A 227,135-nucleotide genomic window follows, 5' to 3' on the forward strand; every position below is an offset into this window, starting at 1 on the left:
CTCCCCCGCCCTGCGCCGCACCGCCGAGATCACCCACGGCGTGCTCCGCGCCTACGGCCTCACCGAGCCCGACCTCACCGACGCCGTACGCCTGCTGCGGAGCACCTTCCACGGCTACTGCGCCCTGGAGGCCACCGGCGGCTTCGGCGCCCCGCGCGACGTGCGGGCGTCCTGGGACAAGGCGGTCGAGGCACTGCACGTGGCGCTGACGCACTGGCCGCACGGCGACGCGTCCGACGGTTAGTCACCCCAGCGCCCGCACCTCCTCGTACGTCGGCGCCGCCCCGCCCGGCGCCCGCCCCGCCCGCACCTCCTCCACCGCCTCCAGCGCGGCACCCAGCGCCCGCCGGTAGAGCAGCGAGCCGAGGCTGACGCGGCTGACGCCCAGGTCGGCGAGGTGCGGCAGGGCGGGCCCGGCGGGCGAGTGGAGGACGTTCAGCGGGACCTCGCCCAGGTGGGCGACGAGGTCGCCGATCGCGCCGGGTTCGGTGAGGCCGGGGACGAAGACCCCGTGGGCGCCGGCCTCACGGTAGGCGTCCAGGCGCCGCACCGTCTCAGGGAACGAGCCCTCGCCGGACCAGTACGTGTCCGTACGGGCGTTGACGAACAGGCCGGGGGCCGCCGCACGGACCGCGGCGATCTTCGCGGCGTGCCGGCCGGCGGGGCCGAGGGCGTCCTCCAGGTTGACGCCTACGACGCCGACCGCCGCCAGCTCCCGCGCGAACTCCCCCACCTCGTCGGGGTCGTCGCTGAAGCCGTCCTCCGCGTCGACGGAGAGCAGGAACGGCCCCGAGCCCAGGGTGAGGGCCAGCCGCAGTGTCTCGTCGCGGGTCGCCGACGCCCCGTCCGGCAGCCCGGCCGCCGCCGCCACGCCCAGGCTGGTCGTGCCGACCGCCCGGAACCCGCGCGCGGCGAACGCGTACGCCGAGGCGTGGTCCCAGGCGCACGGCAGCAGCAGCGGCTCACCGGCGCGGTGCAGACCTGCGAACTCGGTCACGACAGGTCACCCACCGCGTCGGCGTAGTACACGGACTCCTCGAGGTGCTCGGCCAGCCGGCGGAAGCTCCAACCGTCGCCGGGCGAGTGGTCGAGCTGCTCCTCGGTGAGTGCGTCGAGGCGGTTGGCCCAGATCCGGGCGAGGCGGGTGAGGCGGCTGCGGGCCTCGTCGAGGTCCTCCCGCGTGAAGGGCGCGCGGTCCGCCTCCGTGGTGACCGTGGAGGCGTGCCAGTGGTCGGGCTGCGTCTCCTCCCCCGCCAGCCGCGCCTCCATCTCGGCGAGATGGTCGACCATGTGGTCGGCGACCCGGCGGATCGCCTTGTGCGGGGTGTAGACGCGCCCGTCGACGTGGGCGGGCCGCCCGTCCCAGTGGGTCCAGGTGGCGGCGAGGGCGAGGACGTGCTCGACCATGCCGGTGACGGTGTCGGCGGGCGTGGCGGGGGCGGTGGTGGCGGTGTTCGTGTCGCTCATGCCCGCGACGCTACGGGCCGGTCGTTTCGGCCCCCGCCGAAGTGTTCTCGCCGCACCGCGCCGGCCTCCGGCCGCGTCGCCACCGGAGGCCGGACGCTCAGGTGTGCCGTACGGCGCCGCGCGGCACCAGGCGTTGCGCGACGAGTTCGTCGCGGACCAGACCCGCGTAGACGGTGGCGCCGTGCGCGGAGGTGTGGGTGTTGTCCCGCTTCTCTTCGTAGAGGTACAGCGACTTGGACGCCTCCACGCCGAGCGACTCCACCAGGGCCTTGGTTTTCGCGGTCAGGTCGATCAGCGGCACGTGCTCGGCGTCGGCGACCGCGCGGACGACGGCCGGGTGGTCGACGCCGAGGCCATTGACGAGCAAGGCCGTGCCGTTGTTCAGGGTGCCGTCGGCGCTGAACCAGCGGCGCACGACCGGCGTCACGAGGACGGGGCGTCCGCCGCGCTCCCGGACGCCCGACACCAGGGTCTCCAGGTTCGCCCGGTAGGTCGCCTCGTCGGTGGTCTTGTCGTTGTGCGCGAGCTGGACGAGCACCAGATCGCCGGGACCGATGAGCGGCTGTACGGTGCCCCACATCCGCTCGTCCGCCAGGTAACTGACCGTGCTCTCCCCCGAGTCGGCGTGGTTGGCGACGGACAGGCCCTTGCGGAGGTACTGCGGTAGCTGCTGGCCCCAGCCGGAGTAGGGCGCGCCGGGCTGGTCGCAGACGGTGGAGTCCCCGACGAGGAGGATCTGCCGCGCGTGGCGGGCGGGGGTCACCCGGATGCCGGCGAGGGCGGGGGCCGAACCGCCGATCACCAGGTCCAGACCCGGGCTCCCGACGGGCCCGGCGGGTTCGCCCTCGGGCGTGCGGACGTCCACGGTGAAGCTGCGGACGGCTCGCTCCCCGGCCTCCGTGGCGGTCTCCGGCAGCAGGGACCGTCTGGTCTCGCCGGTGACCGAGGTACGGGCGGCGTCCTCGCCCCCGAGCAGTACCTTCACGTCGTACGTGCCCGGCGGGACGTCGAAGTGGCAGGCGGTGGCGGTGCAGCCGGCCGTCCCGGGTGGCCCCTGGGCGGCATGGGCGGGTACGGCCGTGAGGGCGCCGGCGGCCAGTGCGGCGGCCACCAGCGTGGCCGCCGGGACGCGTCTCATCCCCGCCCCCTCGCCGTGTCGGCGACCGGGACGCCGAAGTCCGGCGTGCCGTCCGCCTTCCAGTGCAGCCGCTGGACGCGGGTGTGCCGGTTGGGGTCGTTCAGCGGGTCGCCGTCGATCTCCTTGTACTGGCGGGCGTGGTAGACGAGGACGTCGGTGCGGCCGTCCCGGTCGACGGTGAAGCAGTTGTGGCCGGGACCGTACTGGCCGGTGCTCTCGTTGCTGGCGAAGACGGGGACCGGGGACTTGGACCAGTTGGCCGGGTCCATCAGGTCGGCGTCCGCGTCGGCCGTCAGCAGACCCACGCAGTAGTTGGCGTCGGTGGCACTGGCCGAGTACGTCATGAACAGCCGTCCGTTGCGGGCGATGACCGCCGCGCCCTCGTTGACCTTGAAGCCGACGCACTCCCAGTCGTACTCGGGCGTGGACAGGCGTATCTGGGGGCCTTTCAGCGTCCAGGGGTTCGCCATCTCGGACAGCCACAGGGCGGTGTTGTTGTCCATGCCGGGCTCGTGCTGGGCCCAGGCCAGGTAGCGGGTGCCGCGGTGGGTGAAGGTGGTGGCGTCCAGGGAGAAGGTCTCCCAGGCGGTCTTCACCTGGCCGCGCTCGACCCAGGTGCCCCGGAAGGGGTCGCGGTGGGCGTTCTCCAGGACCCAGATGCGGATGTCCCAGACGCGTTCGGCGGGCGCGGCGGCGAAGTAGATGTACCACTTGCCGCCGACCCGGTGCATCTCCGGCGCCCAGATGTGCGCGCCCATGTCGCCGGTGGCGTGCTTGCGCCAGATCACCGACTCGCGGGCGGTGCCGAGGCCGCCCAGGGTGCGGGACCGGCGCAGGATGATGCGGTCGTACTCGGGGGCGGTCGCCGTGAAGTAGTAGAAGCCGTCGGTGTGACGGCGGATGTGCGGGTCGGCGCGGTTGCGGACGAGCGGGTTCACGTACGGGGCCGTTCCGCCGGGAGCGGCGGAGGCGACGGCGGGGACGGCCGTCAGGGCTCCCGCGGCCACTGCGCCCTTCAGCAGCAGGCGTCGGCCGGGGACTGCGGGCTGGGCGGGCGGCGCTTCGTCGGCGCGGCTCATACGGGCTGCCTCTCGACGGGGAGTCCGGCACGCGTGGTTCGGCATACCGAACGCCATCTGTGATTACGAACGTCGAAAAGGTAAGGGTGTGACAGGGGAAGGTCAACGGGTCCGGCACCGGCAGCCCGCCCGGCCGTGGACCCGGCCCTGGAACCTGGCCCTAGGCCACCAGCCCGTGCCGGTAGGCGTAGACGACGGCCTGGACTCGGTCGCGCAGGTCGAGCTTGGTCAGGATGCGGGACACGAAGGTCTTCACCGTCTCGTGGCTGATGACGAGCGCCGCGGCGATCTCACTGTTGGACAGACCGTCCGCGATGAGGCGCAGTACCTCCAGTTCACGGGGCGTCAGCGGGATGTCCCGGGCGTCGCCCCCGGCGGGCCGGATGCGGGCGGCGTACCGGCCGACGAGCCGGCGCGTCACCTCGGGGTCCAGCAGCGCCGAGCCCATGGCGACGGTACGGATGCCGTGCAGCAGCCGGTCCGGCGGCGCGTCCTTCAGGAGGAACCCGCTGGCTCCGGCGCGCAGTGCCTCGTAGACGTACTCGTCCAGGTTGAAGGTCGTCACGACCAGCACCTTCACGGGGTGCTCGACTCCGGCACCGGCCAGCAGCCGGGTGGCCTCGATGCCGTCGAGCACCGGCATGCGCACGTCCATCACGACGACGTCCGGGCGGAGCCGTCCGGCCAGTTCCACGGCGGTCCGCCCGTCCCCGCACTCGCCCGCCACCGCCAGGTCGGGCTGCGCGTCGATGATCGTCGACAGCCCCGTGCGGATCAGTACCTGGTCGTCGCAGACCAGCACCCGGACCGGCGCGCTCATACCGGGCTCCCCCCGGGTATCCGCGCCCGCACCAGGAAGCCGCCGCCCGTCCGGCGGCCCGCGCTGAAGTCGCCGCCCAGGACGTCGACCCGTTCGCGCAGGCCGTCCAGTCCCCGCCCGCTGCCGCCGGGGGAGGCGGCCCGCGAACCGGAACCGTCCGTGCCGACTTCCACGGTGATCTCCCTCTCGCCGTGGCGCACCAGGACCGAGGTCCGGCCGCCGTGGTCGTACTTGAGCGCGTTGGTCAGGGCTTCCTGGACGACCCGGTAGGCCACCAGGTCGGCGCTGCCGGTGGAGGCCGGCGGCGTGCCCTCCTCGGTGAACTCCACGGACTGCCCGGCCCGCCGGGTCTGCTCGACGAGGGTGAGCACCCGGCCGACGGGCGGCGTCCGGTCCTCGCCGCCGTGACCGGTGCCGTGGTCGGGGTTGAGCAGGTCCAGCAGGTGGCGCAGATCGGTGATGGCGCGCCGGCCGGTGTCGCTGACGGCGGTCAGTGCCTGGTCGAGCCGGTCGGGCGCGGCGGTCAGGTACCGGGCCGCCTCGGACTGCACGACCATCGCCGTCACGTGGTGGGTCACCACGTCGTGCAGTTCGCGGGCGATGCGGGTGCGTTCGGCGTTGCGGGCGTCCTCGGCGACGCGGCCGCGGCGTTCGGCCTCCGCGGCCCGGGCGGAGCGCATCCAGGCGCCGATGCCCCAGGCCAGGGCCAGGGCCAGATGGAAGGTGACGAACTCGGCCACGGGGTCTCCGGGGCCGGTCCGGTGGAGGGCGACCGCGAGGGCCGCGTACGCGACGGTCGCGGCCACCGGGGTGGCCCGCCGGCAGCGTTCCAGGTACGACCCCGCGCTCAGCAGCGCGATGGGCAGCGCGGTGCCCGCGAAGAGGTGGTAGCCGCGCAGCTGGTCCAGGGCGAAGCCGCACGCCACCAGGGTGAGGCAGACGAGCGGCCACTTGCGGCGCAGGGCGAGCGGGAGGCACTGGAGGACGGCCGCCGCAGCGGCCAGCGCGTCGGCGGGCCGGGTCGGCAGGCCGCCGACCTCCGTGCCGTTGCCGTGGAGGCCCGGCACGACCGACGCGACGAGGAGCAGCAGCCCGAGCGGGAGGTCCCGGACCGTGACGTCGAGCCGACCCCACAGCTCCGGGACACGCCGACCAACGATCACCGGGGCAGTTTAGCGGGGGAGTTGGCACCCGCGGCCCGCCGGGAGCCGAACGGCACGATGTTCCCGCGCCGGTGCGCCAGCCACAGGAACACCAGCGTCAGCAGCGCCCCGAAGCCCACCGAGTACACACTGCCCTCCGGTCCGAAGTCGCCGCCGGTGAGCAGCTTCGGACCCGACATCGTGGCGTCCAGCAGGCCCTCGCTGGTGCCGTTGCCGGAGACGACGGTGCTGAAGACGCCGCCCGCCGCGAAGTTCCAGCCGAAGTGCACGCCGATGGCCAGCCACAGGTTGCGGGCGGCGGCGTACACGGCGGCGAGCATGAAGCCGGCCTCGATGGCGATGGCGACGGCCCCCCACAGGGTGGCGTCCTCGTTGAGCAGGTGCGAGAGCCCGAACACCAGGCCGGTCAGCCCCAGCGCGAGGTAGGTGCCGATGTGCTCCTCGATGATCCGGAACAGCACCCCGCGGTACAGGACCTCCTCGGTCGCCGCGGCACCGGCCATGAACCCGACCAGGCCCACCGCACCCGGCACGGATCCCAGGCCGTGCACCTCGTAGTGCCCGGAGGCGAAGAGGTTCACGATGACGGCCGTGAACATTCCGACGCCGATCAGCGTCCCCCAGCCGGCCTTGGCCGGGGCGTCTTCCAGGGCCACGTCCAGGGCCCGGCGGCGCTCGGTGCGCCGGACCACCCAGGCGTACACGTAGACCACCAGCGCGGCCGCCGTGAGACCGACGACCAGGGTGAGCCAGTCGTTGTCCTTCACCGCGTTGATGCCCATGCCGCCGACGGCGTACGCCGCCAGCACGGCCAGGAACTGCCAGACGAACCTCACGGGAACCCCTTCTCCGGGCCGCGGCCGGTGTGCCGCGGACTGCACCGGACGCTACGGATCCGGCGGCCTCGAATCGTCACCTCCCGGTGGACACCTCGCTGTAGCTCGCACGGGGGACAAGCCCCCAGGCCGTGCCACCGGCTGACTAACCTCGTGCCATGACCAGCGACTTCGCCGACGCCCTCACCTCCGGCCGCCCCCTAGTCCTCGACGGCGGCATGTCCAACCAGCTGGAGTCGGCGGGCCACGACCTGAGCGACGACCTGTGGTCGGCACGGCTGCTCGACGAGGATCCCGAAGCGATCACCGAGGCGCACCTCGCCTACTTCGAGGCGGGCGCGGACGTGGCGATCACCGCGAGCTACCAGGCCACGTTCGAGGGCTTCGCCCGGCGCGGGACCGGCCGTGAACGGGCCGCCGAACTCATGGGCCTGAGCGTGGAGGCGGCGCGGGAGGCGGCACGCCGCGCACGGGCGGACCGTCGCCTGTGGGTGGCGGCGTCGGCGGGTCCCTACGGGGCGATGCTCGCGGACGGCTCCGAGTACCGGGGCCGGTACGGGCTGACGGTCGCGGAGCTGGAGCGCTTCCACCGTCCCCGCCTGGAGGTACTGGCCGCCGCCCGGCCGGACGTGCTCGCGCTGGAGACCGTCCCCGACACCGATGAGGCGGCGGCGCTGCTGCGGGCGGTGCGCGGGCTGGGTGTGCCGGCCTGGCTGTCGTACACCGTCGCGGGCGGCCGCACCCGCGCGGGCCAGCCGCTGGAGGAGGCCTTCGCCCTGGCCGCGGACGCGGAGGAGGTGATCGCGGTGGGCGTGAACTGCTGCGCCCCCGGTGACGTCCCCGGCGCCGTGGAGACCGCCGCCCGCGTCACCGGGAAGACGGTTGTCGTTTACCCCAACAGCGGCGAGGCCTGGAACGCTGAGGCGCGGTCCTGGGAGGGGCGTTCCTCGTTCGACGCCGGGCGGGTGCGCCGGTGGCGGGCGGCCGGGGCCCGGATGGTCGGCGGCTGCTGCCGGGTGGGGCCGGAGACGATCAGGTCGGTCGCGGCGGCTCTGGCATCGGCGTGAGCGACGGCCGTGGTCCGGTCGCCGCGGGGAGCTTGCCCTGCCGTGGCCGGCGCGGCATGTGCCAGGATGACGTGAACTGGCGTTCGGGGGGCGGGTTCGACAGGGGGGACCGATGGAACACGGGGGGCGGCCCGGACGGCGGGCGGTGCCCGGGGCGGTGTTGGCCGCCGGGGTGGTCGCGGCGCTGGCGGTGGCCGCGCTGGTGCTGCGGCCCGAGGAGGGGCTGCTGGACTCCGCCGGCAAGGGCCCGCTGGGCCACTGGGGCTTCGTCGCGATCGGGGCGTCCGTCGCCTGGGCGGTCGCGGTCATGAAGGCCGTCCAGCGCCTGCGTCCCCGGTTCAACAGCTACCGTGCCTCGCTGCCGCCGGGCGAGGAGCGGCTGCGGGAGATCGCCGCGCCGCTGCTGTTCGCCGGGGCGGGCGTCATCGGCGTCCTGGCCCTGGTCCTGCACCGGTTCTCGACCGGCGGCGACCAGTCCTCCCCGCCGCCGGTCCTCCCGACGCCGTTCACCCAGCCGGTCCCCGGCGAGCCGATGCCCGGGCAGGACCGGGGGGATCCGGGGCACGACGCGTCACTCCCCCTCTACCTGGTGCTCGGCCTGCTGGCCGCGGTGGTCGTCGCGCTCGTCGTGGTGGCCGTCGTACGACGGCTGCGACGGCTCGGGCTCAGGGTGCCGCAACGCCCCGCCCGCGCGGCCCCGGTGACCGGGGGAGACGACGCGCGTCTGCTGCTGTCCGCCGTGCGGTCGGGCCGCCGCGCCCTGGCCGACACCGGCGACGCCCGCGCGGCCGTCATCGCCTGCTACGCCGGGATGGAGGACGCCCTCGTCGCGTCCGGTGTGCCCCGGCGCGCCTCCGACAGCCCCGCCGACCTGCTCGACCGCGCCGTGACGGCGGGCCTGGCTCCGGGCCCGGCCGCACCGCGCCTGACCGCGCTGTTCCGCGAGGCCCGCTTCTCCTCCCACCCGATGGGCGCCTCCCACCGCGAGGCCGCGGCCGACGCCCTGGAGGAGATCGACTCGCTGCTGGCGGAACGGGAGGACGCGCGGTGAACCGGCCGACGGAGGACGCCCCCGACATCCCCGGAGGGGACATGCTCACCCTGGGCCGGCTCGGGCTGCTCGGTGGCGCGGTCACCGGCTCCGGCGTCCTGCTCGTCCTGCTCTTCGACGGGTTCCAGGCGGCCGGCGCCCTGCTGGCCCTGCTCGTCGTCGTGGCACTGGTCGTCACCCGGTACGTCGCCGGGGCGGACGCCTTCGACTCCGGGCACCGGGGCGAGGTGCGGCTGCTGCGGACGCGGGCACCGGGCATGGGCGAGTGGCGGCGGAACGTGGGCACCGCGACGGGGCCCGACGGCGCGCTCTACTACCGTGCGGTGCTCCGGCCCGAGCTGCGCCACCTGTACGCCGCCGCGCTCGCCGAGCACCACCACGTCTCGCTCGACCAGCAGCCCGAGCGGGCGGCCGAGTTGATCGGCCCCGAGCTGTGGCCGTGGCTCGGCCCCGAGCCGCCCGGCACCGGACCCGACGGCGAGGTCCCCGTCGACGTACTGCGCCGCCTCGTCGACCGCCTCGAAACCCTCGGCGCACCCCGCGACCAGCACCGCGCACCCGCTCCCGCACCGGTAAGGAAACAAGCGACGTGACGACTGACCCCACGCCCGAGCTTCGCACCGCCGAACAGGTCGGCGAGCAGGCCGGCGCCGTACTGCGCGAGATAGGGCGCGCCGTGGTCGGCAAGCCGGACGCCCTCGAACTGGTGATGCTGGGCGTACTGGCCGGCGGCCACGTCCTCCTCGAAGACCTGCCGGGGCTCGGCAAGACCCTTCTCGCGCGGTCCTTCGCCACCACCCTCGGTCTGGACTTCCGCCGCATCCAGTTCACGCCCGACCTGCTGCCGTCGGACGTCACCGGAACGCCGCTGTACGACCAGCGCACCGGCGAGATGGTCTTCCACCCCGGCCCCGTCTTCACGAACCTCCTGCTCGCCGACGAGATCAACCGGACGCCGCCCAAGACCCAGGCCGCGCTGCTGGAGGCGATGGCCGAGTCGCAAGTCACCGTGGACGGCGAGACCCGCCCGCTCGCGGACCCGTTCGTCGTCATCGCGACCGCCAACCCGGTGGAGTACGAGGGCACGTACTCCCTCCCCGAGGCGCAGCTCGACCGGTTCCAGCTGCGCGTGCGGATGGGCTACCTGACCCCCGGGCAGGAACTGGCGATGCTGCGGGCCCGGATCGACCGGGCCGCTCCCGAGGCCGTGCTCGAAAGGCTCGCGGGGCCGGCCGACGTCGTGGCGTGGCGGGCCGTCGTGGAGCGCGTGGAGATCGACGACGACCTGCTGGAGTACGCCGTCGCCCTCGTCGGCGCGACCCGCGACCACCCTCAGATCAGTATCGGCTCCTCACCGCGCGGCGGACTCGCCCTGGTCCAGCTGGCGCGCGCCCGCGCCGTGCTGGACGGCCGCGACTACGTCGTCCCGGAGGACGTCAAGGCCCTCGCGGTGCCCGCGCTGGCCCACCGGGTCTCGCTGCGGCCCGAGTTGTGGGTGCGCGAAGTGTCCACGGACGACGTGCTGCGCGAGATCGTCGGCGGTGTCGGCACGCCGACGACCCGGCGCACGGCCACCACCGTCGCCAACGCCCCGTCATGACCGCGCCGCCGCCGGACGCGGGTGTGGTCCGCGCCCTGGAGGGGCGCACCGCCCCGGCGCAACCGCCGCCCCCGCCGCCCGGCGGGCCGCGCCCGAGCGAGCGGACGCTGCGCCTGCTGACCGTCGCCGTCGTCGCGCTGTCCGCCGCGCTGCTCACCGGGCGGGCGTGGCTGCTGGCGCTGGCGGCGGCACCGCTGGTGCTGCTCGCGCTGGCGCTGCCCCGCGCCCACGCCCGGCGCGTCGAGACGACGGCGACCGTCGAACCGGGCCGCTGCTTCGAGGGCGACACCGTCACCCTGCGCGTCTCGGTGGCCCACGACGGGGACGCCGTCCGCCTCGACCCCGGCGTCACGCTCGGCCCCGGCCTGCGGCTCGACGAGGTCGTCGTCGGCCCGTCGTCCGTCACGCTGCGCCACACCGCGCTGCACTGGGGCCGCTGGTCGCTCGGCCCGGTGGACCTGGACGTGTACGACGCCGGGGGCACCGTGCGCCGCACCGTGCGGGTGGCGGAGCAGGAGGTGGCCGTCTTCCCGCACGCCGCGCAGGCACGGTTCACTCCGATCCCGGTACGGCTGCCGCAGCGGCTCGGCGAGCACACCTCGCCGCAGGCCGGGGAGGGCATCGAGGTCATCGGAGTGGCCCCCTGGGTGCCCGGGGAACGGCAGCGGCGCATCCACTGGCCGTCGACGACCCGGCGCGGGTCCGTGCAGCTGCACCGCTTCGCGGCCGAACGGGCCGCCGACACGGTGATGCTGATCGACGCGTTCGGGGACGTCGTCGACCCGGTGACCGGGCTGTCGTCCCTGGACGAGACGGTGCGCGCCGCCACCGGACTCACCCGTGCCTACCTGCGCACCCACGACCGGGTGGGGGTCGTCTCGACCGGGGGCACCACGCGGTGGCTGGCGCCGGGCACCGGTGACGCGGCGTTCTACCGCATCGTGGAGAGCGTCCTCGACGTGCGCAAGGACCGCCGCTTCGACGCACCCGGCCTGGAGCGGCTGCCGCCGCCCGCGCTGCCGGAGGGAGCGCTCGTGTACGTGTTCACGCCGCTGAGCGACGCGCGGATGCTGAAGGTGCTGCGCGATCTCCAGGAGCGCGGGCGCCGCCCGGTCGTCGTGGAGATCCCGAGCGGGGACCCGCAGGTCGAGCCCGGGGACGCGGCGGGCGAGCTGGGGCTGCGGCTGTGGCACGCGGAGCGGGACGCGATGCGCTTCGCCCTGCGGGACAGCGGGGTGCCGGTGGTGCGGCACGTCGTGGGTGAGTCGTTGGACCTGGCCCTGGCGCCGCTGCTGTCGGGCCGGGTCGGTGGGAGGGGGCGCGCGGGATGACGATGCTCGACGCACGGGTCGGTCTCCGCGAGTACCTGGGGTACTGGGCCGGCACCCTGCCGGTGCGGGTGCTCGGGGCGGCGGCCCTCGTGATGGCGTGGCGGCCATGGGCGACGGTGCGCGGTGCGCCGGACGCCGTCCTGTTCGGGTGCGCGGTCGCGTTCGCGGTGTGGGCGGCGCCGTCCCTGGACCGGCGCCCGTCGCTGGAGTCCGCACGGTGGTCGTACCGCCTGCTGCGCCACCGTACGACGGTGCTGGCGGGCGGTGTCGTGGTCGTCGCGGCGTCCTCCGGTGATCCGGCCTGGTGGGAAGGCGCCTGCGTGGTCGGGCTGCTGGTCGCCTACCTGGTGACGAGCGAGACGTGGCCGTGGCGCTGGGGACGCGGGGCCGGACGCGTGTGGGCGGAGGCGGTCGCGGCCTGCGCCGGAGCAGGCGTGGTGCTGGTTGCCGCGGTGGTTCCGGTGAGCGGTGCCGGGGGCGGGCTGGGGCGCGTGATCGCGGCCGCGGTGGTGGGCTTGGCGGCGGTCGGGGGCGTAGTGCTGTGCGCCCGGTGGCGGGGACGGAACGCAGGAACTGCTGGACCTCGTTGATGAAGTGGCCGTGGGGCCGCCCGCTTCTTGGCCAGTGTCGTGCTTCCGGGAGCCGAGTAAAGGGCGCTCCCTGCGGTCGCGTCGCCTTCGGCGATGACCCTTCGGGTCACCCTTGACTCGGCTCGCTCCAGCACGGGTGAGAAGCGTGCGGGCGGCCGGAGGAAAGCGGGTGGCCGGCGTACGTCGGTCCCTTCCGCCGGCTGCGTACGCGCCCGGCGTGTGGGGGCGCGTCCGCGTCTCGCCGGCACGCCGCGTGGGTTTAGCGGCGACCGGCGGGTGGGTGGTGAGGAGTAGTGGGTGATGGTGGGTGGGGGTCTGGGGGTGGTCTGGGAAATGGATGACACTTCGGGGTGAAGTGTCATCCGTTTTTGGAGGGCGGTCCGGGGGGTCTGTGGTGCCCGCCCGGGTTGGCCGCTGGGACGGCGCATGTGACCGGTACCGCCCACCGGGGGTGAGCCGCTGAGCCGAGGCGGCGTGCTGGCGAGGTGCGAGCGCGTACCGCCGTCGCCGGGTGCGTACGCAGGGGACGGCTGACCGTGAACCCGGCTCGGCCACCCGTGTTTCCGGGCCGCTCGCTCGCTTCTGACCCGTGGTGGAGCGAGCCGAGTCAAGGGTCGGCCGCAGGCCGATCGCCGAAGGCGACGCGCAGCGCCCTTTACTCCGGTCGCGGAGGCACGACACTGCCAAGGAAGCGGGCGGCCCCAACGGCCACTCCTCCAATGCCCTACGCATCACCCAGCTCGCACCACGTGACCTTGCCGGGGTCCCGCTCCCCGACGCCCCATTTGCCGGCCAGTTCCGACACGAGCAACAGGCCACGGCCTCCCTCGCACCACTCCGCCCCGAGCACCAGTGGTACAGCCGGCACGCCGTCCCCGCTGTCGTGCACCTCGACGCGTACGCCGCCTTCCCCCAAGGGCAGCAGCCGGAGCAGGAAACCACGGCCGGGCGGCACGCCGTGCACCAACGCGTTGGTGGCCAGTTCGCTGACGCACAGCACGACATCGTCCGCGCGCTCGCGCACACCCCACGCGGCGAGCGCCTCGCGTGCGAACGCCCGTGCGGCGGGGACGGACCGGCGCTCCCGGCGGTAGAAGCGCTCGTGTGGGGACGGGGGTTGAGTTTCGTTGTTCACGTGACGAGGGTCACGCTCCGTGGCCATGATGAGACAGAGCGCACGGCCGTACAGCCGACCTTTACGGGTGCGCGACGGTGAACGTACGCGGGCGGGCGGGGAGTTCGACCTCATGGGCACGACGACACGGAGGAACGCCTCCGCGATGAAGATGGTGGGGGCGCTGCTCGCCCTCTACCGCCAGGCCGCCGGGTACACCCAGAGGTCACTGGGCGAACGGTTCGTCATCGGCGAGCAGCAGATCGCCTCGATCGAACAGGGCAGGCGCCCACTGAAGCCGGATCTCGCCGAGCAGCTCGACGAACTCCTGGACACCAAGGGAGCGTTGTCCACTGCGCTGAGCAGGATGCCGGAGGAGGTGGATCTGGTTCCGTTGTGGGCGGAGGAGTTCCTGGACAGGGAGCGGGAGGCCATCGCGATCTCGTCGTACGAGAACCAGGTACTGCCGGGGGCTCCTCCAGACGGAGGGGTACGCGTGGGCGGTGTTCCGCAGTCGCGTGCCGGTCTACGACGGTGACACGATCGCCCGTCTCGTTGCGGCACGCATCGAGCGTCAGGGAATCCTGCAGGGCAAGGAGCCACCGATCACTTGCTTCGTGGTCTGGGAACCGGTCGTACGTGCGCCTGTCGGCGGACGACAGGTGTGGGCGGAACAACTTCGGCACCTTCGCTCGTGTTCCGAGTTGCCTGGGCTCATGCTTCAGGTGTTGCCGCTGGACCGGACGAGTCACGCGTCTCTTGACGGCCCGTTCGTCCTGCTCGAAACCCCTGAGCACCAGCGGCTCGCCTACACGGAGAACCAGCGCGGCAGTCAACTGATCGCGGACCCGGACGAGGTGGCGATCCTCACCCAGAAGTGTGCGATGCTGCGGTCACAGGCCCTCACGCCCGAGGACACGAGGGACCTGCTGGACCGTCTCTTGGGAGAGCAATGAGCAGCACCGCACTTCGGTGGTTCAAGTCGAGCTACAGCGGCAGCGAGGGCGGCAACTGCGTAGAAGTCGCCTACGAGTGGCGCAAGTCGAGCCACAGCGGCGACGAGGGCGGCAACTGCCTAGAGGTAGCCACTACCCCCACCTCCATCCACATCCGCGACTCCAAAACAACCGTCGAAGACACCGTCACCGTCGCGCCGGCAACCTGGACCGCATTCCTCGCATGGTGACGTCGGCCTTCCACAGGTCGAACTCCGCGTCGCGCGGACCGTACGCCGTGTGCGGGGTGCCGTCCCCGAAGACCCGCACGGGGTGCGTGGCGTCCCACGCCTGCCACCCCGGGTCACCGGTCTCGACGAACCGCACCCACGCCCCGTGCATCGCGTCGGCCAGTTCCTGCGGAGCGCCCTCGCCCGCGAGCCGCCGTGCCTCCGGGTGGTGCCCGGAGTCGAAGACGAAGCCCAGCTCGAGGGCGTGGCAGGCGCCGAGGTCGGGCAGGCTGGACGGCCAGGCGAACTCGTAGACGTACGAGGTGCCGGGCCGCGCGTCGGCCACCCGGTGCATCGGGAGCCGGAGCAGGTGGTCGGTGACCAGCTGGCCGACGGTCTCGGCGGCACCGGCGCCGGGGCGCAGCGCGCGGTAGCCGCGCACGACCTCGTTGCCGCAGTGGCAGCGGGCGCGGGCTCCGGCGAGGGCGACGGCGCCGAGCCGGTCGACGCGTTCGAGGAGACCGCCGGGGACCAGCCAGAGCCGGTACTCGTCGCGGGTCCAGCCCATCATCAGGTCGACGCCGAGCGCCGCGTCGCCGTCGACCAGTGCCTCCAGCGGGTCGCGTGGCAGCACGTCCCCGTCGACGACGATCCCGAAGGCGGGCCCGCCCAGCACCGGGCTGCTGAACCGGCCCACGTCGGCCTGGGCCCGCAGCAGCTCGGCCCGGTCGGCGGCGGCGAAGGCCTCGGCGGTGGCGGGGATTCTGAGGCGGGAGGCCATGCGGCGGACCATGCGCCGTACCTTGTCGCGGTCGGCGGCCTCGGGTGCGCCGCTCTGGAGCACGGCCCGCCGGAAGAGGCCCCGGGCCCGTGGGGCGGCGAGGAGGGCGCCGGTGCTGATCGCGCCGGCCGACTGACCGGCGAGTGTCACCCGGTCGGGGTCGCCACCGAAGGCCGTGATCGAGTCCCGCACCCATTCCAGGGCGGCGAGCTGGTCGCGCAGGCCCGCGTTGGCGGGGGCGTCGGGGAACAGGCCGTAGCCTTCGACACCCAGCCGGTAGTTGATCGAGACGCAGACCACCCCGTCGCGGGCGAAGGTGCGGCCGTCGTAGACGGGTACGGCGGAGGAACCTCTGGTCAGGGCGCCGCCGTGCAGCCAGACCAGGACCGGCAGGCGGGCGGCGGGGGCCGGGTCGGGGGTCCAGACGTTGAGGTTGAGGCAGTCGTCGCCCGGGATCGCGGGGTCGGAGAGGTAGCGGGCGAACGCCTCGGAGTACGGGGGTTTGGGTGCCGTCGGGCCGAAGGCGGTCGCGTCGCGCACTCCGTCCCAGGGCTCGGGCGGCTCGGGGGGCCGGAACCGGCGGGGGCCGAAGGGCGGGGCGGCGTACGGGATGCCCCGGAACACGGCGACACCGTGTTCGTACCGGCCGCGCACGGCCCCGTGGGGCGTGCGGACCACGAGGTTCGTCCGGTCTGCCATCACGCGCTCACCAGCCCTTCACCGCACGGTCGCACCGCTCATGCCAAAGCGCTGAGCGGCCCGCGACTATTCCGGACTCCGCTCCCGGCACGACTGGGGGACAATGGGGAACACGCACACCCACACGTACGCCCACCCTGTGCCGCCGAGGAGGCCGTCGTGACCGTCGACCCTCGTCACCCGAGCAGCATCGCCCCCGTGAGGATTGCCGAGGCGGACGGGCGGCACGCCGTGCTGGTCTTCTCCGGCGACCTGGACGCCCCCGCGCTGCGTGTACTGGAGGAGCTGCTCCTCGACCACCGCCTGGAGGAGCCGACCGCCTGGACGCTGGACATGAGCGGGCTGGAGCACATCGACCTGGCGTGCGCCTACGCGCTGCTGCGCGCGGTCACGCGGGCCGCGGAACCGGTCGCGATCACTGTGCGCGGGGCCCGTCCGGCCGTTCACCGGACCCTGAAGCACGCGGGCCTGGACACCGTCGTCGCGTACGAGCACTGACCGGCGGCCCGTCCGCCACTCCCCCGCTCGCTCCCCGGTCTTCCCGGCGGGGCACGGCACATCTAGGATAGGAAGCGCTTTCTATCCGCTTTCGACCCCCGGGGCCCCGGACGGGCCGGAGAGGCGGTTGCCCGATGGCCCGTACGGCGAGTGCGAGCACGTCGGCCGGGCCGACACTGGCGGTGGTGGCCCGCGAGGCGGGGGTCTCGGTACCGACCGCGTCCAAGGTGGTCAACGGGCGTGAGGACGTGGCACCCGAGACCCGTCGGCGCGTGACGGAGGCGCTGGACCGGCTCGGCTACGTGCGCCGCCCCCGCTTCGACACCGCGCGGGCGCCCCGGCTCGTCGACCTCGTCGTGCACTCGCTGGACAGCCCCTGGTCGGGCGCGGTGCTGCGCGGAGTGGAGGAGGCGGCGTACGACGCGGGGCTGGACCTGGTCGTCTCCGCGGGAATGGACCGGCCGCGTCGGTCGGGGACACCGGAGCCGCCGCGGCCGGAGCGCGGCTGGCTCGACCGGCTCGCGGTGCGCGGGTCCTCCGGGGCGCTGTTCAACCTGGCCGAGCTGACGGCCGTGCAGTACGCCGCGATGGAGCAGCACCGCGTCCCCTTCGTGATGATCGACCCGGCGGTGGAACCGCCGCCGGGCGTGGTGTCGGTGGGCGCGGCGAACTGGCAGGGCGGGGTGACGGCCACCGAGCACCTGCTGCGCCTCGGGCACGAGCGGATCGCCGTGGTCGCGGGGCCGAGGCGCAGGCTGTGCAGCGACGCGAGGGTCGCCGGTTACCGGTCCGCGCTGGCCTCGGCGGGCGTGCCGCACCGTCCCGAGTACGTCCGGCACGCCGGTTTCGACCGGGCCGCCGCCCGCCGCCGCACGCGGGACCTGCTGGACCTGCCCGCGCCGCCGACGGCCGTGTTCGTCTGCTCCGACGCCATGGCCCTCGGCGTGTACGAGGCGCTGGCCGGGCGGGGGCTCACCGTGCCGGACGACATGAGCGTGGTCGGTTTCGACGACCTGCCCGAAGCGCGCTGGGCGGCCCCGGCCCTGACCACGGTGCGCCAGCCCCTGTCCGAGATGGCGGCGACGGCGCTGCGCCTGCTGCTGCGGATGATGGACGGCCACCGTCCGGAGAGCACCCGCACGGAGCTCTCGACCCGTCTGGTGGAGCGCGCGAGCACGGCGCCGCCGCACGCCGCCCGGCTCCGACTTGCCCATCGGGAAAGCCAACGGTAACTTTCCCGGTGGGAAAGTTAAGCGGGAAAGCAACGCAGCACGGGGAACGGACGGGGAGGCGGTGGCCGTGAGCACACCGGTCGATGCCGAACAGGCATGGAGGGACCTGCAGCGCATCCGAGTGCCGCAGGAACGGGTGTACGACGAGGTCGAGCGGTCGGCGTCCCGCAAGCCCGGTGCGACCTGGGTGATGGCCGCGGTCATGTGGGTCTTCCTGGCCGTCATCGGTCTCGATCTGCCCCAGTGGGGTGTCTGGCCGGCGCTCGCCGGCTACTGCGCGGTGGTGACGGTGCTGGCCAGGGCGTTGCACCGGAGGAGCCGGGTGCAGCTGCACCACTCGCGGTGCGACTGGCGGATGTACGCCGCCTTCGCCGGGGGCGCGGTGGCGACCGGGGGGACGGTCCTGCTGTCCGGCCGGCTGGTCGAGCCGCTGGAGCCGACGACGGGGGCGCTGATCAGGGCGACGGTGTCGGTGGCCGTGTTCGTCCTGTTCGTCGGGCCGGTGACCCGGTGGTCGACCGGCTCGCTGCGCGCCCGGGCGGACCGGCGGGCCACCGAGGGGGCGGGCCGGTGAGCACTCCCGCGGGCTTCGACGAGCTGATCCATCCCGCGACCCGGCTGTCGGTGGTCGCGCTGCTCGCCGCCACGGAATGGGCGGACTTCCCGTTCGTCCGCGACAGCCTCTCGCTCAGCGACTCCGCGCTCTCCAAGCAGCTCCACACGCTGGAGGAGGCCGGGTACCTGGAGCTCCGCAAGGAGGGCGCCGGCCGCAAGCGGCGTACCAGGGTACGGCTGACGGAGCGTGGCCGCACCGCCTTCGAAGGGCACGTGGCGGCGCTCCGCGCGATCGTCGACGGCGCCGGACCACCGGCCGTGCCCACCGGTCCGGCGGAACAGCGCCTTTCCTCGGAGGCCGCACGATGACGCACCGGCAGGCACCCGCCGACGACGTCGTCGTCGAGGCCCGGGACGCGACGATGGCGTACGGCGACGTGGACGTCCTGCGCGGCGTCGACCTGGACATCCGCCGGGGTGAGGTCTTCGCCCTGCTCGGTCCCAACGGCGCCGGCAAGACCACCACCGTCGAGATCCTGGAGGGGTTCCGGCGGCGCTCGGCCGGTGACGTGCGGGTCCTCGGCACCGACCCGGAGCGCGGCGACGACGCCTGGCGCGGCCGGCTCGGGCTGGTCCTGCAGTCCTGGCGGGACCACCCCCGCTGGCGGGTCGCGGAACTGCTCGGGCACTTCGCGGCGTACTACCCCGACCCGCGCGACCCGGCCGAGCTGCTGGCGCTGGTCGGTCTCACCGGCCAGGCCGGCCGGCAGGTGAACCGGCTCTCCGGCGGCCAGCGCAGGCGGCTGGACGTCGCCCTCGGCATCGTCGGCCGCCCCGAGCTGCTCTTCCTGGACGAGCCGACCACCGGCTTCGACCCCGAGGCGCGGCGCGAGTTCCACCTCCTGGTGGAACGGCTGGCCCGCGACGAGGGCGTCACCGTCCTGCTCACCACCCACGACCTGGTGGAGGCCGAGCGGCTGGCCGACCGGATCGCCATGCTGGTCGGCGGCCGCATCCGCGCCCTCGGCACCCCCGACGAACTGGCCCGGCGGGCCGCCGCGCAGGCCGAGGTCCGCTGGACGTCCTCCGACGGAACGCCCCGCCGGGAACGCACCGAGGACCCCTCGCGGCTGGTCTGGGAGCTCCACCGGGACGCGGCCGGGCCGATTCCCGGCCTGGAGGTCCGCCGCCCGACCCTGGAGGACACGTACCTGCACATGGTGCACCGGGCGGACGACGGCACGGACGGCCGGGACGCGGGCGGGCACGGGGACGGACACGTGGACGGGGAGGCACGGGCCGCATGAAGGGAACACTCGTGACAGGTGGTTACCGGCGCGCCGGTCTCCAGCGCGGCGGCATCGAACTGCGTCAGCTCCTGCGCAACCCGAAGGAACTGTCCGGCCACCTGACCAACGTGGTCGTCGCGCTGGCCGTCGCCGCCTACCTGAGCGACGACGTGCCCGGCACCCAGACGCCGATGGCCCACCTGGTGCTGGCCGGCTTCGCCGCCTACCTGCTGTTCCAGGTCGGGCTGGTCAACCTCCCGCAGATGCTGGTGACCGAACGGGAGGAGGGCGCCCTGCTGCGGCTGCGCGCCACCCCCGGCGGGATACCGGCCTACCTGATCGCCAAGTGCATGCTGGTGGTCGGTACGGCGGTCGGCACCCTGGCGCTGCTCCTGCTGTCGGCGGCGGTCCTGGTGGACGGGCCGCTGCCGCACGGGCCGGGCGGCTGGCTGACGCTGCTGTGGGTCACCACGCTCGGGCTGCTGGCCGTCGTACCGCTGGGCGCGGCGATCGGCGCCGTGCTGCCCAACCCGCGCGAGGCGCTGGCGCTGATCATGCTGCCGACGATGGGGCTGCTGGTGACGTCCGGCGCGGTGTTCCCGATCACCGCGCTGCCCGGGCCGGTGCAGCAGGTGGCCTCCGTCTTCCCGCTCAAGTGGATGGCGCAGGGCCTGCGTTCGGCACTTTTCCCGGACTCGGCGCGGGCGGCCGAGGCGGCCGGCTCCTGGGAGCTGCCCATGGTCGCCCTGGTCCTGACCGCCTGGGCCGTCCTCGGCTTCGTCCTCGCGGTCCCCCTCCTGCGCCGCGCCGCCCGCCGCGAGTCCGGCTCCCGCCTGGGCGCACGCCACCGTAAGGCCGAACAGAGCGGGGCGCTTCCCGCGCGGGGATAGGGCCTGCCCGGTGGGTGCTCACCCGCCGACGTCCACGCTGTTGTCGGGTGCGCCGTCGCCGAACGCGGGCAGGTCGCCGCGTTCCACGGGCGTGGTGTCGGGGCGCGGGGAGGGAAGGGTCTCGGCGGCCTCGGCCGCGTCGGGACGGTGGGCGGACACGGCGGCCTCGCGCAGGACCGCGCGCGGCACCGAGTCCGTCCCGGCGGACAGCCACAGCACGTGCCCGTCCTTCGGCACGGCGTACTCGTGCTCCCCGCCGCCCGTCCGGTACCAGGTCCCGGCGTCGCGCTCGCAGGTGGTCCGTCCGCCGCCGCTCGTATAGCCGACGGGCCGGCTGCGGCAGCTCTCCTCCGTGATCGATCCCCGCTCGACACCGAGGCGGATCACGGCACCCGAGCCGTCGGTGTAGGCGGCGGAGAAGCCGTCGTCACCGAGCACGCCGACGGACTGCTCGGCCAGGGTGAAGCCGGGGACCGTGGTGACGTAGACCAGTTCCGGTGCCGTCCCCATCGCCTCCGCCCTGGAGTTGAGTTCAGCGGGCGCTCCGGCGGTGGCGGGGGAAGCCTGTTCGGAAGCGGCGGCCGGGGCGGTGACGGCGGCCGCCGGGTCCTCGGACGCCTTCTCGGTACCGCACGCGGTGAGCAGCAGAGGGGTCAGCAGGAGCGGCAGGACGCGCGCGCGACGATTCATGCGCCCATCCTGCCGCACAGGTGTTCCACAGCCGCGCGACTTCCACGCGCCCGTCCCCGCGGCCGCTCCCGTGTCCGATTCCTTCAAGACGGCTCCCGGCCGCCCTGCCTACGGTGACCCCATGACCGCACGATTCAACGCCATCGGCCTCGTCGTCTCCGACATGGCCGCGTCCGTGACCTTCTACCGCCGGCTCGGTTTCGCCTTCCCCGAGGGTGCTGAGCGCGAGCCGCACGCCGAGGCCGGCCTGCCGGGCGGTGTCCGGCTGATGCTCGACACCGAGGAGTCCGTCCGTTCCTTCACCCCGGGGTGGGAGCCGCCGGCCGGCGGCGGTCGGCACTCCCTCGCCCTGCTGTGCGACACCCCCGCCGAGGTGGACGCCCTCTACGAGGAGCTGACCGGCGCCGGCTGCCACGGCGAGCGGAGTCCCTGGGACGCCCCCTGGGGGCAGCGGTACGCCGTCGTGGGCGACCCGGACGGCCACGGGGTCGACCTCTTCGCGCCGCTAGCCGCGCCCGGCGAGTAGTTCGCCGGGCGGCAGTCCCGTCAACTGCCGTACGTCCCGCGCCAGGTGCGCCTGGTCGGCGTAGCCGGACCGGGTGGCCGTCTCGGCGAGCGGGGTGCCCGCGCGGGCCAGGGCGAGGGCGCGCTGGAGCCGCAGCACGCGGGCCAGCGTCTTGGGACCGTAGCCGAAGGCGGCCAGGGAGCGGCGGTGCAGCTGGCGTGCGCTCAGACCCAGTTCGTCGGCGGTGGCGGCGACCGGGCGGCCCGCGTCGAGGGCGGCCACGATCCGGCCTGGCAGCGGGTCGTGGGGGCCGGTGCCGGCCGCCGCCGACAGCGCGGCATCCTCCAGGCCGGCCGCCGGGTCGGGGGCCGCGTTCACCCGCGCGGTCAGACGCCGGACGCGGGCGGCCGGCCAGAGGTCGGCGAGGTCGACGCGGCGGTCGCGCAGTTCCGGGGCGGGGAGGCCGAGGAGGGCGGGGGCGGTGCCGGGGTGGAAGCGGACGCCCGCCCAGGGGCCGGAGGAGCCCGTGGTGACGTGGGCGCGGGTGTCGGGGCCGGCGACCAGCAGCCGGCCGTCGTGCCAGAGCAGGTCCATGCAGCCGTCGGGCAGGACCCGTCCCGTGCCGGGCACGGTCGGGGTGTTGGTCCACACCACCGCGCCGGTCAGCCGGGACGCCCGTTCCGTGTACACGCGTGACAGGCTACGTCGCCGGCGTGCGGTATTCCTGCGGGCTGACGCCGTACACCCGCTTGAACGCCGTCGACAGGGCGAACGCGCTGCCGTAGCCGACCTGGCGGGCGATCGCGCCGAGCGTGTCGTCGGTGTCGCGCAGCCGGTCGGCGGCGAGCGCCAGCCGCCAGCCGGTGAGGTACGCCATCGGGGGCTCGCCCACCAGCTCGGTGAAGCGTCGGGCGAGCGCGGCGCGGGAGGCCCCGGCCTTCGCGGCGAGGGACGCGACCGTCCAGGGGTGCGCGGGGTCGGCCTGGAGCAGGCGCAGCGCCCGGCCGACGACCGGGTCCCCGAGCGCCCGGTACCAGGCGGGCGGCTCGGCCCGCGGGCCGGCGAACCAGGACCGCAGCGCGGCGATGACGAGGAGGTCCAGAAGCCGGTCGAGGACGACCTCCTGGCCGGGCTCGTCGCGCGTGACCTCGGTCATCATCAGAGGCGTCAGCGGGCACTCCCACTGGTCCGAGGTGAGGGACAGCAGCGGGGGCAGGGCGTCGAGGAGCCGGCCGCCGATCTCGCCGCGCACCAGGTAGGTGCCGATGAGCAGCACCGCCTCGCCGTCGGGGCGGTCGCCCCAGGTCCGTACGCCCAGGTCCATCGAACCGCCCAGCGGGCGTCCGTCGGGGTAGCTGCACTCGCCGCCCGGCAGGATCACCGCCTGGGGCGCGGTGGCGGGGTCGTCGGCGCAGGTGTACGGGTCGGGTCCGCGGGCGATGGCGAGGTCGCCGGCGCGCAGGCGCAGCCGCTCCCCCGTGTCCGGGACCACCCAGGCGTCGCCGCGCACCATCAGCATCACCGTGAGTGGCGCCCCGTCCTCGACGCGGACGGCCCACGGCGGATCGAAGCAGGCGCGGATCATGAACGCGCCGCGGGCGCGGGGTCCTTCGAGCAGACCGGCGAGTGCGTCCATGGCGCCACAGCCTAGTCACGGCGTGGACGCGCGCTTATGCCCGTGAGCCCTTCGCCGATGGGCAGGCCCGGGGAGCGGCAGTTGACTGGAGGCATGACGGAGACGAGCGCACACGAGGGCACGAAGGGCATGGAGGGCATGGAGGACCCGAAGGGCATGACGGTCGTGGTCACGGGCGCCACCGGCCGTACCGGGCGGCGGGTCGCCGGGGCGGCGCGGGCGGCCGGGCTGCACGTGCGGGCGGCGTCCAGGGCGACCGGGTTCGACTGGCGGTCCCGGTCGACCTGGGCGGACGTGCTGCGCGGCGCCGACGCGGCCTACCTGGCGTACCCCACCGACGTCGGCGACCCGGAGGCCGCCGACGCGGTCGGGGCGCTGGCGTGGGAGGCGGCCGGGCTCGGCGTGCGGCGGCTGGTGCTGCTGTCGGCGCGGGGCGAGGACCAGGCGCGGCCCGCGGAGGAGGCGCTGGCCGGTGCGGGCGCGCGGTGGACGGTGGTGCGGGCCGCGTGGTTCGCGCAGAACTTCGGCGAAGGGCCGCTGGCCGAGGAGCTGCGGCGGCACGGGGAGCTGGTGTTCCCGGCCGGGGAGGCCGGGGAACCGTTCGTGGACCTGAGGGACGTCGCGGACGTGGTGGTGGCGGCGCTGACCTCCGGCGACCGGTACGCCGGGCGGGTGCTGGAGGTGTCGGGGCCGCGGCTGCTCACCTTCGGGGAGGCCGTCGCCGAGATCGCGAAGGCGACGGGGCGGACGCTGACCTACCGGTACGCGCCGCCGCGGGAGTACGGGGCGCACCTGGCCGGGTCCGGGGTGCCGGAGGAGGAGGCCGGGTTCCTCGTGGACCTGTTCGGCACCCTGCTCGACGGCCGCAACGCCCGGCTGTCGGACGGTGTCCAGGAGGTGCTCGGCCGGGCGCCCGCGGACTTCGGCCGGTTCGTGCGGGAGGGCGCGGCGGCGGGGGTGTGGGCCCCGGCGGCGCCCGACGGGGCGTAGGGGGCCGGCCCCGCTACGAGGCCTCGGGCTTGTCGTGGTCGTGGTTGTGGTTGTGGTTGCCGGGCGGCGTGTGCTTCACGTGGGTGCGCAGGCGGGAGGTGACGTCCTCCGGGGGCAGGAAGCGGGACCAGCGCTCCGGGAACTCGGAGGGCATGTCGGGGTCCGACTCGCCGTTCGCGGCGGCCCGGGCCACGTACTCGGCGACCTGGGCCTGGCGCAGCCGCTCGTTGGCCTCACGGGCGGCCGCGGTGGCGGCGGCCGGCCAGACCCGGTCGATGGCCGCGTTGACCGCCGCGCCGACGAGCACCGCGAAGGCGGACACCCCGATCCACAGCAGCACGGCGACGGGCGCGGCGAGGGAGCCGTAGATCGTGGGGCCCTCGACGGTGTTGGTGAGGTAGATGCGCAGCAGGAAGCTGCCGAGCACCCACATGGCGAGGGCGACCAGCGCACCGGGCACGTCCTCGATCCAGGGGGAGCGCACCGGCACGGACACGTGGTAGAGCGTGGTCAGGAAGGCGACGGACAGGAGGATGACGACCGGCCAGTACAGGACCTGGACGACCGTCGTCGACCACGGCACGATGCGCACCACGGCGTCCGGACCGGCCACCATGAGCGGCAGCGCGACCGACCCGATCAGCAGGGCGACGAGGAAGAGCAGGAAGGCCATCAGGCGGGTCTTGACGATGCCGCGCACGCCGTCGAGGCCGTACATCACGGTGATCGTGTCGATGAAGACGTTCACCGCGCGGGAGCCCGACCACAGGGCGAACAGAAAGCCGATGGAGATGACGTCGGGTCTGCCGCCCTTCGTCACGTCGTCGAGGATCGGCTCGGTGATCTGCTCGACGCCCCGCTCGGAGAGCACCGCGCGGGAGGCGTCCAGGATGTTGCTGCGCAGGCTCTCGGTGGTGTCGGCGCCGATCCACAGGTCGACGTAGCCGATCAGGCCGAGCACGCTCAGCAGCAGGGGCGGCACCGACAGCAGGGTGAAGAACGCCGCCTCGGCGGCCAGGCCGAGGATGCGGTACTCCATGCACGAGTTGACGGTGTCCTTGAGGAGCAGCCAGGCGGTCCTGCGTTTGGAGACGTTCCGGTACAGGACCCGGGCGCGATGGAGCCGGCCGGAGGGCCGTTCGGGGGATTCACTTGCTGGCTGCACGCCCTAAAGGTATCCGCCGCGGGGGGTCGCACTCATCCGCGGACGCCCTCGTCGCCGTGACGGCTCCGTGCGGATCGGCGGCACGGTAGGTTCACGGTCATGGCAGGCAGTACCCACACCGTGACGAATCAGGCGCCGCCGCTGACCGGCTACGACGTCTTCACCGCCGACCGGGCCCTGACGGCCGCGGTCGAGCGGCATCTGGCTCCGGAGCTGCGCGAGGAGGCGGTGGCGGAGCTGTCGGGCCTGGGGCGCGGCTGCGGGTCGGCCCAGACGCAGGAGTGGGGCGCGCAGGCGAACGACAACCCGCCGGTCCTGCGTACGCACGACCGCTACGGCCACCGCGTCGACGAGGTCGACTTCCACCCGGCCTGGCACCGGCTGCTGGGCAAGGCCGTCTCTGCGGGGCTGACTGCGGCCTGGTCCCGGCCGGGCGGGCACGTCCGGCGCGCGGCCGGCTTCCTCATGTGGACGCAGGTCGAGGCGGGAAACGGCTGCCCGCTGTCCATGACCCACGCGGCGGTGCCGGCCCTGCGCGCCGATCCGGGCCTGGCCGCCGAGTGGGAGCCGCGGCTGACCTCGCGCGTCTACGACCGGGGGCTGCGGCCGGCCCGCCTGAAGGCCGGGGCGCTGTTCGGGATGGGCATGACGGAGAAGCAGGGCGGCAGCGACGTCCGGGCGAACACCACCTCCGCGCGGCCGCTGGCCGAGGACGGCACGTACGAGCTGACCGGGCACAAGTGGTTCTGCTCGGCGCCGATGTCGGACGGTTTCCTGGTGCTGGCGCGGGCGCCGGGAGGGCTGACCTGTTTCCTGGTGCCGCGCGTACTGGCGGACGGCACCCGCAACGTGTTCCTGATCCAGCGGCTCAAGGACAAACTGGGCAACCGGTCCAACGCCTCCGCCGAGGTCGAGTTCGCCGGGACCTGGGCGCGCCGGGTCGGCGAGGAGGGACGCGGGGTGCCCACGATCATCGGGATGGTGGCGGCGACCCGGCTGGACTGCGTGCTGGGGTCGGCGGGTCTGATGCGGCAGGCGGTGGCACAGGCGGTGCACCACTGCGCGTACCGGGAGGCGTTCGGCGCGAAACTGGCCGACCAGCCGCTGATGCGCAACGTGCTCGCGGACCTCGCGATCGAGTCGGAGGCGGCCACCACGCTCGGGATGCGGCTCGCGGCGGCGTACGACGCGGCGGAGGGCGGCGACGAGCGGGAACGGGCGCTGCTGCGGCTGGCGGTGCCGACGGCGAAGTACTGGGTGACCAAGTGGTGTGCCCCGGTCGCGGTGGAGGCCGCCGAGTGCCTGGGCGGCAACGGCTACGTCGAGGAGTCCGGGATGCCCCGGCTGGTGCGCGAGTCGCCGCTGAACTCGGTCTGGGAGGGCGCCGGGAACGTGCAGGCGCTGGACGTGCTGCGCGCCCTCGGGCGGGAACCGTCGGCGTTGGACGCCTACCTGACGGAGGTGGGCCTGGCGCGCGGCGCCGATCACCGCCTGGACGGGGCGATCCGGGGGCTGCTGACGGAGCTGGCCGATCTGGGCGCCGCCGAGGGGCGGGCGCGGCGGCTGGTGGAGCGGCTGGCCCTGGTGCTTCAGGGGTCGCTTCTGGTGCGGTACGCGCCGCCGGAGGTCGCCGACGCGTTCTGCGCGTCGCGGCTGGGCGGCGACGGGGGTGCGGCCTTCGGCACGCTGCCGCCGACGCTGGACCTGGCATCCGTGGTGGAGCGGGCCCGTCCGGTGCGCTGATCCTTCGGTGCGGGGGTGGTGCTGCGCCGACACGGCACCACCCCCGCCACACAGGCCCGTTCAGGCCGAGTACGCCACTCGGGGCGACGTGGTTCAAGTTTGGGCACCGGTACGCCGGGCCACCAGGGTTGCAGGGGGTTGCAACTTGCTTCTGGCTGTGTGCGGACTGTGCCCTTCCGTCCCGGGCAAGCGGTCATTATGAGACGAACATCCGACTTCCGGGAGGACAGGGACCAGTGGCGCTCTCGCCGATGGACGTGACGCAGTTCGCCGCCGTCGACACGACACGCGCGGCACGCGTGCTCAGCGAGATCCGCTCCGCGAGACTCTCCGGCGGACGGGCCCCGGTGGCGCCGCGTCCCGTGATCGAGCAGTCCTGGGACCGGATGCTGCGCCGCGGTGTCGATCCGGAGCACGACTTCCGTGCCGGGCTGCTGTCCGCGGAGGAGGTGCGGCGGCGCCGGGAGGCCTCGCCGCTGCGGCACGTGCTGCCGGTGCTGCGGGAGGGACTCCTGTCGGTCGCGGACGTCGCGCACCACATCATGGTGGTCGCCGACGACGAGGGGCGGGTGCTGTGGCGCGAGGGCAGCGCGCGGGTGCTGCGCCGGGCCGACCGGCTCGGCTTCGAACTCGGCGCGGACTGGCGGGAGGAGGTCGTGGGCACCAACGGCGTGGGCACGCCGGCGGTCACCCGGCGGCCCGTCCAGGTCTTCGCCTCCGAGCACTTCGTACGGTCCCAGGCCACCTGGACCTGTGCCGGCGCGCCGATCACCGATCCGCGCAGCGGCCGGCTGCTCGGGGTGGTCGACGTGAGCGGGCCGCTGGAGACGATGCACCCGGCGACGCTCGCGTGGGTGGACTCGGTGGCCAAGCTCGCCGAGGCCCGGCTGCGGGAGTTGCACGTGCGGTCGCTGGAGCGGCTGCGCACCGTGGCCGCCCCGGTGCTGGCCCGGATGGAGGGCCGGGCCCTGGTGACCGACCGGGACGGCTGGACGGCGGCGGTGACGGGGATGCCGTACCTGGACCGGGTGGTGCTGCCCAAGTCCCCGGCGGGCGGGCCGAGGTGGCTGCCGGTGTTCGGGGCGTGCACCGTGGAGCCGCTGGGTGAGGGCTGGCTGGTGCGGGCGGCCGGGGAACCGGCCGGGCAGGAGGGCGTACGGATCGTGCTGGACCTCTCACAGCCGCGCCGCTGGTCGGTGCGGGTGCTGGGGGGCGCGGAGGACTGGGAGCGGGAACTGAGTCCCCGGCACGCCGAGTTGCTGTACCTGCTGGCCGTCCACCGCACCGGGCGCAGTGCCGCGGAGCTGGCCGACGACATGTTCGGCGACCCGGCCCGCACGGTGACCGTACGGGCGGAGATGTCCCGGGTCAGGAGGTACCTCGGGGCCTACCTGGAACACCGGCCGTATCGTTTCTGCGAAGACGTGGAGGTGGAGGTCGCCCTCCCGACCGTCCCGGGGGACCTGCTCCCCCACTCGACGGCACCGGCGGTGGTGCAACGCCGGGGGGCTGCGTCGGTGCCGTGAACGGGCGGCGACCGCCGCCCACCACTGCACGCCGGGCGCGCCCCACCGGCCCACAGCGGGGACGGATCCGTACCGTTCTCGCATATTTGCAGCGTCCGCGTCCGCCGGACCGTCCGTCTGTCGTAGCATCCTCTGGGACCGTCCCATCTGCTCCTCGGTCAACGCGGCCACCGTCGAGCACAGTTGGACGGTGCCTGTGGAGGTTTCATGAAGCATCGCGGCAGACACCGCCGACGCAGGCGGGGCAGGGCGCTGCGCGCGGCTCTGGCGGGCGCGGCTTTCGCGCTCACGGGCGCCGCCACGATGATCAGCGCCTCGCAGGCCACGGTGGCCGACGACCCGGGCACCCTGAACCCCCTCACCTCCGCCGCCGAGACCGCCGGCCTGCGGCTCACCGAGCACCAGGTACCGCGCCCCTGGCTCGACCGGCTCTCCACCGCGATGGGCGAGCCGGTGGGCGTCGGCGCCGTCCTCGGCTCCGCCGACCACACCCTGCGCGACGCCGCCGACTGCACCACCGGGGAGCGGGAGGCACTGCCCGTCTCCCCCGCGGCCACCCGCGCGTACTGCTGGGAGGAGGCCGACACCGAGGGCTGGAGTCCCGGCGCGGTCACCACCTCGGGGGACGCCGACGACGACGGCCGCTGGGGCGCCCACCGCGTCATCCTCTCCGCCTGGTCCCGCGACGACGGCACACCCGAGGGCGGTCTCGCCCGGGTCTCCTTCGTCGACGCGGACGACCCCGACCACCTCACCTACACCTCCGCGCTCCTCGCCGTCCCGGTCGACGGCGGCCACGACTACCGAGGGCTCGCCTCCCCCGTCTCCGGCATGGTCTGGTACCAGGACAAGCTGCTCGTCACCGCCGGCACCGGCGGCCGCGACGCGCTGTTCGTGTACGACGTGGACCGCGTCCAGCGGGCCACGACCGACGCGCTCGCCGTCGGCCGGGTGCCCGGCGGCTGGGCGGCGGCCGGCCACCGGTACGTGCTGCCCGCCGTCGCCTCGTACCGGCTCCCGGACTCTTCCGACGCCGCGCGTCCCGGCGCGATCTCGCTCGACCGCGGCACGGTCCCCGACAGCCTGGTGGCGAGCGAACGGGTGCCCGCGGACGGCGACCGTCCCACCCGGCTGTGGCGCTACGACCTCAGCACGGACCCGGCGCGCACCGGACTGCCGGACGCCGACTCCGCCGGACACGTGGATCCGGTGGAGGCGTACGAGACCGGGGCGGCCGAGGTGGGCGGCGTGCTGTCGTACCGTCCGGCCGGAGCGGCGCGCGCCGACTGGTACCTGGGCCGCGCGGCCGGCGGGGACGACAGGGCGGACGGGCGCGGCACCCTGTGGCGCCAGGACACCGAGGGCGCCCGGGCCGTGGAGTGCGGGGCGGACCGTTCGCAGCGCTGCTGGAGCGGACCGGCGGGCTCCCTGTCGTACTGGGCCGAGACCGGTGAGGTCTGGTCGCAGTCGGGCCGGATGCTGTTCGCGCTGCCGCTCCGGTCGATCGAGGACGCGCTGGACTGAGGCCGTCAGGGCCCCCGGAGGGGGACCGGGCGGGGATCGACAGATCCGCGGGGCTGATGATTCCCTGACCGGCATGACGAACATCGCCGTGACCACCTGGTCCCTGGAGCAGACGGCGCCGGCCGATCTGCTGCCGGCCGCCGCCCCGGAGGGGGACGTCCGGATCGTCCGCTCCGAGGTGCCCTCCCCCGAGTTCAGCCGCTTTCTGTACGCCTCGGTGGGCGGGGACATCCGCTGGACGGACCGGCTCGGCTGGAGCCACGCGCGGTGGCGGGAGCACCTGGAGCGGCCCGGCGTGGAGACCTGGGTCGCCTACGACCGCGGCACGCCCGCCGGGTACGTGGAGCTGACGCCCGGGGACGACGGCGTCGTGGAGATCGAGTACTTCGGCCTGCTCCCGGCCTTCCGGGGCCGGCGCATCGGCGGGCACCTGCTCTCGTACGGCACCGCCCGCGCCTGGGACCTGGCGGAGCGCTGGCCGGGGCTGGCCACGACCAAGCGGGTGTGGCTGCACACGTGCAGCAAGGACGGCGAGTTCGCGATGGACAACTACCAGCGCCGCGGCTTCCGCCTGTTCGACACGAAGGTGGAGGAGGAGCCCGAGGTCGCCACGCCGGGTCCCTGGCCCGGAGCTTTCCCCGCCTGACCGACCGCCCGGCCGGGCCTCGCGGCCCCGCATGTGATCCACAGCACCCTTGTCTCGCTCGATGAGACAAGGGTGTCCGCATTTTGGATTAAGCTGGACTGTGTCCAGATCGCCGTGCCAGTCTTCCGTCATGCCTGGAACTGGAATTGCCTTGGTGAGTCGGCGGCACGTCGACCTCGGCCGCATGTCCAGCGCCATCTGTCCGGCCCGCTGAGAGCACCCTCCAGCACTACCGGATCTCCTTTCTCCGCCTCATTCCCGCGCAATGACGCGCACCGTATCCGTGCGCCCATAAGCGCAGGTCAGAGCCTCCCGCCCGTCACCCGACCACCGCCCCTCACGGACGGCGCCATGCGCCGGCCCCATCCATCGCTGTCCCGAAGGACGTGTCACCCATGGCCGCCACGCCGCCGAATTCCGCTGCCGCGACCCCCCGCCGCAAGGTGAGCCGTCACCGCGGCGAGGGTCAGTGGGCGGCCGGTCACTTCACCCCGCTCAACGGGAACGAGCAGGTCAAGAAGGACGACGACGGTCTCAATGTGCGGACACGTATTGAGACGATCTACTCCAAGCGTGGTTTCGACTCGATCGACCCCAGCGACCTGCGCGGACGCATGCGCTGGTGGGGTCTGTACACCCAGCGCAAGCAGGGCATCGACGGCGGCAAGACGGCCGTTCTGGAGCCGGAGGAGCTGGACGACAGCTACTTCATGCTGCGGGTCCGCATCGACGGCGGCGCGCTGACCACCGCACAGCTGCGTGTCATCGGCGAGATCTCGCAGGAGTTCGCGCGCGGCACCGCCGACATCACCGACCGGCAGAACGTCCAGTACCACTGGATCCGCATCGAGGACGTGCCCGAGATCTGGGACCGGCTGGAGGGCGTCGGCCTGTCCACGGTCACCGCCTGCGGCGACACGCCCCGCGTGATGATCGGCTCCCCGGTCGCCGGCATCGCCGAGGACGAGATCATCGACGGCACGCCGGCCCTGGAGGAGATGAAGCGCCGGGTCCTGAACAACCCCGCGTACTCGAACCTCCCGCGCAAGTTCAAGACCGCGATCTCCGGGTCGCCGGTACTGGACGTGGTGCACGAGATCAACGACGTGGCGTTCGTCGGTGTCGAGCACCCCGAGCACGGGCCGGGCTTCGACCTGTGGGTCGGCGGCGGCCTGTCCACCAACCCGAAGCTGGGCGTGCGCCTGGGCGCCTGGGTGCCGATCGAGGACGTGCCCGACGTCTACGAGGGCGTCATCGCCATCTTCCGCGACTACGGCTACCGGCGGCTGCGCAACCGCGCCCGCCTGAAGTTCCTGGTCGCCGACTGGGGCGCGGAGAAGTTCCGGCAGGTGCTGGAGGACGAGTACCTGAAGCGGAAGCTGACCGACGGCCCGGCGCCCGCCGACCCGACCAGCCGCTGGCGCGACCACATCGGTGTGCACCGGCAGAAGGACGGCCGCTACTACGTCGGCTTCGCCCCGCGCGTCGGCCGCGTCGACGGCACCACCCTGACGAAGGTCGCCGACCTGGCGGAGGCGCACGGCTCGGGCCGGGTCCGTACCACCGTCGAGCAGAAGATGATCATCCTCGACGTCGAGCAGGGCCAGGTCGACTCGCTGGTCGAGTCCCTGGAAGCGCTGGACCTCACCGCCCGGCCCTCCACCTTCCGGCGCGGCACGATGGCCTGCACCGGCATCGAGTTCTGCAAGCTCGCCATCGTCGAGACCAAGGCGCGCGGCGCCTCGCTGATCGACGAGCTGGAGCGCCGGCTCCCCGAGTTCGACGAGCCGCTCACCATCAACCTCAACGGCTGCCCGAACGCCTGCGCCCGCATCCAGACCGCGGACATCGGCCTCAAGGGCCAGCTGGTGCTGAACGAGCGGGGCGAGCAGGTCGAGGGCTACCAGGTGCACCTGGGCGGCGCGCTCGGCCTGGAGCCGGGCTTCGGCCGCAAGGTGCGCGGCCTGAAGGTCACGGCCGAAGAGCTGCCCGACTACGTGGAGCGGGTCCTCAAGCGCTACCAGGCGGAGCGCGAGGACGGCGAGCGCTTCGCCACCTGGGCGGCCCGCGCCTCCGAGGAGGCCCTGTCATGAGCGAGCGTGCCGTGCCGTTCCACTGCCCCTACTGCGGCGACGAGGACCTGCGTCCGCACGAGGAAGGTCACGGAGCCTGGGAATGCGGGGCGTGCAACCGCGCATTCCAGCTGAAGTTCCTCGGGCTCCTGTCCCGGGGTCTTCAGCCCAACTCCACGGGAGGGGAATCGATATGACGGCCGTTCAGGAAGAACGTACGACCGAGGATCTCAAGGCGCTCGCCGAGCGGGCGGGCCGCGAGCTGGAGGACGCCTCCGCGCTGGAGATCCTCCAGTGGGCGGCGGACACCTTCGGCAGCCGCTTCTGCGTGACCTCCTCCATGGAGGACGCGGTCGTCGCCCACCTCGCCTCCCGCGCCCTGCCCGGCGTGGACGTGGTGTTCCTCGACACCGGCTACCACTTCGAGGAGACCATCGGCACCCGGGACGCCGTCGAGGCCGTGATGGACGTGAACGTGATCACGCTCACCCCGCGGCAGACGGTCGCCGAGCAGGACGCCGAGTACGGCCCGAAGCTGCACGACCGCGACCCGGACCTGTGCTGCGCGCTGCGCAAGGTCAGGCCGCTGGAGGAGGGCCTGAAGGGCTACCAGGCCTGGGCGACCGGGCTGCGCCGCGACGAGTCCGAGACCCGGGCGAACACGCCGGTCGTCGGCTGGGACGAGAAGCGGGGCAAGGTGAAGATCTCGCCCATCGCGAAGTGGTCACAGGAAGATGTGCAAACGTACGTCACCGAGCACGGCGTTCTCACCAACCCGCTGCTGATGGACGGCTATGCCTCCGTGGGCTGCGCGCCCTGCACCCGTCGTGTGCTGGAGGGCGAGGACGCCCGCGCCGGACGCTGGGCGGGCCGCGCCAAGACCGAGTGCGGACTGCACGGCTGACATGACGACGACCACCGGACCATCGAGATCCAGGGAGAACCACGTGACGACCGGAGCCACCGTCTGGCTCACGGGCCTGCCCAGCGCCGGCAAGACCACCATCGCCCACGAGCTGGCCGGGCGCCTGCGCGAGGAGGGCCGGCGCGTCGAGCTGCTCGACGGCGACGAGATCCGCGAGTTCCTCTCGGCGGGCCTCGGCTTCAGCCGCGAGGACCGGCACACGAACGTGCAGCGCATCGGCTTCGTCGCCGAACTGCTCGCCCGCAACGGCGTCACGGCGCTGGTCCCGGTGATCGCCCCGTACGCGGACAGCCGGGACGCGGTCCGCGAGCGCCACGAGGCGAACGGCACGGCGTACGTCGAGGTGCACGTCGCCACCCCGGTCGAGGTGTGCTCGGTGCGCGACGTGAAGGGCCTGTACGCCAGGCAGGCCGCGGGCGAGCTGACGGGGCTCACCGGTGTCGACGACCCGTACGAGGAGCCCGTCAAGCCCGACCTGCGCATCGAGTCGCAGGACCAGACCGTCCAGGAGTCCGCCGCGGCGGTCCACGCCCTGCTCACCGAAAGGGGACTGGCATGACGACGACCGTCGCAGCGGTGGAGGAGGGTACGGCGGGTCCGTACGCCCTCTCCCACCTCGACGCGCTCGAATCGGAGGCCGTGCACATCTTCCGCGAGGTGGCGGGCGAGTTCGAGCGGCCGGTGATCCTCTTCTCCGGCGGCAAGGACTCCATCGTCATGCTGCACCTGGCGCTGAAGGCCTTCGCGCCCGCGCCGGTCCCCTTCTCGCTGCTGCACGTGGACACCGGGCACAACTTCCCCGAGGTGCTGGACTACCGCGACCGCGCGGTGGAGCGGCACGGGCTGCGGCTGCACGTGGCCTCGGTGCAGGACTACATCGACCGCGGGGTGCTCAAGGAGCGTCCGGACGGCACCCGCAATCCCCTCCAGACGCTGCCGCTGACCGAGAAGATCCAGGCGGAGAAGTTCGACGCGGTCTTCGGCGGCGGGCGCCGCGACGAGGAGAAGGCCCGGGCCAAGGAGCGGGTGTTCTCGCTGCGCGACGAGTTCTCCCAGTGGGACCCGCGCCGCCAGCGCCCCGAGCTGTGGAACCTGTACAACGGCCGGCACGCCCCCGGCGAGCACGTGCGCGTCTTCCCGCTCTCCAACTGGACCGAGCTGGACGTGTGGCAGTACATCGCCCGCGAGGGCATCGAACTGCCCGCGATCTACTACGCCCACGAGCGCGAGGTCTTCGCCCGCTCCGGCATGTGGCTGACCGCCGGTGACTGGGGCGGCCCGAAGGACGGCGAGACGGTCGAGAAGCGGCGGGTGCGCTACCGCACCGTCGGCGACATGTCCTGCACCGGCGCCGTCGACTCCGACGCCGACAGCATCGAGAAGGTGATCGCCGAGATCGCCGCCTCCCGGCTCACCGAACGCGGCGCGACGCGGGCCGACGACAAGATGTCCGAGGCCGCGATGGAAGACCGCAAGCGCGAGGGGTACTTCTAGCCATGACCAGCACCACCGAACCCACCGAGCCCGCCGGTTCCGTCGAGCCGCTGTCGGTCGAGCAGTTGTCGGAGACCACACTGCTGCGGTTCGCCACCGCCGGGTCCGTCGACGACGGCAAGTCCACCCTGGTGGGCAGGCTCCTGCACGACTCCAAGTCGGTCCTCGTCGACCAGCTGGAGGCCGTCGAGCGCGCCTCCGCGAGCCGCGGCCAGGAGGCCCCGGACCTCGCGCTGCTCACCGACGGCCTGCGGGCCGAGCGCGAGCAGGGCATCACCATCGACGTGGCCTACCGCTACTTCGCCACACCGCGCCGCCGGTTCATCCTGGCCGACACCCCCGGGCACGTGCAGTACACCCGGAACATGGTCACCGGCGCCTCGACCGCCGAGCTGACGGTGATCCTGGTCGACGCCCGCAACGGCGTCGTCGAGCAGACCCGCCGGCACGCCGCGATCGCCGCCCTGCTGCGCGTCCCGCACGTCGTCCTCGCCGTCAACAAGATGGACCTGGTCGACTACCGGGAGTCCGTGTTCGCCGCGATCGCCGAGGAGTTCACGGCGTACGCGACCGAGCTGGGCGTGCCGGAGGTCACCGCGATCCCGATCTCGGCGCTCGCGGGCGACAACGTGGTGGAAGCGTCGGCGGTCATGGACTGGTACGGCGGCCCGACGGTGCTGGAACACCTGGAGACGGTGCCCGTCAGCCACGACCTGGCGCACTGCCACGCCCGGCTGCCCGTGCAGTACGTGATCCGCCCGCGCACCGCCGAGCACCCCGACTACCGCGGCTACGCGGGCCAGATCGCCGCCGGCACCTTCCGCGTCGGCGACGAGGTGACCGTCCTGCCGTCGGGCCGCACCTCGAAGGTGTCCGGCATCGACCTGCTGGGCGAGCCGGTCGAGGCGGCGTGGACGCCGCAGTCGGTGACGCTGCTGCTCCAGGACGACATCGACGTCTCGCGCGGCGACCTGATCGTGCCCAGCAAGGACGCGCCGGCCACCAGCCAGGACGTGGAGGCCACGGTCTGCCACGTCGCCGACGCCCCGCTCACCGTCGGCCACCGGGTCCTGCTCAAGCACGGCACCCGCACGGTCAAGGCGATCGTCAAGGACATCCCGGCCCGGCTCACGCTGGACGACCTGTCCCTGCACCCGCACCCCGGGCAGCTCGTCGCCAACGACATCGGCCGCGTCAAGATCCGCACGGCGGAGCCGCTGCCCGCCGACTCCTACGCCGACTCCCGCCGTACCGGCTCCTTCATCCTGATCGACCCGAGCGACGGCACCACCCTCACCGCGGGCATGGCCGGCGAGTCCTTCGCCGCGCCGGAACCGGTCAAGGACGCGGCGGACGACGACGGGTGGGACTTCTAGCCATGGGCTCCCCGAGTCTCCACCCCACGGATTTCTGGTCCACGTTCGCGAAGGAGGGCGGCCGCGTCGGCAGTGGCGCCCTCGGGAGTGGGCAGGGTGGCGTCGGGCGATGTGGCAGGTGACGTACGCGCACCGCTCGCGCGCCCTCGCCCACCACCGCCGTAGACGCGAACCCGCCGATCTCCCGGCCACGACCTGACACCTCGGACCAACCGACAGGCGTGAGTGCCGGGCCAACGAGAGGAACACCTCCCGTGCCTGCCACCAAGCCCCTGCGCCGCACCCTGGCGGCCCTCGCCGCCCTGCCGCTGCTGGCCCTCGCCGGCTGCGGGTACGGCTCCCAGGCCAAGGACGACGGGGGCGTGGAGATCGCCGCCGGGGCCGAGAAGACCGACGGCCTCGACTCCGTCCGGATCGGCTACTTCGGCAACGTCACGCACGCCACCGCCCTGGTCGGCAACCAGAAGGGCTTCTTCCAGAAGGAGCTGGGCGCGACCGAGGCCAAGTACGCGGTGTTCAACGCCGGCCCGTCCGAGATCGAGGCGCTGAACTCGGGCTCCATCGACATCGGCTGGATCGGCCCGTCCCCGGCGGTCAACGGCTACGCCAAGGCGGACGGCAAGAATCTGCGGATCATCGGCGGCTCGGCCTCCGGCGGCGTGAAGCTGGTGGTGAACCCGGACAGGATCAAGTCGCTGGAGGACGTCAAGGGCAAGCGCATCGCCACTCCTCAGCTCGGCAACACGCAGGACGTCGCGTTCCTCAACTGGGTGGCCGAGCAGGGCTGGAAGGTCGACGCGCTCAGCGGCAAGGGCGATGTGACGGTCGTCCGCAGTGACAACAAGGTGACCCCGGACGCCTTCCGGTCCGGTTCCGTCGACGGCGCGTGGGTGCCGGAGCCGACCGCCTCCCGGCTGGTCGCCCAGGGCGGCAAGGTGCTGCTGGACGAGGCGACGCTGTGGCCGGACGAGAAGTTCGTGATCACAAACATCATCGTGCGGCAGGAGTTCCTGGAGGAGCACCCGAAGGCCGTCGAGGCGGTGCTGAAGGCCTCGGTCGACACCAACGAGTGGATCGAGGCCAACCCCGACGAGGCCAAGGCCGCCGCGAACGAGCAGCTGGAGAAGGACACCGGCAAGGCCCTGCCCGCCGACGTCCTGGACCCGGCGTGGGAGTCGATCCGGCTCACCGACGACCCGCTGGCCGCCACCCTCGACACCCAGGCCGACCACGCCGTCAAGGCGGGCCTGCTGAAGCAGCCCGACCTGACCGGCATCTACGACCTCACGCTGCTCAACAAGGTCCTCAAGGCCAAGGGCGAGCCCGCGGTCGACGACGCCGGTCTCGGCGTCCAGTAAGCCCGGAACCCGACCCGTCCCCAGGAGGTGACGACCATGGCCACGACCACGACCCTCGCCAAGGCCGACGAGGGCACCGCGGCGGCCACGCACGCCGCCCGGATCGAGCACGTCTCCAAGTCGTACCCGGGCCCCGCCGGGCAGCAGCTCGTACTGGACGACATCTCCCTCGATGTCGCGCCCGGCGAGTTCGTCACCCTCCTGGGGGCCTCCGGCTGCGGCAAGTCCACACTGCTGAACCTGGTGGCGGGCCTGGACAAGCCGAGCGCCGGCGCGATCAGCACGGACGGGCGGCCGGCCCTGATGTTCCAGGAACACGCCCTGTTCCCGTGGCTGACGGCCGGCAAGAACATCGAACTCGCCCTGAAGCTGCGGGGCGTGCCCAAGTCCGAGCGCCGCGACAAGGCGGAGGAACTCCTCGAACTCGTACGGCTGAAGGGCGCGCACGGCAAGCGGGTGCACGAGCTGTCCGGCGGCATGCGCCAGCGGGTCGCGATGGCCCGGGCACTCGCCCAGGAGAGCAAGCTCCTGCTGATGGACGAGCCCTTCGCCGCGCTCGACGCCATCACCCGCGACGTCCTGCACGACGAACTGACCCGCATCTGGCGCGAGACACGGCTGTCCGTCCTCTTCGTCACCCACAACGTGCGCGAGGCCGTCCGCCTCGCCGAGCGCGTGGTGCTGCTCTCCTCGCGTCCCGGGCGCATCGCCCGCCAATGGACGGTCGGCATCCCGCAGCCGCGCCGCATCGAGGACGCCGAGGTCGCGGAACTGTCCGTCGAGATCACCGAAGAACTGCGTGGGGAGATCCGCCGCCATGGCCAGCACTGACACGACGCGCCCCCCGAAGGAGGGCGGCGATCTCGCCGGTCTGGAGGCGGGCCTGGACGCACTGGAGACGGTGCAGCAGGGCCGCACGCCCTTCCGGCGGACCTTCGTGGAGAAGATCCTTCCCCCGGCCGTCGCCGTCCTCCTGGTACTGGCCGTCTGGCAGGGCCTGGTCTCCTTCGAGATCGTCGACGACCCCACCAAGCTGCCCGCCCCGTCCGACGTGTGGGACGTGGTCCACCAGGCATGGCTCCAGGGCGAGCTGCTCGGCTACATCTGGACCAGCGTCTCGCGCGGACTGTCCGGCTTCCTGCTGGCCCTGCTGATCGGCACCCCGCTCGGGCTGCTGGTCGCCCGGGTGAAGTTCGTGCGCGCCGCGATCGGCCCGATCCTGTCCGGCCTCCAGTCACTGCCCTCCGTCGCCTGGGTGCCGCCCGCCGTGATCTGGCTCGGCCTGAACGACTCGATGATGTACGCCGTCATCCTGCTCGGCGCGGTCCCCTCCATCGCCAACGGCCTCGTCTCCGGCGTCGACCAGGTCTCCCCGATCTTCCTGCGCGCGGGCCGCACCCTGGGCGCCACCGGCCTGAAGGGCACCTGGCACATCGTCCTGCCTGCCGCACTGCCCGGCTACGTCGCCGGCCTGAAACAGGGCTGGGCCTTCTCCTGGCGCTCCCTGATGGCCGCCGAGATCATCGCGTCCTTCCCCGACCTGGGCATCGGTCTGGGCCAGCTCCTGGAGAACGGCCGCAACGCCAGCGACATGGCCATGGTCTTCGAGGCCATCCTCCTCATCCTCATCGTCGGCATCGCCATCGACCTGCTCATCTTCAGCCCGCTGGAACGGTGGGTACTGCGCAGCCGCGGCCTGCTGGTGAGGAGCTGAGAGACGTCATGTCCGCTCCGGTCCTCCTGGTCATCGCCCACGGCAGCCGCGACCCGCGGCACGCCCAGACCGTGCACGCGCTGGTGCGCCGGGTCAGGTCGCTGCGCCCGGACGTACGGGTGGAGACGGGCTTCCTGGACTTCAACGTGCCCTCGGTGCAGGGGGTGCTGGAGTCCCTGGAGACGGAGGGTGTGCGGGACGTCGTAGCCCTGCCCCTCCTCCTGACCCGTGCGTTCCACGCGAAGGCGGACGTCCCCGCGGTCCTGGCGGACGCGCCACCACGGCTGCGCATCCGCCAGGCGGAGGTGCTCGGCCCCTCCCCGCTGCTTCTGTCGGCGCTGGAACGGCGCCTGTACGAGGCGGGCGTCACGCCCGCCGACAAGTCCTCGACCGGGGTCGTACTGGCCTCGGCGGGGTCCTCGGACCCGGAGGCGATCGCAGTGATCGCTGAAATCGCGCGGGAGTGGCGGCACACCGGTTGGTGCGCCGTGCGGCCTGCGTTCGCCTCCGCATCCCTTCCCCGCACCGAGGACGCGGTGCGGGAGCTGCGCGAACTGGGCTGCGCCCGCGTGGCCGTCGCCCCGTACGTCCTGGCCCCCGGCTTCCTGCCGGACCGCATCACGCGGGGCGCGGCCCGGGCGGACGTACTGGCGGACGTCCTCGGTCCCTCGCCGGAGGTCGCGCGGGTGCTGCTGGAGCGGTACGAGGCGGCGCGGGTGCCGGTGCTGGCGGCGGTGGGGGCCTGAGGCCACCGGCCGTGCTCAGGCGGCGGTCAGCTCCACCAGCTTGGTGACGGTGTTCCAGTTGCGGGTGGTGGCGATCAGGCCCTTGGTCATCCGCGGCCTTGCCAGGGCCTCGGCGAGCCTGGAGCGCCCGAGGCCGTTCGGCGCGTACAGGTACAGGGCGCGGTCACCGAGGCGGAAGTCCTCCGGCTGGAATGCGGACCGGTCGACCGGTGCGAAGCGCTCCTCGTCGACCGGCGCGGAGAAGTAGGTGACGTGGAGCTGTCTGGGCTCCAGGTCGGCGGCCGGGAAGGGACAGGCGTCGGCGACCGCCCTGAGGTAGGCGTGGTCGCGGACGATGACGTCCACGGCGAAGCCGAAACGCTTCCCGATCGCCCGCGTCAACTCGGCGGCCAGCGACTCCTCGTCGCCGCGCCCGGACGCGAACACCGCCTGTCCGCTCTGGAGATGGGTGCGTACGGCGTCGTGGCCGAGCTCCTCCAGGAGTGCGCGCAGGTCGGCCATGGGGAGCTTCTTCGCGCCGCCCACGTTGATCCCGCGCAGCAGCGCCGCGTACATCATCGTCATGCGCACACCATAGAACGGCCGTCGCGCCCCGTGGGGGTGGGCACGACGGCCGGGTCCGCGCCGGGCGGACGTGCGCGCCACTTTCGCCGATGAGGTGTCCGTGGTTCAACCACTACGCGCGCCTGTGACTTATTCAACAACATTGATCTGACGTGCTCCCTGGCCCAAGGTCGGGGATTCCGGCGGGGTCGTCCAACCCTTCCGGGGGCTTCCTGCTCAACGGCGCTGTGCCGGGACTTGCGTCCTGGTCTTACCGGCTGTGGGCGGGGCGAGCGGGTCGGGGTCTGAGCGCAGGTCCCTGCGGGGCGGAAAGGACGCCGAGGGCCGTCGGTTCGGGGGAACCGACGGCCCTCGACGTGTTCTCCTCGCCGTGCGGTCAGGCTTTCACCGCCGCCAGCTCGGCCTCGATCAGGTCGGCGGCCCGCCGGGTGCCGCCCTCCTGTGCCATCCGCGCCCGGATCTCCTTCAGACGCCCCGCCACCTCCGGGTCGTCGGCCAGGGCGAGGGCGGCGGTGCGCAGCGTTTCGGCGGTGGCCTCCTCGGTGGGAAGCCGGCGGGCCACGCCGAGCCCCTGGAGCATGTCCGCGTTGACGAACTGGTCCGCGGCCTGCGGCACGGCGATCATCGGCGTGGCGGTGGCCAGGCCCTCCTGACTGCCGCCGGCGCCCGCGTGGGTGACGAACAGGTCGGCCTGCTGGAGAACGGCCAACTGCGGCACCCAGGACCGCACTTCCACGTTCCGCGGTACGTCGCCCAGTTCGGCGGGGTCGACGTGCCTGCCGATCTGGAGCACGACGTGCCAGCCGGGCAGCCCGGCGAAGGCCTTGACGCATTCCCGGTAGAAGGCGGGCTGCTTGGTGAACGCCGACCCGAGGGAGACGAGGACCACCTTCTCGGCGCCCTCGGGACGCCGCCACTCCCCCTCGGCGGTGCGGTCGCCCTGGCAGGCGCCGACGAAGGTGTACACCTTCTCGTCCACCCGGTCGGCGTTGGGCTGGAGCGCCTTCGGGATCAGCACCAGGGAGCGGGCGGGGCGGCCGACGAACGGGTCCGGATGCATCGTGATCCCGTTCTCCTCCAGCCAGGCGTGGAAGCGGGCGTAGTACGCCTGGCCGCGTTCGGTCTTCAGCGGCTCCTCCCACATCGGCTCACCGACCTCCTTCTCGTACCCCTCCCAGGCCACCATGCACGGCGAGAGGGAGACCACGGGCACGTCCCAGCGGTGGCCGAGGACGCGGGCCGGGTAGGAGGCGATGTCGTGCAGGATCAGGTCCGGCTCGTCGCCCTCGTACGCCTCGGCCAGCTGCGGGAGCGCTTGTACCGCGTCGTTCAGGAACGGCTCGACGTTGTCCAGCAGCGTGGTCCCCCACGCCTCCGGGTCGGCGTCGGGGCCGGGCAGCGTGCTGTTCCACGGCTTCGGTTCGGCGCCCGCCTCGGCGACCTTGTCCGCGAAGGCGGGCGGGATCGCGTAGGTCACCCGGTGCCCTCGCGCGACGAGCTCGCGGATCACCTCCAGGCTGGGGTTCACGTGGCCGTGCGCGGCGATGGAGAACATGGCGATGTGAGCGGGACTGGTCATGCGAGCAGCGTACGCGAGACGAGACGTCTCGTACAACTCATTCGCGTGCGCCTCATGTGCGTTCATCCCGCCAGCTCCGCGTGCAGCCGCAGCCAGCACTGGGGTGACACCTGGCCCACGAGAACGCCCGGATCCAGGCGTGCAACCCGGAACGCCGCGTCCACCCGGCGCCGCGGGCGGGCGCGGCACAAGGAGGCGTGCAGCGATCCGCCGACCCCGGAGAAGCCCAGCTCGACGAGGTCCCGCCAGCTCCGGTGAGCGGTGCCGGGCAGCAGCGGCGTGGGGCGGCGTTCGATGCGGAGGATTCCGGCATCTACGCGGGGCGCGGGCCGGAAGCCGTACCGGCTCACCCTCCCGGCCAGCCGCCATTCGTGCCGGGGCCAGGTGCGGACCGTCAGCAGGGTCCAGCGGCCGTAGTCTCCGGTGCGTTTGCGGGCGTACTCCAGCTGGGTGATCAGTGTGGCGTCGGTGAGGCCAGGTGCGGTGAGGCACCAGTCGACGATGTCCGCCGTGCGGGAGAACGGCACGTTCCCGGCGACGGAGAACGGCGTGCGCGGGGGGCGCGCGGTGAGGAAGTCACCGGCGACGACGCGGACGTGGGGGGTGTCCGCGAAGCGGGCGCGGAGCCCGGGGACGAGCCGGGTGTCGATCTCGTAGGCGTACAGCTCCCGGCTGCGGCGGGCGAGCGGCTCGGTGAGCGCGCCCTTGCCCGCGCCCACTTCGAGGACGAGGGACGGGCGACGGCTGTCGGGAGAGGCGAGCCGGGCGACGTGCTCGGCCGCCGCGCGGTCGGCGAGGAAGTTCTGCGAAAGCGTGCGGGCACGCTGGGTGGGGCGGGCCATGGCCTGCGGTCCTTGTCTTCCGTGAATGGGGAAAGGGCAGCCGAAGGCCCTGACCGGAAGACGAAGGCAGAAGAAGATGCGGAGGAACGGCCCCACCGCGCGCGTCGGGCGCGTCAGCGGCGGGGGGACCCCGGGCCGGTCAGGGCTCCGGGGCCACGACGCATCCTGACGGAGTACGTGCAGCCCCGGCCGAGACCGGAGTTGAAGATCGCGTTGAAAGCTGCCACGGAGGCGACGTTAGGCGGGCTCGCGCCCGGCGGGCAACGGGTTTTCGCGCGCGGGCGTCCGTCAGCGCTGGTACCGGGCGAGTACGAGGTTTCCGTCCTTCTCCAGTCTCTCGCGCAGCTCTTCCATGCCGATCGCCCCGCTGTAGTACTCCTGGAGCGCGGGGGTCGCCACCTTGTCCTTCCACTCGGGATAGCCGCGGACGGACTGCGCGGGCGCGGACCGCAGATGGGCCGCGAGGGCTGTCCCCACGGCCCAGCCGTGCTCCTGCGTGCGCAACGCGGGATCCCGGAGCGCCTCGGTGCCGGTGGGCAGCATCCAGTCGCCGAGGGCGAGGCGCACCATGTTGTCCGGCTGGAGGAGGAAGTCGACGAAGGCGGCGGCCTCGCTCTTGTGCGGGCTGTCCTCGGCGATGGACAGGGTCTGGGGGCTGACGCCCTGGGTGAGGCCGTCGGCTCCCGCCGGGGCGGGCAGCACCTGCCAGTCGAAGCCGTCCGGCGCCTGCTGTTCGATCTGCTGGCGGTAGGAGAAGCCGAGCGGCACCATCGCGTACTTGCCGGCGAAGAAGCCGGGCAGGGTGTCGGAGCCGCCGCTTCCGAGGGTGGTGGGTGAGGCGCTGTGGTCGGTGTCGACCTGGTCGTGGATGGTGCGGGGGACCACCTGGTCGCCCTCCTCGACACGGACGGTGACCTTGCCGTCCGCTCCCCGGTGGAACAGCTGCCCGCCGGTGGACAGGGACAGGTTGAGCGTGGCGGACACGGGCTCCTTCAGCGGCCAGGCCACCCCGTACCGCCCGTCGCCGCTCAGCCGCTTCGTCTCACCCGGCGGAACTCCGCCCAGGTCCAGGGCTCCCCGGGCGTCGGGACGCGGACGCCGGACTCCTCGAGCAGGTCCGCGTTGGCGAACAGTACGCGCGGTTCCTGGAGGAACGGCACGCCGTAGACGCCGTCGCCGAAGGTCACCGTCTCCCAGCTGCGCTCCGGGATGCCGGACCTCAGCCGCTCGGACAGCAGGTCGGTCAGGTCGGCGAGGTAGCCGCCGTAGGCGAAGTCGGCGAGGTCGTCGGAGGCGTCGTGGATGATGTCGGGCGCCTCGCCGCCCTCGAAGGAGGTGAGGAGCTGGTCGTGGACGCTGTCCCAGCTGCCCTGGACGTATTCGACGCGTACGTCGGGATGGGTGGCGTTCCACTCCCGCACCAGTTCCTTGTTGGCCTCGACGGACTCCTCCTGCCAGGCCAAAGACTGGAAGCGCAGGGTGATCCGGCCGTCGTCCGCTCCGTCGCCGCCGCCCGAGCAGCCCGCGAGCAGCAGGGCGAGGGAGGCCAGCAGGGTCGCGATCCTCGTGCGTGCCGCCATCAGCTCTTCACCGCCCCGGCGAGCATGCCGCCCGTGATGCGCCGCTGGATCAGGGCGAAGACGACCAGGGAGGGCAGAGTGGCGAGGAACGCCGCGGCCGCGAGCGGGCCGAGGTCCGCGACACCCTCGGCACCGATGAAGTGGGTGAGGATCACGGGCAGGGTCTGTTTCTCCGGTGTCTTGAGCAGGACGAGGGCGAAGAAGAACTCGTTCCACGCGGTGATGAAGGCGAACAGGGCCGTCGCCACGATCCCCGGCGCGAGCAGGGGCGCGGTGACGGAGACCAGGGTGCGCAGCCGCCCGGCGCCGTCCACGGCGGCCGCCTCCTCCAGCTCGGCCGGCACCGCGCGGACGTACCCGGCGAGCATCCACAGCGCGAACGGCAGCGACCACACGACGTACACCATCACCAGCCCGGGGACGCTGTTGATCAGCCGCAGGTTCTTCAGGACGAGGAAGAGCGGGATGATCAGCAGCACGAAGGGGAAGGCCTGGCTGACCACGACCCACCCGGTGGCCGCCCGCGCGAGCCGGCCGCGGTGGCGGGCCATCACGTACGCCATCGGCGTCGCGACCAGTACGGCGATCACGGCGGCGCCGAGCGCGGCGAGCAGGGAGTTGAGGGCGGCGCGCAGCAGGGGCTGTTCGTCGAAGGCCTGCCGGAAGTTGTCGAGGGTGGGGTTCTGGGGGATCCAGGTGGGGTGGAGGCTGCCCAGCTCCTGGGGCGGTTTGAAGGCCGTGGAGATCAGCCAGAGGAAGGGGAAGGCCAGGAAGACGAGGTACGCGAACAGCGCGGCGTACTGGCCCACGCGGGCCGGGGTCGAGGTCCTCACGCCTCGCCACCTCCCTTGAGTCCGCCCTTGAGCCGGCCGGCGAGGAAGACGGCGAGGACGATCGAGATCACGGCCACCATGACGCAGCCCATCGCCGCCGCGTAGCCGAACTGGCCGTAGCGGAACGCCTCCTCGTAGGCGAAGAGCATGGGCAGCCGGGTCCGGCCGCCGGGACCGCCGTTGGTCAGCACGTAGACCAGGGCGAAGGAGTTGAAGTTCCAGATGAGGTTGAGCGCGGTGATGGCGAGGGCGACCGGTCTGAGGGCGGGCCAGGTGACGGTGCGGAAGCGGCGCCAGGCGCCGACGCCGTCGACCGCGGCGGCCTCGTGCAGCTCGCGCGGGGTGCTCTGCACTCCGGCGAGCAGGGCGACCGTCGTCTGCGGCATGCCGGCCCAGACACCGACGACGATGACGGCGGGCAGGGCGGTGGCGAGGCCGCTGAGCCAGTCCCGGCCGTCGCCGAGGCCGAGGTCGCGCAGCGTCTCGTTGAGGATGCCCGCGTCCGGGTTGTAGACCAGCCGCCACATGATGCCGACGACGACCTCGGGCATCGCCCAGGGGATGATCGCGAGGGCACGTGCCAGCCAGCGCATCCGCAGGTTCTGGTTGAGCAGCAGGGCGAGGCCGAGCGCGAGCAGGAACTGCGGGATCGTCACGCCGACGGCCCACAGCAGCCCGATGCGGAACGACTCCCAGAACAGGGTGTCGTGCAGCAGGTCCTGGAAGTTGAGCGTGCCGATCCACTGCGTGGGCTCGGTCCGGCCGGACTGGGCGTCGGTGAACGCGAGCAGGATGCCGTAGAGCAGCGGACCGACGCTGAGCACCAGGATGGGGATCAGCGCGGGCAGCACCAGGAACCAGGCGCCGTGGTCCGGGCCGCGCCGCGGCCGGTCCCCGCCGGGCGGGCGGCGCGCCGGCCTCCTCGACTCGGTCACCAATGTCACGTAATCAGCCCCTTTGCACAGCTCGGACGGGCCTGGTCATGGTCGTGAAGGCGCCGTGCCCCGTCAAGGGCCCGCGCACACGCTCCGACCTGTGCGAATGCGACACTGGCGGACGGATGGCGGGAACCCGGCGGACACGGAGGCAGGCGACGATGGACGAGGCACGGGCGCGGGAGGTGCTGGCCGAGGCGGGGGTGCTGCCCGGCCCGGCGCGGGAGGCGCGGCTGCTCGCCCTGGGCGAGAACGCGGTGTTCGCCGCCGGTGACCTGGCGGTCAAGGTGGGCCGGGACGCGGAGCTGCTCGACCGGGCGCGCCGGGAACTGGCCGTCGCGGTATGGCTGGAAGAGGCCGGTGTGCCGGCGGTGCGGGCGGCCGACCCGACGGCGCTGGTCGTCGACGGCCACCCGGTGACGGTGTGGCGGCGGCTGCCCGACCCGGTGCGGCCCGCCGAGCCGCGGGACGTGGCCGTGCTGCTCCGGCTGGTGCACGAACTGCCCTCCCCCTCCTTCGGACTGCCGCCGCGCGAACTGCTGGGCGGTGTGGAACGCTGGCTGCGGCTCGCGGGCGACGTGATCGACCCGGCGGACGCCGCGTATCTGCGCGAGCGGCGGGACGGCTTCGCGTCGGCCGCCGCCGCGCTCACCCCGCACCTGACGCCGGGCCCGATCCACGGCGACGCGCTGCCCCGCAACGTGCACGTCACTCCCGACGGCCCCGTCCTGGTCGACCTGGAGACCTTCTCCACCGACCTGCGCGAGCACGACCTGGTGGTGCTCGCGCTCAGCCGGGACCGCTACGGGCTGCCCGCCGACGCGTACGACGCCTTCACTGCGGCGTACGGCTGGGACGTGCGCGAGTGGGACGGCTGCGCGGTGCTGCGCGGCGCCCGCGAGACGGCCAGCTGCGCGTGGGTGGCACAGCACGCGCCGAGCAACCCCAAGGCGCTGGCGGAGTTCGAACGCCGGGTGGCGTCGCTGCGGGACGGGGACCCGACGGTGCGGTGGTATCCGTTCTGACGCCGGGCCCGGGGTCGGTCGGCCGGGTGCCCGGTCCGAGGCCGGCCCTCGGCGCCGGACCGGTCCCGCTGCCCGGGTGAGCCCGAGGTGCGGGGCCCCGGACGCCCTGCCCCCAGGTCAAGCCGGAGCGTCGGGTCAGACCCGCTCGCCGGCCGGCTCGCGCAGGGGCCATCTGCCGTCGACCACGGCCGTGGCGTCTCCCTTGCGTCGCAGGAAGCTCTGGAAGTCGGCCGCCCATTCGGCGTACCACTCGATCTGACGGTGGTGCAGGTCCGCCGGGCCGAGGGAGGCCACCTTGGGGTGGCGGCCGGCTATCGCGCAGGCCAGCCGGGCGGCGGCGAGGGCGTCCGCGGTGGCGTCGTGGGCGGCGTCGAGCGGGACGCCGTACTCCTTGCAGACCGCTTCGAGGTTGCGCTTGCCGCGGCGGTAGCGGTCGACGGAACGGTCGATGGTGTACGGGTCCATGACCGGGGCCGGGTCCAGGCCGCCCAGGCGGTCGCGCAGGGACGGCAGGCCGTACCGCCGCAGTTCGGCGGAGAGCAGGGTCAGGTCGAAGGCCGCGTTGTAGGCGACGACCGGGACGCCCGCCTTCCAGTAGGCAGCGAGCACACCGGCTATGGCGTCGGCGACCTGGTCGGCGGGGCGGCCCTCGGCGGCGGCCCGCTCAGTGCTGATGCCGTGCACCGCCTCCGCGTCCGCCGGGATCTCCACACCGGGGTCGGCCAGCCACTCCCGGCGGCCCAGCGGCTCCCCGCCCCTGACCTCGATCACGGCGCCCGTGACGATGCGCGCCTCGCGCGGGTCGGTGCCTGTCGTCTCCAGGTCGAAGCCGATCAGCAGCTCCCGGTGCCAGCCCATGGGCGGTCCCCCTTCTTGGTGGTGCTTTCCCCCAGTGGTCTCCACCCTCGCACGGGCCACTGACAATCGGAGGATCGCCTACCGCTTGTGCCGCCCGCCAAGCCGGGCCGGCGTTCAGGAGACCGGCCGCGAGTCCGCCCACATCAGCTCGAACTCCTCACGATAGGTGGGGAAAAGTCCGCCTTCGTCCACCTGGTCCGACTTCACGACCCTGCCGCCGTTGCGCCCGTTGCGCAGCACGAGCACCGGCGCCTCCATTCCCCGGGTGCGGCGCAGGTAGGACTGCACGACCGCGATGCCGTCCGCGCCGTCGCCGTCGACGAGGTAGGCGGTGAAGCGGGGCGTCTCGTCGAAGACCTGGATCTCGAACGCGCCGGGGTCGCGCAACCGGGCGCGCACCCGGCGCATGTGCAGGATGTTCATCTCCACGGCGCGGCTCAGCTCGCCCCGCTTGATGCCGAGTTCGCGCTCGCGGCGCTTGATGGCGCTGGAGGCCGGGTTGAGGAAGAGCAGCCGCACCCGGCCGCCGGACTCGGCCAGCCGCAGCAGGCGGCGGCCGGAGAAGTTCTGCACGAGCAGGTTGAGGCCGATACCGAGGGCGTCCACGCGCCGCGCGCTGCCGAAGAGGTCCTCGGCCGGGAACTGGCGCAGCAGCCGCACCCGGTCCGAGTGCACGGCGACCACGTCGGCGTACCGGTCGCCGACCAGGTCCTCCACCGCGTCCACCGGCAGCCGCCGCGTGGAGGGCACGTCGCTGCCCGCGCCCAGCACCTCCAGCAGCCGCGCCGAGGCCCGCTCGGCCTGGCTCAGCACCGCCTCGGACAGCGCCCGGTTGCGCGAGACGACGTTGCGGGTGACCTCCAGTTCGTCCAGGGCGAGTTCCACGTCGCGGCGCTCGTCCACGTAGGGCTCGAAGCACGGCCAGTGCTGGACCATCAGCTCGCGCAGCTGTGGCAGGGTGAGAAAGCTGAGCACGTTGTCGTCGGCGGGGTCGAGCAGGTAGCCCTTGCGGCGGCTGACCTCGCGGACGGCGACGGCGCGCTGCACCCACTCCTGTCCGGCGGGTCCGGCGGCGGCCACCACCCAGTCGTCGCCGTGGACGGGCTCGTAGACCGGACGCAGGACGGCGGCCACGACCGCGCGCAGCCGCTGCTCGACGAGGTTGAGCCAGATGTACGCCCGGCCGGCGCGCTGCGCCCGCGTGCGCACCTCGTGCCAGGCCTCGGCGTCCCAGTCCAGTTCGGGGCCGATCGCGCCCGCGTTCATCGGCCGCGCCAGGGACACCGCACCGGGCGGGACGTCCGCGGAGTTCCCCTGCCGACCACCGTCGTCACCAGGGGGTAGCTCCAGCCCTCCCGAGCCCACCCGCGCACCGCCTTCCGCTCCCTCGGAGCACTCCGGGTCAGACCCCGTCCCAACGATCAAGGAAGGGTACTCCGCCAGGGGTGCGCGGTGCAGCCCGATGGACGGGACGGTTTTCCCAACGTCGTTGACCCCCAAGCACGTTCCGCCCGCCCGGACACCGTGGAGTGAGCGGATTCATAGCGGTGACGTGGCCGGGTACGGGGAAGGATGCCTCGCGCCCGCGACAAGGGGCGCACCGCGCGGAACGCCGAGGGGGTGGGTAGGAGGACGTACGTGCTAGGTGGTCGCCTCACTTTCGGGGAGACTTCCGGAGGACTCGGAGCCAAGGCGTCCGCACCGGCGCCCCACACCTGAAAGAGTCGTGTCCATGCAGGTCTGGCCTGGAGAGGCATATCCACTCGGTGCCACGTACGACGGCGCCGGCACGAACTTCGCGGTCTTCACGGAGGCCGCCGACCGAGTAGAGCTGTGTCTGCTGCACGACGACGGCTCGGAGACAGCGGTCGAGCTGCGGGAGAGCGACGCGTTCGTACGGCACGCGTACGTGCCGGGCGTGATGCCGGGGCAGCGGTACGGCTACCGCGTGCACGGTCCGTACGCCCCGGAGCGCGGGCTGCGCTGCAACAGCGCCAAGCTGCTCCTCGATCCGTACGCGCGTGCGATCAGCGGCGCGGTCCAGTGGGGCGAGGAGGTGTACGGCTACCACTTCGGCGAACCCGAACGGCGCAACGACCTGGACTCCGCTCCGCACACCATGACGTCGGTGGTGGTCAACCCGTACTTCGACTGGGGCGACGACCGGCGCCCCCGGACGGAGTACCACCACACGGTGATCTACGAGGCCCACGTCAAGGGTCTGACGATGCGGCACCCCGGCCTCCCCGAGGAGCTGCGCGGCACCTACGCGGCCCTGGCACACCCGGCGCTGATCGAGCACCTGACCGAGCTGGGGGTGACCGCACTGGAGCTGATGCCCGTGCACCAGTTCGTCAACGACCACCGCCTGGTCGACATGGGCCTGAGCAACTACTGGGGCTACAACACCATCGGCTTCTTCGCCCCGCACAACGCGTACGCCTCCTGGGGCGACCGCGGGCAGCAGGTGCTGGAGTTCAAGTCGGCGGTGAAGGCGCTGCACGAGGCCGGGATCGAGGTGATCCTCGACGTGGTCTACAACCACACCGCAGAGGGCAACCACCTGGGCCCCACGCTGTCCTTCAAGGGCCTCGACAACCCCTCGTACTACCGGCTGACCGACGACCCGCGCTACTACATGGACACCACGGGGACCGGGAACTCGCTGCTCATGCGGTCCCCGCACGTACTCCAGATGATCATGGACTCGCTGCGGTACTGGGTCACCGAGATGCACGTCGACGGCTTCCGCTTCGACCTGGCGGCGACCCTGGCCCGGCAGTTCCACGAAGTGGACCGGCTGTCGTCGTTCTTCGACCTGGTGCAGCAGGACCCCGTGGTCTCGCAGGTGAAGCTGATCGCCGAGCCCTGGGACGTGGGCGAGGGCGGCTACCAGGTGGGCAACTTCCCGCCGCTGTGGACCGAGTGGAACGGAAAGTACCGGGACACGGTGCGCGACCTGTGGCGCGGCGAGCCGCGCACGCTCGCCGAGTTCGCGTCCCGGCTGACCGGCTCCTCCGACCTGTACCAGGACGACGGCCGCCGCCCGCTGGCCTCGATCAACTTCGTGACCTGCCACGACGGCTTCACGCTGCACGACATGGTGTCGTACAACGAGAAGCGCAACCACGCCAACGGGGAGGACAACCGCGACGGCGAGAGCCACAACCGGTCGTGGAACTGCGGGGCCGAGGGCGAGACCGACGACCCGGCGGTGCTGGAGCTGCGGGCCCGGCAGATGCGGAACTTCATCGCCACACTGCTGCTCTCCCAGGGCGTGCCGATGATCAGCCACGGCGACGAGTTCGCCCGCACCCAGAAGGGCAACAACAACGCCTACTGTCAGGACAACGAGCTGGCGTGGGTCCGGTGGCCCGAGGACGAGCCCGACCTGCTGCGGTTCACCCGCGCGATGGTGTGGCTGCGCAAGGACCACCCGGTCTTCCGCAGGCGGCGCTTCTTCCACGGACGGCCGGTGGAGGGCACCCACGACGAGTTGTCGGACATCGCCTGGTTCACGCCCGAGGGCGGTGAGATGACCCAGCGGGACTGGAACTCCGCGCGGGCGTCGGCGCTCACCGTGTTCCTGAACGGCAACGCGATCTCCGAGCCCGGCGCGCGCGGGGAACGCATCGCCGACGACTCGTTCCTGCTGATGTTCAACGCCTCGCCGAAGGCGCTGGACTTCGTGGTGCCGGTCGACCACGGCCGGCAGTGGGAGGTGGTCGTCGACACCTCGCGGGCGGACGGGGTGCCCCCGGACACGGGAGTGAAGGTGCAGGCCGGTGACCGGCTCACCCTGGTGGACCGGAGTCTGACGGTGCTGCGGCGGCCCGTCTAGACGGAGTACGCGCGGGTACGGGCAGGACACCCGTGCAGGGGGCCGGTGACACGAAAGGCGGCGGGGCGGGTACGTAGGTTTCCATGACGCCTGAGCGACCCGACCCGGTGCTGTCCTCCCGTTCCCCCTCCCCCGCCCCCACCGCCACCTACCGGCTGCAGCTGCAGCCCGCGTTCCCCTTCGCGGCCGCCGCCGCGGCCGTGCCCTACCTCGCCTCACTCGGGGTGTCGCACCTGCACCTGTCCCCCGTCCTGGAGGCGGTGCCGGGCTCGCTCCACGGCTACGACGTCGTGGACCACGCGCGCGTGCGCGAGGAGCTGGGCGGCGAGGAGGGGCTGCGGGCGCTGGCGCGCACCGCGCGGGAACACGGTCTCGGCCTCGTGGTGGACATCGTGCCGAACCACATGGCGATGTCGCCCCGGCACAACCGTGCCCTGTGGGAGGTGCTGCGCGAGGGACCGAAGTCGCCGTACGCGCGGTGGTTCGACGTCGACTGGGAGGCGCAGGGCGGCCAGCTGCTGGTGCCGGTGCTGGGGGCGCCGGTCGGCGAGGTGCTGAAGGACCTGCGGGTCGACGGGGACGTCCTGCGCTACCACGAGCACGCCTTCCCGCTGCGGGAGGGCACCTCGGACCTGCCGCTGCCGCAGCTCCTGGACGCGCAGTGGTACCGGCCGGTGTGGTGGCGGCTGGCCCGCACCGAGCTGAACTACCGGCGGTTCTTCAGCATCTCGGAGCTGATCGGCGTCCGCGTGGAGGACCCGGAGGTGTTCGAGGCCACGCACGCCACGGTGCTGCGGCTGCTGCGCGAGGGCGTGGTCGACGGGCTGCGGGTCGACCACCCCGACGGCCTCGCCGACCCCGGCACGTACCTCGCGCGGCTGCACGAGGCGAGCGGCGGCCGGTGGACGGTCGTGGAGAAGATCCTGGCGGACGGAGAACGGCTGCCGGCCGCCTGGCCCGTCGCGGGCACCACCGGGTACGACGCCCTGCGGCACGTGGACGGGCTCTTCACGGACCCGGCCGGGCACGGGGAACTCCTCGGCCAGTACCGCAGGTTCGCGGCCCCGCAGACGGACCGGGGCGGGGACTGGGCGGCGACGGTGCGGCGGGCGGCGTACAAGGTGCTCACGCACGAGCTGGCCACCGAGATGGACCGGCTGACCCGGGTGGCGCACCGGCTGTGCGTCGCCTCGCCGGAGGCCGCGCTGCGCGACCGGGCGCCCTGGGCGCTGCGCACGGCGCTGCGGGAGCTGCTGGTGCGGCTGGAGGTGTACCGGCCGTACACGTCGGTGGACGCGGCGTCCGTAGTCACGGAGGAGGCGGCGGCCGAGGCACGGCTCGCCTTCGCGGTGCCCGAGGAGGCCGGGGCGGTGGACGTCGTACGGGGCCTGGTGCTCGGGCGGTACGGGGACGGTCCCGAGCACCAGGAGTTCCGGTCCCGGTTCGCGCAGACGGCGTCGGCGCTGCGGGCGAAGTCGGTGGAGGACACGGCGTTCTACCGTTACGTGCCGCTGCTGTCGGCGGCCGAGGTGGGCGGGGACCCGGGGCGGCCCGCCGTGTCGCCCGAGGAGTTCCACGCCTACTGCGCGCGCGTGCAGCGCGACTGGCCCGCGACGGGCACGGTCGTGTCGACCCACGACACGAAACGCAGCGCCGACGTGCGGGCCGCGCTCGCGGTGCTCACTCAGTGCCCGGGGCGGTGGGCTGACGTCCTCACCGAGGTCACCCGGACGAGTGACGGCGTGCCGGACGCGCAGCTGGCGTGGGCGGCCTGGCAGACGGTGTTCGGGCTGGGGCCGGCGGACGGCGAGCGGGTGCGGGAGGCGCTGCTGAAGCACGTGCGCGAGGCGGGGATGCACACCAGCTGGACGGAGCAGGAGCCGCCGTACGAGGAGGCGGTGGCCCGGTTCGTGGCGGCGGGCCCGTGCGGGGTGCCCGGCGAGCGGGTGACCGCCCTGCGCGCCGCCCTGGAACCGCACATCCGCGCCAACGTCCTCGGTGCGGCCCTGACCCACCTGACGATGCCGGGGGTGCCGGACCTCTACCAGGGGACCGAGCGGGAGTACCTCGCCCTGGTCGACCCGGACAACCGGCGGGCCGTGGACTTCCCGTCCGCCGGAGCCGTCGAGGACGGACCGCCCGTCGGGAAGGCCGCGGTGACCCGGGCGGCACTGGCGCTGCGGGCGCGACGGCCCGACGCCTTCGGGGACACGGCGACGTACGAGGCGCTGACCGCCGAGGGCCCCTCGGCCGCACACTGCGTGGCCTTCGTCCGCTCCGGCGACGTCCTGACGGCCGTGACCCGTTTGTCGCTGCGGCTGGCGGAGGCGGGCGGCTGGCGCGACACGGCGCTCCCGCTGCCGCCGGGCCGGTGGGCCGACGCGCTGGCGCCCGGACGGGAGTTCACCGGGCACGCGCGCACGGCGGAGCTCTTCGCGGAGGTGCCGGTGGCCCTGCTGGAGCGGGTGGGGACGGAGGGCGGGGCCGGGGGCTGAGCGGTGGGCCACCGGCACGGCTCCCCTGAGCCGCCCCGCGCGGCGCGGGAAGCAGGGGACCGGCAAGGCACCGCACGGCGGACGACCGCCGGTCCGTCCCTCCCTCCGGCCCTTTCGTCGCTCCCCGAACAGCGGTCCGCGCCCTGCCCGGGGGGTGCGGGCCGGCCGGCGCGGCACGGAAACGGCTCCTGCGCCCTGCCCGTCACCGGCCGGCCCGGCGGGCGGCCGCACCTGTCGACGGCTCTACCGCCGACGCCTCCCCCGGCCGGGCACACCGCTGATGTCCGAGCGCGGACCACTCGCGGGCTCGGAGGGGGTACGAACCCGGGCGTGAACCCCCTCTCCTTCCCCGGTGGGCGTCCCCGGCGCGCGGCAGCCGGCGTCAGGCGAGCGCGGTGGTGGCGGTGCCGTCGCAGACGTGGGGCGGACGTGCCGTCGTGGCGGCCGGGACGGCCGGGCAGGACGTGCGGAGCAGGTCGACGAAGGCCTCGGCGGCACCGGTGGGCGGGACGCGGGAGAAGACGGTCAGGGCGCGTCTCCAGGGCGGGTCGGGCGTCAGGACCACGCAGTCCTCGCCGACCGCGCCGCTCACGATGTGCGAAGGTGCCGTGCAGACGCCGACGCCGGCGGCGGCCATCCGTACGGCCGTCGACGTGTGCTCGGTGTAGACCGCGGTGTACGGCCGGAAGCCGGCCCGTCCGCACGCCCAGTCGAGGAAGCGTTGGCCCTCGACGACGGGCTCCATGGCGCACCGCACCCAGGGTCGGTCGGCGAGTTCGGGCAGCGTGACCGACGTACGGCCCGCGAAGCGGTCGTCGAAGGGCACGACGAGCACGATCTCCTCCTCGCCGACCGTGACGACGGTACCGGGCCAGTCGTGGGGAGCCGGGCCGACGGCGAGGTCCGCGGTGCCGCGCTCGACCTCCTCCTCCAGCGCCTCGGTCGTCGCGTACTCGTGGAGGTGCAGGAGGACGCCGGGGTGCGCGGCGCGCCAGCGGGCGAAGACGTCGGGCAGGATGCCGACGGCCACCGAGTGCACGGCGGCGACGTGCAGTTCCCCGCCCTCGGCCCCGGCGGCCGCGCGCGCCGCGCGGCGGGCCTGGACGGCGCTGCGGACGGCGAGTTCGGCGTGCGGGCGGAAGGCGCGGCCCATCGGGGTCAGGCGCACCCCGCGCGGCAGGCGTTCCAGCAGGTCGCCGCCGACCGACCGTTCCAGGGCCTTGATCTGGTGGGAGAGCGCGGACTGCGTGACGTGCAGGGCCTCGGCCGCGCGGGTGAAGGACGCCTCGTCGACGACGGTCAGGAAGTACTCCATCTGCCGCAGGCTCATTCCCCCGGGCCCCTTTCCCAAGTCCGGCTCCGACAGCGGGCCTTGTCATGAAGGCTCTGCATCGAACCCACAAGAACATTGCCTTGGACTCATGGCAAGGGGCGGGCGGACGCTGAGGGCATGAACACACACGACGTGATCGTCATCGGCGGCGGCACCGGCGGTTACAGCACCGCCCTGCGTGCCGCGGCCCTGGGTCTCGACGTCGCCCTCGTCGAACGCGACAAGGTCGGCGGGACCTGTCTGCACCGCGGCTGCATCCCGAGCAAGGCCATGCTGCACGCCGCCGAACTGGTCGACTCGGTGGCCGAGGCGCGCGAGCGCTGGGGCGTGAAGGCGAGCCTGGACGGCATCGACTGGCCGGCCCTGGTCGCCACCCGCGACGACATCGTGAACCGCAACCACAAGGGCGTGGAGGCGCACCTCGCCCACGCGGGCGTGCGGGTGGTGCGGGGCGGCGCCCGGCTGACCGGCGCCCGGACGGTACGGGTCGACGGCGCGAGGGACCTCACCGCGCGCCGGGGCGTCGTGCTGGCGACCGGCTCGCGCCCGCGCACGCTCCCCGGGCTCGCCCCCGACGGGCGGCGCGTGGTGACGAGCGACGACGCCCTGTTCGCTTCCGGGCTGCCGGCGTCCGTGCTGGTCCTGGGCGGCGGCGCGATCGGCGTCGAGTACGCCTCGTTCCACCGCTCGATGGGCGCGCGGGTGACCCTCGTCGAGGCCGCCGACCGGATCGTGCCGCTGGAGGACGCGGACGTGAGCCGCCATCTGGCGCGCGGTCTCAAGAAGCGCGGCGTCGACGTGCGGGTGGGCGCCCGCCTGCTCGACGCCGAGGTGCTCGACGACGGTGTCCGCGCGCACGTCCGCACGGCCCGGGGCGAGACCCTCGCCGTCGACGCGGAACGGCTCCTGCTGGCCGTGGGGCGGGAGCCGGTCACCGACGGGCTCGAGCTGGCCGCCGCGGGCCTGGACACCGACCGGCGGGGCTTCGTCGTACCGGCGGACTGGGACCGGCTGGAGACCGCCGTCCCCGGCGTCCACGTCGTGGGCGACCTGCTGCCGCCGCCGTCGCTCGGGCTGGCCCACGCGTCGTTCGCGGAGGGCCTGCTGGTGGCCGAGACGCTGGCGGGCGTGCCGTCCGCGCCCGTGGACTACACGGCCGTGCCACGGGTGACGTACTCGGCGCCGCAGACCGCCGCCGTGGGCCTGGGCGAGGCGGAGGCACGCGCGCGCGGGTACGAGGTGTCCGTCAACGTCATGCCGCTCACGGCCGTCGCCAAGGGGATGGTGCACGGGCAGGGCGGGACGGTGAAGGTCGTCGCCGAAGCCGGGGGCGGCCGGGTGCTCGGCGTGCACCTGGTCGGCCCGCACGTGTCGGAGATGATCGCCGAGAGCCAGCTGATCGTCGGCTGGGAGGCCGAGCCCGCCGACGTGGCCCGGCACGTCCACGCCCACCCCACGCTGTCGGAGGCGGTGGGCGAGGCGTTCCTGAGCCTGGCGGGCCGGGGGCTGCACCAGCAGTGACGCGGCGCCCGACGGCCGCGGCACACCGGTCCGCCGTGCCGCCGCTCAGCCCCTCACGTCCTGCGCGTCCCACCCGAAGACCGACCCCGTCAGCGCCGCCATCACGCACGCGTTGGGGAAGGTCCGCGCGTACTCCACCGGCTGTCCCCGCCACTGTCCGCGTGCCTGGGCCGTCACCGGGGCGTGGATCATCGGGCAGTGGGTCTCGCGCGCGGGGATGTCCGCGATGCGGCCGCGCGCCGCGTCGAGTTCCGCGCAGGCGCGCTCCGCGCGGACGTGGCCCCGGGGCGGGTCGCACAGCAGCAGGGCGCCGCGCGCGGCACCGGGCCGGGCGCCAGCCGGGGCTGCGGGCCGGATCCCCGGCCGGGCGTCTTCCCGGGTGACGGTGAGCAGGAGCCAGTCGGTGGCCGGTTCCCGCTGGGCGGTGGCCTGCACGGGGGTCGCGCAGGTGAGGAGGAGGGCCGTGGCCGCCAGGAGGGCGGCCCGGGCGGCACCGGTCGTGAGGGTCCGTGTCATTCCTGGTGCATCGGCACGGCCGCCCCCGGACCCCAGCCCGGCTCACCCGAACGGGAACCCGCGGTGGGGCGTCGGCGGCCGGCCAGTTCGAACGCGGCGAGGACGACCCGTGTCTGGTACTCCGCCTGGCGCGCGACCGGGATCCAGCGGGCCGCGCAGCCGTCGCGGTAGTCGGCGCAGCCCTCGTCGACGAGCCGGTTCACCTCGGGCAGGACACCCGCGGGGTCGCCGCCCGTACGGGTCACCAGCTGGTGCAGCAGGCCCGCCGTCCGCAGAGACAGGCGCCGTCCGGCCAGGCGCAGGGCGACCAGGTGGGCGTTGTTCATGGGAGGCAGGGAGCGGCCCGTTCCGTCCTCCGTGTCGGGGTCCCAGGCGTCCGCGAGCCTGGGGCACACCAGGAGGTAGTCGTCGACCGGTGCGAGGAGGCGGGCCGCGTCCGGATCGGTGGCGACGTGGGGCCGGACACGCGCGAGGACGCGTTGCAGGCGCTGGGTGTCGTGCCGCAGGGTGCGGCTCACCGCACGGAGCACGGCGTCCCGGTCGGCGGGGGGCGAGTCGTCGCCCACCGCGGCCACGCCCCACATGGGCGCCTCGACGACCGCGGTGACGGTGCCGTACCGCTGCGGGTGGCACCACGTCGACTCGACGGCGGCCTCGGTGATGGCCGCGGTGAGGTCACCGCGGCGGGGCGGCGGAATGCGGTAGACGGCGGGGCCGAGGTCGGGCCAGTACAGGGTGTCGTAGGCGCCCAGTTCGCGGGGGACGCCGAGCCGGGCCGCGGTGTGGGCGACGCGCTGGGCGAGGCCCGGCAGGTCGTGGGTCACCTCGACGAAGCCGCCGCCGACGTCGACGCCGTGCAGGGAGCACTGGAGGAAGGGCCGCAGTTCCTCCTGGAGGGCGAGCAGCGCGCGGGTCTCCGGCAGGGTCGAGTGGTCGGGGCCGTCGGGCAGCCACTCGGGCTGCTCCAGGAAGCCGGGGCGGAAGAAGTTCCGGGCGTAGCGGCCCAGCGTGTACGGGCCGGACAGCCAGCCCTCGTTGCGGCGCAGACCGTCGGGGTCGACGCAGAGCAGCAGGTTCCAGGTGGCGTCGGCGCCCTCGGTGAGCCGGGGGTCGGCCAGGGCCCGCTCGGCGAGCCGCAGGACGGTGGCGCCGCCCACGGGTTCGTTGGCGTGCGGTCCGGCGACCACGAGGGCCTGCCGGCTGCCGTGGCCGACGGAGAGCAGCAGGAGCGGGGTGCCCGCGCGGGAGGTGCCGACGCGGCGCAGCCGGGCGTGCCGGGGGTGGCGGGCGACGAGTGCGGCGGCCCGGGCGCCCAGCTCGTCCACGGTCGGATAGCGCAGGAGGGGCGGCAGGGCACACCTCCACGATGCGGGCCGTCGGTTCACCTGGCGTGCGCGGTGTACGCACAGTCAGTCACGAGTTGATGGGTACGTCAACACCGTGAAAAGCAAAGGGATTTGTCCTGCCGGACCACGCCACCGACACGCACGACATCGAGTGAAGCCCAGGCCAGAGCTGGGCCCCGTGTTCCCTGTCGCGCTCAGTCGGCCGCGAGACGGAAGGCCATCCGCCCGAAACCTATCTGGTCGCCCTCGCGGACGACGGCCGCGCCGATGACCCGCCGTCCGTTGACCGTGGTGCCGTTGGTGGACCCGAGGTCGCGCAGCACCCACATACCTCCCTGGCGGCTCAGTTCGGCGTGCACCCGGGAGACCGTCTCGTGGGTCAGCCGCAGCCCGTTCGCCGGGTCGCGTCCTATGCGCAGGGGATGACCGGCGCCGGGGTGCGGCAGCAGCAGCTTGGGCAGCCGCTCGGCCTGCCAGGCCCTGCGCAGCCGTACGCCGAACCCGGACACCGCCTCGACCGTGCCGAACACCAGCTTGGCCATGCGGCCCTCGGAGTGCAGGTCGGCGGTGAGGACGGCCAGCTCGTCCGGGCGGCGGGCGGCGAGCGCCAGTTCCATCCTGCGGATGAACGTGTCGTGCGACAGGCGCCCCATCGCGACGCCGTCCCGGAGCACCCGCAGCGCCTTGTCGCGCTCCGCGTCGGACAACCGCGCGGGGTACGTGTTGAACTCGAAGGACGACGTCACGCAGGTGATTGTCGGTCAGCCGGGGCGGAGTGTCCAGAAAACGGGGCGCGGCGGCCCCGCGCGCGGGCGTGTCCCGGCCACGGTCACGTGCGCCACGACACCGGCCGCGAACGGGAGTTTTCGCCAGCGCGGAGATCGCTTTTGCAGCACCATGGACGGGCTACGTCACGGTGAGCAGATGAAGGGGAACCGTCCGTGCAGTTCGAGGTGTGGGCACCGGAGGCCGGCCGGGTGACGCTGGAGTGCGACGGCGTCACGCGCGCGTTGGAGCGCGATGGGGAGCGGCCGGGGTGGTGGTGTGCCGAGGCCGGGGCGCGGGACGGCTCACGGTACGGCTTCGCGGTCGACGACGGGCCGGTGCTGCCGGACCCGCGCTCGCGCAGGCAGCCGGACGGGCCGGACGGGCTCAGCGCGGTCGTCGACCACGGGAGGTACGCGTGGCGGACCGAGTGGGCCGGGCGCCCGCTGCCCGGCGCCGTCCTGTACGAGCTGCACGTGGGCACGTACACGCGCGAGGGCACGCTGGACGCCGCCGCCGGACGGCTCGACCACCTGGCCGCGCTGGGCGTCACCCACGTGGAGCTGATGCCGCTGTGCCCGTTCCCGGGCCGGCACGGCTGGGGGTACGAGGGTGTCTCGCTGTGGGCGGTGCACGAGCCGTACGGCGGGCCCGAGGCGCTGAAACGGTTCGTCGACCGGGCTCACGAACTGGGCCTGGGCGTGGTCCTGGACGTGGTCCACAACCACCTGGGCCCCTCCGGCAACTACCTGCCAGCCTTCGGCCCGTACTTCACCGACACCCACCACACGCCCTGGGGCGTCGCCGTCAACCTGGACGCCCCCGGTTCCGACGAGGTGCGGGCCTTCCTCGTCGAGAGCGCGCTGGCCTGGCTGCGGGACTACCGGATCGACGGGCTGCGCCTGGACGCGGTGCACGCCCTGGCCGACACACGCGCGTGCCACTTCCTGGAGGAGCTGTCGACGGCGGTGGACGGCCTCGCCGCCGAACTGGAGCGTCCGCTGTTCCTGATCGCCGAGTCCGACCTCAACGACCCGCGGATCATCACCCCGCGCGCGGAGGGCGGTTTCGGCGTGCACGCGCAGTGGAACGACGACTTCCACCACGCCCTGCACACCGCCCTGACCGGGGAGTCGCAGGGCTACTACGCCGATTTCGCGCGCGATCCGCTCGCGGCGCTCGCCAAGACGCTGACCCGGGGCTACTTCCACGACGGCACCTGGTCCAGCTTCCGGGGCCGTGGTCACGGACGTCCGCTGGACCGGGCCAGGGTCGCCGCGCACCGGCTGACCGGCTACAGCCAGACCCACGACCAGGTGGGCAACCGCGCCCAGGGCGACCGCCTGGCCTCGCTGGTCTCCCCCGGCCTGGCCGCCTGCGCGGCCACGCTGACCCTGACGGCGCCCTTCACGCCGATGCTGTTCATGGGCGAGGAGTGGGCGGCGGGGAGCCCGTGGCAGTTCTTCACCGACCACACCGACCCGGAGCTCGCCGAGGCGGTGCGAAACGGCAGGCGGCGGGAGTTCGCCGCGCACGGCTGGAAGGCGGAGGACGTGCCCGACCCGCAGGACCCGGCGACGCGCGAGCGCTCCTGCCTCGACTGGTCCGAGCCGGAACGCGAGCCGCACGCCCGCGTACTGGACTGGTACCGGCGGCTGATCGCCCTGCGCCGCGAGCAGCCGGACCTGACCGCTCCCGACCTCGCCGACACCAGGGTGGCGTACGACGGCCAGGCGCGCTGGCTGGCCTTCCGGCGCGGTGACATCCGGGTCGTCGTCAACCTCGGCACCGAGCCGGCGGCGATCCCGCTGGGCGGCCGGCCCGCGCGGGTGCTCGCCGCTTGGGAACCGGTTCGGGCGCAGGGGGCGGACGGGATGCTGCGGGTGCCGGGGGAGTCGAGCGTGGTGCTCGTGCAGGAGTGAGTGGACCCCGTACGCACGGGACAGCGGGGTGGTGCCCGCGCGGGAGCGACGGAGCGGCGCCCGTACCGGACACCGGGCCGCTGGGGCGGCGGACCACGCCACGCCAGAGCCGGAACCGGGCGCCACGCCCTCACCGGACGCGTGGAAGCCGTACCGGGGCCGCCGCGCACGGGGCGATGGAATGGCCCCGGCCGTCGCCGGGCAACGGCACGGGCGCGCTCAGGGCGGCGCGCCGTCGTCCGTGCCGTCCTCGCGCAGCTCCGTCACCCGTTCCAGCAGGATGGGCTCCCAGGCGCGGCGCAGCCGGGTCCGCAGCACGGGCAGGGGCGCCGGTGCGGTCGGGCGGCCGGCGAGGGTGTCGGCGAGGTGGACGAGGGTGTCGCAGCGGGCCAGCCACAGGCCGCGCAGGCAGGGCCTGGCTCCGTAGCCGGCGAGGGTGGCGGCGCGGACGGCGGCGGGCGAGCCGACCGAGCGCGCGAGGGCGGCGATGTCCTCGGCCGGATCGCCGAGTGCCGCGTCGGTCCAGCCGAGGACGGCGCGCACCCGGCCGTCGGCGCCGACGACGAGGTGTTCGCCGGCCAGCCCGTGGTGCACGAGGACCGGCGCCGCCCCGGGCTGGACGCCGAGCTGGACCGTCGCCGCGCGGGTGAGCCGCTCCGGCCGCGCGGGGTCGAACTCGTCGGCTTCGGCGAGGAGCCTGCCGGCCCGCTCGGCGGACTCCCGCAGGGCCTCCAGCGAGCGCGCGGCGGCCCGGGGCACACCGATCGTCTCGGCCTGGCGGACCGGCACCTCGCGCAGACCGGTGAGCAGCGCGGCGAGGTCCGCCTCGCCCAGCGCCGACACGTCGTGCTCCTCGCCGGACCCGCCGGGCACCTTGGCGTCCAGCGTGTAGGTCAGCCCCGGCGCCCACTCGCCGTGCGCCACGCTGGTCGGCACCGTGACGGAGAGGTACGGCCGGACCAGCTCCCGCAGCCGCAGCTCGCGCCGCTGCCGCAGAGCGGCCTCGCGGTCGGGCGCCAGGCGCAGCACGTGCCGGGTGCCGACCCACCAGGTGGCGGGCCCGGAGCCCGTCACGGCGGGCCGGACGTCGCCCTCCGCGCTCTCGCCCAGCAGGGAACGGACCAGTCGGCGGACGGTGTCCGCGGTGGGTGTCGGTGCCTGGGTCATGATCGCGCCGTCGTCCTCCGGGTCTGCCGGGGCGTTCGAGGTCCGTCGTCTTCGTTCACTCCACCACGACCAGCTCCCGGGGGGTGTCGTTGAGGCGCCGGCCGCCGTCCTCGGTGACCGTGACGATGTCCTCGATGCGTACCCCGAACCGGCCGGGGAGGTAGACGCCGGGCTCGACGGAGAAGCACATGCCGGGCACCAGGGGCTGCTCCTCGCCCTCGATCATGTACGGCGGCTCGTGCGTGGTGACGCCGATGCCGTGCCCGGTGCGGTGGATGAAGTACTCGCCGTACCCGGCGCCGGCGATGACCGCGCGGGCGGCCCGGTCGACCTCCTGGCAGGCGACGCCGGGCCGCACCGCCCGGAAACCGGCCTCCTGCGCCTCGCGGACGAGGTCGTGCACCCGGCGCTCCTCGTCCGTGGGCTCGCCCACGTGGACGGTGCGGGAGGTGTCGGAGCCGTAGCCGTCCTTCAGGCCCCCGAAGTCGAGGACGACCATGTCGCCGTCGCCGATGACGCGGTCGCCGACCTCGTGGTGCGGGTTGGCGCCGTTCGGGCCGGAGGCGACGATGGTGAAGTCGACCTGGGAGTGGCCGAACCGCCGCAGCAGGCCCGCGAGGTCGGCGGCGACGTCGGACTCCCGGCGCCCGCCGAAGCGGACCTGCCGGATCTCCTCGAAGGCGGCGTCCGCGGCCGCGCCCGCCGCCGTCAGGAGTTCCAGCTCGGCCGCGTCCTTGACGGCGCGCAGCATGGGCAGCGCCTCGGTGAGCGAGGCGTACGAGGTGCCGGGCAGTGCCCGCTGGAGGGCGAGCAGGTGCATCGCCCAGGCGTTGTCGCTGATGCCGAACCGGCCGGAGCCGTCGAGGAGGGCCGCGGTGGCGGCGTAGGGGTCCTTGCCGTCGGTCCAGTCGCGCAGGGTCAGAGCGGGCGCTCCGGCGGCCTTCTCCGCGTCGGGGGCCTCCAGCGCCGGGACGACGAGGACGGGATCGCGGCCGGGTGAAAGGACGAGCAGGGTGAGCCGTTCGGTGGCCGCGGTGGGGGCGTAGCCGGTGAGCCATACGAGGTCCGGTCCCGGTGCCACCAGCAGCCCGGCCAGCCCGGCGTCGGCGGCCGCCCGCGCGGCGCGCTCCATGCGGGCCCGGTAGTCGTCGGCGGTGAAGGAAGCAGCGGGCGCGCTGCCGGTCATCCGGGCCTCCTGGGCAATGTGGGTGAAGGGACTACGAGCAGCATCCTGCCCGCAGCGAGGAGGCCGCGCGAGCCGATTGTCATTGATCAACCGTCATCGTTAATGGTTTGATGCGCCTCAAGCATTAGATGCGTCAACGACGTCTACGGGGCTCGGTGTCCGAGCGCCCCAAGGAGGCCGGAACCGTGCTCGTACTCGCGCACATCAGCGATCTGCACCTGGACGGGGGCGCCCGGGCCACCGCGCGCGCCGAGCGGGTGCGCGACCAGCTGTGGGAACTGCCCGGGCGAGTGGACGCCCTGCTCGTGACCGGGGACATCGCGGACCACGGCACGGAGGCGGAGTACGAGGAGGCCGCCCGCATCCTCGGGCTGCGGGCCGGCGACGCGCCGTTCCCCGTGCTCACCTGCCCCGGCAACCACGACAGCCGCGCGCCCTACCGCAAGGCCCTGCTGGGCCGGCCCGCCGCCGACGGTCCGGTCAACGGCGCGCACGTCTTCGACGGTGGCGCGGTGCTGATGTGCGACTCCAGCATCCCGGGCAGCGACGAGGGGGAGCTGGACGAGGAGACGTACGGCTGGATCGAGTCCGCCCTCGACGGGCTCGGCGGCGACCGCCCGGTGGTCCTCGCCTTCCACCACCCGCCCGCGCCCCTGCACCACCCGCTGCCCGACTCCTACCCCCTGCGCCGCCCCGAGCGGCTCGCCGCGCTGCTGGAACGCCGCCCCGAGGTGGCCGGTCTGATCACGGGGCACGCCCACACGCCCGCCGCCACGGTGTTCGCCGGGCGGCCCCTGATGGTCGGGCCCGGCGTGACGTGGACCCTGCGGCTGCCCTGGGAGGGGGAGGAGATCGCGGACCGGGACGCTCCGGTCGGGCTGGCCTACCACGTGCTGGACGACACCGGGCGGCTCACCAGCCACTTCCGTACGGTCACGGGACGACGCCGGGTCAGGTGACGACGCCCGGCACTGCCGTCAACTGCTGGTAGCCACCGCTCTCGTGGCGGACCGTGATCTTGACCGCCTTGCCCGGCCGGGCACCGGCCACGGCCTCGGCGAGGTCGGCCGCCGAGTCGACGCGGGTCTCACCGAACGCGAGGAGCACGTCGCCCCTGACCAGCCCGGCCGCGTACCCGGGTCCGGGCACGTGGACGCCGACGACCAGCGCGCCCGGCCTCTCGTCGTCCACGGCCTCCACACCGAGGGTCGCGGCCGCCCGGGCCGGGGACGGGGAGGCGGACGGGGACGCTCCGGCCGACGGGCGCACCGGGGCGGCCCGGCTTCCCGACGGCTTCTCCTCTCCCGGGCCCGGCGCGCCCGCCTGCCGTTGCAGCTCGGCGAGTCTGCTCATGCCGATCACCGTGGCGCCCATCGTGCCGAGTCCCACGCCGGCCAGGAGCAGGAGGGCGGCGGCCAGCACCCCGAGCAGCAGGGTGGTGAGCCGCCTCCGGCGCCGGTGTCCGCCGGGCGGAGGCCGGTCGCCGTCGGGCGTGGTGCCGGCCCCCTGTTCCTGACCGGGCATCGGCTTGGGTCGCAACGCTGTCTGTTCCATGGATCGCCTCCGGCAGGTGATCTACCCGGCGCACCGGCGCGTGACGAGCCACGAAAGAGTGAGACTGACCGGTGGTCAGGGGATCAGGGCGGGGCTGCTCCTGGGGACGGGCACGGCCGGGACGCGGTCCGGGAGGAAGCCGTGGGTCCGGCCGGCCAGGTACTCGGCCTTGTAGCGCGGGACGCTGCGGTGCCAGTTGAGGATGCCCGCCATCCAGTTCTGCAGATCGGTCACATAGCCCCGCATGATCTCCCGGGCCTCGTCGGAGAGCTGGAAGTCGTCGTAGACGACGGGAAGTTCGTGGGCGACCACGTGCTCGAACTGCCGCATGCGCTGGTTCATCAGGTCTTGGACGACGCGCAGGGCGGCCGGGTAGTCGACGCCGAAGAAGTTCTGCACGACCAGGACCGCGTTGTGGATCTCGCCCTCGTACTCGATCTCCTTCTGGTACGAGAAGACGTCGTTGAGCAGGCAGGCGTAGTCGATCGCCGCGTTCTCCAGGGAGCGCACGGGCCCGCTGCGGTAGACGTCGGGCGGGACGGCCGGTCCGTGTCCGGCGCGGCACAGGCCAAGGGTCAGGTCGGAGCCGAAGGTGGCGCGCCGCATCTCCAGGTAGTCCACCGGGTCGGGAACGCGGTTCTGGATCTGGTTGGCGAGCTCCCACACCCAGGCCTCGGTCATGGTGTCGACGGCCGCCTTCAGGGGGCGCCGCTCGTCGGGCGTCATGCCGGCCGTCGTGCGGGCCCACAGGTCGATCAGGGAGCGTTCCATGGCGTTGGCGGGCGGTGGGACCGGCTCGCCGTCGAGCGGCATGCAGGCGGACAGGCGGGCGGTGGTCAGCCGGGCGGCGGCCAGGTCGCGCCGGTGGCCGTAGACCAGCGGGTAGTAGTCGTCGCCGTAGGTGCCGAAGGCGAGCCAGCCGGAGGCGAGGTTCAACTGCTCCTGGGTGGCGTCCGGGTCGAGGCCCGCGGCACAGAGCGGGAGGTCGCAGCTCGCGAGCTTGTCCTCGTCCCAGACGCCCTCACTGAGGAAGCCGATCGCCTGCGACCACTCGGACAGGTGCCGCCGGGCGCCGTCCAGGGCGGGGCTCAGCTCCAGCGGGAACGGCATGCGGATGTCGGGGATGATCGAGGGACCGACCTTCTGGAAGGGCACGTGGGTGAAGGGGCGGGCCCGCTCGGCGGCGGCCCGGGCGAGCAGCGCGCCGACGTCCGCGGCCGAGGTGCCGGGGCCGGTGAGCGCCTCCCAGGGGGCGCCGGGCCGGGCGCCCTCGTTCATGTACCGGCTGGAGCGCATGTGCCATTCGTGGCCGCCGGACTGCCAGTCCTGGAGGCCCTTGGCGTACGCACCGACGGCGGCGGCCTCGGCGGCGGTCAGTCCCTTCTCCAGGGCCACGGCGGGCACCTCGGTGAACGCGGTGTGCTCGAACTGGTGCAGCCGGGAGGTGAGGACGTCGTTTACCAGCTCGGCGGCCTCCTGGGTGGTGCAGTCGAAGAAGGTCTCGAGGACCAGCACACCGTTGCTCAGCTCGCCCTCGTCCTCGACCTCCCGCTGGTAGGAGAAGAGGTCGTTGCGCAGGTGCACGGCGTCGGAGAAGGTCTCCATCAGCACCCTGAGCGGCCTGGTGCCCGCGACCGCTGCGGGCACCTCGGCGGTGGCGTACTCCACGAGCCCGGCCGACCAGGGGGCACCGCCGACCTTGCGGCGCATCTCGATGTACTCGACGGGGTTGGCGATCCGCCCCTCGTTGATGTTGGACAGCTCCCACAGCGACTCGTTGAGCAGGTGCTCGGTGGCCACGGCGAAGCGGCGGCGCCAGTCGGCCGACATGGCAGGCACCGTGCGCCTCCACAGGTCGGCGAGGCCGGCCTCGACCGGGTTCTCCGGCTCGGGCATCGCGGTGTCCAGGTCGAGGGGCATGAACAGGGGGAGCCGGTCCAGGTGGGCCTTGCCGCCGACGCGGTCCTGGCTGCGCTTGAACTTCTCCAGGAAGTGGTCGTCGAAGAAGAAGACCCACACGTACCAGTCGGTGATCAGGGAGAGCGCCGGCCCGTCGCAGTCGGGGTGGGTGTAGGCGCAGAGCAGGCCGTAGTCGTGTGCGTCGAGGTCGGCCTGGTCCCAGACCCCGGAGCCCTCCAGCATGCCCATCTCGCGCGCCCACGCCGTCGAGTGGGCGCGGGCCTCGTCGAGATGCGGGTTCAGCCGCGCGGGGTGCGGCAGGTAGAAGTGCGGGAGTTCGAAGGGCTGTTGCGTCATGGCCCGGCACTACCCAGGGCCCGGTGGACGCATCCACCCGGGGGGACATGATCACACCATCGCGTGAATCGGCGGAAATGCGGGAACATCCGCGTGGTTCTCAGGATCGAACCTGGATCAACGCGTGCGTCCCGCTCGTCCTCCAGCGCCTCTCCCCACTCGCGTCGAGCGCCTCCTCGGTGTCCGCGGTCAGGCCCGTGATCACGTCCGACTTCAGGGTGCGCAGGGCGGCGACCGGTCCCGGGAAGCAGGCGGTGACGTCCGCGAAGGGTGTGGTCGCCGGCCACCGGCGGTCGCCCACCAGGCGACGGTAGTTCAGGTCGCCCTTGAACACGGTGACCGTGGCCGCGGCGAACTCCTCGCGCAGGTCGGCGGGCGCGTCGGAGTACGGCAGCGGGGCGCAGGAGAAGGAGTGGGCGCGGACGGTGACGCGGCCGTCGGCCAGCGCGGCCCACAGCCGGTCGCCGTACGCGGCCGCCGCACCGCCGGCCGCGACGAGCCGCCGCAGCGCGTCGAGCACGTCGGCGTGGGTGGCGTCGGAGACGTAGTACGGGTGCGGCTTGACGTGCAGGACCACCCGGTCGACGCGGCCCTCGGCGAGGAGGTGCGCGACGAGGAGCAGGTCGGGGACGAGTTCCCGGCCGGCGTTGTCGGCGACGAGGCAGAGGGTGACCGGCCCACGGGCGCCGGTGCGCGTCGCCGGGAGCAGGGACCAGAGGGCGTCGCCGTCGTCGGCGACGAGCGCCGCCGCCTCGTCCTCGGCGCCGGTACCGCTCTCGGAGAGGCGGAAGCCGAGGTCCGCGCGGTTGCCCCAGAGCGATCCGTGCAGCAGCGCCCGGTCCCGCTCGTCCGCGGACAGTACGCCGAGGCCGTCGAGCGCGGCCAGTTCCTCGTCGGTCTCGGGGGCGGCGAGCTCGGCGAGCTTGGCGGGCCGGAAGGGGTCGATGCCCTGCCAGGGGCCGGGACCGAAGTAGCCGACGGCGTCGAGGAGCCTGCGGTAGAAGTGGCTCTCGGCCCACAGCCAGGGCACGTCGAACCACGAACGGCCGGCGTACTCGCCCATGCCCCAGCCGGCCCAGCGGTCGTGGTCGGTGGCGTCGGCCCCGGCGGGCAGGGGCTCGATGACGCCGTCGGTGCAGCTCGCGAGCAGCGCGTCGAGGGCGCGCCGCTGTTCGGGGCCGTAGGGGAACGCCTCGCGGACCTGCCTGATGATGGCCGGGTGGCGCTCGGCCAGCACACCGTGCGGGAAGGAACCGGGCTCGTCGCCGCGGATGACGGGGGCGGCCTCGGCGGGGGTGTCGGGCATGCGCATCACCGTATCGCGCGCCCCCGCGCGAGCGGCGAGACCGGCGATCCTGCGGCAGGCCCGTAACCGCCGGCGTTCTCTTCCCGCCCCCGCCGGTCAGGCCGCGTAGGTCTCGCGCTCCAGGCGGGCGGCCAGAGTGAGGTAGCGCGCGCGTCGGGTGACCGGGACCATGCCCCGGATGATGAGGTACCACATGCCGGCCAGGCGGCGCGGCTGGCGCGCGTCCGGTTCGAGGGTGCCGCTCACGAGGCGGGTGCCGACGATGGAGCAGACGAGGGTGTGGGCGACGGAGTCGACGTCGATGTCGGGGTGCACGTCGGACTGCCGAACGGCGTCCAGCAGGCGGGACGAGGCGATCTCCCGCCACTCGGTGAAGGGGTGCGGCAGCGGCGGCCGTACCGGCACTCCCCCGGTGGCGAGCCGCAGCCCGGCGCGCAGGACCGGACCCTCCTCGCACAGCCGGGCCATGCCGAACGTGAGGCGCATCAGCGCCTCCAGGGAGGTGTAGCCCCGGCCGTCCAGCTCCGCCGCCAGCCGGCGCGAGGTCCTGGACTGCAACTCCATGATCGCGTGGGCGAGGTCCTCCTTCGCCGCGAAGTGGAAGTACAGGGCCCCCTTGGTGACACCGGCGTGGGCGACGATCTCGCTCAGGCTGGTCGATTCGTAGCCCTGACGGTCGAACAGGTCGGCGGCGGCCCCGAGAATCGTCGCGCGGGTCTGCTCGGCGCGTAGCTGCCTCGCCATCGGCTGAACTCTCCTGGGCTGGAACTCAACAGGCCGTGCGGCCTGTCTTAACCCCCTGTACACGATAACTCACCGTCAGATCAGCCGGTCTGGGACCCCGCGATTCGGGGCCGGCCCGTGCCGGCGCGGCACGGGCCGGGTGGCGGGGTTCAGTTGACGTAGACGGTCTCCGTTCCGTCGGTCACGGGGGCGTAGGTGGCGGTGAAGTACCCGTTGGCGAAGCAGAGTCCGGAGCCGGACACCTTGGTGAAGTGCTGGTCGGTGAAGGCGATCGAGTTGCCGTCGTTGCTCGCCGTACCGGCCAGGCCGGGTGCCTCGTAGACGCAGTTGATGCTGCCGAGGAGGGTGCGCAGGGCGACCGTGGTCCGGACGGTGGAGCCGCCCGGCGGGGTGACGGCGACGGCGCCGTCGGAGGACACGGTGGTGGTGTAGGGCAGGTTCTGGACCGTGATGCCGTTGACGCCGAGGACGCCGGTGACGTTGCTGGTGCAGCTGGAACTGTCGAAGGTGTGGGCGGTGAGCGTCTCGGTGGCCGTGCCGGGCGCGGTCGGATTGTCGGTGACCTCGACCGTGAACTGCGAGGACGTGCAGGACACGCCGCTGCTGCCGGTGGCGCTGGAGTGGAACGTGGCGGCGGTGCCGCTCGCCAGGGAGGCGGTGAGGACGTCCCCGACGGCGACCGGCGTACCGCCGGCCGCGCCGGTGGTGAGGACGGGGGTGTCGGCCGCCGCGGTGCCCGCGACGGCGGGGACCGCCACGGGGAGGGTCAGCGCGGCGACGGCTGCGGTGAGGGTGAGGAATCGTCGAGTGCGGGGGGCGGTACGAGTACGCATGCGGCTGCCTCTTCTCTGAAGTGGGGTTCGTGAAGCAGGGGTGGGCCGGCCGCGGGGAGGCGGCCGGGCCGATGCGACAGGTTCCGGGCAGTGCCGGTGAAGGGTGGGCGCGTGCGTGGCCCGTGAGGTACGGGCCTTGCCCGGAAGTTGGACGTGCCCCTTCGGGGGCGAGGTCCGGTGCTGTCCGGTCCTGTCCGGGGGACAGGACCGGGGCCGGGAACGCGGACGGGGCCGCGGCAACGGATCCGGCGCCACGGATCCGGGGAAACAGGGACCGTTGTAGACCTGACGCGTAGTCAACGTCAATGCCTGCGACAGGAGTTGGCGCGAACCGTCGCACACCCGCCGGTCCGCCGGGCCGAGAAGGCGGCAGCTGGCACACAACCCCCACTCTTTACCCACACCTTGCTTGACCCTGCGGTGTAACCACCGGTAACTTCGCGATTGGCTACTGGTGCGTAACGTGAAACCCCTTGCACCCGCCGGGAGTTGCCGGGAGGCGTGCGCATCAGCCGCTGTCCGCGCCAGGACAACGTGCCGCTGAAGCCCGATCCGCATTCACTATGCCTCTGGGAGCAGACATGGCCTCGTCCCCGGACGTCACCCCGTCCGCCGGCAACACCCCCGAGCCCGGGAGCGGCCCGGAAAGCGTTTCCCCGCCCGAAGCCGCCGGCGCCACCCCCGCCAGACGCGGCCGGGTCCGGCTGCGCCGGGCCGCGGTGCTGGCGGTGCCCGCCGCCGCGGTCACCGCGGGCCTGGCGATCCTCACCGCCCAGGGTGCTCTGGGCGTGCAGTTCGCGATCTCCGGCATGCCCTTCACCGTCACCGCGACCGAACTCGACGGCAAGGGCTTCGCCCAGTTCGGCGGCCTCGACAACATGGCCGAGGGCAGCCCCAACGCGGGGGACACCGGCGGGCAGGTACTGGTCGTCACCTCCGTGATCGAGGAGGCCAAACTCACCAAGCTGTGCCAGAGCGTCGACCTGGGCGGCACCAACCTGCTCATCACCGCGGGCGGCGGGGACACCAGGGTCTCCGCGAAGGACCTGACCACCGACTCCACCGAGCTGTCGGGCGACGCCGCCTTCGACAACATCGAGATCGGCAACGACGCCAGCACGCTGGACAAGGCCGGTCCGAAGGGCCGCGGTCCGATCGGCGTCTTCAGCCAGCAGGCCGACACCGTGCACATCAAGAACCTGCGGCAGACCAACTACGCCACCACGGCCGGAGTGTTCAAGCTGCCCGGCCTGAAGATGCGCTTCAGCGGGTCGGGCTGCTGATGCCCGGCGACCGGCGCAGGGGCTTCCGCGCCGCCTTCCGGGACTGGCGGTCCGGCCGGCCGTTCTGGGGCGGGCTGCTGCTCACCCTGGCCGGGGCCGAGGTGCTGCTCACGATGAAGGCGTCGCTGAAGGTCGTCCTGCACGTCGGCATGCAGGGCGTGGCCGGCTACCTGCTGCCTGTCGTCATGCTGCTGTGCGGACTGCTGGCCCTGGTCAACCCCTCCCAGCGGCTCTTCTACTCGCTCATCGGCGTCCTGGCCTCGCTGGGCACCTGGGTCACGTCCAACCTGGGCGGGTTCATCGTCGGGCTGCTCCTGGGCTGCGTCGGCGGCTGCCTGGTCTTCGGCTGGCTGCCCGACCAGGAGTCCCGCCGCGACCGCCGGCGCCGCAGAAAGGCGGCCCGGGCGGCGCGGACGGCTCCGCCACCGCTGGAGCGGAGGGCGGGCGAGCCCGCCTGACACAGGGGCCGTCCGGCATCCGTGCCCCCGGATGCGCCCGGCGCCCCCCTGGCCCACCCGGCACTCGCACCCCTGACCCACCCGGCACGCGCACCCACTGAGCCACCCGGCGTCCGGCCCCGGCACGCACCCGGGGCCGGACGCCGGGACCACGGGGCCCCGGGCCGCCCACGGCACCTGCGCGCGGACCCACCGGCCCCGTTCATCACGATGCGGCACCGACAACTCACACCTGGTCGCAGGTCACTTGACTACCGGCGCTCAGTCACGGTTTGCTCCGGCCAGGCGAGATTCACCCGGTTGGCGCACTGACCCCGCGGCTCCGGTCCCGTCCTCGCTCCGTTCCTCCTGCTCGGCCGTACAGCGAGGTGCCGCACCCCCCATGAGTACAACTCCTCCGCCCGCCCCCTCCCCCGGACGTGCCCGCACCGCGGCCCTCGTCGCGGCCGTCTGCCTGCTGGCGGCCGGCTGCTCCGCACCCGGCGGGGGCGGCTCGGCCCCGGACGCGGCGGGCGGACCCGGCGGCGACCGGATGAAGGTCGTCATGGTCACCCACGGCGACGAGGGCGACGCCTTCTGGGACCGGGTGCGCAAGGGCGCCGAGGCCGCGGCCGCCAAGGACGGCATCGACCTGACGTACGCGGGGGATGCCGACGCCGCCGACCAGGCCGAACTGGTGCGCGACGCGGTCCGCGACAAGGCGGACGGCATCGCGGTCACCCTGGCCAAGCCGCAGGCGATGAAGGGGCCGGTCGCCGAGGCCCGGAAGGCCGGCATCCCGGTCGTCGGCCTCAACTCCGGCATGGACGCCTGGCGTTCCACGGGGCTCCTCGCGTACTTCGGGCAGGACGAGAGCGTCGCGGGCCGTGCCGTCGGCGACAAGCTGGACGACCTCAAGGCCGAGCACGCCCTCTGCGTCATCCACGAGCGGGGCAACGTCGCCCTGGAGGCGCGCTGCGCCGGCGTGAAGAAGACCTTCGAGGGCGAGACCGAGATGCTCTACGTCGAGGGCACCGACATGAAGGCGGTGGGCGCCGCCGTCACCGCCCGGCTGCGGCAGAACTCCAGCATCGACGAAGTCGTCATGAACGGCGCGGCGTTCGCGCTGAGGGCCGTCGAGGCGGTCGACGAGGCGGGCAGCGACGCGCACGTCGCCACCTTCGACCTCGACGAGGAGCTGGTCGCCGCGGTCAAGCGCGGGGACGTGCAGTTCGCCGTGGACCAGCAGCCCTACCTCCAGGGCTACCTCGCGGTGGACGCGCTCTGGCTGTACCGCACCAACGGCAACGTCAGCGGCGGCTCAGTGGCACCGGTGCTGACCGGCCCGGCGTTCGTGACCCGGACCAACGCCGACGCGGTCGCCGGGTTCGCCGCGGGCGGCACCCGGTGACCGCTCCCCGCGGGCACGCTCCCCGTACTTCCGCCGCCCTCCCCCACTGATCGCCTAGGACGACGATGTCTGCACGGAAAGGTGCCCGGCGCCGCCTCGGCTCCATACGTCTCTCCCTGATCCTCCTCGCCCTGGTCCCCGGCGTCACCCTCGCCGCCGTGTGGGGGGTGACCACGATCCAGATGTTCTCGGAGGGCCTGCGGCTGCGCGCGCAGACGGAGCTGAGCCGCTCGACCGGCGCCATGGGCACCGAAGCGACCCTCGCCCTGCAACAGGAGCGCAGCCTCTCGGCGGCCTGGCTGGCCGGCCCGGGCGGCTCCCGGGCCGCCCTGGACGCCCAGCGCGAGCGGACGGACAAGGCGGTCGCCCAGCTCGTCGGCCAGTCCGACGCGATCGAGCGCGCGCCCGACCGGGTCTCGGACCGGATGTACTCGGTACTCGGCTCGGTGGGCAGCCTCGAGTACTACCGCGACCAGGTGGACGACCCCGACGACATCACCCCCGAGCAGGCGCTCGGCCAGTACACGTCGATCATCGACGAACAGATCCACGCCTTCCAGGAACTGTCGCAGGTCGACGACGGCGACCTCACCTCGCAGGCCGGACCGCTGGTCGCCCTGGAGCACGCGGCCGAGCTGATGTCCCAGGAGGACGCCCGGCTCACCCTGTCCTGGCCCTCCGGCCGGATGGACGAGGAGGAGTGGGCGCAGTTCGCCCAGCTCGTCCACACCCGGCGCTGGCTCGTGCGGGACCAGGTCGTCCCCTCCCTGAGCGGCGACGCCAAGACGCAGACCGAGCGGATCCTCACGAGCCCCGAGTGGCAGTCCTTGGAGTCCGTCGAGGACGAGGTGCTGGCGGCCCGCGCCGCGGGCGAGGGCGACCGGATCGACCTGCCGGACGCGCAGCGGCGGTGGACCGGGGCGCTGGCGAAGGTCTCCGACCAGTACGCGGAGCTGATCCGGCAGCAGACCGGCGGACTGCTCGACCGCAGTGCCGAGAACGCGCGAGGGCTGCTGGTCAAGGCGGCGGCCCTGAGCGCGGGCGGCCTGGTCGCCCTGCTGCTGTGCGTCGGCATGTCCTGGCGCATCACCCGCTCGCTGTCCCGTCGGCTGCGCGGGCTGCGGCTGGCGACCCTGAGCCTGGCCGAGGAGCGGCTCCCGGACGTGGTGGCCCGGCTGGAGCGGGGCGAGAAGGTCGACGTGGAGTCGGCGACCCCGCCGCTGGACTACGGCCGCGACGAGCTCGGGCAGGTGGCCCAGGCGTTCAACACCGCACAGCGCACGGCCGTACACACGGCCGTCGAACTCGCCGACACCCGGCGCGGCTTCCAGAAGGTGATCCTCGGCATCGCCCGGCAGAGCCAGAACCTCGTCAACATGCAGCTCGGCAAGCTGGACGCGCTGGAACGCGAGCACACCGACCCGGAGATCCTGAAGGGCCTGTACGAACTGGACTCCACGGCGAGCCAGTTGCGCCGCTACGAGGAGAACCTCGTCATCATCGCCGGGGAGCAGCCCCGGCGCACCTGGCGCGAGCCCGTCTCGCTGGTCGACATCTTGCGCAGCGCCGTAGGCGAGGTCGCCCAGTACCAGCGGGTGGAGCTGCACGCCGAGGAGGAGGTGGCGCTCGCGCCGCCCGCGGTGGCCGACGTGATCCACCTGCTCGCCGAGCTGATCGACAACGCGACCGCGTACTCCCCGGCTCCCCACCCGGTCGGCGTGCGGGCCGCGCTGGTCGCCAAGGGGCTGGCCGTCGAGATCGAGGACCGCGGTCTCGGGCTGTCGGAGGAGGACTACGCCTCGTTCAACGCCCAGTTGGCGGTGGTCCCGCAGTTCGACGTCGTCGCGCTCGCCGACGACCTCCGGCTCGGCATGTTCGTCGTCGCCCGGCTCGCGCACCGGCACGGCATCACCGTCACGCTGCGTCCCTCGCCGTACGGCGGGACCACGGCGATCGTGCTGATCCCGCACGACATCGTGGTCCGGGAGCCGGCCGACGCAGCCGGCGGGGACGGCGCCTTCGGACCTGCCCCGGCGCCCGCCGCCCCGGCGCAACGGCCCGCCCAGCCCGTACGACCGGCCCGGATCGCGCCCGTGAGCCGTCCCGGCGCCCCCACCCCGGACCAGGCTCCGACCGCCGCCGATCCGAACGGACTGGCGCCGCTGCCCCGCCGGGTGCCGCAGACCAGCCTGGCCGCCGAGCTGCGCGACGAGGCCCCCGGCACCGGCCAGGACGTTCCGGACGCCGAGTCCGACGCGTACGCCGACTTCACCGCCGAGCGCGCCGCCTCGTCCCTCGCCGGCTTCCAGCGCGGCACACTGCGGGCCCAGGCCGAGGACACGGACGCCGAGGCCGGGACGGGCACCGACGCCGGCCTCGATGCCGACGCGCGGGTCCTCTCCCCCTCCACCCCCTCGACCTCGACCCCGAACGCCGACCGACGACCGCCGACGAAGGACTCGCCATGACCCGACCCTCCCCCGCCACGCACACCGAGCTGGACCAGCTGCTCACCGGACTCGTGCAGCGGGTCGCCGACGTGAACCAGGCCGTGGTGCTCTCCGAGGACGGACTGGTGGTCAGCAAGTCCACCGGCTTCCTGCGTGACGACGCCGAGCGGCTGGCGGCGACCGCGTCGGGTCTGATGAGCCTCAGCAAGGGCGTCAGCATGGACTTCCGCGGCGGCCCGGTGCGCCAGGCGCTCATCGAGATGGCCAACAGCTACCTGATACTCACCTCGGCCGGACCCGGCGCGCACCTCGTCGTGCTGACCGGTCCGGGCGCCGACGTGGGCGTGGTGGCGTACCAGATGAACATGCTGGTGAAGAAGATCGGCGAGCACCTGAGCGCGGCACCGCGGGCCACCGCCGGCCCCGGCGAGTGACGTGACCGGAGGCGAAGCCGGGGGCCGGCTCGTGCGGCCGTTCACGCTGACCGGCGGCCGGACCCGGCCCAGCCGCGCCGACTTCACGCTCATCACGACGGTGACCGCCGCCGACCCGCAGCCCGCCCGTGCCGCACGGCCGCAGCCCGAACACCGGCGGATCCTCAGGCTGTGCGCCGAGCCGCTGGCCGTGGCGGAGGTCGCGGCCCGCCTCGACCTGCCGGTGAGCGTGGTCGTCATCCTCCTCTCGGACCTGCTGGAGGCCGGCCGGATCACCGCCCGGCCGCCGCACCCGGTCGACCGCGCCACCCCGGACCTGGACCTGCTGCAGAAAGTGAGGGACGGCCTTGGCCGGCTCTGACGGCGCCGTCGAGGCGCCCACGGCACCCGCCTCCGCACCCGAGGCGGTGAAGATCCTGATCGCCGGCGGCTTCGGCGTCGGCAAGACCACCATGGTCGGCTCGGTGAGCGAGATCGCCCCGCTGCGTACCGAGGAGCCGCTGACGGCGGCGGGGCTGGACGTCGACGACCTCGCCGGGATCGAGGAGAAGCGGGCCACGACGGTCGCCCTGGACTTCGGGCGGATCACGATCGGCCGGGAGCTGGTGCTGTACCTGTTCGGCACGCCCGGTCAGCAGCGGTTCTGGTTCATGTGGAACGACCTGGCGATCGGGGCGCTGGGCGCGGTGGTGCTGGTGGACGTCCGCAGGCCCGAGTCGAGCTTCGCCGCGATCGACTTCTTCGAGCGGCGCGGCATCCCGTTCGTCGTCGGCGTCAACGGCTTCCACGGGCGGCATCCGTACCCGGCCGAGGAGATCCGGGAGGCGCTGGCGCTGCCGGAGCACGTGAAGGTGCTGCTGTGCGACGCGCGGGAGCGGGCCTCCAGCCGGGACGTCCTCATCGCCCTGGTCGACCAGCTGATCGACGCCGCGGCCGAGGCCGCGGCGTCGTGACGGGGCGTGCGGGGGTCAGCTCAGACCGGCCGACTCCAGCCACGCCTTGGCGACGTCCAGCGGGTCCTTCTTCTCCAGCTGCACCTGGGCGTCCAGGTCCAGGAGGGTCTCGGTGTCCAGCTTGGCGGAGACCGCGTTCAGCGTGTCGACGCCCTCCTGGGACAGGCCCTCCTTGTGGACGAGCGGGGTGACGTTCGCGTAGCCGAAGAGGTTCTCCGGGTCCTTCAGGACGACGAACTTCTCCTTGATGATGGTCGGGTCGGTGGTGAAGATGTCCGCGGCCTGCACGGTGTTCTTGGTCAGCGCCGACTGGGTCAGCGGGCCGCCCGCGTCGAGCGCCTTGAAGGACTTGAACTTCAGTCCGTACACGGACTCCAGGCCCTTGAGGCCCTGCTGCCTGGTCTGGAACTCGGGCGAGCCGCCGATGACCAGTTCCGGCGCTATGTCCTTGAGGTCGGCGAGGGTCGACTCGGCGGTGAGTCCGTGCTTCTTCGCGGTCCCGGCGTTGACGCTGACCGAGTCCTTGTTCTCGGCGGGCGAGGACTCCAGCAGCGTCAGCTTCTTGTCGAGCTTCGCCTTGACCGCCTCGTTCACGGCCTCGGCGGACTTCTGCCCGGCCTCGGGATCGAGGTAGGCGAGCAGCGAGCCGTTGTACTCGGGCAGCACGGTGACCGAGCCGTTCTTCATCAGTCCGTACGTCGTCTCCCGGCTGCCGATGTTGTGCTTGTAGGTGACCTTGAGGCCCTTGGCCTTGAGCGCCTCGCCGTAGATGTCGGCGAGCAGGGTGCTCTCGGCGAAGTTGTTCGAGCCGACGACGACGGTGCCGGCCTCCGCCTTCTCTCCTGCCAGGGGGTTGTCGGAGGTGTCGTCGGAAGAGGAACAGCCCGCGAGCAGCGCCGCCGCGGCGGCGAGCGCGACGGCCGCCGCGCCGGTGTGCCTCGTCCTGGACCTGCTGCTCTTCGCGGTAGAAGTCATCCGTCGATCCAAACGAGCCATTCACAGGTCAGTCAAGAACGGCCTGGTTACGGTTTGTTCCACATGGGTGCTCGAAGGCGTCACCGCCTGCGCACCCCCGGCGAGACCGCCAGCCGCCCCACCGCCCAGAACGCCGCGAGCGTGACCAGCGCCAGCAGGGCCACCAGGGTCGCGCCGCCGACCACCTTCTCGTAGTCCCGTTGGTAGAGGCCGTCGATGATGTACCGGCCGATCCCGCCGAGGCTGACGTACGCGGCGATGGTGGCCGTCGACACGACCTGGATGGCCGCCGAGCGCAGCCCGCTGAGCACCAGCGGCAGGGCGACGGGCAGTTCGACCCGGAAGAGGATGCCCGACTCGTGCATGCCCATGCCCCGCGCGGCGTCCACCGGGGCGGGGTCGACGGAGCGGACCGCCTCGTAGGTGGTCACCAGGATGGGCGGGATCGCGAGCACGACCAGCGGGATCATCACCGGCAGCAGGCCGATCCCCACGACGACGGCGATGAGCACCAGCAGTCCGAAGCTGGGCAGCGCGCGGGCGGCGGTGGCGACGAAGGCGACGGCGTTGCCGCCGCGTCCGGTGTGCCCGGTCAGCAGTCCGACGGGCAGCCCGATCGCGGCGGCGATGCCGAGCGCCATCAGCGTGTACTGGACGTGCTCCAGCAGGCGCCTGGGGATGCCGTCGTAGCCGTGCCAGTGGGCGCCGTCGCTGAAGAAGGCGTTGACGAAGTCGAGGACGTTCACCGGACGCCCGCCTCCTGGGACTCGGGGAGCGCGGCGGCCTTCTTCGGGCGGCGCCCACGGCTCCTGCCGCGCGGCATCCACGGCGTCAGCAGGTTGCGGACCAGGACGAGGGCCGCGTCGCACAGGATCGCCAGTACGGCGGTGGTGAGGACGGAGTTGACCGCCAGTTCGGGCCGACCGTACTTCTGCGCGTCCGCGAGCAGGTTGCCGAGCGCGCCCTGGTTGCCGATGAGGGCGCCGACGCTGACCAGGGAGATGCTGGCGGACACGGCCACCCGCAGCCCGGCGAGGATCGCGGGCACGGCGATCGGCAACTGCACCTGGAGGTAGCGCCGTACGGGCCCGAAGCCCATGGCGGTGGACGCGGCCAGGGTCTCCTCGGGCACCGACCGCACGCCGTCCACGATGGCCGGGACGAGCACCACCAGGCTGTAGACGGCCAGCGGGATCATCACCGTCAGCTCGGTCTGGCCGGTGTAGTCGATGAGGACGACGAAGACCGCCAGCGAGGGGATGGCGTAGAACACCGTCGTCACGCCGAGCACGGGCGGGTACAGCCAGCGGAACCGCACGCAGAGCTGGGCGACGGGCAGCGCGGCCAGCAGCCCGGCGAGGACCGGCAGCAGCGCCTCGCGCAGGTGCAGGCCGATCAGGCCGAAGTAGGTGTTGTCGAGGTCGCTCGGGATGTCGAAGAAGCCGTTCACGGGGCGGCCTTCGCGATGTCGGCGGGCTCCACGCCCGCGGCCGGTGCGCCGCCGTCCGCCGCCGCGCCGTGGGCGGTGCGGATCGCCTCACCGATGGTCTGCTGGGAGGCGACGCCGGTCACCCGCCCGTCGGGGTCCACGGCGACCGCCCAGCCGGTGGGCGAGAGCACCGCGCAGTCCAGGGCGGCCCGCAACGAGTCGGTGCCGGGCAGGAAGGGCCGCCCGTACGGCAGCAGCCGCTCGGCCGCGATGTCGCCGGCGGTCAGGTCCCGCGGCTCGGCCCAGCCCAGCGGGCGGCCCTCCGCGTCGGTCACCAGCAGGTAGGGCGCGTCGGGCGCGGCGAGCTGTTCGGCCGTGGCGTCCACGCGCACGACCGGGTCCGTCGTCAGTTCCAGGCCCTCGGCGGCGAAGAAGGACAGCCGCCGGATGCCCCGGTCGGCGCCGAGGAAGTCCTCGACGAAGTCGTCCGCGGGGTTCGACAGCAGTTCGGCGGGCGGGGCGAACTGGGCGAGCCGGCCTCCGGTGCGCATCACCGCGACCATGGTGCCGAGCTTGATGGCCTCGTCGATGTCGTGGGTGACGAAGACGATGGTCTTGCCCAGCTCGCCCTGGATGCGCAGGAGTTCGTCCTGGAGACCCTTGCGGACCACGGGGTCCACGGCGGAGAACGGCTCGTCCATGAGGAGCACGGGCGGGTCGGCGGCGAGCGCCCGCGCCACGCCGACCCGCTGCTGCTGGCCGCCGGAGAGCTGGTACGGGTACCGCTTGGCGAGGGAGGTGTCGAGCCCCACGCGCTCCATCAACTCCGCCGCCCGCTCCCGGGACTTCTGCCTGCCCCAGCCGATCATGCGGGGGACGGTGGCGATGTTGTCGAGGATCGTCCGGTGCTGGAAGAGACCGGCGTTCTGGATGACGTACCCCATCGACCGGCGCAGCGTGGTGACCGGCTGCCGCTGGAGGTCGGCGCCGTCGAGGGAGATGGTGCCCTCTGTGGGCTCGACCATCCTGTTGATCATCCGCAGGGTCGTCGTCTTGCCGCAGCCTGACGGCCCGACGAGGACCGTGATCGAGCGGTCGGGTATCTCCAGCGACAACCGGTCGACCGCCACGGTGCCGTCCGGGTACCGCTTGGTGACTGAGTCCATCCGTATCAAAACGCCGAATACCCTTCGGGTGGGCGGAAAGTTCTGGCCAGGTCGCTACGGTTCGTTGCCGGGAGAGTCTAGACGTCCGGTGTCACGGAACCGTGGTGACCGTGTGAGGCCCTCCCCGCTCCGCGAGAGGCAAGGGAAGCTTCACCCTGCCGTCCTGTCGCTTTCCTGTCGGGCGACTCTCAAGTACTTATCGACCGGGCGGCCGGTGGCGCAGTATGAGCGGGTGGAAAAGGTACGACTCCTTGTGGTGGACGACGACCCGCCCATCGCCGATCTGGTGGCCACGGTCGCCCGCTACGAGGGCTGGGAGGCGGTCACCGCGAACTCCGGCGAGCAGGCGCTGCGGCTGGCCGGTGAGTTCCGGCCGGACATCGTGGTGCTGGACCTGATGCTGCCGGACGTCGACGGCTTCGGCGTGCTGGACCGGCTGCGGCGCTCGGGCACGATGGTGCCGGTGGTGTTCCTCACCGCGCGCGACGGGGTGGCCGACCGGGTGGCGGGGCTGACCCGGGGCGGTGACGACTACCTGGTCAAGCCGTTCGCGGTGGAGGAGCTGATGGCCCGGCTGCGGACCGTGCTGCGGCGCAGTGCCGGGCCGGACTTCCAGCGGTCGGTGCTGCGGGTGGCGGACCTGACGATGGACGAGGACACCCGTGAGGTGCGCCGGGGAGGGCGGCGGCTGTCGCTGACGCCGACCGAGTACGAGGTGCTGCGCTATCTGATGCGCAAGTCGCCGACCGTGCTGACCAAGGCGCAGATCCTCGACCACGTGTGGGAGTACGGCTTCGGCGGCCGGTCCAACGTCGTGGAGCTGGTCGTCAGCCGCCTGCGCCGCAAACTGGACGACGTCGCCCCCGGCGCCGACGGCACCGAGCCGCTGATCCGGACCGTGCGGGGCTTCGGCTACGTGATCCGGCAGCCGGCCCGGTGATACCGCGCTGGTGGCGGGCCTACCGGGGGCTGCGGCTCGGGACCCGGCTCGCGCTGGGCCTGGGTGTGCTGTCGCTGGTGGTGTTCGCCGTGGTCGGCACGGTGCTGACCGCGTACATGCGGGAGTACCTGGAGCGGCAGCTCACCGACCAGATGAAGCTGGTGCAGGTCGTGCAGTCCAAGGACGCGGCGGCCCACGGCACGGTGCGGCGCAAGCCGTACTACGGCTGGTACACCGCCGTGTACGACGTCTCCGACGGCTCGGCGGACCTGCGCACGCCCGCCGAGGTCCCGGCGGACAGCCGTGCGCTCACCGCCCTCGCGCAGACGATGGCCCGCTCCGACGAGGACCTGACCCGCACCGTCCGGATCGACGGGCACGGCCCCTACCTGCTGCGCGCCTGCGAGGTGGAGCCCGGGGTGGTGCTGGTGAGCGCCGCTCCCATGGGGGACGTCGAGGACACCGTGGAGCAGCTGATCACGGTGCAGGTGATCGCCTTCGGCCTGGCGCTGCTGGCGCTGGTGGTGTCCGGGCGGCGGATGCTGCGGCGCGGGCTGAAGCCGCTGAGCGACATGGCGAGCACGGCGCACGGCATCGCCTCGCACGACCTGTCCGAGTCGGCGGCCCGGCTGCCGCTGCGGGTGGACGGGCGGGACGGCGGTCGGGAGGTGGCGGAGCTGCGGACCGCGTTCAACACGATGCTGGAGCACATCGACGACTCGCTCGCGGTGCGCGCCGAGGCCGAGCAGCGGCTGCGCCGGTTCGTCGCGGACGCCTCGCACGAGCTGCGCACCCCGCTGATGTCGGTGCGGGGTTACGCCGACCTGTTCCAGTATGCGGCGGCCAACGAGCCCGGGGAACGGGAACGGCATCTGGCCCGGCTGCGCGCCGAGGCGGCCCGGATGAGCGTGCTCCTGGACGACCTGCTGCTGCTCGCCCGGCTGGACGCGGCCGAGGTGGAGGCGCCGCTGCGCTGGGAGGACGCCGACCTGACGGAGCTGGTGCGGCAGGCGGCCGACGCCTTCCGCGCCGGTCACCCGGAGCATCCGCTGACGGTGACGGCCGGGCCGGCGGCGGTGCGGCTGCGCATGGACCCGCAGCGGATCCGGCAGGTGCTCGACAACCTGCTGACCAACGCGGCCGTGCACACCCCGCCGGGCACGAGGGTGTCGGTCACGGTCGCGGCGGCGGACGACCGCGTGGCGGTGGCCGTCGCGGACACGGGACCGGGCGTCCCGGCCGCCGACCGGGAACGGATCTTCGACCGTTTCTACCGCGTCGACAAGGCCCGCAGCCGCGACCGGGGCGGCAGCGGGCTGGGGCTCTCCGTCGCCGGGTCGCTGGTGCGGGCGCACGGCGGCGCGATCGCGCTGGGCGGCGGGCCGGGCACGACGGTGTTCACCGTGACGCTCCCGGCCGCCGCCGGTTGACCGGGGGACTCAGCCCTCGGTGGGCTGGAGTCGCAGCGCGATGCTGTTGATGCAGTACCGCTGGTCGGTCGGGGTCGGGTAGCCCTCGCCCTTGAACACGTGCCCGAGGTGCGAACCGCACCGGGCGCAGCGCACCTCGGTGCGCACCATGCCGTGCGAGCGGTCCTCGACCAGCTCGACCGCGTCGGTGTCCTTCGGGTCGAAGAAGGACGGCCAGCCGCAGTGCGACTCGAACTTCGTCTGCGAGGTGAACAGGTCGGCGCCGCACGCGCGGCAGGAGTAGACGCCCTCGGTCTTGGTGTCGGTGTACTCACCGGTGAAGGCGGGCTCGGTGCCGGCCTGGCGCAGCACGGCGTACTCGGCCGGGGCCAGCTCCGCGCGCCACTGCTCGTCCGGCTTCTCGACGTCGTACGACATGAGTCCTCAGTCCCTTACTTCGCCTTGCTCGACAGCTCGTCCAGGATGCGCGGTCCGAGGTCGGTGACGTCGCCCGCGCCCATGGTGAGAACGAGATCACCGGCCTTCGCCATTCCCGCGACCACCGCGGGCGACTCGGCCTTGTCGTGCACCGGCGTGACGTCCGCGCCCGCGGCGCGGGCGGCCTCGATGATCAGCTCGCTGGTGACGCCCGGGACCGGGTCCTCGCGCGCCGGGTAGATGTCGAGGACGACCGAGGCGTCCGCCAGGGCCAGCGCCTGGCCCATCTCCTTGCCCAGCTCCTGGGTGCGGGAGAACAGGTGCGGCTGGAAGAGGACGAGGATGCGGGCGTCGCCGACTGCGGCGCGCATGGCCTCCAGGTCGGCCGTCATCTCGGTGGGGTGGTGCGCGTAGGAGTCGACGACCTGGACGCCGGCCGCCTCGCCCTTGAGCTGGAGGCGCCGCTTGACGCCCGTGTAGGCGGCCAGCGCGGGGGCCAGCTCGGCGGCGGGGACGCCGAGGGCCGCGCCCGCCGCGAGGGCGGCGACGGCGTTGTGGGCGTAGTGGCGGCCGGGGACGGAGACGGTGAAGGTCAGCTCGGTGCCGTCCAGGACGACGGTGACCTCGCTCTTGAGGCCCTGCGGCACGACCGACAGGATGCGCACGTCGGCGTCCTCGGACTCCCCGTACGTGACCGTCCGCACCTTGCCGGACAGTCGCCGGGTCAGCTCCCGGGAGCCCTCGTGGTCGGCGGCGATCACCAGGGTGCCGCCGGGGACGATCCTGCCGGCGAAGGTCTCGAAGGACTCGTAGATCTCGTCCATCGAAGCGTAGTTGGCGTGGTGGTCCAGCTCCACGTTGAGGACGATGGCGACCTCGGGGGCGTACTTGTGGAAGCTGCGGTCGCTTTCGTCGGCCTCGGCGACGAAGATCTCGCCGTCGCCGTGCAGGGCGTTGGAGCCGGGGGCGTCCAGGTCGCCGCCGATGGCGTACGACGGGTTCAGGCCCAGTTCGGACAGGGAGACCGCCAGCATCGAGGTGGTGGTGGTCTTGCCGTGGGTGCCGGCGACGGCGAGCGGGCGCGCGCCGTTCATCAGGGCGGCGAGGGCGTCGGAGCGGTGGACGACCGGGATGCCCAGCTCGGCGGCGCGGGCCAGCTCGGGATTGTCCTCGCGGATCGCCGAGGAGACGACCACGCAGGTGGCGTCGTCGGCGAGGTGCCCGGCCGCGTGCCCGATGTGCACGGTCGCGCCCAGCGCGCGCAGGGCCTCTGCGGTCGGGGACTCCTTGGCGTCGCTGCCCGCCACCGCGGCACCCCGCTGGGCGAGGATCTTGGCGATGCCCGACATCCCGGCGCCGCCGATGCCGATGAAGTGCGGTCGGTCCATGGCGGTAGGAAGGCCGGGTGCCATGCGCTGTTCTCCCCAGAGGTGCGACGGGTGTCCGTGGGCGGTCTGCCGGTGGGCGCGCCCCCTCCTTCTCCTCGGGAGCGCGGCCCCAGCCTATGCCTTGCTGTGGGAGAACAGTTTCAGGACCGGCACGCCGACCTTGTGGCGGGCCCGCGAGGCCCAGTCCCGGTGGAAGAACTCCTCCACGTAGTGCGGGTCGGTCAGGACGATCACCTCGTCCGCCCCGATCTCCAGGACCAGGGATTTGAGCTCGTCCAGCGGGTGGTCCTCGATCAGGCGGCCCTCCGCCCGGGCGCCGGACGCGCGCAGGGCGGTGAGGGACACCTCCAGGGCCCGCTGCCCGACGCTCTGCGCCTCCTCGCCCTCCGGCGTCTCACCCTCCCGGACGGCGTCGTCGAGCTCGCCGAGCGCGACGTCGTCGATGGCTCTCAGCAGCCGGTCCGCCTGATCGCCGCGCGGCTGGAGCAGCACGTGGAAGGCGACCTCCTCGTCCCCGTGCAAGGTGGTGACGAACTCCACGTCGGCGGAGGTCATGGCCTTCTCGATCATCAAAACGCTTGTGAACACCAGGCGCCCCTTCTCCTCCGAGGGCCCGTGGGCCCACGCTTCCGCAGGCCGTACCAGACCCTGCGGAAACCATCCTGCCCCGTGATCGCACGGGTACTGCCGGATTCAGTGTGCCCGCCGCCGGTTAACCGGAACGGGAGATTCCGTCGATTCCCGGATGCGCGGTAACGTCCGAACCCCTGTCCGGCCGCCACCGCCCGCCGGAGCCGGGGACCGTCCTAGTCGCGCCGGTACCGGCCGAAGAGGAAACCTTCCTCCTCCAACAGGGACTCCAGGACGAACCGCCGCGGCACCTCGACCGAGGGCCCGCCCGCGATCCGCTGCGCGTCACCCGCGGTGAGCGTCGGCGAGACGGTCAGGCACAGCTCGTCGAGCACCCCGGCCGTGACGAACTGCCCGAGCAGCCGCGGCCCGCCCTCGGTCAGCAGCCGGGTGTACCCGAGCGCGACCAGTGCGTCGACGGCGCGGGCCGGGTCCACGCCCACCCCGTCACCGGCGATCACCACCCGGGCGCCGGCCCTCTCGGCGGCCGCGATCCGGTCCGGGGCCGCGGCGGCGCCGGTCAGGACCAGGGTGGGCACCAGCGGCGAGGTGTACAGCGGCAGCGAGAAGTCCAGCTCCAGGCTCGCGCTCACCACGGCGATCGCCGGCACGGGGAGCTGCCCGGCCGCCCGGCGCAGCTCCGCGAAGTCGGCGCGCGAACGGGCCGGGCGGTACCCCTCCTGACGTACGGTCTCGGCACCGGCGATCACGACGTCCGCCAGCGCGCGCAGGGTGCCGAAGACGCGCATGTCGGCAGCGCCGGAGATGGGCTGGGAGCGGCCGTCGTGCTGGGCCGCGCCGTCGAGGGTGGAGACCATGTTGGCCCGCAGCCAGGCCCCCGTCCCCGTCCGCCCGTCCGGCTCGGGATAGGCGTAGGCGGCGGCCAGCTCGGCCAGGCTCCACTCCCGGTCGGTCCCGTCGGGCACGGGGCCGGGTGTCTGATCGGTCACAGGGGCGGGGAACAGGCGTCGCATGCGGTGCAGTGTTCCACGCGCGGGATTGCCGAACCGCGCGGCGGCGGGGCAGTCCGGGACGGTGCGGCGCGGCTCGGCTGCCCGCGGGAACGCCGGCCCCTGACCCGCTCCCGCCCGGGCCCCCTCCGAGCAGGGCCTACCATGGACAACCGTGTCGTCCTCCTCCCCCTCCCCCGGCTCCCCCTCCCCCGGCTCCACCCCGATAGCCGGGACGGCCCCCGCGCCGCTCTCCCTGTGCGCCCGCGAGCCCCACGTCCCCGCGGAGCGCCTGGTCGCCGAGATGGTGCCCCCGCCCCGCTTCGACTCGGTCCGCTTCGGCACGTACATCCCGGACCCGAACCAGCCCAGTCAGAGCGAGGCCGTCCGGGTCCTGGAGGACTTCGCGACCGGGCTGGGCGCGAGCCCCGCCGCCACTGGCAGGCGCGGCTTCCTCGGCTTCGGCCGCGGCAAGGCGCCGAAGGCCCCCGCCGGCCCCCGCGGCGTCTACCTCGACGGCGGTTACGGCGTCGGCAAGACCCACCTGCTGGCCTCGCTGTGGCACGCCACCCCGGCGGAGCCGGAGCGCAAGGCGTTCGGCACCTTCGTCGAGCTGACCAACCTCGTCGGCGCCCTCGGCTTCCAGCAGACCGTGCGGACCCTCTCCGGCCACCGCCTCCTGTGCATCGACGAGTTCGAGCTCGACGACCCCGGCGACACCGTCCTCGTCTCCAGCCTGCTCGGCCGGCTCGTGGAGGCCGGCGTCGCGCTCGCCGCCACCTCCAACACGCTGCCGGGCAAGCTCGGCGAGGGCCGGTTCGCCGCCGCCGACTTCCTGCGCGAGATCCAGGGCCTGTCCGCCCACTTCCGCACCCTGCGCATCGACGGCGAGGACTACCGCCACCGCGGCCTGCCCGAGGCGCCGGCGCCGTACTCCGACGAGCAGGTCACCCGCGCGGCGCGGGCCACCGAGGGCGCCTCGCTGGACGACTTCCCCGCCCTCCTCGACCACCTCGCCCGCGTCCACCCCAGCCGCTACGGCGCCCTGACCGACGGCCTCGCCGCCGTCTGCCTGACCGGTGTGCGCCCGGTGCCCGACCAGTCGACGGCGCTGCGCCTGGTCGTCCTCGCCGACCGGCTCTACGACCGCGAGGTGCCCGTGCTCGCCTCCGGGCTGCCCTTCGACCGGCTCTTCGGCGAGGAGATGCTGAAGGGCGGGTACCGCAAGAAGTACTTCCGGGCGATCTCCCGGCTCACCGCGCTGGCCCGGGACGCGGCCCGCCTGGTCGACACGCCCTGAGGATTTGCGGAACGGCCCATTTCCCGCCAAACCAGCCGCCATTTTCGGGCTCTCTTCGGCCCGTAACTCCCCGTTAACCCTGCAAAGCTCTCTGCAGGGTTAACGTGTTCCTTGACCGCGCATTGACCATGCTTTTGCCGGGCATTGACCTTGCCCAGGCATATACCAGCGGCAGGAACTGCCTGGAAGGGGGCGCATGTTCCGAGGCACGACGGCCCGGACCGCGATTCCGCTCCTCGCCGCCGTCCTGTTCGCGCTCCAGTTCTTCGCTCCCACCGCTTCCTTCGCATCCGCGTATACGAGCAGTGAATCCGTGGCCCACGCCCGTGTCGGAACCACCGCTTCCGACACGACGCCGTACGACGAGACCGTCACCTGCCACGAGGCCGGCCGTCCGGGCGGGCCGACCACCGCCCCGCGCGTCCGCGACCGCCACCGCGGCACCGCCGCGCCCCAGCCCGACACCCCTCAGCGGCCGCTGCTGCGGCACGCCGTCCCGGGGGTGCCCGAACCCGTCGTCTCCGGCCGCGGGGCCGAGCACCGCCCCAGAGCCACGACGGACCACTCCCCCGCGGCGCTGCAGGTCTTCCGCTGCTGAGGGACCGGTCGGCACATCCCCCACCTCTGTCCTGACCGTCCGACGCGCCCCCAAGGCGCGCCAGGAGGAACAACCGCATCATGCAGCCCCTCATCGACAACGCCCGCACGTTCGGACAGCGCCCTGAGGAGTTCGCCGGGCACGCCGAGGGCCAGTCGCCCGAAGTCCTGTTCATCACCTGCTCCGACTCCCGGGTCGTGCCGGCCCTGATCACCGGAGCCCGGCCCGGCCAGCTCTTCGAGCTGCGCACCGCCGGCAACATCGTCCCGCCGTACGGCGCCGGCCACCCCTCCGGCGAGGCGGCCACCGTCGAGTACGCCGTCGAGGTCCTCGGCGTCACGGACATCGTGGTCTGCGGCCACTCGCACTGCGGCGCCGTCGGCGCGCTGGTGCGCGGGGACGACCTGACCGCCGTACCCGCCGTCCGCGACTGGCTGGCCGAGGCCGCGGACGAACCGAAGCCCTGCGATCCCGCCGACCCGACGGTCGCCGAGGCCGTGCAGCACCACGTCCTGTCGCAGCTGCTGCGGCTGCGCTCCTACCCGTGCGTCGAGCGGCGGCTGACGGAAGGCCGGCTGCGGATGCACGGCTGGTACTACGAGGTTCACACCGGGATCGTGCGCGAACACCGGGCGGACACCGACGCGTTCGAGACGCTGTGAGCGCCCCCATGTCCTCGATATCCCGCAAGTTCCCGCACCTGCGGCAGGACTTCACCGCCTCGCTCGTCGTGTTCCTGGTCGCCCTCCCGCTGTGCGTCGGGGTGGCCGTCGCCTCCGGTGTCCCGGCCGAACTCGGCCTGGTCACCGGGATCGTGGGCGGCCTGGTCACCGGGTTGCTGCCGGGCAGCAGCCTCCAGGTGTCCGGTCCGGCCGCCGGCCTGACCGTGCTGGTCTTCGGCGCGGTCGACTCCTACGGACTGGCCGCCCTCGGCGTCATCGTGCTGGCCACCGGGCTGATCCAGCTCGCGATGGGCGCCCTGAGGCTCGGGCGCTGGTTCCGGGCCATCTCCCTCTCGGTCGTCGAGGGCATGCTGGCCGGCATCGGCCTGGTGCTCATCGCGGGCCAGCTGTACTCGGCGGCCGGGCTGGAGGCTCCCTCCTCGGGCATCGACAAGCTCACCGGGCTGCCCGGGGCCGCCGCCGACGCGCTGGGCAGCACCGAGGCGCTGACCTCGCTCGCCCTCGGCGCGGGCACCGTCGCGGTGATGGTGCTGTGGAAGCGGCTGCCCAAGCGGGCGCAGACCGTGCCGGGCGCGCTGGCCGCGGTCGGCCTGGCCACGGCGGTCACGGCGGCGTTCGGGCTGACGGTCGCGACCGTCGAGGTCAGCGGCCTGCTGGACGTGATCCAGCCGCCCGGCGCCGACGCCTTCGGCGAGCTGGCGAACGTGGGCCTGCTCGGCACGATCGTCGCCTTCACGCTGATCGCCTCGGCGGAGAGCCTGTTCAGCGCCGCGGCGGTGGACCGGCTGCACAAGGGCCCGCGCACCGAGTACAACAAGGAGCTGATGGCGCAGGGCGCGGGCAACACGGTGTGCGGCGTCCTCGGCGCCCTGCCGATGACCGCGGTCATCGTGCGCAGTTCCGCCAACGTCAGCGCGGGCGCGCGCACCAAGGCGTCCCGGGTGATGCACGGCGTGTGGCTGCTGCTGTTCGCGGCGCTGCTGCCGTCCGTGCTGGCCCTGATCCCGCTGCCCGCGCTGGCGGGCATCCTGGTCCACGCGGGCTGGAAGCTGATCCCGTTCCGCGGCATCGTGCCGCTGTGGCGCGACCACCGGGGCGAGGCGCTGATCCTCGTGGTCACCGCCGTGTCCATCGTCGCGGTGAACATGTTCGAGGGCGTGCTGATCGGTCTCGCCCTGTCCGTGATCAAGACCGCGTGGGAAGCCTCGCACCTCAAGCTTGAGGTCGTCGACAAGGGCGCCGGACCGATCCAGGCGCACCTGACGGGCAACGCGACCTTCCTCAGGCTGCCGAGGATCCTGGAGAGCCTGGAGGCGCTGCCGCAGGACCGGCCGGTCGAACTGGACCTGTCCGGGCTGCACCACCTGGACCACGCCTGCCGCACCGCGCTGGAGAACTGGGCCGAGCGGCACAGCGCCGCGGGCACGGACCCGGTGAAGGTCACCGAACCGGCGGCGGCCGGGTAGGCCCGTCGGCGCCCGGTCGCACACGAGAGGCCCGGTCCGGGGCATGGTCCCGGGCCGGGACTCCGGCATATCGTGACAGGAGTAGGCGAAACGGTCCTCTGGACGAGGAGGTCGCCATGCTCCAGGAGCTGCTGACCGCGGCTGCCGCCGCCGGGGGCGCCGGGGTGCTGTACATCGCGTCGGCGGCGCGGATCGTCAAGCAGTACGAGCGCGGGGTCGTCCTCCGGCTCGGCCGGCTCGCCGGTGAGGTGCGGCAGCCCGGCTTCACCATGATCGTCCCGGTGGTGGACCGGCTGCACAAGGTCAACATGCAGATCGTGACGTTGCCGGTGCCCGCCCAGGAAGGCATCACCCGGGACAACGTGACCGTCCGCGTGGACGCGGTCGTCTACTTCAAGGTGGTCGACGCCGCCTACGCGCTCATCCGCGTCGAGGACTACAAGTTCGCGGTGTCCCAGATGGCACAGACGTCACTGCGCTCCATCATCGGCAAGAGCGACCTGGACGACCTGCTGTCCAACCGGGAGAAGCTGAACCAGGGCCTGGAGCTGATGATCGACAGTCCCGCCGTCGGCTGGGGCGTGCAGATCGACCGCGTCGAGATCAAGGACGTGTCGCTGCCCGAGACCATGAAGCGCTCGATGGCCCGGCAGGCCGAGGCCGACCGTGAGCGGCGGGCCCGGGTCATCAACGCCGACGCCGAGCGCCAGGCCTCCAAGGTGCTCGCCGAGGCCGCTCGGGAGATGTCCGAGACCCCGGCAGCGCTGCAACTGCGGCTGTTGCAGACGGTGGTGGCGGTGGCCGCGGAGAAGAACTCGACGCTTGTCCTGCCCTTCCCGGTGGAGCTGCTGCGGTTCCTGGAGAACCCGCAGCGGGTGCCGCCCGGCCACACCCCGGAGCGGCCGACCGGCACGTGACGCGTGTAGCGCGCATGGTTCCCGGGAAACGTGCCAGGTGATAGACACAGCGGGTCACAGTCCTGTCCGCCAGCAGGAAGGTCACCCCCATGTCCATTTCCAGCCGTCCGGCGTCTCGACGCCAGGTGCTCGCCCGCACGGGAGCCCTGGGCGCAGGCATCGCCTTCACCGGCGCCCTCTCCGAACTCTTCGCCGGCACCGCCGCCGCGCAGGCCGTGGGCCACACCGGCTACGGCCCTCTGATCCCCGACCCCGACGGCCTGCTCGACCTGCCCAGAGGTTTCCGCTACCGGGTCCTGTCCCGCGAGGGAGACGAACTGCGCTCCGGTGAGGGCCCCGTCCCGTCCAACCACGACGGCATGGCGGCCTTCGCCGCGCGTTCCCGGGGTCGCCAAGGCGGCGTCCACCTCGTCCGCAACCACGAGAACCGCGCCGACGGCCGGATCCCGGTGCCCACGGTGAAGGGCCTGACGTACGACCCGGAGGGCAAGGGCGGCTGCACCGCCCTCACCCTGGACCACCGGAACCACGTCCGTGACGAGCGGGTCGCGATCGCCGGCACGGCGGTCAACTGCGCGGGCGGCCCCACCCCGTGGCACACCTGGCTGACCTGCGAGGAGACCGAGGACAAGGCCGGCACCAACGGCTACACCAAGGACCACGGCTTCATCTTCGAGGTCGACCCGGTGGACCCGCACCGCACCGGCGCGGTGCCGCTGACCGCGATGGGCCGCTTCCAGCACGAGGCGATCGCCGTGGACCCGCGCCGGGGCGTCGTCTACGAGACGGAGGACGCCTTCGAGCGGCCGTTCGGCCTCTTCTACCGGTTCCTGCCCGAGAAGCCGCTGGGCGGGACGGGCTCGCTGCGGGCGGGCGGCCGGCTCCAGGCGATGCGCGTGCCCGGCGTGCCCGACCTGTCCTCGATCCAGGAGACGGGCGCCTGTTTCGACGGCGTCGAGTGGGTCGACGTACCCGACCCGCTGGCCGCCGAGACCCCGATCCGGTACCAGGACTTCGGCCGGGGCGGCATCACCCACGCGCAGAAGCTGGAAGGCTGCTACTGGGGCGGGCGCAGCGTCTACTTCGTGTCGTCCTTCGCCCGCAGCGCGGAGGGCTCGGCGGCCGACCACTACGGGCAGATCTGGCGCTACGACCCCGAGCGGCGCCGGCTCACCCTGGTGATCGTCTTCGGCCCGGACACCGACGTGCGGCTGCCCGGCGAATCCCCGGACAACATCTGCCTGGCCCCCAGCGGCGGCCTCATGGTCTGCGAGGACGGCAACGGCGCCCAGCACGTCTACGGCGTGACCCGGCACGGTGACGTCTACGCCATGGCCCGCGGCGCCCAGAACATCGGGTCGGAGGAGGAGCCCGAGTGGGGTGAGTTCGCCGGGGTTACCTTCTCGCCCGACGGGGACACGATGTACGTCAACTGCTACACCCCCGGGACCACGTTCGCCGTGACGGGCCCCTGGCGCAGGTAGCCACGCCACCGCGGCGTACCGCCCGGTCACTGAAGCCCCGACCTGTGGGTACTCGGCACCGCATGACGGAGAACGCGCAGGTCAACGACTCCTACTGGCTTCAGACGGCACCGGGCGGCGCACCGCGCCCCGCCCTCGCGGAGGACCTCGACGTCGACGTCGCCGTGATCGGCGCGGGCGTCGCCGGGCTCAGTACGGCCTGGGAGCTGGCGCGGGCCGGGCGCAGTGTGGCGGTGCTGGAGGCCGGGCGGGTGGCCGCCGGGGTCACCGGGCACACCAGCGCCAAGCTGACCGCCCTGCACTCGCTGGTCTACGACAAGCTGCGCCGCACCCGGGGCCCCGAGGGCGCCCGGCTGTACGCCCGCTCGCAGTCGGAGGCGATCGAGCACGCCGCCCGGATCGTGGCCGAACTGGGCATCGACTGCGACTGGGAGACGCGGGACGCGTACACGTACGTCGGCGACGCGAACCGGGTGGACGAGGTGCGGGCCGAGGCGGCCGCCGCGAAGGAGGCGGGGCTGCCGGCGTCGTTCGTGACGGAGACCGGGCTGCCGTTCCCGGTCGCGGGCGCGGTCAGGGTCACCGGGCAGGTCCAGTTCCACCCGCGCAAGTACCTGCTGGCCCTCGCCGAGGACCTGGAGGCGCACGGCGGGCGGATCTTCGAGGGCACGACCGTGCACGGCCTGGACGAGGGCGGTCCGTGCCGCGTGTCGACGGAGTCCGGAGCGACGGTCACCGCGCGGGACGTCGTGGTCGCCACCCACTACCCGATCTTCGACCGGGCGCTGCTGTTCGCCCGCCTCTCCCCGCGCCGCGAACTGGTCGTCGCCGGGAGCATCGAGGCGGACCGCGACGTCGACGGCATGTACATCACGCCGGACGAGAACACCCGCTCGGTCCGCACGGCACCCCTGGACGAGGCGGGCCGCCGGCTGCTCATCGTCACCGGCGAGCACTTCACCCCCGGCACGGGCGACACCCGGGAACGCTTCGACCACCTGTCCGCCTGGGCCCGCGAGCACTTCCCGGGCGTCGACCTCACGTACGCCTGGGCCACCCAGGACATCGACCCGACGGACACCGTGCCGATGGTGGGGCCGCTGCACCCGGGCGCGAAGCACACGTACGTCGCCACCGGATTCGGCGGCTGGGGGCTGAGCGGCGGCATGATGGCGGGCCGGCTGCTCACCGCGCAGATCACCGGTGAGGAGTGCGCGTGGAGCGGGTTGTACGACCCGCGGCGGCTGCGCACGGCGGTGCGTGAGGCGCCGTCGTTCCTCAAGACGCAGGCGGAGGTCGCGCGCCACTTCGTCGGCGACCGGCTGCGGCCCGCCCCGCCCGTGGACGCCCTGCCGCCCGGTGAGGGTGCCCTGGTCCGAGTGGGCGGCGACCGGCTGGCGGTCTACCGGGACGAGGCGGGCGCGCTGCACGCCGTGTCGTCGCGCTGCACCCACCTCGGCTGCCTGGTCGCCTTCAACGCCGCCGAGAAGGCCTGGGAGTGCCCCTGCCACGGTTCCCGCTTCGACACGGACGGCAAGGTGATCCAGGGCCCGGCGACGAAACCGCTGGAGCGGCGGGAGATCTGATCCACAGCGCGGCGCCTGATCCGGGAGGGTGACCTCCCGGACACGTCGGCACACATAGTCATACAAACCGAACATCATGCTCGTACGTTCATGCGGTGACCACTCTCGTACGCCGCGCCTCCGCCCTCTGCGCCCTGGCCGCCTCCTCCGTCGCCCTCGCCGCCTGCGGCACCACCGAGCCCGGGCGGGCACCCCGTCCGGCACCGTCCGCGCCCTCCGCCGCCGCTTCCAAGCCCGCCCCGGACCCGGCGCCCACCCTCGCGCCCGGTCCGGCGGGGCTCACCCCCGTCTTCGAACACGGACCGCGAGCCGAGGGCAAGACGATCGCCCTCACCTTCGACGCCGACATGACGGCCGACCAGGGGCCGCGGGCGGCGGCCGGGGAACGGTTCGACAATCCGCGGCTGATCGCGACACTGCGGAAGCTGGACGTGCCGGCCACGGTCTTCATGACCGGCCGGTGGGCCGAGGAGTACCCGGACGCCGCCCGGTCCATCGGCCGGGACCCGCGCTTCGAGGTCGCCAACCACTCCTACAGCCACTACGCCTACACCGACGACTGCTACGGCCTGCCGACCGTCTCCGAGGAGCGGATGCGGTCCGACGTGGAGCGGGCGTACGCGGCGTTCGAGAAGGCCGGGGTGCCCGACCCCATGCCGTACTTCCGTTTCCCCGGCGGCTGTTACGACAAGGCGGCGCTCAAGGCGCTGACGGCCACCGGCGTCACCGCCGTGCAGTGGGACGTGGTGAGCGGGGACGCGTTCGCGACCGACGCCGACGCGGTGGCCCGGCAGGTGCTGGACGGTGCCCGGCCGGGGTCGGTCGTCGTCATGCACTGCACCCGCAGCGCCGCCCCGGTGACCGAGGAGGCGGTGCGCAGAATCGTCCCCGAGCTGCGCGACCGGGGCTACCGCTTCGTGAAGGTGTCGGAGCTGATCGGCGCCGCGAACGGCCGCCGCTGACGGGCCTACGCTGGAGGTATGAGCGACGACGGAGACCAACGCATCGACGACTACTGCCTGATCGACGCCACCCGGCCGCCCAGGGCCGACGGCCCGCCGTACGCCGAGTGCGTGCTGTGCCGGGAGCCGACCGAGTACGCCGAGTCGTACAAGGGGATCACCATGTGCCCGCGCTGCGAGTGGCAGGAGGCCCAGCGGACGGCCTGCTCAGGCTGACCTGCGCGAGCTGAGCCGGGCGGCGGCGGTGAAGGGCGGGGCGGGCGGGAAGCGCTCGGGGACGTAGGCCGTGCGCGGCCGGCCGGTGATCCGGCCCTCCGTGGGGGCGTCGATGCCAGGCGTGGCAGGGTCGACTTGCCGGTGCCGTTGGCACCCTCGGTCCGGACCAGGGTGCCGGGCGGCAGGCTCAGGTCGACGCCGCGCGGCACCCAGGACCCGCTCAGGCCGTGGCGGCGGCCCATCGCGTCCAGCCGTAGCCCGCTTCGCACGGGGTCATCCTCTCGCGTCCGCACGGCTTGGCAGACTGTGTTCGTGAGCAACGACGCGACGACGCCCGTCCCCGACAGCCCCTTCCGTCCCGAGCCCGGCGACCGCGACCTCGCGCCGCAGTTCGTCCTGCCGCTGGTCGTCCGCATCGAGCGGGCGGCACCGCCGTCACGTACCGACGCGCTGGAGACCGCGGCCCGGGCGGTGCTGGTGATGCTGGGCGACGAGCGGTCCACCGGCGACGGCGAGTGGGCCCGGGCGATGCGGGACTGGCAGGACGCGCGCATCCGCAAGGTCGTGCGGCGGGCGCGCGGCGCCGAGTGGCGGCGGGCCGAAGCCCTCCCCGGCATCACGGTCACCGGGAAGACGGCGGAGGTACGGGTCTTCCCGCCGGTCCCGCTGGACGGCTGGCCCAAGGACCTGGCCCGCCTCCAGGTCTCGGGCACCGACCTCGACGACCCGGAGCCGCCGGTCGACGCCGGCCTCTCCGCGCCGGTGCTGTGGATGAACCCGGACCTGGACATGTCGGCCGGCAAGGCGATGGCCCAGGCGGGGCACGGCGCGCAGCTCGCCTGGTGGGAACTGGACGACGCGGGCCGGGCCGCCTGGCGGGACGCGGGCTACCCGCTGGCGGTGCGCACCCCGGACCGGGACCGCTGGCGGGCCCTCACGACGAGCGGTCTGCCGGTGGTCCGCGACGCCGGGTACACGGAGATCGCGCCGGGGTCGTGCACCGTGGTGGCGGACCACCCCGCGTTGCGGTAGGCGAGGAGGCCGGTCCGTCGGGAAGCAGGGCGCACGGCCTGGTCGTCATGTGGCGGTATGGCACTTCTGATGGAGATCGAGTATCCCGGTGTCACCGCCGAGCAGTACGACGAGGTCCAGGAGACCGCAGGAACCCGCTCCGGGCGCCCCGCCCCGGCGGCCTGCTCGGCCACATGGCCGTCGTCACGGCGGACGGCCTGCGCGTGGTGGACGTGTGGGAGTCCAGGGAAGCCCTGGAGGCCTGTCTGCCGGTCATCCTCCCCGCCACCGAGGCGGCCGGCTTCCCGGACGCCGAACCGCGGCTCTCCGAGATCCACAACGCCGTCTTCCCGGGCTGACCGTCCTTCCGGGCTGACGGCGGCCGGCTCCGGGACGTCGCACCGTGCGCCGTGGCATCGTGGTGCCATGACCATCGAAGTCCGCCCGGCCTCGGTCTTCGAGGACGTCCGTGCGGTGCTCGGCCCGAAGTCCCCTCAGGCGAACGTCTGCTGGTGCCTGAGCTACCGCGTCCCCTCCAAGGTCAACAACGAACTGCGCGGCCCGGCCCGCGGCGCCTACGTCGCCGAGCTGTGCCGCAAGGGGCCGCCCCCGGGCGTGCTCGCCTACGACGGTGACGAGCCGGTCGGATGGGCCGCCGTGGCGCCGCGCGCGGACACCTCCTTCGCCCGCAACCGCAAGATCCCGCACGTGGACGACCTGCCGGTCTGGTCGTTGTGGTGCGTCCGGGTACGGCCCGGTCACCGCAAGCAGGGGATCTCGCACGCCCTCATCGCCGGGGCGGTCGACCTCGCCCGCTCGCGGGGCGCTCCGGCGGTCGAGGCGTATCCGCTGGACAGCGGGGACGCCAGGGTCGACCTGACCATGGCGTACGCCGGAATCCGGAAGAACTTCGAGCGCGCCGGTTTCGTCCACGCCGCCGACACCACCTCGGTGCTGGCCGGGCACCCCCGGGTGCTGATGCGGCTCGACCTGCGCTGACGCCCGGCGCCCTGGCCGAACCTCAGATGTTGCTCTGAACATGCCGTCCCCGGGGTTCGGTCCGGGCGCGGTGGGCGATACCTCCGGCATACCGGCAGGAGGGGGACGGAACCATGGAGCGAACGGCACGGCTGGGCACCGGTGTCGGGTGGCGTCCGGAGATCGCCGGTGCCGTCGAGGCGATGCCCGGCATCGACTGGGTCGAGGCCGTGTCCGAGAACCTCTGCCCCGGGCACCTGCCCGAGTCCCTGGTCCGGCTGCGCGAGCGCGGGGTGACCGTGGTGCCGCACGGGGTCTCGCTCGGGCTCGGCGGCGCCGAACGGCCGGACGCGGGGCGGCTCGCGGCGCTGGCCGAGCGGGCCGAGGCGCTGGGGTCGCCGCTGGTGACCGAGCACATCGCGTTCGTCCGGGCGGGCGGCCCCCTGACCGCCTCGCAGCGGCTGGAGGCGGGGCACCTGCTGCCCGTGCCGCGCACCCGCGACGCCCTCGACGTGCTGTGCGAGAACGTGCGCATCGCGCAGGACGCGCTGCCCGTGCCGCTCGCCGTGGAGAACATCGCCGCGCTCCTCGCCTGGCCCGGCGAGGAGATGACGGAGGGCCAGTTCCTGTACGAGCTGGCCGACCGGACGGGGGTGCGGCTGCTGATCGACGTGGCGAACCTGCACACCAACCACGTCAACCGCGGGGAGGACCCGGCCGACGCGCTCGGCGAACTGCCCCTGGAGGCCATCGCGTACGTCCACGTCGCGGGCGGCTTCGAACGGGACGGCGTGTGGCACGACAGTCACGCGCATCCCGTCGCGCAGCCGGTGCTCGACATCCTGACCGACCTCGCCTCACGGGTGGCGCCGCCGGGCGTCCTGCTGGAGCGCGACGAGAACTTCCCCGCCGCCGAGGAGCTGGAGGGCGAGGTCGCGGCGGTCCGCGCCGCCGTGGCGAAGGGGCGGGCCGCGGCGGGCGCACCCGTCGTCGGGAGGCGGGCTGCCGCGCCCCTCGCGACCGGACCCGCGCGGGACGCGGCCGGCGCCGGGGACTCCGTACGGCAGCGGCTGGCCCTCGCGCAGGCAGCGCTGCTGTCCGCGCTGGTCGCCGGGACGCCCGTGCCCGAGGGGTTCGACCGGGTACGGCTGGGCGTGCAGGCGCGGGCGCTCGCCGGGAAGCGGGCGGACGTGGTCGCGAAGGTCGCGCCCGAACTGCCGGTGATCCTCGGCACGGGATACCGGCCGGCCTTCCTGTCCTACGCCCAGCGGCGGCCGATGACCGGCGGCTACCGCCGCGACGCCCTCGATTTCGCCGAGCACCTGCTGCGGAAGGGGCTCCCGAAGGACGAGGCGGTGCGACGTGGGTTGAGTAAGTGGTGGCTGGAGCGCGAGGGGCCGGTGCCGCGTTCACGGCGTCCCGGGGCGCGGTGGGCGCGCGCGACCGGGCGGGCGCTGCTGCGCCGCCGGACCGCATCGGACCGAGCCTGACCTGGACAAACGGAACGTCACATACCCACAACACTGCGTCCCGAAATGTGAACAGGGCATGGCGCCGGCGAAAGCCTTTGGCATAGAAGTACGGCATGTTCTGGGTCCTTCTCCTCCTGCCGGCCTGGGCCGTCGCCGGTCTGGCGTGCCTGCGGCTGTGCCTGGCCGCCGTGCGCGCGGCGGCCGACGCCCCGCACGCCGTCGACCGGGAGCACGCGCTGACGCTGTACGAGGCGGCGTTCCTGGCGGGCGGTCCCCGGAGGGTCGCCGACCTGACGCTGGTCTCCATGGCACGCCAGCGGCGGCTGCTGCTCGCGCACACCGGCTGGGCGACCGTCGTCGACCCGTGCGGGCGGGACGAGATGGAGCGGTCGGTGATAGGGGCGATAGGGCCCGAGGGGCAGTCCCGGATAGCGCCGGTGCGGGCCACCGCAGCCGCCGCCGACGCGGTGCGGGGGCTGGCCGACCGGCTGGTCCGGGCCGGTCTCGCCGTGCCGGACGACTCCCGGGGCGTCGCGGCCGGCGTCCAGCGGGTGCGGGTCGCCGCCGTCACCGTGGTCGCGCTGGGCGCCGCCGCGCTGGTCCTGCCGCTGCCCGTGGACCAGCCGCGCCCGCTGATCGCCCTGTGGTTCGCGCTGCCGCTCACCCTGACCCTGGGGTGCCTCGCCATCACGCGGATGGAGGTCCACCCGTACTCGCGCTGGGCCTCCCCGGCCGGGCAGCGGATGATCGGCGCCCTGGTCCGGAAGGCCGACGGCTCGGCGGACGACCGTACGTACCTGACCTCGGTCGCCGTGCGCGGCGTGCACGCGATCGGCGAACCGGACCTGCGCGCGGCCTTCGCCCATCGCGAGCGCCGTGCCGAGGAGTACCGGGAGCGCCAGGGCTGACGCGCCGGGGGCGTACGGAGGCACTGGGCGCCGACACCCGGGGGCGGTGCTTGCCTCCCCTGGCCGCCGTACCAAACATCCCTTGTGTCATGCCGTGCACCGAAGGGATACGCGATGCGAGCTGCCGCCCTCTACTCGGCCGCCGGGTCCTTGCTGCTGACCACCCTCGCCGCCGCTCCGGCCGAGGGGGCACCGGGCCGCCCCGGAACCGCCGAGGCGCGCGGCACCGCCGTGGCCGCCGGGCGCGCGGCAGCGGCCGGCATCGAGTTCGGCAGGTGCCCGAAGGCGGAGGAACTGCCGGCCGCCGTGCGCTGCGGCACGGTCACCGTGCCCCTGGACTACGCGCACCCCGACGGCAAGCGGATCGAACTCACCGTCAGCCGGGTGCGGGCCACCCACAAGGACCCGGACGACGAGCGGCGCGAGGTTCCCGGACAGGGCGCGCTCCTCTACAACCCCGGTGGTCCGGGCGCCTCGGGGCTGTACTTCCCGCTGGTCGGCATGGTGCCCGAGTGGAAGCGGATCGCCGCCGCGTACGACCTCGTCGGGTACGCCCCGCGCGGGGTCGCGCCCTCCGCGCCGCTGTCGTGCCAGGAGCCCGGGGACTTCTTCAAGGGCCCCCGACCGGCACCGACGCGGCCCTCGGACGCGTACAAGGAGCAGCGCGCCGCCGAGGCCGAGGCGTACGCGCGTGGCTGCGCCGAACGGTCCGGGGACGCGCTGCGGCACTACCACTCCCTCAACAACGCCCGGGACCTGGAGGTCGTGCGGGCCGCGCTGGGCGAGGAGGGGCTGACGTTCATGGGAGCGTCGTACGGCACGTACCTCGGGGCGCTGTACGCCGAGCTGTTCCCCTCGCGGGTGCGGCGGATGGTGTTCGACTCCGTGGTGAACCCCGATCCCGAGGGGATCTGGTACCGCAACAACCTGGAGCAGTCCGAGGCGTTCGAGGACCGCTGGACGGACTTCAAGGAGTGGATCGCCGAGCACCACGCCGTGTACGGGCTCGGGGACTCGCCGAGGGAGGTCCAGAACAGCTACGAGAAGGCGAGCGAGCGGCTCGCGGCTCAGCCCGCGGGCGGGACGGTGGGGCCCGCGCAGTTGCAGGGGGCGTTTCTGAAGGCCGGGTACTACGACGACTACTGGCCGCACCGCGCCGAGGCGCTGTCGGCCTATCTGAAGGGCGATCCGCAGCCGCTGATCGACCAGGCGGGGACGCGGACCGAGGAGGGCGCGGCCGCGGCGGAGAACTCCAACGCGGTGTACACGGCCGTCGAGTGCAACGACGCGCCCTGGCCGACGGACTTCGAGGTCTGGGACCGGGACAACACGCGGCTGGCCCGGCGGGCGCCCTTCGAGACGTGGGACAACGTGTGGACGAACCTGCCGTGCGCCTACTGGCAGGCGCCCCGGCAGGAGCCCCTCGACGTGCGCACCGCGCCGGGCGAGCTGCCGCCCACGCTGGTCCTGGCCGCGGAACGCGACGCGGCGACCCCGTACGAGGGGGCGCTGGAGCTGCGCCGGCGGCTTTCGGGGGCGGTGCTGGTGACCGAGCGGGACGCCGGGACGCACGGCGTCGGCGGCGGGCCGAACGCGTGCGTCAACGCGCACCTGGAGGCCTACCTGCTGGACGGCCGCCTCCCGGCGCGGGGCACGTCGTGCGCCCCGCGCCCGGAACCGGAGCCCAGGGCCGACTGAGGTCTGTCCGGCGGATCAGGCCGCAGGGAGCTGACGCGCCTTGCCGGGCCCCGCGTCCGCGGGATGATCCGCCGGACAGGCCCTAGGCCAGTCCGGCCACCAGCTCACCGAGGTCCTTGCGCCGCCCGGTGAAGAACGGGACCTCCTCGCGGACGTGCATGCGGGCCTCGGAGGCACGCAGGTGGCGCATGAGGTCGACGATGCGGTGCAGTTCGTCGGCCTCGAAGGCGAGGATCCACTCGTAGTCGCCCAGCGAGAACGAGGCGACGGTGTTGGCGCGCACGTCCGGGTAGCCGCGGGCCATCTTGCCGTGGTCGGCGAGCATGCGGCGGCGGTCCTCGTCGGGCAGCAGGTACCAGTCGTAGGAGCGCACGAACGGGTAGACGCTGATGTAGTTGCGCGGCGTCTCGTCGGCCAGGAAGGCCGGGATGTGCGAACGGTTGAACTCGGCGGGGCGGTGCAGCGCCATGTTCGACCAGACGGGCTCCAGCGCGCGGCCGAGCCTGGTGCGGCGGAAGAGGTTGTACGCCTCCTGGAGCTGGTCGGCGGTCTCGGCGTGCCACCAGATCATGAGGTCGGCGTCCGCGCGCAGACCGGACAGGTCGTAGGTGCCGCGGATCGTCACGTCCTTGGCGGCGAGCTGGTCGAACAGCTCCTGGACCTCGTCGGCGTACCCGGCGCGGTCCTCCGGGAGGGTGTCCTTCAGCTTGAAGACGGACCAGAGGGTGTAGCGGATGACCTCGTTGAGGTCCTTGGCCAGCTTGCCCTTGTTGGGGATCCGCTCGGCGGCGGGGGTGGAGGCGTCGTCACTCATGACCCTATTCTCCCGCTCCGCCGTGCAGACTCCGCACCGGGTGGGCGGTGAGCTCCTCCACACCGCGCAGGTCGCCGTGGATCTGGTCGACGGCGGCGTACGCGCTCGCGATGCTCGCCGGGATGCCGACGCCGTCGTAGGCGGCGCCGCACACGGCGAGGCCGGGGAGCTTCGCCACGTGTTCGCGGACGCGGGTCACGCGCGCGTGGTGGCCGACGGGGTACTGGGGCAGGCCGTCCTGCCAGCGGGTGACGCGGGTGGCGAGGGGGGCGGCGGCCAGTCCGGTGGCCTGCTCCAGGTCACGCCGGGAGACGTCGACGAGGCCGGCGTCGTCGCGGCCGAGGACCTCCGTCTCGCCGTACCGGCCCACGGAGGTGCGCAGGACGACCACGCCGGGGTCCTCGGCGTCGATCCAGCCCCACTTGCGGGAGGCGAAGGTGGACGCCTTGATGGTGCGGCCGTCGACCGGCGGCACGAGGAAGCCGCTGCCCTCCGGGAGGGCGGCGGCGTCCGCGCGGCGGTACGCGAGGGTGATCAAGGCCATGGACGCGTACTCCACCCCGGTCAGCTCGGCCGCGGCGGCGGGGGCCTCGGCGCGCAGCAGCTCGGCGGCGGGGCGGGCGGGGAGGGCGACGACGACCGCGTCGGCGTGCAGCACCCGGTCGGCGGCGGTGACGCGCCAGCCGTCGTCGGCGGTGCGGCGCAGCTCCGTCACGGGCGCGCCGGTGACGATTTCGCCGCCCCGCGCGCGCACCGACTCCGCGACCGCGAGCGGGAGGGTGCCGACGCCGCCCTCGACGCCCATGAACACCGGGCCGGTCGCGGGTGCGGTGGCCGTCCGGCCCTGGATCGCGCGCACCGCCTCGGTCAGGGAGGTGTGCGTGCGGGCGGCCTCGAAGAGCTGGGGCACGGCCGAACGCAGGGAGAGGCGGTAGGCGTCGCCCGCGTAGACGCCGCCCAGCAGCGGTTCGACGAGGCGGTCGACGACCTCGCGGCCCAGGCGCGCCGCCACGTACTCCCCCACCGCCACGTCGTCACCGACCTCGGTGCGGGGAAGCTCCGCGTCGCGCTCGATGCGGGCCAGGCCCTCCTCGGAGAGGACTCCGGACAGGGCGGCGGCGGTACCGGGCACGCCCATGACGTGGCCCTTGGGCATGGGGCGCAGGGCGCCGCGGGTCCACAGGGAGGCCGACGCGGTGGCCGGCGGCTGGAGGCGGTCGGCGAGTCCCACCTCGCGGGCCAGGCCGACGGCCTCGGGGCGGCGGGCCAGCATGGACTCGGCGCCGAGGTCGACGCGCACGCCGGCGATCTCGCCGGCCAGCAGCTTGCCGCCGACACGGTCCGACGCCTCCAGCACGGTCACCCGCGCGCCCCGCTCCAGCAGCCGGTGGGCGGCGGCCAGCCCGGCGATTCCGCCTCCGACGACGACAACCTGCCCCGCGTCCTCGGGCGTCCCACCCGCGGAGTTCTCCGTTGCGCTCATGCCTCCAGCGTCTCAGACCTCACTGACAGCGCGGGGTGCGGGACCGGGGCGGGGACGGCGCGGGGGCGCGGCTGGGGGCGAGGGCGGGAGCCGACGCGAGGCGCGGCAGGCGTGGGACGCGAACCCGCACATGACACGGAGCCGGACGAGGAACACGGAAACCCGGCGCGACGCGTGGCACAGACGGCCCGGCGCGGGGTCGGGCGCGGGATGGCGCGGCACAGGAGCCGGGCGCGGGATGGCGCGGCACAGGAGCCGGGCGCGGGATGGCGAGTCCGGACCGTGACCTGTTCGGGACCGTTTCGCGCCGACCCCGGGGCCCGTTGCCGCGTCGTAGGAACGACAGTCGTACCGACATTCTCGGGGGTCCATATGCGCACACCACGTTCCCTACGTCCCGTTCCGGCGCTGGCCGCCGTCCTGCTGGCGGCGGCCCTGGCGCTCACCGGTTGCAGCGCGGGGGGCGACGACTCCGCCGGGAGCGGCGCGGACAGTGCCGCCAAGGAGGCCGCCCCGTCGGGGGTGAGCGACCGGCAGGGTGCCGAGGGCGGCCGGGCGGAAGGTGGCGGGGCGAAGGAGCCGAAGGCCGCCGCGAGCCACGTCATCCGCACCGCCTCACTGACCGTGCAGGTCGAGGACGTCCCCAAGGCCCTCGGCCAGGCCCGCGCCACGACCGAGAACGCCGGCGGCTACGTGGGCGACGAGACCACCCGACGGGACGGGGAGGGCCGCGAACGGACCCGGGTCGTACTGCGCGTGCCCGTCGACTCCTACCAGGACGTCCTGGACGACCTGGAGGGCACCGGGAAGCTGCTCGACCGCAGCGCGAAGGCGGAGGACGTCACCGGCCAGGTCGTCGACGTGGAGAGCCGGATCAAGTCGCAGCGCGCCAGCGTCATCCGGGTGCGCGAGCTGATGGACCGGGCGACGAAGCTGAGCGACGTGGTGACGCTGGAGGGCGAGCTGAGCAGCCGTCAGGCGGAACTGGAGGCACTGCTGGCCCAGCAGGCGTCCCTCAAGGACCGCACCAGCCTGGCCACCATCACCCTCTCCCTGTCCGAAACGCCGGTGGAACGGGCGGAGAAGGACGACGACCCCGGATTCACGGACGCGCTGGCCGGCGGCTGGGACGCCTTCGTGACGATGCTGCGCTGGCTGGCGGTGGCGGTGGGCGCGGTGCTGCCCTTCGCCGCGGTGGCGGCGCTGCTCGTCCTCCTGTGGCTGCGGGTGGTGCGGCCCCGGCTGCCGCGCCGGACTGCACCGGTGCCCGCGTCGCCCACGACCACGCCCTCCGTCGCCTCGGCCCCGCTGCCGACGGCCCGGCCGGCCCCCGAGGGCACGCCGCGCGAGGAGCCCGGCGGGCGGGACTGAAATGCCCCGCCCCCGTAGCGTGTTCGCATGAACATGAGCGCTGCGGGCGGTACGAGAGAGCGACTGGTCGTGATCGGCGGTGACGCCGCGGGGATGTCCGCGGCGTCACAGGCCCGCCGGCTGAAGGGCCCGGACGAGCTGGAGATCGTGGCGTTCGAGCGCGGCCACTTCAGTTCGTTCTCGGCGTGCGGCATCCCGTACTGGGTCGGCGGCGACGTGACCGACCGGGACGAGCTGATCGCCCGGACGCCGAAGGAGCACCGCGCGCGGGACATCGACCTGCGGATGCGGACCGAGGTCACGGAGATCGACGTAGCGGGCGGGCGGGTACGCGCGCGTGACGTCGATTCGGGGGCGGAGTCCTGGACGTCGTACGACAAGCTCGTCATCGGCACCGGCGCGCACCCGATCCGCCCCCGGATGCCGGGCGTCGACGCGCCCGGCGTGCACGGGGTGCAGACGCTGGACGACGGGCAGGCGCTGCTCGACACGCTGGCCCGCACGCGCGGCCGCCGCGCGGTGGTCGTCGGCGCCGGGTACATCGGCGTGGAGATGGCCGAAGCCCTCATCAACCGCGGATACGAGGTCACGGTGGTCAACCGCGGCCGGGAGCCGATGTCGACCCTCGACCCGGACATGGGCCGCATGGTGCACGAGGCGATGGAGGGCCTCGGCATCACCATGGTGAACGGCGCCGAGGTCACCGAGGTGCTCACCGGCGACGACGGCCGGGTCCGCGCGGTGGTCACCGCGGACGCCGAGTACCCGGCGGACGTGGTGGTCCTCGGCATCGGCGTACGCCCCGAGACCTCGCTCGCCGAGGCCGCCGGGCTGCCGCTGGGCGCCCACGGCGGGCTGCTGACCGACCTGGCCATGCGGGTGCGCGGGCACGAGAACATCTGGGCGGGCGGCGACTGCGTGGAGGTCCTGGACCTGGTCTCCGGCCAGGAGCGGCACATCCCGCTCGGCACCCACGCCAACAAGCACGGCCAGGTGATCGGCACCAACGCGGGCGGGGGTTACGCCACCTTCCCCGGCGTGGTGGGCACCGCGGTCAGCAAGGTCTGCGACCTGGAGATCGCGCGGACCGGGCTGCGCGAGAAGGACGCGCTGCGGGCGGGGCTGCGGTTCGTGACGGTCACCGTCGAGTCCACCAGCCGCGCCGGCTACTACCCGGGCGCCTCCCCCATGACGGTGAAGATGCTCGCCGAACGGCGCACCGGGCGGCTGCTCGGCGTGCAGATCGTCGGCCGCGAGGGCGCGGGCAAGCGGGTCGACGTCGCCGCGGTGGCCCTCACGGCCGGGATGACGGTGGAGCGGATGACGGCCCTGGACCTCGGCTACGCGCCGCCGTTCTCACCGGTGTGGGACCCCGTGCTGGTGGCCGCCCGCAAGGCGGCGCGGGCGGTGGAGCGGGAGAGCTGACGCAGCGCGTCCGTGGGGCCGCTCACGCCGTCCCGTTGATCCGGTCGATGGCCTGCCGCGCCTGCTCGGCCGGGGGCCGCGAGGGCAGGGACGACACCGAGGCCGGGGCAGTCGTCGTGGCGGGGGCGCCCACCGCGGGCGGCTGCTCGCCGGCCGGTCTGGCGTGCGCGGCACCCCGCGCGGAGCGCAGCCGGTGACTGACCGCCTCGTCCAGCGTCACCGGCCGCTGCATCTGCGCCGCCAGCCGCCCGGCCTCCTGCCCGAGCCGGGCGACGTCCTCCCAGGGCAGCCGCAGCACGAGGGCGACCTCGGCCTCGCCGTCGGGCAGGGCGTGCATCGCGGGAGCCGCTGTGACCCGTTCGTTCATCGCCAGTTCCTCACGTCGTCCCCGCGTCCCGCCTTCCCCGGGCCGCGGGCGGTTGAGGGGACATACGCACGGCGGGACCGCGGCGTTCAGCCGCCGCCCACCCTTTCGAGGATCTCGTCCGCGAGGGCGCCGGCCGGCTTCTCACCGTCGAGACGCACCACCGATGCGGGCAGTTCGCGCGCCTTCCGGATGCAGGGCTGGATCTGCCGCTTGCACCAGGTTCGGCTGGCCGCTTCGGCCTCGGGGTCTTCCGGGCGCTCGGTCCGCCCGTCGATACGTGCCGCCAGGACCTCCGCGGGGACGTCGATGAAGAAGTGCTCGACTCGGACGGCGGCCTCTTCGAGCAGGCCGAAGATCTCCGTCACGTACTCCTTCTCCACCAGCGTCATCGGGACGAGCAACGGACGCCGGTACTGGAGCACCAGGCCGGCGGCGATGGCCGCGACCTCGGTGCGCCACAGGGGGATGTCCTGGAAGTCTCCCGACGGCGAGCTCACGATGCTGCCGAGCAGGTCCCCCACCGCCTCGGGGTCGAACACCAGGGCCGTCGGCAGGCGGTCGCGCAACTCGGCGACCAGGGTGGTCTTGCCGCTGCCGAAAGCCCCGTTGATCCAGATGATCATGGGATCGCTCTCTCCTTGTCCTCCATCGCGCGGGACGACTCCAGGCACCGTACTCAGACCGGGGACGCCTCGCCCCGGACGGCCGGCGCCGCGGTCCAGGGGATGCGGGTGCTGCACAGGGAGACGGCGACCGCGGCGGCGGCCACGGCGCCCATGCCCCACGTCAGGCTGCTCGCGCCCGCGACGAAGCCGATGAGGGGCGGGCCGGCCAGCAGGCCGGTGGTTCCCATGGCGGCCACCAGGGTCAGCGCGTCCGAGCCCTGCCGGGCGGCGGCCGCGTAGACGCACGGGGTCACAGCCGCGATGCCCAGGCCCATGCAGGCGAAGCCGGCCAGGGCCGGGGCGACGCCCCCGCTGACCAGGGCGACGGCGAGACCGGTGCCGGCCACCGCGCTGCCCACCAGGACGACCCGTCCGTCGCCCCAGCGGCCCCGCCAGCCGTCGGCGAAGAGGCGGGCGACGACCATCATCCCCGACACGACCGCGATGCCGAGGGGGGTGAGTTCCGCGGACGCCCGGGCGACGTCCTTCAGGTAGAGGGCGGACCAGTCGTTCATGGCGCCCTCGGCGACCGTGCCGAAGACCATGGCGCAGCACATCCACAGGGTCGGGCGGGACGGGAGGGTCCAGCGGCCGCTCCGGCGCGCCGGCTTCGGGGCGGCCGGTGCGTCGTCGTCGAGCAGTCCCGTGCGCGCGGACGCGCCCAGGACGACGAGAAGGGCGGCGGCCACGCCGAAGTGCGCGGCGACCGACCCGGTGACGGCGGTCATGCCCGAGGCGACCAGGGCCGCGAGCAGCGACCCGGCGCTGAACGTCGCGTGCAGTTTCGCCATGGTGTTGCGCTCGTGCCGTGCCTCCAGGGCCGCGCCCTGCGCGTTCATGGCCACGTTGAGACAGCCCACCAGGACTCCGTCGGCGCACAGCACCAGCAGGGCCACCGGGTAGTCCGGGGCGGCGGCCAGCGCGGGCAGCAGGAGGGCCAGGCCGAGCTGGGACAGGAGGGCGAGCCGCCGGGAGCCGAGGCGTCGCATCAGCCAGGCGACGAGGGGGAAGGACACCGCCGCGCCGACCCCGGCGGCCATCAGGAGGACGCCCACTTCGGCGGCGGTCAGCTCCAGTTCGGACTTGAGGGCCGGGATCCGCGCGGCCCAGGTCGCGTACTGGAAGCCGAGGGACAGGAACAGCGCGGCGATGGCCAGTTGGCCGCGCAGGAACGGATCGTGGGTACGGGAGTCGCGGAGGCGGGACACGCGCATCAGCTCACTTCGCGCAGGGACGGGGGGAGGGGGGTGGCCGCCGGGACCGGTCGGGACATGTAGACGGCGTCCGCGCCGTAGGCGCCTTCGGGCACGACCCCCGGGTGCGGCACGAAGCCGCGTGCCGCCCAGAAGGGCCGGGTGCCGCCGACGGCGACCAGGGAGATCCGTTCGTCCCCGCGCGTCCGGGCGGTGCCGGTCAGGTGCCGCAGGAGGTGCCGGGCCAGGCCCCGGCGGCGCAGGTCCGGCGCCACGACGATGTCGTGCAGGTGGAGGTTGCCGGGGCCGGGCGCGGTCGCCGTGCCCTCGGCCCGTTCCAGCTCCGGGTAGCGGCGGAAGGGGTAGGGCAGGGCCAGCAGGTAGCCGGCCGTGCGGGCACCGACGTCCAGGACGAAGCAGGTGTCCGGCGACGCCGCCGCCCGGGACTGGAGCACCGCCCGGCCCTCGGAGAGGCCCCGTCCCGTGTAGGCGTCCCGCTCCAGCGAGACGACGGTGTCCCAGTCGCCGGCGGCCATGCGGCGTACGCGCACGGTGTCAGCCATCGGCGCCGGCCCCGTCCGGCCGGCCCGCCCAGGCGTGGGGAAGCGGGGCGAAGCCGTTGAAGCCGAGGGTCGTGTAGCTGGTCGCGTACGCGCCGCTGGACAGCACCCAGACCGGGTCGCCCGAGGCCAGCGCTCTCGGTACCGGGACCAGTCCGGCCTCGTGGGCGTAGGCGTCGTCGCTGTCGCAGGTGGGTCCGGCGACGACGGCGGGGACGTACGGTCCTGTCGTGTGGCCCGGGAAGACCAGCGGGTACTGCAGCGCGTCCATCTCGTAGAGGCCGTTGAACTTGCCGCAGCTCAGATAGAGCCAGTGCCGGCGCTCGCCGTCCGCCCCGCGGCGTTCGGCGAGGCGGGCGACGTGCGCGCGGATCGCACCGTGGTCGGCGACCAGGTGCCGTCCGGGCTCGATGACGAAGTCCAGGGGTCCGCCGTGGACGCGGCGCAGTTCGTCCATGCCCTCCCGGATCACCGCGAAGATCTTGTCCAGCGGCGGTTCGAGCGGGGTGCCGTGCCGGTCCCGGTAGCCGAGCGCGGGCAGGCCGCCGCCGAGGTTGACGTGGTCGACGCGGATGCCCCGCAGGTCCAGGGCGTGCAGGACGGCGCCCAGGTCCTCCAGGGCCGTGTGCCACGCCTCGCCCGTCATCTGCTGGGAGCCGACGTGCACGGACAGTCCGGCCGGGACCAGTCCGAGGTCCCGGGCCCGTTCCATGATCCGCACGGCGTCGCCGGACGGGCAGCCGAACTTGTGGCTCAGGCCCCACACGGCGCCCGCTCCGCCGGTCGCCACCCGGCAGAAGACGCGGGCGCCGGGGGCGTGGACGGCGAGGGCGGCCACGTCCTGGAGGCTGTCGGTCGCGAAGGTGCGGATGCCGAGCCGGTACGCCTCGGCGATGTTCCGGTCGGACTTGACGGTGTTGCCGTAGTGCGTCCGTCCGGCCGGCACCCCGGCCCGCAGCGCCTGCGCCACCTCACCGGGGCTCGCCGCGTCGACGCCCGCGTCCTTGCGCGCCAGGAGGCCGAGGACCTCGTCGAGCGGGCAGGCCTTCATCGCGAACCGCACCCGGACGTCCGGCAGTTCGCGGCGCAGGGCGTCGTAGCGCCGCTCGATGCCCGTCAGGTCGTAGACGATCCGGTCCCCGGGGGCGGCGGCGAGGGCCGCGGCCAGGGACTCGCTGAGGACGGCGGCCGTCACCGCGCACGCCCCGGTTGCCCGGCCGAGGACGGGACGGGCGTGGCCTTGGCGGCGGCCACCAGCTCTTCCCAGGCCTCCGTCAGCAGCGCGAAGTCCGCCATGTCGCCGCGCGCCTCGTCGAGGAGGCGCTCGCGCCGGCCGGCCAGCAGACCGGCGAACTCGGCGTACCGGCCGCCGAGGCGCCGGTAGGCGGTGTCCAGGGTGTCGAGGCGGCGGACGTTCTCGGCGGGGTCCAGTTCCGTGCTCTCGCGGGCCAGGGCGGCGACGGCCGCGGGGCGGGGCCGGCCGTGCTCGTCCAGCAGGGTGTCGCCGGCCTCGGCCATCCGGTCGTAGACGTGGTGGAAGTGGAGCATCGACAGGAGGAACTTGGCGAAGCGCGTCTGGTAGGCGAGGAAACCGGGCCCGGTTCTGCGCTCGCCGGTGTGGTAGTTGACGATGTGCCGGTTGTGCAGCACGCCGGGCAGCCGGGCGTCGTGCACCAGGTGGATGAGGAAGTAGTCGCTGCCGATGGTGTCCCTGGCGGGCGGCAGCGGCACCCGCTCGGTGACGGTGCCGGAGTGGAAGGCGATGTTGCACATGTCCACCCGCATGGGGTCGACGAGCGCGAGCAGCGAGTGGTCGCCCGTGAACGGTTCGGTGCCCGCGCCCCGGAAGGACTCCTCGACCAGTTCCCGTTTCCGCTCGGCGGACCAGTGTCCGGGCGCCCAGAGGGCGACGACGTCGTGGTAGACCTCCGGGTCGGCGGCACGCATCCGCGCGACGTCGACGGAGAGTTCGCCCACGAAGGAGCCGCCGACCATGGCCACCCGCCGGTCCAGGAGCGGGTCCGGCAGGGTGGCCTCCGTGACGTGCGGTACGGCGTCGGCGGCGCGTCGGCCGAGTGAGAGCAGTTCGTGGTGGACGGGGAAGACCGTACGGCCGTGCAGGCTCTGGTAGCGGCTGTCGGAGTCCCTGCGGTGGACGGAGTCGCAGCCGAGCGCCGCCGCGATCAGGAAGGCCCGGTCGGTGCAGGCGCCGTAGGAGACGCCGTCCGGGAGCAGCAGGTCGAGGAGCAGGTCGGGTTTGGCGGCGCCGGACCGGGCGGTGACCCGGCGCAGGAAGTCGCGCTGAGCGGACTCGTCGAGGTGGTGCGCCGTGATCCGGGGGTGCGCGGGCAGGCGCCGTACGGCCTCGGCGTGTTCGGCGCGCACCGGGGGCGGGCAGGAGTCCAGGACCAGTACCTGGACATCGATGTCGAAGTGGTCGACTGCGTGGACCGCTTCGGCGCCGAGGGCCGCGATGGTGTCCGGGCAGTGCCGGTTGGTCGGCAGGGTCAGGCAGATACTGCGCATGCGGCTTCCCCGGTGGTGTCGTCCCCGTGCCAGGACTCGAGGCCCAGCAGCCTGGCGCCCAGGTCGTTCAGCCCGGCCGGGCCGTAGCGCTCGGACTCGGGGCGGCGGGCGTCTCCGAGAAGCGTGGCGTTCCACTCGGGGGTGGCGAGGGTGCGCCAGGAGTGGACGCGGGAGTCGCGCAGGGTCCGGTGGGTCTCCAGCGCGGGCATCATCGACAGGTACTGGACCGCGCGCACGCCGTCGCCGGAGACGTTGGGCGCGACGCCGTGGGCCAGCAGGCCGTTCCAGATGAGCAGGTCGCCGGCCTCCAGGTCGGGCCGTACGACGGGCATGTCCGCGCGGTCGATCGCGGGACGGATCGGGTCTCGGTCGTCGGGCTGGAGCGCCTTCCAGCGGTCGAAGCGGCGGAAGAGTTCGGGACAGCACTGGAAACCGCCGTGGTCCGGCTTGGTGTCGTTGAGCGCGATGATGCCCTGCACCCGCTGGGGCAGGACGCCGAGGGAGGTGTCCACGTCCCAGTGCAGCTCGATGTCGAAGCCGCGGTCCGGCTTGTCGATGAGGGCGCGGTCGCGGTTGCCGGTGTTGGGCGGGTTGAGGTTGAGGCGGTCCAGGGTGACCCAGAGCTCCTCGCAGTCCCACACGTCGACGAAGGCGTCGTAGACCCGTCGCGTCTGCCGGCTGTCCCAGATGAGCTGGTGGTGGTACGCCTCGACGAAACCGTAGATGTGCAGCTCCCGGTCGAGGTCGGAGCGGTACTCGCGGTCCTGGTACCAGGTGTCGGAGCGGCCGGGGTCGAGACCCTGGAACTCCCAGGCGAAGTCGAGGAGCCGGTGCGCGGAGTCGGCGGGTATCGCCTCCTTCACCACGACGTAGCCGTAGGTCTGCCAGTGGGCGAAGTCCTCCTCGGACAGCACCCGCAGGGGGCGTGTCTTGTCGAGGTCGCGCAACTGGGTGCGGGCCAGGTAGGTGTCGGCGTCCGCGCTGAAGTAGGGGATGGCCGACGGGGCTCGGTGGAGGAAGGAATCGGGCGTCGCCATGGGGTGCTCCAGATCCTCGCCGTCGCCTCGTTGGGACGTCGGCGGAGCGCGCGACGGTGGTCGGGCCGTCGCGCATGAGGTCGGTGGGCAGCGGGGCCCGCTCGCGTCCGGTGCGGAGCGGGGCGGGGCGACGAGGGCGGCTCGGAGGGACGAGGACCCCCTGGTCGGAGGCCCCGGTCCGCGCCCCCGTCCGGATGGTCGTCTCGTCCGGGGTGGTCGTCACGGAAGTCGCCGCCGCGGGAACGGCCTTGACGGCCGGCCGTGGCAGAGCGCCGACGGGAGGACGCTCGTGCCGCATGCGTCCCTCGCCGAACTTGCGCCTCACAATGGACTAGACCAAGCGCCACTGTCAACAGCCGCCGCGGGGCGCCCAGTTGACGCGGGAGCATCGACAAGTCCCCTCTTGACACGTCTGGTTAACCTGGGCACGCAACGGTTTGGTCTATACCAAACCTCCGAACCGAAAGGCGCGGTCGATGTCCTCCAGCAGGCCCAGCAGCGAGTTGCGTCGGCTCGCGCTCTCCGTCCTCCAGCCGGGATTCGTGGGCACCGAGCCGCCCGACTGGATCCTGCGCGACATCTCCGACGGACTGGCCTCCGTCGTGCTCTTCTCCCGCAACATCGTCTCCACCGAACAGGTCGCGCGGCTGACCGCGCGGCTGCGCGCGGAGAACCCCGCGCTGATCGTGGCCATCGACGAGGAGGCCGGGGACGTCACCCGCATCGAGTCCGCCACCGGGTCGTCCCGGCCCGGCAACCTCGCCCTCGGCACCGTCGACGACACGGAATTGACCGAGGCCGTCGCCGCCGACCTGGGCCGTCAGCTGCACGCCGCCGGGGTAAGCCTCGACTACGCGCCGAGCACGGACGTCAACTCCAATCCCGACAACCCGATCATCGGCGTACGCTCCTTCGGCGCCGATCCGGAGGTGGTGTCACGGCACACGACCGCGTGGATCACGGGGCTGCAGTCCTCCGGGGTCGCCGCCTGCGCCAAGCACTTCCCCGGCCACGGCGACGTGGCCGTCGACTCCCACCACGACCTGCCGGCCTACGGTGCCTCCCGGGAGGCGATCGAGGCCCAGGCCCTGCCTCCGTTCCGCGCCGCCGTGGCCGCCGGCGTCCGTGCCGTCATGAGCGGCCACCTGCTCGTGCCCGCCTACGACCCCGACCTGCCCGCCACGCTCAGCCGGCGCGTCCTCGAGGGCCTGCTCCGTGACGAACTGGGCTTCGACGGCCTGATCGTGAGCGACGCCATCGAGATGGGCGCCGTCACCGCCCGGTACGGGATCGACGGGGCCGCGGCGAAGGCCGTCGGCGCCGGGGTGGACGCCGTGTGCGTGGGCGGCGAGAGCGCCGAGGAGGCCACCGTCGACCTCCTGGTCAAGGCGCTGGTCACCGCGGTGGGCACCGGTGAGCTGCCGGAGGAGCGGCTGGCCGAGGCGGCGGGCCGGGTCCGGGAGTTCGCCGACTGGTCGGCGGGGCTGAGGGCGGCCGGCTCCGCCGATGCCGGACCGGTGGCCGCGGACCCCGTCGGCCAGGTCGCCGCACGCCGTGCCGTCCGGCTCACCGGGGCCGCACGGGACGCCCTGCCGCTGACCGCCGCGCCGCACGTCGTGGAACTGGCGCCGCTCACCAACCTGGCCATCGGCAGCCAGACCCCGTGGGGCGTCGCCGGTCCGCTGCGGGAGCGGCTGCCGGGCACGACCTCCGTGCGGGTGGGCGGCCGGGAGCTGGAGGAGGGGACGGTCGCCCTGGAGAGCTGCGCCCTCGAACCGGCCGCGGGGCGACCCCTGGTGATCGTCGCCCGGGACGCGGCCCGGCACGCCTGGATGGACCGCGCGGTCACCGGCCTCACCGCCGCCCGGCCGGACGCCATCGTGGTGGAGATGGGCCTGCCGGGCACCTACGGCAGCGGAACGGCCCGGATCTTCACCCACGGCGCGAGCGCCGCTTCCGGGGTGGCCGCGGCGGAGGTCCTGACGGGTGCGGCCGCGCCGTGAACCGGGGCGGGGAGGGACGGCGGCAGTGAGGGCGGCGGCCGGCAGCCCGTGACGGTTCCGCCGGACCCGGCGACGCTCGGTGCCGGCCGGAGTGGTCCTGCCGGGCACGGGCATCAGGCGGGCGCGGGACAGGAACGGACGGCCGGGAGACCGCGCCGCACCCGTGCGGCCGGTCCAGGACGCCTCGGCGTACCACCCACCCGGGTCACAGAACGCCGCCCGCGTCATCGACTCGCCGGCCGGGGCTTTGGCGGCTGTCCGAGTCCCGTGTTCCCGCGACCGTCGCGCGGGCGCCGGGCAGGCCGCGCGGCGTCGGATCCCGTGCCCCCGGCCGGTGGCCGCCGGAGGCGGTCGTCGCGACCGCGTGCGCGGTCTGGGCGCCGTGCTGAGCGGTCCCCGGGTGCCCGACGGGCCGCTCGGAGCGCGTCGCCGCGGCGCTGGTCCGGTGCCCGCGCGGCTACGGCCCTCAGCGCGCGGTCTGGGTGTGCACGTACTCCACGAGCCGGCTCAGCGCGTCCGGGTCCGTGTCGGGCAGGACGCCGTGGCCGAGGTTGAAGACGTGGCCCTCCAGGCCCGCCGCCGCGTCCAGGATCTCGCGGGCCCTGCTCTCGACCGCCTGCGGGGTGGAGAAGAGGAGGGCGGGGTCCAGGTTGCCCTGGAGCGCCTTGCCGGGGCCGACGCGGCGGGCGGCCTCGTCCAGCGGGACCCGCCAGTCGACGCCGACGACGTCCGCGCCGGCCTCGCCCATGTCGCGCAGGAGTTCGCCGGTGCCGACGCCGAAGTGGACGCGCGGCACGCCGTACCCGGCGACGGCATCGAAGACCTTGCGGGAGGCCGGCTGCACGAAGCGGCGGTAGTCCGCGGGTGCCAGGGCGCCGACCCAGGAGTCGAAGAGCTGGACCGCGCTCGCGCCCGCCTCGATCTGCACCTTGAGGAAGGCGGCCGTGATGTCGGCCAGGCGGTCCAGGAGGTCGGCCCACAGCTGCGGGTCGCCGTACATGAGCGCCTTGGTGTGCTCGTGATTGCGGGACGGACCGCCCTCGACGAGGTAGCTGGCGAGGGTGAAGGGGGCGCCCGCGAAGCCGATCAGCGGGGTGGCGCCGAGTTCTCGGGTGAGCAGGCCGAAGGCCTCGGTGACGTAGGAGACGTCCTCGGGGGTGAGGTCGCGCAGCCGGGCCAGGTCGGCGCGGGTGCGGATCGGCTTCTCGACGACTGGGCCGACGCCCGGCTTGATGTCGAGGTCGATGCCGATGGCCTTGAGCGGGACCACGATGTCGCTGAAGTAGATCGCCGCGTCCACGCCGTGCCGGCGCACCGGCTGGAGGGTGATCTCGGCGACCAGTTCCGGCCGCATGCAGGACTCGAGCATCGGGATGCCCTCGCGCACCTTGCGGTACTCCGGCAGCGAGCGCCCGGCCTGCCGCATGAACCACACGGGGGTGTGCGGCACCGGCTCACGCCTGCACGCCTTGAGGAACGCGGAGTCGTACGTGGCGGTCGGCTGCTTGCCCGCGGGGCTCTGTTCGGCACTCACACCGGCAAGTCTCGCATGCCCCTCGGGCAGCGCCCGACCACGGGTGCGACCGCGCGCGAGCCGCGCGGGGGCGCCCGCGCGGAACAGCGTGATCCGGACATCGCGCCCGCACGCGGGTGTCCCTCCCTGCGCCGGGGCGCTGTTCCGCTTAACCTTCCCCGCATGGCTGCGGCTCAGGGACGACTGTCGGACGGCGCTGGCGGAATGGACGAGACGAAGGGTACCGAGGAGGATTCCCGGCGTACGGGGAGTACGGCTCCGCCGCCCTTCGCGGCCGCCGTCGAAGCGCTCAGGGCCGCGCGGCTGCGGCCGCAGATCGAGGTGGAGGCGGTACCCCCGCCGAAGCGGCTCGCCCCGTACGCGTACGCCCTGGAGGCGGCGGTCGTCGACGGTGACGAGGACCTGGCGGACGGACGGCTGGTGCTGCTGCACGATCCGGCCGGGCACGACGCCTGGCACGGCACCTTCCGGCTGGTGACGCTGGTGCGGGCCGAGCTGGAGCAGGAGATGGCCGCCGACCCGCTGCTGCCCGACGTCTGCTGGTCCTGGCTCACCGGCGCGCTCCAGGCCCGCGGGCTGACCTACGGCGAGCCCAGTGGCACGGTCACGCGGGCGAGCTCCCACTACTTCGGCGGGCTCTCCGCACGGCCGTCCGCCTCGCAGATCGAGATCCGGGCGTCCTGGACGCCGCGCGAAGGGCTGGGCGGCGTCCCGGACACCGCCGCGCACCTGGCCTCGTGGTGCGATCTGCTGGCGCAGGTCGCGGGTCTGCCGCCGGCCGCGCCGGGCGACGCGTCGATCGTGACGCTGCCACAGCGCCGCGGCCCGCAGTCGCGCTAGCACCGCCCGTTCCGCCACGTCCTCCGTACCGGGGCCCACTCCGGCCCGCGAAACGTTCCGTCACTTTGTCGACACGACAACTTTCGGCCCCGTATCGACAAAGTGCGAAACCGTTCGGTCTTCGAATGATCGACCGCGTGTCCGAATTGCTCGGATTGTTACTCACCAGATCGTGATCATTCTCTAAAGGCGGACGCGTTCGGTGCCGAAGACGACTGTGACCTTGAAAGCACGGTTCGTCCCGGCTTCGTCCCCCACGAGCCGGCCCCGTCCCGCACCCCAGGAGGCCTGGTGTCCGTTCTCCTCGAGCAGCCTGCAAGCCTGGTCGCCTACCGCCCGAACAAGCCGACCGCCATGGTGGTCGTGGCCGACCCGCGCGTCCGATCCACCGTCACCCGCCACCTGTGGGCGCTCGGTGTGCGCGATGTCATCGAGGCCTCGTCCGTCGCGGAGGCTCGTCCCCGCATCGGCAACCCCCGCGACATCTGCGTCGCCGACGTCCACCTCCCCGACGGCTCCGGCCTGACCCTGCTGTCGGAGACCCGCGCCGCGGGCTGGCCCAACGGCCTCGCCCTGTCCGCCGCCGACGACATCGGCGCCGTGCGCAACGCCCTGGCCGGCGGCGTCAAGGGCTACGTCGTCACCGGCACCCGCACCAACGTCGGGCTCCCCACCCGGCCGGGCGCCGCACCCATCGGCGCCGCCGCCGCCCGCCTGCACCGCCGCCCCCCGGGCGCCCCGAGCCACCCGGGCGGCTACCGCGAGCTCTCCGGCCGCGAGGTGGAGGTGCTGCGGCTGGTCGCGGAGGGCCAGTCGAACAAGGCGATCGGCGTTTCGATGGGCCTGTCCGCCCTGACCGTCAAGAGCCACCTGGCCCGCATCGCCCGCAAGCTCGGCACGGGCGACCGTGCCGGGATGGTCGCCGTGGCCCTGCGGACCGGGATCATCCACTGACCGCTCCCCCTCCGCCCCCCTCCGCTCACCGCACGCCATGACCGCCGCCACCGTCCCCCCGAAGCCGATGGAAGCCGATCTTTCACCGCCCTGACTGGTTTACGACCCCCCGGCGCCCGCCGACGGAACGTTCCGTCGGCGGGCGCGGTCGATCCACGGATACCCTTGACAGGTGACCGACGCCCACGAAACCGCAGCAGACCGTTCACTGCGAACCACCGGAGGCGCCCCTCCGGACGACGCCGGATCTTCTGCGAGCCAGGCGCCGACACCCTTGCTGGAACCACGCGAGGGCATTCCGCCGGTGATCGCCGACGCGGCCGCCCTCGCCGAGGTGACCGCCGCCTTCGCCGCCGGGCACGGCCCGGTCGCCGTCGACGCCGAACGCGCCTCCGGCTACCGCTACGGGCAGCGGGCATATCTGGTACAGCTGCGCCGCGAGGGCGCCGGCACCGCGCTGATCGACCCGGTGGCCTGCCCCGACCTGTCAGGGCTCGGCGCGGCGATCGCCGACACCGAGTGGGTGCTGCACGCGGCCACCCAGGACCTGCCGTGCCTGCGCGACATAGGGATGGTCCCCACCCGCATCTTCGACACCGAGCTCGCGGGACGGCTGGCCGGCTTCCCGCGGGTCGGTCTCGGCGCGATGGTGGAGAACGTACTGGGCTTCGTCCTGGAGAAGGGCCACTCGGCCGTCGACTGGTCCACCCGCCCGCTGCCCGAGCCCTGGCTGCGCTACGCCGCGCTCGACGTCGAGCTCCTCGTCGACCTGCGCGACGCGCTGGAGAAGGAGCTGGACCGGCAGGGCAAGCTGGACTGGGCCCGGCAGGAGTTCGACGCGATCGCCTCCGCCCCGCCGCCCGAGCCCCGCAAGGACCCGTGGCGCCGCACGTCCGGCATGCACAAGGTGCGCCGCCGCCGGCAGCTCGCCGTCGTGCGGGAGCTGTGGCAGACCCGGGACCGGATCGCGCAGCGCCGGGACGTCTCGCCGGGCAAGGTGCTCGGGGACGCCGCCATCGTCGAGGCCGCGCTCGCGCTGCCGCCCAACGCGCACGCGCTGGCCGCGCTGAACGGGTTCGGGCGGGTCAACCGCCGGCAGCTGGAGCAGTGGCAGGTGGCGGTCGACCGGGCCCGGGGCCTGTCCGAGTCGCAGCTGCCGCAGCCCGGCCAGCCGGTGACCGGTCCCCCGCCGCCGCGGGCGTGGGCCGACAAGGACCCGGCCGCCGCCGCCCGGCTCACCGCGGCGCGCGCGGCGGTGACGGCACTGGCCGAACGGCTGAACATGCCGCAGGAGAACCTGATCACCCCGGACACGGTGCGCCGGGTGTGCTGGGAGCCGCCGGCCAGCCTCGACGAGGAGTCGGTGGGCACGGCCCTCGCCGGGCACGGGGCCCGTCCCTGGCAGGTGGAGCAGGTGACGCCGGTGCTGGTGACGGCGTTGGCCAAGGGCGTGTCGTAGGAGGGCGGCGGAATCCGGCGGTGTGACGTTCGCCGCTCGCGCCGGGGGGACTGGGCAGCTACGTTACCCACAAGTAGCATGGGGCTGAGCGCGCGCTCAGTGCATGCGTGCCGCAGCAGTGCCATCCCGCACCCTGGAGGAGAGCCATCGTGCCTCGTACCGTCAGGGACGTCGTCTTCGTAGACGGCGTCCGCACCCCGTTCGGCAAGGCGGGCCCGAAGGGCATCTACCACGAGACCCGCGCCGACGACCTGGTCGTGAAGGCGATCCGGGAGCTGCTGCGCCGCAATCCCGGTCTCGACCCCAAGAAGATCGACGAGGTCGCCGTCGCCGCGACCACGCAGATCGGCGACCAGGGCCTGACCATCGGCCGCACCGCCGGCATCCTGGCGGGCCTGCCCACCTCGGTCCCGGGCTACTCCATCGACCGCATGTGCGCGGGCGCCCTGACCGCCGTCACCTCGGTGGCCGGCTCGGTCGCCTTCGGCGCGTACGACGTCGCGATCGCGGGCGGTGTCGAGCACATGGGCCGCCACCCGATGGGCGAGGGCGTCGACCCGAACCCGCGGTTCGTCAGCGAGAAGCTGGTCGACGAGTCCGCCCTGTTCATGGGCATGACCGCGGAGAACCTGCACGACCGCTACCCGAGCATCACCAAGCGGCGCGCCGACGAGTACGCGGTGCGCTCGCAGGAAAAGGCCGCCAAGGCGTACGCCAACGGCCAGATCCAGGCCGACCTGGTGCCGGTCTCCGTGCGCCGTACGAACCCCGAGGGCGGCGAGACGGGCTGGGGCCTGGTCACCGCCGACGAGCCGATGCGTCCGGGCACCACGCTGGAGAACCTGGCGGGCCTCAAGACGCCGTTCCGCGTGCACGGCCGGGTCACCGCGGGCAACGCGGCCGGCCTGAACGACGGCGCCACCGCCTCCCTCATCGCGAGCGAGGACTTCGCCCGGGAGAACAACCTCCCGGTGAAGATGCGCCTGGTCTCCTACGCCTTCGCGGGCGTGGAGCCGGAGGTCATGGGCTACGGCCCGATCCCGGCCACGGAGAAGGCCCTGGCGCAGGCCGGGCTGTCCATCTCCGACATCGGCCTCTTCGAGATCAACGAGGCCTTCGCCGTCCAGGTCCTCGCCTTCCTGGAGCACTACGGCATCGCCGACGACGACGCGCGCGTCAACCAGTACGGCGGCGCCATCGCCTTCGGCCACCCGCTGGCCTCCTCCGGCGTCCGTCTGATGACGCAGCTGGCCCGCCAGTTCGAGGAGCAGCCGCACGTCCGCTACGGCCTGACCACCATGTGCGTCGGCTTCGGCATGGGCGCGACGGTCATCTGGGAGAACCCGCACTTCGAGGGGGACAAGTGAGCACCACCGCAGAGCTGCTGAAGGGTGCGGCCGAGCTGTTCCCCGGCGAGGTCGTCACCAGCGCCCACGTGCGCCACTTCGACCTCCCCCTGGGCGCCGGGCGCTTCGCCCTGATCACCCTGGACAACGGCCACGACCACACCAAGCCGACCACGCTGGGCCCCCAGTCGCTGGCGAACATCGACGCCGCGATCGACCAGGTCGAGAAGGAGGCCGCGGACGGCGACATCGTCGGCGTCGGCGTCACCGGCAAGCCGTTCATCTTCGCGGTCGGCGCCGACCTCAAGGGCGTCGAGCTGCTGAAGCGGCACGAGGACGCGCTGGCCATCGGCAAGGGCGGCCACGACGTCTTCAAGCGGCTGGCGAAGCTGGCCGTGCCGACCTTCGCGTACTACAACGGTGCCGCGATGGGCGGTGGCGTGGAGATCGGCCTGCACTGCTCGTACCGCACGGTGTCGGCGGCCCTCCCCGCCTTCTCCCTCCCCGAGGTCTTCCTCGGCCTGGTCCCCGGCTGGGGCGGCTGCACCCTGCTGCCGAACCTCATCGGCGCCGACAAGGCCGTCTCGGTGATCATCGAGAACAGCCTGAACCAGAACAAGCAGCTCAAGGGCGAGCAGGTCTACGAACTCGGCATCGCGGACGCGATCTTCGAGGGCGCGGACTTCCTGGAGCAGTCGCTGATCTGGACCGCGTCCGTCCTCAAGGGCGAGGTCGCGGTCGAGCGTCCGGCGATCGACCGCGGCGAGGCCTGGGACCAGGCCGTCGCCAAGGGCCGCTTCGTCGCCGACTCCAAGGTGCACGGCGCCGCCCCGGCCGCCTACCGCGCCCTCGACATCATCGCCGCCGCCAAGAACGGCGACCTCCAGCAGGGCTACGACGCCGAGGACCAGGCCCTCGCCGACCTGATCATGGGCGGCGAACTGCGCTCCGGCATCTACGCCTTCAACCTGGTGCAGAAGCGCGGCAAGCGTCCCGCGGGCGCCCCGGACAAGTCACTGGCCCGCCCGGTCACCAAGGTGGGCGTCGTCGGCGCCGGCCTGATGGCCTCCCAGCTCGCGCTGCTCTTCCTGCGCCGCCTGGAGGTGCCGGTCGTGCTGACCGACATCGACCAGGAGCGCGTCGACAAGGGCGTGGGCTACGTCCACGCGGAGATCGACAAGCTGCTCGGCAAGGGCCGGATCAACCAGGACAAGGCCAACCGCCTCAAGGCCCTGGTGACCGGCGTCCTGGACAAGGCCGAGGGCTTCGCGGACGCCGACTTCGTCATCGAAGCGGTCTTCGAGGAGATGGGCGTCAAGCAGAAGGTCTTCGCGGAGGTCGAGGCGGTCGCCCCGGCCCACGCGATCCTCGCGACGAACACCTCGTCCCTCTCCGTCTCCGAGATGGCGTCGAAGCTGAAGCACCCCGAGCGGGTCGTCGGCTTCCACTTCTTCAACCCGGTCGCGGTCCTGCCGCTGCTGGAGATCGTCCGCGGCGAGCAGACCGACGACGCCTCGCTGGCCACGGCGTTCGGCGTCGCCAAGAAGCTGAAGAAGACGGCGGTCCTCGTCAAGGACGCCCCGGCGTTCGTCGTGAACCGCATCCTGACCCGTTTCATGGGCGAGATCCAGAACGTCATCGACGAGGGCACGCCGGTGGACGTGGCGGAGAAGGCGGTCGAGCCGCTCGGCCTGCCGATGTCCCCGCTGGTCCTGCTGGAGCTGGTCGGCCCGGCGATCGGCCTGCACGTTTCCGAGACCCTGAACCGGGCCTTCCCGGAGCGCTTCACGGTCTCCCCGAACCTCAAGGCGGTCGTCGAGGCGGGCAAGCGCGGCTTCTACGTCTACGACAGCGGCAAGCCCGAGCTGGACCCGGAGGTCGCCGCGCTCCTCAAGCAGGGCGACACCGTCCTGACGGAGGAGCAGGTGCGGGCCCGGGTGCTGGACGCGGTGGCCCAGGAGATCGGCCTGATGCTCGACGAGGGCGTCGTCGCCGAGGCCCAGGACATCGACCTCTGCCTGATCACCGGCGCCGGCTGGCCCTTCCACCTGGGCGGCATCACGCCGTACCTGGACCGCGAGGGCGTCTCCGAGCGGGTGAACGGGAAGCGGTTCCTGGAAGCCGGCGTGGCTTCGGTTCCCGCGTAGCTCCGGTCTCCGACAGACCGATGGGCCGTACCGGATTCGTCCGGTACGGCCCATCGGGCGTTCTGTCACTCGTGGTGCCGGCCGACGCCGGCCCGGTCGTCACACCGCTTCCCACGCCCCGAGCGCCAGCCCCGACTCGTCCTTCCGCCTCGCCAGCAGCAGCTGCCCGGTGGACGGCGACAGGGTCGCCGCGACCACACGGGCGTCGGTGTCCAGGGCGAGGGAAACCGTCGCGTCGGCCGGCAGCACCGGGCCCGACTCGGTCCACCAGGCGCCGGCCGACTCCTGTTCGCTGGGGTAGGCCGCGAAGGCGATCCGGCCGGAGGACGAGTGCTGTGCCAGCAGTGTGCAGTCGTGGCCGTCGAGTTCGCAGCGGACGGCCGCGACCGGTCCGGGCCCCGCCGCGGTGACCAGGGGCACCGGCTCGGCACCGGGCCGCCAGGCGCACAGGGTGCCGGAGGCGTCGGTGAAGAACAGGGTGGTGTTCTCGTCGGAGGTCGCCAGGGCGCGCAGGGTACCCGGGCGGACCTCGGTCTGCACCGAGTCCCCCATCCGGAACTCGGTGGCCTGCTCCTCCTGGAGCCAGTGGACGAGCCTTCCGGGGCGGTACGCGTAGGCCTCGATGCGTCCGGCCCTGCCCGCCACCGCGACGGGCGCGTCCTGGAGCTGCGCGCTCTTCAGGTCGCGCCACGGGCCCCAGCCGCCCTTCTGCTTCTGGGCCCGCATGCTGAGCCCGCCGCCGCCGTTGCGCACGAAGACGTGGGCACGGCCCGTGCCGTCGACCGCGACGGCTGGCGGACCGGTCCGGTCCCCCGTGCCGTTCGGGTGGCCGACGGGTTCCCAGTCCAGGGCGGCCAGCAGCGGCCGGAAGTGCGTGCAGTGCACGAGACCCGACTCGCCGGACGCCGTGGGCCGCCAGGCGACCAGGTGCGCGTAGGCATCGGCCCCCTGGCCGACCGTCAGCCCCGGGTGCAGCCGCTGGTCCCCGCCGATCCTGCGCGGGGCGCCCCAGGAACCGCCCGGTACCTGCTCCGCACGGCACAGGGCGGCATCGTGGGACATCTGGTAGACGCTGAGTCGGCCGTCCCGGCCGCGTATGAGCCACTCGCCGTTCACCTGATCATTTTATGCGGCCTCGTCCGGGCCCGCTCCGGCCGGGTGGGTCCGCGCGTGCGACCCTGGCCTCATGAGCGACCGTGGCCCCCTCCTGGTGATCGTCGACGCGGCGAACGTCGTCGGGTCGGTCCCCGACGGCTGGTGGCGGGACCGGCGGGGGGCCGCTGAGCGGCTGCGGGACCGGCTGGCGGCGGGCGGGGTGCCGGGGCTGGAGGGGCCGGTGGAGGTCGTCCTCGTCGTCGAGGGCGCGGCCCGGGGAGTGGATTCCGTGCCCGGCGTACGGGTGGAGTCGGCACCCGGCAGCGGGGACGACCACATGGTCGCGCTGGTCGCGGGGGCCGCCGGTGCCCGTGCCGTCCTGGTGGTGACGGCCGACCGCGAGCTGCGCCGCCGGGTGACGGAGCTGGGCGCCCAGGTGGCGGGGCCGCGGACGGTCCGGCCGGTGTGACGGCGCCCGGGCGGCCCACCACCGCCCCACGCAGCCGGAAGAGGCGCGCCGCCGAGGGGGGTGCGCGACGTTCGGCGGCGACGGAACCCGCCCTCCGAAGAGAACCGGCCCCGTGCGCCCCGCCAGAACGGGGCGCACGGGGCCGGGACGGCGGACTCGGGGCCTATGGGGCTCCGCCGTCGCCGGACGGCTTCGACGGGCCGCCGGCCGGGGCCTCCTCGCCGCGGGCCAGGCGGCTGTGCGTGCGGCTGTAGAGGAAGTACACGACGACGCCGATCGCCATCCAGACGCCGAACCGCACCCAGGTCTCGGCGGGCAGGTTCAGCATCAGCCACAGCGAGGCGGCGACCGACACGATCGGCAGCAGCGGGACCAGCGGGGTACGGAAGGCGCGGGGCAGGTCGGGGCGGGTGCGGCGCAGGATGATCACGCTGATCGCGACGACCACGAACGCGAACAGGGTGCCGATGTTCACCAGTTCCGCCAGCTCGCTCAGGCTGGTGAAGCCGGCGACGATCGCGATGATCACGCCGAGCAGGATGGTCGGCCGGTAGGGCGTCCGGAACTTCGGGTGGACGCGGGAGAAGAAGCGCGGCAGCAGTCCGTCGCGGCTCATCGCGAAGAACACCCGGGTCTGGCCGAGCAGCAGGATCATGCAGACGGTGGTCAGGCCGACGGCGGCGCCGAAGCTGATCACACCCGCGAAGAAGGGGTGCCCGGTGGACTTGAACGCGTCGGCGAGCGGGGCGTCGATGGACAGCTCGCTGTAGTGCTGCATGCCGGTGACGACGATCGAGACGGCGACGTAGAGCGCCGTGCAGATGAAGAGCGAACCGAGGATGCCCCGGGGCATGTCCCGCTGCGGGTTCTTGGTCTCCTCGGCGGCCGTGGCGACGATGTCGAAGCCGATGAAGGCGAAGAAGACGACCGAGGCGGCCGTGAAGATGCCCATGACGCCGAAGTTGGCCGGCGCCCAGCCGAACATCAGCTGGATCAGGGGCGAGTCGAGTCCCCCGCCCGCCTCCACCGGCTTCGACTCCGGGACGAACGGGTCGTAGTTGGAGCCCTTGATGAAGAAGGCGCCCGCGATGATCACGATGAGGACGACGGTCACCTTGATGGCGACGACGAGCGAGGTGACCCTCGCGGACAGCTTCATGCCGAGGACGAGGATGCCGGTGAGGACCAGCACCAGGACGGCGGCGAGGATGTCGAAGCCGAAGCCCTCGGCCCCGTCCCGCCCGGCCAGCGCCTCGGGCATCTGCCAGCCCGCGTTGTCCATCAGCGAACGGATGTAGCCCGACCAGCCGACGGCCACCACCGCCGTGCCGAGCGCGAACTCCAGGACCAGGTCCCAGCCGATGATCCAGGCGGGCAGTTCGCCGAGCGAGGCGTACGAGAAGGTGTACGCCGAACCGGCCACCGGCACGGTGGACGCGAACTCGGCGTAGCAGAGCGCGGCGAGCGCGCAGACCACGCCGGCGACGACGAAGGCCAGGGCCACGGCGGGCCCGGCGTTGTTCTTGGCGACCGTGCCGGTCAGCACGAAGATGCCGGTGCCGATGATGACACCGACGCCGAAGACGGTCAGGTCCAGGGCGGACAGGGATTTCTTGAGCGCGTGCTCCGGTTCCTCCGTGTCACGGATGGACTGCTCGATCTTTTTGGTCCTGAAGAGACTGCTGCTGCTCACGCGTACCTCCGACGCTTGTCGTCCCCGACATGATCGAGAGGGGGGCGTACTGCGTATGCCCCGGCGTGAGCGGATTCATACGGATGGGCAGGTTTCACCACTGCAACGAGTGGAGTACCTGCCCATCCGGCCGTACCTCGGTCGCGTAGGTCAGTCGCGCGCGGCCTCCACCGAGTCCACGTCGGCGCCCGTGCGCTCGTACCGGCCGTCGAGCTTGGCGACCAGACCGGTGACCTGACGGGCGATGTCCGGCGCGGTGAGGCCGATCTCGGCGAGGACCTCGGCGCGCGAGGCATGGTCGAGGAAGCGCGGCGGGATGCCGAAGTCGCGCAGCGGGACGTCGACGCCCGCGTCACGCAGGGCCTGGGCGATGGCGGAGCCGACACCGCCGACCCGCGAGTTGTCCTCGACGGTGACGACGACGCGGTGGCGCTCGGCGAGCGGGGCCATGGCCTCGTCGACGGGCTTGACCCAGCGCGGGTCGACGACGGTGGTGGAGATGCCCTGCTTGTTCAGCAGGTCCGCCACCTCCAGGCACATCGGCGCGAGGGCGCCCACGGAGACCAGGAGGACGTCCGGGTCGTCGGTGCCCGGGGCGCGCAGCACGTCCATGCCGCCGACGCGGCCGACGGCCGGTACGGCGGGGCCGACGGCGCCCTTGGAGAAGCGGACCACGGTGGGCGCGTCGTCCACCTCGACGGCCTCGCGCAGCTGGGCGCGGACCTGGTCGGCGTCGCGCGGGGCGGCGAGCCGTAGGCCGGGGACGACCTGGAGGATCGACATGTCCCACATGCCGTTGTGGGAGGCGCCGTCGGTGCCGGTGACGCCGGCGCGGTCCAGCACGAACGTCACGCCGCACTTGTGCAGGGCCACGTCCATCAGCACCTGGTCGAAAGCGCGGTTGAGGAAGGTGGCGTACACGGCGAAGACCGGGTGGACGCCACCGTGGGCGAGGCCGGCCGCGGAGACCGCGCCGTGCTGCTCGGCGATGCCGACGTCGTAGACGCGGTCCGGGAAGGCCTTGGCGAACTTGTCGAGGCCGACCGGCTGGAGCATGGCCGCGGTGATGGCGACGATGTCCTCGCGCTCCCGGCCGAGCTTGAGCATCTCGTCGCCGAAGACGCTGGTCCAGTCGGCGCCGGAGGTGGAGATGGGCAGGCCGGTGTCGGGGTGGATCTTGCCGACGGCGTGGAAGCGGTCGGCCTCGTCCGCCAGGGCGGGCTGGTAGCCGCGGCCCTTCTCGGTGAGGCAGTGCACGATGACCGGGCCGCCGAAGCGCTTGGCGCGGGTGAGGGCGGACTCCAGGGCCTCCAGGTCGTGGCCGTCGATCGGGCCGACGTACTTGAGGCCGAGGTCCTCGAACATGCCCTGCGGGGCGATGAAGTCCTTCAGGCCCTTCTTGGCGCCGTGCAGGGTGTCGTAGAGCGGGCGGCCGACGACCGGGGTGCGCTCCAGGACCTCCTTGGTGCGGGCCAGGAAGCGTTCGTAGCCGTCGGTGGTGCGCAGGGTCGCCAGGTGGTTGGCGAGGCCGCCGATCGTGGGGGCGTAGGAGCGCTCGTTGTCGTTGACGACGATGACGAGGGGCCGGTCCTTGGCGGCGGCGATGTTGTTCAGCGCCTCCCAGGCCATGCCGCCGGTGAGGGCGCCGTCACCGATGACGGCGACGACGTGGTCGTCGCGCTCCAGGACCTGGTTGGCCTTGGCGATGCCGTCGGCCCAGCCGAGGACGGTGGAGGCGTGGCTGTTCTCGATGACGTCGTGCTCGGACTCCGCCTGCGAGGGGTAGCCGGACAGGCCGCCCTTCATCTTCAGCTTCGAGAAGTCCTGGCGTCCGGTGAGCAGCTTGTGCACGTAGGACTGGTGGCCGGTGTCCCAGAGCACCTTGTCCTTCGGCGAGTCGAAGACGCGGTGCAGGGCGAGGGTGAGCTCCACCACGCCGAGGTTGGGGCCGAGGTGGCCGCCGGTCTTGGAGACGGCGTCGACGAGGAAGGTGCGGATCTCCTCTGCCAGCCGGCCCAGCTCTTCCAGGCTGAGCCGGTCCAGATCGCGCGGTCCCGTGATGCGGGTCAGCAGCGGCACCCGTGCCTCCTTGCAGTAGAGCTGTTGCCGGGCTTGACGAGTCTAATGTTCCGCCGTGGCGGAACGTGTCCGGGCGGTGCGTCGTACGTCACGCGTTCGGCCTTACCCATCCGGAACCGGTTCTACGACTTCTGCGTCGGAGGGTGTGGCCCGCCCGCCGTCCCGGCCGGCGTGCGGGGCGGCGGGCGGACGACGGACCGCCCGCCCGGGGGCTCAGCCCGGGCGGGCGGTGGGACGGCAGCGGCGGGCGCGGTGGCGCCTAGGCGCGGCCGGCCGTCTTCTGCGTCTTGCGGGTGACCGCGTCGATGACGACGGTCGCCAGCAGCACGCCACCGGTGATCATGTACTGGACCGGCGAGGCGATGCCCTCCAGCGCGAGGCCGTACTGGATGGAGACGATGACCATCACACCGAGCAGCGCGTCCCAGGTGCGGCCGCGGCCGCCGAAGAGGGACGTGCCGCCGATCACGGCCGCGGCGATGACGTTCATCAGGAACTCACCGGTGCCCGCGCCCTGGTTGGCGGAGGCGATCTTCGACGCGACGAACAGGCCGCCGATCGCGGCGAAGGTGCCGGCGATCGCGAAGACCGAGATCCGGACCAGCTCCACGTTGATGCCGGCGCGGCGGGAAGCCTCGACGCTGCCGCCGAGCGCGAAGACCTTGCGGCCGTAGGAGGTGCGGCGCAGCACGAAGTCCGTCAGCAGCAGGAAGGCCAGGAAGATGACCACGGCCAGCGGCAGGCCCTTGTACTGGTTGAAGACGATCGCCACGGCGAAGGCCAGCACGGCGAGCAGCACCGTGCGGACGATGACCTCGTTCAGCGGCCGGGACGGCACCCCGGCCGCGGCGCGCCGGCGGTTGTCGAAGAAGGCGGAGAGGAAGTACCCGGCCGTCACGACGATCGCCAGGCCGTAGGCGGCGGCCACGTCGCTGAAGTAGTAGCTGGTCAGCTTGACGACGATGCCGTCGCTGTTCAGGTTGATGGTGCCGTTGCTGCCGAGTATCTGCAGCATGAAGCCCTGCCAGAACAGCAGGCCGGCCAGCGTCACGGCGAAGGCGGGGACGCCGATGCGGGCGAAGAAGAAGCCGTGGATGGCGCCCGCCACGGTGCCGGTGAGGATGGCCAGGACCAGGGCCAGGACCTCGTTCATGCCGTGCGTGATGTTCAGCACGGCGAAGGTGGCGCCCGCGACACCGCTGACCGAGCCGACCGACAGGTCGATCTCGCCGAGCAGCAGGACGAAGACGATGCCGACGGCGATCATGCCGGTGCCGACCATGGCGACGGACATGTCGGAGAAGTTGCCGGCGGTGAGGAAGTTGGAGTTCAGGCTGGTGAAGATGGCCCAGATGACCAGCAGGCCGACGACGACCGGTATGGACCCGAGGTCACCGGCCTTCATCTTCCGCTTGAACTCGCCGATGTAGCCCGCGAATCCCTGCTCGCGCACCAGCAGCCGCGGGTCGACCGCGGTGGCCGCGCCGGAGGCCGCGGCGGGGTTCTCCGCCGTCTGGTCCTCGGCGGGGGTGGAGGTCTTGTCGATGCTCACTTCTTGATCTCCCCATTGGTGCGCGCCGCACGACGGGTCACGGCGTTCTCCGTGGCGCCCGTGATGGCGGAGATGATCTCTTCCTGCGAGGTCGACTTGACCTCGAAGACGCCGTTGTTGCGCCCGAGACGCAGGACGGCGACCTTGTCGGCGACCGCCTTGACATCGGCCATGTTGTGGCTGATGAGGATGACGGCGTGACCGCGCTCGCGCAGTCGCTCCACGAGGTCGAGGACCTGGGCGGTCTGCTCGACGCCGAGGGCGGCGGTGGGCTCGTCGAGGATGACCAGCTTGGGCTCGCCGAGCATGGACCGGGCGATCGCCACGACCTGGCGCTGACCGCCGGAGAGGGAGGCGATCGGGATACGGACGCTGGGGATGCGGATGGACAGCGTGTCCAGCAGCTCGCGGGAGCGGCGCTCCATCTCGACCTCGTCCAGGACACCGCGCTTGATGATCTCGCGGCCCAGGTAGAGGTTGCCGACGACGTCGATGTTGTCGCACAGCGCGAGGTCCTGGTAGACGGTCGCGATGCCCAGGTTCTGGGCGTCGTGCGGCTTGTTGATGCTGACGGCCTTGCCGTCCCACTCGATGGCGCCTTCATCGATGGGGTGCACGCCGGCGATCGTCTTGACCAGCGTGGACTTTCCGGCTCCGTTGTCGCCCACCAGGGCGACCACCTCACCGGCGTGGACCTCAAGCTCTACGTCGGTGAGCGCCTGGACGGCACCGAATCGCTTGGAGACCCCGCGCAACGCCAGCACGGGCGTAGCGGACACGTGAACCATCTCCTTCGCCGCCTGACCCGGCGGGAGGTTGTGCAGAAGTATGAGGGGGGTTGTTCCGTCCGGCGCCCCGCGTAGCTTGCGGGGCTGTCGAGTGCGGGGCACCGGAGGAAACCGGGGGCAGCCGGCCCCGTACGCGCTCAGGCGGTACGGGGAGAGGGACTGCTTACTTCAGACCGATCTTGTCGCAGGCGGCCTTGTAGTTGCCGGCGCAGATCTCGTCGAGGGTGTAGAAGCCCTCCTTGATGACGGTCTCCTTGATGTTGTCCTTGGTCAGCGAGACGACCGGGACGAGCACCGACGGGACGCCCTTGGTGGTGGCGCTGTCGGCCTTGCTGGTGGCGATGGAGTCGAGCGACTCGCCCTTGGCGAGGGCGACGGCCATCTCACCGGCGACCGCGGCCTCCTGCGGGTAGGACTTGTAGACGCTCATGTACTGCTCGCCGGTGATGATCCGCTGCACGCCCGCGAGTTCGGCGTCCTGGCCGGTGACCGGGATGTTGGCGATGCCCGCGCGCTTGAGGGCGGTGATGATGCCGCCCGCCATGCCGTCGTTGGCGGAGTAGACGCCGATGATCTTGTCCTTGCCGATGGCGGAGATCGCGGCCTGCATGTTGGCGTTGGCGTTCTCCGGCTTCCACTCCTTGGTGTCGTACTCGCGGCCGATGTTCACCTTGCCGTCGAGGACGGAGTGGGCGCCCTCCTTGAACTGGCCGGCGTTCGGGTCGGTGGAGGAGCCGTTCATCATGACGATCTGGCCGTCCTTGGCCTTGTCGCCCAGCGCCTTCAGCAGGGCCTCGCCCTGGGTCTTGCCGACCGTCACGTTGTCGAACGAGGTGTAGGCGTCGATCGGGCCCTCGGCCAGGCGGTCGTAGGCGACGACCGGGATGTCCGCCTGCTCGGCCTTGGTGATGGAGCCGGCGATGGCCTTGGAGTCCACCGCGTCCACGATCAGCACGTCGACCTTGTTGGTGATCATCGTGTCGACCTGCTGCGCCTGCAGCGTGGCGTCCTGCTTGGCGTTGGCGTAGACGACCTCGCCCTTGCCGTTCGTCAGCTCCTTGACCTTCTTCTCGATCAAGGGCTTGTCGAACTTCTCGTAGCGCGCGGTCTGGTTCTCCGGCAGCAGCAGTCCGACCTTGATGGCGTCGCCCTTCTTGGCGGCCGCATCGGACGAGTCCTTGCTGTCGTCGGCCTCCTTGGCGCTGCCACAGGCGGCGAGCGAGACTGCCATCGCGGTGGTGGCAACGGCAACGGCGGCACGACGCATACGCGTGTTCACTTCAGAAACCTCCCTGACGAGGCCGCGTCGTTGCGGCCGAGGTGGCTGGAAGTCAACTCGGCCACACGTGCGACGTCAAGAAGTAAATCCTTAACGAGATGACAACGGTGCCATCCGTGCTCTAAGTGAAGGCAGGGGTGGCCACCGGCAGAGCACCGGTCGCAGTTCCGTCCAAGAGGGTCGAATCGCCCATCTCGCTGAGCGCCAGGGCGAGCGCGCCGAGCACCTCCGCGCGGCCCCCGAGTGCCCCGGAGAAGACGGAGAGTTGGCGCGCCGCGCTGGGGATCGCGTACCGGCCGACGGACTCCCGGATCGGGCCCAGCACCAGCTCACCGGCCTCCGCGAGGTCGCCGCCGAGGACGACTCGGCTCGGGTTGAGCAGGTTGCACAGGTTGGCGACCCCGCTGCCGATGTGCCGGCCGACGTCGGCGATGACCCGGCGGCAGCCCGGGTCGCCGTCCCGCGCGAGCCGCACGACGCCCTCCATCGTGAGGTCGGTGCCGTGGCTCGGCTGGAGCAGCGGGAGCACGTAGCGGGCGGAGGCGAAGGTCTCCAGGCATCCCCGGTTGCCGCAGCGGCAGACCGGGCCGGCCTCGTCGAGGGTGATGTGCCCGATCTCGCCCGCCGTGCCTCCGGGGCCGCGGTAGATCTTGCCGTTGATCACCAGGCCGGCGCCGACGCCGCTGGCGACCTTGATGTACGCCAGGTCCCGCACGCCCCGCCCGCTGCCCCAGACCAGCTCGCCGAGGGCCCCGAGGTTGGCGTCGTTGTCCACGTGCACCGGCACCCCGAGCCGCCCCCGCAGCTCCTCGGCGGGCCTGGTGCCGCCCCAGCCGGGCAGGATGGCGGTCGAGCCCAGCGTCCCGGACTCCACGTCGATCGGGCCGGGCACGCCGAGACCCACTCCGGCGATCTTGGAGCGGTCGACGCCGGTCGCCTCGATCAACCGGCTGACCAGCTGCTCCGCCCGGTCGAAGCCCTGCGCGGCGGACGCGTCGACGTCCAGCGGCTCGGACTCCTCGGCGAGCACCTGGTGGGCGAGGTTGCCCACCGCGACGCGCAGGTGGGTGTGCCCGAAGTCCACGCCGATGACGATGCCGGCGTCCCCGCTCAGCGAGACGCTGCGGGCCCGGCGGCCGCCCGCCGAGGTGGGCGTCACCTCGACCGTGCCACCGTCCTTCAGTTCCCGGACGATGTTCGAGACGGTCGCCGCGGACAGGCCCGTCGTCCTCGCGATCTCCGCCTGCGTGAGCGAACCGGCGAGCCGTACCGCTCGTACGACCCGTTCCAGGTTGGCTCGGTGCAGCGACGACTGCGACCCCGGAGTCTCCACGACGACCTCCTGCGCGAGGGGCCGCTTCGGTGAGGCCCCTTCCATGTCCAACTAGTGAACTCTAAGCTGAGCCGTTCGGGTCGCCTCCCGTCAAGAGGTTGAACCGCATCCGGGTGCCCCGCGCACACAACCGCACACATGCGCGCATGCCGCCCCCGTGGGTACGGGAGCGGCATGCGCGGCGGGCGGGAGCGCCCTCGGGGGCGTGCGGAGTCGCTACTTCAGGGCGCCCGCGGTGAGCCCCTGGACCACCTGGCGCTGGAAGACGATGTACGCGGCCAGCACCGGCAGCATCGCCATCACCAGGCCCGCGAAGAGGCCCGACCAGTCACCCTTGTAGCCCTGGCTGACGGCGAGCTGTACCAGGCCCTGGGTGAGGACGTGCTTGTCCGGGTCGGTGTTGAGCACGGTCGGCAGCATGTACTGGTTCCACTGCCCCAGGAAGTTGAAGATTCCCACACTGATCAGGCCGGGCTTGGCCATCGGCAGCATGACCTGGAAGAACGTGCGGGTGTGCGACGCCCCGTCCACGAAGGCCGCCTCCGCCACCGAACTCGGCAGCGTCCGGAAGAACGCGGTCAGGAAGAACACCGTGAAGGGCAGCGAATAGGCGATGTAGACCAGGATCAGCCCGTGGATGGTGTTCAGCAGGGACATGTTGTCCACCACGTAGAACAACGGGACCAGCGCGAGCATGATCGGGAAACTCATACCGCCGACGAACAAGAAATAGATGAAGCGGTTGCCCGGAAAGTCGAACCGGGCCAGCACATAGGCCGCCATGGAACCCAGCACCAGGGTGCCGATGAGCGATCCGCCCACCACCAGAATGGTGTTGAGGAAGTAGTCGCTCATATGGGCCTGGGACCAGGCCCGCGACCAGTTGTCGAAATTCAGTTTGCCGGGCAGCGACCAGGGCGAACGGAAGATGGAGGCGTCGTCCTTGAAGGACGTCATCACCGCCCACACCAGCGGCAGGCCGACCATGATCGCCCAGATGACGAGGACGCCGTGGGAGAAGACGTTGAGGGCGGTGCCCTCCTTCTTCCCCTTCTTGAGTCCGCCGGGGGACGCCTCGGCCTTGTGCACGGGCGTGCCGGAACCGGCCGGTACGGGGGCGGGGGTCTCGGTCGTCTTCATGTGAATCAGTACTCCAGCCGCTCGCGCCGGCCCAGCTTCATCACGAGGGCCGCGAAGGCCAGCGTGATGACGAGCAGGGCGACGCCGATGGTGGTGGCGTAGGCGGCCTGACCGTCCCGGAACGCCTTCTGGTACACGTACAGGACCATCACGGTGGTCGAGTAGTCGGGTCCGCCGGGCCCGGTCGTCATGATCTGCACGACCGCGAAGGACTCGGCCCCCAGGGCGAGGATGCCCATGTAGACCCAGCCGGACTGCACGGTGTCCCACAGCAGCGGCAGGGTGACCTTGAAGAAGGTGGTGGCGCGGCTCGCCCCGTCCAGCAGCGCGGCCTCGTACAGCTCCACCGGGATGGACGCCATGCCCGCGGAGAAGAGGACCACGAAGAAGCCGACCGTCGACCAGACGAGCACCGCCATCACGCACCACAGCGCGATGTTCGGGTCACCGAGCCACAGGGGCTGGACGGAGTCCAGGCCGAGGCCGCGCAGCAGGGAGTTGATCGCGCCGCTGTCCGGGTTGTACGCGAACTGGAACAGCAGGGCGACGATCGCGATGGAGAGCACCTGCGGGAAGAAGTAGACGATCTTGTAGAAGCCCGAGCCGCGGACGCCCGTGATCACGGGGCCGCCCTTGCGGTGGCGTCCGCCCACGTTGATCATGAAGCTGAGGAAGAGCGCGAGGCCCAGGGTGACCAGCGGCACCAGCAGGGCGAACAGCACGCTGTGCCAGAGCGACTTCCAGAAGATGTCGTCGTCGAGCATCCGCGAGTAGTTGTCGAAGCCGACCATCGAGAACTCGGGACTCAGGCCCGTCCAGTCCGTGAACGAGTAGTAGATGGACTGGACGAACGGCCAGACGACGAAGAGCGCGTACAGCCCCAGGGGGACCGCCAGGAACCCCACGATGAACCGGTACTTGCCGTGCTGCATTACCAACGACCCCGATCTGCGCGCGGGTGCCGCCAGGGCCCGTCCGGCGCGAAGGCGCGGGACAGGCCCTGGTGACGCTTCCTCACTGGTGCTTGTAGTGCTTGATCGACGAGTCCTTGGCGGCCTCGTCGGCGTAGCCCTGGATCTTCTTGATGGTCTCGGCGGGGGTGAGGCGGCCGGCCATCATCTCGCCCAGGCAGCCGACGCCGATCTTCTCCTTCTGCAGCTGCACGTACCAGTCCTGCATGCGCGGGTTCACCACGTTGTCGCCGGCCAGATCGAGGGCGGCGACACCGGACTTGAGGCCCGGGGTGAGCTCGATGCCGTCGGTGCCGCCGTTGTAGGCGCTCAGCGACTTCACCTTGCTGGTGAAGTTCTTGGACGACTCCTCGCTGAGCATGATGCGCAGCTGCTCCATGCCGCCGGGGCCGTTGGACGCCTTGGCCGGGACGATGAAGGGCTCGCCGCCGGAGGCCCAGATGGTGCCGAAGGGCATCTTGTCGCTGTCGTCGATGCCGGGCGGGGCGGAGACGGTGAGCTGGAAGTCGGCGGGGATGACCTTGGCCGATTCGTTCTCCACCCAGGAGCCGTTGGGGAGGAACAGTGCGTCCCCCTTGGCCCAGGCGGTCTGCGACTGGATGTGGTCCAGGCCCGGGGTGCCCTTGAGGATGTAGCCCTTCTTGTAGAGCTCGTACCAGGCCTCGAAGACCGTCTTGACCGCCGGGTGCTTCCAGGCGTTCGGCTCCAGGTTGTCGATGGCGTTCAGCACCTCGACGCCGCCGACCTTGGCGATCATCGGGGACATCGAGAAGGGGATGTAGTACGGGTACTTGCCGGCGTAGGTCCAGCCGGCCATGCCCTTCTTCTTGGCCTTCTCGCAGACCGCGAGCATCTCGTCCCAGGTCCTGGGGTACTCCGCGTCGAGCGAGTCAAGGGCCTTCTGGGAGTACCAGTTGCCGTAGACCGTGTAGGCGTAGTACAGGATCCAGACCGGGTCCCCGTCGAACTGGCCCATCTCGACGATGCCGGGCCGCAGCGTGTCGCGGACCTTCTTGTTCGGGTCGTCGTAGGACGGGGCGTCCAGCAGCGGGGTGAGGTCGGCGAGCTGCTTCTTGCCGACCAGGACGCCCATGTCCATCTGCTCGGCGCCGGAGTTGTCGACCAGGTCCGGCGGGTTGCCGCCGTTGAAGCGCGGCTGCAGGGTGGACTGGATCTTCTGGGTGGCGGAGAACTTCACCGTGGCCTCGGGGAAGGCCTTCTCGTACAGCTTCACGGCGTCCTCGGCGTACTCCTTGCCGAAGCCTCCGTCGAAGAGGACGAACTCCATCTCGGCGCTCGCGTTGACCGCGAGCGGGTTCTCGGCGGTCTTCTTGCCCGCCTCGGCCTTCTCCTGGTCGTCCCCGCCGCCGCTCGCGCAGGCGGACAGGAAGCTCATGGTCGGTACGGAGATCAATCCGAGCGCGGCGGACCGCTTGATCAGATCGCGGCGGCCGACGCCCTTGCCGTCGTTCTCGGCGGAAGTGGATCCCATGCTCAAGTCCTCGCCTTCTCCAGGACTCAGGCGGTGAACCGGATCCTCGCCGGCACCGCGATCGGGTCACGCTGGGTCGTGCAGGAAGTGCTGTTCGGACGCTTGGGAGGTCCCGAATTCGCGGTTCCCCCCTGAACCCCCGATGGCCGACAGGTATAGTCCACTTCCCGCCAACTGAGCAAGATCGAATGCAAGGTTGGCGGTACGTCTTTTCCGAGTTGAGACCTCCCGGAAATATGAGCGGGCCGTGTACCACTTGCCGGAAGAATCCCCGGCATAAGCCCCGAACGCCACATCCAACACCCTTGACATCACTTGCCACTTGACCCCTACTGGTCCTTGCGCAGTTAGATTGACAACGTTGTCCCCAGGCGCTGGGAGGGTGGTCCGGGCATGCGGTACAGAGTTCGGCACAGATGGGGTCCGGCGGTCGTGTTGACGACCGCCTTCGCCGTGGCGGTGGGCTCACAGGGGGCGGCGGTCGCACTGCCCGCCGCGCCCGCGAAGACCGACCGGGAGTTCGCGTCCTCGTTCGAGGCGGACGACCCGGTTCCAGACTGGCTCGACACCGTGGAGACGGGGCCGGGCGGGAGGAAGCGCTCCTCGGGCGTGGACGGCGGCTACCGCACCGGCATACCGGGCAATGTCACCGACCGCGTCACCGAGGTGCGGGCCAGCGCCGAGAACACCGGCGGCGGGGAGGTGAAGGAGAACCTGGTCGACGGTGAGCCCACCACCAAGTGGCTGGCGTTCGAGAGGACCGGCTGGGTCGAGTTCGGCCTGGACGAGCCGGTGGAGATCGCCAAGTACGCCCTCACCTCGGCCAACGACCACGACGAGCGCGACCCCGCCGACTGGACGCTCAAGGGGTCGGCGGACGGCGAGACCTGGCAGACCCTGGACAGCCGCTCGGGCGAATCCTTCGGCGAGCGCTTCGAGACGAAGACCTACGAACTGGACGGACCGGCCGAGTACCGGCACTTCCGGCTGGAGATCACCAAGAACAACGGCGGGGACATCCTCCAGCTCGCCGACGTGCAGCTGGCCACCGCCGGCACCGAGACGCCCGTCCCCGAGGACATGCTCTCGCACGTGGACCGCGGCCCGACCGGCTCCCCGACGGCGAAGGCGGGCGCCGGCTTCACCGGCACGCGCGCCCTGAAGTACGCGGGCCGGCACAACGCGGACGGCCGGGCCTACTCGTACAACAAGGTCTTCGACGTCGATGTGAAGGTCGAGCGCCGCACCGAGCTCAGCTACAAGATCTTCCCGTCGATGGCGGACGGCGACCTCGACTACGACGCCACGAACGTCGCCGTCGACCTCGCCTTCACCGACGGCACCTACCTGAGCGACCTCAAGGCCACCGACCAGCACGGGTTCCCGCTGACGCCGCGCGGTCAGGGTGACGCCAAGATCCTCTACGTCAACCAGTGGAACAGCGTGCGTTCGGGGATCGGTTCGGTCGCGGCCGGCAAGACCGTCGACCGGATCCTGGTGGCGTACGACTCCCCCAAGGGCCCGGCGAAGTTCCGGGGCTGGCTGGACGACGTGGAGATCGAGCGGGCCAAGCCCGAGCGGCCCAAGGCCCACCTGTCCGACTACGCGCTCACCACCCGCGGCACCAACTCCAGCGGCAGCTTCTCCCGCGGCAACAACATCCCGGCGACCGCCGTGCCGCACGGCTTCAACTTCTGGGTCCCGGTGACCAACGCCGGTTCGCTGAGCTGGCTGTACGACTACGCGCGCGGCAACAACGCGGACAACCTGCCCACCCTCCAGGCGTTCAGCGCGAGCCACGAGCCGAGCCCCTGGATGGGCGACCGGCAGACCTTCCAGGTGATGCCGTCCGCGGCCTCCGGCACCCCGGACACCGGCCGGGAGCAGCGCGAGCTGGCCTTCCGGCACGAGAACGAGACGGCCAGGCCCTACTACTACGGCGTGCGCTTCGAGAACGGCCTGAAGGCCGAGATGGCGCCGACCGACCACGCGGCGATGATGCGCTTCACCTACCCCGGTGACGACGCGAGCGTGATCTTCGACAACGTGGAGGACCAGGCCGGCCTGACCCTGGACGAGGAGAACGGCACCTTCCACGGCTACTCGGACGTCAGGTCCGGGCTGTCCACGGGCGCCACCCGCCTCTTCGTCTACGGCGAGTTCGACTCCAGGGTCACCGGCGGCGACTCCAGCGGCGTCAAGGGCCACCTGCGCTTCGACGCGGGCAAGGACCGCACCGTGACGCTGCGCATCGCGACCTCGCTGATCGGCGTCGACCAGGCGAAGGACAACCTGCGCCAGGAGATCCCGGAGCGCGCCTCCTTCGACAAGGTCAAGCGCGACGCCCGCAAGCAGTGGGACCGCGTCCTCGGCAAGGTGGAGGTGGAGGGCGCCACGCAGGACCAGCTGACCACCCTCTACTCCAGCCTCTACCGGCTGTACCTGTACCCGAACGCGGGCCACGAGAAGGTCGACGGGAAGTACAAGTACGCCTCACCGTTCTCCAAGGCGGTCAAGGACGACACCCCGACGGAGACCGGCGCCAAGGTCGTGGACGGCAAGGTCTACGTCAACAACGGCTTCTGGGACACGTACCGGACCACCTGGCCCGCGTACTCCTTCCTGACTCCGTCCAAGGCCGGTGAGCTGGTCGACGGCTTCGTGCAGCACTACAAGGACGGCGGCTGGACCTCCCGCTGGTCCTCCCCGGGCTACGCGGACCTGATGACCGGCACCTCCTCGGACGTGGCCTTCGCCGACGCGTACGTGAAGGGCGTCGGCTTCGACGCGAAGGCGGCGTACGACGCGGCCGTCAAGAACGCCACCGTCGTGCCCCCGTCCTCGGGCGTGGGCCGCAAGGGCATGGCGACCTCGCCGTTCCTCGGATACACCAGCACCGAGACGCACGAGGGCATGTCGTGGGCGCTCGAGGGCTACCTCAACGACTACGGCATCGCGAAGATGGCCGAGAAGCTCTACGAGGAGACAGGCGAGCAGCGGTACGAGGAGGAGTCGGCGTACTTCCTCAACCGCGCCCGGGACTACGTCAACATGTTCGACGCGAAGGCCGGCTTCTTCCAGGGCAAGGACCTGGCGGGCAAGTGGCGCGTGGAGTCCGAGAAGTACGACCCGCGCGTGTGGGGCTACGACTACACGGAGACCAACGGCTGGGGCTACGCCTTCACCGCCCCGCAGGACAGCCGCGGCCTCGCCAACCTGTACGGCGGCCGGAAAGGCCTCGCCGACAAGCTCGACGAGTACCTGGCCACGCCCGAGACGGCCTCCCCGGAGTTCGTCGGCTCCTACGGCGGTGTCATCCACGAGATGACCGAGGCGCGGGACGTCCGGATGGGCATGTACGGGCACTCCAACCAGGTCGCCCACCACGCCCTGTACATGTACGACGCGGCCGGGCAGCCGTACAAGACGCAGAAGAACGTCCGCGAGGTGCTCTCCCGCCTCTACACCGGCAGCGACATCGGGCAGGGCTACCACGGCGACGAGGACAACGGCGAGCAGTCGGCCTGGTTCCTCTTCTCCTCGCTCGGCTTCTACCCGCTGGTGATGGGCAGCGGCGAGTACGCCATCGGCTCCCCGCTGTTCAAGAAGGCGACCGTGCACCTGGAGAACGGCCGCGAGCTGGTCGTCAAGGCGCCCAAGAACAGCAACCGGAACATCTACGTGCAGGGCCTGAAGGTCAACGGCAAGCGCTGGAACTCCACCGCGCTCCCCCACGACCTGATCGCCAGGGGCGGTGTCCTGGAGTTCGACATGGGCCCGCGGCCGTCCAAGTGGGGCACCGGCGAGGACGCGGCTCCGGTGTCGATCACCGAGGACGACGAGGTGCCCGCCCCGCGCGCCGACGTGACGGAGGGCGGGGGTGCCCTGTTCGACAACACGTCGGCGACCGAGGCGGCCGTGTCCTCGGTGGACCTGCCGGTGTCCGGCGAGGGCGCCGAGGCCGTCCAGTACACGCTGACGTCACCGGCGGACGGCGCGAAGGCCCCGGCGGGCTGGAAGCTCCAGGGTTCGGCCGACGGCACGGCCTGGCGGACGCTGGACGAGCGCTCGGGCGAATCCTTCGCCTGGGACCGGCAGACCCGGGCGTTCACGGTGAAGTCGCCGGGGACGTACCAGAAGTACCGCCTGGTGCTCGACGGTGAGCACTCGCTGGCGGAGGTGGAACTGCTGGCGTAGGCGGCACCGCCGACGGAGCGGCGGGTTCGGGCCGGGGCCTTCGGGCCTGGCCCGAACCCGCCGCTCCCCCGTGCGGCGCCATTCCCCGTACGTGCCGGATCCACCAGACTGAGCGGGCGCCTCCGGCGGCCGCCGGAGGGGCGGATCGCGCGTCATCGGAGGGGGAACACGTGCGGAGGAACACCGGCAGACGGATCGCGGGGGCGGTCACGGGCGCGTTGCTGGCCGCGGGAACGCTGTTCGCCACGGCCGCCCCGGCCCAGGCCTACGACCCCGACCCCAGCGTCTCCACGTACTACCGCGACACCGACGGCTGCCCGTGCAGCGGCGGCACGCTCACCGACCCGTTCGACGGCACCTACTTCGCGCACGACGCGGGCGGGCTGGCCGTCAAGATGGAACTGAGCGACGCGGGCTGGTTCGTGGGCAAGGTCGAGTTCCACCCGAGCGGAGAGAAGCTCTGGATCTACGACACCAGGAACGACGGCGACACCTTCTACGTGGCCGTCGGCTACTCGTCCGGCGGCTCGTACCACGACCTGGGCACCTTCTCGGCGCCCGGCACCTCGGACACCGTGGACCTGACGGTGAAGGACCTGAACATCCCGGACGGCGCCTACGTGGACATCACGCTCTACGACGGCTCCGGCCGCGCCGACTACATCGCCGCGGCACGCGGCACCGGCGCCGCGGTCGCCTGACCCGGCACCCCGTCGCACGACACGGCGAGGGCCGCACCCCCGTCACCGGGGATGCGGCCCTCGACCCTGTGCGGTGCCGCCTACTTGCGGATCAGGCTGCGCAGCACGTACTGCAGGATGCCGCCGTTGCGGTAGTAGTCCGCCTCACCGGGGGTGTCGATGCGGACGACCGCGTCGAACTCCACACCGGTGTCGGTGGTGACCTTCACCGTGCGCGGGGTGGTGCCCTCGTTCAGCTCGGTGACGCCGGAGATGGAGAAGGACTCCTCGCCGGTCAGGCCGAGGGAGGACGCCGACTGGCCCTCCGGGAACTGGAGCGGCAGGACGCCCATGCCGATGAGGTTCGAGCGGTGGATGCGCTCGTAGGACTCGGCGATGACGGCCTTGACGCCGAGGAGCGCGGTGCCCTTGGCGGCCCAGTCGCGGGACGAACCGGAGCCGTACTCCTTGCCGGCCAGGACGACGAGCGGGATGTTCTGCTCGATGTAGTTGCGGGAGGCGTCGTAGATGAACGACACCGGACCGCCGTCCTGGGTGAAGTCGCGGGTGTAGCCGCCCTCGGTGCCCGGCGCGATCTGGTTGCGCAGGCGGATGTTGGCGAACGTGCCGCGGATCATGATCTCGTGGTTGCCGCGGCGCGAGCCGTAGCTGTTGAAGTCGCGGCGCTCGACGCCGTGCTCCGTGAGGTACTTGCCGGCCGGGGTGTCGGCCTTGATGGCGCCGGCGGGCGAGATGTGGTCCGTCGTGACCGAGTCGCCCAGCTTGGCCAGTACGCGGGCGCCGGAGATGTCCTCGACCGGGGCCGGCTCCATGCCCATGCCCTCGAAGTACGGGGGCTTGCGGACGTAGGTGGACTCGCTGTCCCACTCGAAGGTGTCGCCGGTCGGGATCGGCAGCGCCTGCCACTGGGCGTCGCCGGCGAAGACGTCGCTGTAGGACTTGGAGAACATGTCCTCGCCGATGGCGCTGGCGACGACCTCGTTGACCTCGGCCTCGGTGGGCCAGATGTCCTTCAGGTAGACCGGGTTGCCGTCCTGGTCGGCGCCCAGGGCCTCCTTGGTGATGTCCACCTTCATGGAGCCCGCGAGCGCGTAGGCGACGACCAGCGGCGGCGACGCCAGGTAGTTCATCTTGACGTCGGGGTTGATCCGGCCCTCGAAGTTGCGGTTGCCGGAGAGGACCGAGGTGACGGCGAGGTCGTGGTCGTTGACGGCCTTGGAGACCTCGTCCGGCAGCGGGCCGGAGTTGCCGATGCAGGTGGTGCAGCCGTAGCCGACGAGGTTGAAGCCGACCTTGTCGAGGTACGGGGTCAGGCCCGCCTTCTCGAAGTAGTCGGTGACGACCTTGGAGCCCGGGGCGAGCGTGGTCTTGACCCACGGCTTGCGGGTCAGGCCCTTCTCGACCGCCTTCTTGGCCACCAGGGCGGCTGCGACCATGACGTACGGGTTGGAGGTGTTGGTGCAGGAGGTGATGGCCGCGACCGTCACCGCACCGTGGTCCAGCTCGTAGGTCGTGCCGTCGGGAGCGGTGACCGGGACCGGGCTGGACGGCACGCCGTTGGTGGCGGCGGGGGCGTCGGAGGCCGGGAAGGACTCCTTGCCCGCCTCGTCCACGCTGTCGACGTAGTTGCGCACGTCCTGCTTGAACTGCTCGGCGGCGTTGGCGAGGACGATGCGGTCCTGCGGGCGCTTCGGGCCGGCGATGGAGGGCACGACCGTGGCGAGGTCGAGCTCCAGCTTCTCGGAGAAGTCCGGCTCGGCCTTCGGGTCCAGCCAGAGGCCCTGCTCCTTGGCGTAGGCCTCGACGAGGGCGACCTGCTGCTCGGAGCGGCCGGTCAGGCGCATGTAGTTCAGCGTCTCGTCGTCGACCGGGAAGATCGCGGCGGTGGAGCCGAACTCCGGCGACATGTTGCCGATGGTGGCGCGGTTGGCGAGGCTCGTGGCCGCCACACCCTCGCCGTAGAACTCGACGAACTTCCCGACGACGCCGTGCTTGCGGAGCATCTCGGTGATGGTCAGCACGAGGTCGGTGGCGGTCGTGCCCGGCTGCAGCTCACCGGTGAGCTTGAAGCCGACGACGCGCGGGATCAGCATGGAGACCGGCTGGCCGAGCATCGCGGCCTCGGCCTCGATGCCGCCGACGCCCCAGCCGAGGACGCCGAGGCCGTTGACCATGGTGGTGTGCGAGTCGGTGCCGACCAGGGTGTCCGGGTAGGCCTTGCCGTCGCGGGTCATCACCACACGGGCCAGGTGCTCGATGTTCACCTGGTGGACGATGCCGGTGCCGGGCGGGACGACCTTGAACTCGTCGAAGGCGGTCTGGCCCCAGCGCAGGAACTGGTAGCGCTCCTTGTTGCGGCCGTACTCCAGGTCGACGTTCTGCTTGAAGGCGTCGTTGGTGCCGAACTTGTCGGCGATGACGGAGTGGTCGATGACCAGCTCGGCCGGGGCGAGCGGGTTGATCTTCGCCGCGTCACCGCCGAGCTCCTTGACGGCCTCGCGCATGGTGGCGAGGTCGACGACACAGGGCACGCCGGTGAAGTCCTGCATGATCACGCGGGCCGGCGTGAACTGGATCTCCTGCGACGGCTGGGCCTGCGAGTCCCAGCCGCCGAGGGCGCGGATGTGGTCGGCGGTGATGTTCGCGCCGTCCTCGGTGCGGAGCAGGTTCTCCAGCAGCACCTTCAGGCTGTAGGGAAGGCGCGCGGAGCCCTCGACCTTGTCCAGCCGGAAGATCTCGTACGACTCGTCGCCCACCTGCAGCGTGCTGCGGGCGTCGAAGCTGTTCGCCGACACGACAGTCTCCTTCATTTATGTGCGCGTACCACCGCATCCTGCCGCCACGTCGCCCTGGCCAATCCGCTAAGGTAAGGCTAAGTTAGGTAACCCTTACCATTCGACCGGCAGCGGCGTGCGGCTTCGGTGCGCCTCGGCAGATATCTCGATGTCGAGATAACTCTAGTACATGGGGGCGGACTGGTCATGCCCGGGCGCGGTGTGGCGTGCACCCCATCCCGGGTGACCCGTGCGGCCATCAGTACGCCGGTCGGGGGTATCCGAGTTGTGCCGGGCGCGCGCGTCCGGCACAACTCGGAAGGGGGCACGATGCCGCTCACGTTCCGCAAGAGCTTCCGGATCCTCCCCGGAGTGCGGCTGAACATCAACAAACGCTCGTGGTCCGTCACGACCGGCGGCGGGAACGGCCCGCGCCACACCCGCAGCAGCACCGGACGCCGTACGACATCGATGGATTTGCCCGGACCTTTCGGGTGGCGCCGCACGACGACCGGCAAGCGGCGCCGAGGCGGCCGTTGAGGGTCGCCGAGACCCTTGATGCCCCGTCACCCGAACGGACCCCCCGAGAGGCGCCATCTCATATCTGAGATAGCCTCAACCTCATGGCAGACGACTACCTCGTACGCATCGGCAAGCTCATCCGTGACGCCCGGCAGCACCGCGGCTGGACCCAGTCACAGCTTGCGGAGGCGCTCAACACCAGTCAGAGCGCCGTCAACCGCATCGAGCGCGGCAACCAGAACATCAGCCTTGAGATGATCGCCCGTATCGGCGAAGCGCTGGACAGCGAGATCGTCTCCCTCGGCTACTCGGGCCCGATGCACCTGCGTGTGGTCGGCGGCCGGCGCCTCTCCGGCGCCATCGACGTCAAGACCAGCAAGAACGCCTGCGTGGCGCTGCTGTGCGCCTCGCTGCTCAACAAGGGGCGCACGGTGCTGCGCCGGGTCGCCCGCATCGAGGAGGTCTACCGCCTCCTGGAGGTGCTGAACTCCATCGGCGTCCGCACCCGCTGGATCAACGACGGCACCGACCTGGAGATCGTGCCGCCGGCCGAGCTGGACATGGAGGCCATCGACGCCGAGGCCGCCGTCCGCACCCGCTCCATCATCATGTTCCTCGGCCCGCTGCTGCACCGCATGGACCGCTTCCGGCTGCCCTACGCCGGCGGCTGTGACCTCGGCACCCGCACCATCGAGCCGCACATGATCGCGCTGCGCCGCTTCGGCCTGGACGTCGCCGCGACCGAGGGCCACTACCACGCGGTGGTCGACCGCACGGTGCGCCCGGACCGCCCCATCGTCCTGACCGAGCGCGGCGACACGGTGACGGAGAACGCCCTGCTGGCCGCCGCCCGCCACGACGGCGTCACCGTCATCCGCAACGCCTCCTCCAACTACATGGTCCAGGACCTCTGCTTCTTCCTCGAGGCCCTGGGCGTCCGCGTCGAAGGCATCGGCACCACCACCCTCACCGTCCACGGCATGCCGGTCATCGACGCCGACGTGGACTACTCCCCCTCCGAGGACCCGGTCGAGGCGATGAGCCTGCTGGCCGCCGCGGTGGTCACGGAGTCGGAGCTGACGGTCCGCCGGGTCCCCATCGAGTTCCTGGAGATCGAGCTGGCGGTCCTGGAGGAGATGGGCCTCGACCACGACCGCACGCCGGAGTACTTCGCGGACAACGGCCGCACGCGCCTGGTGGACCTGACCGTCCGGCCGTCGAAGCTGGAGGCGCCGATCGACAAGATCCACCCGATGCCCTTCCCCGGCCTCAACATCGACAACGTCCCCTTCTTCGCGGCCATCGCGGCCTCCGCCCAGGGCCAGACCCTCATCCACGACTGGGTCTACGACAACCGCGCGATCTACCTCACGGACCTGAACCGCCTCGGCGGCCGCCTCCAGCTCCTGGACCCCCACCGGGTCCTGGTCGAGGGCCCCACCCGCTGGCGCGCCGCCGAGATGATGTGCCCGCCGGCCCTGCGCCCCGCCGTGGTCGTCCTGCTGGCGATGATGGCGGCGGAGGGCACGTCGGTGCTGCGCAACGTGTACGTCATCAACCGGGGGTACGAGGACCTGGCGGAGCGGCTGAACTCGATCGGGGCGCAGATCGAGATCTTCCGGGACATCTGAGACCCGTGGGTCCCCGGCCGGCGCCCGGCCGGGGACCCGCGGTCACCGTGCGCCGACGGGTTCAGCGCCTCAGGGTGAGGACACCGGGCCGCCACGGCAGTTGGTCGTAGGGGCCGCCCGCCGTGGGGGACTTGCCCTGGTAGAGGAACTGCAGGTTGCAGGGGTCGATGGTCATGGTCTGGTCGGGGTTGTTGCGGACCAGGTCACCGTGGCTGATGTCGTTGGTCCAGGTGGCGCCGCTGTTGGCCTTGCCCGCGAAGGGGTTGCTCTCGCTCGCGGCCTGCGGGGTCCACGAGCCGCTCAGGCTGGAGGCGGTGAAGGAGCGGAAGTAGCGCCCGTTGGCGCCCATCGCCTCGACGATCATGAGGTACTGGTTCTGTCCCTGGACCTTGTAGACCTGTACGCCCTCGAACAGGTTGGCCTTCGTGTCGCTCATGATCGTCGTGTACGACGAGCCGAAGTTGCCCGGGAAGTTCCCGATCGGCATGCTCGCCCGGTAGATCCTGCCGTTGTCGCCCGCGAAGAACAGGTACATGTTCTGGCCGTCGGCGATGAGCGTCTGGTCGATGGGGCCGGTGTCCGAGCCGGAGATGGCGCCGGTGAACAGCGGTTGCGGAGCGGACCAGCCGTGGGGGTTGGTGGGGTCGCTCGACGTGCGGTAGATGAAGGGCCACGAACCCCACTGGTACGCCAGCACCCAGATGTCCTTGGGGGCGAAGTAGAACAGCGTGGGCGCCACCGCGGCCTGGCTCATCCCGGTCTGTCCCGCCGAGGCCATGTCCGACCAGTCGGTGAAGGGACTGAACATCATCGAGCCGTACGACGATCCGGACACGTTCGACGCGTAGACCAGGTGCTTGCCGTTGTGTGTCACGGTGGTGAAGTCCTTGACCGCGGCCCACCCGTTCGCCGGCTGCGCCAGCGCACCCGTCGACGACCAGCTGTAGGCCGACGGCAGGGCGCACTCCCCGTCCGTCGGCGGCGTCCCGGACAGACCCGACCACTTCTGGTGGCTGCCGCCGCCGCACCTGCCGATCTGCACCGCCGTGCCGTTGGCCGTACCGGACCCCGCGGCCTCCAGACACAGTCCCGACTCCACTCCTACGACCGTGCCGTCGGAGTTCACCCGCCACTGCTGGTTCGCGCCGCCGGAGCAGGTCCAGATCTGCACCCGCGTACCGGGCGCGGTGGCGTGCCCCGGAACGTCCAGGCACTTGTCGCCGTACACGGTGAGCCGGCCGGAGTCCGTCGACGTCCACTGCTGGTTGCTCCCGCCCCAGCAGTCGTAGATCTGCAGAAGCGTGCCGTCGGCCTGACTGCCGCCCAGCACGTCGAGGCACCGGTTCGAACCGACACCGCGCAGGGAGCCGCTGGAGGCCGCCTGAGCCGGGACGGCGACGAGCATCGCCGCCAACGCGGCCAGAGCCGCGACCACGGACGCGAGCACCGCGGACGTATGCCCGCGGCGAGAACTTCCTCGGTGCATGGGACTTCCTCACCCTTGAGTAGGCGGTTCCGGCCACACCTGAATTGGCGAGGCCATGACATGCGCATAGAGACTGCATGTCCGCGATATCGAACACGGGTCGACTTGTCGGGCGACCTGAATGATAGGGAACCGGCGAACGGCGTCAACCCTTCTCGCATGCGTCGACTGGTAAGCCGAAACTTTTGGCCACGAAGGCCGTGATCTCGGCCGTTCCCCGCGTGCGCGTGAAGGCTCCGCGTCCCCCAGGAGACCTACGTAGTACTGGAGTCGAGCCCGGACCGAAAGTTTCGAAGATAACCCTGAAACTTTTTGGTCGGACGCGTTGACGTCGCGTGGTCAGTGCCTCAATCATTCCTGGCTGAGGGACCGGCCACGGCACGACATCGCGAAGTGGCGCCACCCTGATCCCTACCTTGGAGGCACAGTGATGGGCTCCTACGCCCTTCCCAGACCCGTTTTCCACCGGAAGATCCGCGGCCTGCTGCTGGCACTGGTCGTCGGTGTCCTCGGTGCGGTCACCGCGCTGGCCGCGCCGCCGACCGCACACGCCGCCGAGAGCACCCTCGGCGCAGCGGCGGCGCAGAGCGGCCGCTACTTCGGCACCGCCATCGCCTCGGGCAAGCTGGGCGACTCGACGTACACCTCGATCGCGAACCGTGAGTTCAACTCGGTGACGGCCGAGAACGAGATGAAGATCGACGCCACCGAACCGCAGCGGGGCCGGTTCGACTTCACCGCCGCCGACCGCGTCTACAACTGGGCGGTGCAGAACGGCAAGGAGGTGCGCGGCCACACCCTGGCCTGGCACTCCCAGCAGCCCGGCTGGATGCAGAGCCTCAGCGGCGGCGCGCTGCGCCAGGCGATGATCGACCACATCAACGGCGTGATGGCCCACTACAAGGGCAAGATCAGCCAGTGGGACGTCGTGAACGAGGCCTTCGCCGACGGCAGTTCGGGAGCCCGGCGGGACTCCAACCTGCAGCGCACCGGCAACGACTGGATCGAGGTCGCCTTCCGTACCGCGCGCGCCGCCGACCCACAAGCCAAGCTCTGCTACAACGACTACAACGTCGAGAACTGGAACTGGGCCAAGACCCAGGCCATGTACGCGATGGTCCGGGACTTCAAGCAGCGCGGCGTGCCGATCGACTGCGTCGGATTCCAGTCGCACTTCAACAGCGGCAGCCCCTACGACGCCAACTTCCGGACCACCCTGCAGAACTTCGCCGCGCTCGGCGTGGACGTGGCCGTCACCGAACTCGACATCCAGGGCGCCCCGGCCTCGACGTACGCCAACGTGATCAACGACTGCCTGGCCGTCGAGCGCTGCCTCGGCGTCACCGTCTGGGGTGTGCGCGACACCGACTCCTGGCGATCGGAGCAGACGCCGCTGCTGTTCAACGGTGACGGCAGCAAGAAGCCCGCCTACAGCGCAGTCCTCAACGCACTCAACGGCGGCTCCACCACACCCCCTGCGGACTCCGGTCAGCTCAAGGGCGTCGCTTCCGGTCGCTGCCTGGACGTACCCGGCGCCGGCACCACCGACGGCACCCAGCTCCAGCTGTGGGACTGCCACAGCGGCACCAACCAGCGGTGGACGTACACCGACGCCGGTGAACTCAGGGTCTACGGCGACAAGTGCCTGGACGCGGCCGGCACCGGCAACGGCGCCAAGGTCCAGATCTACAGCTGCTGGGGCGGCGACAACCAGAAGTGGCGGCTCAACTCCGACGGGTCCGTCGTCGGCGTCCAGTCCGGCCTCTGCCTCGACGCCGTCGCAGGCGGCACCGCCAACGGCACCCTGGTCCAGCTCTACTCCTGCTCGAACGGAAGCAACCAGCGCTGGTCCCTGACCTGAGGAACTGTCGCGACGGTGGCGGGGGGGGGGGGGGGGGCCCCCCCCCCCCCCCCCGCCACCGTCAGCCTCGGAGGCCGCCGCGTGCGTCACTCGTAGGGAATGACCACCACGGAGGTGTCGCTGCCGGTGCGCAGCCGCGCGCTCCCGTTGCCGATCGCGCTCCACACCTCGAGCCGTACCGTCCCCCCGCGGAGGTCTCCCAGGGTGCCGGTCGCGGCCTTCAGGCCACGGGTGTGGTTGTACTCCTCCCAGCCCGTCACCGGGTCGGTGGCGAAGTAGTGGTACGTCTCGGTCCGGTCGAAGGTGCCGTCGCCGGTGAGGTCGTAGCTGATACGGGCCTGCTGGCCGAGACCGACCGCGGTGCCGGCGTCCACGGGGAGGCGGAACGTGGTGGACGCGCCCGGCTTGAGGGTGGCGTTGACGCCCCGGGCCTCGTAAACGAGCGGCTTGTTGGGAGTGCCGTCGTGGTTGGCGCCCTCGGCCGACGGGATGGTGTCGGTGCCGGCCGTGCCACCGGTGGCCGTGGTGAGGGCGCCGCCGGAGCGCAGCTGGAAGGTGTTGCCGGTGGGCGGCTCGGGGTCCGGGCCGCCGGTGTCGGTGCCGGTCCCGGTCGCGGTGGAACGCGCGGGGACGGTGAGCGTCTTGCCGTCGGAGAAGGTGACGGTGCGGGCCGTGGCGCCGTGGTTGTGGGCGGCGTAGGTACGGGTGCCGTTCTTGCTGAACACCGCGGACGTGGGCAGGTCGCCGGTGACCGACGGGTCGGGGGCGCCGAGCGCGTCCAGGGTGGTGAGCCAGTGGTAGGTGTGCGCCTTGGACTCGCCCGCCTCCGGGGTGTACCCGGCGTTCCCGGCGTCCCACTTCGCCTTCGCGGCAGCCGGGTCGGCCAGCGACTGGAACTCCCAGAGGATGTCGCGCCACTCGACGGCGGGCCCGCCGTTCTCGCGTTCCATCTCCGCGATGTTGCGCCGGATCGCGTCCTTGTGCCCGGCGAGGTGCGGGGAGCCGCCCGCGGTCACGGGCAGGACGTTGATGCCGTGGATCTCCTCCGGGTTGGCGGTCCACCAGGTGGAGTACGCCCCGCCGCTGCCCCACACCATGCCGACCGTGTCGTGGGTGAAGGAGCCGGGGAAGACCTGCTGGTCGGCGTCGAACCAGTACTGGGCGATCGCTTCGCTCTCGGTGGCGAGCAGGTAACTGCCGAGATCGCGCAGCTGGGCGTTGCCGGTGGCCGAGCCCCAGAGCACGAGCGCCGCGCTGAGGTTGGTGGACTCCGAGGAGGACTCCTGGTTGTTGCCGGCGGCGAAGCCCTGGTGGCCGGAGGCCCAGCTGTGCCCGGCGTAGACGTCGAAGCCGCGCAGGAACGGGAAGGCGCTGTCGGTGCGGCTCGCGTTGGCGGTGTCGCGGATCAGGGTCTTGACCATGCCGCCCCACGCGGAGTCGGCGGCCCATGCGGCGTCGTACTGGGCGACGATCGCGGCGGCGTACACGTAGTAGCCGTAGTGGAAGTGGTGGTCGTTGAGCTCGGCGTCGCTGCCGTAGGAGGCGGGGTAGCCGATGAGGGTCTTCCAGTCCTTGTCGTAGGAGAACTCGCTCGCGCCGCCCGCGGTGAACCACTCCTGGAGGCGGCCCTTGAGCAGGCCGACGAGCTTGTCGCGGACCGCGGTGTCGCCGATCTGGTCGGCGAGCGGCACCAGTTGGGCGATCTTGCCCAGTGCCTTTCCGGTCCAGTACGTGTCCGTGGCCCCGGAGAACGGGTCGGAGGAGTTCGCGACCTCGGAAAGGTACGTGCGCAGCCGGGTCGTGTCGACGGCGCCGGTCCTGGGCAGCGCGGGCAGTGCCGGGGCGGCCTTCTGGCGGGTGGTGAACGAGGCGCCCTCGCGGACCTTCATGGTGCCGCGGGGGGAGACGTAGGTGTGGGGCGTGAGGGCGTCGGTGGTGTGGAGCCACTGGTGCCGGTAGAGGGCCTGGAGGGTGCCGCGTTCGGTGCCCTCCTTGGCCTCGGTGGTGAGCCGGTAGGTGGCGCCGACCGTACCGCCGGACGCACTCCAGTCGACCTGTGATCCGGTGACGAAGCTGAACGCGTACCTGCGGAAGGTCGCGAGCGCGTCGGTGGAGGGCAGTACGGCGAGGGAGAAGTAGTCCTTGCCGCCGAGTCCGGCGGTGATCGTGGTGCCGGAGATGTTCCAGTCGCTGCCGGTCGGCGCGAAGAGCGCGTAGTGGTGGCCGCCGACCGTGATGCCGAGGGTGTTGCCCTGGTCGGCGAAGACGGTCGGCGGGGCCGCGGTGGTGATCTGGGCGTTGCCGCCGGAGCCCTGGGCGTAGACGAAGGGCATGCCGTGGCCGATGGTGGTCCGCAGGGTGCGGGTGCCGTCGGACCAGTACGGGGTGACCGTCCAGTCGGACCAGGCGTCGGCCTTGGCGTCGGGCGAGTTGAGTCCGCTCAGGCCGAGGGTGAGGTCGCGCTTGTGCGCGTACTCGTACTGGCGGCCCTCGCCGACGACGGTGGGGCTGGTCGGGTAGCCGACCTCCAGGCCGCCGGAGACGGCCTGGTAGGTGAGCGGGTGGCCGTACATGGGCGTGGAGTAGGGGTTGTCGCCGTAGCGCTGGAAGGCGAGGGAGGACCACCAGTCGTTGGTGGGCACCGGCTTGCCCTTGGCCGCCTGCGTGACCTTGGGGGTGACCGGTGTACCGGTGTTGGTCGTGGGGCCGGTCGTGCCGGCCGGTCTGGTGTCGGAGTAACTCCCGGCTCCTACCGGGACGGTGGCGGCCGCCGCCGGTGTCGCGGCCGGGCCGAGGCCCACGGCCGCCAGTGCGGCGGTCAGGACCGCTGCGGCAGCCGTCCTTGGTCGGGGGATACGCATGGGGCACACCTCGTGTCATCGAGAGGTAGGGGCTCGTCGGTGTGGCGCAGTGGGGAGAACGGAGCGCTTGAGAGCGCTCTCAGGATGCGGAAATTAAGACTTCTGAACTCGGCTGTCAACGGATCGCACAGAACACGGGCGCAACAGGCAACGAATCGTCGGCTGTGCCCCGTTCCGGCCTCGGGGCCCCTTCACACCTTGACGGAACGAAGGGGGTGCGGCGTGCGATCCCTTGGAGCCGGGACATCGCGCCGGGGCGCCGGCCGGCCGTTCAGGCTGCACGCCGACCACTCCCGGGTGGACGTACTCGTCAACAACGCGGGCGTGATGGCACCGCCCCGCACCCTGAGCGCGCAGGGCCATGAGCTGCAATTCGCCTGCAACCACCTCGGCCATTTCGCTCTCACCGGCCTGCTGCTCGACCTCCTGACCGCCGGCGACGATCCCCGCGTGGTCACGGTGACTTGGTCACGGTGACTTCGGCAAATCACCGTCTGGGGCGCCTGCGCTTCGACGACCTCTCCGGCGAACGCCGATACTCCCCCATGGCGTTCTTCAACCAGTCGAAGCTCGCCAACGCCGCATTCGGCCGGGAACACCACCGACGGCTGACCGCGGCCGGCAGCCCCGTGCACAGCGCCCTCGCCCATCCCGGACACGCCTCCACCAACCTGCAGACCGGGGCTCCGGTGGGCATGGTGAAGTTCCTGTTCGGCCGCCTTCTCGCCCCGCTCGCCCAGCCCGCGGGGCGGGGCACCCTGCCCCAGCCGTACGCGGAGACCGCCCCGGACGTCGAGGGCGGTGAGTTCATCGGTCCGGTCGGATTCGCGGAGCTGCGCGGCGGGCCGGGGCGGGTGCGGCCGTCGGCCGCAGCGGTCGGCCCGCAGCCAGACCGCCGCCTGTGGGAGCGGTCGGAAGAGCTGACCGGCGTGCGGTTCGCACTGCCGTCTCCCCCCTGATTCCGGCCCGCATTCCGGCTTTTCGTACAGCGATACTTTCGAGCCGGTGTGAATTCTGGATTGGGTAAGTATCGCAGAATTCGTTCACTCGACTGCCGCGCATCCGACGGACAAGGCAGACGTTACTTCGGATATGACCAAGGAAAACGGGGAATTGGTGACGCTTGGCCCATACACCTACCGGCCTGGCAGAAACCACTGGCCGTCACCGAGCGACGGAACTCTGACCAGAGGCGGACTCCCCGTCCCGCTCCGGGTGACGGAGCCCGTGCTGCGGCGTTTCCTGGCCGTCATGGCCGACCTCGAGGCCGGCTTCGCCGAGCGCTGGGGGCGGTCCCAGGGGACCCTCACGTACACCCGGGCGGAGTGATCCCGGACGTCATGCACGAGGAACAGTTCCAGCACCACTTGTCCTACGGCGAGGGCCAGCTCCGTTCCACGGGAACCGGACGGCACCGCGCCCCCGAAGAGGCCTTCCAGGAAACCCTGGTCCCGCCGGAGCCCGGTTGGGACCCCGCCGAGGAGCTCGCCTTCCTGCTCCAGGACGCGATGGAGCAGCAGCCCCCCTCGCCGCACGGCCCGGACGCCTCGGCCCTCGCCCCCGCGCCCGGCACACCGCTGAGCAACCTGCAGGAGATCACGGCCGAGCTGCCGCCGTTGCGGGAGACACCCACGAGTCATCGCAGGATCCGCAGAAGGGTGAGCCGGCTGCGCGCCGCGAGCCTGTTCGTGGCGGCGCTCGCCGCGGTCATCGCGGCCTCCGTGAGCCTGTTCGGCGGCATGGTGGCCTATGAACCCCTGCGCCTGGCAGCCGTGACCCGCACCCGCGGCAGCGTCGTGTCCTGGTGGCCGCTGCTGGTCTACGGGCCCTGGCTGGTGGCGTCGCTGGCCGTGCTGCGGTCCGCGCTGCACCAGCGCCGCGCGGTCCATTCCTGGGCGGTGGTCCTGCTGTTCTCGGCCATCGCGATGCTGCTGTGCGTCGCCCAGGCACCCAGAACACTGAGCGACGCGGCGGCCGCCGCCCTGCCGGGGCTGGCCTCGCTGGTCTGCTTCCAGCAGATCGTGCGGCAGATCACGCTGACCCGCCCGCCCCGGCGGGCGGTGGTGCCGCGCCACCGGCAACGCGACACGTCCGGGACGGCCGGCCCGGCGTCTCCGGACCCGGTGTCCCTGCCGCAGCAGCGGCAGCGTCCCCCGCGCTCGCCGCGGCCGGGCCCGGAGGCCAGGAAGCGTCCCTGACCACGGCCGCCGATGCCGCGGGCCCCCGCACCGACCTGGTGCGGGGGCCCGCGGCGTCGAGGGCTCAGCCCTGGACCAGGGTCACGTCCTGGCCGTGCCGCGCGTGGAAGCTGGGGAGCGGCACGATGCCCACGGGGCGCAGCTCCATCAGGGTGGCTTCGACGTGGGCCGCGCCGGGCTTGAGGGTGACCGAGTCGGGTGTGCCCGTGTTGACCCAGCGGTGCTCCAGTCCGTCGCAGACCGCGCGGGTGCCGCCGACGCCGTAACGGACCGACGGGTCGCTCTGGCTGACCGTGGAACTGACGTAGACGGGACCGGTACCCGCGGTGCAGCGGTAGGTGCCGGACAGGGTGACGGTGCCGTCCGCGGCGATGCGGCCGGTCGGGTCGACCGTCACCGACTCCGTGACGTGGCGGGCGTCGTGCGGGGCCGCCGTCGCGGCGGGGGCGGCCAGCAGGAAGAGGGCGGCGCCGGCGGCCGTGGCGAGGGCCGCGGATCGTACGGGCATGGGGACCTCCCGGTCGGGTGTGGAATGGGGGGTTCCACTGGTACCGGGCGGACGGGCCGGCGGGGGTGACCGTCACCCCTTCGGTGGCGAGTCCCGTCCGGGCTCTCACGGTGGCGGGTCCGCTTCGGCCGTCGTGGAACGGTCGCCGGGTTGTCCGGGTGTTGTCACGCTTGCGGGCCGGGTCTTGGCGATGACCCGGTGCCGGGCGCACGGTCTGTGCATGCGACGGTCCCGACGACGGGACGGTCTCCCGATGTGGAGGTGCGCCATGTGTACCCACCGGTCCTCCTGCCCCGCGGCCGGCTCCCCCGCCGCGCGACCGGCGTCCACGCACGTCGTCGCCGCCCACCCCGAGCAGGGGTGGAGCCTGCTGTGCGACGGCACGATCGTCTTCGACGACACCGGCGAGCTGCGGCCCGACGGCCGGGTGGTCGGGCCGCGCCGGGTGCCGGCCGGGCGACTGGCGATGGCGGCCTGACCGGCCGTGCCCGGTGCGGGGCTCAGGGCTTCTCGGCGATGAACTCCCGCAGCAGCGAGGCGAGCAGTTCCGGCTGGTCCTCGGCGACGAGTGTCCGGGTGTCCTCGATCTCCACCAGCCGGCCCCGCGGCAGCAGTCCGGCCAGCCGCCGGCCGTGGGCGCGGGGCATCATCAGGTCCTCGGTCGCCCAGACGACGAGAGCGGGCCGCTCGAAGCGCCGCAGCCCCTGGGCGGCCGCCAGCAGTTCGTCACGGCGCACATGCGTGTTGTAGTGCCGGAAGTCGCGCCGGATCGCTGGGTCGGTGCGCAGCGGGCGCAGCCAGCCGTCGACGATCGTGTCCGGCACGGGCCGCTTGGTGAGCGCGCCGATGCCGACGGGGAGCCGGCGCAGCGGCTTCAGCCCGAGCACTCGGACCAGCAGGGACACGCCGCCGGGCACCCGGCAGGCGGCGCCGATCATCTTCCCGGGCAGTCCCGGCGGGTAGTTGTCGAAGGCCTCGCACGCGATCAGGGCCAGCCGTGCGAGCCGCTCCGGGTGCCGGGCCGCCACCGTCTGGGCACGTCCGCAGTCGTTCTCGACCAGGGTGACGCCGGTGAGGTCCAGGCGGTCGAGGAACTCCGCGATCAGCTCGTTGACGAGGTCCGGTGTGGGCGGCCGGGACATGGGGCGGCGGTGGGCGCCGTAGGGCAGGGTCGGGGCGATCACCCGGTGGTCGGTGCGCAGGTCGGCGATCACGTTGCGCCAGACGGTGGCGTCGTGGACGAGGCCGTGGAGGAGGACGACGACGGGGCCCTCGCCGCCGGTGTCCTCGTACTCGATGGTTCCCGCGGTCAGCTGGATGTCCGGCATGCCCGAACTCTAGGCGGCGCGGCTCGGCTACGGCAGTACGGCGAACCCGTCCAGTTCCACCAACGCCCGCTCGTCCCACAGGCGTACGACCTCCACGACCGCCATCGCCGGGTAGTCGCGGCCGGCCAGTTCGCGCCAGGTGCGGCCGAGTTCGGCGGCGTGGGTGCGGTAGGCGGCGACGTCCGTGGCGTAGACGGTGACGCGGGCCAGGTCGGCGGGGGTGCCGCCGGCGGCGCGCAGGGCGGTGAGGAGGTTGGTGAGGGCCTGCTCGAACTGGGCGGGGAGGGTGTCGCCGGTGACCTTGCCGTCGGTGTCCAGGGCGGTCTGGCCGGCCAGGAACACGACGCGGGTACCGGTGGCGACGACGGCGTGGGAGAAGCCGGCGGGCGGGGAGAGTTCGGGCGGGTTCAGCCGTTCGGCGGTCAACTTCCGGCCTCCTCGGTCGTCGCGTCCAGAGTGCGGTACAGCTCCTTGGCGATGATGCCGCGCTGCACCTCGCTCGCGCCCTCGTAGACGCGCGGGGCCCGCACCTCCCGGTAGAGGTGTTCGAGGAGGTGGCCGCGGCGCAGGGCGCGGGCGCCGTGCAGCTGGACGGCGCGGTCGACGACGTACTGGGCGGTCTCGGTGGCGAGGAGCTTCGCCATCGCGGAGCGGCGCGGGACGTCCGGCGCGCCGTCGTCGTACGCCGTGGCCGCCGCGTAGACCATCAGACGGGCCGCCTCGGTGCGCAGGGCCATCTCGGCCGTCTGGTGGGCGACGGTCTGCAGGTCGCGCAGTCGGCCGCCGAAGGCCTCGCGGGCGGTGGTGTGCGCGAGGGTGGCGTCGAGGGCCGCCTGCGCCATGCCGACGGCGAAGGCGCCGACGCTGGGGCGGAACAGGTTGAGGGTGTCCATGGCGACCCGGAAGCCGCGGTCGACCTCGCCGAGGACGTCTTCGGCGGTGACGGGGACGGCGTCGAAGGCGAGGGCGCCGACGGGGTGCGGGGAGAGCATGTCGAGGGGGGTGCCGGTGAGGCCGGGGCGGTCGGCGGGCACGAGGAAGGCGGTGACGCCGCGGGCGCCGGCGCCGGGGGTGGTGCGGGCGAAGACGGTGTAGAAGTCGGCCTCGGGGGCGTTGGAGATCCAGCACTTCTCGCCGGTGAGCCGCCAGGCGGCGGGGCCGTCGCGGTGGGCGGCCAAGGAGGCAGCGGCGGGCCGAGCGCCGGGCGGCCCGCCGGAGTCGGGCGCGTCGGCGTCCGCCCGGTCCGCGCCGGGTTCCGCCCCGAGGGTCAGCGCCGCCGCGTCCGAGCCGGCGCCGGGCTCGCTGAGGGCGAAGGCGGCGACCGCGCTGCCGTCGCTCACCCGGGGGAGCCAGCGGGCGCGCTGTGCCTCGGTGCCGTGGGCGTGGACGGGGTGGGCGCCGAGGCCCTGGAGGGCGAGGGCGGTCTCGGCCTCCGTGCAGGCGTGGGCCAGCGACTCGCGCATCAGGCAGAGGTCGAGGGCGCCCGAGGCGAACAGACGGGGCAGCAGCCCGAGGACGCCGAGTTCGGCGAGGAGGGCGCGGTTCACCCGGCCCGGCTCGCCCTTCTCGGCCAGCGGGCGCAGCCGTTGGGCGGCCAGGGCGCGCAACTCGGCGCACCAGGCGGCTTGTGCCGGTTCGAGCGAGAATGCGGTCATCGACGGTCCCTTCCCCTGCACGTCCCCCGCTACGGCCCCCCGCTGCTTCCGCCTACTGCCTTCCGTGCCCCTTGCGCGCCGGGCCACGCCCGAGGCTATCGCGCACCGTTGACTGCCGTCACCAACACGATACGCTCGTTGCGCGAGCCCACCACGACAAAGGGGGCGAACCGCCATGGCGCAGACGCACCGCGCGGAGCCGCACCGCTCCGGCCACGCCGACACCTTCGCGCGCGACCACCTGCCGCCCCCCGAGCAGTGGCCCGAGCTCCGTTTCGATCTGCCGGAGCTGCGCTACCCCGCCCGGCTGAACTGCGCGACCGAGCTGCTCACCGGCCCGCCCGACGACCGCCCGGTCTTCCGCACCGCCTCCGGCGACCGCTGGACGTACGGGCAGTTGCGGGCGCGGGTCGACCGGCTCGCGCAGCTCCTCACCGGCGACCTCGGGGTCGTCCCGGGCAACCGGGTGCTGCTGCGCGGCCCCACCACCCCGTGGCTGGCGGCCTGCTGGCTGGCGGTGCTGAAGGCGGGCGCGGTGGCGGTCACCGTGCTCGCCCAGCAGCGCCCGCACGAGCTGCGCGCGATCTGCGGGATCGCCCGGGTGCGGCACGCGCTGTGCGACGTCCGGTCCGTCGACGACCTCGCCAAGGCGGAGGTGCCGGGGCTGCGGATCGCGACGTACGGCGGTGACGCGCCCGACGACCTGCTGACCCGCGTGGAGTCCGGCACGGAGCCCGGTACGCCGTATCCGGCCGCGGACACGGCGGCCGACGACGTGGCCCTGATCGCGTTCACCTCCGGCACCACCGGCCGGCCCAAGGGCTGCATGCACTTCCACCGCGACGTGCTGGCGATCGCCGACACCTTCTCCGCGCACGTGCTCAGGCCGCGCCCGGACGACGTCTTCGCGGGCAGTCCGCCGCTCGGTTTCACCTTCGGCCTGGGCGGGCTGGTGATCTTCCCGATGCGGGCGGGAGCGAGCGCGCTGCTGCTCGAACAGGCGGGCCCCCGGCAGCTGCTGCCCGCCGTGGCCGAGCACCGGGTGTCGGTGCTGTTCACCGCGCCGACGGCGTACCGCGCGATGCTCGACGAGGTGGACGCGTACGACGTGACGAGCCTCAGGCGCTGCGTCTCGGCGGGCGAGAACCTGCCCGCGGCCACCTGGCGGGCCTGGCACGACCGCACCGGACTGGGCATCATCAACGGCATCGGCGCCACCGAGCTGCTGCACATCTTCGTCTCCGCGGCCGACGGTGACATCAGGCCCGGCACGACCGGCGTCCCGGTGCCGGGGTGGCACGCGCGCGTGCAGGACGAGGCCGGGGTCCCGGTGCCCGACGGGGAGCCGGGGCTGCTGGCGGTGCGGGGACCGGTGGGCTGCCGGTACCTGGCCGATCCGCGGCAGCGGGAGTACGTGCGGGACGGGTGGAACATCACCGGGGACACCTACGTGCGGGAGCCCGACGGGTACTTCCGGTACGTGGCCCGCGCCGACGACATGATCATCTCCGCCGGGTACAACATCGCCGGGCCCGAGGTGGAGGACGCCCTGCTGCGCCACCCGGACGTGGTGGAGGCGGCGGTGGTGGGACGGCCCGACGCGCACCGCGGGCAGGTCGTGGTCGCCCACGCGGTGCTGCGGGAGGGCGCCGAGCGGGACGCCGACGCGCTGCGCGCCTTCCTCAGGGCCGAGCTCGCGCCGTACAAGTGCCCGCGCGAGATCCACTTCCCGGACGCGCTGCCGCGCACGGCGACCGGGAAGCTCCAGCGCTACCGGCTGCTCCCGCCGTCCGGCCGTCCCCGGGGTGACCAGGCGTGATGACGACAACCTAAGATGATCAACGTGTCCGAGCAGCACGCGCAGCACGCCCCGAGGTCCCTGATCGTCACGCTCTACGGCGCTTACGGCCGCTTCGCGCCGGGCCCGGTGCCCGTCGCCGAGCTGATCCGGCTGCTGGCCGCGGTGGGGGTGGACGCCCCCTCCGTACGCTCGTCGGTGTCCCGGCTGAAACGGCGCGGACTGCTGCTGCCCGCCCGCACCGCCGAGGGTGCGGCGGGTTACGAACTCTCCCCCGAGGCCCGGCAGCTGCTGGACGACGGGGACCGGCGCATCTACGCCACGGCACCCTACGAGGACCAGGGCTGGGTGCTCGCGGTGTTCTCGGTGCCGGAGTCGCAGCGGCAGAAGCGGCACGTGCTGCGCTCCCGCCTGGCGGGGCTGGGCTTCGGCACCGCGGCCCCCGGCGTGTGGATCGCGCCCGCCCGCCTGTACGAGGAGACCAGGCACACGCTGGGGCGCCTGGGCCTGGAGCCCTACGTGGACTTCTTCCGCGGTGAGCACCTGGGCTTCACGCCGACCGCCGAGGCGGTGGCCCGCTGGTGGGACCTGGCCGCGGTCGCCAAGGAGCACGAGGCGTTCCTCGACCGCCACGCACGCGTGCTGCGCGACTGGGAACGCCGGGCCGACACCCCGCCCGAGGAGGCGTACCGCGACTACCTCCTCGCGCTGGACTCCTGGCGCCACCTGCCGTACGCCGACCCCGGTCTGCCCTCGCGGCTGCTGCCCGAGGGATGGCCCGGTACGCGCTCGGCGGCCGTCTTCCACGCGCTGCACGAGCGGCTGCGCGACGCGGGGGCGGTCTACGCCGCGCTCGACACCGCACCCCCTCAGTGACTCTCGTCACATTTCACGGTGAACGAGGAACCCTCAGCCTTCTCAGACCCTCTTCTCAGATTCGTCACCTACCGTGCGGACGCATGAGTCTCGCACGTAACTTGAACCGGGCCCTCACCGCCGCCACCGGCCTCCAGGTACGGAGAGCTCCCCACCGAGCGAGGGGGAAGAAGACGTCCGCCGCGCCGGAACCCGCCCAGCGGCCCGCGCCCGCCTACCGGTGTCCGCCACCTGGGGAGCTGGCGACCGAGCGGCTGCTGCGACGGCCCGTCTTCATCATCTCCTCGATCCGCTCCGGCTCCACCCTGCTGCGCATGATGATGGGCGCCCATCCCCGGCTGCACGCCCCGCACGAGCTGCACCTCGGCCGGATGGAGGTCGTCTGCACCAACTGGTTCTCCCAGCGCGCGATGAGCACCCTCGGCCTGGAACGCGGCGACCTGGAGCACCTGCTGTGGGACCGCGTCATGCACCGGGAGCTGACCAGGTCCGGCAAGGACTTCGTCGTGGAGAAGACCCCGGCCAACGTCTACATGTTCCGGCGCCTGAAGGACTGCTGGCCCGACGCGCGCTTCGTCTTCCTGCTGCGCCACCCCGAGTCGATCGCCCGCTCCTGGCACGAGAGCGACCCCGTCAAGCGGCCGTACGACAAGGCCGTCGGCGAGGTGCTGCCCTACGTGAACGCCGTCGAGGAGGCCCGCACGGCCGACTCCGACGGCTTCACCGTGCGCTACGAGGACATCACCGACGCCCCCGAGCGGGAGATGCGCCGCCTGTGCGCGTTCCTGGACGTCGACTACGACCCGGCCATGCTCGACTACGGCCGCAAGAGCGACGGCGAGCTGGTCCGGGGCCTCGGCGACTGGCGGGACAACATCCGCACCGGCACCGTCCAGCCGGGCCGCGCGCTGCCCGCCGACGACGAGATCGCCGGCCCGCTGCGACCGGTGAGCGCGGCCTGGGGCTACGCGTCCTGACGTCCGCCGTGCAGCGTGAGCCTCGGCTTGGGGGCGTCGGTGCGTCCGGTCACCGGGCGGCGGCTGCCCGCCCGGTACGGGGCCGGCCATACGACGCCCGGCCCCTCGTAGCCCTGCTCGGCCGCCGCGTGCAGCGTCCAGTGCGGGTCGTAGAGGTGGGGGCGGGCGAGGGCGCACAGGTCGGCGCGGCCGGCCAGGATCAGCGAGTTCACGTCGTCCCAGGAGGAGATCGCGCCGACGGCGATCACCGGAACACCCGCCTCGTGCCGGATGCGGTCGGCGTACGGGGCCTGGTACGAGCGCCCGAACTCCGGCCGCTCCTCGGCCACGACCTGCCCCGTGGACACGTCGACGGCGTCGGCGCCGTGTGCCGCGAAGGCGCGGGCGACGGCCACGGCCTCCTCGGGGCTCGTGCCGCCCTCGGCCCAGTCCGTCGCGGAGACGCGTACGGTCATGGGCCGGTCCTCGGGCCACTCGGCGCGTACGGCGTCGAAGACCTCCAACGGGAAGCGGAGCCGTTTCTCCGGTGAGCCGCCGTAGGCGTCGCTGCGGCGGTTGGTGAGCGGGGAGAGGAAGCCGGAGAGCAGGTAGCCGTGGGCGCAGTGCAGTTCGAGCAGGTCGAACCCGGCCCGTGCGGCGCGGCGGGCGGCGGCCGTGAACTGCTCGCGCACGTCCGTGAGCTGTGCCCGGGTCAGCTCGCGCGGGACCTGGCCTCCCGGCTTGTACGGCAGCGGGGAGGGGGCCACCAGGGGCCAGTTGTCCTCGGGGAGCGGTTCGTCCATGCCCTCCCACATCAGCCGGGTCGAGCCCTTGCGACCGCTGTGCCCGAGCTGCACGCCGATCGCGGTGCCGGGCGCCTGCGCGTGCACGAAGTCCGTGATCCGCCGCCACGCCTCGGCCTGGCGGCCGGTGTAGAGGCCCGCGCAGCCCGGGGTGATGCGGCCCTGCTCGCTGACGCACACCATCTCCGTCATCACCAGCCCGGCGCCGCCCAGGGCCCTCGCCCCCAGGTGAACCAGGTGGAAGTCGCCGGGTACGCCGTCGGCGGCCGAGTACATGTCCATCGGGGAGACGACGACGCGGTTGCGCAGGGTCAGTCCGCGCAGCCGGAACGGGGTGAACATCGGGGGCGTGCCGGGCGGACAGCCGAACTCGCGCTCGACGGACCCGGTGAAGCGGGCGTCGCGCAGCCGGAGGTTGTCGTGGGTGACGCGACGGCTGCGGGTGAGCAGGTTGAAGGCGAAGCGGCGGGGCGGCTGGCCGAGGTACCGGGGCAGGTCCTCGAACCACTCCAGGCTGGCCTTGGCCGCCCGCTGGGTGGAGGCGACGACGGGTCGCCGCTCCTCCTCGTAGGCGGTGAGGGCCTGCTCCAGGGTGGGCTGTTCCTCCAGACAGGCGGCGAGCGCGAGGGCGTCCTCGACGGCGAGCTTGGTGCCGGAGCCGATGGAGAAGTGGGCGGTGTGGGCGGCGTCGCCGAGCAGGACGACGTTGCCGTGCGACCAGCGTTCGTTGACGACGGTGCGGAAGGTGGTCCACGCCGACTTGTTGGACTTCAGCGGCCGGCCGCCGAGGGCGTCGGCGAAGATCTTGGCGCAGCGGGCGGTGGACTCGGCCTCGCCAAGCTCGTCGAAGCCGGCGGCCTTCCAGACCTCCTCGCGCATCTCGACGATGACGGTGGAGGCGTCGGGCGCGTAGGGGTAGCCGTGCAGTTGCATCACGCCGTGCTCGGTCTCGGCGATGTCGAAGCGGAAGGCCTCGAAGGCGAAGTCGGCGGCCAGCCAGATGTAGCGGCAGCGGTGGGCGGTGAGGTGGGGGCGGAACGCGTCGCGGTAGGTGTCGCGGGTGGCGCTGTGTACGCCGTCGGCGGCGACGACCAGGTCGTACTCCCGCGCCAGCCGGTCCGGGGGCGGGGCCTCGGTGCGGAAGCGCAGGTCGACGCCGAGGGAGCGGCAGCGGTCGTGCAGGATCTCCAGGAGGCGGCGGCGGCCGAGGGCGGCGAAGCCGTGTCCTCCGGATGTCTGGCGGGTGCCTCGGTGGGTGATGTGGATGTCGTCCCAGCGGACGAAGTCGGCCTGGAGGGCCGCGTACACCGCCGGGTCGGCGTGTTCGATGCCGCCTAGGGTTTCGTCGGAGAGGACCACGCCGAAGCCGAAGGTGTCGTCGGGGGCGTTGCGTTCCCAGACGGTGACCTCTCGGTCGGGGGCGAGGCGTTTGAGGAGGGCGGCGGTGTAGAGGCCGCCGGGGCCTCCGCCGATGATCGCGGTGCGTAGGGGGTGGCCTGTCGTCGCGGGCGGGTGCGGCGGCGTGGTGGCTGGTCGCGCCCCGCGGCGGAGCCGCATATCGACGCTGTCCCGCGCCCCTGAGGCCGGCACGCCCCCCTGCGTTGAAGACATGCCCTACCTCCCTTGCCACTTCGGGGGTCGCTTTTCTGTGAAGGCCGCGTGGAACTCGGCGTAGTCCTCGCCGTTCATCAGGAGGGCCTGGGTCGACGCGTCCAGTTCCACCGCTGCCGCGAGCGGCATGTCCAGCTCTGCCGTGAGGAGGGCCTTGGTCTGGGCGTGGGCGAGGGCCGGGCCGTCGGCCAGGCGGCGGGCGAGGGTCCGGGCTGCCTCGTCGGCGCGGCCCTCGTCGGTCAGCTCGCTGATCAGGCCGATCCGCTCGGCCTCCGGCGCCCCCACCGCGTCGCCGAGCATCAGCAGCCGGGTCGCGTGGCCGAGGCCCACCACCCTCGGCAGCAGGTACGCCGCGCCCATGTCGCCGCCGGAGAGGCCGACGCGGGTGAAGAGGAAGGCGAAGCGGGCGGACGGGTCGGCAACGCGGAAGTCGGCGGCCAGCGCGAGGACCGCCCCCGCCCCGGCGGCGACGCCGTGCAGCGCGGCGATCACCGGGAACGGGCACTCCCGTACCGCCCGCACCACCTGGCCCGTCATGCGGTTGAAGTCGAGGAGCTGGGCGGTGTCCATGGAGAGCGTGGCGCCGATGATCTCGTCGACGTCGCCGCCGGAGCAGAAGCCGCGCCCCTCCCCCGCCAGCATCAGCGCCCGCACGGACCGCTCACGGGACAGCTCGGCGAGCAGGTCGCGCAGGTCGGCGTAGGCCTCGAAGGTGAGCGCGTTGAGCTTGTCGGGGCGGGCGAGGGTGACGGTGGCGACGCCGTCGGTGAGGTCGACGCGCAGGTGCCGCCAGTCGGAGGTGGGGGCGGCGGAGCCGGTGAAGGGACTCATGACACTCGAAGCTATCACCGTTCTGTGACTGTCGTCACGGGTGCGCGATAGGAGCGACGGGCGCGTGAGGGCCGGGCCGAAGGTCCCGGGCGGTGCCCGTCGAACGGCTCTGCCGGTGGCGCCGTACCATTCATAAGGTTGAAAGCAGGACAGGACCGCCTGCTCCACGAAACGGACCCGCCGTGCACGATCACCCTTCCGCCCCCGCCTCCTGGCGCATCGCGCTGCCGCACTCCGCCGCGGCCGTGCCGGTGGCCCGCGCCCTGGTACGTACGGCGCTGTCCGAGCTGGAGCACACGGCCGACGGCGACACCGCGGAGCTGCTCACGGCGGAGCTGGTGGCGAACGCCGTCGAGCACACCGCGGGCGGGTCGCCGATCGAGCTGGTCGTGGAGCTGATGCCGACCAGCTGCCAGGTGGAGGTCCACGACCCGGACCCGTCGCCGCCCGGCGACCTCACCCGCCCGGACAAGGAGCCGCCCGACCCCTGGCAGGAGCACGGGCGCGGTCTGCTGCTGATCCGCGCCCTCAGCTCGTCCTGCGGTCACCGGCCCACCGGGGCGGGCAAGGCGGTCTGGTTCAGGCTTCCTGCGGTACCCGCTCAGCGGGGTCCCTCGGAGTGACGTCCGTGTCCGCCCGGGCCAGGCGGGAGTGCCGGCGCCCGTAGGCGGCGTACACCAGCAGGCCCACGGCGAGGAACACCGCGAACTGGAGCCAGGTCGCCGCGCCCGTCTCGTAGATCAGGTACAGGCAGAAGCCGACGCCGAGCAGCGGCGTGACCGGGTAGAGCGGCACGCGGAAGGTGCGGGCGAGGCCCGGCTCGCGGCGGCGCAGCGCGATCACGGCGACGTTGACGGCGGCCATGGTGGCCAGCGTGCCGATGGTGCAGAGGTTGACCACGGCGTCGAGCGGGGCGAAGGCCGCGGGCAGGGCGAAGAGCACGCCGACGATGAGCGTGCCGGCGACGGGGGTCGCGGTGCGCGGCGAGACCTTCTCGAAGACGCGCGGGATCAGGCCGTCCCGGGACATGGACATCAGGATGCGGGTCTGGCCGTACATCACGGCGAGCACGACGGAGGCGATGGCGACGACCGCGCCGAAGGCGACCACGCCGCCGCCGACGGCGGAGCCGGTGACCTCGTTCACGACGTAGGAGAGGGCCGCGGGCCGGTCGCCGACCTGGTCGCCGCCGACCGCGCCGATCGCGGCCACGGCGACCGCGCAGTACAGCAGGGTGACCAGGCCGATGCAGACCAGGATCGCGATGGGGATGTCCCGGCGCGGGTTCTTGGCCTCCTCGCCGGCCGTGGTGATCGCGTCGAAGCCGATGTACGAGAAGAAGGCGGCCGTGGTGCCGGCGCCGATGCCGCCGAGGCCGGCCGGGGAGAACGGGCTGAGGTTGCCGTCCTCGAAGGCGTAGAAGCCGATGGCGCAGAAGGCGATCAGGACGGCCAGCTTGAGGACGGCCATCGCGGCCGTGGCGCGGGCGCTCTCCCGCACGCCGCGCACCAGGAGCACGCAGGCCAGGGCGATGACGATCACCGCCGGGAGGTTGACCGCGCCGCCGTCGCCGGGGCCGGCGGAGAGCGCGTGCGGGAGGTGGACGCCGAGCACGCTGTCGAGCAGTTCGTTGACGTACTGGCTCCAGCCGACGGCGACCGCGGAGACGGAGACGCCGTACTCCAGGAGCAGGCACCAGCCGACCAGGAAGGCGGTGCGCTCGCCGAGTCCGGCGTAGGCGAAGGAGTACGAGGAGCCGGAGACCGGGATGGCGCCGCCCAGCTCGGCGAAGGCGAACGCGGTGAAGACACAGGTGATCGCGGCCAGGACGAAGGAGACCACGACGGCCGGGCCGGCCTCGGCGACCGAGTCGGACAGCCCGACGAAGATGCCGGTGCCGACGATCGCGCCGACGCCGAAGCAGACGAGCTGGAACAGCCCCATTGTGCGCTTCAGGCCGTGGCCTTCGCGGTCGGCGCCGGATTCGGCGACCAGGAGGTGGGGGGACTTGACGCGGGAAGCGGGCATTGCGGGTGGTGCTCGTTTCTGGTGGTGCGGGGGGCGCGACGGTGGTCGCGGCCGGCGGCACCGGAAGGGGTGGCTCCGGGGCCGCCGGTCAGGATAACGGTCCTGGTCAGGCCAGCGTGGCGACGAGGACGGCCTTGATGGTGTGCAGCCGGTTCTCCGCCTCGTCGAAGACGACCGAGTGCGCGGACTCGAAGACCTCGTCCGTGACCTCCAGGGAGTCGAGCCCGTGGGCCTCGAAGATCTCCTGGCCGACCTTGGTGTCCAGGTCGTGGAAGGCGGGCAGGCAGTGCAGGAACTTCACGTCCGGGTTGCCGGTGGCGCGCAGGACGTCCATGGTCACCGCGTACGGGGCGAGGGCCTTGATCCGCTCGGCCCAGACGTCCTTGGGCTCGCCCATGGAGACCCAGACGTCGGTGGCGACGAAGTCGGCGCCGCGCACGCCCTCGTCCAGGGTCTCGGTGAGGGTGACGCGTGCCCCGCTGGACTCGGCGAGCGCCTTCGCCCGGTCGACGACCTCCTGGGCGGGCCAGAAGGCCTTCGGGGCGACGATGCGCACGTCCATGCCGAGCAGGGCGCCGGTGACCAGGTAGGAGTTGCCCATGTTGAAGCGGGCGTCGCCGAGGTAGGCGAACGTGATCCCGTGCAGCGGCTTGTCGCTGTGCTCGGTCATCGTGAGCACGTCGGCGAGCATCTGGGTGGGGTGCCAGTCGTCGGTCAGGCCGTTGTAGACGGGGACGCCGGCGAAGGCGGCCAGCTCCTCGACCTTCTGCTGGCTGTCGCCCCGGTACTCGATCCCGTCGAACATGCGCCCCAGCACGCGTGCGGTGTCCTTCACGGACTCCTTGTGACCGATCTGCGAGCCCGCGGGGTCGAGGTAGGTCGTCGAGGCGCCCTGGTCGGCGGCGGCGACCTCGAACGCGCACCGCGTGCGTGTCGAGGTCTTCTCGAAGATCAGCGCGATGTTCCGGCCCTGGAGATACCGTGTCTCGGCCCCGGACCGCTTGGCCGCCTTCAGCTCCGCGGCCAGCTCGACCAGGCCGCGGAACTCCTGAGCGGTGAAGTCGAGCTCCTTGAGGAAGTGGCGGCCGGCGAGGGCGATCGGGACTGTCGCCATGGGGTGCTCCAGAAGTACGGGGACGGGATTCAATGGAACACTATACGAGAGATTGAATTCTTATACGGCCCGTCGTTCCACCGGGCAGCTCATGCAGCGCGGGCCGCCCCTGCCCCGGCCCAGTTCGCTGCCCGGGATCTCGATCACCTCGATGCCCTGTTTGCGAAGGTGGGTGTTGGTGGTGGCGTTCCGCTCGTAGGCGACGACGACCCCCGGCTCGACGGCCAGCACGTTGCAGCCGTCGTCCCACTGCTCGCGCTCGGCGGCGTGCACGTCCTGGGTCGCGGTCAGCACCCGGATCTCGTTGAGGCCGAGACCGGCGGCGATCGCGCGGTGCATGTGCTCCGGCGGGTGGTCGGTGACCTTCAGCTCCTTCTCTCCCACGCCCGGCTCGATGGTGTAGGAGCGGAGCATGCCGAGCCCGGCGTACTGGGTGAAGGTGTCGCCGTCGACCATCGTCATCACGGTGTCCAGGTGCATGAAGGCCCGTCTCTTCGGCATGTCGAGGGCCACGATGGTGCGGGCGGAGCCCGCCGCGAACAGCTTGTGCGCGAGCATCTCGACGGCCTGGGGCGTGGTCCGCTCGCTCATGCCGATGAGGACGGCGCCGTTGCCGATGACCAGGACGTCGCCGCCCTCGATGGTGGAGGGGTAGTCGGCCTGGCCCTCGGACCAGAGGTGGAAGGTCTCGTCGCGGAAGAGGGGGTGGTGCCGGTAGATGGCCTCGAAGTGCACCGTCTCGCGCTGCCGGGCGGGCCAGCGCATGGCGTTGATCGAGACGCCGTCGTAGATCCAGGCCGAGGTGTCCCGGGTGAAGAGGTGGTTGGGCAGCGGTCCGAGCAGGAAGTCGTCCAGTTCCATGGCGTGGAAGCGCACGGAGGTCGGCTCCGGGTGCGCCTCCAGGTACTCCCGCTTGGTCATGCCGCCGACCAGGGCCTCGGCGAGCTCGCGGGCGGGCAGCGTCTCGAAGGCGGCCCGGAGGTGGTCCGTGGCCAGCACTCCGTACTCCTTCTCGTCGAAGACCCGGTCCAGGACGAGCCGGCGGGCGGCCGGGACGTCCAGGGTCTCGGTGAGCAGGTCACCGAAGAGGTGCACCGCCACCCCGCGGTCGCGGAGCACGTCGGCGAACCCGTCGTGCTCGGCGCGCGCCCGGCGCACCCACAGCACGTCGTCGAAGAGGAGGGCGTCCTTGTTGCTGGGGGTGAGCCTTTTGAGCTCGAGATCCGGCCGGTGCAGTATGACGCGGGTGAGCCGCCCGGCTTCGGAGTCGACTTGGAATCCCATGCCTCCATCCTGACCATTCGGGCGCCTGTTCACCCCCTGCTTGCGCGGAACCGTGTCCTCGTGTCCGCCCGCTGTCAGCCGCCGGGCCGCGGCCGGACCAGCTCCGGGCGGGCCAGGGGTCGCCGGGTGGTGTGCCCCGGGTCCAGGGCCGCGCGGGCGACGATCCAGCCGGAGAGCGCGTGCGGGTCGGCCGGGTCGTGGGCCAGGTCCTTGGCGTAGCCGTCCAGTGCGGTGGCCGGGTCGCCCGCGGCGAGGTGCTCGTCGGCGGTGCGGGGGGCGGCGGGGCGGACGGCGAAGGCGTGGGTGCGGACGTCGGGCCAGAAGCCGCGGTCCGGGCGGAAGCGGAGGGTGCTGTCCGGGCCGTCCGGCGCGGCGACGTTGCGCAGCCGCCACTGGGTGCGGTGCAGGGCGGCGGCCGTACGGGCCCGCGCCAGGGCGGCCGGGTCGACGGGCACGCGCAGCCAGCCGTCCAGCGTGCGGGCGAGGCCGGTGACCAGACGGTGGCCCGGCGCGGTGAGCCGGGCGCTGGTCAGCAGGGTCCGCACGACCAGCCGGCTCTGCAGCCGGCGCAGCGCGAAGTGGTACGCGGCGGCCTCGGCGTGCTCCGGCTCGGCCAGCCGGTCCCGCCAGAATCCGGCGACGCCGGTGAAGGCGTACGCACCGTGCAGCAGACCGGTGAGGTGGCGCGGGTCGGCTCGCCAGGGGGCGTAGTAGCGCTCCGCGCGGTCGTCGTCGAGGAGGGGGAAGAGGTGGAGGAGGGCGGCGAGCTTGCTGTGCTGGAACTCGTGGACGAGGGTCTCGGCGAGGGCGAGCGCGGATCCGGGGCGGGAGATGAGCATGGCGCCGAAGGAGTCGCCGCTGGAGGCGGAGACCGCGACGGTCGGCGCGGCGGGCGGGGTGGCGGCGGTGCGTCCGTAGGGCACGACGGCGCGTATCAGGGCCGGATCGAGCCGTCCCGGACCCTGCTCGGTGCCGCTCGCTGCGAGTATCGCGACGGCGTCGTCGAAGACCCGCTGCCACTCGGCCGCCTCCTCGGCGTCGAGCCGCGCGGGCGGGACCGGGTCGTCGAGGTCGCGATAGGGGTCGAGGTCGTCGAGGGGGATGGCGACGGGGCCGGCGGGGGCGAGGTGGGTGAGGGTGCGGAGCGGGAGCCAGGGGGCCGTGCCGGTGGGCGCGCTCCCGGTGGCGGGGGGCGCCGTGCCGGTGGGCGAGCCCTCACCGGTGGAGGCAGACGCGGTCAGGCGGGTGCGGGAGGCGGCCGGGGGGCCGTCCGGCCCGGCGGGGGAAGATCCGGCTGAGCCGACGGCGGCAACACCCCCGGGGCCGTCCCCACCGGCGGACGGCGACCCCGAAGAACCGGACACGGAAGAGCCTCGGGAGCCGACCGTCGGGGTGGAGGGTTTCGCCGGACAGACCCGGGAAGCAGGGGCGGCGTCGGCCGGTCCGGTGGAAGGGGACACCGACGGGTGGTCGCCGGCGAGGCCCGGGGGCGGGTTCTTCGCCGGGGCGGTCTTCGGGTGGCATGTCACCAACGGCCGGGGGTCGTGGTCGCGGGGGCAGGTGAGGGTCAGTTTCAGTTCGCGCGGCCTCGTGATGGCCCGGGCGACGGACGGGCCCGGCGGCGCGTCCGGGACGCGGAGCAGGCCCAGGCCCGGCAGGTGCAGGCCGCCGTCGGCCAGCGGAACCGTCAGTTCCGCCTCCGCACCGGCGTGCAGTGCCGCGGTGACCGCCAGGACGTTCAGCCGGCCGGCCTCGGCCCACAGCGGCGGTCCGGTCGCGGTGCCGTGCACCCGGCGGAGCATGTGGGCGATCCAGCCGCCGGTGGTCGGCGCGAGCAGCAGCGCGTCGGCCGCCTCGGGCGCCCGCTCGGCGGCCGCCTTGAACACCTCCCAGGCCTCAGCGACCGGCGTCAGGGGCGTCGGCAGTGGGGCGAGCCGGTCCAGCAGCGTCCGCAGCAGGAGCAGCCGCCGGGCCCGTTCGCCGCGCTCCAGGAAGGCGACGGCCTCCGTGGAACCGCCTCCGGCGGCCAGTTCCGCGAAGAGCCGGTCCGGTACGCGGATCGGGGCGGGGCGCGGCTCGCTGGTCATGGGCGGGACCTCCGGGTCGGGGCGGACATGCCCGAACCCCGGCGGGCACGCGGTCCCGTCGGGTTCCGTCGCCGTCGGGCCGCCGGGGCCGGGGCCGGGCTGCGGGTCGGACGCGATGAGCTCGGTCGTCGGGTGCGCGGCGGCGGCTACTCGGCCCGGGCGCCGCCACCACCGCCCTCGCCGCCCCCTCTGATGCTGCTTCGGGCGCGCAGGACCTCTTCGAGCAGGCGGGCGGTGGGGCCGAGCGGCGTCAGACCGTCCACGGCGGTCAGGGGCAGCGCCGCGACGTCCGCCAGGTCCGACTCCCAGACGGCGTCGGCGCGCCCGGGGGCGGCCGGTCGCGCGCGGGCGGCGCTTTCGGCATGGCGCAGAGCGGGCGGCTGGTCCAAGATGCTCCCCCTTCTCGCACGGTGGCACTCGATGCCCCGCGTCTCTTTCCATCATGGCCATTTGAACGCATGTCGAAAACCGTACGATCACGCCACCCGATCATCACCTGGTGGGCGAGCGTCCCGAGGAGTCCACCAAATCCGTTATCGCTGCGGCGAGTTCGCTCTTGCGCTCCGGGTCGTCGTCGACGGTCACCACGGCGTCGAACAGATCCCACAGCGCCTGCGGACGGCGTCTCAGGAGCCCGCCCAGGATGCCGGCCGCGTCCGTACGCGCCTTGGTGTGACGGGGAAGTGTCCCGGTGACGGCCGGGCCCAGCGCGGCGACCACCGTCTGCCGTTCGGCCGGGTCGCTCATCAGCGGGTAGGCGAGGAGCGCGTCCACGGCCCGCAGCAGCGGGGAGGCCGGCCGCTCCCGGCCGCCGGGCACCGCCGGGACGAGGACCTCGGTGCGTTCGGGGCTCTGCAGCCGGATCTCGGGATACTGCAGAGTACGACCCGCCTCCCTGAGGGCTGCGATACGCGCTCGCACGGCCGGAAACAGTTCCTCCGGATCGGGCGGGGCGGGCAGCACGGCCGACCGGTCGGCCAGCAGGGCGAGCAGGACGTCGGAGAACAGACCCGTCGCGCGCACCGGGTCGTTGGCCGCCGTCCGCCCCCGTCCGGCGGCGCGCAGCACGGTCTGCCGGTGCGCGGTGCCACGCCTGCCGACGGGCAGCGCGTCCGGCGGCAGCGGCTCCCGGAAGGCGAGCGCCTCCTCGAAGGTCTCGCAGGCGTCCACCAGCCACAACTGGTCCGCGAGGCCCGGTACCGCGTCCCCGGCGTAGCGTTCCAGCGCGGAGTCCAGGTCGATGCCCAGCTTGTCCTCGGTGGTGGCGTCCGCGCAGAACAGCCGCAGGTGCCCGGCCCGGTCGAGGACGCCGTGCCCGCCCCACCAGACCCAGAGCACGTCGCCCCGGGCGGTCGGCAGTTCGCGTACGAGCCGCCGGCGCAGCGCGGCGTGGTCGGCGGGGGCGTACGGGACTTCGGGGACGTACGGCGGCAACGGCGCGAGGTGGAGGCGGATGTTGGCGTCCGGCACACCGGCGGCGCGCAGCAGGCGGTGGAAGCGGACGGCGTCGCGGGCGGGCCCGGGCAGGTCCCAGCCGGGGCCGGCGTCGTAGGTCTCGACGCCGACGACGAGGGCGTGCACGCGGGCGGGGTCCGTGGCCGGGGCGGGCGTCGGGCCGGTCACGGCAGCCGGTCCGCGATGGCCCGGTACACGTCCGGGTTGGTCCAGTAGGCGCTGTGCGCGGCGGGGAACGGCTGGCGGCTGTCCACGGCCACGTCGGTGACCCGGCCCGGGAACAGGCCGGCGCCGAGGTAGGAGAGCAGGTCCCGGGGGTCGTAGAGGTTGAGCCAGTCGGGGACGTGGGCCGGCAGGGGCGCGGGGTGTTCCAGGGAGGGCAGGGACCCGGACTCGTACAGGAAGGGCGCCTGGGAACCGGCGGTGACCAGCAGCCGGACCTGGGGCAGCGGGGTGAGGACCAGGGTGTCCAGGGCGATGATGCCGCCGAGGCTGTGGGCGACGATCGCGACGGGCGGCTCCAGTCCGGCGATCAGGGTGCGCAGTCCCGCGCGGACCGCCTCGCCCCGGCTGAGGTAGCGCAGGACGTCCCCGGCGGCGGGGTGGGCGGCCTCGGTGAGGGCGCGGCGGCGGCGTACGACGGCGCGGGAGGCCGCGGAGCCCGCGACCCGCAGTGCCAGGGAACGCACGCCGCGCTCCGTCCCGCGGGCGGGAGCCCCGAGAGTGGCGGAGAGCCGGCCGGCGACGGCGTCGCGGGTGGCGCCGACGGGCACGAGGGGCGCGTCCGAGTCGAGGAGGCCGGCGACGACCCGGGCGGTCAGGCAGCGGGCCGCGACTTCGGCGAGGTCGTCGGGGGCGAGGGAGGCGGCCGCGGCGGCCAGCAGCGGGTGGGCCGCGAGGTCGGCGGCGGCGCGGGCCAGGCCGGGGCCCAGCTCGGCCGCCGGGCCGTCGCCCTCGGCGGCGAGGGCGGCCAGCCGGGCCCGGAGGTGCTGGTCCGGTGGCAGGGAGCCGGGCGGCAGTTCCGCCGCCGGGGGCGAGCCGGCGGCGGCGAGCACCAGTTCGGCGTACGGGTCGGCGTAGAGGGCCGCCCAGTCGGCGGTGTCGTCGTCGGGCGCGTCCGCCGCGAGCGGGCCCCGGCCGGTGCCGGAGGAGGGGGGCAGGCTCGCCCCGCCGGCGGCGAGCACGGCTCCGTGCTCGCCGCCCCAGTAGTACGGGACGACGCGCAGCCCCTCGCGCAGTGCCGTCACTCCGACGGAGAAGCGCCCCGCGAGCGCAGAGAAGCCCGGCTCGCGCACTCCCGTGCCGTGGATGAAGACGACCGCCGTCATGTGCCCCCCGTGACTCTGGTGATTGTCCGTGAACGGCTTCCGATGGAGCGTCAGATCGTTTTTATTCTAGGCAAGTTGGAGCGCGTTCATGGGAACGCTTCGAACGCGGGGCCGCCGAACAGCGGGCCGTCGGACATGTCTGCGGGCCGGACGGCCACCGGACCAACGGGGGGACAGGATGAGCCCTGACGCGCTGATCACGCACTTCGTGGGGGTCTCGGCCCTCGTCCTGGTGGCGGCCCACGCGGCGGGCTGGCTGGCCCGGAGGCTGAAGCAGCCGTACATCGTGGGCCAGTTGTCGGCGGGCATCGCGCTCGGCCCCTCCCTGCTCGGCGCGGTGGCTCCCGACGCCCACGCGGCGCTCTTCCCCGCGGAGATCGGACCCGCGCTGACCGGCTTCGCGCAGTTCGCGCTGGTGGTCTTCCTGTTCGCGGTGGGCTACGAGCTGGATCTGAAGATCCTCGGCGACCGGGCCCGCACCTCGCTGACCGTGGCCCTGGCCTCCTTCGTGGTGCCGATGGCGGTGGGCTGCGGGGGCGCGCTGCTCTTCCGGGAGCAGCTGCACGGCCTGGGCATGCCGCGCGACCCGTCCCCCGCCATGGTGGTGTTCGCCGGGATCGCCCTGTCGATAACGGCGGTCCCCGTGCTGACGGCCATCGTGCGGGAGAACGAGCTGTCCCGTTCCGTTCCGGGGGTGGTGGCGGTGTCCGCGGCCGGGGTGCTGGACGCGGTGTGCTGGACGGTACTGGCGGCGGCGCTGATGGACGGCGGCGACGCGACGGCGCCGGCCTGGCCGTGGCGGGTGGCGCTGGCCGTCGGCTTCGTCACCGTGATGCTGCTCGCGGCCCGGCCGGTGCTGCGCCGGCTGCTGTGGCGGACACGGCTGGAGCCCTCGCTGCGGCTTGCGCTCCTGATCGGGTTCGCTCTCGGGTCGGCGTGGGTGACGCACTCCCTGGGCCTGCATGTGATCTTCGGTGCGCTGCTCGCGGGGGTGGTGGTGCCGCGCGAGGAGGGCGGCACGCTCGATCCGGACCTGCTGCGTCCGCTGCACGAGGTCAGCTCGCTGCTGCTGCCGTTCTTCTTCGTGCTCTCGGGTCAGTCGGTGACGCTGAACGGCATGGAGGGCGCGGGCTGGGCCGTCCTGCTGGTGGTGACGGTGCTGGCGGTGGTGACGAAGGTCGGCAGCGGGACGCTCGCCGCCCGGCTCGGCGGGCTGGACCGGCACGACGCGCGGACCGTCGGCGTGCTCCTCAGCGCCCGGGGCCTCACCGAGCTGATCGCCCTGGACGCCGGCCTTCGAGCGGGCCTGCTCTCCCCCGCGCTGTACACGGTGCTGGTCTTCATGGCCCTCGCCACCACCCTGTTCACCCAGCCGCTCCTGCTCCTGGCCCGCCGCCTGGCCGAACGCGACCGGGCCCGGTGCCCGTCCCCGGCCCGGCTCACCTCCCCGCCCGCCCAGGGCGGCACGACGACGGCACCGGCAGACCTGGGCTGAGCCCACGCACCCGGCAGCGCCCGCGCGCCGGTGCCGGGCGCGGCGCCCGGTGCCCTCCCGCCCGGCGCGTCACCCGGCGTGCGCCACGGGGCCCGGCGCGGGCACCCACCGGACAGCGCACCAGCAGGACACCGCACCGGCCCGGCCCCGCCGACCACACGGCATCCGCCGCCTACCGCCGGGGGCCGAGCCCTCCCCGGCGCACCGGACACGGCGCGGCACCGCACCACGACAGGCCGACGCACTCTTCTCCGCGCGCCCAGCACAGCGCCCCCCCGCGCCGAACCACGGCGCGCCGCCCCCCAGTCCGGCCATGCGGCACGCCGCCCGGCCGTGCGCGCGCCGCACCCCCGCCCGGTCGGCCGGGCACCGTGCCCGCGCCGAACCCGGCACCCCCGCCCGACCAACCGCCGGAGGCTACAGCGGCATCGGAGCCATGTCGCACTCGATGCGGCGGCGGCGGCGTGCGGCGGTGAGCCAGGGGTGGTCGGCGCGGACCTTCTCGGTGAAGCCCTCGACGGCCCGGCGCTCCAGTTCGTCCGCCTCCGCTCCCCGGCCCAGGCCCCGCAGGTCGAGCGCGAGGTTGGCGGTGCAGGCGAGGGTGAGCGGGTGGTCCTCGCCGGCGACCTCCGCGAGCAGCGGCAGGTTGGCCTCGTCGATCTCGCGGGCCCGGTCGAAGTCCAGCCGGGCGTAGGCCGTGCTGGCCTGTCCGATGGCGGTGGTCAGCGTGGTGATGTGCCGCTCCCCCACTGTCTCGGCCATCCGGCGGGCCGCGTCGTCCTCCTCCTCCTGCGCGCTGTCCAGGGCTCCGAGGGTGCGCAGCGTGGCGGCCAGGTTGGCCCGGGTCAGCAGGGTGTACAGGTGGTTGGCGCCGAGCCGCTGCTCGTAACGCCGGGCGGTGTCCTCGGCGAGCTGCCGCGAGCTGTCGAGGTCGCCGGCGAGGCGCCGGTCGACGGAGAGGTTGGCCGCGGTCGCCAGCGAGTCGGAGTGGTCGTTGCCGTAGCGGTTGACGAAGCGCCGCAGCGTCTCCTCGGTGAGCTTGGCCGCCTTGTCGACCGCCCCGTCGCGGCGCCGGCAGACCGCGAGGTTGCGGGCGATGCGCAGGGTGAGCGGGTGCTCGTCGCCGAACGCGGCGCGGGCCCGGAGGTACACGTCCTCCTGGAAGTCGCGGGCGCCCGGGTAGTCGCCGCTCTCGCGCATGTCGATGGCCAGGCCGTTGAGGGTGTTGAGGGTGAAGAAGCTGGCGGGGCCGAACAGCAGGTCGCGCAGCCGGGCGTTCTCCTGGTCCAGCGGCAGCGCCTCGCGGAACTCACCGACCAGCCGGAGGTCGACGCCCCACGAGTGCGTCGCCCGCAGGGTGGCGGGGTCGTCGGTGCCGAAGAGGGAGCGGGCCAGTTCGGTGGCCTCCCGGCTCACGCTCCGCGCCTCCTCCAGCCGGCCCTGGTAGCGGCGGGCGTCGGCCATCTCGCACAGGGAGTCGATCAGTTCCTCCGGCTCGACCTCCAGCCGGCGGGAGGTCTCCAGCGCCTTCTCGATCAGCGGGATCGACTCGGGCACCTGCCCGGTCTGCCGCAGCAGGAAGGAGAAGCTTTTCGTCATGCGGACGACGTGGATGTCCTCCTCGCCGGAGGCCGCGAGCCAGCGGTTCCAGGCCTCGCGCGCGAAGTCCGCGGCACCCTCGTGGTCGCCCCAGTAGTAGAGGAACCAGACGGTGTCGGCGACCAGGTCCCGCACCCAGGTGTCGGAGCTGGTCACGGCCTGCGAGGCCAGGACGTGGGGCAGCAGCGCCTGGTAGGCGGGCCATTCGAGGGAGGAGCCGTACGGGCCCGGCTTGGCCGCGGACAGCAGCTGATGCGCGGCGCCGCGCATCCGCTCGCGCTCCTCCTCGCCCAGCTTGGCCAGGAGCACGGTCTGCAGCAGGCGGTGCATCTGCAGGGTGTCGGCGCGCGGGTCGACCCTGATGAGGGAGAACTGGCTGAGGTCGCGCACCGCGCGGTTCAGCCGGATCGACTGGCGCAGCAGCGGGTCGACCTCGGGCGTGATGCTGACGCCCCGGCTGCCGCGGAGGATGGAGCGCGGGATGGGCTCCGGGGCCATGCTGGCGCAGATGTCGAGGAGCTGGCGGGCACCGGGGTTGTTCTGCTGGATGCGCTCCAGCGAGAGGTCCCAGGCGGCGGCGACGGAGACCGGGTAGTCGGGCGCCGGGTCGAGTTCCAGGATCTCGGGGCTGCGCTGGGCGAGCAGGTCGAGGTACTCGTCGACGAGCATCCCGGTGACCGCGCGCCAGGCGCCGGCCTGCTCGACGGCGAGCGGGAGGTCGCCGAGGGCCTCGGCGAGCCGGTCGGCGTCCTCGGTGCTCAGGTCGGGCGAGCGCTTCTGGAGGAGTTCGATGGACTCGGAGCGGTCGAAGACGTTCACCGGCAGCGGGGTCGCCACGCGTTCCCAGGCCCGGTTCCGGGAGGTGACGATGACTTTGCCCGGCCCGTTGGTGGGGAAGTACTGGCGTACCGCCTCGACGTCCTCGGCGTTGTCGAAGACGAGCAGCCAGTCGTTGAACGGCGTCCCGTTGCGCAGTGCCTCCAGCACGGCGGGCACGGCGGTGTTGGCGGCCGGCGCGCCCACGCGGTCCTGGCCGGCGGGGGCGACGCCCAGTTGAGCGGCGAGGTTGCCCAGCGCGGCCAGGATGAGGCTCTCGCGTTCGGCGGGGATCCAGCAGATCACCCTGTAGTCGTGCTGGTGGGTGTAGATGTACTCCAGGGCGAGCTGGGACTTGCCGACGCCGCCGAGTCCGTGCAGCGCGTGCGGGAGGACCGCGGCCGTGTCCTGGGCACCCAGTTGCTCCTCCACGGCCCTCAGCAGTCCCTGCCGGCCGACGAACGAGGTGTTGCGCAGGGGCACGTTCACCAGCATGGCGGGCGTCGCGGTCGTGGTGCTCTGCATGAGCTGCTCAGCCTCCGGGGCTTCGGGTGGGGTGGCGTCGGATACCAGGGGCGGCACGGGGTCTCCAGGTTCGTCGGGGTTGTTCGACGCTGGATCCCTGCCTGCTCGGCCGCCGGATGATCCCCCGCCGCCCCCAGGGTTCACCTCAGTGGGTGTACCCGGGGGCAAACCGGTGCCCACCCGTTCGGCCGCACCGGACGGCGGGCGCCCGGAGAGTCGCGGTTCGATGCGCCTGGCCCGGTCGGAGTAGGGGCCCGAGAGGGCGCGCATCACGGCCAGTTCGCTGCGTGCCCAGCCGCCTTCGGCGGGATCGGGCAGGGCGGCTCCGGCCGGGTCGTGCAGCGCGGCGCGCAGCGCGACGCCCCGGGTACCGGCGGCCGGCAGCTCGCCCACCATGCTGACCGTGCGGGCGAGTTGGCTGCGGGTGGTGGTGGCGAGCAGTGCCTCACGGACGCCGTCGGCGAACTCCGGGCGGCCCTCGCCGCCGCTGTTCCAGTCGATCAGCCCGCCCATGAGGATCTCGGCGAGGTGGTCGGGACCGGTCTCCGGCATGGTGCGGCGCCGCAGCTGTTCCACGAGGTCGAAGTCGAAGGGGATCGCGGCGAGTTGGGTGGCGAGCCGGCGTGCGGCCGGAGTGGCGAGGGTGAAGAAGCGGCGCACGGCGGCGGTGGCGGCGCGCGGCAGCCGGGGCGCGCGCAGGCCGGGCGCGGGCGCGCCCTTGGCGAGGGCGCCGGCGAGTACGACGGGCAGGGACCGGCGTACGCCCCGCTCGCCGGTGACGAGGTCGGCCCAGGTGCCGAGCGAGCCGGGCTTGAGGGAGAGCACGGGCACCGGCAGGGAGCCGTCACCGGCCTCGGGCAGCGGCCGCAGCGGGTCGGGGCCGCCGGGCGGAGCCCAGTGGCCGAGGCCTTCGTTGGAGGCGCCGAACCCGCCGGCTTCCAGGACCGCCTGGTACGGGTAGAGGGAGGTGCGGTGCCGCAGGTGGGGCGGCAACAGGTGCACGAGGGCCGTGGGGCCGGCGCGGCCGAGGCGGCCGAGCAGGTCGTCGGCGGCCTGGGCGGCCCAGCCGTGGGCGAGCCCGTCGGTGACGACGAGGAAGACCCGGCCGCCCCGGCCGTCGAGGAGTTCGGCGGGGTCGGCGGGGGCGCGGTCGTCGGGGCGGCGCAGGGTGGCGGTACCGGTGCGCGGCACGTGCACGCGGACGGCGCGGACACCGCAAAAGGCGCCGCTGTGCTCGGCGGCCTCGGTCAGGCGGGCGCAGGTCTCCTGCCAGATGCGCATGGTCGGGGCGTCGTCGACGAGCAGCACGAGGTCGAAGGCGGTGGCCCGGGCGGGCCGCAGGAAGGGCAGCCAGAGGCCGTCGGACACGCCCTGCTCGGCGGTGGCCTCCTCGTCGAGTTCCAGGGTGTGCCGGGAGGGGATGCGCCGGGCCAGCCGGTGCAGGGCGCGGGCGAGCAGCGCGGTGGTGCGGCCGGGGCCGGGCCGGGGGCGTTCCTCGACGGGCAGCAGCGGGCGCCCGACGTGCAGCGTGAAGGTGCCCTCGGTGTCGGGTAACAGCCTCCGCCGGGCGCCCTGTTCGGAGGGTGTGGTGTCCCGGGGGCCGGTGGGCGCGGTGCCCTCGGCGGGGTCGGGGGGCGGCACGGGACCGGCGGTGGCACCGGTGCCGGGAGCTGTCGGCCGCGGGGCGGTCCCGAGGCCGGTCGAGCCGGTGCCGTCGTCGGTCGCGGACGGCTCGGGCGGGCGATCTCCCTCCGCTCCGGTCCCGGGCGCGGTCTCGCCCTCCCCCGCCCGCGGCGGGTGCGGGTGAACGGGCGCGAGCTCGGACTCCGGTTCCGGACGGCCGCCGTCCGGGCCGCCGTGCCGGTCCCAGTACGCGGCGAGCCAGACCGCCTCGGCGACCTCCCGCCAGTGCGCGTCGGCCGGTTCGCTCCCGTCCTGGCGCGGCTGGTCGCGGGCGGACGCCTGCCGGGCCGGGGCAGCGCCGGGCACCGCTCCGTACCCGTTCGCGCCTTCGACGGACTCGGGGAACGCCGACGGAGGCGACGTCCCTGATACGGGATCACCGTCGCCCGGTCCGGATGCGCGCTCCCTGGGAAAGCCGGTCATTCAGCGGCCCTTCGCGAGGTCGCGGAGCAGCATTTCCACGAGCTTACGCCCGTCACCGGCCGCCTGGAAACCACCCGCGGTAGTCATCTGGACAGCGTTGAGTAGCTGATCCAGGGAGTGGGTGCCGCCGGAGCGGATCCGTCGTACGAACTCGTCCACGAGGTCCTCGGTACCCTCGGGCCGGACGCCCAAGTGCCCCTCCACCAGGGCGAGCAGCTGCTCGTGGTCGGGGGTGCGCAGCTCCAGGGGCAGGCAGCGGCGGCGGAAGGCCGCGGGGAACTCGCGCTCTCCGTTGCTGGTGATCACCACGACCGGGAACTCCCGGCACTCCACGCGCCCGTCCCGCACCAGCGCCTGGCCCGCGGGGTCGCTGGTGTGCACGCGCGCGGTGTCCGCGGCGTCACGCACCAGTTCCGGGACCTCATAACTTCCGTTCTCCAGGACGTGCAGCAGGTCGTTCGGCAGGTCGATGTCGCTCTTGTCGAGTTCGTCGACGAGGAGCACCCGGGGACGATCGTAGGGCAGCAGGGCGGTGCCCAGGGGGCCGAGGGTGATGAAGTCCCCCAGTACAGGCGGGAGTTGGCGATCCGATGATACGACCGGCGAGTTGACGCCGTCCGGTTCGCCCCCGGTGGCCCCCGTGACCTCGGGGGCGGCCGTGCCACGCAGGCCCGCCTGCCAGGCCGCGATGGCCTGCGCGCGGCCCATCGCGTCGTGGACGTAGAGCCCGTCCCGCAGGGTGGTGCGGCTGACGATGTTCCACTCCAGGACCCGGCCGAGGCCCAGTTCCCTGGAGATCACGTAGGCCAGCGTGGACTTGCCGATGCCGGGCGGACCGGTGATCAGCAGCGGCCTGCGCAGCAGCAGGGCGGCGTTGACGGTGTCGATCTCCTCGGGACCGAGCTGCGGGGTCACCTCGCCGGGGCCCAGCCTGCGCACCGCCGCCTCCGGCTCGTCCGGCGGAGCGGGCTGGGCCGGTGTGCCGAGGAAACGCCGCCAGGGGGGCGCCTGGGGCAGCGCGGGCGCGACGACCGGCGGCCGGCCGGTGCCGTGGAACACGCGCCAGCCGTTCGGGGACGTCTGCTCCTGCGTGCTCATGCCGGTGCCTCCTCGTCGGCGAGATCGCCGGGTTCGATGGTGTGCATGTCGACGATTCGGGTGGGATCATCCCAGAGGAACCCGATGTGCCGCCCCAGGAGTCTGCCCGGGCCCTGCTGGTTGAGTTCGGCGCTCCGCCGCAGCCGGTGGATGGCGACCGGGATCTGCCCGGGCGTCGGCACCGACGCGAACACGGCCGTCACCACCTCGCGCCGCTCCTCCGGGAAGGCCCCCCTGCGGTCCCACACCGCCAGCCCGATGCCCTCCGCGATGGCGGCCTTGAGCGCTTCCATGGCGGAGAGCCCGGCCGGGGCGTCCAGCACCACGGCCGTGTGCCTGGTGTCCCCCGCGAGCGTCGCCTGCCACGCGTCGAGCCGCCGCGCGTCCGGCTTGGTCCAGCCGTGCACACCGACCCCGTGCTGCCGCAGCGCCTGCCAGCGCTCCTGCCACTGGTGCCGGACCAGCGCGTCGTCGGTGCGCATCCGCTCCAGACTCCGTAGGTGCACGCCGTACTTCAGCCCGAGCGGCAACGGCCGGCCGTCGCCGATCCGGTACGTCAGACTGGCCACATCGTGGTTGAGGAGGTCGTACGGAAGAACGAACTCCACGTACGCCGACGGCCGGCCCTGTCCACCCGCACCGGGCTCCTGCGGCCCGCCCCAGAGCCGGGCACCCTGTCGCAGCGCGTCGTCCACGGCCGGGCCGAGGTCCTCCAGGGTGGTCACCGCCGGCGCTCCGGGCTGCGGGTCCCAGTGCCCCGGCGCCGTGTTGAGCCAGGGCCGCACGACGACGTCGTCGGTGCCGTCGCGGGCCGGTTCGACGGCGACGATCAGGCAGCGGGGGATGTCCGGGTCCCGCACCGTCCGGGCGCGTGCCTCCCGGCGCCGCTTCAGCTCGGTGGCCAGGCCGGCCCGCCCGGCCCACTCGTCGACCCAGCCGCGCAGCGCGGCGCGGTGGCCGTGCTCGGCGGCGAGCGGGGCCGCCCGGTCGAGGAGGAGGACGGCGGGCGGCAGGCCGTCCGGCTGGGCGTTCCAGGCCAGTACGTGGAGGAAGAGCTGGTCGGGCAGGAGGCCGGTGGGCAGGTCGAGGCCGTTGAGCTCCTCGGCAAGGTCGTCGCGCAGTGTCCCGGCGGGCAGTTCGCCCCCGGCGAGTACGGCGCGCGCCGCGCTCTCGTCGTCAGGGCCGAGCGGGCCCGGCGGTGCCCCCGGCGCGGCGGTCGGTTCGGGGGTGATCAGCCGGAGCACCTCGTCGCCGGCCGGGCCTCCTTCGAGGATGCGCACCACGTCGGCGAGTACGCGTTCGCCGCCCGTCACGTTCAGGGCGGCGCGGACCAGAACGACCACGTCCTCACGCTGCTTGACGCCGCGCAGGTCGACGGCACGCCCCAGCTGCCCTTCGAGCAGCGAGGCGAAATGGACGCGTCCCTGTGCGTCCTCCGTGCAGCCGAATCCGCACAGGGCCTCGGTCAGCTCCAGCAGTAGTGCCAGGCCCCGCGCCTGTCCGGAGTCGTCCTCGGCTCCGCCGAGTCCCGCGCCTGTCTCCACCGACTGTCCCCCATGAGTCGGTTGTCATGCCTGACCGACCTGCGAAGTTAGCACGGCAACTGACGGTTAACCAGAGACTCGTGAGGTCCGGCGGCACGGTGTCCGGCCGGACCTCCCCCAGAGGGGAGACCCGGCCGAAAACACGCCCTACAGCCGCGGGTCCACCGGCTCCGACTCCAGCGCGAGCACGCCGAACACCGCCTCGTGCACCCGCCACAGCGGCTCGCCGTCCGCCATGCGGTCCAGGGCCTCCAGGCCGAGGGCGTACTCGCGGATCGCCAGGGACCGCTTGTGGCCCAGGAACCGCTGCCGCAGCCGGGCGAGGTTGTCCGGGCGCGTGTACTCGGGGCCGTAGATGATCCGCAGGTACTCGCGGCCCCGGCACTTGATGCCGGGCTGCACCAGGCGGCCCTTGGGGTCGCGCACCAGCGCGCCGACCGGCTTGACGACCATTCCCTCGCCGCCGCGGCCGGTCATCTCCAGCCACCAGTCGACGCCGGCGCGCACCGACTCGGGGTCGGCGGTGTCGACGTACAGCCGCCGGGTGGTGCGCAGCAGGCCGCTGCCGTCGTGCTCGACCATCCGGTCGAGCAGGGCCAGCTGTTCGTCGTGCGGCAGGGCGGCCAGGCTGCGGCCCTGGACGGCGAGAATCTGGAACGGAGCCAGGTGGACGCCGTCCAGGCCATCGGTGGGCCAGCAGTAGCGCCGGTAGGCGTCGGTGAACGCGGCGGCGTCGGCGGCCCGCTCGCGCTGGCGGTCGAGGAGGTCCTTCACCTCGACGCCGCGCGCGGCGGCGCCCTCCAGGGCGGCCAGCGCGCCCGGGAACACCGCGCCGGAGGCGGCGCCCACGGCGGCGTACTGAGAGCGGAGCAGCCCGGCGGCCTTCAGCGACCAGGGCATCAGCTCGGTGTCGAGGAGCAGCCAGTCGGTGGCCAGTTCGTCCCACAGGCCGGCCTCGCCGATCGCGGTGCGCAGCCGGTCGAGGATCGCCCCGGTCCGGTCCGGGTCGTCGAGGAACGGGCGGCCGGTGCGGGTGTAGAGGGAACCGGCCGGGCCGCCGTCCACCCCGAAGCGGGTGCGGGCCGTCCCGGCGTCGCGGCAGACCAGCGCCACCGCCCGGGAGCCCATGTGCTTCTCCTCGCACACGACGCGCGCCACACCGTCGGCCGCGTACTGCGCGAAGGCCTCCTTCGGGTGCTCCAGGTAGCCGTCCACGCCGGAGGTGGCGGTCGGCGCCATGGTCGGCGGGAGGTACGGCAGCAGCCGGGGGTCGGTCGCGAAGCGGCTCATGACCTCCAGGGCCGCCGCCGCGTTCTCCTCGCGCACGGTGATCCGTCCCGCGTGCCGGGTCTCCACCACCCGGCGGCCGTGCACGTCCGCCAGGTCGAGCGGCCGGCCGTCGTGTCCGCCGGGCGCCTCGGTGCGCAGCGGCTTGGCCGGCTCGTACCAGACCCGCTCGGCCGGTACGTCGACCAGCTCGCGCTCCGGCCAGCGCAGCGCGGTGAGCTTGCCGCCGAAGACGGCGCCGGTGTCCAGGCAGATGGTGTTGTTGAGCCAGGTCGCCTCGGGGACCGGGGTGTGGCCGTAGACGACGGCGGCGCGGCCCCGGTAGTCCTCGGCCCACGGGTAGCGCACCGGCAGCCCGAACTCGTCGGTCTCGCCGGTGGTGTCGCCGTACAGGGCGTGGCTGCGGACCCGGCCGGAGGTGCGGCCGTGGTACTTCTCGGGCAGACCGGCGTGGCACACCACCAGCTTGCCGCCGTCGAGGACGTAGTGGCTGACCAGGCCGTCGATGAACTCGCGCACCTCGGTGCGGAACTCCTCGCTCTCGCCGTCCATCTGCTCGATCGTCTCGGCGAGTCCGTGGGTGTGCTGGACCTTGCGGCCGCGCAGGTGGCGGCCGTACTTGTTCTCGTGGTTGCCGGGGACGCACAGGGCGTTGCCCGACTTCACCATGGACATCACGCGGCGCAGGACGCCGGGGCTGTCCGGGCCGCGGTCGACCAGGTCACCGACGAAGACGGCGGTGCGGCCGTCGGGGTGGACGCCTTCGGTGTAGCCGAGCCTGCCGAGCAGGGTCTCCAGCTCGGACGCGCAGCCGTGGACGTCGCCGACGATGTCGAAGGGGCCGGTGAGGTGGGTGAGGTCGTTGAACCGCTTCTCGGTGACGACGGTGGCGTGCTCGACGTCCTCGACGCCGCGCAGCACGTGCACCTTGCGGAAACCCTCGCGCTCCAGGTGGCGCAGGGAGCGGCGGAGTTCGCGGGTGTGGCGCTGGACGACCCGGCGGGGCATGTCGGCGCGGTCGGTTCGGGTGGCGTTGCGCTCGGCGCACACCTGCTCGGGGACGTCGAGGACGACGGCGATGGGCAGCACGTCGTGCCTGCGGGCCAGCTCGATCAGCTGGCGGCGGGCGTCCTGCTGCACGTTGGTCGCGTCGACGACGGTGCGGCGGCCGGCGGCGAGGCGCTTGCCGGCGATGTAGTGCAGGACGTCGAAGGCGTCCCGGCTGGCGCTCTGGTCGTTCTCGTCGTCGGAGACCAGGCCCCGGCAGAAGTCCGAGGAGATGACCTCGGTGGGTTTGAAGTGACGCCGGGCGAAGGTGGACTTGCCGGAGCCGGAGGCGCCGATCAGCACGACGAGGGAGAGGTCGGTGACCGGCAGGGCACGGCCCCGGGCGGGGGCGCCGGTGGTGTCGCTGGCGGTGGTCATGCTGCCTTCGCCTCCTTCTCGGTCGAGGTCGCGGTGGTGGTCGTGGTCAGGGTGAAGACGGCCAGCTGCGTGGGCGGGCCCACCTCGGGGTCGTCGGGGCCGACGGGGCGGAACTCGACGGCGTACCCGTGGCGTTCGGCGACCGCGCCCGCCCAGGTGCGGAACTCCTCGCGGGTCCACTCGAAGCGGTGGTCGCGGTGGCGGACGTGGCCGGCCGGGAGGGTCTCCCAGCGCACGTTGTACTCGACGTTGGGGGTGGTGACGACGACGGTGCGCGGGCGGGCCGAGCCGAAGACGGCGTACTCCAGGGCGGGCAGCCTCGGCAGGTCGAGGTGTTCGATCACCTCGCTGAGCACGGCGGCGTCGTAGCCCCCCAGGCGCTTGTCGGTGTAGGCGAGGGAGCCCTGGAAGAGCTGGACGCGCGCGGCCTGCCGCTCGCCCATGCGGTCCAGCTTGAGCCGCCGGGAGGCGATGGTGAGCGCGCGCACCGACACGTCCACGCCGACGATCTCCGTGAAGCGCGGCTCCTTGAGCAGCTCGCGCACCAGGTGGCCCTCGCCGCAGCCGAGGTCGAGGACGCGGGCGGCGGCGCCGTCCCGGAGAGCGGTGAGGATCGCCTCGCGGCGCTGTACGGCGAGCGGGGTCGGCTTCTCCTCCTGCTCGGCCTCGGCCGCGACGGCGTTGTCGATCTCCTCGACGTCGCTGTCGTCGGTCTCGGCCAGCCGGAGCAGCTCCAGCCGGTCCATCGCCTCACGGGTCAGGGACCAGCGGCGGGACAGGTAGCGGCTGGTGATCAGCTTCTGCTCCGGGTGGCCCGGCAGCCAGCCCTCACCGGCCCGCAGCAGCTTGTCGACCTCGTCCGGGGCGACCCAGTAGTGCTTGGCGTCGTCGAGCACCGGGAGCAGGACGTACAGGTGGCGCAGGGCCTCGGCGAGGGTGCGGACCGCGGACTCCAGTTCGAGGCGGACGTAGCGGGAGTCGCCCCACTCGGGGAACTCGGTGTCCAGGGGGACGGACTCCACGGTGACCGTCCAGCCGAGCGGTTCGAACAGGCGCCGTACGAGGTCGGGGCCGCCGCGGGCGGGCAGCGCCGGGATCGCGACGCGCAGCGGCAGCGGCTCGGCCGCGCGCTCGGGGCGGGACTTGCACACGCCGCGCATCGCGCTGGAGAAGACGTTGCTCAGCGCCACGGCGAGGAGCGAGGAGACCGCGTACGGGCGGTCGTTGACGTACTGGGCGAGGGCCGCGTCGGGGGCGCCGCCACGGCCCTTGCCCTTGCCGCGCCGGACCAGCGCCACCGCGTCGACCTCCAGCAGCAGCGCCGCCGTGCAGCGCTGCTCGTCCGCCTCGGGGTAGAGCACGTGGGCCGTGCCGAAGGAGGTGGAGAACGCCTGCGCCCGGTCGGGATGCTTGTGCAGCAGGAAACCGAGGTCGGTCGCGGGGCGGTCGGGAGTACCGGTGGTGGTGAGGGTCAGGAACATGCGGAGGGCCTCTCCGGCGGGGTGGACGGCTGGGTGTGCGTGACGGCGCGCCCTACGCGCGGGAGCCCCCGGGGTGGTGTTCCCCGGGGGCTCCGGCAGGACGACCGTCACACCATCGCACAGGGCGGGTGACCGGCGCCTTCGGTTATTCGGACGGCTTTCTCAAACCAGCTGGGACTGGACCTGGGAGGAGATCAGCTCCAGGTGGTCCAGGTCGTCGAGGTCCAGGATCTGGAGGTAGATCCGCTGGGCGCCGACCGCGGCGTACCGGCCGATCTTGTCGACGACCTCGGCCGGGGAGCCCGCCAGTCCGTTGGCCTTCAGCTCGTCGACCTCGCGGCCGATGACGGCGGCACGGCGGGCCACCTCGGCGTCGTCCTTGCCGACGCAGGCGACGAGGGCGTTGGAGTAGGTGAGCGCGTCCGCCGGGCGGCCGGCTTCCGCGGCGGCCGCCCGCACCCGGCCGAACTGGCGCTCGGTGTCCTCGATCGAGGCGAAGGGGATGTTGAACTCGTCGGCGTACCGCGCGGCGAGGCGCGGGGTGCGGGTGGCGCCGTGGCCGCCGATGAGCACCGGGACCTTCGCCTGCGCGGGCTTGGGCAGCGCGGGCGAGTCGGTGAGGTCGTAGAACTTGCCGTGGAAGTCGAAGGTCTTGCCGGTCTGGGTGCCCCACAGACCGGTGACGATCTCGAGCTGCTCCTCCAGGCGCGCGAACTTCTCCTTCGGGAAGGGGATGCCGTACGCCTTGTGCTCCTCCTCGAACCAGCCCGCGCCCAGACCCAGCTCGACGCGGCCGCCGGACATCTGGTCGACCTGGGCGACCTGGATGGCGAGGACGCCGGGCAGCCGGAAGGTGCCGGCGGTCATGAGGGTGCCGAGCCGGATGCGCTTGGTCTCGCGGGCGAGGCCCGCCAGGGTGATCCAGGCGTCGGTCGGGCCGGGGAGGCCGTCCACGGAGCCCATGCGGAGGTAGTGGTCCGAGCGGAAGAAGGCGTCGAAGCCGAGGTCCTCGGTGGCCTTGGCGACGGTGAGCAAGGTGTCGTAGGTGGCCCCCTGCTGGGGCTCGGTGAAGATACGGAGATCCATGTCTCCATCCTGCCCGCTCGGTGCGGGTGCCCCGCACCGGCTCCGGACGCCCCAGGGGTGTTTCCCGGCCTCCCGCGGGTGAATTCGCGTCAACCGCGGGCCCGGTGCGCGGCAGGGCCAGTGACCGGGCCGGACGGTGATCGTTTGCGGGGCGGAGCCGGATCGTCCGGCGTCCGCGCCGGGGCGTGTGCGCCGGTGCGTCAACCGTGTCGGCCTCCCCGTGGAGGCTGGGGCCGAGGAGGCCGCCATGTCCGAAGAGACCGTGCCGCAGCAGGACGGGGCGGATGCCCGGCCGAAGGGGCTGCTCCAGCAGATGGAGGAGCTCATGGCGGCGCTGAACGCGGACCTGTCGGCCCTGGACGCCGACCTCCAGTCGGCCGGGGATCCTGGGCGGCCGGCCGGCGAGGAGCAGCGAGCCGACTGAGCTGTACGCGGGTGCGAGCGGCGGGTGGCCGGCGGTGTGGCTAGCCCGCCTCCCGCTCCGGTAACTCCGCTTCCCCGTCCGCCAGCTTGCGCAGCATCTCCAGGACCCGGTCCCGGGACTCGTCCGCCGCGTCGATGGCCTCCATGCACTGCCAGTACGTGGCCTCGTCGTCCGCGGCACAGGCCACGCCGACCAGCGCGATGCCGGTCTCGCCGAGCAGGGTGCCGAGGCGCACCAGCGCCTGGCGGGCGTCGCCCAGCTCGGTCAGCTGGGCGGCGCGCAGCTCGCCCGGCGCCAGCTCAGGGGTGCGCAGCACTCCGCAGCCCCGGCCCGCCAGCTCGGTCAGCCCGATCGCCTCGCCGCGCAGTTCGGGTGGTCCGTAGACCGCCAGCCGACTGCCGATCGCCTGCGCCAGGGCCTGCACCTGCCACACCTCCGTCAGAATGTCCGGCACCTCGCCGCCGGCCGCCAGGGCACGCCCACTCGTCACGATGAGCCGCACAGCGTCCATGCGCTGCCCCCGTCTTTTGTCCGACGCGCCCAGGGCGCGTCCGCCCGAACTCCGTTGTCCACTACCCAGAGTGAAGGCGTGTGGGACGAAAAGCCAGAGGAAGGCGGAAATCTTCGGACAGCAAATTGATTTCCGGCCCGTTCTCGACTGCGGAGAGTAATAACGGAGTTGGTCGCTCCTTTTCGGTCCTCCTGGCTCCGCTCCTCCTCGCTCCCCCTCGCTCAGCCTTCCGGTTCCCCGCGCACCGGGAAGCGGAGCTCGTTCCGCTCGATCTTGGCCTCCAGTGCCGCCAGCGGGTCGACGCCCAGCACCTCGCAGAACTGGAGCAGGTACGCCAGTACGTCGGCCACCTCGTCCCTGACCCGGTGGGCGGTGTCCGGGTCGGTCATGACGCGGGCCGACTGCTCGGGCGTCAGCCACTGGAAGATCTCGACGAGTTCGGCGGCCTCCACGCTGAGCGCGGCGGCCAGGTTCTTGGGGGTGTGGTACGGCTGCCACTGCCGCGCGGCCGCGAACTCGGCCAGTCTGCGCTGCAGTGCCGCCAGCTCCAGGGAATGATCGGTCACGGCTCCAGGTGTACCACCGTGACGCCGTCCGCCCCGGCCGTCCAGGAGGCGTCGGCGACCGCGGCGACGAGGCGGATGTGCCCGCGGTCGCACATCCGGGCCGCCAGCCGCAGCAGCTCCGCCCGCTGCCGCGTGTCCAGGCCGCGGTCGAAACCGTCGGCGAGGACGGTGAGCGTCTGCAGGGCGGCGGGCACCTCGCCGACCGGATCGACCTCCAGCACCCCCGGACCGGTGAACAGCACCAGGGCGAGGGCGAGGTAGCGCAGTTCGCCGTAGCCGAGGCGGGTGAGCCCGGTGCGGACGCCGTCGCCCCGGTCCAGGAGGGCGCGCAGCACGCCTCCGACGACCGGTTCGGCCAGCACGTCCACGACGGGGCCCGCGCATCCGGCACGTACCGCCGCGACGAACTGCGCGTGCCGCCGCGCGCACTCGGCGCGGGTGCGCCACAGCACGTCGGCGAGGTTGTCGCAGCCGCCGAGCAGGCGCCCGGAGCCGGTGGGCACCGGCTCGCGCATCCGGCCGGGCCGCGGATCGCAGGCGAAGACGGAACGCAGGGCGACCACCATCTGCTCGGCCGCGGCCAGCACCCTGCGCTGGCCGTCCGTCTTGCCGGCCACCCTGAGCGGCAGCAGCGGGGTGCCGAGCCGGTCGTCCGGCAGCGGGGCGCGGGTCACGGGCGCCGGCCCGGCGGTGTGCCAGGCCGCCTGCACGGCGCGGCGGCCCGGGTCGCGCAGGGCCGTCTCCAGCAGCACGACCCCGTCGGCCGTCAGCCGTTCACCCACGATGCGCAGCTCGGGCTCCGCCTGCACGGCGACGTCCAGCCGCACCGGGCCCGCAGCCCCGTCGGCCGTGCAGCCGATGCGGAAGCCGCGGCGGTGCTGGGCGTCGGGCCGGGCCCGCTCGGGCACACAGGCGACCGGGTCGGGGAACGCCACCGCGAGCTCGGCGCCGCCGCCGAGGCGGGCCAGCGCGTCGTACGCCCTGAGGGCGGTGGTCTTGCCGCAGCCGCTGGGGCCGGCGAGCACGGTGAGCGGCCCGAACGGCAGCACCGCGCGCCGGTGACCGGCGAAGGCGGACAGCCGCAGCTCGGTGACCCTGGGCCGGTCCGGGAGCGGGGTGACGGACGCCGTCGACGCGGGTGACGCTGCCATGCTCGGACCGTAGGACCGCGTCGCACGCCGAACCGTTTTGCCCGGAAGGCGTTCCTACGATCGGGGGACGCTGCCGTCAGGACCGGGCGGGGCCGTCACACTCCGGGGACGTCCGCCGCGCCCTCCATCAGCCCGTTCACCTCGGTCCCGGCCGGGGTCAGCAGGAACACGTTGCGGTCGACCCGGTGCATCCCGCTGGCCAGGCCGAAGACGACGCCGGTGCTGAAGTCCAGGACCCGCTTGGCCACCTCGCCCTCGGCGCTGGTCAGGTCCAGCAGGACCGGGATGCCCGCCATCAGGGTCTCGGCGACCTCGCGGGCGTCCGCGAACACGTTGACCCGCAGGACGACGAACCGGCGGCGGGTCTCCGTCACCGCCTCCGGCAGCGCCCGGTGCCCGACCGAGGACGGCCAGGCGTCGCGCCCGCGCAACGGAACGACCTGGGCGAGCCCCTCCCACTGTTCATCGGTGACGTCGTGGCTGTTCACCGGTTCCCCCGAAATCCACTCGCCTTCATTGCGTGCACCAGCCAATTCTTACGCCAAGTCACCCGTTCGGCCCAACACCGACACGGTTCGCGACGCTCCGTGTCCGGCGGTTGCCGCCTCAGGGGCCGGGGTACTCAGCGACGGCCGCGCCACGCGCGCGATGACGTTGCCGCGCCGACAGCCGAAGGAGAGCCCCATGGGTGCGCTGGACCTGCCCGAACCCGTCGTCCGCGAGGGCGTACCCGCGCCCGTCGACCTCCGGGGGCTCGAGGCCGCGCTGCGCGAACGGGTCGACGGCGAGGTCCGCTTCGACGCCGGGAGCCGGGCCGCGTACTCCACGGACGCCTCGAACTTCCGGCAGACACCCATGGGAGTGGTCGTCCCGCGCACCCCGGAGGCCGGCGCGGAGGCGGTGTCCGTGGCCAGGGAGTACGGTGCGCCCGTGCTGTCGCGGGGCGGCGGGACGAGCCTGGCCGGGCAGTGCACGGGCGCCGGGGTGGTGCTCGACTGGTCGAAGTACTGCACCCGCGTGGAGTCCGTGGACACCGACGCCCGCACCTGCGTGGTGCAGCCCGGGATCGTGCTGGACGACCTCAACCGGCAGCTCGCTCCGTACGGCCTGCGCTACGGGCCGGAGCCCGCCACCCACGCCAACTGCACCATCGGCGGCATGATCGGCAACAACTCCTGCGGCGCCACCGCGCAGGCGTACGGCAAGGTCGTCGACAACATCGCCCGGCTGGAGGTGCTGCTCTACGACGGGACCCGCTTCTGGTGCGGGGAGACCGGCGACGAGGAGTACGCCGGGATCGAGCGGCAGGGCGACCTGCGGGCGACCGTATACCGGCGGCTGCGCGCGCTGCGCGACACCTACGGGGACGAGATCCGCCGCCGGTTCCCACAAATCCCGCGCCGGGTGTCCGGCTACAACCTGGACTCGCTGCTGCCCGAGCACGGCTTCGACGTGGCCGGGCTGCTGGTGGGCAGCGAGTCCACGCTGGTCACCGTCCTGCGGGCGGAGCTGGAACTGGTGCCGGTGGTGAAGGAACGGGTGCTGGTGGTGCTCGGGTTCGACGCCATCGACAAGGCCGCCGACGCCGTGCCCGACATCCTGCCGCACGAACCGATCGCGCTGGAGGGCGTGGACGCCCGGCTGGTCCGGGACCAGCGGATCAAGCGCCTCAACGACAAGGCGCTCGCCGAGCTGCCAGACGGCAACGCCTACCTGCTGGCGCAGTTCGGCGGCGACACCGTCGAGGAGGCGGGCGCGCGGGCGCATCGGATGCTGGAGGCGGTGCACCGCTCCGAGCACGACGCGGACTGCTCGTTCCTCGACGACCCGGCGAACGAGCGGGCGCTGTGGCAGGTCCGGGAGGCCGGGCTCGGTGCCACCGCGCACATCCCGGGCAAGCCCGACACCTTCGAGGGCTGGGAGGACTCGGCGGTCGCCCCCGGGAAGCTGGGCGACTACCTGCGGCGGCTGCGCGCGCTCTTCGAGGAGTTCGGCTACCTGAGCGACACCGGGCCCAGTCTGTACGGGCACTTCGGGCAGGGCTGCGTGCACACCCGGATCCCGTTCGACCTGTACACCGCGGACGGGGTGGCGACGTACCGGAGGTTCATGGAGCGGGCGGCCGACCTCGTCGTGGAGTTCGGCGGGTCGCTGTCCGGGGAGCACGGCGACGGGCAGAGCCGGGGCGAGCTGCTGCCGCGGATGTTCGGGGACGAGCTGGTCGAGGCGTTCGGGCGGCTGAAGGCCGTGTTCGACCCGATGGACCGGATGAACCCGGGGAAGGTCGTCGCGCCGTACGGGCTGGACGAGAACCTGCGCCTGGGCGGCGACTGGGCCCCGTACGAGCCCCGCGACCTGCGTTTCCGCTTCCCGCACGACGGGGGGTCGTTCTCGCAGGCCGCCAACCGGTGCGTCGGGGTCGGCAAGTGCCGGCAGCACACCAGTGACGGCACGGTGATGTGCCCGTCGTACCAGGTGACCCGGGAGGAGGAGCACTCGACGCGGGGCCGGGCGCGGCTGCTGTTCGAGATGCTCGACGGGCACGGGGACGGCGCCCTGCGGGACGGCTGGCGGTCCCAGGCGGTCAAGGACGCGCTCGATCTCTGTCTGGCCTGCAAGGGGTGCAAGAAGGACTGTCCGGCGGACGTGGACATGGCCACGTACAAGGCGGAGTTCCTGTCCCACCACTACGAAGGCCGGCCGTGGCGCAGGCCCCGCTCGGACTGGTCGATGGGCTGGCTCCCGGCGCTGGCGCAGGTGGTGGGCCGCACCCGGCTCGCGCCGGTCGTCAACGCGCTCACCCACGCCCCGCTGCTGTCGAAGGCGGCCGTGCTGGTCGCCGGGGTGGCGGACCGGGAGGTGCCGCTGTTCGCGGAGCGGACCTTCGAGCAGTGGTTCGAGCGCCACGAACCGGAGGGCGACGGGCGGCGCGGGTCGGTGCTGCTGTGGCCGGACACCTTCACCAACCATTTCCACCCGCACATCGGACGGGCCGCGGTCCGGGTGCTGGAGCACGCCGGCTGGCGGGTGGAGCTGCCGTCCGAGCCGCTGTGCTGCGGGCTGACCTGGATCTCCACCGGGCAGCTGGGCACGGCGCAGAAGGTCCTCACCCGGACCGTGCGCGGCCTCGCCGAGCACGTGCGGGCGGGCGGTCTGGTGGTGGCGCTGGAGCCGAGCTGCACGGCGGTGTTCCGGGCGGACGCGGGCGAGATGTTCCCCGGCGACCAGGACGTGCGCCGGCTGGCGGAGCAGACGGTCACGCTGTCCGAGCTGCTGACCGAGCACTCCCCGGGCTACGAGCCGCCGCGGGTGCCCGAGCGGTCCGCGAAGGCGCTGGCCCAGGTGCACTGCCACCAGCACGCGATCATGGGCTGGGAGGCCGACCGGGAACTGCTGCGCCGGGCCGGGGTCGACGCCGAGCGGCTGGACTCCGGGTGCTGCGGGCTGGCCGGCAACTTCGGTTTCGAGCGGGGCCACCTGGACGTCAGCGAGGCGTGCGCGGAGCGGGTGCTGCTGCCCCGGCTGCGGGAGGAGGACGAGGCGACGGTGGTCCTCGCCGACGGGTTCAGCTGCCGCACGCAGATCCACGAGTTCGACAGCGGCGGCCACGAGGGCGTGCACCTGGCGGAGCTGCTGGCCTCGGCGCTGCCCCGGCCCGCCGGGGACACCGACGTGCCGGGCAGCGCTTACGGCACCGCGCCGGGCGCCCGGCCGACGGCGCCGGGGCGGCGGGCGAAGGCGCTGGCCCTCGCGGGTACGGGGCTGGCGGCCGTCGGCTCGGCGGCGGCCCTGAGCCGGGCCCTGCGGCATCGCTGAAGGCCCGTCCCCGGCCTGCCGACGGCGGTGACCTCCGGGAGCCGGGTACGGCTCCGGAGGGCACCGGCGGGGGACGGTTCTTCTTGACGGTTCTTCAGGCGGCCTGGTCCTGGCGGCTGGCCAGGGCCCAGATGACGAAGACGTCGATCGCCATCATGATCACGGACCAGACGGGCGAGTACGGCAGGAACAGGAACTGGGCGATCAGGCTGAGCGAGGCCAGGAAGATACCGGCGAAGCGTGCCCAGGCCATGTCCTTGAGCAGGCCGACTCCGGTGACGAGGACCAGGGCGCCCAGGATGACGTGGATGACGCCCCAGCCCGTCAGGCTGAGCTCGTAGACGTAACTGCCGACGCGGGCGTACACGTCGTCCTCGGCGATGGCCGCGATGCCCTGCAGGACGGCGAGGGCGCCGTTCAGCAGCAGCAGTACGCCCGCGAAGACGACGCCGCCGGTCACCCAGCCGCTGGAACGGTCCGCCGACCGCGGGGTGCCGGTGCCGTGCGTCGGCCTGCCGGGAGAAGGTGCGGCGTGCTGGCTCATGAGCGGAGTCCTTTCTGCGTGTCCCCCGTACGGACCTGCGCCCGTCGGCACCGCGAGGCGCCGACAGGTCATTCGAGCCTGCGGCCACCCGCACCGCCCGGCCACGCGGGTCCGCCGGACGGGTGAATCCGGCAGACGCCGCGCCCTGCCGCCCGGTCCCCGGGACGGACGCCGTGCGCGTGCGGGCCCGGGACGCCTCACGTTTACTGAGCCGCACATGCGAACGCTCGTGAGGGACCGGGTGCCGCGGGTGCGGTGGACGGAGGAGGGCCCGTGACGACGCAGCCCGCGCCGGCCAACGCGGTGCCGGGCCGGGCCGAGCAGTCCCTGCGGCGCACCCTGCTCAGCCCCGGCTATCTGCGGCTGTTGCTGCTGTGCGTGCTGCTGGGGGTGCCCATCGCGCTGGCCTGCTTCTTCTTCGTCGGGCTGCAGCACGAACTCCAGCACTGGGTGTGGACGGCGCTGCCCGAGGCGGTGGGGTACGACGCCCCGCCCTGGTGGTGGCCGCTGCCCGCGCTGGTGCTGGCGGGGCTGATCCTGGCGCCGATCGTGACCCGGATGCCGGGCGGCGGCGGTCATCTGCCGGTGAACGGGCTGGGCGGCGCGCCCGTCGGCCCCCGCGCGCTGCCCGGTGCGGTTCTGGCCGCGCTGGCCACGCTGCCCCTGGGGGTGGTACTGGGACCGGAGGCGCCGCTGATGGCCGTGGGCAGCGGGCTCGCCCTCCTGGCGGTGCGGCGGGCGGGCGCGGCCGGGGACCCGAAAGCGAGCGCGGTCCTCGCCACGGCCGGCTCCACCGCAGCGATCTCCACCATTCTCGGCGGCCCGGTGGCCGCGGCCGTGCTGCTCATCGAGGGCGCCGGGCTCGGCGGCGCCCAGCTGGTCACCCTGCTGCTGCCCTGCCTGCTGGCCAGCGCGACGGGCGCCCTGGTCTTCACCGGCTTCGGCCAGTGGACCGGCCTGAAGACCGGCGCCCTCACGCTGCACGACCTGCCGCCGGGCGCCAATCCGGACGCCGGGGACTTCCTCTGGGGCGTCCCCACGGCGGCGCTGATCGCGGTGCTGATCACACTGGCCCGCGCGCTGGGGCGGCGCACGGTCTCCTGGACGCGGGAGCACACGGCCGTCCGGACCGTCGCCTGCGCCACGGCGGTCGGCGTCTGCGTCGCCGCGTACGCCCTGATCACCGGCCGCTCCCCGGCGCAGGCGGCACTGTCCGGGCAGGCCACGCTCGCCGAGCTCGCCGCGCACCCGCACGCCTGGTCGGTGGGCGCGCTGGTGGCGCTGGTCGCGTGCAAGGGGCTGGCCTGGGGCATCGCGCTGGGCAGTCTGCGCGGCGGCCCGATCTTCCCGGCGGTGCTGCTGGGCACGGCGACGGCCCTGGCCTGCTCCGGCCTGCCCGGCTTCGGCACGACGCCGGCCCTCGCCCTCGGCATCTCCGCCGCGGCGGCCGCGGTGACGGGGCTGCCGCTGGCCAGCGCCGTGCTGGCGGTGCTGCTGATGGGCGGCGACGCGCACGACCAGATGCCGCTGATCGTCACCGGGTCGGTGGTCGCCTTCATCGTCGCCCAGGTGGCACACCGGACCGAGCCGGGCGCGGACGGGGGGCCGGCGGCCGGGGCGGTGCGGTGAGGGGGCGGTGGGCCAAGTGGCGCGCGGTGCGGCCCTGGGTGGTGCGGGCCGGGGCCGCGACGGTCGTGGTCACGGCCTATTTCCTCCTCCCCCTCGACCACCTGGGCCCGCAGCGCCCCCTGGTGAGCTGGCTGCTGTTCGCCCTGGTCCTGGCCGTCGTGGCCGTGCTGCTGCTCCGGCAGATCCGGCACGTGCTGGTCGACCGGCCGGACTCCCGTCCCGGGATGGTCCTCTCCCTGCTGATCGTCCTGTCCGTGCACGTCTTCTCCGCCACCTACTACGCCCTCGCCAAGCAGCCCGGTGAGTTCACCGGCCTCCACACCCGCGTCGACGCCCTGTACTTCACCGTCGTCACCCTGGCGACCGTCGGGTACGGCGACATCGCTCCGCGGGGCCAGTCGGCGCGGATCGTGACGGTCCTGCAGATCGCGTACAGCTTCGTGTTCCTGACCGCCGCCGCGACCGCGCTGACGCAGCGGATGCGCGACATGGTGGTGCGGCGCACGGGCCGGGGCCGGTCCGGCTCGCAGGACGGCTGAGGGGTGCGCGCCCGCCGGGCGGGAGGCCCGCTTGTCACCGCCTCGTGGGAGCACTACCGTCGTCACGCCTTGGTGAACGGGAAATCCGGTGTGATGCCGGTGCGGCCCTCGCCACTGTGAATCGGGAAGTCCGGCTCCGGCCCTCGCGGGCAGCCACTGGATCGCTTGCGATCCGGGAAGGCGGAGCACGGGCGGTGGTACCCGTAAGCCAGGAGACCGGCCAAGGCGCGTCGTCCATCCACGAGGTGCTGGAGAGGGTCTGCCGAGTCATGCACATAGCCGAGGGCTTTCTGCCTCCGGCGCACGCGATCGCCTGGGGTGTCGCGTCCGCGCCGTTCGTCGTCCACGGAGTACGGTCACTCACCCGTGAGGTCAGGGAACACCCGGAGAGCACCTTGCTCCTCGGCGCTTCCGGGGCCTTCACGTTCGTCCTGTCGGCCCTGAAACTGCCATCCGTCACCGGGAGTTGCTCCCACCCGACCGGCACCGGTCTGGGCGCGATCCTCTTCCGGCCGCCGGTCATGGCGGTACTGGGCACCATCACCCTGCTCTTCCAGGCGCTGCTGCTCGCGCACGGCGGGCTGACCACGCTCGGCGCCAACGTCTTCTCGATGGCGATCGTCGGCCCCTGGGCCGGGTACGGCGTCTACCGGCTGCTGCGCCGCTGCGACGTGCCGCTGATGGTCACCGTGTTCTGCGGGGCGTTCGTCGCCGACCTGTCCACGTACTGCGTCACCAGCGTGCAGCTGGCGCTGGCCTTCCCCGATCCGGGCAGCGGGTTCCTGGGCTCGCTCGGCAAGTTCGGGTCCGTCTTCGCCGTCACCCAGATCCCGCTGGCGGTGAGCGAGGGCCTGCTCACCGTGATCGTCATGCGGCTGCTGGTGCAGTCCAGCAAGGGGGAACTGACCCGGCTGGGCGTCCTGCTGACGAAGCCGGGGACCGCGGGGTCCGAGGAGACCGAGGGACAGGCGGTGGCCCGATGAGCCGGAACGCCAAGATCAACGCCCTGCTGCTGCTCGCCGTGGCGGCGCTCGCGGTACTGCCGCTGGCGCTGGGACTCGGCGACCACAAGGAGGAGCCGTTCGCCGGGGCCGACGCGGAGGCGGAGACGGCGATCACCGAGATCGAGCCGGAGTACGAGCCGTGGTTCTCGCCGCTGTACGAACCGCCCTCGGGAGAGGTCGAGTCGGCGCTGTTCGCCCTGCAGGCCGCGATCGGCGCGGGCGTGCTGGCGTACTACTTCGGGCTGCGCCGGGGGCGGCGGCAGGGCGCGGAGCGGGCGACGGCGGCTGCTGCTGTACGGGACGCTCCCGAAGGGGACTGAGTGCTGCCGATCGACGCGGCGGCGCACAGCAGTCGCTGGCGTCGCCGTCATCCCGTGGACAAGGCCGTGCTCGGGCTCGGGCTGACCGTGCTGGCGGTCTCGCTGCCGCCCTGGCCGGGTGCGGCGCTGGTGCTGGTCACGGCGCTCGCCGTGCTGCTGGGGCCGGCGGGGGTGCCCGGGCGCAGGCTGTGGCGGGCGTACCGGGTGCCGCTGGGCTTCTGCGTGACGGGGGCGCTGCCGCTGCTCGTTCAGGTCGGCGGTCCGGACAGGTTCCTGACGGCGGCGGACGGCGGACCGGTGCGCGCCGGTGAGCTGCTGCTGCGCACCTCGGCGGCCTCCCTCGGGGTGCTGCTGTTCGCGTTCACCACGCCGATGTCCGACCTGCTGCCCCGGCTGGTGCGGGCCGGGGTGCCGGCGCCGGTGGTGGATGTGGCGCTGGTGACGTACCGCATGAGTTTCCTGCTGCTGGACTCCGTGCGCCGGGTGCGGCAGGCGCAGGCGGCGCGGCTGGGGCACACCACCCGGGCCGCGGCCTGGCGTTCGCTCGGCGGGCTCGGCGCCACGGCGTTCGTGCGGACCTTCGACCGGGCGGCGCGGCTGCAGAGCGGGCTCGCCGGGCGCGGCTACGACGGCACCCTGCGGGTCCTGGTGCCCGAGGCCCGCGTCTCGGTGCCGTTCACCGCGGCGAGCGTGGCGCTGCTGGCGGCGCTGGCCGCCCTCACCCTCGTACTGGAAGGTCCCCTGTCGTGAACGAGCCGGAGGCGGCCCTGGTGGCCCTGCGGGGCGTGTCCTTCGCCTACGAGGAGGGGCCGGACGTGCTGACCGGCCTGGACTTCGCGGTGCGCGAGGGGCGCGCGCTCGCGCTGCTGGGCCGCAACGGCAGCGGCAAGACCACGCTGATGCGGCTGCTCAGCGGCGGACTGAGGCCGCGCGCCGGGCGGTTGACGCTCGACGGGGAGCCGGTGGCGTACGACCGCCGGGGGCTCACCCGGCTGCGGACCACGGTGCAGCTGGTGGTGCAGGACCCGGACGACCAGCTCTTCGCGGCGTCCGTCGCGCAGGACGTGTCCTTCGGACCGCTGAACCTCGGACTGTCCGACGCCGAGGTCCGGTCCCGGGTCGGGGAGGCGCTCGCCGCCCTGGACATCGCCCGGCTGGCCGACCGGCCCACCCATCTGCTGTCGTACGGGCAGCGCAAGCGGGCCGCGATCGCCGGAGCCGTGGCGATGCGGCCCCGGGTGCTGATCCTGGACGAGCCGACCGCCGGGCTCGATCCGGACGGGCAGGAGCGGCTGCTCGCCACCCTGGACCGGCTCCGCGCGGGCGGCACGACGGTGGTGATGGCCACCCACGACGTCGACCTCGCCCTGCGCTGGTCGGACGACGCCGCGCTGCTCACGCCCGCCGGTGTGCGCACCGGCCCGACGGCCGCGACGCTGGCCCGCACGGAACTGCTGCGGCAGGCCGGGCTGCGCCTGCCGTGGGGCGTCGCGGCGGCTCGCGTGCTGCGCGCGCGGGGGCTGCTGGCGGACTCGGCGACGGGTCCCCGTACCGCGGAGGAGCTGGCGGCGCTGACCGAGTGACGCGAGCTGCCCGGGGTCAGTGTGACGCGTCGCTGAGCGCCGGCTCCGGCGTCTCGGCCGGCTTCTCCCCGGGGCGCTGCCGGACGCGGCGGCCGGGCAGTACCGCGAGGACGATCAGGGTGCCGGCGGCCATGATGACGCCGCCGACGAGGCTGGTCGCCGACACTCCGTGGGCGAAGGCCTGGTTCACCGCGTCGGCCATGGCCCGGGCCTGCTCGGGTCCGGCCTGCGGACTGGTCGCGAGCCGCTCGGCGACGGCCAGCCCGCCGCCCACGGAGTCCTGGGCGGTGTCCAGGGCGGCGGCCGGGAGGCGGTCGCCCACCAGGCCGGCGAGTTCGTCGCGGTAGGCGGTGCCGAGCAGGGAGCCCAGTACGGCGATGCCCAGCGAGCCGCCCAGCTCCAGCGCGGTGTCGTTGGCGCCGCCGCCGACGCCCAGCTCGCTCTCCGGGAAGGAGCCCATGATGGTGTCGGTGGCCGGGGAGACGCTCAGTCCGATCGCGAGGCCGAGCAGCAGCATCGGGGCGAGGAAGTCGCCGTAGCCGGAGTCCTTCTCGATGAGGACCAGCAGGAAGACACCGACGGTGCCGATCACCATGCCGGAGCCCACCATCGCCTTGACGCCCAGCCTCGGGGTCAGCTTGCCGGTCAGCGCGGCGCCGGCGAAGACGGCGCCGGCCAGCGGCAGCAGCCGTACGCCGGTCTCCAGCGCGCCGTAGCCGAGGACGAACTGCAGGAACTGCGTGGCGTAGTAGATGGCGCCGTAGGTGCCGAAGAAGAAGAACAGCACGGCGAGCATGGAGCCGCTGAAGGGGCGCAGCAGGAACCTGCGCACGTCCAGCATCGGCTGCGGGTGGCGCAGCTCCCAGAGCACGAAGGCCACCAGACCGACGCCTGCGGCGACGGCCGCGGCGACCGGACCGGCACCCCAGCCGAAGTGCGGGCCCTCGATGGTCGCGTAGACGAGGCTGCCGACGGAGACGATGGACAGCAGCCCGCCGACGTAGTCGATCCGGCCCATGCCGGCCGCCCTGGACGGTGGGACGAGGGCGAGCGCGCCGATGACGGCGGCGACGGCGATGGGGACGTTGACCAGGAAGGTGGAGCCCCAGGCGTGGTCCTCCAGGAGCCGGCCCGCGACCAGCGGGCCGACCGCGATGGCGAGCCCCGAGGTGGCGGTCCAGGCCGTGATGGCGCGGGCCCGCTCCCCCTTGGGGAAGACCGCGACCAGCAGGGACAGCGTGGCCGGCATGACGACGGCGGCACCGACACCCATGATCGCCCGCGCCGCGATGACCAGCCCGGTCTCGTCCACCAGGCTGCCCATCACCGAGCCGCCCGCGAAGACCAGCAGACCGGTGATGAGCGCGCCGCGGCGGCTGTACTTGTCGCCGATCGCGCCGAGGACCAGCATCAGCGCGGCGTAGGGGACGGTGTAGCCGTCGATGACCCACTGCAGGTCGCTGCTGCTCAGGCCGAGGTCGGTCGTCATGTCCGGGGCCGCCACGATCAGCGACGTGTTGGCCATGACGACGATCAGCAGGCTCAGGCAGAGCACCAGGAGGGCCCACCAGCGCCGTTGGTAGGGACCGGTCATCTTCTCGACGGGGGTGGTGAGCAGGAGGGACATGGTTGGGGCTCCCGGATGGCGTGGGCGGCGCGGACCGGCGGAGCCGGTTAATTGCCCATCGGTGTGCAGATTAGGGCCAGCGTATTTTGTTGCACAGCGATGAGCAAATAGGGCGAGGGCCGCGTCGGGCCGGGAGGGGCGGGGACGGTTGATCCGGTGGGGCGGGGCGAGTGGTGAGTGGGGAGTGGGAACTGGGGCGGCGGGCGGTCACTCGCCGCGGCCGGGCTCCCGCGGCTCGTGCGGCTCCGCGGCTTCCGCGGCTTCCGCGGCTTCCGCGGTCAACGTCGTGGCGACGTCCCGGACCACGGCCCGGGCCCGCACCTCCGGCACACCGGCCGCGATGAGCGTGGCCGTGGCGGCGCGGGTGCCGTCGTCCTCCAGTGCCCCGGTGTTGACCTGTTCCAGCAGGGCGACGGTCATCGCCTCCAGCCCGGCGCTCAGCACCGCGGGCGGCAGGTGCGCGGGGAAGGTCCCGTCCCGCTGCCCGCGCTCCAGAACAGCGGTCACCTCGGCGCGGGCCGGCGCCAGGATCTCGGCCACCCGCTCCGCGCCCAGGTCGTGCCGGGCCAGCGCGAGGAGCATGCGGTAGCGGTCGCCGACCGGCCACATGAGCAGGTTGAAGTGGGCCAGCGCACGCTCGGCCGGTTCGGCGGTCCCGCCCCGCGCCGCCCAGGCGGCCATGGCGCCGCGCAGCGCCCCGGACGCCTCTTCGGCGAGCGCCTCCAGCAGCGCCGTGCGGCCCGGGAAGTGACCGAAGAGGGTCCGCCGTACGACACCGGCGGCCCGGGCCAGCTCCTCCAGCGTGGTGTCCGGGTTCCGCCCCAGCTCCCGGCGGGCCGTGGCGAGGATGCGCGCCCGGTTGGACCGGGCGTTGCGCCGCTGCGGCTCACGGGCGACGGGCTTGGGCACGGGAACCTCTGGGACCGGGGTGGCTGGGGGTACGGGAGTGTCCATTCTGGCACGCGGGCGGGCCACCGGCCGGGCCGGTGGCCCGCCCCGTGGCCGTCCTGGCCGGTCAGCTCGGCGTCGTCCGCCCGCGTCCGGATCGGTGACGGTCGTCGTCCCCGTCTCGGCCGTCCCCCCGCGCCCGCCCGGACCGCCGGACGGCGGCGAGCGCGGCGAGCACCGTCCCGACGGCCATCACCAGCAGTCCGCGCAGCCACACCTCGGCCTCGATCTGCGTGGCGAGGGCGACGCAGGACGCGGCGCCCAGCACGGGCAGCACGGTGGGGGCCCGGAAGTGACCGGCCTCGCCGGGGTCGCGGCGCAGGACCAGTACGGCCGTGTTGACCATGAGGAAGACCACGAGCAGCAGCAGGACCAGGGTGGACGCCAGGGTGGCGACGCTGCCGGTCAGCGCGAGCAGCATCGACAGCAGGGTCGTGAGCGCGATCGTGGCCCACGGAGTACGGCGGCCGGGCAGGACCCTGGTCAGCGCGGCGGGCAGCAGGCCGTCGCGGGCCATGCCGTAGGCGAGGCGGGAGGACATGATGCCGGTGAGCAGCGCGCCGTTCGCCACGGCGACGAGGGCGATGGCGCTGAACAGCCGGGTCGGCACTCCGCCGGCCTCCTCGACCACCTCCAGCAGCGGCCCGCTCGACTCGGCCAGCCGGGCCGTCGGGACGGCGACGGAGGCGGCGAGGCCCACCAGGACGTACACGGCGCCGGCGGTGGCCAGGGCGCCGAACAGGGCGCGCGGGTAGGAACGGCGGGGGTCGCGGGTCTCCTCTGCCACGTTCACCGAGGTCTCGAAACCGACGAAGGAGTAGTACGCCAGCACGGAACCGCTCAGTACGGCCGCCGCGGCCCCCTTCTCCGGGGTGCCGAGCTGCCCCAGCCGTCCCACGTCGCCGTCGCCGCGCAGCAGCAGCCAGCCGCCGAGGGCGACGATGACCAGGAGGCCGCCGACCTCGACGACGGTGGCGGCCACGTTGGCGCGGGTGGACTCCTTGATGCCGCGCGCGTTGACCAGTGCGAGGACGGCGAGGAACACGACCGCGACGAGTCCCACGGGCAGGGTCACGAACGCCGACAGGTAGTCGCCGCCGAAGCCGCGGGCCAGTGCGGCCACGGAGACGATGCCGGCGGCCAGCATGCAGAAGCCGGCGACGAATCCCGCGAACGGTCCGAAGGCACGGGTGGCGTAGTGCGAGGCGCCGCCCGCGCGGGGGTACTTCGTGGCCAGCTCGGCGTAGGAGGCGGCGGTCAGCATCGCCAGGAGCAGCGCGACGCCCAACGGCACCCACACCGCGCCCCCGGCGTCGGCGGCCACCTGTCCCACCAGGACGTAGACGCCGGCGCCGAGAACGTCGCCGAGGATGAAGAAGTACAGCAGCGGGGTGGTCAGCGCGCGCTTGAGCGCCGGGCTGCCGGGGGTGTCCGCCGGTCGTCGTGTCGCGAGTCTCGCCATGGCGCCTCAGGTTTCCCGTACGGCGCGGAACAAGCCACGAACACCAGGGATGGCGGCGGCCGAGCCGGTGGAGGAGGCCGGAGCGGGACGCTACGTTGACTCGCGCGACGCCTCGCGGGTCAGGGCCGACCCGCTCGGAGTTCTCCAGGAGGGACCTCACACCATGACCACCGCACCGCCCGTCACCTTCGCCGACGTCCGGGACGCCGCCGCACGTCTCGACGGCATCGCGCACCGCACCCCGGTCCTCACCTCCCGCACGCTCGACGCCCTGGTCGGCGCCGAGGTGTTCGTGAAGTGCGAGAATTTCCAGCGGGTCGGCGCCTTCAAGTTCCGCGGCGCCTACAACGCGGCCTCCCGGCTGTCCGCCGGGCAGCTGGCGAAGGGCATCGCCGCCTACTCCTCCGGCAACCACGCCCAGGCCGTGGCGCTGGCCGCCCGGGAACTGGGCACCACCGCCGTCATCCTCATGCCCGAGGACGCCCCGCGCTCCAAGCGGGAGGCCACCGCCGGCTACGGCGCCGAGATCGTCACCTACGACCGCTACACCCAGGACCGCACCGTCCTCGGGGAAGCGCTCGCGAAGGAGCGCGGACTCGCCCTCGTCCCGCCGTACGACCATCCGCACGTCATCGCCGGCCAGGGCACCGCCGCCCTCGAACTCCTCGAGGAGACCGGCGCGCTCGACGCCCTCGTGGTCCCCGTCGGCGGCGGTGGACTCGTCGCGGGCAGCGCCACCGCCGCCAAGGCCCTGCACCCCGGAATCCGGGTGGTCGGCGTGGAGCCGGAGGCGGGCGACGACACCAAGCGGTCTCTGGACAGCGGCGAACGCGTCACCGTTCCCGTACCCCGGACCATCGCCGACGGCCAGGCCCTGCCCACCCCCGGCGAGATCACCTTCTCCGTCAACCGGCGCCTGGTCGACGCGATCGCCCTCGTCAGCGACGACGAGATCGTCGCGGCCATGCGCTTCGCCTTCGAACGCCTGAAGGTCGTCCTCGAACCCAGCGGCGCCACCGCCCTGGCCGCGCTCATGGCCGCACGCCTGGAGCCACGCCCGCGCCGGGTCGGCGTCATCGCCTCGGGAGGAAACGTCGATGCCGGGCGGTTCGCGGAGCTGGTCGGCCGCTGAGGAAAGCGTCCACGAGCGGTGGATCACGCGGGGCCGTCGCAGGAGCGCTGCTCCAGGACGCCGGCGAAGGCCGATGCGACGAGGGCGACGGCACGGTCGTCGTCCCGGGACAGCCGGCGCAGGACCTCCAGCGGAGCGCCCCCCGACAGCTCGACCAGTGCCTGGGCCAGGCGGATCCGCGTCGCCGGGTCCGCGGTGGGCGCCGCGAGTTCGTCGTCCAGGGCGGCCATGATCCACTCCGCGCACCCGGGGTCCCGGGACAGCTTCCCCAGGACCTCGGCCGCGTCCACGTCGTTGGCCCCCTCGACCACCATGCCGACCAGCGTCGGCACGGCCGCTTCCTCGCCACGCCTGCCCAGCGCCAGCGCGGCGTGCCCGCGCACCGTCCGGTCCGCGTCCCCGAGCGCGTCCGCCAGCGCCTCGGCCGTCCCGGGGACCTCGGGCAGCGCGGCGATCGCCAGCACCGCGCGCCGCCGGACGTCGGCGTCGCCCGAGTGGAGACCGGCCGCCAGGGTCGCGAGGCCGTCCCCGCCCGACCGGGCGAGCGCCCAGCGCAGGGCGCCCCCGACGACGGGGTCCGCCTCGGACAGGACCGCCCCGGCCAGCAGCTCCGGCGGAACGGCGGCACCCTCCGGCCGGACCAGCACGGTCTGCTGCCGGCGCGCGGCGCTGGTCGAGTCGAGCCCCTGCATCAGGGCGACGACGTCCAGGACGTCCGGCCAGCCGGTGGGAGCCGACGCGTCGATCGCCCGGAGCCGCTCCAGCAGTTCCCGCTCCCGTTCCAGCCGGTCCTCCGTCCACCGGATGAGGTCGCCGACCAGGGCGGACGGCGAGAAGGCCGGGTCCTTGAGCGCGCGCCCGATCTGCTTGAGCGAGAGCCCTAGGGACCGCAGGCTCTCCACGTGGAAGATCCTGCGGACGTCCTCGGCCGAGTACTCGCGGTAGCCGCCGACGGTGCGACCGGTCGGCCGCACCAGCCCGAGGGCGTCGTAGTGCCGCAGCATGCGGGGGCTCACCCCCGAGCGGCGGGCCACTTCGCCGATCAGCACTCCGGGGCCTGCCCGGTCTGCGTGGTCGCCCTGGTCTCCATGGTCTGCGTGCTGTCCGCCCCGGCCGTCGCGGCGGCACAGGCGGCGGCCCGTTCGGGGCCGAGGGCGACGAGGCGCTTCGCCTCCTCCACGGCCGCGTCGAAACCGGCCTCGGGATCGCGCCGGAGCAGCTCCGTGGCGTGGGCGTGCGCGGCCACCACCGGGTCGGGGCCGGCCGCGGCCTTCTCCAGGGCCGGACCGGTCACGTCCCCGAGGTCGATGAGGGCCCGGCTCAGGCTCAGCCGCACCTCGCGGTCGCCGCGGCCGAGCTGTCCGGCCAGTTCGCCGGCCAGGTCCTCCTTCTCCTCCTCGGGCACGAGAACGACGGCGACGCGCCACGCGGTCCGCGCGACCTCGTCGTCGGCGTCGCGCAGCATGCCGCGCGTGATCCAGGCCCATGCGCTCCTGTCGCCGATCTTGGAGAGCGTGTGCAGCGCCTGGCTGCGGGCCTGGGTGCGCTCGGAGCCGAGTTCACGGCGGACGCGGGGCAGGGTGACCTCCGTCGGCAGGCGGGTCAGCGCCCAGGACAGCATGTCCCGCACGAAGAAGTCCGGCTCGACGGCGCACCGCTCGACGAGCGTCTCCAGGAAGCCCTGGTCGGGCCGCGTGCCGGCCGTCAGGGCCGCCTGGAGCCGGACGGACCCGTCCTCGGCGCTCAGGGCCCGGGCCACGCGGGTGTTGCGGTCGGTTCCGTCTGTGGTGTTGATCGGGACCACCTCCTGCACCCAGGGCACACCTTAACAACGTGTCAAGGTCAAGCCGCGCCCGTCCTGAAGGGCGGACCAGGCGGGAGGGACGCCTTCCACCTGCCGGTTCGTCCATCGGCGTGGGCTTCGCCCGCCGTGCGGCGCCCCGGCTCCGCGGGCCCCGGAAGGCGGCCGGCCCCGCTTCCCCCCCCGACCCCGGACGGGTCGCTGCGGCTCGCGTCGGACGCGTCGGTGAGAGGCCGTGGCCTCAGGCTTGTGCCGCTCCTCCGGGGACCCGGAGCTCCGGCTCCGCACGCAGCCCGTCCACATCCACTCCGCTCTCCGCCAGCAGACGCCCGACCTCCGCCGCGGACCGGGCGTCCGTACCGTTCTCGTCCAGGAGGGCGGCCAGCAGATGGGTCGTACCGACCGTCGGCGAACCCTGGGCGGAGGCGGTGAACTGCGTGACGTGCAGGAGCCGCCGCTCGAAATCGGCGGAACCGGCCACCTCCGGTGGTGCTTCCTCGGCGACCCCGGTGGAGGGAAGCAGCAGGCGGGCGACGGCATCCTGCCGGGCACCGTGCCGGCGCAGGAGTTCCGCCCCGCGGTTCGCTCCCTTCAGTTCCTCGGGCAGCTCACGCTCCGCCACGGTCAACGACCGCTCCAGCGCCAGTATCCCCAGCAGTACGTCGACGGGTTCCGTCTGCGACGCCCCGCGCCGCACCGCCCCCCGTCGCGCCTCGGCGCGCACCGCGGCCACGACCGGGGAGCCGAACCCGGCGCCGCCCCCGAATATCCAGGCGGTGAACTTCCGGGTCAGCGGATTGCCGCTCTTCCCGAACGTCCCCGCCTTGCGCATCATCAACACCGCGCCGGGCTCGGGCACCTCGTCACTCGCCCGCAGTGCGTCGAGCGCCGTGGAGGCCGCCGCGACGTCCACCTTCTCCACCACCATGGCCTCGCGGGCACGCGTGTCGGGCAGCTCGACCAGTGCCCGCGCCACATGGCGGACACGCACGGAGACCGTGCCCTCCTGTCGCGCGGCCTCCAGCGCCTTGCGCAGGCAGGTGCGCAGTGCGCCGGTCATGGGGGGAAGTCCGACGCTCTTCCGCCGCCCCTCCTCCTTCCGGTCCTCCTTCCGGTTCTTCCAGCGCAGCCTCCTGGCCTCCTCCTCCCGCACCTCGCGCCAGAGGGCGTCCACCTCCCGCTCGTCGTCCGGGCTTCCCGCCGTGCCGTCACCGGCGTCCCCGCTGATCCACACCGATGTCCCGCGGCTCCCGATGGAACCGCCGAGTGAGCCGGAGGCCCGCATCCCGGGGGCGATCGCGGTACCCGCGGCCCAGTCCCCCGACACCAGCGCGTACAACAGGCCTTCCGTACCGACGTCCTCGCGTTCCTGCCCGGCCACCGCCCGCATCGTCTCCAGCAACAGCTTGACGACGTCCCTCTCGAACTCGGTGGTGGTGCCGGCGTCACGGTCGGACGTTCGCTGATCCATCGGGTTTCCCCTTCGCGTGGTGGTTGCCTGTCATGAAGGACGCCGGTCCGTGCTCTCCGGCTCCACGCCGGCCGATCTACCGGCCCCCGAACTCCGAACGTCAGGAGACGGAGCACCGGACCGACAGCCGCTCGGCGGTGGCCCGTTCCTCCTGTGCCGGCTTGGGCAGCCGGCGCAGGGCGGCCGCTCCGAGGGCGGCGTGCAGAAGACTCGCCACGACCGCGACGACGTGCAGGCCGGTGACGAACGCGGACTTCGCGTCCTGGACCACGGAGGGGAGCAAGGAGGGCAGCCGGACGGTCTCGTCGAGGGTGGGGGCGAGGTCCGGACCCTGGAGACGGAAGATCAGAGCGGCGAGCGAGCCGAGGACCGCGATACCGAGGGCGTTGCCGATCTCGTTGCTCGTCTCGGCGATCGCGCCGGCCGATCCCGCGCGCTCCGCGGGGACCGCGCCGACCGCGGTGTCCGCGACGACGGCGAAGGAGATGCCGTACCCCAGTCCGGCGATAACGGTGGAAGCGGTGTACCAGCCGATGCCGCCGGTGGCCGTGGTGGGGAGCAGCAGCAACAGGCCGCCCGCGATGGAGAAGTGGCAGACGAGGAGTGCGGCCCGCGTGCCGACGCGTTCCACGACGGCCGGTGTGACGACGCAGGAGATGACGAGGGCCGCCGCCCCCGGGAGGGCCAGGAGCGCCGCGTGCAGGACACTCAGGTTCAGTACGGACTGGAGGTACACGCCGGACAGGTACGCCGTCGCCGACCATGCGGCCAGGGGCAGCAGGCCCGTGATGACGGCGATGGCGAAAACGCGGTCGCGGAAGAGGGAGAAGTCGATCAGCGGGCTGTCGAGGTGCCGCTGGCGCAGGCCGAAGAAGGCCAGTACGGCGACGCCGACGATCACCGTGGCGATCGGGAGGGCCGAGATCCCGTCGGCGGCCAGGTGCTTGATCCCGTAGATCGTGAGCAGCAGGCCCCCGGCGGAGGTCACGACGCTGAGCGGGTCGACGCGGCCTGTCCCGCCCGAGCGGACCTCTTTGAGGACGACCGGCGCGAACACCAGGAACACGACGATGACGGGGATGTTGACGAGGAAGACCGAGCCCCACCAGAAGTGGCCGAGGAGGGAGCCCCCGATGACAGGGCCGACGGCGAAGCCGGCCGCGAAGGCCGCGGCGAAGACACCGATCGCCCGGGCCCGGCGCCGGGAGTCCGGGAACAGCTCGCTCAGCACGGCCAGCGCCGAGGGCAGCAGGGTCGCGCCGGCCACGCCCATGAGCGCCCGGCAGGCGATGAGGAGTTCGGGGGTCGGGGCGAACGCGGCCCCGGCGGAACCGAGACCGAACACGGTCGCGCCCGTCATCAGGAGCTTCAGCCGGCCGTAGCGGTCGCCGATCCCGCCGAAGGCGATCAGCAGGGACCCCACAGCGAAGCCGTAGACGTCCAGGATCCACAACGCCTGGTCGGCGGTGGGTGAGAGGGCCTGGCTGATCCGGGGCATCGCCAGGAACAGGATCGATCCGTCCATGGAGACGAGGAGGACCGGGCCGAGGACCACCGCGAGCCCGAGCCAGGCCCGCAGCCCGGGTGCGTCGTGCGCATGCTGTCGAGTCATGGTGCCGACACTCGGGCACGACGTGAGCGACAGCCATCCACGTGGCGTGGGTACATCCGGCAGGTGCACCCACGGGCGGGCGTGGCCGGCACCACGCTCGGCGCGTCAGGACGGTGGCGCGTAGCGGGCCGCGATCACCGTCGCGCGGTGGTGCAGCGAGGCGCGCAGCCACTGCGGGGCCTCCACTTCCGCGTACATGGCGTGCTGCCACAGCGCCCACTCCGCGTGCCGTGCGTCCTGGAAGACGACGTGCAGCCGGAGCCGGCCGTCCTCGTCGGTCTCCTCGGAGCCGACCGCCAGGGCGGTGGCTACCAGGTGCTCCCGGCGCGCGGGGTCCACGCGGACCACCACGACGGTGTTGTCGCCGCCGGTCCGGAACCGCACATTGCGTTCGCGCCAGGCCCGGTCCAGGTCGACCGTGTCCGAACGCTGGGCGGGTTCGTCCAGTTCCTCGGCCGCCAGCACCCGGCTCAACCGGTAGGTGCGGTCCTCGGTGCCCCGCTTGGCCAGCACGTAGCCCTGGTCCCTGACGGTGACCAGACCGATCGGGTCCACGGTGCGCCACTTCGGGGGCCGGCCCACGGCCTCGTAGTAGATGCGCAGTTTGTGCCCGGCGAACACCGCGCGCCGGACCTCGCCGGCGATGGAGTCCGAGACCTCCTCGGGGGCCACGCGACGGGAGAGGAGATCGGTCTCCGGGTCGATGAGCAGCCGCTGCGCCGCTCCGGCGGCGGTGTCCCGCAGCCCTTCGGGCAGCGCGTCGACCACTTTCAGCACGGCCGAGGCGAGCGCCGATCCCAGGCCGAACAGCTGCGCGCCGCGCCGTGATCCGGCGACCACGAGGGCGAGCGCCTCGTCGTGGTTCAGGCCGGTGAGCGCCGTCTGGAAGTCCGGCAGCAGCGCGAACCCGCCGTGCCGCCCGCGCTCCGCGTAGACCGGGACCCCCGCCGCGGAGAGTGCCTCCATGTCGCGCAGCACCGTCCGGGTCGACACCTCCAGCTCACGGGCGAGGGTCTCCGCGGTCGTCCGGCCTCGCTGACGCAGTAGCAGCACCAGGGAGACCAACCGGTCGGCGCGCATGGGGAAACCCTAGCGAAATACATGACCAAGGGTGTCACGTATTCCTGACAGGGTTCATCGCACGACGTCTCATGAACCGAATGGAGCAGGTGCGGTGATGGAACGCAACGCGGTCAACCCGGTGTCGTGGTCGGTCGAGATGGGATTCAACCAGGGCGAGGTCGTCTCCGGGCACTCGCGCACCCTGTACATCTCGGGCCAGACGGCGATGAGCAAGGAAGGCAGGCCCGAGCACGACGGTGACATGGCGGCGCAGCTGGCGCTGGCCGTCGACAACATCGAGGCGGTGCTCGCCGAGGCGGGCATGACCCTCTCGAACCTCGTCCGGCTGAACGTCTACACGACCGACGTCGATCTGCTCTTCCAGCACTACGGTGTGCTGGCGGGCCGCCTGGGCGCCGCAGGCGTCGCGCCGGCCACCACCATGCTCGGGGTGACGCGGCTGGCGATCCCCGGTCAGCTGGTCGAGCTCGAGGGCACCGCCGTCGCGTGACGTGATCCCGTCTCCCCCGCTGCTCGGGTCGGCATTTCGACACCGCTGGTCAGCACCGTCAGGGCGACGAACTGCCGCGCGGCGACGGCGGCCATCAGGCGCGCCACAGTGGTACTCCCCGTGCCCGGTGGCCCGTACAGCAGCACCGGTGCCGCCTCCCCGCCCCCGTCCGGCCGCCGCAGGTGAGCGCCGGGGCGCAGCAGGTGCGCCTGGCGGACGGCCTCGCCGAGGGTCCGCGGCCGCATCCGCACGGCGAGCGGGGCGTCGGCCTGTGTGGACTCGGTCACGCCTCCGGAGGGCCCGGTGGGTGTCGTCCGCTTCCGGTAACGCGGACCGACCGTCGTCCTCGGCCGTCATCCCGGCACCCGCCTCTCGGTGAGAAGCCGGACGGCCCGCCGCGCGGGCGCGCATCGTCGAGGATCGACGGGTCTCGGCCGCGTGACGGATCCCGATTCACTCCCCGCACGGGGGCGAGTCCGTACCGGGCCGAGAGTGCCGCGATCCCCCCCCCCCCCGCGGCCGAGGAGTGGCGGTGGTGGTGTCCTCCACCACCCCGTAGGCGGGCGGGACCATGCACAGCCGCCACTGCGTTCCGGAGCCCGCGAAACAGTTGGCCGCCATGTCGGGCAGCATCGCGAGGACGCGCTGGCCCGGCTCCGGGGAGGAGAGCGCCGGTACACCGTCCAGACCGACGCACACGCTCGTTGTCGTACATCTCGATGGTTCGTCCGCCCGGTCGTAGGGTTCCCAGACCGGGAGGGGTTGCCACACGTCGGCCGCGACGGCGCGGCCGTCGTCGTCCCGCTCCAGTCCGAAGACCGCGGTGCGCCGCTGGGACCCGGCACGGGGTGGGCCGCCGTGGCGCCGGTGGTCGGAGGAAGGCGCGGCGACCGTACGCCGCCTTCTCGCGCAGCCTGGACACAGCCCGGCACCAGACACGTTGGTCCGGGGCCGTCGGAGCCGCCGGTCTGGTCAGTGACCTGCGGTGAGCTGCCCGGAGAGGCGCTGGTGCATGTCGGCGCCGGCCTCGTTCAGGCCCACGATGTGAGCGCCGGACCGGTCGATGACGACGTCGTCGGCGTCGCCCTTGTAGTCGAACTGGTAGACGAGGTCGTTGGAGGAGGCGAAGAAGGGCTCTCCCATGACCGAGTAGACGACCTGCTTGCCGTCGGGGTCGACGACACGGGTCCTGGGCCGGATCGAGTGCCAGTCGAACACGCAGGGACCGCTCCGCGACGACCGTCCCGGTGGTGCTGTTCACGCTCATTCCTGCCGCACCTGTCCAAGGGATGCCGCTATGCGCCCCTTGGCTGTCGTAACCGCAGCCGTTCATGCCACAGGACGCCGATGAAACGCACATCATGACTAAGCAACGCATGGGGGTGTCGCTACGTGCGGAAAACAAGAGCGGCAAGGGAGCCAGTGCGCTCAACTGCTCGTGCGAGACGGCCGTCGCGATGAGGCGCCGCACCCGCGCCCGGGGTCGGTTCAGCAGCCGGACACAGCTCAACCGGATCATCGAGCACCTGGTCGAGTTGGAGTAGGCGTCGCCCCAGTGCTGCGCGATGTGGTCCAGTTCCCCCATCGTCAGCACGCCCCGGAAGCGGGGCCGGCAGGGTCCGAGGCGTCCGGCTTCACGGCCCCTTCCACATGCTGAGGGGCAGGCTGACCGCTGTGCCCCGGCTGATGCAACCCATTTGCGGCACCAGCACCATGCTGCGCGACCTCAGCCTCGTCCTCGGCCCCGGTCGTCGTCGGGGCGATCGCCCTCAGCAACTGGGGTTCGGCGTTCGCTACCAGCCTCTCCGGCTCGGCCCTGTCGGCCGCCGACATCGCGGCGGAACGGGAGATCACCGCGGCGAGCGACCCCATCATCGTGAACAGTCCATCGCCGGGCGGTCCGGGGTCTGCGGCCTACCGCCTGACCCACGCCCCCGCGGGCAGCGGCCCCGGCACGCGTTACGGGTGTGCGCCGTGGCAGCCGCCGTCGGCCTGATCGGCATCCGCGCCGATGCGACCACGAGGCCAAGGCACCCATGCCCCCACCCACAGCGACTGGGCGGAACCCGCGGCCAACGCCGCACGCGCTGATCCCCGTGCCCACCGGATGCCCGGCGGGCGCATCCGTCCCCTCGCCGCTGGACGGACGCCTGACCTCAGCCGGCTGTGTCGGTGCTCGATTCCACCGGTCGTCGGCCGCGGCGCTGGAACTGGTAGAACCGGCCCTGATTGAGCTCGTGCTCGATCTGTTCGAGAGACTTGCCCTTGGTCTCCGGCAGGAGGAAGTAGACGAACGCCAGGGACACCACCGAGATGCCCGTGAAGAGCCAGAATGGGCCTGCCGCGCCGAGGACCTGGAACAGCGTGAGCGTCGTGGCGGCGATGATGAAGTCGAAGAACCAATGGCTGAAGGCACCGAAGGCGCCACCCTTGCCTCGCAGTTTCATCGGATAGACCTCTGCGTTGATCAGCCAGATCGTCACTCCGAACGCGCCGTTGTTGGCGACCATGTAGAGGATCACGGCGCCGAAGATCGCGTACAGCTGCCAGCCCTGGGTGGCGTCACTGCCCTGGCCCAGCAGGAGCGCGATCACGATGAAGGACAGGATCGAGATGGGGACCATGACCAGCAGGTACTTGCGCCTGCCGACGATGTCCACGAGATGGCTGCCAACGAGTGTCATCACCATGACGCCGACTGCGCCAAATGCCGGCATGAGGACCGAGGCGTCCTCCGAAAAGCCCAGGTCGTGGAAGACCGTGGGCATGTAGTAGACGAGCGCGTTGTTACCCGTGATCTGCGAGAACATGGCCACACCGCCACCGAGGACCACCGCGGGACGCACACGCGCCGAGAAGAACTCCCTCCAGGTGCCTGCGTTCGCCTGCCGTTCGTCGGCAAGGGCCTCCGCCATTCCGCCGAGTTCGCGTTCGACCAGCTCGCGGTCACCACGCAGCCTCAGCAGCACCGCCTGTGCCTTCTCGACCATGCCGTGCGCGTACAGCCAGCGCGGGCTCTCGGGCAGGAGCGTGACCCCGACCAGCATCACGACCGCGGGAAGGGCACCGAAACCGATCAGCCACTGCCATGCCTGGTGTCCGATGAAGTAGCCGGTGAAGTGGGCGCAGACGATCCCGATCATGATCATGAGCTGGAAGAGCACGACGAGCCGGCCACGTCGCTCCGCCGGTGACATCTCCGAGATGTAGATCGGGGCCGCGCCGCTCGCCGCGCCAATGGCCAGTCCCAGGAAGAAGCGGGCCGCGGTGAGGACAGTGGGAGTGGTCCGTATGGCACAGATCACGGTCGACACGATGAAGAGTGCGGCGATCAGCAGAAGCATCGGTTTGCGGCCAAACCGATCACAGAGGTAGCTGGTGAACGGCGCACTGAACACGGCGCCGAGCAACAACGCGGAGGTGATGATCTGCTTGTCGCTCTCAGAGACGAGGTGATAGGAGTCACTGATCCCGGGAAGCGCCGTCGCGATGATTCCGGTGTCGTAACCGAAGAGGAGACCGGACATGGCGGCGATCAAGGCGATCGCGATCATCGACGATGTCGTGGCTCTGCCCCTGGACGACTGCGTGGTGGCGTCTGTGGCGAGTTGCATGGAGGCGTCGTTTCCTTTCCCGGAAGGTGATCTTCTGGGCCTGCGACTGTCTCGGGACGGCCGAACATCCTCGACCGCTCGAACCGACCTGCCGGCAAGCCGTCGACCGGGGGCGCGACTTCGGGCACTGGACTGAAAGTTCGGGCGGACAGGGCCCCGGTGATCCAGGAGTTGCAGCTCGAACGGGGCAGTCAGGGCACTCGACGACGACGTCCGAAGAGTGGGGCACCAGGAGACCCGCAGCCCGCCACCGCACGGAGCGGGAGCGCGAGCCCGGTCGCCCCGACGAGTGGACAGCTAGAGCATCCGACATTGCCCACGAGAGCGCAATGCTTTGCGCAATATTTTCCTGCAGCCTTTTCTGTTCGGAACAGCGCCACGTCGATCACCACCTCACCTGCGCGAAGAAGACCGGCAGCACGCTTCCATGCGTGCTGCCGGTCTCCCTTCTTGAAAACGATCAGGCAGGTGCGGGCGAACCCCTCAAACCCCCGAACGCCCTCCTCGTACCGCACCGTCATCGCGACCGGACCGGCGCCGCAGTTCCTTCTCGGTCGAGGCCAGCAGGTCGTGCCACGACGCCACGAACTTCTCGACGCCCTCGTCCTCCAGGACCTGAACGACGTCGTCGTACGAAATGCCGAGCTTGCCGATGGCACCGAGCACCGCGCGGGAATCCTCGTACCTGCCGCGCACGGTGTCGCCGGTGACGGCACCGTGGTCGGCCACGGCTCGGAGGGTGGCCTCTGGCATGGTGTTCACCGTGTTCGGGGCCACCAGCTCGTCGACGTACACGGTGTCCTTGTACACCGGGTCCTTCACTCCGGTCGATGCCCACAGCGGACGCTGTTTGTTGGCGCCTGCGTTCTCCAACTTGCTCCAGCGCTCCGAGGAGAAGACCTCCTCGTACGCCTCGTAAGCCAGGCGGGCGTTGGCCAGGGCGGACCGGCCTTTGAGGGCTGCAGCCTCGTCCGTGCCGAGGTCGCCGAGACGGCGGTCGATCTCGGTGTCCAGGCGCGAGACGAAGAAGGACGCGACGGAGTGGATCACAGACAGGTCGAGGCCCTTGGCCTTGGCCTTCTCCAGACCCGCCTGGTAAGCCTCCATGACCTCGCGGTAGCGCTCGAGGGAGAAGATGAGCGTGACGTTGACATTGATGCCGCGGCCGATCACCTCGCTGATGGCCGGCAGGCCCGCCTTGGTGGCCGGGATCTTGATCAGCGTGTTGGGGCGGTCGACGAGCCAGGCGAGCTGCTCTGCCTCGGCGACCGTCGCGCGGGTGTTGTGGGCGAGGCGCGGGTCGACCTCGATCGACACCCGACCGTCCCGCCCCTTGGTGGCGTCGAAGGTCGGCCGCAGAATGTCGGCGGCCGCCCTGACGTCCACCGTGGTGATCATGCGGATGGCCTCGTCCACGGTCACGCCACGTGAGGCGAGGTCGCTCAACTGCGACTCGTAGCCGCAGCCTTCGGATATCGCCTTCTGGAAGATGGACGGGTTCGTGGTGACGCCGACCACGTGCTGCTGATCGACGAGTGCGGCCAGGCTGCCCGAGGCGATCCGCTGCCGCGACAGGTCGTCCAGCCAGATCGCGACACCTTCGTCGGAGAGGCGCTTGAGTGCGTCGGTCATAGAGGGGGCTCCAGTAGTCGTGTGCATGGGCGTCAGCGCGCTGCCGCGCCGAGTGAGTCCCGCGCGGCAGCCGCCACTGCCTGCGGCGTAAAGCCGTATTCGCGCAGCAGGAAGTTGCCGTCGGCGGAGGCGCCGAAGTGTTCGAGGGAGACGACGCGCCCTGCGTTTCCGACGTACTTGTGCCAGGTGAGCCCGATGCCGGCCTCCACCGCGACACGTGCCTTGACGGAAGGCGGCAGGACGCTGTCCCGGTATGCCTGGTCCTGCTCCTCGAACCACTCCGCGGACGGCATCGACACCACGCGCACGCCGATTGCCTCAGCTTCGAGCAGTTCGCGGGCGGCGATGGCGAGCTGGACCTCGGAACCGGTGGCAACGAGCACGACGTCCGGGACCTCGGTGGAGGACTCGCGCAGGACGTAACCGCCCTTGGCCGCGTCCTCGTTGCGCTCGTAGGTCGGCACGCCTTGGCGGGACAGCGCGAGGCCGTGCGGGGCGGGGTCGGCGGCGTGACGGCGCAGGATCTCCGCCCAGGCGACGGCGGTCTCGTTGGCATCCGCGGGGCGGATGATGTTCAGGCCCGGGATCGCGCGCAGCGAGGCCAGGTGCTCGATCGGCTGGTGGGTGGGGCCGTCCTCGCCCAGGCCGACGGAGTCGTGCGTCCACACGTAGGTGACGGGCAGCCGCATCATCGCGGACATCCGGACGGCGTTGCGCATGTAGTCGGAGAACACCAGGAAGGTGCCGCCGTAGACGCGGGTGCTGCCGTGCAGGGCGATGCCGTTCATCTCGGCGGCCATGGAGAACTCGCGGATACCGAAGTGGATCGTGCGGCCGTACGGGTCGGCCTCGGGAAGCGGGTTGCCCTTGGGGAGGAAGGAGCTGGCCTTGTCGATCGTGGTGTTGTTCGACCCCGCCAGGTCGGCGGAACCGCCCCACAGCTCGGGGATCACCGGGCCCAGCGCCTGCAGCACCTTCCCGGAGGCGGCGCGGGTGGCAACGGACTTGCCCGGCTCGAACACCGGGACCGCCGACTCCCAGCCCTCCGGGAGCCGGCCGGCCGCGATCCGGTCGAACAGCTCGGCGCGCTCAGGGTCGGTGGTGCGCCACTCGGCGAGGCGCTTGTCCCAGGCTGCGTGCGCCTCGGCGCCCCGGTCCAGGGCACGGCGGCTGTGGGTCAGGACCTCGTCGGCGACCTCGAAAGTCCGCTCGGGATCGAAGCCCAGAACCCGCTTGGTCGCCGCCAGCTCCTCCTCACCCAGCGCCGAACCGTGCGCGGCCTCGGTGTTCTGGGCGTTCGGGGCCGGCCAGGCGATGATCGAGCGCATCGCGATGAACGACGGTCGCTCGCTCTCCGCCTGCGCGGCCCGGATCGCCGCGTACAGCGCGGCGGGGTCCAGGTCGCCGCCGGCCTGGGGCTCGACGCGCTGCACGTGCCAGCCGTACGCCTCGTACCGCTTGCAGGTGTCCTCGGAGACGGCCGCCTCGGTGTCGCCCTCGATCGAGATGTGGTTGTCGTCCCACAAAAGGATCAGATTGCCGAGCTTCTGGTGGCCGGCCAGCGAGGACGCCTCCGCGGCGACGCCCTCCTGCAGACAGCCGTCACCAGCGATCACGTAGATGAAGTGGTCGAACGGGGACTCGCCGGGGGCGGCCTCCGGGTCGAACAGGCCGCGCTCGTAACGGGCGGCCATCGCCATGCCGACCGCGTTGGCGACACCCTGCCCCAGCGGACCAGCGGTCGTCTCCACGCCGGGGGTGTGGCCGTACTCCGGATGCCCCGGAGTCTTCGAGCCCCAGGTGCGGAAGGACTTCAGGTCGTCCAGCTCCAGACCGAAACCGCCGAGATAGAGCTGTGTGTAGAGGGTCAGGGAGGAGTGTCCGGCGGACAGGACGAACCGGTCGCGGCCCGCCCATCCCGGATCGGCGGGGTCGTGCCGCATCACCTTCTGGAAGAGGGTGTATGCGACGGGCGCGAGGCTCATCGCCGTGCCGGGATGGCCGTTGCCGACCTTCTGTACGGCGTCGGCGGCCAGGACGCGGGCGGTGTCCACGGCCCGCTGGTCCAGTTCGGTCCACTCGAGGTCTGTGGTGGTCGGCTTGGTGCTCACCCTGTGTCAGGGCTCCTTAGGTCGGTCGACTGGTGCGTCCGGTCGTTGGGCTAGTCGCCCGCCGCCCACTGGAGGGCTCCTGCGGGCAGCCGGACTAGTGCGGGTCAGGGAGCGGCGGACACGGACTGCGGGCCCGCGTCCTCCTTGTCCTTGCCGGGCTCGGCGAAGTGGGCCTCGCGTGCGGCGGCGGGGTTCCAGCCTCGGACCACCACGAGGCGTTGGAAGGCGATGGCACCGCCCAACAGGACGAGGACGATGAGCGCGATCACGAGGATGCCGCCCGCGGAACCGAGCTTGACCGCATAGCCGACGGAGAGGCCGAACCAGCCGAAGTCGGCGTCGCCGAAAGTGGTGTTGGCCAGCCCGAGCGAGCCGAGCACCTTGAGCAGGAGGGCGGGCAGGAAGGTGATGATCACGCCGTTGACGAAGCCGCCGACGACGGCTCCCCGGCGCCCGCCGGTGGCGTTGCCGAACACACCCGCGGTGCCGCCGGTGAAGAAGTGCGGCACCATGCCGGGCAGGATCAGCGCCAGGCCCATGGGCGCGTCGAACGCCATGAGGATGCCCAGGCTGGCCAGGCCGCCGGTGAAGCTGGCGATGAAGCCGATCAGGACGGCGTTGGGGGCATAGGGGAAGACGACCGGGCAGTCGAGCGCGGGCAGGGCGCCCGGGACCACCTTCGCGGCGATGCCGTTGAAGGCCGGGACGAGCTCACCGAGGATGGTGCGGACGCCGAAGAGGATGACAGCCACGCCCACGCCGAACAGCAGCGCCTGCATGACTCCGGCCATGATGTAGTCGCCGACGGAGGTGGCGTCCATGACGGCGAACGCCTCCTTCTTGCCGACCCGGCCGAGCATGGCCACCGCGAACACGGTGTAGATGAGGACCATGGACAGCGCGGTGGCGATCATCGAGTCGCGCAGGAACTTCAGCCCGTCGGGGAACTTCATGTCCTCGGTGCTCTTGCTGCGCTTGCCGACCACGCGGCCGACCGTGCCGGCCGCGATGTAGCCGATCGAGCCGAAGTGCCCGATGGCCACGTCCTCGCCGCCGGTGACCCGGCGCGTCCAGGGCTGGGTGAAGGCGGGCATCACGACCATGATCGTGCCGAGCAGAAACGCGCCGACAACGATCATCCAGACCGCCGGCAGCTCGGCGATGGCGAGCAGGGCCGTGATCAGGGTGGCCATGAAGAAGGTGTGGTGGCCCGTCAGGAACACGTACTTCAGCGGGGTGAACCTGGCGAGCAGGATGCTCACCACGAATCCGGCGATCATCACCCAGGCCACCTGTGCGCCGAACTCCTCCTGCGCCAGGGCGACGACGGCCTCGTTGGTGGGCACGACACCGCGGGCGCCGGTGGCTCCCAGGATGAGCTTGCCGAGCGGCTCCAGGGCGCTGACGACGGTGGCGGCGCCGACGCCGAGGATCAGGAAGCCCATCGCGGCCTTCAGGCCGCCGCCGATGACCTGACCGATGCTGCGGCGCAGGGCGAGAAGACCGATCGCGGTGATGATGCCGACCAGGTAGGCGGGCTGGTTGAGAACATTGTTGACGATGAATTTGGCTATGCCGACGATGACGTCCATGCGGGGTGCTCCTCGGAGCGGGCGGGGAGAGCGGGGCGTTGGGAGGGTGGGGGTACGGGGAGGGCGGGGTGCGGCGGTGCGGCCCGTCAGCCCGCTTCGCGGAGGGCGGCGTCGAGCGACTTGGCGATGCGATCGACGTTCACCAGATTGTCGATCACCACGATCTTCGCCTTCACCTCGCCCAACTGAGGGGCGAGTTCGCCGGAGGTGACCACGAAGTCCGCGTTGGCGGCGGCGCCGCGGGCGGTGCCGATGTCGGCGACCTCGACGTCGGCGGTCACGCCGAGGCTCCGCAGGGCCTTCTCGACGTTCATCTTCAAGATGATGCTGCTGCCGACTCCCATGCCGCAGACGGTGAGAATCTTCATGACTGGACCTCCGGTTCGAAGTTGCTGATCAGGCGCTGCACGGTGGCGGCGTCGGGGGCGGCGATGAGTGCTTCCAGCCGCTCGGGCGCGCTGAGCAGTTGAGCGAGGCTGCCGAGGGCGGCGGTGTGCTGGCTGTGGTCGGTCGCGGCGAGGCCCACGACCAGACGGACCGGGTCGTTGTCCTGGTGACCGAAGCGCACGGGGGCCTTCAGGGACACCCACGACAGTCCGGTGGCACGGACCGCGGGTGAGGGGCGGGAGTGGGCCAGGGCCAGTCCCGGGGCGATGACGATGTACGGGCCCAGTCCCTCGACCGTGGCGATCATCTCGTCGCTGTAGTCGGCGGTGGCGGCACCGGACAGGATCAGCCCCTCGCCGGCGAGGCGGATCGCCGTCCGCCAGTCGCTCGCGGAGGCGTTCACCAGGATTGACTGCTCGGGGAGAAGTCCCAGCAGGGACGGTTTGTCGGACATGAGAAGAACCTTGCTGGTCGGGGTGCACCCGGCCGCAGATGTGTGCGGCGGGTGACGGCAGCGTAAACAGGAATTCTGACTAGCGCTAGACATAAATCTGTTGACTTTGAACTGAAATCGGGTTGAGACTCAGTCAACCGCGGCGACCGGCCGCCCGACCCTAGGACCGTTGATGGCAACACCCTCCGTACCGGCCACGGCGACCCCGCTCACCGGGATCGCGGCCTCTCCCGGCATCGCCGGCGGCACGGCAGTGCTGTGGAATTCCCCGGACGCGCACCTGGTGGAGACCCGTATCGAGGCGGACCAGGTGACCGGCCAACTGGCCCAGCTGTACAGCGGACTTCGGTCCGCCGCCCAAGAGCTCGAGGTCCTCAGGTCCGCCGTGTCCGGCGCCGAGGGGCAGGACATCATCACCGCGCATCTGGCGATGCTGGCCGACCCCGATCTGCGTGAACGCCTGGCGGCAGCGGTGCGCGACCAACTCGTCGACGCCCCCACCGCCGTACAGCGCGTGCTCACCACGCAGGCTGACGACCTGCGTACCTCCGGCAGCGCGCGCATCGCCGAGCGGGCCACCGATGTCGACGATCTGCGCCTGCGTCTGCTCACCGTGCTCGGCGCCGCCCGGCGGACGGAGGAGCCCGAACTCCCGGAGGACGCCGTCGTCGTGGCGACGGACCTCACTCCGTCGCAGACCATCGGCCTGGACCGCACCCGGCTGCGCGCGTTCGTCCTCTCCGGCGGCGGACCCACGGCCCACACCACGATCCTGGCCCGCTCCCTCGGCATTCCCGCCGTCGTGCAGGTGTCCGGGCTGGAAGCGATACGGGCCGGGGTACCGCTCCTCGTCGACGGCGACCGGGGCACGGTGACCTGCGACCCCTCCCCCAAGGAGATCGAACGGGCCACCGCGGCGGCCCGCAGCCAGGAGACCGCCGCGTCCGAGCCGCTGCCCCACGCCACCACCGGTGACGGCCACCGCATCCGTCTCTCCGCGAATATCGGATCCGCCGACGAGGCCGTCCGCGCCTACCGCGGCGGGGCGCGTTCGGTCGGCCTGTTCCGCACCGAGTTCGTCTTCCTCACCGGTGACCGGCTGCCGGACGAGCAGGAGCAACTGACCGCGTACGCCGGAGCCGTCGAGGCGCTGGGCGGCGGGCGTGTGACGATCCGCCTGCTCGACGTCGGCGGCGACAAACCACTGCCGCCGCTGACCAGATCCGAGGCCAACCCGATGCTCGGCCACCGCGGTGTGCGACTGCTGCTCGACGCCCCCGACGTGCTGCGCACCCAGCTGCGGGCCGTCCTGCGCGCCGCCGCGCACGGCGAGGTGTGGATCTGTGTGCCGATGATCTCCGGCACCGCGGAGCTGGACGCCGTACGCGGCCACCTCGAGGAGGTGCGGGCCGAGTTGGCGGCGGACGAGGTGAAGTACGGCCCGGTCCGGCTCGGCGTCATGATCGAGACCCCGGCCGCCGTACTCTCCGCCTCGACGCTCGCGCGCGAGGCCGACTTCTTCTCCATCGGCACCAACGACCTGCTCCAGTACCTGGTCGCCGCCGACCGGGACAACACCCGGGTCACCCATCTGCTCGACGCACACACGCCGGCCCTGCTGCACGCGATCGGTCTGGTCGTCGCGGCGGCGCACGCGCACAACATCACGGTCAGCGTGTGCGGCGAGGCCGCGAGCGACCCCGCGATCCAGCCGCTGCTGATCGGTCTGGGCGTCGACGAACTGTCCATGACCGCCGCTCGCCTGCCGGACGCCGCCCGCTCGATCGCCGCGCTGAGCGGCACCGATGCGACGGTGGTCGCCGGTCAGGCCGCCCAGGCCGACGACGCCGACGCGGTACGCGCGCTCCTGGAGTCCGCCACGCCCGCCCCGCCGGTCACCGCCGAGCCGCTGGGCGACGACGGCTGGGTCCTCACCGTGACCGTCACTGACCCCGAGGGCCTGCACGCCCGCCCCGCCACGCAGCTGGTGGCGACCGCGCAGCGCTTCGCCTCCGAGATCACTCTCAAGGTGGCGGGCAAACAGGCCGGCGCCAAGGCCATGCTCGCCGTGCTGGGCCTGGGTGCGGACTGCGGCGCCGAGGTGCGGATCGAGGCGCGCGGCGCGGACGCGCTCGAAGCCGTGACCGCGCTGGGCGCGCAATTGGCGGTCGCCCCCTGACGCCCCGGGCCGGTGCGGTGAGCCGACCTCCCGTCCCGGCCCGGCCCACGTCCCCGGGCCGGTGCGTGTTTCCCCGTCCCCGCACCGGCCCGGCCTCATCACAGCCCGGCTTCCCACCACTGCCGAACCGAATAGTTCACATGATTGGCATAATGACTGGCATGGGGATTCGCAGCGGCCGAGCAGCGGCAGGGGCAGGCCACCTCCTGGACATGATCCGCAACAAGCGGGCGCGCACGCGCTCCGAGCTCGTCCGCGCCTCCGGCATGGCCCGCGCCACCGTCGAGAACCGGCTGACCGGTCTGCTGGAGGCGGGGTACATCGTCTACGGCGCGGGCAGCCCCGGCTCGGCCTCGGTCGGACGCCCGGCGGAGGTATTCGAGTTCAACCACCGCTCCGGCACCGTCCTCGCCGCCGACCTCCAGCTCGACCACT

197 protein-coding genes, 5 pseudogenes and 1 riboswitch (2 of these 203 only partly in view) are annotated in these 227,135 nt (G+C 72.8%); of the genes and pseudogenes, 98 read left to right on the forward strand and 104 right to left on the reverse strand.

The window, feature by feature from the left end; translation table 11 throughout:
• On the forward strand, window positions 1-244 hold the final stretch of the coding sequence (locus ACFW47_RS16620; protein WP_386306140.1) for a TetR/AcrR family transcriptional regulator. 341 nt of this gene lie to the left of the window's left edge; 244 of the gene's 585 nt are visible here — the last part of the coding sequence; its start codon lies beyond the left edge, outside the window; the stop codon is at window positions 242-244.
• Here the strand turns inward: ACFW47_RS16620 and ACFW47_RS16625 are convergent, their stop codons facing one another.
• The 7 genes from ACFW47_RS16625 to ACFW47_RS16655 all read right to left on the reverse strand — a co-directional run bounded on the left by ACFW47_RS16625 (window position 245) and on the right by ACFW47_RS16655 (window position 6,503).
• Complete coding sequence (locus tag ACFW47_RS16625) at window positions 245-997, reverse strand: isocitrate lyase/phosphoenolpyruvate mutase family protein (RefSeq protein ID WP_386276433.1); 753 nt, start codon at window positions 995-997, stop codon at window positions 245-247. It abuts the gene before it with no gap.
• Window positions 994-1,467 carry a hypothetical protein gene (locus ACFW47_RS16630; protein WP_386306141.1) on the reverse strand — a complete coding sequence of 158 codons (474 nt, stop codon included), beginning with the start codon at window positions 1,465-1,467 and terminating at the stop codon, window positions 994-996. Before ACFW47_RS16630 ends, ACFW47_RS16625 begins: the two co-directional genes overlap by 4 nt.
• 97 nt (window positions 1,468-1,564) lie before the next feature.
• On the reverse strand, window positions 1,565-2,605 hold the full coding sequence (locus tag ACFW47_RS16635) for a rhamnogalacturonan acetylesterase (protein WP_386276437.1): 1,041 nt from the start codon (window positions 2,603-2,605) through the stop codon (window positions 1,565-1,567).
• Complete coding sequence (locus ACFW47_RS16640; protein WP_386276439.1) at window positions 2,602-3,684, reverse strand: family 43 glycosylhydrolase; 1,083 nt, start codon at window positions 3,682-3,684, stop codon at window positions 2,602-2,604. Before ACFW47_RS16640 ends, ACFW47_RS16635 begins: the two co-directional genes overlap by 4 nt.
• 160 nt (window positions 3,685-3,844) lie before the next feature.
• Window positions 3,845-4,504, reverse strand: coding sequence for a response regulator (locus ACFW47_RS16645; RefSeq protein WP_386306142.1), 660 nt, complete (start codon window positions 4,502-4,504; stop codon window positions 3,845-3,847).
• Entirely contained in the window at window positions 4,501-5,667 is a 1,167-nt protein-coding gene (locus ACFW47_RS16650) for a sensor histidine kinase (RefSeq protein ID WP_386306143.1), read from the reverse strand. The genes ACFW47_RS16645 and ACFW47_RS16650 overlap by 4 nt, the downstream gene beginning before the upstream one ends.
• Window positions 5,664-6,503, reverse strand: coding sequence for a CPBP family intramembrane glutamic endopeptidase (locus ACFW47_RS16655; RefSeq protein WP_386306144.1), 840 nt, complete (start codon window positions 6,501-6,503; stop codon window positions 5,664-5,666). The genes ACFW47_RS16650 and ACFW47_RS16655 overlap by 4 nt, the downstream gene beginning before the upstream one ends.
• A gap of 158 nt (window positions 6,504-6,661) precedes the next feature.
• Between ACFW47_RS16655 and mmuM the strand changes: the two genes are divergently transcribed.
• The 6 genes from mmuM to ACFW47_RS16685 all read left to right on the forward strand — a co-directional run bounded on the left by mmuM (window position 6,662) and on the right by ACFW47_RS16685 (window position 12,142).
• Window positions 6,662-7,570, forward strand: coding sequence for a homocysteine S-methyltransferase (mmuM, locus tag ACFW47_RS16660; RefSeq protein ID WP_386306145.1), 909 nt, complete (start codon window positions 6,662-6,664; stop codon window positions 7,568-7,570).
• Between the two features lie 112 nt (window positions 7,571-7,682).
• The gene (locus tag ACFW47_RS16665; RefSeq protein ID WP_386306146.1) at window positions 7,683-8,621 is read left to right on the forward strand and encodes a DUF4129 domain-containing protein; all 939 of its coding nucleotides are present in this window, start codon (window positions 7,683-7,685) and stop codon (window positions 8,619-8,621) included.
• The gene (locus ACFW47_RS16670; protein ID WP_386306147.1) at window positions 8,618-9,214 is read left to right on the forward strand and encodes a hypothetical protein; all 597 of its coding nucleotides are present in this window, start codon (window positions 8,618-8,620) and stop codon (window positions 9,212-9,214) included. The genes ACFW47_RS16665 and ACFW47_RS16670 overlap by 4 nt, the downstream gene beginning before the upstream one ends.
• Window positions 9,211-10,221, forward strand: a complete 1,011-nt coding sequence (locus ACFW47_RS16675) for an AAA family ATPase (RefSeq protein ID WP_386306148.1) — start codon at window positions 9,211-9,213, stop codon at window positions 10,219-10,221. The genes ACFW47_RS16670 and ACFW47_RS16675 overlap by 4 nt, the downstream gene beginning before the upstream one ends.
• The gene (locus tag ACFW47_RS16680) at window positions 10,218-11,552 is read left to right on the forward strand and encodes a DUF58 domain-containing protein (RefSeq protein WP_386306149.1); all 1,335 of its coding nucleotides are present in this window, start codon (window positions 10,218-10,220) and stop codon (window positions 11,550-11,552) included. The genes ACFW47_RS16675 and ACFW47_RS16680 overlap by 4 nt, the downstream gene beginning before the upstream one ends.
• Window positions 11,549-12,142 carry a hypothetical protein gene (locus ACFW47_RS16685; protein WP_386306150.1) on the forward strand — a complete coding sequence of 198 codons (594 nt, stop codon included), beginning with the start codon at window positions 11,549-11,551 and terminating at the stop codon, window positions 12,140-12,142. Before ACFW47_RS16680 ends, ACFW47_RS16685 begins: the two co-directional genes overlap by 4 nt.
• 724 nt (window positions 12,143-12,866) lie before the next feature.
• Here ACFW47_RS16685 and ACFW47_RS16690 read toward each other — a convergent pair.
• On the reverse strand, window positions 12,867-13,277 hold the full coding sequence (locus ACFW47_RS16690) for an ATP-binding protein (protein WP_386306151.1): 411 nt from the start codon (window positions 13,275-13,277) through the stop codon (window positions 12,867-12,869).
• A 112-nt stretch (window positions 13,278-13,389) separates the two neighbouring features.
• Between ACFW47_RS16690 and ACFW47_RS16695 the strand changes: the two are divergent.
• A pseudogene (locus ACFW47_RS16695) lies at window positions 13,390-14,212 on the forward strand (helix-turn-helix domain-containing protein).
• Entirely contained in the window at window positions 14,209-14,442 is a 234-nt protein-coding gene (locus ACFW47_RS16700) for a DUF397 domain-containing protein (RefSeq protein ID WP_386276464.1), read from the forward strand. The pseudogene ACFW47_RS16695 and the gene ACFW47_RS16700 overlap by 4 nt, the downstream one beginning before the upstream one ends.
• On the opposite strand, the gene ACFW47_RS16705 is transcribed toward ACFW47_RS16700, so the two are convergent.
• Entirely contained in the window at window positions 14,399-15,901 is a 1,503-nt protein-coding gene (locus ACFW47_RS16705) for a carboxylesterase/lipase family protein (protein WP_386306152.1), read from the reverse strand. The genes ACFW47_RS16700 and ACFW47_RS16705 overlap by 44 nt on opposite strands.
• Before the next feature lie 159 nt (window positions 15,902-16,060).
• Here ACFW47_RS16705 and ACFW47_RS16710 point away from each other — a divergent pair, with 159 nt between their 5' ends.
• From ACFW47_RS16710 to ACFW47_RS16735, 6 genes are all read left to right on the forward strand, one after another.
• A complete protein-coding gene (locus ACFW47_RS16710) occupies window positions 16,061-16,399 on the forward strand; it encodes an STAS domain-containing protein (RefSeq protein ID WP_386276468.1) in 339 nt (112 codons plus the stop codon).
• Between the two features lie 134 nt (window positions 16,400-16,533).
• Complete coding sequence (locus ACFW47_RS16715) at window positions 16,534-17,631, forward strand: LacI family DNA-binding transcriptional regulator (RefSeq protein ID WP_386276470.1); 1,098 nt, start codon at window positions 16,534-16,536, stop codon at window positions 17,629-17,631.
• Window positions 17,632-17,698: 67 nt separating this feature from the next.
• Window positions 17,699-18,205 (forward strand): hypothetical protein, encoded by a 507-nt coding sequence (locus tag ACFW47_RS16720; protein WP_386276472.1) that lies wholly within the window; start codon window positions 17,699-17,701, stop codon window positions 18,203-18,205.
• Window positions 18,202-18,555, forward strand: a complete 354-nt coding sequence (locus ACFW47_RS16725) for a transcriptional regulator (RefSeq protein ID WP_386276474.1) — start codon at window positions 18,202-18,204, stop codon at window positions 18,553-18,555. The genes ACFW47_RS16720 and ACFW47_RS16725 overlap by 4 nt, the downstream gene beginning before the upstream one ends.
• Window positions 18,552-19,493, forward strand: coding sequence for an ABC transporter ATP-binding protein (locus tag ACFW47_RS16730; RefSeq protein ID WP_386306153.1), 942 nt, complete (start codon window positions 18,552-18,554; stop codon window positions 19,491-19,493). The genes ACFW47_RS16725 and ACFW47_RS16730 overlap by 4 nt, the downstream gene beginning before the upstream one ends.
• The gene (locus tag ACFW47_RS16735) at window positions 19,490-20,365 is read left to right on the forward strand and encodes an ABC transporter permease (RefSeq protein ID WP_386276478.1); all 876 of its coding nucleotides are present in this window, start codon (window positions 19,490-19,492) and stop codon (window positions 20,363-20,365) included. Before ACFW47_RS16730 ends, ACFW47_RS16735 begins: the two co-directional genes overlap by 4 nt.
• 18 nt (window positions 20,366-20,383) lie before the next feature.
• Here the strand turns inward: ACFW47_RS16735 and ACFW47_RS16740 are convergent, their stop codons facing one another.
• Complete coding sequence (locus ACFW47_RS16740; RefSeq protein WP_386276480.1) at window positions 20,384-21,055, reverse strand: hypothetical protein; 672 nt, start codon at window positions 21,053-21,055, stop codon at window positions 20,384-20,386.
• Window positions 21,056-21,176: 121 nt separating this feature from the next.
• Here ACFW47_RS16740 and ACFW47_RS16745 point away from each other — a divergent pair, with 121 nt between their 5' ends.
• Entirely contained in the window at window positions 21,177-21,581 is a 405-nt protein-coding gene (locus ACFW47_RS16745) for a VOC family protein (RefSeq protein WP_386276482.1), read from the forward strand.
• Here ACFW47_RS16745 and ACFW47_RS16750 read toward each other — a convergent pair.
• Both ACFW47_RS16750 and ACFW47_RS16755 read right to left on the reverse strand, forming a co-directional pair.
• Window positions 21,561-22,250, reverse strand: coding sequence for a helix-turn-helix domain-containing protein (locus tag ACFW47_RS16750; protein ID WP_386276484.1), 690 nt, complete (start codon window positions 22,248-22,250; stop codon window positions 21,561-21,563). The two genes, ACFW47_RS16745 and ACFW47_RS16750, sit on opposite strands and share 21 nt — an antisense overlap.
• 10 nt (window positions 22,251-22,260) lie before the next feature.
• Window positions 22,261-23,196 carry an AraC family transcriptional regulator gene (locus ACFW47_RS16755; protein WP_386306154.1) on the reverse strand — a complete coding sequence of 312 codons (936 nt, stop codon included), beginning with the start codon at window positions 23,194-23,196 and terminating at the stop codon, window positions 22,261-22,263.
• Window positions 23,197-23,352: 156 nt separating this feature from the next.
• On the opposite strand from ACFW47_RS16755, the gene ACFW47_RS16760 reads away from it, so the two are divergent.
• A complete protein-coding gene (locus ACFW47_RS16760) occupies window positions 23,353-24,186 on the forward strand; it encodes an NmrA family transcriptional regulator (RefSeq protein ID WP_386306329.1) in 834 nt (277 codons plus the stop codon).
• 13 nt (window positions 24,187-24,199) lie between these two features.
• Here the strand turns inward: ACFW47_RS16760 and ACFW47_RS16765 are convergent, their stop codons facing one another.
• A complete protein-coding gene (locus ACFW47_RS16765) occupies window positions 24,200-25,351 on the reverse strand; it encodes a YihY/virulence factor BrkB family protein (protein WP_386276488.1) in 1,152 nt (383 codons plus the stop codon).
• A 99-nt stretch (window positions 25,352-25,450) separates the two neighbouring features.
• Between ACFW47_RS16765 and ACFW47_RS16770 the strand changes: the two genes are divergently transcribed.
• The 15 genes from ACFW47_RS16770 (at window position 25,451) to ACFW47_RS16840 (ending at window position 40,475) form a co-directional block, all read left to right on the forward strand.
• Window positions 25,451-27,094 carry an acyl-CoA dehydrogenase family protein gene (locus ACFW47_RS16770; protein ID WP_386306155.1) on the forward strand — a complete coding sequence of 548 codons (1,644 nt, stop codon included), beginning with the start codon at window positions 25,451-25,453 and terminating at the stop codon, window positions 27,092-27,094.
• A 236-nt stretch (window positions 27,095-27,330) separates the two neighbouring features.
• On the forward strand, window positions 27,331-28,620 hold the full coding sequence (locus ACFW47_RS16775) for a GAF domain-containing protein (RefSeq protein WP_386276493.1): 1,290 nt from the start codon (window positions 27,331-27,333) through the stop codon (window positions 28,618-28,620).
• A 207-nt stretch (window positions 28,621-28,827) separates the two neighbouring features.
• Window positions 28,828-30,144 carry a hypothetical protein gene (locus ACFW47_RS16780; protein ID WP_386276495.1) on the forward strand — a complete coding sequence of 439 codons (1,317 nt, stop codon included), beginning with the start codon at window positions 28,828-28,830 and terminating at the stop codon, window positions 30,142-30,144.
• Window positions 30,145-30,217: 73 nt separating this feature from the next.
• The gene (locus ACFW47_RS16785) at window positions 30,218-30,790 is read left to right on the forward strand and encodes a GNAT family N-acetyltransferase (protein WP_386276497.1); all 573 of its coding nucleotides are present in this window, start codon (window positions 30,218-30,220) and stop codon (window positions 30,788-30,790) included.
• Between the two features lie 130 nt (window positions 30,791-30,920).
• Window positions 30,921-31,004 carry a putative leader peptide gene (locus ACFW47_RS16790; protein WP_310887545.1) on the forward strand — a complete coding sequence of 28 codons (84 nt, stop codon included), beginning with the start codon at window positions 30,921-30,923 and terminating at the stop codon, window positions 31,002-31,004.
• Between the two features lie 181 nt (window positions 31,005-31,185).
• Window positions 31,186-32,883: a sulfite reductase SirA gene (gene sirA / locus ACFW47_RS16795; RefSeq protein ID WP_386276499.1), complete on the forward strand. Its 1,698-nt coding sequence runs from the start codon at window positions 31,186-31,188 to the stop codon at window positions 32,881-32,883.
• Entirely contained in the window at window positions 32,880-33,059 is a 180-nt protein-coding gene (locus ACFW47_RS16800) for a hypothetical protein (RefSeq protein WP_386276501.1), read from the forward strand. The genes sirA and ACFW47_RS16800 overlap by 4 nt, the downstream gene beginning before the upstream one ends.
• A complete protein-coding gene (locus ACFW47_RS16805; RefSeq protein ID WP_386276503.1) occupies window positions 33,056-33,766 on the forward strand; it encodes a phosphoadenylyl-sulfate reductase in 711 nt (236 codons plus the stop codon). The genes ACFW47_RS16800 and ACFW47_RS16805 overlap by 4 nt, the downstream gene beginning before the upstream one ends.
• Window positions 33,767-33,809: 43 nt before the next feature.
• Window positions 33,810-34,346 (forward strand): adenylyl-sulfate kinase, encoded by a 537-nt coding sequence (cysC, locus tag ACFW47_RS16810; protein ID WP_386276505.1) that lies wholly within the window; start codon window positions 33,810-33,812, stop codon window positions 34,344-34,346.
• Complete coding sequence (cysD, locus tag ACFW47_RS16815; protein WP_386276507.1) at window positions 34,343-35,281, forward strand: sulfate adenylyltransferase subunit CysD; 939 nt, start codon at window positions 34,343-34,345, stop codon at window positions 35,279-35,281. Before cysC ends, cysD begins: the two co-directional genes overlap by 4 nt.
• A 2-nt stretch (window positions 35,282-35,283) precedes the next feature.
• The gene (locus tag ACFW47_RS16820; protein ID WP_386276509.1) at window positions 35,284-36,657 is read left to right on the forward strand and encodes a sulfate adenylyltransferase subunit 1; all 1,374 of its coding nucleotides are present in this window, start codon (window positions 35,284-35,286) and stop codon (window positions 36,655-36,657) included.
• A gap of 254 nt (window positions 36,658-36,911) precedes the next feature.
• Window positions 36,912-38,015, forward strand: a complete 1,104-nt coding sequence (locus tag ACFW47_RS16825) for an aliphatic sulfonate ABC transporter substrate-binding protein (RefSeq protein WP_386306156.1) — start codon at window positions 36,912-36,914, stop codon at window positions 38,013-38,015.
• Window positions 38,016-38,051: 36 nt separating this feature from the next.
• The gene (locus ACFW47_RS16830; protein WP_386276513.1) at window positions 38,052-38,846 is read left to right on the forward strand and encodes an ABC transporter ATP-binding protein; all 795 of its coding nucleotides are present in this window, start codon (window positions 38,052-38,054) and stop codon (window positions 38,844-38,846) included.
• Window positions 38,833-39,729 carry an ABC transporter permease gene (locus ACFW47_RS16835; protein ID WP_386306157.1) on the forward strand — a complete coding sequence of 299 codons (897 nt, stop codon included), beginning with the start codon at window positions 38,833-38,835 and terminating at the stop codon, window positions 39,727-39,729. Before ACFW47_RS16830 ends, ACFW47_RS16835 begins: the two co-directional genes overlap by 14 nt.
• A gap of 8 nt (window positions 39,730-39,737) precedes the next feature.
• The gene (locus ACFW47_RS16840) at window positions 39,738-40,475 is read left to right on the forward strand and encodes a sirohydrochlorin chelatase (protein WP_386306158.1); all 738 of its coding nucleotides are present in this window, start codon (window positions 39,738-39,740) and stop codon (window positions 40,473-40,475) included.
• Window positions 40,476-40,490: 15 nt separating this feature from the next.
• Here the strand turns inward: ACFW47_RS16840 and ACFW47_RS16845 are convergent, their stop codons facing one another.
• The 6 genes and pseudogenes from ACFW47_RS16845 to ACFW47_RS16870 form a co-directional block, all read right to left on the reverse strand.
• Complete coding sequence (locus ACFW47_RS16845) at window positions 40,491-41,039, reverse strand: DUF1697 domain-containing protein (protein WP_386306159.1); 549 nt, start codon at window positions 41,037-41,039, stop codon at window positions 40,491-40,493.
• A 376-nt stretch (window positions 41,040-41,415) separates the two neighbouring features.
• On the reverse strand, window positions 41,416-42,684 hold the full coding sequence (locus ACFW47_RS16850; protein ID WP_386306160.1) for a glycosyltransferase: 1,269 nt from the start codon (window positions 42,682-42,684) through the stop codon (window positions 41,416-41,418).
• The gene (erm(O), locus tag ACFW47_RS16855; RefSeq protein ID WP_386276523.1) at window positions 42,681-43,460 is read right to left on the reverse strand and encodes a 23S rRNA (adenine(2058)-N(6))-methyltransferase Erm(O); all 780 of its coding nucleotides are present in this window, start codon (window positions 43,458-43,460) and stop codon (window positions 42,681-42,683) included. The genes ACFW47_RS16850 and erm(O) overlap by 4 nt, the downstream gene beginning before the upstream one ends.
• A gap of 288 nt (window positions 43,461-43,748) precedes the next feature.
• Window positions 43,749-45,040, reverse strand: a pseudogene (locus tag ACFW47_RS16860) (ABC transporter substrate-binding protein).
• A complete protein-coding gene (locus tag ACFW47_RS16865) occupies window positions 45,040-45,873 on the reverse strand; it encodes a carbohydrate ABC transporter permease (protein ID WP_386306161.1) in 834 nt (277 codons plus the stop codon). Before ACFW47_RS16865 ends, ACFW47_RS16860 begins: the two are co-directional and overlap by 1 nt.
• On the reverse strand, window positions 45,870-46,817 hold the full coding sequence (locus tag ACFW47_RS16870) for a carbohydrate ABC transporter permease (protein WP_386306162.1): 948 nt from the start codon (window positions 46,815-46,817) through the stop codon (window positions 45,870-45,872). Before ACFW47_RS16870 ends, ACFW47_RS16865 begins: the two co-directional genes overlap by 4 nt.
• 152 nt (window positions 46,818-46,969) lie before the next feature.
• On the opposite strand from ACFW47_RS16870, the gene ACFW47_RS16875 reads away from it, so the two are divergent.
• Window positions 46,970-47,833 carry a phosphotransferase enzyme family protein gene (locus tag ACFW47_RS16875; protein ID WP_386276531.1) on the forward strand — a complete coding sequence of 288 codons (864 nt, stop codon included), beginning with the start codon at window positions 46,970-46,972 and terminating at the stop codon, window positions 47,831-47,833.
• A gap of 135 nt (window positions 47,834-47,968) precedes the next feature.
• Here the strand turns inward: ACFW47_RS16875 and ACFW47_RS16880 are convergent, their stop codons facing one another.
• Both ACFW47_RS16880 and ACFW47_RS16885 read right to left on the reverse strand, forming a co-directional pair.
• A complete protein-coding gene (locus tag ACFW47_RS16880) occupies window positions 47,969-48,691 on the reverse strand; it encodes a 3'-5' exonuclease (protein WP_386276533.1) in 723 nt (240 codons plus the stop codon).
• Window positions 48,692-48,805: 114 nt separating this feature from the next.
• Window positions 48,806-50,056 carry an SAV2148 family HEPN domain-containing protein gene (locus ACFW47_RS16885; protein WP_386276535.1) on the reverse strand — a complete coding sequence of 417 codons (1,251 nt, stop codon included), beginning with the start codon at window positions 50,054-50,056 and terminating at the stop codon, window positions 48,806-48,808.
• Window positions 50,057-50,423: 367 nt separating this feature from the next.
• Here ACFW47_RS16885 and glgX point away from each other — a divergent pair, with 367 nt between their 5' ends.
• Both glgX and treY read left to right on the forward strand, forming a co-directional pair.
• Window positions 50,424-52,532, forward strand: coding sequence for a glycogen debranching protein GlgX (gene glgX / locus ACFW47_RS16890; RefSeq protein ID WP_386276537.1), 2,109 nt, complete (start codon window positions 50,424-50,426; stop codon window positions 52,530-52,532).
• 83 nt (window positions 52,533-52,615) lie between these two features.
• Window positions 52,616-55,027 (forward strand): malto-oligosyltrehalose synthase, encoded by a 2,412-nt coding sequence (treY, locus tag ACFW47_RS16895; protein ID WP_386306163.1) that lies wholly within the window; start codon window positions 52,616-52,618, stop codon window positions 55,025-55,027.
• Window positions 55,028-55,409: 382 nt separating this feature from the next.
• Here the strand turns inward: treY and ACFW47_RS16900 are convergent, their stop codons facing one another.
• A complete protein-coding gene (locus tag ACFW47_RS16900) occupies window positions 55,410-56,357 on the reverse strand; it encodes a LysR family transcriptional regulator (RefSeq protein WP_386276541.1) in 948 nt (315 codons plus the stop codon).
• 120 nt (window positions 56,358-56,477) lie between these two features.
• Between ACFW47_RS16900 and lpdA the strand changes: the two genes are divergently transcribed.
• On the forward strand, window positions 56,478-57,881 hold the full coding sequence (gene lpdA, locus ACFW47_RS16905) for a dihydrolipoyl dehydrogenase (RefSeq protein ID WP_386306164.1): 1,404 nt from the start codon (window positions 56,478-56,480) through the stop codon (window positions 57,879-57,881).
• Window positions 57,882-57,926: 45 nt separating this feature from the next.
• Here the strand turns inward: lpdA and ACFW47_RS16910 are convergent, their stop codons facing one another.
• From ACFW47_RS16910 to ACFW47_RS16920, 3 genes are all read right to left on the reverse strand, one after another.
• Window positions 57,927-58,397: an SSI family serine proteinase inhibitor gene (locus ACFW47_RS16910; RefSeq protein WP_386306165.1), complete on the reverse strand. Its 471-nt coding sequence runs from the start codon at window positions 58,395-58,397 to the stop codon at window positions 57,927-57,929.
• The gene (locus tag ACFW47_RS16915) at window positions 58,394-59,722 is read right to left on the reverse strand and encodes a M14 family zinc carboxypeptidase (protein WP_386276547.1); all 1,329 of its coding nucleotides are present in this window, start codon (window positions 59,720-59,722) and stop codon (window positions 58,394-58,396) included. The genes ACFW47_RS16910 and ACFW47_RS16915 overlap by 4 nt, the downstream gene beginning before the upstream one ends.
• A 215-nt stretch (window positions 59,723-59,937) precedes the next feature.
• A complete protein-coding gene (locus tag ACFW47_RS16920) occupies window positions 59,938-60,489 on the reverse strand; it encodes an FHA domain-containing protein (RefSeq protein ID WP_386276549.1) in 552 nt (183 codons plus the stop codon).
• Between the two features lie 195 nt (window positions 60,490-60,684).
• Between ACFW47_RS16920 and treZ the strand changes: the two genes are divergently transcribed.
• On the forward strand, window positions 60,685-62,430 hold the full coding sequence (treZ, locus tag ACFW47_RS16925) for a malto-oligosyltrehalose trehalohydrolase (RefSeq protein ID WP_386306166.1): 1,746 nt from the start codon (window positions 60,685-60,687) through the stop codon (window positions 62,428-62,430).
• 219 nt (window positions 62,431-62,649) lie between these two features.
• Here the strand turns inward: treZ and ACFW47_RS16930 are convergent, their stop codons facing one another.
• Window positions 62,650-63,597 carry a phosphotransferase family protein gene (locus ACFW47_RS16930; RefSeq protein WP_386276553.1) on the reverse strand — a complete coding sequence of 316 codons (948 nt, stop codon included), beginning with the start codon at window positions 63,595-63,597 and terminating at the stop codon, window positions 62,650-62,652.
• A gap of 55 nt (window positions 63,598-63,652) precedes the next feature.
• Window positions 63,653-64,783 carry an aminopeptidase P family protein gene (locus tag ACFW47_RS16935; RefSeq protein WP_386276556.1) on the reverse strand — a complete coding sequence of 377 codons (1,131 nt, stop codon included), beginning with the start codon at window positions 64,781-64,783 and terminating at the stop codon, window positions 63,653-63,655.
• A 185-nt stretch (window positions 64,784-64,968) separates the two neighbouring features.
• Here ACFW47_RS16935 and ACFW47_RS16940 point away from each other — a divergent pair, with 185 nt between their 5' ends.
• A complete protein-coding gene (locus ACFW47_RS16940; RefSeq protein WP_386276558.1) occupies window positions 64,969-65,742 on the forward strand; it encodes a metallophosphoesterase in 774 nt (257 codons plus the stop codon).
• On the opposite strand, the gene ACFW47_RS16945 is transcribed toward ACFW47_RS16940, so the two are convergent.
• The 5 genes from ACFW47_RS16945 to ACFW47_RS16965 all read right to left on the reverse strand — a co-directional run bounded on the left by ACFW47_RS16945 (window position 65,735) and on the right by ACFW47_RS16965 (window position 71,476).
• Entirely contained in the window at window positions 65,735-66,337 is a 603-nt protein-coding gene (locus tag ACFW47_RS16945) for a PDZ domain-containing protein (RefSeq protein ID WP_386276560.1), read from the reverse strand. The genes ACFW47_RS16940 and ACFW47_RS16945 overlap by 8 nt on opposite strands.
• Before the next feature lie 75 nt (window positions 66,338-66,412).
• Window positions 66,413-68,593, reverse strand: coding sequence for a germacradienol/geosmin synthase Cyc2 (gene cyc2, locus ACFW47_RS16950; protein ID WP_386276562.1), 2,181 nt, complete (start codon window positions 68,591-68,593; stop codon window positions 66,413-66,415).
• A 100-nt stretch (window positions 68,594-68,693) separates the two neighbouring features.
• Window positions 68,694-69,899 (reverse strand): damage-control phosphatase ARMT1 family protein, encoded by a 1,206-nt coding sequence (locus tag ACFW47_RS16955; RefSeq protein ID WP_386306167.1) that lies wholly within the window; start codon window positions 69,897-69,899, stop codon window positions 68,694-68,696.
• Window positions 69,900-69,995: 96 nt separating this feature from the next.
• Window positions 69,996-70,643 (reverse strand): ScbR family autoregulator-binding transcription factor, encoded by a 648-nt coding sequence (locus tag ACFW47_RS16960; protein WP_386276566.1) that lies wholly within the window; start codon window positions 70,641-70,643, stop codon window positions 69,996-69,998.
• Window positions 70,644-70,792: 149 nt separating this feature from the next.
• A complete protein-coding gene (locus ACFW47_RS16965) occupies window positions 70,793-71,476 on the reverse strand; it encodes a Tat pathway signal sequence domain protein (protein ID WP_386306168.1) in 684 nt (227 codons plus the stop codon).
• Between the two features lie 581 nt (window positions 71,477-72,057).
• Here ACFW47_RS16965 and ACFW47_RS16970 point away from each other — a divergent pair.
• The 7 genes from ACFW47_RS16970 to ACFW47_RS17000 all read left to right on the forward strand — a co-directional run bounded on the left by ACFW47_RS16970 (window position 72,058) and on the right by ACFW47_RS17000 (window position 78,444).
• Window positions 72,058-72,759, forward strand: coding sequence for a DUF6230 family protein (locus ACFW47_RS16970; RefSeq protein ID WP_386306169.1), 702 nt, complete (start codon window positions 72,058-72,060; stop codon window positions 72,757-72,759).
• A complete protein-coding gene (locus ACFW47_RS16975) occupies window positions 72,759-73,217 on the forward strand; it encodes a DUF6114 domain-containing protein (protein WP_386276572.1) in 459 nt (152 codons plus the stop codon). The genes ACFW47_RS16970 and ACFW47_RS16975 overlap by 1 nt, the downstream gene beginning before the upstream one ends.
• Window positions 73,218-73,599: 382 nt before the next feature.
• Window positions 73,600-74,607, forward strand: a complete 1,008-nt coding sequence (locus ACFW47_RS16980) for a substrate-binding domain-containing protein (protein WP_386276573.1) — start codon at window positions 73,600-73,602, stop codon at window positions 74,605-74,607.
• Between the two features lie 65 nt (window positions 74,608-74,672).
• Complete coding sequence (locus ACFW47_RS16985; RefSeq protein ID WP_386306170.1) at window positions 74,673-77,075, forward strand: nitrate- and nitrite sensing domain-containing protein; 2,403 nt, start codon at window positions 74,673-74,675, stop codon at window positions 77,073-77,075.
• Window positions 77,072-77,491, forward strand: a complete 420-nt coding sequence (locus tag ACFW47_RS16990; RefSeq protein ID WP_386306171.1) for a roadblock/LC7 domain-containing protein — start codon at window positions 77,072-77,074, stop codon at window positions 77,489-77,491. Before ACFW47_RS16985 ends, ACFW47_RS16990 begins: the two co-directional genes overlap by 4 nt.
• A gap of 1 nt (window position 77,492) precedes the next feature.
• The gene (locus tag ACFW47_RS16995) at window positions 77,493-77,852 is read left to right on the forward strand and encodes a DUF742 domain-containing protein (protein WP_386276576.1); all 360 of its coding nucleotides are present in this window, start codon (window positions 77,493-77,495) and stop codon (window positions 77,850-77,852) included.
• Entirely contained in the window at window positions 77,839-78,444 is a 606-nt protein-coding gene (locus ACFW47_RS17000; RefSeq protein WP_386276578.1) for an ATP/GTP-binding protein, read from the forward strand. The genes ACFW47_RS16995 and ACFW47_RS17000 overlap by 14 nt, the downstream gene beginning before the upstream one ends.
• A gap of 15 nt (window positions 78,445-78,459) precedes the next feature.
• On the opposite strand, the gene ACFW47_RS17005 is transcribed toward ACFW47_RS17000, so the two are convergent.
• The 4 genes from ACFW47_RS17005 to ACFW47_RS17020 form a co-directional block, all read right to left on the reverse strand.
• Window positions 78,460-79,419, reverse strand: a complete 960-nt coding sequence (locus tag ACFW47_RS17005) for an ABC transporter substrate-binding protein (RefSeq protein WP_386276580.1) — start codon at window positions 79,417-79,419, stop codon at window positions 78,460-78,462.
• A gap of 80 nt (window positions 79,420-79,499) precedes the next feature.
• Window positions 79,500-80,165 carry an ABC transporter permease gene (locus ACFW47_RS17010; protein WP_386276582.1) on the reverse strand — a complete coding sequence of 222 codons (666 nt, stop codon included), beginning with the start codon at window positions 80,163-80,165 and terminating at the stop codon, window positions 79,500-79,502.
• On the reverse strand, window positions 80,162-80,869 hold the full coding sequence (locus ACFW47_RS17015) for an ABC transporter permease (RefSeq protein ID WP_386276584.1): 708 nt from the start codon (window positions 80,867-80,869) through the stop codon (window positions 80,162-80,164). Before ACFW47_RS17015 ends, ACFW47_RS17010 begins: the two co-directional genes overlap by 4 nt.
• Window positions 80,866-82,023 carry an ABC transporter ATP-binding protein gene (locus tag ACFW47_RS17020; RefSeq protein WP_386276586.1) on the reverse strand — a complete coding sequence of 386 codons (1,158 nt, stop codon included), beginning with the start codon at window positions 82,021-82,023 and terminating at the stop codon, window positions 80,866-80,868. The genes ACFW47_RS17015 and ACFW47_RS17020 overlap by 4 nt, the downstream gene beginning before the upstream one ends.
• Before the next feature lie 205 nt (window positions 82,024-82,228).
• On the opposite strand from ACFW47_RS17020, the gene ACFW47_RS17025 reads away from it, so the two are divergent.
• Together ACFW47_RS17025 and ACFW47_RS17030 are read left to right on the forward strand one after the other, a co-directional pair.
• Window positions 82,229-82,954, forward strand: a complete 726-nt coding sequence (locus ACFW47_RS17025; protein ID WP_386276588.1) for a response regulator transcription factor — start codon at window positions 82,229-82,231, stop codon at window positions 82,952-82,954.
• On the forward strand, window positions 82,951-84,384 hold the full coding sequence (locus ACFW47_RS17030) for a sensor histidine kinase (RefSeq protein WP_386306172.1): 1,434 nt from the start codon (window positions 82,951-82,953) through the stop codon (window positions 84,382-84,384). Before ACFW47_RS17025 ends, ACFW47_RS17030 begins: the two co-directional genes overlap by 4 nt.
• 9 nt (window positions 84,385-84,393) lie before the next feature.
• On the opposite strand, the gene msrB is transcribed toward ACFW47_RS17030, so the two are convergent.
• The 4 genes from msrB to ACFW47_RS17050 form a co-directional block, all read right to left on the reverse strand.
• Complete coding sequence (gene msrB / locus ACFW47_RS17035; protein WP_386276593.1) at window positions 84,394-84,801, reverse strand: peptide-methionine (R)-S-oxide reductase MsrB; 408 nt, start codon at window positions 84,799-84,801, stop codon at window positions 84,394-84,396.
• A gap of 14 nt (window positions 84,802-84,815) precedes the next feature.
• Entirely contained in the window at window positions 84,816-86,213 is a 1,398-nt protein-coding gene (gene murC, locus ACFW47_RS17040; RefSeq protein ID WP_386306173.1) for a UDP-N-acetylmuramate--L-alanine ligase, read from the reverse strand.
• Between the two features lie 90 nt (window positions 86,214-86,303).
• On the reverse strand, window positions 86,304-86,777 hold the full coding sequence (locus tag ACFW47_RS17045; RefSeq protein WP_272588197.1) for an indole-3-glycerol phosphate synthase: 474 nt from the start codon (window positions 86,775-86,777) through the stop codon (window positions 86,304-86,306).
• Window positions 86,778-86,995: 218 nt separating this feature from the next.
• A complete protein-coding gene (locus tag ACFW47_RS17050; RefSeq protein ID WP_386276597.1) occupies window positions 86,996-87,793 on the reverse strand; it encodes a pyrimidine reductase family protein in 798 nt (265 codons plus the stop codon).
• Window positions 87,794-87,944: 151 nt separating this feature from the next.
• Here ACFW47_RS17050 and zapE point away from each other — a divergent pair, with 151 nt between their 5' ends.
• From zapE to ACFW47_RS17095, 9 genes are all read left to right on the forward strand, one after another.
• Window positions 87,945-89,069 carry a cell division protein ZapE gene (zapE, locus tag ACFW47_RS17055; protein ID WP_386276599.1) on the forward strand — a complete coding sequence of 375 codons (1,125 nt, stop codon included), beginning with the start codon at window positions 87,945-87,947 and terminating at the stop codon, window positions 89,067-89,069.
• A 196-nt stretch (window positions 89,070-89,265) separates the two neighbouring features.
• Window positions 89,266-89,667, forward strand: a complete 402-nt coding sequence (locus ACFW47_RS17060; RefSeq protein ID WP_386276601.1) for a hypothetical protein — start codon at window positions 89,266-89,268, stop codon at window positions 89,665-89,667.
• Window positions 89,668-89,747: 80 nt separating this feature from the next.
• Window positions 89,748-90,329: a carbonic anhydrase gene (locus tag ACFW47_RS17065; RefSeq protein WP_386276603.1), complete on the forward strand. Its 582-nt coding sequence runs from the start codon at window positions 89,748-89,750 to the stop codon at window positions 90,327-90,329.
• An 8-nt stretch (window positions 90,330-90,337) separates the two neighbouring features.
• Window positions 90,338-91,816, forward strand: coding sequence for a SulP family inorganic anion transporter (locus tag ACFW47_RS17070; RefSeq protein WP_386276606.1), 1,479 nt, complete (start codon window positions 90,338-90,340; stop codon window positions 91,814-91,816).
• Window positions 91,817-91,932: 116 nt separating this feature from the next.
• Complete coding sequence (locus ACFW47_RS17075; protein WP_386276608.1) at window positions 91,933-92,733, forward strand: slipin family protein; 801 nt, start codon at window positions 91,933-91,935, stop codon at window positions 92,731-92,733.
• An 89-nt stretch (window positions 92,734-92,822) separates the two neighbouring features.
• The gene (locus ACFW47_RS17080) at window positions 92,823-94,217 is read left to right on the forward strand and encodes a PhoX family protein (protein ID WP_386276610.1); all 1,395 of its coding nucleotides are present in this window, start codon (window positions 92,823-92,825) and stop codon (window positions 94,215-94,217) included.
• 62 nt (window positions 94,218-94,279) lie between these two features.
• Complete coding sequence (locus ACFW47_RS17085) at window positions 94,280-95,803, forward strand: FAD-dependent oxidoreductase (protein ID WP_386276612.1); 1,524 nt, start codon at window positions 94,280-94,282, stop codon at window positions 95,801-95,803.
• A 95-nt stretch (window positions 95,804-95,898) separates the two neighbouring features.
• On the forward strand, window positions 95,899-96,765 hold the full coding sequence (locus ACFW47_RS17090; protein WP_386276614.1) for a polysaccharide deacetylase family protein: 867 nt from the start codon (window positions 95,899-95,901) through the stop codon (window positions 96,763-96,765).
• Window positions 96,766-96,783: 18 nt separating this feature from the next.
• A complete protein-coding gene (locus ACFW47_RS17095) occupies window positions 96,784-96,981 on the forward strand; it encodes a hypothetical protein (protein ID WP_386276616.1) in 198 nt (65 codons plus the stop codon).
• Window positions 96,982-96,990: 9 nt separating this feature from the next.
• On the opposite strand, the pseudogene ACFW47_RS17100 reads toward ACFW47_RS17095, so the two are convergent.
• Window positions 96,991-97,250, reverse strand: a pseudogene (locus ACFW47_RS17100) (ABC transporter ATP-binding protein); the annotation flags it as partial.
• A gap of 43 nt (window positions 97,251-97,293) precedes the next feature.
• Here ACFW47_RS17100 and ACFW47_RS17105 point away from each other — a divergent pair.
• The 6 genes from ACFW47_RS17105 to ACFW47_RS17130 all read left to right on the forward strand — a co-directional run bounded on the left by ACFW47_RS17105 (window position 97,294) and on the right by ACFW47_RS17130 (window position 103,048).
• On the forward strand, window positions 97,294-98,013 hold the full coding sequence (locus ACFW47_RS17105; RefSeq protein WP_386276618.1) for a peptidyl-tRNA hydrolase: 720 nt from the start codon (window positions 97,294-97,296) through the stop codon (window positions 98,011-98,013).
• Window positions 98,014-98,186: 173 nt separating this feature from the next.
• Window positions 98,187-98,351 carry a hypothetical protein gene (locus ACFW47_RS17110; protein ID WP_386276620.1) on the forward strand — a complete coding sequence of 55 codons (165 nt, stop codon included), beginning with the start codon at window positions 98,187-98,189 and terminating at the stop codon, window positions 98,349-98,351.
• A gap of 67 nt (window positions 98,352-98,418) precedes the next feature.
• The gene (locus ACFW47_RS17115) at window positions 98,419-98,991 is read left to right on the forward strand and encodes a GNAT family N-acetyltransferase (protein ID WP_386306174.1); all 573 of its coding nucleotides are present in this window, start codon (window positions 98,419-98,421) and stop codon (window positions 98,989-98,991) included.
• Between the two features lie 113 nt (window positions 98,992-99,104).
• Window positions 99,105-100,460: a DUF692 domain-containing protein gene (locus ACFW47_RS17120; protein ID WP_386306175.1), complete on the forward strand. Its 1,356-nt coding sequence runs from the start codon at window positions 99,105-99,107 to the stop codon at window positions 100,458-100,460.
• Window positions 100,461-100,555: 95 nt separating this feature from the next.
• Window positions 100,556-101,350 carry a TIGR04222 domain-containing membrane protein gene (locus ACFW47_RS17125; protein WP_386276626.1) on the forward strand — a complete coding sequence of 265 codons (795 nt, stop codon included), beginning with the start codon at window positions 100,556-100,558 and terminating at the stop codon, window positions 101,348-101,350.
• 114 nt (window positions 101,351-101,464) lie between these two features.
• A complete protein-coding gene (locus tag ACFW47_RS17130; RefSeq protein WP_386306176.1) occupies window positions 101,465-103,048 on the forward strand; it encodes an alpha/beta hydrolase in 1,584 nt (527 codons plus the stop codon).
• An 82-nt stretch (window positions 103,049-103,130) separates the two neighbouring features.
• On the opposite strand, the gene hemQ is transcribed toward ACFW47_RS17130, so the two are convergent.
• The gene (gene hemQ / locus ACFW47_RS17135) at window positions 103,131-103,862 is read right to left on the reverse strand and encodes a hydrogen peroxide-dependent heme synthase (protein WP_272588179.1); all 732 of its coding nucleotides are present in this window, start codon (window positions 103,860-103,862) and stop codon (window positions 103,131-103,133) included.
• Window positions 103,863-103,866: 4 nt separating this feature from the next.
• A complete protein-coding gene (gene hemG, locus ACFW47_RS17140; RefSeq protein ID WP_386306177.1) occupies window positions 103,867-105,345 on the reverse strand; it encodes a protoporphyrinogen oxidase in 1,479 nt (492 codons plus the stop codon).
• 372 nt (window positions 105,346-105,717) lie between these two features.
• Between hemG and ACFW47_RS17145 the strand changes: the two genes are divergently transcribed.
• Both ACFW47_RS17145 and ACFW47_RS17150 read left to right on the forward strand, forming a co-directional pair.
• On the forward strand, window positions 105,718-106,716 hold the full coding sequence (locus ACFW47_RS17145; protein ID WP_386276634.1) for a DUF4349 domain-containing protein: 999 nt from the start codon (window positions 105,718-105,720) through the stop codon (window positions 106,714-106,716).
• A 27-nt stretch (window positions 106,717-106,743) separates the two neighbouring features.
• On the forward strand, window positions 106,744-108,141 hold the full coding sequence (locus tag ACFW47_RS17150) for an FAD-dependent oxidoreductase (protein ID WP_386276636.1): 1,398 nt from the start codon (window positions 106,744-106,746) through the stop codon (window positions 108,139-108,141).
• A 22-nt stretch (window positions 108,142-108,163) separates the two neighbouring features.
• Here the strand turns inward: ACFW47_RS17150 and ACFW47_RS17155 are convergent, their stop codons facing one another.
• From ACFW47_RS17155 to ACFW47_RS17185, 7 genes are all read right to left on the reverse strand, one after another.
• On the reverse strand, window positions 108,164-108,508 hold the full coding sequence (locus tag ACFW47_RS17155) for a hypothetical protein (protein ID WP_386276639.1): 345 nt from the start codon (window positions 108,506-108,508) through the stop codon (window positions 108,164-108,166).
• 86 nt (window positions 108,509-108,594) lie between these two features.
• Entirely contained in the window at window positions 108,595-109,131 is a 537-nt protein-coding gene (locus ACFW47_RS17160) for an AAA family ATPase (protein ID WP_386276641.1), read from the reverse strand.
• A gap of 53 nt (window positions 109,132-109,184) precedes the next feature.
• Window positions 109,185-110,387, reverse strand: coding sequence for an MFS transporter (locus ACFW47_RS17165; protein WP_386306178.1), 1,203 nt, complete (start codon window positions 110,385-110,387; stop codon window positions 109,185-109,187).
• Window positions 110,387-110,929, reverse strand: coding sequence for a GNAT family N-acetyltransferase (locus ACFW47_RS17170; RefSeq protein ID WP_386276645.1), 543 nt, complete (start codon window positions 110,927-110,929; stop codon window positions 110,387-110,389). Before ACFW47_RS17170 ends, ACFW47_RS17165 begins: the two co-directional genes overlap by 1 nt.
• Window positions 110,922-112,121: a type III PLP-dependent enzyme gene (locus tag ACFW47_RS17175; RefSeq protein WP_386306179.1), complete on the reverse strand. Its 1,200-nt coding sequence runs from the start codon at window positions 112,119-112,121 to the stop codon at window positions 110,922-110,924. The genes ACFW47_RS17170 and ACFW47_RS17175 overlap by 8 nt, the downstream gene beginning before the upstream one ends.
• Complete coding sequence (locus ACFW47_RS17180) at window positions 112,118-113,452, reverse strand: DUF6271 family protein (protein ID WP_386276650.1); 1,335 nt, start codon at window positions 113,450-113,452, stop codon at window positions 112,118-112,120. Before ACFW47_RS17180 ends, ACFW47_RS17175 begins: the two co-directional genes overlap by 4 nt.
• Window positions 113,434-114,489 (reverse strand): phytanoyl-CoA dioxygenase family protein, encoded by a 1,056-nt coding sequence (locus tag ACFW47_RS17185; protein ID WP_386306180.1) that lies wholly within the window; start codon window positions 114,487-114,489, stop codon window positions 113,434-113,436. The genes ACFW47_RS17180 and ACFW47_RS17185 overlap by 19 nt, the downstream gene beginning before the upstream one ends.
• A gap of 476 nt (window positions 114,490-114,965) precedes the next feature.
• On the opposite strand from ACFW47_RS17185, the gene ACFW47_RS17190 reads away from it, so the two are divergent.
• Window positions 114,966-116,492 carry a glycoside hydrolase family 3 protein gene (locus ACFW47_RS17190; RefSeq protein ID WP_386276655.1) on the forward strand — a complete coding sequence of 509 codons (1,527 nt, stop codon included), beginning with the start codon at window positions 114,966-114,968 and terminating at the stop codon, window positions 116,490-116,492.
• Window positions 116,493-116,958: 466 nt separating this feature from the next.
• Here the strand turns inward: ACFW47_RS17190 and hemE are convergent, their stop codons facing one another.
• Window positions 116,959-118,026, reverse strand: a complete 1,068-nt coding sequence (gene hemE / locus ACFW47_RS17195) for a uroporphyrinogen decarboxylase (protein WP_386276657.1) — start codon at window positions 118,024-118,026, stop codon at window positions 116,959-116,961.
• A gap of 162 nt (window positions 118,027-118,188) precedes the next feature.
• On the opposite strand from hemE, the gene ACFW47_RS17200 reads away from it, so the two are divergent.
• The 5 genes from ACFW47_RS17200 to ACFW47_RS17220 all read left to right on the forward strand — a co-directional run bounded on the left by ACFW47_RS17200 (window position 118,189) and on the right by ACFW47_RS17220 (window position 124,772).
• Complete coding sequence (locus ACFW47_RS17200) at window positions 118,189-118,866, forward strand: DUF3000 domain-containing protein (RefSeq protein WP_386276659.1); 678 nt, start codon at window positions 118,189-118,191, stop codon at window positions 118,864-118,866.
• A gap of 291 nt (window positions 118,867-119,157) precedes the next feature.
• Window positions 119,158-119,820, forward strand: coding sequence for a response regulator transcription factor (locus ACFW47_RS17205; RefSeq protein WP_003972894.1), 663 nt, complete (start codon window positions 119,158-119,160; stop codon window positions 119,818-119,820).
• A 172-nt stretch (window positions 119,821-119,992) separates the two neighbouring features.
• A complete protein-coding gene (locus tag ACFW47_RS17210; protein WP_386276662.1) occupies window positions 119,993-121,279 on the forward strand; it encodes an HRDC domain-containing protein in 1,287 nt (428 codons plus the stop codon).
• Window positions 121,280-121,428: 149 nt separating this feature from the next.
• A complete protein-coding gene (locus tag ACFW47_RS17215; RefSeq protein ID WP_386306181.1) occupies window positions 121,429-122,646 on the forward strand; it encodes a thiolase family protein in 1,218 nt (405 codons plus the stop codon).
• Window positions 122,643-124,772 (forward strand): 3-hydroxyacyl-CoA dehydrogenase NAD-binding domain-containing protein, encoded by a 2,130-nt coding sequence (locus tag ACFW47_RS17220; RefSeq protein ID WP_386276666.1) that lies wholly within the window; start codon window positions 122,643-122,645, stop codon window positions 124,770-124,772. The genes ACFW47_RS17215 and ACFW47_RS17220 overlap by 4 nt, the downstream gene beginning before the upstream one ends.
• 99 nt (window positions 124,773-124,871) lie before the next feature.
• On the opposite strand, the gene ACFW47_RS17225 is transcribed toward ACFW47_RS17220, so the two are convergent.
• The gene (locus ACFW47_RS17225) at window positions 124,872-125,888 is read right to left on the reverse strand and encodes a hypothetical protein (RefSeq protein ID WP_386306182.1); all 1,017 of its coding nucleotides are present in this window, start codon (window positions 125,886-125,888) and stop codon (window positions 124,872-124,874) included.
• Between the two features lie 70 nt (window positions 125,889-125,958).
• Here ACFW47_RS17225 and ACFW47_RS17230 point away from each other — a divergent pair, with 70 nt between their 5' ends.
• Window positions 125,959-126,336 (forward strand): NTP pyrophosphohydrolase, encoded by a 378-nt coding sequence (locus ACFW47_RS17230; RefSeq protein WP_386306183.1) that lies wholly within the window; start codon window positions 125,959-125,961, stop codon window positions 126,334-126,336.
• A gap of 163 nt (window positions 126,337-126,499) precedes the next feature.
• Here the strand turns inward: ACFW47_RS17230 and ACFW47_RS17235 are convergent, their stop codons facing one another.
• The 9 genes from ACFW47_RS17235 to ngcE form a co-directional block, all read right to left on the reverse strand.
• The gene (locus tag ACFW47_RS17235; RefSeq protein WP_386276672.1) at window positions 126,500-128,029 is read right to left on the reverse strand and encodes an amino acid permease; all 1,530 of its coding nucleotides are present in this window, start codon (window positions 128,027-128,029) and stop codon (window positions 126,500-126,502) included.
• Between the two features lie 150 nt (window positions 128,030-128,179).
• On the reverse strand, window positions 128,180-130,108 hold the full coding sequence (gene dxs, locus ACFW47_RS17240) for a 1-deoxy-D-xylulose-5-phosphate synthase (RefSeq protein WP_386276674.1): 1,929 nt from the start codon (window positions 130,106-130,108) through the stop codon (window positions 128,180-128,182).
• Window positions 130,109-130,367: 259 nt separating this feature from the next.
• The gene (locus ACFW47_RS17245) at window positions 130,368-131,660 is read right to left on the reverse strand and encodes a sugar ABC transporter permease (protein WP_386276676.1); all 1,293 of its coding nucleotides are present in this window, start codon (window positions 131,658-131,660) and stop codon (window positions 130,368-130,370) included.
• A complete protein-coding gene (locus tag ACFW47_RS17250; protein ID WP_279564884.1) occupies window positions 131,657-132,448 on the reverse strand; it encodes an ATP-binding cassette domain-containing protein in 792 nt (263 codons plus the stop codon). The genes ACFW47_RS17245 and ACFW47_RS17250 overlap by 4 nt, the downstream gene beginning before the upstream one ends.
• Window positions 132,449-132,611: 163 nt before the next feature.
• A complete protein-coding gene (locus ACFW47_RS17255; protein ID WP_386277186.1) occupies window positions 132,612-133,715 on the reverse strand; it encodes a substrate-binding domain-containing protein in 1,104 nt (367 codons plus the stop codon).
• A 133-nt stretch (window positions 133,716-133,848) separates the two neighbouring features.
• Window positions 133,849-135,060, reverse strand: coding sequence for an ROK family protein (locus ACFW47_RS17260; protein WP_386276679.1), 1,212 nt, complete (start codon window positions 135,058-135,060; stop codon window positions 133,849-133,851).
• A 216-nt stretch (window positions 135,061-135,276) separates the two neighbouring features.
• Window positions 135,277-136,200 (reverse strand): carbohydrate ABC transporter permease, encoded by a 924-nt coding sequence (locus ACFW47_RS17265; protein ID WP_386276681.1) that lies wholly within the window; start codon window positions 136,198-136,200, stop codon window positions 135,277-135,279.
• Between the two features lie 5 nt (window positions 136,201-136,205).
• On the reverse strand, window positions 136,206-137,132 hold the full coding sequence (locus ACFW47_RS17270; protein ID WP_386276683.1) for a carbohydrate ABC transporter permease: 927 nt from the start codon (window positions 137,130-137,132) through the stop codon (window positions 136,206-136,208).
• 82 nt (window positions 137,133-137,214) lie between these two features.
• Entirely contained in the window at window positions 137,215-138,663 is a 1,449-nt protein-coding gene (ngcE, locus tag ACFW47_RS17275; protein WP_386276685.1) for an N-acetylglucosamine/diacetylchitobiose ABC transporter substrate-binding protein, read from the reverse strand.
• A 393-nt stretch (window positions 138,664-139,056) separates the two neighbouring features.
• On the opposite strand from ngcE, the gene ACFW47_RS17280 reads away from it, so the two are divergent.
• Together ACFW47_RS17280 and ACFW47_RS17285 are read left to right on the forward strand one after the other, a co-directional pair.
• Complete coding sequence (locus ACFW47_RS17280) at window positions 139,057-142,860, forward strand: GH92 family glycosyl hydrolase (RefSeq protein ID WP_386306184.1); 3,804 nt, start codon at window positions 139,057-139,059, stop codon at window positions 142,858-142,860.
• 170 nt (window positions 142,861-143,030) lie between these two features.
• Window positions 143,031-143,561: a hypothetical protein gene (locus ACFW47_RS17285; RefSeq protein WP_386276689.1), complete on the forward strand. Its 531-nt coding sequence runs from the start codon at window positions 143,031-143,033 to the stop codon at window positions 143,559-143,561.
• 80 nt (window positions 143,562-143,641) lie between these two features.
• On the opposite strand, the gene acnA is transcribed toward ACFW47_RS17285, so the two are convergent.
• Window positions 143,642-146,356 (reverse strand): aconitate hydratase AcnA, encoded by a 2,715-nt coding sequence (acnA, locus tag ACFW47_RS17290; RefSeq protein ID WP_386276691.1) that lies wholly within the window; start codon window positions 146,354-146,356, stop codon window positions 143,642-143,644.
• A gap of 309 nt (window positions 146,357-146,665) precedes the next feature.
• Here acnA and ACFW47_RS17295 point away from each other — a divergent pair, with 309 nt between their 5' ends.
• Window positions 146,666-146,875 (forward strand): DUF4236 domain-containing protein, encoded by a 210-nt coding sequence (locus tag ACFW47_RS17295; protein WP_386276693.1) that lies wholly within the window; start codon window positions 146,666-146,668, stop codon window positions 146,873-146,875.
• 83 nt (window positions 146,876-146,958) lie between these two features.
• Window positions 146,959-148,488, forward strand: a complete 1,530-nt coding sequence (locus tag ACFW47_RS17300) for a UDP-N-acetylglucosamine 1-carboxyvinyltransferase (protein WP_073732162.1) — start codon at window positions 146,959-146,961, stop codon at window positions 148,486-148,488.
• 61 nt (window positions 148,489-148,549) lie between these two features.
• Here the strand turns inward: ACFW47_RS17300 and ACFW47_RS17305 are convergent, their stop codons facing one another.
• Window positions 148,550-149,974, reverse strand: coding sequence for a non-reducing end alpha-L-arabinofuranosidase family hydrolase (locus ACFW47_RS17305; RefSeq protein WP_386276697.1), 1,425 nt, complete (start codon window positions 149,972-149,974; stop codon window positions 148,550-148,552).
• Window positions 149,975-150,404: 430 nt separating this feature from the next.
• Between ACFW47_RS17305 and ACFW47_RS17310 the strand changes: the two genes are divergently transcribed.
• Window positions 150,405-151,835: an endo-1,4-beta-xylanase gene (locus ACFW47_RS17310; RefSeq protein WP_386306185.1), complete on the forward strand. Its 1,431-nt coding sequence runs from the start codon at window positions 150,405-150,407 to the stop codon at window positions 151,833-151,835.
• Window positions 151,836-151,921: 86 nt separating this feature from the next.
• Here the strand turns inward: ACFW47_RS17310 and ACFW47_RS17315 are convergent, their stop codons facing one another.
• Window positions 151,922-154,696, reverse strand: a complete 2,775-nt coding sequence (locus ACFW47_RS17315) for a glycosyl hydrolase (protein ID WP_386306186.1) — start codon at window positions 154,694-154,696, stop codon at window positions 151,922-151,924.
• 273 nt (window positions 154,697-154,969) lie between these two features.
• On the opposite strand from ACFW47_RS17315, the pseudogene ACFW47_RS17320 reads away from it, so the two are divergent.
• A pseudogene (locus ACFW47_RS17320) lies at window positions 154,970-155,655 on the forward strand (SDR family NAD(P)-dependent oxidoreductase); the annotation flags it as partial.
• 381 nt (window positions 155,656-156,036) lie between these two features.
• On the forward strand, window positions 156,037-156,894 hold the full coding sequence (locus ACFW47_RS17325; RefSeq protein ID WP_386276704.1) for a hypothetical protein: 858 nt from the start codon (window positions 156,037-156,039) through the stop codon (window positions 156,892-156,894).
• A 64-nt stretch (window positions 156,895-156,958) separates the two neighbouring features.
• Here ACFW47_RS17325 and ACFW47_RS17330 read toward each other — a convergent pair whose 3' ends face one another.
• Window positions 156,959-157,402 (reverse strand): DUF6299 family protein, encoded by a 444-nt coding sequence (locus ACFW47_RS17330; RefSeq protein ID WP_386276706.1) that lies wholly within the window; start codon window positions 157,400-157,402, stop codon window positions 156,959-156,961.
• A 268-nt stretch (window positions 157,403-157,670) separates the two neighbouring features.
• On the opposite strand from ACFW47_RS17330, the gene ACFW47_RS17335 reads away from it, so the two are divergent.
• Complete coding sequence (locus tag ACFW47_RS17335; protein ID WP_386276708.1) at window positions 157,671-157,880, forward strand: DUF5999 family protein; 210 nt, start codon at window positions 157,671-157,673, stop codon at window positions 157,878-157,880.
• A 22-nt stretch (window positions 157,881-157,902) separates the two neighbouring features.
• Here the strand turns inward: ACFW47_RS17335 and ACFW47_RS17340 are convergent, their stop codons facing one another.
• Genes ACFW47_RS17340 through ACFW47_RS17350 form a run of 3 tightly spaced genes read right to left on the reverse strand, consistent with a single transcriptional unit; the run spans window position 157,903 to window position 160,385 of the window.
• Window positions 157,903-158,730, reverse strand: coding sequence for an alpha/beta fold hydrolase (locus tag ACFW47_RS17340; RefSeq protein WP_386276710.1), 828 nt, complete (start codon window positions 158,728-158,730; stop codon window positions 157,903-157,905).
• A 27-nt stretch (window positions 158,731-158,757) separates the two neighbouring features.
• A complete protein-coding gene (locus ACFW47_RS17345; protein WP_386306187.1) occupies window positions 158,758-159,156 on the reverse strand; it encodes a RidA family protein in 399 nt (132 codons plus the stop codon).
• Window positions 159,153-160,385, reverse strand: coding sequence for an acyl-CoA dehydrogenase family protein (locus ACFW47_RS17350; RefSeq protein ID WP_386276714.1), 1,233 nt, complete (start codon window positions 160,383-160,385; stop codon window positions 159,153-159,155). The genes ACFW47_RS17345 and ACFW47_RS17350 overlap by 4 nt, the downstream gene beginning before the upstream one ends.
• 112 nt (window positions 160,386-160,497) lie before the next feature.
• Here ACFW47_RS17350 and ACFW47_RS17355 point away from each other — a divergent pair, with 112 nt between their 5' ends.
• The 3 genes from ACFW47_RS17355 (at window position 160,498) to ACFW47_RS17365 (ending at window position 164,036) form a co-directional block, all read left to right on the forward strand.
• Window positions 160,498-162,204 carry an AMP-binding protein gene (locus ACFW47_RS17355; RefSeq protein WP_386277188.1) on the forward strand — a complete coding sequence of 569 codons (1,707 nt, stop codon included), beginning with the start codon at window positions 160,498-160,500 and terminating at the stop codon, window positions 162,202-162,204.
• Between the two features lie 15 nt (window positions 162,205-162,219).
• Window positions 162,220-163,059, forward strand: coding sequence for a PaaX family transcriptional regulator C-terminal domain-containing protein (locus tag ACFW47_RS17360; protein ID WP_386276716.1), 840 nt, complete (start codon window positions 162,220-162,222; stop codon window positions 163,057-163,059).
• Between the two features lie 83 nt (window positions 163,060-163,142).
• Window positions 163,143-164,036: a sulfotransferase family protein gene (locus ACFW47_RS17365; RefSeq protein WP_386276718.1), complete on the forward strand. Its 894-nt coding sequence runs from the start codon at window positions 163,143-163,145 to the stop codon at window positions 164,034-164,036.
• Here the strand turns inward: ACFW47_RS17365 and ACFW47_RS17370 are convergent.
• Together ACFW47_RS17370 and ACFW47_RS17375 are read right to left on the reverse strand one after the other, a co-directional pair.
• Complete coding sequence (locus ACFW47_RS17370; RefSeq protein ID WP_386306188.1) at window positions 164,024-166,429, reverse strand: bifunctional salicylyl-CoA 5-hydroxylase/oxidoreductase; 2,406 nt, start codon at window positions 166,427-166,429, stop codon at window positions 164,024-164,026. The genes ACFW47_RS17365 and ACFW47_RS17370 overlap by 13 nt on opposite strands.
• 3 nt (window positions 166,430-166,432) lie before the next feature.
• Window positions 166,433-167,260, reverse strand: a complete 828-nt coding sequence (locus ACFW47_RS17375; RefSeq protein ID WP_386306189.1) for an enoyl-CoA hydratase family protein — start codon at window positions 167,258-167,260, stop codon at window positions 166,433-166,435.
• A gap of 182 nt (window positions 167,261-167,442) precedes the next feature.
• Between ACFW47_RS17375 and ACFW47_RS17380 the strand changes: the two genes are divergently transcribed.
• Entirely contained in the window at window positions 167,443-167,883 is a 441-nt protein-coding gene (locus ACFW47_RS17380) for an ATP-binding protein (protein ID WP_386276724.1), read from the forward strand.
• Here ACFW47_RS17380 and ACFW47_RS17385 read toward each other — a convergent pair.
• From ACFW47_RS17385 to ACFW47_RS17415, 7 genes are all read right to left on the reverse strand, one after another.
• On the reverse strand, window positions 167,840-169,288 hold the full coding sequence (locus ACFW47_RS17385; protein WP_386276726.1) for an amino acid permease: 1,449 nt from the start codon (window positions 169,286-169,288) through the stop codon (window positions 167,840-167,842). The two genes, ACFW47_RS17380 and ACFW47_RS17385, sit on opposite strands and share 44 nt — an antisense overlap.
• Window positions 169,289-169,394: 106 nt before the next feature.
• Window positions 169,395-170,402, reverse strand: a complete 1,008-nt coding sequence (gene argF, locus ACFW47_RS17390; RefSeq protein WP_386276728.1) for an ornithine carbamoyltransferase — start codon at window positions 170,400-170,402, stop codon at window positions 169,395-169,397.
• Between the two features lie 60 nt (window positions 170,403-170,462).
• On the reverse strand, window positions 170,463-171,686 hold the full coding sequence (locus ACFW47_RS17395) for an arginine deiminase (RefSeq protein ID WP_386276730.1): 1,224 nt from the start codon (window positions 171,684-171,686) through the stop codon (window positions 170,463-170,465).
• Window positions 171,687-171,760: 74 nt separating this feature from the next.
• Complete coding sequence (locus ACFW47_RS17400; protein WP_386306190.1) at window positions 171,761-173,773, reverse strand: aKG-HExxH-type peptide beta-hydroxylase; 2,013 nt, start codon at window positions 173,771-173,773, stop codon at window positions 171,761-171,763.
• Between the two features lie 146 nt (window positions 173,774-173,919).
• Entirely contained in the window at window positions 173,920-174,162 is a 243-nt protein-coding gene (locus tag ACFW47_RS17405) for a hypothetical protein (protein ID WP_386306191.1), read from the reverse strand.
• A gap of 103 nt (window positions 174,163-174,265) precedes the next feature.
• Window positions 174,266-175,396, reverse strand: coding sequence for a caspase family protein (locus ACFW47_RS17410; RefSeq protein ID WP_386276743.1), 1,131 nt, complete (start codon window positions 175,394-175,396; stop codon window positions 174,266-174,268).
• Window positions 175,393-176,556 carry a hypothetical protein gene (locus ACFW47_RS17415; RefSeq protein ID WP_386306192.1) on the reverse strand — a complete coding sequence of 388 codons (1,164 nt, stop codon included), beginning with the start codon at window positions 176,554-176,556 and terminating at the stop codon, window positions 175,393-175,395. The genes ACFW47_RS17410 and ACFW47_RS17415 overlap by 4 nt, the downstream gene beginning before the upstream one ends.
• A 178-nt stretch (window positions 176,557-176,734) precedes the next feature.
• Between ACFW47_RS17415 and ACFW47_RS17420 the strand changes: the two genes are divergently transcribed.
• Complete coding sequence (locus ACFW47_RS17420; protein ID WP_386306193.1) at window positions 176,735-178,051, forward strand: cation:proton antiporter; 1,317 nt, start codon at window positions 176,735-176,737, stop codon at window positions 178,049-178,051.
• A gap of 417 nt (window positions 178,052-178,468) precedes the next feature.
• Here the strand turns inward: ACFW47_RS17420 and fxsT are convergent, their stop codons facing one another.
• The 6 genes from fxsT to ACFW47_RS17450 all read right to left on the reverse strand — a co-directional run bounded on the left by fxsT (window position 178,469) and on the right by ACFW47_RS17450 (window position 191,018).
• Window positions 178,469-183,097, reverse strand: coding sequence for an FxSxx-COOH system tetratricopeptide repeat protein (gene fxsT, locus ACFW47_RS17425; RefSeq protein ID WP_386306194.1), 4,629 nt, complete (start codon window positions 183,095-183,097; stop codon window positions 178,469-178,471).
• Entirely contained in the window at window positions 183,098-184,195 is a 1,098-nt protein-coding gene (locus ACFW47_RS17430; protein WP_386306195.1) for a MoxR family ATPase, read from the reverse strand. It abuts the gene before it with no gap.
• A complete protein-coding gene (locus tag ACFW47_RS17435) occupies window positions 184,192-185,739 on the reverse strand; it encodes a hypothetical protein (protein WP_386276753.1) in 1,548 nt (515 codons plus the stop codon). The genes ACFW47_RS17430 and ACFW47_RS17435 overlap by 4 nt, the downstream gene beginning before the upstream one ends.
• 147 nt (window positions 185,740-185,886) lie before the next feature.
• A complete protein-coding gene (locus ACFW47_RS17440) occupies window positions 185,887-188,451 on the reverse strand; it encodes a polynucleotide kinase-phosphatase (RefSeq protein ID WP_386276756.1) in 2,565 nt (854 codons plus the stop codon).
• Window positions 188,448-189,932, reverse strand: a complete 1,485-nt coding sequence (locus tag ACFW47_RS17445; RefSeq protein ID WP_386306196.1) for a 3' terminal RNA ribose 2'-O-methyltransferase Hen1 — start codon at window positions 189,930-189,932, stop codon at window positions 188,448-188,450. Before ACFW47_RS17445 ends, ACFW47_RS17440 begins: the two co-directional genes overlap by 4 nt.
• Window positions 189,933-190,094: 162 nt before the next feature.
• Window positions 190,095-191,018: an LLM class F420-dependent oxidoreductase gene (locus ACFW47_RS17450; RefSeq protein WP_386276760.1), complete on the reverse strand. Its 924-nt coding sequence runs from the start codon at window positions 191,016-191,018 to the stop codon at window positions 190,095-190,097.
• A 247-nt stretch (window positions 191,019-191,265) separates the two neighbouring features.
• On the opposite strand from ACFW47_RS17450, the gene ACFW47_RS17455 reads away from it, so the two are divergent.
• The gene (locus tag ACFW47_RS17455) at window positions 191,266-191,442 is read left to right on the forward strand and encodes a hypothetical protein (RefSeq protein ID WP_386276762.1); all 177 of its coding nucleotides are present in this window, start codon (window positions 191,266-191,268) and stop codon (window positions 191,440-191,442) included.
• A 40-nt stretch (window positions 191,443-191,482) separates the two neighbouring features.
• On the opposite strand, the gene ACFW47_RS17460 is transcribed toward ACFW47_RS17455, so the two are convergent.
• The 4 genes from ACFW47_RS17460 to ACFW47_RS17475 all read right to left on the reverse strand — a co-directional run bounded on the left by ACFW47_RS17460 (window position 191,483) and on the right by ACFW47_RS17475 (window position 194,158).
• Complete coding sequence (locus ACFW47_RS17460) at window positions 191,483-191,953, reverse strand: DUF6099 family protein (RefSeq protein WP_386276764.1); 471 nt, start codon at window positions 191,951-191,953, stop codon at window positions 191,483-191,485.
• 221 nt (window positions 191,954-192,174) lie between these two features.
• Window positions 192,175-192,519 (reverse strand): nucleotide pyrophosphohydrolase, encoded by a 345-nt coding sequence (locus ACFW47_RS17465; protein ID WP_386276766.1) that lies wholly within the window; start codon window positions 192,517-192,519, stop codon window positions 192,175-192,177.
• Entirely contained in the window at window positions 192,516-193,670 is a 1,155-nt protein-coding gene (locus ACFW47_RS17470; RefSeq protein WP_386276768.1) for an ATP-binding protein, read from the reverse strand. The genes ACFW47_RS17465 and ACFW47_RS17470 overlap by 4 nt, the downstream gene beginning before the upstream one ends.
• Window positions 193,671-193,765: 95 nt before the next feature.
• Window positions 193,766-194,158: a cell division protein SepF gene (locus tag ACFW47_RS17475; RefSeq protein ID WP_219188679.1), complete on the reverse strand. Its 393-nt coding sequence runs from the start codon at window positions 194,156-194,158 to the stop codon at window positions 193,766-193,768.
• A 196-nt stretch (window positions 194,159-194,354) separates the two neighbouring features.
• Here ACFW47_RS17475 and ACFW47_RS17480 point away from each other — a divergent pair, with 196 nt between their 5' ends.
• Window positions 194,355-197,486, forward strand: a complete 3,132-nt coding sequence (locus ACFW47_RS17480) for an FAD-binding and (Fe-S)-binding domain-containing protein (protein WP_386306197.1) — start codon at window positions 194,355-194,357, stop codon at window positions 197,484-197,486.
• 94 nt (window positions 197,487-197,580) lie between these two features.
• Here the strand turns inward: ACFW47_RS17480 and ACFW47_RS17485 are convergent, their stop codons facing one another.
• Window positions 197,581-198,030, reverse strand: a complete 450-nt coding sequence (locus ACFW47_RS17485) for a hypothetical protein (RefSeq protein WP_386276773.1) — start codon at window positions 198,028-198,030, stop codon at window positions 197,581-197,583.
• A 273-nt stretch (window positions 198,031-198,303) separates the two neighbouring features.
• Between ACFW47_RS17485 and ACFW47_RS17490 the strand changes: the two genes are divergently transcribed.
• The 6 genes from ACFW47_RS17490 (at window position 198,304) to ACFW47_RS17515 (ending at window position 203,105) form a co-directional block, all read left to right on the forward strand.
• Window positions 198,304-199,659, forward strand: coding sequence for a chloride channel protein (locus ACFW47_RS17490; RefSeq protein ID WP_386276776.1), 1,356 nt, complete (start codon window positions 198,304-198,306; stop codon window positions 199,657-199,659).
• The gene (locus tag ACFW47_RS17495; protein WP_386276778.1) at window positions 199,656-200,198 is read left to right on the forward strand and encodes a potassium channel family protein; all 543 of its coding nucleotides are present in this window, start codon (window positions 199,656-199,658) and stop codon (window positions 200,196-200,198) included. The genes ACFW47_RS17490 and ACFW47_RS17495 overlap by 4 nt, the downstream gene beginning before the upstream one ends.
• Window positions 200,199-200,251: 53 nt before the next feature.
• Window positions 200,252-200,438: riboswitch (cobalamin riboswitch) on the forward strand.
• 29 nt (window positions 200,439-200,467) lie between these two features.
• Window positions 200,468-201,181 (forward strand): energy-coupling factor ABC transporter permease, encoded by a 714-nt coding sequence (locus ACFW47_RS17500; protein WP_386276780.1) that lies wholly within the window; start codon window positions 200,468-200,470, stop codon window positions 201,179-201,181.
• A complete protein-coding gene (locus ACFW47_RS17505; protein ID WP_386306198.1) occupies window positions 201,178-201,522 on the forward strand; it encodes an energy-coupling factor ABC transporter substrate-binding protein in 345 nt (114 codons plus the stop codon). Before ACFW47_RS17500 ends, ACFW47_RS17505 begins: the two co-directional genes overlap by 4 nt.
• Complete coding sequence (cbiQ, locus tag ACFW47_RS17510; RefSeq protein ID WP_386306200.1) at window positions 201,523-202,272, forward strand: cobalt ECF transporter T component CbiQ; 750 nt, start codon at window positions 201,523-201,525, stop codon at window positions 202,270-202,272.
• Window positions 202,269-203,105, forward strand: coding sequence for an ATP-binding cassette domain-containing protein (locus ACFW47_RS17515; protein WP_386306202.1), 837 nt, complete (start codon window positions 202,269-202,271; stop codon window positions 203,103-203,105). The genes cbiQ and ACFW47_RS17515 overlap by 4 nt, the downstream gene beginning before the upstream one ends.
• A 16-nt stretch (window positions 203,106-203,121) precedes the next feature.
• Here ACFW47_RS17515 and ACFW47_RS17520 read toward each other — a convergent pair whose 3' ends face one another.
• The 3 genes from ACFW47_RS17520 to ACFW47_RS17530 form a co-directional block, all read right to left on the reverse strand.
• Window positions 203,122-204,732, reverse strand: coding sequence for an MFS transporter (locus ACFW47_RS17520; RefSeq protein WP_386306203.1), 1,611 nt, complete (start codon window positions 204,730-204,732; stop codon window positions 203,122-203,124).
• 207 nt (window positions 204,733-204,939) lie between these two features.
• Window positions 204,940-205,641 carry a TetR/AcrR family transcriptional regulator gene (locus ACFW47_RS17525; RefSeq protein ID WP_386306204.1) on the reverse strand — a complete coding sequence of 234 codons (702 nt, stop codon included), beginning with the start codon at window positions 205,639-205,641 and terminating at the stop codon, window positions 204,940-204,942.
• 106 nt (window positions 205,642-205,747) lie between these two features.
• Complete coding sequence (locus tag ACFW47_RS17530; RefSeq protein ID WP_386276792.1) at window positions 205,748-207,142, reverse strand: APC family permease; 1,395 nt, start codon at window positions 207,140-207,142, stop codon at window positions 205,748-205,750.
• Between the two features lie 163 nt (window positions 207,143-207,305).
• On the opposite strand from ACFW47_RS17530, the gene ACFW47_RS17535 reads away from it, so the two are divergent.
• A complete protein-coding gene (locus ACFW47_RS17535) occupies window positions 207,306-208,274 on the forward strand; it encodes a threo-3-hydroxy-L-aspartate ammonia-lyase (protein ID WP_386276794.1) in 969 nt (322 codons plus the stop codon).
• A gap of 23 nt (window positions 208,275-208,297) precedes the next feature.
• On the opposite strand, the gene ACFW47_RS17540 is transcribed toward ACFW47_RS17535, so the two are convergent.
• The 5 genes from ACFW47_RS17540 to ACFW47_RS17560 all read right to left on the reverse strand — a co-directional run bounded on the left by ACFW47_RS17540 (window position 208,298) and on the right by ACFW47_RS17560 (window position 214,238).
• Window positions 208,298-209,323, reverse strand: coding sequence for a MerR family transcriptional regulator (locus ACFW47_RS17540; protein ID WP_386306205.1), 1,026 nt, complete (start codon window positions 209,321-209,323; stop codon window positions 208,298-208,300).
• Entirely contained in the window at window positions 209,317-210,087 is a 771-nt protein-coding gene (locus ACFW47_RS17545; protein WP_386306206.1) for a HEAT repeat domain-containing protein, read from the reverse strand. The genes ACFW47_RS17540 and ACFW47_RS17545 overlap by 7 nt, the downstream gene beginning before the upstream one ends.
• A 229-nt stretch (window positions 210,088-210,316) precedes the next feature.
• Window positions 210,317-211,546, reverse strand: coding sequence for a Clp protease N-terminal domain-containing protein (locus ACFW47_RS17550; protein WP_386306208.1), 1,230 nt, complete (start codon window positions 211,544-211,546; stop codon window positions 210,317-210,319).
• A 100-nt stretch (window positions 211,547-211,646) separates the two neighbouring features.
• The gene (locus tag ACFW47_RS17555; RefSeq protein ID WP_386306210.1) at window positions 211,647-213,158 is read right to left on the reverse strand and encodes an MFS transporter; all 1,512 of its coding nucleotides are present in this window, start codon (window positions 213,156-213,158) and stop codon (window positions 211,647-211,649) included.
• A gap of 105 nt (window positions 213,159-213,263) precedes the next feature.
• Window positions 213,264-214,238 (reverse strand): helix-turn-helix transcriptional regulator, encoded by a 975-nt coding sequence (locus ACFW47_RS17560; RefSeq protein WP_386276807.1) that lies wholly within the window; start codon window positions 214,236-214,238, stop codon window positions 213,264-213,266.
• A 97-nt stretch (window positions 214,239-214,335) separates the two neighbouring features.
• On the opposite strand from ACFW47_RS17560, the gene ACFW47_RS17565 reads away from it, so the two are divergent.
• A complete protein-coding gene (locus tag ACFW47_RS17565) occupies window positions 214,336-214,731 on the forward strand; it encodes a RidA family protein (protein WP_386306212.1) in 396 nt (131 codons plus the stop codon).
• On the opposite strand, the gene ACFW47_RS17570 is transcribed toward ACFW47_RS17565, so the two are convergent.
• A complete protein-coding gene (locus ACFW47_RS17570; RefSeq protein WP_386306214.1) occupies window positions 214,695-215,018 on the reverse strand; it encodes an AAA family ATPase in 324 nt (107 codons plus the stop codon). The two genes, ACFW47_RS17565 and ACFW47_RS17570, sit on opposite strands and share 37 nt — an antisense overlap.
• A 685-nt stretch (window positions 215,019-215,703) precedes the next feature.
• Window positions 215,704-215,919, reverse strand: a pseudogene (locus ACFW47_RS17575) (sodium-independent anion transporter); the annotation flags it as partial.
• A 173-nt stretch (window positions 215,920-216,092) separates the two neighbouring features.
• Between ACFW47_RS17575 and ACFW47_RS17580 the strand changes: the two are divergent.
• Entirely contained in the window at window positions 216,093-216,275 is a 183-nt protein-coding gene (locus ACFW47_RS17580; protein ID WP_386306216.1) for a hypothetical protein, read from the forward strand.
• Between the two features lie 612 nt (window positions 216,276-216,887).
• Here ACFW47_RS17580 and ACFW47_RS17585 read toward each other — a convergent pair.
• Window positions 216,888-218,345 carry a sugar porter family MFS transporter gene (locus ACFW47_RS17585; protein ID WP_386306218.1) on the reverse strand — a complete coding sequence of 486 codons (1,458 nt, stop codon included), beginning with the start codon at window positions 218,343-218,345 and terminating at the stop codon, window positions 216,888-216,890.
• On the opposite strand from ACFW47_RS17585, the gene ACFW47_RS17590 reads away from it, so the two are divergent.
• Window positions 218,257-218,481, forward strand: a complete 225-nt coding sequence (locus ACFW47_RS17590) for a hypothetical protein (RefSeq protein WP_386306333.1) — start codon at window positions 218,257-218,259, stop codon at window positions 218,479-218,481. The genes ACFW47_RS17585 and ACFW47_RS17590 overlap by 89 nt on opposite strands.
• Window positions 218,482-218,828: 347 nt before the next feature.
• On the opposite strand, the gene tal is transcribed toward ACFW47_RS17590, so the two are convergent.
• From tal to ACFW47_RS17615, 5 genes are all read right to left on the reverse strand, one after another.
• The gene (gene tal / locus ACFW47_RS17595; RefSeq protein ID WP_386306220.1) at window positions 218,829-219,977 is read right to left on the reverse strand and encodes a transaldolase; all 1,149 of its coding nucleotides are present in this window, start codon (window positions 219,975-219,977) and stop codon (window positions 218,829-218,831) included.
• 32 nt (window positions 219,978-220,009) lie between these two features.
• Complete coding sequence (gene tkt / locus ACFW47_RS17600; RefSeq protein WP_386306223.1) at window positions 220,010-222,088, reverse strand: transketolase; 2,079 nt, start codon at window positions 222,086-222,088, stop codon at window positions 220,010-220,012.
• A 104-nt stretch (window positions 222,089-222,192) separates the two neighbouring features.
• Window positions 222,193-223,680: a PTS ascorbate transporter subunit IIC gene (locus ACFW47_RS17605; RefSeq protein WP_386306224.1), complete on the reverse strand. Its 1,488-nt coding sequence runs from the start codon at window positions 223,678-223,680 to the stop codon at window positions 222,193-222,195.
• An 86-nt stretch (window positions 223,681-223,766) separates the two neighbouring features.
• Window positions 223,767-224,048 carry a PTS sugar transporter subunit IIB gene (locus ACFW47_RS17610; protein ID WP_386306226.1) on the reverse strand — a complete coding sequence of 94 codons (282 nt, stop codon included), beginning with the start codon at window positions 224,046-224,048 and terminating at the stop codon, window positions 223,767-223,769.
• Complete coding sequence (locus ACFW47_RS17615; protein ID WP_386306228.1) at window positions 224,045-224,521, reverse strand: PTS sugar transporter subunit IIA; 477 nt, start codon at window positions 224,519-224,521, stop codon at window positions 224,045-224,047. The genes ACFW47_RS17610 and ACFW47_RS17615 overlap by 4 nt, the downstream gene beginning before the upstream one ends.
• A gap of 172 nt (window positions 224,522-224,693) precedes the next feature.
• Here ACFW47_RS17615 and ptsP point away from each other — a divergent pair, with 172 nt between their 5' ends.
• Entirely contained in the window at window positions 224,694-226,700 is a 2,007-nt protein-coding gene (gene ptsP / locus ACFW47_RS17620) for a phosphoenolpyruvate--protein phosphotransferase (RefSeq protein ID WP_386306230.1), read from the forward strand.
• 161 nt (window positions 226,701-226,861) lie between these two features.
• Window positions 226,862-227,135 carry the 5' end (the start) of an ROK family protein gene (locus ACFW47_RS17625; RefSeq protein ID WP_386306232.1) on the forward strand. It continues 911 nt past the right edge of the window, so 274 of the gene's 1,185 nt are visible here — the first part of the coding sequence; its start codon is at window positions 226,862-226,864; the stop codon falls past the right edge of the window.

This window comes from Streptomyces sp. NPDC058796 (assembly GCF_042745235.1).
Classification (GTDB): Bacteria; Actinomycetota; Actinomycetes; order Streptomycetales; family Streptomycetaceae; genus Streptomyces.

Bases quoted from the DNA above. Each gene is read 5' to 3' on its own strand.
- ACFW47_RS16630 (WP_386306141.1), bottom strand. From the start codon at position 1,467: ATGAGCGACACGAACACCGCCACCACCGCCCCCGCCACGCCCGCCGAC.
- ACFW47_RS16635 (WP_386276437.1), bottom strand. From the start codon at position 2,605: ATGAGACGCGTCCCGGCGGCCACGCTGGTGGCCGCCGCACTGGCCGCC.
- ACFW47_RS16640 (WP_386276439.1), bottom strand. From the start codon at position 3,684: ATGAGCCGCGCCGACGAAGCGCCGCCCGCCCAGCCCGCAGTCCCCGGC.
- ACFW47_RS16645 (WP_386306142.1), bottom strand. From the start codon at position 4,504: ATGAGCGCGCCGGTCCGGGTGCTGGTCTGCGACGACCAGGTACTGATC.
- mmuM (WP_386306145.1), top strand. From the start codon at position 6,662: ATGACCAGCGACTTCGCCGACGCCCTCACCTCCGGCCGCCCCCTAGTC.
- ACFW47_RS16665 (WP_386306146.1), top strand. From the start codon at position 7,683: ATGGAACACGGGGGGCGGCCCGGACGGCGGGCGGTGCCCGGGGCGGTG.
- ACFW47_RS16680 (WP_386306149.1), top strand. From the start codon at position 10,218: ATGACCGCGCCGCCGCCGGACGCGGGTGTGGTCCGCGCCCTGGAGGGG.
- ACFW47_RS16685 (WP_386306150.1), top strand. From the start codon at position 11,549: ATGACGATGCTCGACGCACGGGTCGGTCTCCGCGAGTACCTGGGGTAC.
- ACFW47_RS16700 (WP_386276464.1), top strand. From the start codon at position 14,209: ATGAGCAGCACCGCACTTCGGTGGTTCAAGTCGAGCTACAGCGGCAGC.
- ACFW47_RS16705 (WP_386306152.1), bottom strand. From the start codon at position 15,901: ATGGCAGACCGGACGAACCTCGTGGTCCGCACGCCCCACGGGGCCGTG.
- ACFW47_RS16715 (WP_386276470.1), top strand. From the start codon at position 16,534: ATGGCCCGTACGGCGAGTGCGAGCACGTCGGCCGGGCCGACACTGGCG.
- ACFW47_RS16730 (WP_386306153.1), top strand. From the start codon at position 18,552: ATGACGCACCGGCAGGCACCCGCCGACGACGTCGTCGTCGAGGCCCGG.
- ACFW47_RS16735 (WP_386276478.1), top strand. From the start codon at position 19,490: ATGAAGGGAACACTCGTGACAGGTGGTTACCGGCGCGCCGGTCTCCAG.
- ACFW47_RS16740 (WP_386276480.1), bottom strand. From the start codon at position 21,055: ATGAATCGTCGCGCGCGCGTCCTGCCGCTCCTGCTGACCCCTCTGCTG.
- ACFW47_RS16745 (WP_386276482.1), top strand. From the start codon at position 21,177: ATGACCGCACGATTCAACGCCATCGGCCTCGTCGTCTCCGACATGGCC.
- ACFW47_RS16755 (WP_386306154.1), bottom strand. From the start codon at position 23,196: ATGGACGCACTCGCCGGTCTGCTCGAAGGACCCCGCGCCCGCGGCGCG.
- ACFW47_RS16760 (WP_386306329.1), top strand. From the start codon at position 23,353: ATGACGGTCGTGGTCACGGGCGCCACCGGCCGTACCGGGCGGCGGGTC.
- ACFW47_RS16770 (WP_386306155.1), top strand. From the start codon at position 25,451: ATGGCAGGCAGTACCCACACCGTGACGAATCAGGCGCCGCCGCTGACC.
- ACFW47_RS16780 (WP_386276495.1), top strand. From the start codon at position 28,828: ATGAAGCATCGCGGCAGACACCGCCGACGCAGGCGGGGCAGGGCGCTG.
- ACFW47_RS16785 (WP_386276497.1), top strand. From the start codon at position 30,218: ATGACGAACATCGCCGTGACCACCTGGTCCCTGGAGCAGACGGCGCCG.
- ACFW47_RS16790 (WP_310887545.1), top strand. From the start codon at position 30,921: ATGCCTGGAACTGGAATTGCCTTGGTGAGTCGGCGGCACGTCGACCTC.
- sirA (WP_386276499.1), top strand. From the start codon at position 31,186: ATGGCCGCCACGCCGCCGAATTCCGCTGCCGCGACCCCCCGCCGCAAG.
- ACFW47_RS16800 (WP_386276501.1), top strand. From the start codon at position 32,880: ATGAGCGAGCGTGCCGTGCCGTTCCACTGCCCCTACTGCGGCGACGAG.
- ACFW47_RS16805 (WP_386276503.1), top strand. From the start codon at position 33,056: ATGACGGCCGTTCAGGAAGAACGTACGACCGAGGATCTCAAGGCGCTC.
- cysD (WP_386276507.1), top strand. From the start codon at position 34,343: ATGACGACGACCGTCGCAGCGGTGGAGGAGGGTACGGCGGGTCCGTAC.
- ACFW47_RS16820 (WP_386276509.1), top strand. From the start codon at position 35,284: ATGACCAGCACCACCGAACCCACCGAGCCCGCCGGTTCCGTCGAGCCG.
- ACFW47_RS16830 (WP_386276513.1), top strand. From the start codon at position 38,052: ATGGCCACGACCACGACCCTCGCCAAGGCCGACGAGGGCACCGCGGCG.
- ACFW47_RS16835 (WP_386306157.1), top strand. From the start codon at position 38,833: ATGGCCAGCACTGACACGACGCGCCCCCCGAAGGAGGGCGGCGATCTC.
- ACFW47_RS16840 (WP_386306158.1), top strand. From the start codon at position 39,738: ATGTCCGCTCCGGTCCTCCTGGTCATCGCCCACGGCAGCCGCGACCCG.
- ACFW47_RS16845 (WP_386306159.1), bottom strand. From the start codon at position 41,039: ATGACGATGATGTACGCGGCGCTGCTGCGCGGGATCAACGTGGGCGGC.
- ACFW47_RS16850 (WP_386306160.1), bottom strand. From the start codon at position 42,684: ATGAACGCACATGAGGCGCACGCGAATGAGTTGTACGAGACGTCTCGT.
- ACFW47_RS16875 (WP_386276531.1), top strand. From the start codon at position 46,970: ATGGACGAGGCACGGGCGCGGGAGGTGCTGGCCGAGGCGGGGGTGCTG.
- ACFW47_RS16880 (WP_386276533.1), bottom strand. From the start codon at position 48,691: ATGGGCTGGCACCGGGAGCTGCTGATCGGCTTCGACCTGGAGACGACA.
- glgX (WP_386276537.1), top strand. From the start codon at position 50,424: ATGCAGGTCTGGCCTGGAGAGGCATATCCACTCGGTGCCACGTACGAC.
- treY (WP_386306163.1), top strand. From the start codon at position 52,616: ATGACGCCTGAGCGACCCGACCCGGTGCTGTCCTCCCGTTCCCCCTCC.
- ACFW47_RS16900 (WP_386276541.1), bottom strand. From the start codon at position 56,357: ATGAGCCTGCGGCAGATGGAGTACTTCCTGACCGTCGTCGACGAGGCG.
- lpdA (WP_386306164.1), top strand. From the start codon at position 56,478: ATGAACACACACGACGTGATCGTCATCGGCGGCGGCACCGGCGGTTAC.
- ACFW47_RS16910 (WP_386306165.1), bottom strand. From the start codon at position 58,397: ATGACACGGACCCTCACGACCGGTGCCGCCCGGGCCGCCCTCCTGGCG.
- ACFW47_RS16930 (WP_386276553.1), bottom strand. From the start codon at position 63,597: ATGACCCAGGCACCGACACCCACCGCGGACACCGTCCGCCGACTGGTC.
- ACFW47_RS16935 (WP_386276556.1), bottom strand. From the start codon at position 64,783: ATGACCGGCAGCGCGCCCGCTGCTTCCTTCACCGCCGACGACTACCGG.
- ACFW47_RS16945 (WP_386276560.1), bottom strand. From the start codon at position 66,337: ATGGAACAGACAGCGTTGCGACCCAAGCCGATGCCCGGTCAGGAACAG.
- cyc2 (WP_386276562.1), bottom strand. From the start codon at position 68,593: ATGACGCAACAGCCCTTCGAACTCCCGCACTTCTACCTGCCGCACCCC.
- ACFW47_RS16955 (WP_386306167.1), bottom strand. From the start codon at position 69,899: ATGCCCGACACCCCCGCCGAGGCCGCCCCCGTCATCCGCGGCGACGAG.
- ACFW47_RS16960 (WP_386276566.1), bottom strand. From the start codon at position 70,643: ATGGCGAGGCAGCTACGCGCCGAGCAGACCCGCGCGACGATTCTCGGG.
- ACFW47_RS16965 (WP_386306168.1), bottom strand. From the start codon at position 71,476: ATGCGTACTCGTACCGCCCCCCGCACTCGACGATTCCTCACCCTCACC.
- ACFW47_RS16970 (WP_386306169.1), top strand. From the start codon at position 72,058: ATGGCCTCGTCCCCGGACGTCACCCCGTCCGCCGGCAACACCCCCGAG.
- ACFW47_RS16975 (WP_386276572.1), top strand. From the start codon at position 72,759: ATGCCCGGCGACCGGCGCAGGGGCTTCCGCGCCGCCTTCCGGGACTGG.
- ACFW47_RS16980 (WP_386276573.1), top strand. From the start codon at position 73,600: ATGAGTACAACTCCTCCGCCCGCCCCCTCCCCCGGACGTGCCCGCACC.
- ACFW47_RS16985 (WP_386306170.1), top strand. From the start codon at position 74,673: ATGTCTGCACGGAAAGGTGCCCGGCGCCGCCTCGGCTCCATACGTCTC.
- ACFW47_RS16990 (WP_386306171.1), top strand. From the start codon at position 77,072: ATGACCCGACCCTCCCCCGCCACGCACACCGAGCTGGACCAGCTGCTC.
- ACFW47_RS17005 (WP_386276580.1), bottom strand. From the start codon at position 79,419: ATGACTTCTACCGCGAAGAGCAGCAGGTCCAGGACGAGGCACACCGGC.
- msrB (WP_386276593.1), bottom strand. From the start codon at position 84,801: ATGTCGTACGACGTCGAGAAGCCGGACGAGCAGTGGCGCGCGGAGCTG.
- murC (WP_386306173.1), bottom strand. From the start codon at position 86,213: ATGGCACCCGGCCTTCCTACCGCCATGGACCGACCGCACTTCATCGGC.
- ACFW47_RS17050 (WP_386276597.1), bottom strand. From the start codon at position 87,793: ATGCGACGCCTGTTCCCCGCCCCTGTGACCGATCAGACACCCGGCCCC.
- ACFW47_RS17060 (WP_386276601.1), top strand. From the start codon at position 89,266: ATGTTCCGAGGCACGACGGCCCGGACCGCGATTCCGCTCCTCGCCGCC.
- ACFW47_RS17065 (WP_386276603.1), top strand. From the start codon at position 89,748: ATGCAGCCCCTCATCGACAACGCCCGCACGTTCGGACAGCGCCCTGAG.
- ACFW47_RS17070 (WP_386276606.1), top strand. From the start codon at position 90,338: ATGTCCTCGATATCCCGCAAGTTCCCGCACCTGCGGCAGGACTTCACC.
- ACFW47_RS17075 (WP_386276608.1), top strand. From the start codon at position 91,933: ATGCTCCAGGAGCTGCTGACCGCGGCTGCCGCCGCCGGGGGCGCCGGG.
- ACFW47_RS17080 (WP_386276610.1), top strand. From the start codon at position 92,823: ATGTCCATTTCCAGCCGTCCGGCGTCTCGACGCCAGGTGCTCGCCCGC.
- ACFW47_RS17085 (WP_386276612.1), top strand. From the start codon at position 94,280: ATGACGGAGAACGCGCAGGTCAACGACTCCTACTGGCTTCAGACGGCA.
- ACFW47_RS17095 (WP_386276616.1), top strand. From the start codon at position 96,784: ATGAGCGACGACGGAGACCAACGCATCGACGACTACTGCCTGATCGAC.
- ACFW47_RS17110 (WP_386276620.1), top strand. From the start codon at position 98,187: ATGGCCGTCGTCACGGCGGACGGCCTGCGCGTGGTGGACGTGTGGGAG.
- ACFW47_RS17115 (WP_386306174.1), top strand. From the start codon at position 98,419: ATGACCATCGAAGTCCGCCCGGCCTCGGTCTTCGAGGACGTCCGTGCG.
- ACFW47_RS17120 (WP_386306175.1), top strand. From the start codon at position 99,105: ATGGAGCGAACGGCACGGCTGGGCACCGGTGTCGGGTGGCGTCCGGAG.
- ACFW47_RS17125 (WP_386276626.1), top strand. From the start codon at position 100,556: ATGTTCTGGGTCCTTCTCCTCCTGCCGGCCTGGGCCGTCGCCGGTCTG.
- ACFW47_RS17130 (WP_386306176.1), top strand. From the start codon at position 101,465: ATGCGAGCTGCCGCCCTCTACTCGGCCGCCGGGTCCTTGCTGCTGACC.
- hemQ (WP_272588179.1), bottom strand. From the start codon at position 103,862: ATGAGTGACGACGCCTCCACCCCCGCCGCCGAGCGGATCCCCAACAAG.
- hemG (WP_386306177.1), bottom strand. From the start codon at position 105,345: ATGAGCGCAACGGAGAACTCCGCGGGTGGGACGCCCGAGGACGCGGGG.
- ACFW47_RS17145 (WP_386276634.1), top strand. From the start codon at position 105,718: ATGCGCACACCACGTTCCCTACGTCCCGTTCCGGCGCTGGCCGCCGTC.
- ACFW47_RS17150 (WP_386276636.1), top strand. From the start codon at position 106,744: ATGAACATGAGCGCTGCGGGCGGTACGAGAGAGCGACTGGTCGTGATC.
- ACFW47_RS17155 (WP_386276639.1), bottom strand. From the start codon at position 108,508: ATGAACGAACGGGTCACAGCGGCTCCCGCGATGCACGCCCTGCCCGAC.
- ACFW47_RS17160 (WP_386276641.1), bottom strand. From the start codon at position 109,131: ATGATCATCTGGATCAACGGGGCTTTCGGCAGCGGCAAGACCACCCTG.
- ACFW47_RS17165 (WP_386306178.1), bottom strand. From the start codon at position 110,387: ATGCGCGTGTCCCGCCTCCGCGACTCCCGTACCCACGATCCGTTCCTG.
- ACFW47_RS17170 (WP_386276645.1), bottom strand. From the start codon at position 110,929: ATGGCTGACACCGTGCGCGTACGCCGCATGGCCGCCGGCGACTGGGAC.
- ACFW47_RS17180 (WP_386276650.1), bottom strand. From the start codon at position 113,452: ATGCGCAGTATCTGCCTGACCCTGCCGACCAACCGGCACTGCCCGGAC.
- ACFW47_RS17185 (WP_386306180.1), bottom strand. From the start codon at position 114,489: ATGGCGACGCCCGATTCCTTCCTCCACCGAGCCCCGTCGGCCATCCCC.
- ACFW47_RS17190 (WP_386276655.1), top strand. From the start codon at position 114,966: ATGTCCTCCAGCAGGCCCAGCAGCGAGTTGCGTCGGCTCGCGCTCTCC.
- ACFW47_RS17200 (WP_386276659.1), top strand. From the start codon at position 118,189: ATGGCTGCGGCTCAGGGACGACTGTCGGACGGCGCTGGCGGAATGGAC.
- ACFW47_RS17230 (WP_386306183.1), top strand. From the start codon at position 125,959: ATGAGCGACCGTGGCCCCCTCCTGGTGATCGTCGACGCGGCGAACGTC.
- ACFW47_RS17250 (WP_279564884.1), bottom strand. From the start codon at position 132,448: ATGGTTCACGTGTCCGCTACGCCCGTGCTGGCGTTGCGCGGGGTCTCC.
- ACFW47_RS17255 (WP_386277186.1), bottom strand. From the start codon at position 133,715: ATGCGTCGTGCCGCCGTTGCCGTTGCCACCACCGCGATGGCAGTCTCG.
- ACFW47_RS17265 (WP_386276681.1), bottom strand. From the start codon at position 136,200: ATGAAGACGACCGAGACCCCCGCCCCCGTACCGGCCGGTTCCGGCACG.
- ACFW47_RS17270 (WP_386276683.1), bottom strand. From the start codon at position 137,132: ATGCAGCACGGCAAGTACCGGTTCATCGTGGGGTTCCTGGCGGTCCCC.
- ngcE (WP_386276685.1), bottom strand. From the start codon at position 138,663: ATGGGATCCACTTCCGCCGAGAACGACGGCAAGGGCGTCGGCCGCCGC.
- ACFW47_RS17280 (WP_386306184.1), top strand. From the start codon at position 139,057: ATGCGGTACAGAGTTCGGCACAGATGGGGTCCGGCGGTCGTGTTGACG.
- ACFW47_RS17295 (WP_386276693.1), top strand. From the start codon at position 146,666: ATGCCGCTCACGTTCCGCAAGAGCTTCCGGATCCTCCCCGGAGTGCGG.
- ACFW47_RS17300 (WP_073732162.1), top strand. From the start codon at position 146,959: ATGGCAGACGACTACCTCGTACGCATCGGCAAGCTCATCCGTGACGCC.
- ACFW47_RS17305 (WP_386276697.1), bottom strand. From the start codon at position 149,974: ATGCACCGAGGAAGTTCTCGCCGCGGGCATACGTCCGCGGTGCTCGCG.
- ACFW47_RS17310 (WP_386306185.1), top strand. From the start codon at position 150,405: ATGGGCTCCTACGCCCTTCCCAGACCCGTTTTCCACCGGAAGATCCGC.
- ACFW47_RS17315 (WP_386306186.1), bottom strand. From the start codon at position 154,696: ATGCGTATCCCCCGACCAAGGACGGCTGCCGCAGCGGTCCTGACCGCC.
- ACFW47_RS17325 (WP_386276704.1), top strand. From the start codon at position 156,037: ATGCACGAGGAACAGTTCCAGCACCACTTGTCCTACGGCGAGGGCCAG.
- ACFW47_RS17330 (WP_386276706.1), bottom strand. From the start codon at position 157,402: ATGCCCGTACGATCCGCGGCCCTCGCCACGGCCGCCGGCGCCGCCCTC.
- ACFW47_RS17335 (WP_386276708.1), top strand. From the start codon at position 157,671: ATGTGTACCCACCGGTCCTCCTGCCCCGCGGCCGGCTCCCCCGCCGCG.
- ACFW47_RS17340 (WP_386276710.1), bottom strand. From the start codon at position 158,730: ATGCCGGACATCCAGCTGACCGCGGGAACCATCGAGTACGAGGACACC.
- ACFW47_RS17350 (WP_386276714.1), bottom strand. From the start codon at position 160,385: ATGACCGCATTCTCGCTCGAACCGGCACAAGCCGCCTGGTGCGCCGAG.
- ACFW47_RS17360 (WP_386276716.1), top strand. From the start codon at position 162,220: ATGATCAACGTGTCCGAGCAGCACGCGCAGCACGCCCCGAGGTCCCTG.
- ACFW47_RS17365 (WP_386276718.1), top strand. From the start codon at position 163,143: ATGAGTCTCGCACGTAACTTGAACCGGGCCCTCACCGCCGCCACCGGC.
- ACFW47_RS17370 (WP_386306188.1), bottom strand. From the start codon at position 166,429: ATGTCTTCAACGCAGGGGGGCGTGCCGGCCTCAGGGGCGCGGGACAGC.
- ACFW47_RS17375 (WP_386306189.1), bottom strand. From the start codon at position 167,260: ATGAGTCCCTTCACCGGCTCCGCCGCCCCCACCTCCGACTGGCGGCAC.
- ACFW47_RS17385 (WP_386276726.1), bottom strand. From the start codon at position 169,288: ATGCCCGCTTCCCGCGTCAAGTCCCCCCACCTCCTGGTCGCCGAATCC.
- argF (WP_386276728.1), bottom strand. From the start codon at position 170,402: ATGGCGACAGTCCCGATCGCCCTCGCCGGCCGCCACTTCCTCAAGGAG.
- ACFW47_RS17395 (WP_386276730.1), bottom strand. From the start codon at position 171,686: ATGGGATTCCAAGTCGACTCCGAAGCCGGGCGGCTCACCCGCGTCATA.
- ACFW47_RS17400 (WP_386306190.1), bottom strand. From the start codon at position 173,773: ATGACCAGCGAGCCGCGCCCCGCCCCGATCCGCGTACCGGACCGGCTC.
- ACFW47_RS17415 (WP_386306192.1), bottom strand. From the start codon at position 176,556: ATGACGGCGGTCGTCTTCATCCACGGCACGGGAGTGCGCGAGCCGGGC.
- ACFW47_RS17420 (WP_386306193.1), top strand. From the start codon at position 176,735: ATGAGCCCTGACGCGCTGATCACGCACTTCGTGGGGGTCTCGGCCCTC.
- fxsT (WP_386306194.1), bottom strand. From the start codon at position 183,097: ATGACCGGCTTTCCCAGGGAGCGCGCATCCGGACCGGGCGACGGTGAT.
- ACFW47_RS17430 (WP_386306195.1), bottom strand. From the start codon at position 184,195: ATGAGCACGCAGGAGCAGACGTCCCCGAACGGCTGGCGCGTGTTCCAC.
- ACFW47_RS17440 (WP_386276756.1), bottom strand. From the start codon at position 188,451: ATGACCACCGCCAGCGACACCACCGGCGCCCCCGCCCGGGGCCGTGCC.
- ACFW47_RS17445 (WP_386306196.1), bottom strand. From the start codon at position 189,932: ATGTTCCTGACCCTCACCACCACCGGTACTCCCGACCGCCCCGCGACC.
- ACFW47_RS17450 (WP_386276760.1), bottom strand. From the start codon at position 191,018: ATGGATCTCCGTATCTTCACCGAGCCCCAGCAGGGGGCCACCTACGAC.
- ACFW47_RS17455 (WP_386276762.1), top strand. From the start codon at position 191,266: ATGTCCGAAGAGACCGTGCCGCAGCAGGACGGGGCGGATGCCCGGCCG.
- ACFW47_RS17460 (WP_386276764.1), bottom strand. From the start codon at position 191,953: ATGGACGCTGTGCGGCTCATCGTGACGAGTGGGCGTGCCCTGGCGGCC.
- ACFW47_RS17470 (WP_386276768.1), bottom strand. From the start codon at position 193,670: ATGGCAGCGTCACCCGCGTCGACGGCGTCCGTCACCCCGCTCCCGGAC.
- ACFW47_RS17480 (WP_386306197.1), top strand. From the start codon at position 194,355: ATGGGTGCGCTGGACCTGCCCGAACCCGTCGTCCGCGAGGGCGTACCC.
- ACFW47_RS17485 (WP_386276773.1), bottom strand. From the start codon at position 198,030: ATGAGCCAGCACGCCGCACCTTCTCCCGGCAGGCCGACGCACGGCACC.
- ACFW47_RS17500 (WP_386276780.1), top strand. From the start codon at position 200,468: ATGCACATAGCCGAGGGCTTTCTGCCTCCGGCGCACGCGATCGCCTGG.
- ACFW47_RS17505 (WP_386306198.1), top strand. From the start codon at position 201,178: ATGAGCCGGAACGCCAAGATCAACGCCCTGCTGCTGCTCGCCGTGGCG.
- ACFW47_RS17520 (WP_386306203.1), bottom strand. From the start codon at position 204,732: ATGTCCCTCCTGCTCACCACCCCCGTCGAGAAGATGACCGGTCCCTAC.
- ACFW47_RS17530 (WP_386276792.1), bottom strand. From the start codon at position 207,142: ATGGCGAGACTCGCGACACGACGACCGGCGGACACCCCCGGCAGCCCG.
- ACFW47_RS17535 (WP_386276794.1), top strand. From the start codon at position 207,306: ATGACCACCGCACCGCCCGTCACCTTCGCCGACGTCCGGGACGCCGCC.
- ACFW47_RS17550 (WP_386306208.1), bottom strand. From the start codon at position 211,546: ATGGATCAGCGAACGTCCGACCGTGACGCCGGCACCACCACCGAGTTC.
- ACFW47_RS17555 (WP_386306210.1), bottom strand. From the start codon at position 213,158: ATGACTCGACAGCATGCGCACGACGCACCCGGGCTGCGGGCCTGGCTC.
- ACFW47_RS17560 (WP_386276807.1), bottom strand. From the start codon at position 214,238: ATGCGCGCCGACCGGTTGGTCTCCCTGGTGCTGCTACTGCGTCAGCGA.
- ACFW47_RS17565 (WP_386306212.1), top strand. From the start codon at position 214,336: ATGGAACGCAACGCGGTCAACCCGGTGTCGTGGTCGGTCGAGATGGGA.
- ACFW47_RS17580 (WP_386306216.1), top strand. From the start codon at position 216,093: ATGACTAAGCAACGCATGGGGGTGTCGCTACGTGCGGAAAACAAGAGC.
- ACFW47_RS17590 (WP_386306333.1), top strand. From the start codon at position 218,257: ATGGCGGCGATCAAGGCGATCGCGATCATCGACGATGTCGTGGCTCTG.
- ACFW47_RS17585 (WP_386306218.1), bottom strand. From the start codon at position 218,345: ATGCAACTCGCCACAGACGCCACCACGCAGTCGTCCAGGGGCAGAGCC.
- tal (WP_386306220.1), bottom strand. From the start codon at position 219,977: ATGACCGACGCACTCAAGCGCCTCTCCGACGAAGGTGTCGCGATCTGG.
- ACFW47_RS17605 (WP_386306224.1), bottom strand. From the start codon at position 223,680: ATGGACGTCATCGTCGGCATAGCCAAATTCATCGTCAACAATGTTCTC.
- ACFW47_RS17610 (WP_386306226.1), bottom strand. From the start codon at position 224,048: ATGAAGATTCTCACCGTCTGCGGCATGGGAGTCGGCAGCAGCATCATC.
- ACFW47_RS17615 (WP_386306228.1), bottom strand. From the start codon at position 224,521: ATGTCCGACAAACCGTCCCTGCTGGGACTTCTCCCCGAGCAGTCAATC.
- ptsP (WP_386306230.1), top strand. From the start codon at position 224,694: ATGGCAACACCCTCCGTACCGGCCACGGCGACCCCGCTCACCGGGATC.